Here is a 226,467-nt window from a genome sequence, read left to right as displayed (position 1 = left end):
CTTCCGGCAGCAGCATCTGGCTAGCACCCGTCTCGTCGATCACGTCGATCGCCTTGTCCGGCAATTTGCGATCATTGATATAGCGAGCTGAAAGCTCTACTGCCGATTTGATCGCTTCCACGGTGTACTTGACCTTGTGGAAATCTTCGAAATACGGCCGCAGTCCCTTCATGATCTCAATCGCATCAGGGATAGATGGTTCATTGACATCGATCTTCTGGAAACGGCGCACCAAAGCCCTGTCCTTTTCAAAGAACTGGCGAAACTCCTTGTAAGTCGTTGAACCAATGCAACGAATTGACCCGGACGAAAGGGCAGGCTTTAGGAGGTTGGATGCATCCATTGCACCGCCGGAAGTTGCGCCTGCGCCGATGATCGTGTGGATCTCGTCGATAAACAGGATCGCACCCGGAAACTCTTCGAGTTCCTTGATAACCTGCTTCAGTCGTTCTTCAAAATCACCCCGATAGCGGGTTCCAGCGAGCAATGTGCCCATGTCCAGGGAGAACACGGTGGCGTCGCTGAGAACGTTGGGAACCTTGCCCTCCACAATGCGCTTGGCGAGCCCTTCCGCAATGGCGGTCTTGCCGACACCGGGATCACCGACATAGAGCGGATTATTCTTCGAACGACGGCAGAGGATCTGGATCGTGCGGTTGATCTCCTGATCGCGGCCGATCAATGGATCGATTTTACCGGCCTTGGCGCGATCATTGAGGTTATTGCAATAGGCGGTCAATGCGTCCTGTTTCTTCTTCGCGCCCTCGTCAGACTCCGAAGCATGACTTTCTTCGTTGTTACTCTCGGCCCCAAGCGGCGTGCGCGGCTCGGACGCTCCTGGGCGCTTGGAGATCCCATGCGAGATGTAGTTGACCGCGTCGTAGCGGGTCATTTGCTGCTCCTGCAGGAAGAACGCCGCATGGCTCTCCCGCTCCGCGAAAATAGCGACGAGGACATTCGCCCCGGTCACTTCCTCCCGGTTGGAGGATTGGACATGGATGACTGCACGTTGGATGACACGCTGGAACGCCGCAGTCGGCTTCGAATCCTCGTCATACCCGGTAACGAGGTTGTCCAGTTCGTGATCGACATAATCGGTCACGGTGCGCGTCAATTGGGCAAGGTCCACATTGCAGGCGCGCATGACACTGCTTGCATCCTGATCATCAATCAACGCGAGGAGCAAATGCTCCAGCGTCGCATACTCATGATGATGCTCGTTCGCAATTGTCAGCGCCTGATGGAGGGCCCGCTCCAAACTAGGTGAGAAAGATGGCATGAAACCTCACTTTTTCTCCATCACGCATTGCAGCGGATGTTGGTTTTGCCGCGCATAGTCCATGACTTGGGTCATCTTGGACTCCGCGACCTCATAGGTAAAGACACCACATTCACCTACTCCATGATTATGCACATGAAGCATTATACGCGTAGCGTCTTCTCTGTTTTTCTGGAAAAATCGTTCCAGAACGTGAATGACGAATTCCATGGGGGTGTAATCGTCATTAAGGAGCAACACGCGATAAAGGCTGGGCTTTTTGAGTTTGGGTTTGGTCCGGGTTATAACAGCCGTGCCCCGTCCGGGACCGTTGCCGCTACCCTTGTCCTCGTCTTGCATGATGGGTACAAACCGCTTCATCTCATCCGATACCGCATTCTGATAGTTGTGTGTCACTCGATGCATTCTATGTAGGTCGCAACGCGCCAATTTTAAGCCCTCTCCTGAAGCTTGCAATATCAAGTTGCAGTTGCACAGTCCGAATTGCCATCCTGGAATAAAAAAAGTCCGGTTGCGCGGGCAACCGGACTTTTGAATGCACTCAGTGAAGCGTTGCGCTTACTTTACAACCTTCGCTACCACAGCTTCATAGGGCTTGTATGCCTCTTTAGCCAGGTCTGCATAGAGCTCGCCAAATTTGGTCGCCTGAGCAACAAAAGTCTCATAGGCCTTCTTCGAGAACACGCTATGGGTCTCGAAAGCCTGTTCCGGCGACTTGATGGTAGCAAGCTTTTCAATCAGGGCTGTGCCCTCTTCGAATGACTTCTTCGAGTAGTCAGCTGCTTCGTTTGCAATGGTTTGCAACCCTTGAGAAAGAGCGGAAACGCTCTTCATCGCGCTATTGACGAATTCCTTACTGGAATCATTGAGGGTTTCGAATGGAGTTGCCATGATGGATCCTTCCACAGTTGATTTTTTTGGGTTGACGTTGATGTAGTGTGCAATGCACAAAAAGTCAAATTTATTGTGCGGTGCAGCAATTATATAAATATTAAACAAAACACCCCGGAATCTATGAACGGCCTGGTTACCATAAACAGTTTGGTAACGCTGTTGCGGCTAATGTTCCTGCATTCGTCCTGATGCATCCAGTCCATCAGAAAAATCTCTACGCGCATATTCGAGCAGGTGTTGATTGTGCATTACCAGGCCCGCCAAGGTTCCAAATTCGTACAAAAAATGGCTCATGCATTCCTTGCTTTGGCGATGATTTCTGGAATCAGCCTTACGGGCGCAACCGAGGCAGTAGCAGATACAAAAGCGGCAGCCATTGTGGTGGATGCCAATACCGGCAAGACACTTTATTCATCTAACGCCGATGCGCAGCGCTTTCCCGCATCGCTGACGAAAATGATGACGCTGTATATGCTGTTCGACGCTATGGCGTCGGGCAAGGTTTCCAAATCCACACCCATTCCGGTTTCCGCCTATGCCGCTAGCCAGCCCCCGACAAAGGTCGGGTTTCGTCCAGGGCAGTCGATCAGCGCAGAAGCCGCAATCCTTTCACTGATCACCAAGTCGGCAAACGACTCAGCAACCGCAATTGGTGAATATCTTGGCGGATCGGAACAACGTTTTGCCGTGATGATGACCAACAAGGCACGCCAACTGGGCATGCGCAACACGCAGTTCCGCAATGCGAATGGTCTTCCAGATCCGCAGCAGCGGTCCTCCGCGCGCGACCTTGCACTTCTAGGCATCGCGCTTCGCGAACATTTTCCGCAGTACTACGACTATTTCTCGACCCGCAGCTTCAGCTATCGCGGCCGTCGTATCGTTGGCCACAACCGCCTTCTGGGCAAGGTACGTGGTGTTGACGGCATCAAGACAGGCTACACACGTGCCTCGGGTTTCAATCTGGTGAGCTCGGTCAATGTGGACGGCAAGAAACTTGTCGCAGTCGTCATGGGTGGCACGAGCGGCGGCGCACGCGACGCGCAAATGGCCAGGTTGATTGAACAATATCTTCCCGCTGCGTCACGGCGTGATGGCGGCAATCTGATTGCCTCACGCAAGAACAGCAAGGTTACCGTCGCCGCGCTCGAACTGCCGGAGAGTGAGGACGCACCGCTGCCCGTTCAGCGTCAAGAGGTCGTCTCGCAAACTGCAAATGTGGTAACTGCCTATGCCGAGCCGGCACCAGCCCCCTCGCCGACAGCGCAAATCCTGACAGTTCCGACTCCATCGCCCAAAGTCGAGATGGCCGAAGGCGATGCATCTGAGGTTGATCCTGTTACGACCGCATCGGCCCCGGCAGGCGGCTGGATGGTACAAATTGCTTCCGTCGGCAGCCCTGAAGAAGCCAAGGCAATGCTGTCCAAAGCTGCTGCGCAGGTTGGCGGTCCGATCACCTCGCTCTCGCCCTATACGGAAAAGTTCCAGAAGGGTTCGACGACCTATCATCGCGCCCGCTTCGCCGGCATTTCATCAGCCAAAGCAGCCAACACCGCCTGTGCTGCATTGAAGCGCCAGAACTTCAACTGCTTTGCGATTGCTCCGCAATCGTAGGGCACACAATCCCAAAGACCCAGATTGTATAGTGTAGAGGGTTTTGCGAATGTCGATTACTACGGAAATACACGGCCAGGTGGCTGCCAGAGAAAAGCCGCTGTTCGCCGGTATACAAGCCTTGCAACAGGCTGCTTTGCGCCTGGCCGATTTGCGCCATGGCAATGCAGCGTTCAAGACGATGGATCTTGTGAATGTCCTGCTTTGCCAAGCTGCGAGAACACGGCGTGCCGCAATGCCACCTGTTCGGCTGCGGATCCGTTCAGATAGCCGCAATGGCGTATCAGCGGTGAAACTAAGGATTTCCTGATACTAGAGCAAACCCAACGACGCCAGTTCGTTGCGCAGTTCCGGCGGCAGTTTTGCCCGGCCAGTCTTGCCCTGCCCTTCATCGATCGGCGCATCATCGCGGGTGAGATAACGCCAACCCTGAAATGCCCGGCGCGGCTGCCATTCCGTTGGAATGATGCGCGGCTCAAGCACCAGATGACACCGTGAGATGCCTTCATCGTCCGTGAAAGTCCGGATGTCAGTGAGCCGCTGACGGCATTGGATGTTGCCCTTGATCACCCAATAGAGCGATCCGCCGTCAAGCAATTCCTCGACACGTTTGGGGACCATCCGGGTTGTATGAAATTGTTCAGCAGACAGTCCGGCCCGTCTGCGCTCGTCGAGGCGAAAATCGATCCACGCCGCAAGATCTTCGATCGCGGTGCAGCCGACACAGAGTTTAACGAGATTAAGGGCCATGGATAAGCATTTACGCTTTCGGGTTGTGGCGTCAACTATAACTGGCTGTTTCTCCACAAAGCCGTTGTCAGGAGGATGAGCTTAACACTCCACCACATTAACGGCCAAACCACCAAGACTGGTTTCCTTGTAGCGCTCGTTCATGTCGACACCCGTCTGGCGCATTGTTTCAATGCACGCATCGAGCGGGACGAAGTGCGTGCCGTCACCCTTGACCGCAAGGGACGCGGCCGTAACTGCCTTCACCGCACCAAGCGCATTGCGTTCGATACACGGAACCTGCACAAGTCCCGCAACCGGATCGCATGTCATGCCGAGGTGGTGTTCGAGCGCAATTTCGGCGGCGTTCTCGATCTGCTCGGGCGAACCGCCAAGAACCGCGGCCAGTCCTGCTGCAGCCATGGCCGAAGCGGAACCGACTTCGCCCTGGCAACCAACCTCCGCGCCCGAAATCGAAGCGTTGTGCTTGATCACGCCACCAATTGCCGCTGACGTCAGCAGAAAATCGCGAATGCCGTTTTCGTCAGCGTCGTCATGGAAGTGCAGGTAGTAGCGCAAAACGGCCGGAACAACGCCAGCAGCACCATTGGTGGGCGCTGTCACAACCCGTCCACCCGCAGCGTTCTCTTCGTTGACCGCCATGGCATAGACCGACAGCCAGTCATTGGCGAGCAGCGGATTGATGCGATTCTGCCGCCATTCTTCCTGCAGGCGGTCGTGCAGATAACGGGCGCGGCGCTTGACCTTGAGCCCGCCGGGCATGATGCCTTCCTGTTCCAAACCGCGATCGATGCATGAACGCATGGCCGACCATATGCGATCTAGACCTGCATTCAATTCATCGCGGCTCATGAAGACTTCTTCATTTTGCCGCTTCATCTCGGCGATCGACAACCCGCTTTCCTTGGCCATGCTCATCATCTGAGCGGCATTGATAAAGGGAAATGGAACTGGAACTTCCGCCTTGGGAGCCGTGCGGGTTTTCGCCGATTCCAGCTCTTCTTCCGTCACGACAAAACCGCCGCCGATCGAATAGAAGATGCGGCGCAACAGCAGCCGGTCGTCAACATCGTAAGCTTCGAACGCCATGCCGTTTGCATGTCCCGGCAGGGGTGTGCGCCGATCCATGATCAGGTCCGTTGCGGGGTCGAAGCGATAGGAGGGATGACCTTCGGGCGAGATTCGTTTGGTCTGCTTCACCGTCTCGAGCAATGCATCCATCTCGTTTGGATCGACGGTCGCGGGCAATAGACCGCACAGCCCAAGGATAACGGCACGGTCCGTCGCGTGGCCTATGCCGGTGAAAGCGAGCGAGCCATGCAGATGCACGCGCAGCCTGTCGACCTTGACGCCGGTCGGTCGGGGCCATTGGCCGCTCTTGAGTTCTTCGAGGAACTGGCCGCCAGCAGTCATTGGCCCCATGGTGTGAGAACTCGAAGGACCAATGCCGATTTTATATAGATCGAAAACCGACAGGAACATCCGGCTACCTTACTCGAGTGAAATCGATTGCATCTTATAATGGCTGGTTGACGGCAATCGCCGCAGCCCGCCACCGACCTTGCCTTGCGTTTCTACGACATAGGCTTGCAAAGCAAAAGCTAAAAGAAAACACGCACAAACACGCGCTCCGTTCCTAGCGGATTGACGCTTGACGAGATTTGCGAACCAAGCGAATTGACGTACATTCGCAATCGACGATTGCAAGGAATGAGAGAAGAAATGCAAGCTGCTCCAAATACATCCTATTGGCTCGACGCCCTGGCACTCGTCTATTTCTTTATTGTCTGGATGCTCTATTCCCATACCACAGCCAATGGCTTCGCCGGCAGGAAATCGCTGACTTACGAGATGAACCAGGCACGTCGCCAATGGATGGCCACAATGTCGACCCGCGAATTGCGCATGATCGACACCAGCATCATGATCGGCTTGCAACAGGGTACGGGCTTCTTTGCATCGACATCGATTCTGGCGATCGGTGGCTGTTTTGGCCTGCTGAATTCATCGGGCCGCGTTCTCACACTTTTCCATGATCTGCCGTTGCTGGGCGAGACGACACAGCAATTGTTTGAAACGAAGATCCTCGGACTTCTCGTCCTCTTTGCCTATGCATTTTTCAAATTTGCCTGGTCGTACCGCCTCTTCAATTATTGCTCGATTCTGATTGGCGGCGTGCCCATGGCGCGTGACAAGGGACCGGATGATCCGCAGGTCATTGCCAGCGTCAATCGCGCAGCAGGAATCAATATTCAGGCCGGCGAGCACTTCAACAGCGGCCTGCGCGGTATCTTCTTTTCCATCGGCTATCTCGGATGGTTCCTGCATCCCCTGCTGTTCATGATCACCACAACTTTGGTCGCGATTGTTCTGCTACGTCGGCAGTTCTTTTCCACGGCTCGCGCTGTGCTGATGCAGAACAGTGTAACTACGGATTCATAATCCTCTAGGCAAATAACGCCAGACGAAGATTGCCGTGAAGATCATCAGGCAGGCGAGTGCAATGAAGATTGCGCCGAGCTGGAAAAATGACAGGATGATTGAATAGAAGAAGGCGGGCAAAATCTCGGAAAAATCGAGATAGGTTCGGTATACCGCCGTCATCTGGGCTCGCTCGTGCGGGTGGACCGCGCGGATGAAGGTTGCCGAGCCAAGCGTGTCGATCGCCACACAGAAAAAAGCTCCGACCAGCAGCATGATCGCAGCCATCATTGGAAATGCTTCGCCAGCAAGACCTGCGCCGATCAGCGCCGCCGCAAGCAGTACGAAAACACCGGAAATCGTGCGCGTCAGCCCCTTCGCCATGCCTACTTTTCCCCAAAGAATGGAGCCCAGCAGAAACAAGTTGCCAAGGGAAACCAGAAGACCGCCGGCGAGCTTGCCCTGTCCTGTCGCCACCATGAGAATGGGCCCATAGACGAAAAACGTGCTCCAGTAGCAGGAACGCGAAAAGGCAATCAGCCACGCCAGCCGGAGCCGCGGCTGCACGACGAAGCGGCGTACATTGGCAATGGGATTGGCTGGGCGGCTAGGACCCTTCTGCAGAGCCGGATTGTCACTAAGACGGAAGTACCAGAACAGCGTGAGCAGAAGCAGCGAAAAACCGATCGACAGGAGGAATGGCGCGATCATTCCCACCCGGGTGTACAGGAAAACGCCGAGGAACGGCCCCCCAGTCCATGCAAGGGTGGCTGTCGCCATCCGCACGGATTCAGCCCGAACCAGTTCGCCCTTCTTGATATGGTCCATGATGTAGAGGCTGAGTGTGATCGATAGCGTGCCGGCGCCAAAGGTCCGCAGGAACAGCCCCGCCCCCTGCGCGGGCAGCGTATCGAGCGCAAAGGCACAGCAACCCAGCATCAGGGATGCGACTCCCGCCGTATAGACCCAGCGGCGTGGAATACGAACGATGAGCAGCGGAATAGACAGCGTGGAGATCAATCCGAGCAAGGACATGCACGTATAAAGAATACTGACGCCGCGCTCGCTCTGCATGAGATCGTAGGTCTGGATCGGAACAACGCTGGTAATGATCGCCCGCGCCATGGATTCAATGCCAAACAGGATTGCGAACACCCGCGCCGTCGGACGTTTGGCCGTGGTAATCCAGATAGGATGGCGAACCTGATTGATCACTGGGATGACTTTGGGGGCATGATTCGAGCGTCGCCAAGAGTTTCGGACGCAAGATTGTGGATAGCAGTCAATCAAGCGACATAATATGTCCGTTTCATAGAAACCGTTGAAATATGTGCGGAAAATGTTCCGTGGCATTTACAGGAAAGACCATGGATTTTGCCGACCATGTCGCCTAGCTTGCCGCAAAAGCCGTAGCGACCGGGATTCTGCCACATGAACCAAGCCGAGATTTTGAATCCACCTGCAAAAGCCCGCCTTGGCAAGCTGGACGTGCTGCGCGGCATCGCCCTCATCGCAATGGCTACCTACCACACAGGTTGGGATTTCGAATTCTTCGGATATCTAGAGCCGGGAACAACAGGACATGGCGCCTGGAAACTCTATGCCCGCATCATCGCCTCGACCTTTCTTGCCCTGGTTGGCTTCAGCCTTGTCCTCGCGCATGGCCAGGAGATCCGCTGGCGGCCTTTTGGCATTCGCCTTGCCCAAATCGTTATCGCGGCGCTGGCGATCACGCTCGTCACCGCGTACATCACGCCTGATAACTTCGTTTTCTTTGGCATACTGCATGAGATCGCCGCGGCAAGTGTTTTGGGCCTGTTATTCCTGCGACTTCCGGCGATAGTTGTCGCCATTGCTGCTGTCGCGGTCATTGCCGCTCCGTATTACCTCGTCTCATCAACGTTCGATGCGCCGATCTTCTGGGGACTTGGGCTTTCGGAGATCATAATTCGCTCAAATGACTATGTGCCGATCTTCCCATGGTTCGGCGCCGTTTTGGCCGGCATGGCACTTGCCAAATTCATGCAAAATTTCGATGCATTGAAGCTTCTTGCCGGCAATATTGCACCGGCCTGGCTCGACCGATCGCTACGTTTTATCGGCAAGCACAGCCTCGCCTTCTATCTTATCCACCAACCGGTGCTCATCAGCTGCGTTTTTCTGATTTCGCAGCTGTTTCCGCCTGCGGTTGCAACGCCGCAGGAGGTTTTTGGACAGGCCTGCGTTCAGAGTTGCCAAAATGACAACGACAAGGCGTTTTGCCAGAAGTTTTGCGAATGTGTGATCGGCCAGACCGAAACGCAGGGCATTTTCGACGATGTTTTCGCTGGTCGGCGCGATCAGAGCGATCCGGAAATGCAGGAGATCGCCGGCTTCTGCACGCAGCAGAGCTTGCCGCAGTAGTGCTCAGGTATTGACGCCAAGTTCCGCCAGACGTTCGATGCAGGCTTCTTCGACCTGGTCGAGTTCCGTCAAGGTCTCTTCGATATCACGCCGTTTCTGACGCAGGTCCGCGCGCTTTTCTTCGACCCGCTTCATCAAGAGGTGCAGTTGACCCATTTCCCCCGGCGGTTCGTTATACATCTGGACGATCTCGTGAATTTCCGCGATGGAAAAGCCGAGACGCTTGCCGCGCAGGATCTGCTTGAGCAGATGGCGATCGGAAGGCCGGAACAGGCGAGTGCGACCGCGTCGGACCGGATGGATCAGGCCTTCGTCTTCGTAGAACCGCAATGTCCGTGTCGATACGCCGAACTCTCGCGTCAGTTCGGTAATGGAATAATATTCGCGCATGGCAGACACTGCTCTACATTCCCACATTATATCGATTGAATGTTTTGCCCACGCAATTACGTAAAAGTCAATTGCACGATTGTATATGGTTGCGGACTTTAGTGCATGATGGGGAAAACCGCTGTTACTTGAAGCCAAACCACCATGTTGCCAGGCCCAAAAACGAAGAAAAACCAACGACATCGGTCACGGTTGTAACAAATACCGCCGAGGCGATGGCCGGGTCGGCACCGAAACGATGCAGTAACAACGGAATCAATATTCCGCCGAGCGCCGCAGCGAGCATGTTGATGATCATCGCAGCCGCGATGATTCCCCCGAGATTAACGTTCGCAAACCACATGCCGGCAACCAGACCGATCATGATCGCAAAGATAACGCCATTGATCAGGCCCACGGACGCTTCACGGCGGATAATGCGCCCTGCGTTGTAAATATCGATGTCGCGCGTCGCCAAGGCGCGCACGGTCACGGTCATCGTTTGGGTGCCAGCATTACCCCCCATGGAGGCCACGATCGGCATCAAAACGGCCAAGGCAACCATCTGCTGGATTGTGCCATCGAATAGTCCAATCACTGATGCGGACAAGAAGGCCGTAAAGAGGTTTATCACCAGCCAGGGCGTGCGTGACCGGGAGGTCGATAACACCGAGTCGGAGAGTTCTTCGTCACCGACGCCGCCAAGGCGCATGATGTCCTCTTCGGCCTCTTCCTGAATGACGTCAACGATGTTTTCAATGGTCAGGACACCAACGAGACGTTCGTTCTCATCAACCACCGCAGCCGACAAAAGGTCGTACTGCTCGAAGATTTGCGCCGCTTCTTCCTGGTCCATCGTGGCGGGGATCGCATGACGTGTCTCATGCATGATCTCCTCAATATTGGTATCGCGCCGTGTGCGCAGGATGCGATCGAGGTCAATAGCGCCCAGGAGCCGAAACATCGGATCAATGACGAATATCTGCGAGAATGACTCCGGCAGGTCGTCATTGTCGCGCATGTAGTCGATAGTTTGCCCGACGGTCCAGAACGGCGGAACAGCGACGAACTCCGTCTGCATGCGGCGCCCGGCGGTTTCTTCGGGATAACCCAGGGAGCGCCGCAGTCGCACACGCTCCGTGAAGGGCAGCTGTGCCAGAATCTCGTCACGATCTTCCTGATCGAGATCCTCGAGAATATAGACCGCATCGTCCGAGTCGAGGTCCTGAACGGCCTCGGCGATCTGCTGGTTTGGCATCGCATCGACGATTTCAAGACGAACGGCTTCGTCCACTTCGGTGAGCGATGCAAAATCAAACTCATCGCCCAGAAGTTCGACCAGCGCCGAGCGCTGATCGGAATGCAGCGCTTCCAGAACGTGGCCAAGTTCCGACTGGTGCAGCTTGCCGACATGTGAGCGCAGAAACAGTACGTCCCGATCCGCAATAGCGGCACCGACACGTGCTAGAAAGGACGTCTTGACCGCACCGTCTTCACCGTAGATGTCAGCATCCTGCTCGTCCGGGGCGGATTCTGGTAGGGTCTCTGTATCATCCATGCTGTCCGCACCCGCCTTCCCGACAAATGTTACACACTGTCAGTTAGAGCAAAGGATGTCGAAATGGAACCAGCGACATCCCTTGCTTTCATTTTTTGGCAGTTCAGGCGGCGCTATCTTCCCAACCGCTGATAGCCTTTACTTCAAGGAAGTCTTCGAGGCCCCAATGCCCGCCCTCGCGCCCGATTCCGGACTGCTTGTAGCCACCAAATGGAGCGTCGGCCGCATGAGATGCACCATTGATGCGGACCATGCCAGCTCGAAGCTGCTTCGACACACGCTTGATACGCTCGCGATCACCCGACTGGACATAGGCTGCGAGGCCGTAAGGTGTATCATTGGCGATCTCGACGGCTTCCTCTTCCGTGTCGAACGGGATCATGGCAAGAACCGGACCGAATATCTCTTCACGCGCGATCGTCATGTCATTGTTGACATCCGCGAACACTGTCGGACGGACATAGTAGCCGCGATTGAAGCCCTCAGGACGTCCGGTGCCGCCTGCGATCAGCCGTGCACCTTCCTTGATGCCCTGTTCGATCAGGCCTTGCACCTTGTTGAACTGCATTTCCGAGACCAGCGGCCCCATGTGATCGCCATCCTGCGAGGGATCGCCCACTTTGGTGGCTTTCGCCGTGGCGGCGGCAATTTCGGTAGCCTTGTCATAGACCGAACGCTCGACAAGCATTCGCGTCGGAGCGTTGCACGACTGGCCGGTATTGTTGAATACATGCGAGACGCCGCGCTTGATCGCAGCTTCCAGATCCGCATCCGCGAACACAATGTTGGGCGACTTGCCACCAAGTTCAAGCGAAACGCGCTTGACTGTTTCAGCAGCGGCTTTGGTGACGGCAACGCCTGCGCGGGTCGAGCCCGTGAACGACATCATGTCAATGCCCGGGTGACGCGACATTGCCTCGCCGACCGTTGGACCGTCTCCATTGACCAGATTGAAGACGCCTGCGGGTAGGCCCGACGCATCGATCATCTCAGCAAAGATGACGGAGGAAATTGGAGCGATCTCCGACGGTTTGAGAATGGCGGAGCAACCAGCGGCGATCGCAGGAACGACCTTCAACACCACCTGATTCATCGGCCAGTTCCATGGCGTGATCAGGCTGCACACACCAATGGGCTCATAGGCAATGCGAACTGTCTTGTTGTGCGCGTCGAGTGGACGCTCGAATTCGAAGTGCTTCAGCGCCCGGATGAACGCCTTGATATGACCTGTTCCGGAAGCCGCCTGTTCGTCCAGAGCCATCGTGATCGGTGCCCCCATCTCGGACGAAATGGCCTTTGCCATATCGGCGAGACGCGATTCATAAACGACAAGCAGCCGCTCAAGCCATGCCAGCCGCTCTTCGCGGCACGTGACGCTCCACGTGGTAAAAGCTTTGCGCGCAGCCGAGACTGCCCTGTCGACATCGGCCGGTGAACCCAGCGAGATTACCGCAAATGCCTGTTCATCGGCCGGATTGATAACCTCGAGTTCTTTCGCCACTGCCGGAGCTATCCACTTTCCATTGATATAGAAATCGGTCTTGCGAAGCATGGTCAGTCTCCTGCTGTTGCTTTACGGATTGTCTTTGATTGAGCGCCAGATGATATCAGGCAAGTGTCAGCAGTGTGTTTAGCGGATGATCGCCTGTACGACCAACAGGAATATCGAACAAAGAGGCTAAAATAGCGGCGCGTAACGCGACATCATGACAAATTTTTCTGCTGATTGAATCGACGGGAAAGCCGCAGAAAATTGCCAAGCATCGCATGACCATATTCTGTTAACACGGATTCCGGATGGAATTGCACTCCATAGGTCGGATGGCTCACGTGGCTAACACCCATGACTTCCCCGGCCTCGGACCTCGCGGTTACCTTCAGATCGCCATTATCCTTTATGGATTCGACAATCAGCGAGTGATAACGCCCCGCTCGGAATGGACTTGGCAGGCCCTTGAATATCCCGCTTCCGTCGTGATTGATCGCGGAGGCGCGGCCGTGCATCGGCTCCCGTGCGCGAACGACCTTGCCGCCGAACACTTCCCCGATACACTGATGACCGAGACAAATACCGAGCATTGGAATCTTTCCACTCAATGTCCCGATGATATTCATGGACTGCCCGGCCTCATACGGCCCGCAGGGCCCTGGTGATAACACAATCGCTTCGGGTGCCAATTGCTCGACTTCCGCCACTGAAATCGCATCGTTGCGGATCACACGGGTGTCAACGCCGAGCTCGGCGAAATAACGCGCCACGGTAAAAACGAAGGAATCGTAGTTGTCGATGATCACGATCATGGCGCATCGCCCTGATCAAAGACTGCGAAAATACGGGCCGCCTTGTCGAGGGTTTCCTGATATTCCGCCGCGGGATCTGACAAAGCGGTGATGCCGCCGCCAGCCTGGAATACCGCCTTTCCGCCCTGAAACAGCACCGTGCGAATACCAATATTGCCGTCGAAATTGCCGTTGAATCCGATAAAGCCGATGGAACCGCAATAGACACCCCGTGCTTCGCACTCGATTTCGGTGATGATCTCCATGGCTCGAAGCTTTGGCGCACCGGTGATCGACCCGCCTGGAAACGCTGCTCTGATCAGATCCACCAAGGATTTTCCCTCTGCCAGACGTCCGGTAACCACAGAGACCAGATGATGGACGCTCGCATAGGTTTCGAGACCGCAAAGCACCGGCGTCAGCACCGAATGCGGACGGCAGACGCGGGAAAGATCGTTGCGCATCAAGTCGACGATCATCAGGTTTTCGGCACGATCCTTCTCCGATTTGAGAAGTATCTCGGCTAAACGCTTGTCTTCGTTCGGATCCGATGATCGCGGCATCGTGCCTTTGATCGGTCGCGTCTCGACTTGGTCGCCCTTCACGGAGATGAAACGTTCCGGCGAACTCGACGCGACAATGATATCACCATGATCGAGATAAGCAGCAAACGTCGCCGCGTTTCGCTTTCGCAATGCTTTGTAGAACCGCCATGGTGCGAAGGTTTTTGGCAAGTCAGCCATGAAGCGCTGGGCGATATTGGCCTGAAAGATATCGCCGTCTAGGATATATTCCACGACCTTGGCAACGGCCTGCATATACTCTTCGCGTTCAAAGTTGGACTGCCACGAAGCTCTTGGTATCCTCAAATCGTATCCCGGTTCGGAAGCCTCCCGCCCCGATTCCCGCTGGATCGTTCCCAAGAACAATTCGGATCGCTCAATACTTCGCGCTAGCCGTGCTTCGATGCTCTCCTCGGGCAAACCGGATGATATCAGCCAGGCCCGCTCGGTCTGATGGTCGAAAGCCAACACAACGTCGTAGAAATACCAGGCAGCATCCGGCATTGACCCTTGGGCCGGAGCATCGGGCTGCGGCAGACGCTCCAGCAGGCGGCCGATCTCATAGGAAAAATAACCGATAGCCCCGCCCTGGAACGGCGGAAGTTCTGGTTGGTCGTCCAGGCGATACAGATCGAGATAATGCGAGATAGCGTCTAAGGGCGGTTGGTCGAGCAGTTCGCCATTCCAGCTAGCCATGCCGTTCCGTACGACCAGTTTGCCGAAGGGGTCGGCCGCCACATAGGAGTACCGGCCGAGATTCTCGTGACGCATGGCGCTGTCGAGAAAGCTCAATCCGCCAAGCGGCTTCAACCGCTCGGCGGCCTCGACCGGCTCCAGCCATGGAATTTCACGAACGTGCAAGCGCCAATCTCCCTTTCAGCCGCTGAGATTATCCGCTCTTGCGGGTCGATAGAAGGATACTTGTCTCGGTCGAGGTGATTCCGTCAATATGCCGGATGTCGCGCAAGGTGCGGTCAAAGGCTTCCAATGTCTCCACCTCTATCTCGGCGACGATGTCCCAGCGACCGTTCGTCGTGTGCATGGCGCGGATTTCCGGAAAGCCCTGCAGGCGCCGGATGACTTTTTCTGCTCCCTGCCCGGCCACTTCAATCATGGCAATTGCCCGCACGCCGTAAATGCCGGCGCCAGCTTTCAGCGTGATCGTGAAACCCTGTATCGTTCCATCCGTCGTCAGCTTGTCGATGCGCGTTCTTACCGTCGCGCGAGAAATGCCGAGAATTGTCGCCATGGAGGAAACCGGCAAACGGCAATCATCTCGCAGCAAAGATAGTAATTTACGATCTACATCATCCATCGTCTTCCAATCTGATCAATGTGATTGAGCGAAGTGCGCATATATATGCGCATTTCTAACAGGATGCTGTCTTTTTGTCACCGCGCCGACGTGCCAATATCGCGGTGAAAACATGGTATTATTTTTTCCGGATCCTAGACCATTCAAACGCGAAAGTGGCGGTTGTTGATGAACATGCAAGGCAATTTCGAAGACACTCACAAGCAGAAGCTGACCATCATTGGTGCACCGATCGAGGAAGGCGCGGGCCGGCTCGGCGCACTGATGGGGCCTGCAGCCCTGCGCACCGCTGGCCTGATCCGCACGCTCGAAGAGCTTGGCCACCCGGTGGAAGACCGCGGTGATCTACGCCTGCCGGATGTATTGCCAGTCGTTCCGCCGGTCGCGGGCCTTGCGCATCATATCGAGAAAATCGCCGCGTGGTCGCGTATGCTGAGCGCCGAGACCTATGAGGCGATGAAACACGGCAGCTTCCCGGTCATTCTTGGCGGCGATCATAGCCTGTCCATGGGTTCGGTCAGCGGCGTTGCCCGCTATTGCGAAGAACACAACCGTGAATTGTTCGTGCTCTGGCTGGATGCCCATTCCGATTTCAATACACCGGCCACCTCGCCATCCGGAAACATGCACGGCATGTCGGCTGCGCTGCTGTGCCGCGAACCCGGGCTTGAAGGTGTCTTGGGCAACGAGCCGCATGGATTCGTCAAGCCGGAAAACCTCCACCTCTTTGGCATTCGCTCCATCGACTCGACCGAGCGCGTACTTTTGCGCGAACGCGGCATTGATGTCATCGACATGCGCAAGATCGATGAGTTTGGCATCGCCAAATTGATGCGCGGAATCATCGAGCGGGTGCAAAAGGCCAATGGCATTCTGCATGTGAGCTTCGACGTTGATTTCATCGATCCCTCACTTGCACCCGGCGTCGGAACGACTGTTCCCGGTGGCGCAACCTATCGCGAAGCACATCTCGTTATGGAAATGCTGCATGATTCCGGCGTTGTCGGTTCGCTCGACGTGGTTGAACTCAATCCATTTCTGGACGAGCGCGGCAAGAGCGCCCTGCTTCTCGTTGATCTCGTCGCGAGTATTTTCGGTCGTCAGATTTTCGACAAACCAACTCTTTCGGACCAGAGCGCAGCCGCTCTGAACGCATGAATTCGGCAATAGGAGGATATTTTGCTGCACACAGCCGCTGACCTGATCTCGACAGAATCCCGCCTTGGGGCGCATAACTACAAGCCGCTTGACGTGGTACTGGAGCGTGGTGAAGGCGTGCATGTCTGGGATATCGATGGCAATCGTTATCTCGATTGCCTGTCCGCCTATTCCGCCGTCAATCAGGGCCACTGCCATCCGAAAATTCTGAAAGCAATGACGGAGCAGGCCGGAAAGCTGACGCTGACCTCTCGCGCTTTCCGCAATGACCAGCTGGCTTTGTTCTACGAGGAACTCGCAGCGCTCACCGGTTCGCACAAGATCCTGCCGATGAACAGCGGCGCTGAAGCGGTCGAGACCGCGATCAAGGCCGTGCGCAAATGGGGCTACGAGGTCAAGGGCGTGCCGGAAAACGCCGCCGAAATCATCGTCTGTTCGAATAATTTCCATGGTCGCACAATGGGTATCGTCGGTTTCAGCACCGATCCTTCTGCACGCGAAAATTTCGGTCCGTTCGCTCCGGGTTTCAAGATCGTTCCGTTCGGCGACATTGATGCCTTTGCCGCGGCGCTGACACCCAACACGGTTGGCTTCCTGGTGGAGCCGATCCAGGGTGAAGCCGGTGTGATCATTCCGCCTAAGGGCTATTTCAGCAAGGTGCGCGAGCTCTGCACCGAAAACAACGTTACGCTCATTCTGGACGAGATCCAGACCGGCCTTGGTCGCACTGGTGCCCTCTTGGCAGAAGAGCACGAAGGCATCGAGGCTGACGTGACGCTGATCGGCAAGGCGCTTTCCGGCGGCTTCTATCCGGTGTCAGCAGTGCTTTCCAACAGCGACGTTCTCGGCGTGCTTAAGCCGGGACAGCATGGCAGCACCTTCGGCGGCAACCCGCTTGCCTGTGCCATTGCACGGGCTGCGTTGCGCGTTCTCACCGAGGAAAACATGATCGAAAACTCCCGCATCGAAGGCGAATACTTCCTGCAGCAGCTCAAGGGTATTCGCAGCAATATCGTGCGGGAAGTGCGCGGTCGCGGGCTGATGCTGGCGGTTGAGCTGCATCCGGAAGCCGGCGGTGCCAACCGCTTCTGCAACGAATTGAAAGAACGCGGCATTCTCGCCAAGGACACCCACGGTGACACGATCCGTATTGCTCCGCCGCTGGTAATCAAGCGCGACCAGATCGACTGGGCTCTGGAGCAGTTCGAGACGGTCCTGACAAGCATGAATTGAGTTGAAGGGCTGGCCGGGTCAAACCCGGCCAGTCTCACATCCTTACGCGTTCAGCCTTTGGATCGTACATCGGCTTTAATGAAGCCTCGGCCTTCACCCGCACTCCGGCGATCTCGATCTCGTAATTCGAAGCCAGAACCTGTTCCGGGTTCTCTTCCTTGCTGGGGACGTAGCCCAATCCGATCGCGCCGCCGAGATGATGGCCGTAATTGCCCGAGGTGATCGTTCCGACAATCTCCCCATCACGGACGATAGCCTCATTGTGAAAAAGCAGCGGTTCGGGATCGCTCAGGCGAAACTGCACCAGCCTGCGATCAAGTCCGGCTTCCCTCTTCTTCAGCACGGCCTCGCGGCCGATGAAGTCACCCTTGTCTGCCTTCACTGCAAAGCCAAGCCCTGCCTCCAGCACGTGGTCTTCATCGGTGATGTCGTGGCCAAAGTGGCGGAACGCCTTCTCGATGCGGCATGAGTCGAGCGTATGCAGGCCGCAGAGTTTGAGACCCAGCTCCCTGCCACCCTCCTCGATGGTTTCGAAGACATGCGCGGTCTGATCCGTCGAGACATAGAGCTCCCAGCCGAGTTCACCGACATAGGTCACGCGATGTGCCCGTGCGAGGCCCATACCGATTTCAATCTCCCGCGCAGTGCCGAAGGGATTGGCTTCGTTGGAGAAATCGTTCGGGCTGATCTTCTGGATCAGTTCGCGCGATTTCGGTCCCATCAAACACAGCACCGATTCCGCTGCGGTCACGTCGGTGATGACGACGAACTCATCCTTGAGGTGCTTGCGCATCCAGGCAAGGTCGCGCTGCAGGGTCGCACCGGGAACCACGGCAATGAAGGCTGTTTCCGATAGACGCGTGATCGTCAGATCGCTTTCGATCCCGCCGCGATTGTTGAGCATTTGCGTGTAGACGATGCGGCCTGGCTCAACGTCGAGCTGGTTGGCGCAGACCTTCTGCAGGAATGCCAGTGCGTCACGGCCTTCGATACGAATCTTGCCGAATGAAGTCATGTCGAACAGACCGACCCCATTGCGCACCGCAAGGTGTTCTTCGCGCTGGTTGTCGAACCAGTTCTGCCGCTTCCACGAATAGCGGTATTCACGCTCCTGACCTTCTTTGGCAAACCAGTTGGCACGCTCCCATCCAGCGACCTCACCGAAGACAGCCCCCCGCTGCTTAAGATGTTCATGAATTGGCGAGCGTCGGATATTGCGCGATGTGGCCATCTGCCGGTAGGGAAAGTGATCGGCATAGAGCAGGCCGAGCGTCTCCGAGACCCGCTCCTTCAGATAGCGCCGGTTCTTCTGGAATGGCTGCGCGCGGCGGATATCCACCTCCCACAGGTCGAACGGCGCTTCGCCATCGTGGATCCATTGCGCCAGTGCCATGCCGGCGCCGCCGGAAGAAACAATTCCGATCGAGTTATAGCCTGCAGCGACCCAATAGCCGCCAAGTTCCGGCGCTTCCCCAAGATAATAGCGGTCGTCGGGGGTGAAGCTTTCGGGACCGTTGAAGAATGTATGGATTCCGGCGGTGCCGAGCATCGGCATGCGATTAACGCCCATTTCGAGAATGGGTTCAAAATGCTCGAAATCTTCCTGCAACTGATCGAAACAGAAATCTTCCGAAATGCCGTTCATGCCCCAGGGCTTGGCGACCGGCTCGAAGGCGCCGAGCATCATCTTGCCGGCGTCTTCCTTGTAATAAGCGCATTCATCGGGAACGCGCAGCACCGGCAGCCGTCCCAGTCCTTCAATCGCTTCCGTGACGAGGTAGAAATGCTCGCACGCGTGCAGTGGCACGGTAACACCCGATGTCCCGGCAAGATCGCGCGCCCACATGCCTGCGCAATTGATCACCACGTCGGTCTCGATCGTGCCCCGTTCTTCACCTTGCGCCCAGGTCACACCTGTCACGCGGCCATTCTTTTTGAGAACTGCGGTGACTTTGACGTTCTCGACAATCTTCGCACCGCGCTGGCGAGCGCCCTTGGCCAGAGCCATGGCGATATTGGCCGGATCACACTGCCCGTCGAGCGGCAAATGCACCGCGCCCACCACATCCTCAACGTTAAGATGCGGATACATCTCCTTGACTTCATTTGGAGATATTTTGCGAACATCGACATCGAAGGCGCGCGCTAGCGAAGCCTGCCGGTAAATCTCGTGCTTGCGCTCTTCAGTCAAGGCAACGGTGATCGAGCCCACCTGCCGCATCCCCGTGGCGACGCAGGTTTCTGCCTCCAGCTTGACATAAAGGTCGGCAGAATACTTCGCCAGCCGTGTCATGTTCTGCGAGGCACGCAGCTGGCCGATGAGCCCAGCCGCGTGCCACGTGGTGCCGGAGGTCAATTGCTTGCGCTCCAGCAGAACGATATCGGTCCAGCCGAGCTTGGCGAGATGATAGGCGACGGAACAGCCGGAAATACCGCCGCCAATTATGACGGCGCGCGCTTTGGTGGGAAGTGAGCTCATGCGCGAATTCTCTCGTTTTTGGGATCCCAAAGCGGCTGGTCAGGATGAACGGTCGCCTTGTAACGCTCGCCGAAGATTTCCACCTCGACTTCAGTCCCCGGCTCGGTGAGTTCTGTTTTCAACATGCCAAGTGCGATCGATTTGTCGATGCGGTGGCCCCAGCCCCCGGATGTGGTTTCACCGACGATATCGCCTTGATGCCAGAGCGTCGACATATAGGGCGCGTCACAATCCCCGGCATCGACAGTCAGCGTGACGAAACGTTTCTTCACGCCTTGCTGCTTTTCGCTTTCCAGCGCGGCCTTGCCGATGAATTCCGGCTTTTCCCACTTGATGAAGCGCTCGAGGCCACTCTGTAGCGGTGTGTAGTCGGTCGAAAGATCACCCTTCCAGGCGCGGTAGCCCTTTTCAAGGCGCAGGGAATCCAATGCGAACATGCCGAAGGGCTTGATCCCATATTTCTGTCCCGCCTCCCAGACCGTATCGAAAATCGCGGCGGTGTCGGCGATCTTGGTATGCACCTCCCAGCCAAGCTCACCGGCAAAGGATACGCGCACCAACTGGCAATAGCGCCCGGCGATCCGCGTCGTCTGGTGCGAGAGCCAGGATTTCTCCAGGTCCGCATCGCAGATATCCCGGAACAGATCGCGGGCCTTCGGCCCGGTGACGATCTGGCAGGAGAAATCTTCCGTGACGTTGCCGATGCTGATTGCGCTGCCCTTCGGCAGATGGTTCAGCAGCCAATCGCGATCATGCCATTCGGCAACGCCCGCGGTGATCAGGAAGAACACATTCTCGTCGATCGCCATGATAGACATTTCGGTGACTACCCGGCCCTTGTCATCGGAGAAATAACCAAGGCCGATCCGTCCCGGCTTCGGCACGATACCGGTGATCAGCGTCGACAGCCATTCGCGGGCGCCCTCGCCGCTGACCTTGAAGCGCGAGAAACCCGGCAAGTCGAGAATGCCGACGGCGTCGCGCACGGCATGGCACTCTTCGCGGATACGCTGCTGCCACGGTCCATCACGCAGGAAGGTTTGCGTTGATTCCTCCGAAACATCGTCGCCCGGCTGCGCGTACCAGTTTGCCCGCTCCCAGCCATTGTAGGCGCCGAACTGCGCACCCAACTTGGAAATGCGATCATGGACCGGTGAGAGCTTCTTGTTGCGGCCCGCCGGCCACGTATGGCGCGGGAAGTGGATGGCATATTCGTGCCCGTAGACTTCGAGCCCCTTGGCAACGCAATATTCAGGATCGGCAAAAGCGGTGAAACGGCGCGGATCGCACGACCACATGTCCCACTCTGTCGCGCCTTCTGTCACCCATTCGGCCAGAACCTTGCCTGCACCGCCCGCCTGCGCAATGCCGAACGTGAAGACACAGGCTTCGAATGCATTGGGCACACCCGGCATCGGACCGATCAGTGGATTGCCGTCCGGGGCATAGGGAATTGGACCGTTGATGATCTTCGACAAGCCTGCGGTCCCGAGAATGGGAACCCGCGCAATGGCGTCGTTCAGATACCACTCCAGCCGCTCTAGATCGTCCGGGAAAAGCTGGAAGGAGAAATCATCCGGCATTGGATCATCGGCGGTCGCCCAATGCGCGCGGCAATTGCTCTCATATGGCCCTAGATTCATGCCGTTCTTTTCCTGCCGCAGGTAATAGGAGGAATCCACGTCGCGTAGCAGCGGCAGTTTGTGGCCGTTTTCGCGAGACCAGCCGGCAATTTCGGGAATTTCGTCGAACAGCAGATATTGATGGCTCATAACCATCATCGGCACATCGCGACCGAACAGCTTGCCGATCTCCTGTGCCCGGTAACCGGCTGCATTGACCACATATTCGCAACGTATGTCGCCCTGTGGAGTGGAGATCACCCACTCATCGTTCTCGCGGCGTGCGCCGGTGACCGGACAGAAGCGTATGATCTTCGCGCCCATGTCGCGCGCGCCCTTGGCGAGGGCCTGCGTCAATTGCGCCGGATCTATATCGCCATCGTTAGGATCGTAGAGGGCGCCTTCAAGCTCGTGCGTCGCAATGAACGGATAGCGGCCATTGATTTCATCAACGCCCAGCACATCAATATCCATGCCCTGATAGCGGCCCATGCTCTTGACCCGCTGGAACTCGCGCATGCGCTCCTTCGTATGCGCGAGCCGCAGCGAGCCGGTGACATGATAATTCATCGGGTAGTCAACCTCGGCAGCCAGACCACGATAGAGCTCGGCCGAGTAGCGCTGCATGTTCATCACTGACCACGAGGCCGAAAAGGTTGGCACATTGCCCGCCGCATGCCATGTCGAGCCCGACGTCAGCTCGTTCTTTTCAAGCAATACGCAATCGGTCCAGCCTGCCTTGGCGAGGTGATAAAGCGAGGAGACGCCGACCGCTCCGCCACCGATAATGACGACGCGCGCCGACGTTGGAAAATCAGACATACAAGGTCTCCCGTGGTCTCATGCTGCAGTGAGGACTGGCAGGATCAGGCCCGTCCGATTTCATCGAGGTACCACTGGATGTACCGCAATTCGTTATATTCCATCGGCGCAATCGGTCCCGGCACAAAGTAGTGCGAGCGAACACCGCGCGCCGTGTGTTCGATGATCGTCTTGTCTTCCGCAGTTGTCACCTTCCACAGCCAGGTCAGCTTTTTGAGGTCATAATCCTTGCCCTCTTCCGCATCGCCGCGCACCAGCCAGATCAGTTCCATCTCGCAGGTATCGACGGTTTTTGGAATGAAGCGGTAGATCATGCCGTGGTCCGGGTAGCAGACGAGGAAACTCGTACCGCCCAGGTGAATGGAAGTAACGCCGCCATCGAACTCCGAAAACCTTCCCATCAACGGGCCGACCGGCGAGCCATCCTCGCTGCCGCTCGATACGCCGTCATAGAGTGCATAGCGGAAGGTGTGGATCGCCTCCTGGCCATGCGCGGAATTCTGCCAATTGTCGCCCGTGGCGATATCAATACCAAGAGCGCAGGTGCGCTGCTCCATGCGCGCATTGAGTTCGACGATCTTTTCGGCGGGCTGTTCCAGCGCATGTGTCTGGGAATATTCCGGATGGGCCGGGCCGCAATGATAGCATTCCACGTAGTTTTCGACGGCAAGCTTCCAGTTGGCGTCGACGGGATAGGTTTCGCGGTGCGCAACCTTGGCGTCCGCCCAGCCATATTGACCGCAGGTGGTGCGAAGCGACTGCTCGATGATCGAGAAATCCAGCGGTTCGTCGGCAAAGCAGATGAAGATCAGCCCTTCCGCCACGCGCACATGCAGTTTCTTCAGGCCATGCGCACTGCGGTCGAAATCCTTGGGCATCAACCGCGCTGCACGCAGGCTGCCATCATTGGCATAGGTCCAGGCATGATAGGGGCAGACGAAGAAGCGCGCATTGCCTTTCGGCTTGGTGCAGACTTCTGCGCCGCGATGGCGGCAGACATTGAGGAAAGCATGGATCGACCCGTCCTCGTTGCGCGAAACGATAACCGCTTCGGAGTCGATCTTGAACAGTTCGAAATCCCCGGCATCGGGAATGATGCTCGCATGACCGATGCAGTGCCAATGCCGGCGGAACACCCGCTCCATATCGCGGGCATAAACATCCGGATCCATGTAGAAGGCACGGACCAGCCCATGCCCTGGCCGATGCTCCGCAATTAATTGATCGATCGTGTCCAGAGCCGGTGCAATTTCTGCAAATGCCTGTTCTGCACCCATGTCATTCTCCGAAAAAGATTGTTCCCGGACGCTTATTGTTTCTAAGACGCGTCGCAGATTAGAATGATTCCGCATTGCGCGCCGTTCAAGCGATCGTTACTCATAAAGACATGAATTATATTCACGCATCCTTTTTCGAGGTTCTGAAGCCATGATGTCAAAGCCTCGAATACCGCCGCTCGGCTCGTTGCGGGCATTCGAGGCATCGGCGCGGCTGTTGAGTTTCCGGCTCGCTGGCGACGAACTCGGCGTGACGCAATCCGCCATCAGCCATCGCATTGCCGAGCTTGAAACGATCCTGGGCGTCAAACTGTTCGAGCGTCTGCCGCGCGGCGTATCGCTGACAGATGCGGGCACTCTCTACTACCCCTATATGCGCGATGCCTTCGAAAAGATCGCGCGCGGTACGGCATTGATCAATCGGATCGGCACGACGGACGATTTGGCGCTTGAAACCTATGCAACCTTCGCCATTCGCTGGCTCATTCCGCGCCTGACCGATTTTCGCAAGTTCAATCCCAATCTCGCCATTCGCATCGGCACCAGCCAGCTCGATTGGGAACTCAATATCGACAGTTCAGACATCGGCATCATCCACACAACGCGACCGGAGCGGATGAACCTGCATTACCGGCTGCTGGTCAAGGCAGAGATGTGTCCCGTTTGCAGCCCGCAGGTGGCTGCGCGTATGGATGGTGGTTCCGGGGTAAAAGCCCTGAACAAGGTCCCGCGCCTCGCGCTATACACGGCGCCGGAAGATTGGGGCACATGGCTGGAGGCTGCGGGATTGGCCGATACAGGCCAGGCGGTAACGCTAAAGTTCGATACTTATCTTGCTGCCCTGCAATCAGCCCTCGATGGCCAGGGACTGGCCGTCGCTCCCGACTTCCTGGTGGCCGACGATCTGAAAGCGGGGCGGCTCGTTGCACCCTTCCCGCTCAAAGTCCCCCAGCCCGGCGCATGGTACATGATCTGCCGGAAGGAACGCGTGGGCGAAGCCCGAATCCGGCAATTCGAACGCTGGCTCGTCGAACAGTTCGGCGCAACTACTTCTTCTTGATACCTATTGACCGGCCAACACGTGCAGGCATGGGAAGCCTGGAATGGGCTTGCTTGTAGAACTCAAGCGTTGGCAGAATATCACCGGGAAACGGCACGACCTTGGGTCCGCTCATGTCAACGTGGAGTGACAGGACCTCCGCCGTGGCAGCGATCCAGCCATCCTTGTGCACGATCTCGTTATAGGTATGCAGGCGTTTGGCATCGAAATCGATCAACTGACTGGTGACAGTAACGATATGGTCGAGATGAATTTCCTGCACGTAACAGATATGCACCTCAGCGGTGTAGATTGTCAGTTTGCGCGCGGCGGCATATTTCGGCCCAAAGCCGAGTTCTGCAAGGAACTCGTCACCACCCCGATCGAACACAACGTTGTAATAGGCCATGTTGAGATGACCATTATAGTCGATCCACTCCTTTTCCATGGCAATCGGCGCGGATCGGTGCAGTTGACCTTGTAAATTTTCGGCTGACATTCTGGGCTCCTAGCTGGGCGGCGCGGTTATTTGATCGCGGGTTGAAACATGAAGGAGCATAGTGCTGCTTTGTCAAAAGCGACTCTCAATGAACAGGGCGGAAAGCACTGGGCGGCTTGCCCTCGAAGCTCCGGAAGGTCCGGGTGAAGGCCGCTGCGGATGAAAACCCGGTTCGCGCGGCGATATCAGCAAGCGGCGATTTCGTATCGGTGATCAGCCGCCGCGCCATCTTCAGCCGCAGGCGCAGATAATAGCGCCCCGGCCCCTCGCCGACAGCTTTTGAGAATATCTTTTCCAGACTTCGGGCGCTCAGACCGCACCGCTTCGCAATTGCACCGATGGTTAGCGGCGACTCTATATGGCTTTCCATCAACCGGATGGCCCCCGCCAGTTTCGGGTGCACATCGTCCAGCCGTCCGAGCGAAACCAGTGGTTGCGCATCATTTGACGCATGCGCCTCGTCATAGATGAATACGCTTGCCACATCGAGCGCCACCGACATGCCATAGCGCGAACGGATCAGATGGAGCATCAGATCGAAGGTCGGCGAAGCCCCGCCGCTGGTGAACACCGGGCCGTCGATGACGTAGCGATCCGGCCGGATATCCGCATCCGGGAACTCGGCCGTGAACTCCTCCATGTCTTCCCAGTGGGTGGTCGCCTTGCGCCCCGATAGCAACCCGGCCCGGCCAAGCAGCCAGGAACCGGCCTCGATACCGCCAATCATCTGGTAATTGTGAACGGCCCGGCGGAGATTGGCAGTGAAGGTAGTACGCGCAATATCGGACGTACCAAAACCACCGATAACCAAAAGCATATCGCCCTTTTCTGATGTATTGAATGAGCCGGAAACCGCGATCGGCAAGCCACAAGTGGTCATTGTCGATTCTCCATCGAGGGAGACGATCCGCCATTTGAAGAGATTGCTACCCGAAACGCGATTCGCGGCGCGCATCGGGTCGATTGTCGAGGCCACACACATAAGCGAAGCGCCACTGAAGACGAGAACGGTCACGTCCAGCGTCTTGGTGTTCGGCAAAAAGAGTGGCGATGTTTCGCTATTCATCAATTTCAATTCGTATATTGCAAAGCATCTCTTGGCAATCGGGGCATGATCACGACAACCAAAATAATGGGAGCACAGCTATGGGACTTACCCCAAATCGCGAAGTATTCATCACCTGCGCAGTGACAGGCGCGGGCGACACGACGAGCCGTTCGGACAAGGTTCCGGTCACTCCACGCCAGATCGCCGATGAATGTATCGCTGCCGCAAATGCCGGCGCCGCCATCGCGCATATTCACGTCCGCGATCCAAAAACCGGCAAGGGTTCGCGCGATATCGCGCTCTATACGGAAGTCGTCGAGCACATCAAGGCGTCCGGCGTTGACATGGTCCTGAACCTCACCGCCGGCATGGGCGGCGACCTTACCCTCGGCAGCGTTGAACAGCCAATGCCGCCCTCGCCCAATGGCACGGATATGGCCGGCGCCACCGAACGTCTGGAGCATGTTGCAAAACTTCGCCCGGAAATCTGCACGCTCGACTGCGGCACGATGAACTTCGGCGAAGGTGACTATGTCATGACCAACACGCCGGCGATGCTGAAAGCAATGGCGGCTCAGATCCAGGCGCTGGGCGTGCGTCCGGAAGTCGAAATCTTCGACACAGGCCATCTGCTTCTTGCCAAGTGGCTCTACGACCAGAAACTGCTGGACGATCCGGTCATGGTGCAACTCTGCATGGGTATTCCCTGGGGTGCGCCAGACGATATCGGCACACTGCTGGCGCTAACCAACAACCTGCCATCCAACTGGACGTTCTCGGCTTTCTCGATCGGCCGCAACCAGATGCCCTATGCAGCCATGGCAATGCTGGCGGGCGGCAATATCCGTGTCGGTCTCGAAGACAATATCTGGCTCGACAAGGGCGTTCTCGCCACAAACGGCCCATTGGTTGAGCGGGCGGTGAAAGTCGCCGAAGGCATGGGTGCAAAAATTCTCGGGCCCCAAGAAGTCCGCGAGCGCATGAAATTGACAAAGGGCTGGTGAGATTATGGCAGGTATTCGCAAGGCCGCAGCTGTCGGCGGCGGTGTTATCGGTGCGGGTTGGGTAGCGCGCCTTCTTCTCAACGGCGTAGATGTCTCGATCTTCGATCCTGATCCGGAAGCAGAGCGCAAAGTCAGCGAGGTGATGAAGAATTCTCGCCGCGCCTATAAGACCATGCTGCCGGATGGATTGCCTAAGGAAGGCAAGCTGACCTTCGCCAAGTCTATTCAAGAGGCCGTTGCCGGCGCCGACTTCATCCAGGAAAGCGTGCCGGAACGGCTCGACCTGAAGCACAAGGTTCTGGCGGAAATCGACAGGCACGCCGCGGTCGACGCGATCATCGGTTCATCGACATCCGGCATCCTGCCCTCCGACATGCAGACAGCCATGAAACATCCGGAGCGGCTGGTCGTCGGCCATCCTTATAACCCTGTCTATCTGTTGCCGCTGGTCGAAATCGTCGGTGGCAAACTGACATCGCCGGAAGCTCTTGAAAAAGCCCGCGAACTCTATGCCTCAATCGGCATGAAGCCAGTGGTGATCCGCAAGGAAATCGAAGCCTTTGTCGGTGACCGTCTGCTTGAAGCGGTCTGGCGCGAGGCGCTTTGGCTGATCAAGGACGACATCACCACCGTCGAAGAACTCGACGACATCATGCGCTATTCGTTCGGCATTCGCTGGGCGCAAATGGGCATGTTCCAGGTCTATCGCGTCGCCGGTGGCGAAGCAGGCATGCGTCACTTCATTGCCCAGTTCGGCCCGTGCCTGTCTTGGCCCTGGACCAAGCTGATGGACGTGCCGGAACTAACCGAAGAATTGGTCGACAAGATCGCCAACCAGTCCGACGAACAGGCGCATGGCCTGTCCATTCGTGAACTCGAGCGCATCCGCGATGACAATCTGGTTGCCATTATGGAAGCCCTCTCCCGCCAGAACAAGGGCAAGGGCTGGGGCGCTGGCGCGCTCTACAAGGACTACACCAAGCGCCTGTCGAAGCTGGCACAGAAGCCAGCCATATCCAAAGCTGCTGAGAAGGCAAAAACCAGCAAGCCCAAGAAAAAGAAAGGCTAACGCCATGGAATTCGGTCTTTCGGAGGAGCAAAGGCTGATCGTCGATACGACCCGTGCCTTTGTCGAGAACGAACTCTACCCGCACGAAGCGGAAGTTGAGCGCACGGGTATCTTGCGCAAGGAACTTGCCGAGGAACTGAAGCAGAAGGCTATGGAGGCTGGGCTTTATGCAGCAAACATGCCGGAATCCGTAGGCGGAGCAGGTCTCGATACGGTGACATGGCTGCTCTATGAAAAGGAGCTGGGCCGCGCCAATTATGCGCTGCACTGGACCTGTGTCGGTCGTCCGTCGAACATCTTGCTTGCGGGTACCGATGCGCAGAAGGAAAAGTACCTTTTTCCGTGCATCCGCGGTGAAAAGTCCGATTGCCTGGCCATGACGGAACCGGGTGCCGGTTCCGACCTGCGCGGCATGAAGGCGACAGCCGTCGAAAAGGGTGGCGACTGGGTCGTCAACGGTACGAAGCACTTCATCAGCCACGCGCTTGAAGCGGATTTCGTCATCCTCTTCGTCGCCTCCGGCGAAGAGGACACGCCGCGCGGCAAGAAAAAGAAGATCACTGCCTTCTTCGTCGATAAAGGCCATCCCGGCATGACCATTCGCGAAGGTTATCGCAACGTCTCGCATCGCGGCTATACCAATGCCATCATCGAGTTCGACGATTGCCGTCTGCCGCAGGATGCGATCCTTGGCGAAGTGCACAAGGGTTTCGAAGTCGCCAACACCTGGCTCGGCGCAACACGCCTGCAGGTGGCAGCGACATGCCTTGGCCGCGCCGAGCGGGCGCTTGGCCACGCCATCGAATATGCGGCCCACCGCCAGCAGTTCGGCCAGCAGATCGGCAAATTCCAGGGCGTATCCTTCAAACTGGCGGATATGGCGACGGAATTGAAAGCCGCGGATCTGCTTACCTTCGAGGCGGGCTGGAAATTCGACCAGGGCACGGTGACTGATCAGGACATGGCGATGGCCAAGCTCAAGGCGACCGAGATGCTGGCCTTCGTCGCCGACGAGGCGATCCAGATTCACGGCGGCATGGGGCTGATGGACGATCTGCCGCTCGAGCGCATCTGGCGCGACGCCCGTGTCGAGCGCATCTGGGAAGGCACATCCGAAATCCAGCGGCACATTATTTCCCGCGCCCTGCTCCGCCCGCACGGCGCGTGACGGAGCATTCGATGGCATCGCATAAACTCGATCGTCTGCTACGACCGAAAACCATAGCTGTCTTCGGTGGTCTTCAGGCCACCGAAGTCATCAAGCAATCCCAGAAAATGGGTTTTGCCGGCGAAATCTGGCCGGTGCATCCCAAACATGACGAAATACTGGGCCTGAAGGTTTACCGCTCCGTCGCCGATCTGCCCGGCAGTCCCGATGCGGCCTTTGTCGGCGTCAATCGCTTTCTGACGCTCGGCATTGTTCGGGAACTGCGTGAAGCTGGCGCTGGTGTTGCCGTATGCTACGCCTCCGGCTTTCTGGAGGCCGATGCCGATGACGCGGATGGCGCGCGCCTGCAGGAAGAGCTTGTGGAAGCCGCTGGCGACATGCCTATCATCGGACCGAACTGCTACGGCCTGATCAACTATTGCGATGGCGCCCTCCTCTGGCCCGACCAGCATGGCGGACGTCGCCTTGGCCCAGATGAGCGCGGCGTCGCCATCATCACGCAATCTTCCAACATTGCCATCAACATGACGATGCAGACGCGTGGTTTGCCCATTGCCCATGTGATGACCGCCGGCAATCAGGCGCAAACCGGCCTGCCGGACATGGCCATCGCGCTGCTCGAGGACGAGCGTGTGACCGCATTGGGGCTTCACATCGAGGCCTTTCAATCAGCCGCGAAGTTCGAGGCTTTGGCGAAACGCGCCCGCGAACTCGGCAAGCCTGTCGTTGCCATGAAGGTCGGGCGTTCGGCACAGGCCCGGGCGGCGACCGTTTCGCATACGGCGTCGCTAGCGGGATCGGATGCTGCATCCGACGCGTTCCTGAGACGCCTCGGCATTGCGCGCGTCAACTCAATCGCCTCTTTTCTCGAGACGTTGAAGCTTTTGCATGTGCACGGGCCGCTCGACGGAAACACGCTGTGTTCGATGAGCTGTTCCGGTGGCGAAGCTTCGGTTATGGCCGACAGCGCCGAGGGCCGAGACGTTACCTTCCCAGCCCTGACACCTGAACACCGCGCCCGCGTGAAGTCTACGCTCGGACCGCTGGTCGCCGTCGCCAACCCGCTGGATTACCACACCTTCATCTGGAACAACGAGCCGGCGCTGACCGAGACTTTCACTGCCATGGTGTCGGGCGGCTTCGCGCTCAGCTATCTTGTTCTGGATTTCCCACGCAAGGACCGTTGCTCGGATGTCGATTGGTGGTCAACTGTTCGTGGCTTTGAAAGTGCGTTGAAAACCAACAAGGCCAAAGGGGCCATTGTCGCGTCGATACCGGAGAATATCCCGGAAGAATACATGGCCGGCCTAATGGAAAAAGGCATTGCGCCGCTCTGCGGTATTACCGAAGCTTTCGATGCAGCAGAAGCAGCGGCCGTCATTGGCAAGGCATGGAGGAAGCCATTAGGTTCTGCGGTCGCGGCAGCCGAACAGGCTCCAACCGCCGATGCAAATACACCCGACGAAGCGAAAGCCAAGGCCATTCTCAAAAAGGCTGGTCTGCCCGTTCCCGATGGGCGCCGCTGCACAACTTCCGATGAGGCAGTCGCGATTGCCGAACACCTTGGCTATCCGGTCGCGCTCAAGGCGCTGGGTATTGCACACAAATCCGAGCACAACGCAGTACGCCTCAACCTGAAAGATGCTACCGCCATCAAATCCGCTGCTGATGATCTAGTCGGTCTTGGTTCCGGTTTGTATGTAGAGCGGATGGTAACAGGTGCGATTGCCGAACTCATCGTCGGCATTGTCGACGACCCGCAGTTTGGCCCGGTCATGACACTTGGCACAGGCGGCGTTCTCGTGGAATTGTTGCAGGATACCGCGACGATGCTCCTGCCTTCGAGCCGTGAGGACACCGAGGCCGCGCTGCGCGCGCTGCGTATGTTCCCGCTTCTCGACGGCTACCGTGGCAAGCAGAAGGCCGATCTTGATGCTGCGCTGGACGCGATCATGGGCATCGCCGCATTCGCTGTGGCCAATACCGGCAGGATTGCCGAACTCGATATCAACCCGCTGCTGGTCTGTGGCGTGGGACAAGGCGCTTGGATTGCCGATGCGCTGCTGGTGACAAAGGGAGAGCTGAAATGACTGAGGTTATCAGGACGCGGCGCGAAGGCGGTATTCTCGAAGTCACGCTGGATCGGCCGAAGGCCAATGCCATCGACCTGATGACAAGCCGGCTGATGGGAGAGACATTCAGGAAATTCCGCGACGATCCCGAGTTGCGTGTCGCCATCGTCCAGACCGAAGGCGACAAGTTCTTCTGCGCCGGCTGGGACCTCAAGGCGGCCGCAGGTGGCGACGCGGTCGACGGCGACTACGGCGTCGGCGGCTTTGGCGGCTTGCAGGAACTGCGGGATCTCAACAAGCCGGTAATTGCTGCGGTCAATGGCATGGCGGTCGGCGGCGGATTCGAACTCGCCCTCTCCTGCGATCTCATCTATGCCTCCGATCATTCGAGCTTCGCCCTGCCGGAAATCCGCGCCGGAACCCTCGCCGATGCGGCAACGGTAAAGCTGCCCAAGCGCATCCCTTATCATGTCGCCATGGACTTGCTCCTGACCGGGCGCTGGATGGACGTTGCCGAGGCGCACCGCTGGGGCCTGGTCAACGAGGTGCTTCCAAAAGACAAGCTGATGGAGCGGGTCTGGGAGATCGCGCGCATGCTGGAAAGTGGCCCGCCATTGGTTTTCGCCGCTATCAAGGAAGTGGCCCGCGAGGCCGAAAGCATGGGTTTCCAGGACGCCATGAACTGGATTACCAAGCGCAAATTCCGTACTGTGGATACGCTCTACGCCTCTGAAGATGGGCAGGAAGGCTTCAGAGCCTTCGCGGAAAAGCGTGACCCGGTGTGGAAGGGAAAATGACGACAGACTATTCGGTTCTAATCGACGAGGAAACTTGGGCGTTCATAGAACGTACCAACAGTTTCTATCCGCCCGATGCGGTCAATCTTTCGGTGGAGCAGCAGCGCGACGTTTACAACACCATGTGCCGGGCATTCTTCGCCGGCTATCCGGAATCGGTGTCGTCGGCTGATCGTTTTATCGATGCACGTGACCGTAAGATACCGATCCGTATCTACGAAAAGCGCGACAGCGATCCGGAAGCTGTCTGCCTTTATTTCCACGGCGGAGGATTCGTCGTCGGTGGGCTCGATAGCCATGACGACGTTTGCGCAGAGTTCTGCGAGGCGACCGGGTTTCGGATCATCTCGGTAGATTACAGGCTCGCGCCCGAACATTTGCATCCGGCCGCCTTCAGGGATTGTCTTGCAGCTTTCGAATATGTGGCATCAACCTCTGATCTGCCCCTTGTTCTCTGTGGCGATAGCGCCGGGGGTAATCTCGCAGCTGCCGTTTCGCATCATGTGCGCCTTCACGATCGTGCCCCAATTGGTCAGGTTCTCATTTATCCCGGCCTCGGCGGAGCAGCCGATCAGGGTTCTTACCTGACCCATGCGGAAGCGCCGATGCTGACGACGCGTGATACGCTCTACTACGCCAACCTCAGGGGTGGCGGATTCAATTGGTCGACCGACCCGCGTTTTGCCCCCCTAAATGCCACGGATTTCAGCGGATTGCCGGACACCATCATCATCTCCGCCGAATGCGATCCATTGTCGGACGATGGCCGGCACTATCGGGACAAGATTCTGGCAGCGGGCGGCAAGGCGATCTGGAACAACGAGCCGGGTCTCGTACATGCCTATCTGCGCGCTCGTCATAGCGTCGAGCGCGCCCGTGCAAGCTTCCGGCGCATCACGGCGGCGGTGCATCTGCTCGGCCAGGGCCGCTGGCCGGGCCAGCTCTAGTTCCCGGCGCTGGCCATGCGCCGGTTCTTCATGGTTTCCTCCAGCCAGCCAAGTTCCATTTCCGGCACGGACGACAGTAGCAAGTCCGTGTAATCGTCGAATGGCGGCTTCAGTACTTCCGACTTCGGGCCGTAGCGCACCACTTCACCGCGATACATGACCGCAATGGAGTCTGCGATTGATTTTACAGTAGCGAGATCATGGGTGATAAAGAGGTACGCCACATTCTCATCCTTCTGCAAATCCAGAAGCAGTTTGAGAATGCCGTCCGCCACGAGCGGATCGAGCGCACTGGTTACCTCGTCGCAAATGATGAGTTTGGGCTTCGCGGCCAAAGCGCGCGCGATGCAGACACGCTGCTTCTGCCCACCCGAAAGTTCGGCGGGGTAACGGTCGGCAAACCCCTTACCCATTTCGATCTTCTCAAGAAGTTCGGCGATGCGGGCGTCGCGCTGCTTTCCCCTCATGCCAAAATAGAACTCCAGCGGCCGGCCAATGATGGTGCCGATCGTCTGGCGCGGGTTCATCGCCGTGTCGGCCATCTGGTAGATCATCTGCAATTCGCGCAGATCATTGCGCGTACGGTTGGCAAGGCGCGGCGACAATGTCCGCCCGTCAAACGTGATCGCCCCCTCCATCGGCGGCAGCAGCCCGGTAATCGCGCGGGCCAACGTAGATTTGCCCGAACCGGACTCTCCAACGACAGCCAGCGTCTGGCCGAGGTGAATATCCACCGAGACATTCTTCAGCACCCTAACCAGGCCACCGCCATACGCCGCCGTGACATTCTTCACGGAAAGGATCGGCGCATCAGCCGGGTTGTTCTCCACATGCGGAATATGATGCACCGAGACGAGTTGGTTGGTGTATTCCTGCCGTGGCGCCTTGATGATCTGGTGCGTGTGACCATATTCGACCTGCTTGCCGTGTCGCAGCACGATAATGTCGTCCGCCACCTGTGCAACGACCGCGAGGTCGTGGGTAATATAGAGCGCTGCAACATTGGTATCGCGAATTGCATCCTTGATCGAGGCGAGCACGTCAATTTGCGTCGTCACGTCCAGCGCCGTCGTTGGCTCGTCAAACACGATCAAGTCCGGTTCGGAACATAGCGCCATGGCCGTCATGGCGCGCTGCAACTGCCCGCCCGACACCTGGTGCGGATAGCGCTCACCGAACGTATCCGGGTTAGGCAAACCCAGTTTCTTGAACAGGCCAACCGCGCGTTTCTCCGCTTGCGCCTTTGTACAGATCTTGTGCAGCAGCGCTGCTTCGATCACCTGGTCCATGAGCTTGCGCGCCGGGTTGAACGCTGCCGCCGCGGATTGAGCGACATAGCACACTTCCCGTCCACGAACCTGACGCAGAAGGCCAGGGCCGCCTTTGAGGAGATCGCGCCCATTGAGCACGACTTCGCCGCCGGTGATACGCACGCCGCCGCGCCCGTAACACATGCTCGAAAGACCGATAGTCGATTTGCCTGCGCCGGATTCGCCGATCAGACCGAGAACCTTGCCGCGTTCGAGCTTGACCGACACATTATCCACGATGACAACGTTGCGCGGCGGTTCCCCCGGCGGATAGCTGGTTGCCTCGATGCGCAAATTGCGAATGTCGAGCAGAAGGCCGGATCTGTCTACTGGACGTTTGGCCATTAGCCGCGCCCTCCCTTTAGGCTGGTGGTACGGTTCAGTATCCAGTCAGCGACCAGATTGACGGAAATCGCGAGGACGGCAATTGCCGCAGCGGGAATGAGCGCTGCCGGGATGCCAAAGACGATGCCTTCCTTGTTTTCCTTGACCATGCCACCCCAGTCCGCGTCCGGCGGCTGCACACCAAGACCGAGAAACGAGAGTGCCGAAAGGAAAAGCACGGCGAAGATGAACCTCAGGCCGAGTTCGGCGATCAGCGGAGTCAGTGCGTTGGGAAGGATCTCGCGGAAAATGATCCAAATCTTGCCCTCGCCGCGCAGCTTTGCCGCCTCGACGAAATCCATAACGTTGATATCGACGGCGACCGCCCGTGCCAGGCGGTAGACGCGGGTAGCATCCAGCAAGCCCATGACCAGTATCAGTGTGATGACATTGGCCGGAAGCACCGAAAGAACCACCAGCGCAAAGATCAGCGTCGGAATGGCCATGATCAAATCTACAAAGCGCGACATCAGCTGATCGAGCCAGCCACCGATCACCGCTGCGGCAAAGCCAAGCACGGAGCCCAGAATGAAGGAGAGTGCCGTGGCCATCGCCGCAATGAAAATCGTGATCCGCGCCCCATAAATCATTCTGGAGAGCAGGTCACGCCCGAGATTATCCGTACCGAGCAAGTATTTTGCCGACATGGGTTCCCAGACGTCACCAACCGTTTCACCCACAGAGTATGGTGCGACCCAGGGAGCAAAAATCGCCGCGAATAGAAAGACCGCTGTAATAATCAGACCGATCCACGCACTGATGGGAATATTCTTAACATTCAGCATGGCGCGGCCTCACTTCGGATGTCTGAGGCGGGGATTGGAAACAATCGCCACGATGTCAGCAACAATATTGAGGCTGATATAGACAGCCGCGAAAACCAGCCCGCAAGCCTGTACGACGGGAACGTCGCGCTTGGCCACGTGATCGACCAGATATTGGCCCATGCCGGGGTAGACAAAGATAACTTCCACCACGACGACGCCAACGACCAGAAAGGCGAGATTGAGCATGACCACATTGACGATCGGAGCGATCGCATTGGGGAATGCGTGGCGAGTGATGATTTGCAGAGGCGAAAGCCCTTTCAGCTCCGCCGTTTCGATGTAGGCCGACTGCATCACATTGAGGATTGCCGCCCTTGTCATACGCATCATATGTGCCAGAACGACCAGGGTTAGTACCGTCACCGGCAGGGCGATGGCGCTCAGCCTTTCACCGAGCGGCATGTCGTCATAAACCGTAGAGACACTCGGGAACCATTGCAGCCGCACAGCGACGAAGTAGATCAGCAGATAGCCCGTGAAAAACTCCGGCAAGGATGTTGAAGCGAGACCAAGGCCGGAAATGAGCTTGTCCACGAAACCGTTGCGATAGCGCACCGCCAGCAATCCTAAACCGATCGCCAGCGGTATGGAAACCAGCGCTGCCGCAGAGGCAAGAAACAGCGTGTTCCACAGCCGTCCCTTCAGCGAAGTGGCAATATCTTGACCGCTGGACAGAGCCGTCCCCAGGTCTCCGGTCAAGATGCCGCCAAGCCAACGCAGATAGCGGATATAGGCCGGATCGTTCAGTCCCAGATCACGCCGCAGGTTTTCAAGCGCCTGCGGCGTGGCGGACTGCCCGAGAATGGATTGCGCAACGTCTCCGGGCAAAATCTGCGTGCCAACAAATATCAGCACAGAGACCGCAAGGAGGAGAAGGAGGCCCATCGCAATGCGCTGGGCCACCAGTTTCAGGACAGGTGCACTCATCCGCCCGGACCGCTTACGCGTTCAACCAGCAGCGCGACAGCGCATAGCCGCCGCTCATCTCCTGATTGCCGTCCGGTACCCAACCGCCAACTTTGGCGCTGGTCGCATCGATGAAGTCATTGAACATCGGAACAATGACGCCGCCTTCGTCGCGGACGATCATTGCCATGTCGCGATACATCTGCTTGCGCTTGGCTTCATCGAGTTCGCCGCGTGCCGTGATCAGCATCTTGTCGAATTTCTCGTTGAAGAATTTCGTATCATTCCAGTCTGCAGTCGAGAGATATGCGGTCGAGTACATTTGATCCTGGGTCGGTCGTCCTCCCCAATAGGATGTGGAGAACGGCTGCTTGTTCCATACCTCCGTGAAATAGCCATCACCCGGCTCGCGCTTTACCTCAATCTGAATGCCGGCCTTTGCAGCGCTCTGCTGATAAAGCTGTGCGGCGTCAACAGCACCCGGGAATGCAACGTCTGATGTGCGCAGCAGGACTGGACCATCGTGGCCGGATTTCTTGAAGTGGAAGGCAGCCTTGTCAGGATCATAGGTGCGCTGTTCGACGTCGTCCGAGAACAGCGGATACGCTTTGTTGATCGGGAAATCATTACCGATAGAGCCGTAGCCGCGCAGGATCGTCTTGACCATTTCTTCCCGGTTCATGGCGTATTTCAATGCAAGACGCAGGTCATTGTTGTCGAACGGTGCGGTGTTGCAATGAGCAATGAACACGTAGTGGCCTTTGCCCGCAACGTTCTGAATCGTAACTCCCGGAACGCGTTTGACGAGATCGACAATCTTCGGCTCAACGCGATTGATCATGTGTACCTGACCGGACTGCAGCGCGGCGGTACGGGCGGTGGAGTCATTGATGACAATGATTTCGATCTGGTCGGCATGGCCACGCTTGTCGCCATTCCAGTAATTGGCGAACTTTTCACCGATATGGCGCACGCCCGGCTCTTCGGTCACAACCTTGTACGGGCCCGTACCGATACCTGCCGCCGGTTTGTCCTTGCCGCCATTCGGCTGGATCATCAAATGGTAGTCATCCATGAGGAAGGGCAGATCGGCATTGGCTTCTTTCAATGTGAAGACAACGGTATCGCCATCCTTCTTCACATTGGCGATACCGCCCATGATACCGAGAGCACCGGATTTCGAATTCGCATCGGAATGGCGTTCCATCGTGGCGACGACATCGTCCGGCGTCATCTCCTTGCCGTCATGGAACTGAACACCCTTGCGGATCTTGAACGTCCAGATTTTGGCATCGTCCGACGAACCCCACTCTTCGGCGAGCTTCGGCTCAAGCTTGCCATCGGGCTGGATTTCAACCAGTTGTTCACCCCATTGCCGGCCGAACTTGTAAGGAACCTGGCTTTGCCAGCTTGCCGGATCAAGGCTATCCGTGGAAGCACCGCCAGTCATACCGGCTTTCAGCGTACCGCCCTTGACCGGACCTTCCGCGAGTGCAGCACTGGACAATAGGGAATTGGCGAAGACCGTGGTGACGCCCAGAGCAGCGGCACGGCCAAGAAAATCGCGGCGGGACAAATGTCCAAGTGCGACCTTGCGGCTTAGATAATCGAGTTCTTTTGACATACCCATTCCCCTTTTTGATCCTTGGACGCCTCGCGTCCAAATCTGGTTTTTGTGATAATGCGACTTGATACCCGTGAAGTGCAACCCGTTGATCTAGTAAAATATCCCTCCTCAGCAGGGTGCTGAATTCATATGCATTGGCGTGCGATTGTTTCGGCAAAGTCCCGTTCGAACACTACATTGTCGTTCTCGTAGGCCTCGATCCGGCCGGTGAGATAGAAATTGTCTGTGTCGGACCGCATGGTCGTGAAAGTTTCCGTACGTATCCGCCAGTTGTCGCGTCCGGAAATCTCGGTCCAATGGGTTTCGCCATAGGCGGACAGCGGATCATCTGCATGGATTTCCCAGCGCTCGCGCGCCACGCCGCCATGGATCAGCCCATGATCCTTGTCGCGTGCCTCGCCAAAATCGTCTTCGATCAGCAGAGCGATCTTGCCACTGACCTGGTCATGCTCGATGGAACGGCTACTGCTCCCCGCCCGCAGGGTTTCGATCTCCCATGGCGACGCGGCTTCCGGCTCCGGAAAACTCCATTCGTCACCAGCCGCAATTTCGCGCGAGGGAATGCTGATCTGCCCGGACTGGATTGTAAGGCTGACATGCGCTGGCGATGGCCAGACCATAGGCCAGTAGGATGACGATACAGCGACACGTAGCGTGTGGCCCGCAGGCATCCTGTAGGCAATATCATCGAGCTTGAACCGAACCGTGACTGCCTCACCCGGGACCAGTGGCTGGGCATTATCATGGCCATCCCTGTGACAGAGGTTGAGGACGCCATAGGTGATGCGTGTCGATGCACCATCCGGGTGCACATCGCACAGGCGTACCGCGACCATCGCCACCGGCCTGTTACTTGTCAACGTAAGGGAAATTTCGGGCGCGCCAACGATATCGATCGGCTTTTCGAGGACCGTATCGTAACAAACGGAAAGCGCATCGTCGCGGCGCTGATCGCCCGGCATTTCCGGTCCGAGCCAGATCGCGCAATATTCGCCGCTCATCATGCCGCAATCCTGGGGTGACGCAACAAGGTGGGAAAAATTGCTGGACGCTTCCGATGAGAGCAACTTGTCAGCCTGAAGATGCAACACTTCGGTGGCGATATTCTTTGACGGCCATTGTTCTTCCGTGATCCAGTAGCCAGGACGTTCCGTGTACCAGCTCTTTGGACGAACCGAATCCATCAAATAACCGCGATAGGCCGGATCGTTCTCGACGCCCGTATCGATATCCTTGAGCCAGCGATCCCACCAGCGCAGGGCCTCCTGCAGGAAACCAATGCGTGGCTCGGGTACCGCGAAATGCGGATATTTATGCATCCACGGGCCGATGATACCCTTTACCGGCGCGGTGATGCCCTGCATCAGCCGCGGTACGGCGTTCTTGTAGGCATCGCCCCACCCGCCAACCGCAAGAGTGGCAGCCTTGATCGCGGAAAAATCCTCGCAAACCGAACCGCGCTGCCAATACCCGTCGCGCGTCTGATGCTTTAGCCAGACGGCCGGCAGAAATGGTTCATTCGCGAGCCGGTCAAGCCACATTTTTCGCCACTTTTCGCCAACGTGGGCGGGATCCGGTGGTCGCGACGAATAGGCCAGCATGGTCGCGCCCCAGCCGAGATTCTCATTGAGCAGCAACCCGCCCTTGTAGTGGATGTCGTCGGCATAGCGGTCGTCGGTGGAGCAGAGGGTGATGATTGCCTTCAACGCTTCGGGCTGGAGTGCTGAGACCTGCAGTGAATTGAAGCCGCCCCAGGATATGCCCATCATGCCAACCTTGCCGGTTGACCACGGCTGTTTTGCAATCCACTCGATCACTTCGCAGGCATCCGCCAGTTCCTGCTCTGAATATTCATCCTCCATCAGGCCTTCGGAATCGCCGTTGCCGCGCATGTCGACACGCAGGCAGGCATAGCCGTGGCCGGCAAAGTAAGGATGAGTGAGATTGTCCCGGGCAGTTGTACCATCGCGCTTGCGATAGGGAAGGAACTCAAGAATGGCAGGAACCGGATTTTCTTCGGCATCTTCGGGCATCCAGACCCGCGCCGAAAGGCGGCAGCCGTCGGACAAGATTATGCCCATGTCGGCTTGCTCTGTGACCTTATGCTGAAAAGTTTCGACTGTCCGCATTATCACCTTTCGTCCTCACAACGGAGTTGAAAATAGATAATGCCCGCCGGCAGCGCACGCCAGGCGAAAGCATGAATCCCATTTTCTCGTCTTTGCGAGGCGTTCCTTTTGCCCACACTATGCGCATCTGCTCAACGGCACGCATCAAACACTTGCGACATAAGTCGAACAATTTGCGCCACAGCACAAATCCTTTATCCAAGTTTCGACGGGATAAGTGTTTCCAGGCGCCGGAACAGGTACACGATGATAGCCGTGATGACCACATAGCCCGCTGCAAGCAGCAACAGTGGTTCATAGGTAAGAAAGGTATCCTGCCGCACCCGCGAAGCGACCGAATAAAGATCGACGACCGTGATCGTCGCAACCAATGGCGTTGATTTGAGCTGCAGGACTGCCTCGCCCGCAAGCGTAGGTAAGGCGCGGTGTATAGCCTGCGGCAACCAGATGCGGCGGAAGATCGTAAACCGCCGCATGCCAAACGCACGTGCCGCTTCCAGCTGTCCCTTGGGAACGCTCACGAATGCGCCGCGCATGACTTCGCCTTCATAACCCGCATAGGAAAGGGTCAGTGCTAGTACAGCATAGGGCCAGGCCTGTCGCAGATATGGCCAAAGCTCCGACCCACGAATCCACGGATATTGAGGGAATAGCGAACCGAGACCGTAATAGAGCAGCCAAAGTTGAACGAGGAGCGGAGTGCCGCGAATGACCGTACAAAATGCCCGCGCCGGAATGGCCAGAATGGCGGGGCCTGCTGCTTGCGCCAGCCCCAGCGGAACCGCCAGGAGGAAGCCGAGAAAAACTGTCACGCACAGAATCCAGATCGTCCGCCACAGGCCTTGCAAAATCAAATCGCCGTAGTTGGGCAGCCAATCCCAGCGCAGGAAAAAGATGGCCGATGCCAGCAGCGCCAGTCCAATGAGAATAAGGACGATACGATGCGGCGGCAGTCTGCGCGTCTGGCGGCTCGCATCCGCCTCCTTGTGGATCGGGAAGGTTTCGATCGGCACTTCTATGGGCGGTCCGGTCATTATCGCGCCTCCTTGACCGAAGGCATGCCGCGCCGCGCCCATTGTTCGACCCTCGCCAGAATGACGTTGGAGAACAGCGTGATGAACAGATAGAGCGCACCGGCCGCTACGTAGAAGAGCATGTACGCCTTTGTGGCCCCTGCTGCCTGGCGTGTCTCCAGGGTCAGCTCGCTGAAACCGACGACTGCCAGCAGCGCCGTATCCTTGGTCGAGATGAGCCAGAGATTGGCGAGCCCCGGTAAGGCATGTGGCAGCATCGCCGGAAGCGTGATCCGGCGCATCATCAGTGTTGGCGACATGCCATAGGCTCTCGCCGCCTCGACTTCCCCTTGCGGGATTGATTTGATTGCGCCACGCAAGACTTCGGTCGCGTAGGCGCCTTGAACAAAGCCGAGTACTACAATACCAGCAACGAGCCCATTAATATCGACCCTTTGATACCCCATCCCCTCGAGCACGCGATTGATCAGGTCTGTGCCGGCATAGTAGAGCAGCAGGATCAGCACCAGCTCCGGAATCGCACGGACCAGCGTGGTATAGATTTCTGTCAGATCGCGCACAATCGCACCGCCGTAGAGCTTGCCGTAGGCGCCAAGTGTTCCGATAACCAGGCCCATGCCGAATGCCCCGAAAGCAATCTGCAGGGAATGCAGAAGCCCGCGCAGAAGATTGCCGCCCCAACCTGGCGGATATGGCGAGAGAAGCTCGAACATGCCGGAGATCGCGGCAGGAATAATCGATGCATCGGCCAAGCCGTCCTCGATTCAGCGTTAGTAACAGGGTTTCACATCAAATGAGCCGGAGCAGGATGACCCCTGCCCCAGCCGACACCTTAGCCGCCGTAAATATCGAAGTTGAAATATTTCTTCGAGATTTCTTCATATTTGCCGCTGTCGCGTATGCCCTTGATGGCGGCGTTGATCTTTTCCTTGAGTTCGGTATCACCCTTACGCAAACCGACACCGACGCCCGGTCCAAGAACTTCGAGATCATCGGCAACCTTGCCCTTGATCTCGCAGCAGGCCTTGCCGGCATCTGTCTGGGCAAAGGTTTCGAGCGCCAGTGAATCCGCCTGCGTCGCATCGATACGTCCGGCAGCCAGATCCTGATTAGCCTCGTCCTGTGTCTGGTATTCCTTGATTTCCGCAGCTGTGTCCGCGAAATGCTTTTTCGCGTAAACCTGGTGTACTGTCGAAACCTGAACACCCAGAATCTTGCCCTTCAGCCCCTCGGGCGTCGGTTGCATTTTGACGTCCTTGGAACCAAGAATGACTGTTGGCGTGTTGTAATATTTATCGGAAAAATCGATTGTCTTCTCACGCTCGGCGGTGATCGACATCGACGCGGCGATCATATCGATCTTCTTCGTTGTCAGGGCCGGAATGATGCCGTCCCACGAAACAGGCGTGATTACGCAATCGAGCTTGGCCTGCTCGCACATCGCCATGGCAATATCCACTTCCCAGCCCTGCCATTTGCCCGAAGCGTCGGGCGAGGCGAATGGCGGATAGGGTTCGGCGGCAATACCGACCTTGATTTGTTCGGCAGTGGCCGCACCCATTCCGGCGATCACCAGAACAACGGCTGCAACCGTCGTTTTCAGAAAAGACTTCATACTCATCTCCATTCGCTCGTTGTTCCCCAGGATTATTCGCTGATTATTTCGCTTAATTTATGAGACAGTTCGGATAAACTGCTTCAAACGTTCGGATTTTGGCGATCCAAACAATTTTTCCGGCGGCCCCTCTTCTTCGACAATGCCGTTGTGCAGGTACATGACATGGCTCGCCACTTCGCGGGCGAATTTCATCTCATGCGTGACCAGAAGCATGGTGCGGCCCTCTTTCGCGAGGTCGCCGATGACCTTCAGCACCTCTCCGACAAGCTCCGGATCGAGCGCGGAAGTCGGCTCGTCGAACAGCATGACGCGCGGCTGGATGGCGAGCGCGCGGGCAATGGCGGCGCGCTGCTGCTGGCCGCCGGAAAGATAAGCGGGATAGACGTCGCGTTTCGCTGATAGCCCGACGCGCTCCAGGAGCTGTTCGCCAATGACCATTGCCTCGTCGCGCTTCACGCCGAGAACGTGGATCGGAACCTCGATGACGTTCTGGATGAGCGTCATGTGCTGCCAGAGATTGAAATTCTGGAACACCATGCCGAGACGGCTGCGAATCCGCTCGATCTGGCGGCGGTTCGCAGGATACTGACCGCCTTGGCCGTCGCTGACCATCTGAACATTTTCGCCATTGATGCGAATGACGCCGCTGGTGGGATTTTCAAGGAAGTTGATACACCGAAGAAAGGTCGATTTGCCGGAGCCGCTGCCGCCAATGAGCGCAACCACATCGCCATCCCTTGCTGTCAGGGAAACACCCTTGAGAACCTCAAGCGCACCGAAGCGCTTGTGCAGATCCCGGATGTGTATGGCCTCAGCCTGTTCGGCTGCCGGTTGAAGAGGATCCGTTGAAACGGCGGCCACTTCCGTCGCCATCATTCCTGGATTCCATTCCGTGGTTGTCGTGCACGTTTGGTCATGACACCTTTGATCCGCCTCTTTTGTCACCACAGGTCTAAACCGCCCGAATTAACCGCATCACACCACTTGCGCTCTAATTATGCAAGCGTATAAATACTCGCAGTCGCAATTTTTTGAAAGCACGCCCAGCATGAGCGCATTCGGTTCCCAGTCCATGGCCCTTCCCCTGAAACGCGTCATCATGCGCATGCCGGATCGCGTGATGGCGGGAGCCGAACGCGATGTCTGGCACTATGGACCGCAGTTCGATGCTCGCAAGGCCTCCGAACAGCATCGCGTCTTCGCCGGCCTTGTCGCCCAGTCGGGTGCTGACATTACATGGATCAGAGATGGAAATGACGGCTTGTCGGATTCGATCTTCACCCATGATCCGTCACTCGTCACCGATAAAGGCGCAGTTCTGCTTCGCATGGGCAAGAGCCTGCGTCTGGATGAGCCGGATTTGCATCACGAAACCTATCGCCAGATGGACGTGCCTGTTCTCGGCCGGATCGAATCGCCAGGTACTGTCGAAGGCGGCGACTGCGTCTGGGTCGACAGCAAGACACTGGCTGTCGGACGCGGTGTCCGTACCAACCAGGCGGGAATCGAACAGCTGTCCGACATTCTCAAGCCCCTCGGCATTACCGTTCTGGGTTTCGATCTGCCGCTCTGGCATGGGGAAGAAGCCTGCCTGCACCTGATGTCGATCATTTCTCCACTCGCCGAGGACCTGGCGCTGGTCCACCTCCCCCTCTTGCCGGCAGCTTTCTACCAGCTATTGAAGGAGCGTGGCATCCGGCTCGTCGCGGCTCCCGAGGAAGAGTTCGCCGCCAGCAATGGGCTCAATCTCAATGTCCTGCCGACGGCTCCTTACGAGGTGATCGCAGTTGCCGGCTTTGAAAAGACAAAGGCCGCGATGGAAGCTGCTGGCTGCACCGTGACGACCTTCGAGGCCGATGCTCTGTGCATCGCCTGCGAGGGTGGCCCCACTTGCCTGACACGACCTGTCTGGCGCCAATGAAAACCCAGACCGTCACACGCAAGAGCTTTCGCCGCGAAGGCGAAGACAAACGCCGTGAGGACCTGATCGCGGCGACCCTGGAATGTGTGGCGGAGCGCGGTCTTGCCGGGGCGACCGTACGCGAAATCGCATTGCGCGCGGACGTGACCGCAGGGCTTATCCGTTATTATTTCCCGACGAAGGACGACCTGATCGGTGCCGCCTATCGTGCAGTAATGAATCGCATGACGGTTCAGGCGAGCGACGCATTGCAAAATGCGCCCGACGATCCGCGGGCCCGTCTCTATGCATTCGTGACTGCCAATCTGGGTCAACCGATCATGGACCCCAACAATCTTTCCCTCTGGGCGGGATTCATCGGACTGGTTCACGCCGATCCGGCAATGGCAGTGGCACATCGCGAAGGATATCTTGGATTTCGCGATGAACTCGAGGCTCTGATCCGGGATGCCTTGCTGGCTGTCGGCAAACCAGCGGAAACAAACCATACCCGTCGTCACGCTATCGCCATCAATGCGATCATCGACGGTCTATGGTTGGAAGGCTGTCTGGCGGGCGATATTTTCGCCGATGGGGAGTTGGCTGACACGGGCATTACCGCTATCGAAGCCGTGCTTGGAATTTCACTTAAAGCTGAAGGAGGCGCTCAATGATGCGCTTTGCGTCTGTTACCGATCGTCTGGCCGGATTGGGCTCCGATAAATGGGCTGTCCATATCCGTGCGCGCGAAATGAAACGTGCCGGTCACGAAATTATCGAACTGACGATTGGTGAACCGGACATCCCGACACCAACTGACATGATCGATGTCGCCGAACGCGCCATGCGTTCTGGCCGGACAGGCTATTCGAACGGCCGCGGCGAGCCGGCCGTTCTGGCCGCCCTTTCTGCCAAATATACGGCCCGCACTGGCCGTCAGATCGAAGCGGACAACATCATGTGCTTTCCCGGCACGCAGACGGCACTGTCGCTGGTCATGCTCGGCCTTGCCGAAGAAGGTGACGAAATCATCACTGGCGATCCGCTCTATGCGACCTATGACGGGGTCGTTCGTGCGACTGGTGCGACACGCGTTTCCGTACCGCTTCGTCCCGAAAAGGGCTTTCGCATGCAGGCGGCGGACCTGGAGAAGGTCATTACGCCTAAGGCCAAGGTCCTCCTGCTCAACACGCCTCACAATCCAACCGGCGCTGTCCTGAGCGAGCAGGAAGTAGCGGAGATCGGCGAAGTTTGCCGCAAGCATAATCTCTGGATCGTTTCCGACGAAGTCTATGAGTTGCTGATTTTCGACGGTAAGTTCGCCTCGCCGCTGGATCGTCCGGAACTGGCCGAGCGCACCATCGCGGTTGCGTCCATTTCCAAGTCGCACGCGGCACCCGGGTTCCGCAGCGGCTGGTGTGTTGGGCCGAAGGAATTCACCAAGCGGTTGCTGCCCCTGTCGGAATCCATGCTTTTCGGCGTACAGCCCTTCATCGCGGATATGACCGCTTACGCCCTGGGCCAGCCTTCGGCGGCCGCGGCAACTATGCGCAAAAGCTATCTGCGCCGGGCACAGCTGATCTCGGAACGGCTCGACGGCATTGCCGGGATTATCTCCAAGGTGCCGCAGGCCGGCATGTTCATCCTTGCCGACATCCGCGCGACCGGCCTTTCCGGCGATGACTTCGCCATGCGCCTGCTTGAAGAAGAATTCGTCGCGGTGATGCCTGGCGAATCCTTCGGCAAGAATCTTTCCGGTTATCTTCGCTTGAGCCTGAGTGTTGCCGATGACAAGATCGATGCGGCGTGTGCCGGCATTGTTCGCCTTGCGTCCCGCCTGCAGCAACGGAAATCCGCATGACCACGGTTGGTGAAGCCCTCGTCCATTTGCTCGAATCCTATGATGTCGATACTGTTTTCGGCATTCCAGGCGTTCATACGATCGAGCTTTATCGCGGCCTTGCCGCCTCTAAGATCCGGCATATCACGCCGCGTCATGAACAGGGCGCTGGCTTCATGGCCGATGGTTATGCAAGAGCCACAGGCAAGCCGGGTGTCGCCTTCGTAATCACTGGCCCCGGCATTACCAATACAATCACCGCGATGGGACAGGCACGTGCTGATTCCGTACCGATGCTGGTCATCTCCGGCGTCAACCAGCGTGAATCGCTGGGCAAAGGCATAGGATTTCTGCATGAGCTGCCGAACCAGCGCGCCATGCTTCAGACCGTGGCAATGTTCTCGCACCGGATCGAAAAGGCCGACGAATTGCCGATTGTCCTGGCGCGGGCTTTTGCCCTCTTCGCGTCGCGGCGCCCCGGTCCGGTTCATGTCGAGATCCCGCTGGACGTGATGGCATTGCCTCTGGATAGAGCGGAACGCCTGCCGTCCGATGCGCCGATCCCCTATGCGTCGGCCGAGACGATGGCCGAACTGACGCGCCAGTGCCTCGCCGCCGAGCGACCGGTCATCCTGATCGGCGGCGGCGCCAAAGAGGCGGCGGACGCTTTGAAGGCCCTCGCTGAAAGGCTCGATGCCCCGGTGGTTTCGACGACAAACGGACGTGGCATCTTGCATGCCCATCCGCTTCTCGTTCCGGCAAGCCCCAGCCTCAAGTCCGTGCGGCAACTGCTTGCCGGCAGCGATCTCGTGATCGCGATCGGTACCGAGATGGGACCCACCGATTATGACATGTATGGCGATGGCGGCTTCCCGGACTTGAAGCGGTTTGTGCGGATCGATATCGACGCCGGACAGCTCGATCGCTGGCCCGCTTTCATGCCGATCGAAGCTTCGGCAAAGGAGACCACCGAAAAGCTTGCAGCAGCACTGCCGGAGCGCCGCAATTCGCGATCAGGCGAAGAACGCGCCAGGAAAACACGCGACGCAGCCTGGGCCGAAGTTGGGGCCCGCACGCAGGGTCAGGTGCGTTTCCTCAATACGTTGCGCGACACCTTGCCGAATTCGCTCATCGTCGGCGATTCCACCCAGACCATCTATTCCGGCAACTTGTACTACGATCATGATCGTGTCGGCGGCTGGTTCAATGCGGCGACCGGTTTCGGTGCCTTGGGCTTTGGCCCACCAGCGGCCATCGGTGCTGCACTCGGCAAGCCTGAAACTTCAACCATTTGCATCGTGGGCGACGGCGGATTTCAGTTTGTCCTCGGCGAACTCGGCGCTGCGGTCGATGAGGATGTGCCGGTGATCTTCGTGGTCTGGAACAATCAGGGCTATCAGGAAATCGAACGCGCCATGGTTGAGGTCAATATCAATCCCGTTGGCGTGCGCCCATCCGCCCCTGACTACCTGAAGATCGCCGAAGCCTATGGCGTCCCGTCGAAGCGGCTTGCCAACATCGACGAACTGCCGGAAGCCTTGTTAAAAGCCAAGGCGAGCAGAACACCATATCTGATTGAAATCGATGAGAAACTGGTTGGTTGATGGCTTGACGCCATCAACCGTTTTGGTCGTTTACGGCCTGTGGATGGTCTTGACCTCAAGGAAATCCTCGAGCCCGAATTTTCCACCTTCGCGGCCATTGCCCGACTGCTTGTAGCCACCGAACGGGCTGCCGTAGCGGTGCGGTCCGCCATTGATATGGACCATGCCGGCCTTCAGCCTTGATGCGACACGTTCGGCGCGCTTGGCATCCCCCGTCTGCACATAGGCGGCAAGGCCATAAGGCGTATCGTTGGCGATGGCGATTGCCTCTTCCTCAGTGTCGAACGGAATGAGCGCCAAAACCGGGCCAAACACCTCTTCCTTGGCGATGCGCATGTCGTTCCTCACATCGGCGAAGATCGTCGGCTGTACGAAGTAACCCGTCTCGTAACCTTCCGGCTTGCCGGCACCACCAACAAGAACCCGCACACCCTCGGCAATCCCTGCTTCGATCAGATTCTGCACCCGGCCATATTGAACATGGCTGACGAGCGGGCCGATATGATCGCCCTCCTCCTCCGGATTGCCCACGCGCGCCTCTCGCCCGGTCGCCTCGGCAATCCTGACTGCCTTGTCATAGACTGAGCGCTGGACCAGCATGCGCGTCGGCGCGTCGCAGGACTGGCCGCTATTGTTGAAACATTCGAGCACACTGCCCGCAACGCGGTCTTCGAGATCGGCATCCTCGAAGACGATGTTCGGTGATTTGCCGCCAAGTTCCAGCGTCACACGCTTGACCGTGTCAGCTGCATCCTTGCTGACCGCGATACCCGCGCGGGTCGAACCGGTAAAGGACATCATGTCGACATCCTTGTGCTTCGACAGCGCCGCGCCGACAGTCATGCCATCGCCATTGACGAGATTAAACGTTCCCGCCGGAAAGCCCGCTTCGTCGACCATTTCCGCATAGAGCATCGCATTCAGCGGCGTGAACTCGCTCGGCTTCAACACGCAGGTGCTTCCCGTCGCCAGTGCCGGAATGACCTTGAGCGCGATCTGGTTGATCGGCCAGTTCCATGGCGTGATCAGGCCACATACCCCGATCGGCTCGCGCACTAGGAGGTCGCCATTGGGCAACTCCTCGCGCATGTGCACGTTCTTCAGCGCATCGATGAAGCCCTGCAGATGGCCGACGCCGACATCCGCCTGCTGCTGCGTGCTCATGGTGATCGGCGCGCCAAGTTCGAGCGTGATCGTTCGCGCCACTTCATCGTAGCGGCGCTTGTAGATCGCCAGCAACTTCTCCAGCAGCACCAGCCGCTCCTCGACGGACGTCTGGCTATAAGTCTGATAGGCCTTCTTGGCCGCCGCGACCGCGCGGTCGATATCCGCAGCGGTCCCCATGGAGATTACCGCGATGGGCCTTTCCGTCGCCGGATTGATCACTTCCAGATCATTTGCTTGATGAGGAGGCACCCACTCGCCATTGATGTAGAAGTCGCGTTTGTCGAGCATGAAAATTTCCTCCAGAATCCTGATTATCCAGCCATTTTGACCATCAGTCGGGTGAACGCAAGAGCGCCTGCGCCATGCAATGGATACCGCCGCCGGTTTTGGAGATCTCGCTCATATCCACCGCCGCGACCTCAAAGCCACGTGCCTTGAGTTTCTCGATCAGGGTCTTGCTCGATGAGGGCGCGATGATGCGGTCCTTGCCGAGGGACATGAAATTGCAGCCGAGATTCATTGTATCCTGGAAGGGTACGTCGATGATTTCATGCCCCTTGGATTTCAGCCAATCGACAATACCTGGTTCCGTGCAGGCGAGACAAACTGCGGTCAGTTTCGGCGCAATCGGCACGACCATCAGATCGATATGGACATAGTATTCGTCGATGAAGGCAAGTCTCGTTTCCCAGCCTTCCTTGCGAAACCATTCCTCGACCTGACGCGCGCCCTCTTCCTGCGTGCGTGCACCGCCGCAGCCGATCAGCACGCAGCCCTCCTCGATGACGTTGAAATCGCCACCCTCGAATGTTCCGGCGGTGACCATGTCGTAAATCGGGATGCCTAGCCGTTCGTAAGTACGGATGGCGGCATAGTTCTCACCGCGCCGCCACCAGTTGGCCATAGCTGTGATGATAGCGCCATACGGCGTCATCACACTGGAATCGCGCGAATAGACCTGCATCGGCAATTCGGGTTCTGGCTCGTGCCAATGGATCTTGACGCCGAAATGCTCATAGGCAGCAACAAGCTCCTTGTGCTGGGCCTGTGCAGCCTGAATGTTGCACGGCGCCTCGCGCAGGTGTTTGCGCGACAGGGAGCTGGTGGCCAAATGCCTGAGGAAGGCTGGCGAGCCGAGAAGAACATCGGTCAGCGGGTCCGTTTCATTGCGGAAGCCCCAGCCATTTAGCGGCTCGGTGCCTCCATTCGGATTGCGCCGTTTCAGTGTGAACGCATCGGCCGCGAAGCCCTGTTCGTGACGTGTCATGGAACTATCTCCTTATTGCGCGCCAGTGGGTATCCACCACTCGCGCCCGCGCGCGGTTGTTACATATTCCGGCCAGCGGAAATGGATCGGCGGCTCATAATCGCAAAGTGGTGCGATCCATTTTGAACCGCCGACGCCACCACCGGTCCGCTCGATAAATTCGTCGTTTGCTCGTCTCCGCGCGCCTTCATCCTCAAGCAGGCGCAGAGCGGTCAGCGCCACTGTCTTCGACGCGCAAATCACCATTGGATCGATGGTTTCCGGAATCCCGCCAAGCGCATTCATCACCCAGCCGGGATAAGCAAAGCCCTTGGGCGCCTTCAATGCCGGGCGCGCAACATAGAAGCGGACCGTCGGCGCATGCCAGGTCATATCCGTGTAATCGTCGGATGTGGAGTTGATCTGCGACGGCGGCAGGTCGCGACGCAGGATCGTTTCGGCTTCCTGTGGCGAAATCAGCCTCTCACATTCGTCGATGAAAGGCTCGTCCATCGCTTCCACCCCGGCATTCACCTGAATCTCGCGAGCAATGGCCCTTGCCGCCTCGTTCCAATGTGGCGCACCGACAATATTGAGCGCATCCCAGGCGATTCCGGCCATCGCATGATTGGCAAGACCGGGCCGGGACTTGCAGACCCAATGCCGCTCCACCCTGCAGCCAGTCATCGCGGCCGCATGATCCGCATTACGATCAAGCACGGCGGTGATCTGCTCGGCCATGGCAATGGTCGGTACGCGCATCATGTACTGGATTTCAGCCAGACCTGCCGGAAGATTGTCGGCCGTCGCCTGCCCTGCTGTCAGGATCGCTTCGCTGATCGACCAGCCGCCCTGATGCGGCAGCATGGAATCGCGCAGCGCCTTAGAGGCCATATACATCATCATCAGCGCGTCATTGGCACCGGGTGCCCGCACCGCTGAATGTGATTGCGGGATCGGAGCGCCATCGCTCAGGCCCCAGCGCTCCGGCTGGTCGCAGGCGAAGCGGTAGATCATCGAATAGGCCACGCCGCAATGCGTATCCCAGCGCACCGTGTTGCATAGCGGAAGCATATAGAACGGGTGGAAGGAGATCATGCCATCCAGCCCGTCATAATAACCTTTGGCGGCATGGATCGGCTTCGAGCCACGGACCTTTTCCGCCGGCTCGCCGGTAAATCTCAGCGTTCCGGCGATGCCATGCTTTTCCATGGCCGCTTTCGTCGCCAGCAAACCGCCGAGACTGGAAATGCCGAGACCGGAATGCGGATCCGTGTGGCCGCCCGCATGTTCGTTCAAGCCGGATCGTGGCCGCTTGACCGTGGATGCGTCCTGACAGTTGCCCGGCACTGCATCATATTCGGCATACATCCCGATCACCGGTGCCTTGCCATTCGTGCCGGCTTTGTTGGTCCAGTGCGCACAGAAGGCCGTCGGCATGCCACCGGAGGCAACCTCAACGTCAAACCCCTCCTGCCGCAGCCGGGTCACATACCAATCCGCCGACTGATATTCGCGCCATGCGGTTTCGCCGAAACCGAAAATCGTTCGGGTCCACGCCGATAGATCAGCCTTGTGCTCGTCAACAAATTTCAGTGCCGATGTTGCTGCTGCCGTGACCACATTCCGTCTCCCGCTGCCGGGAGATAATCATCTGGAAGGAGGGACAAAAAGTGATATGTTTTTTCAAAACGTGCAAATTCTATTCACCTCTTCACCACCAAGGACATGATTTATGCGCATACCATCGACTCAGGCGCTGCGTGCTCTCGAAAGTTTCGCGAGACATGGCAGCGTCTGGCGGGCGGCCGAGGAACTGCATCTGACACGCAGCGCAGTCAGCCATCAGTTGCGCTTACTTGAGAGGGATCTCGGCTTTGAACTTCTGCAGCGGGACGGCAAGGGTGTCACGCTGACGCCGCGCGGGCGCAAATATGCCAATGATGTACGCAAGGCACTGATCGTTATCGACGATGCGGGCGGCCGGCAAAGCCCCGCAGGTACTGGTGGATCATTGTGCGTAAGTTGCACCGCGGGGTTCGCATCCCTCTGGTTGTGCACCCATATCGCCGAGTTTCAGGAGAAATATCCCGATGTGGCATTGCGCATCATAACGCCGCGCAAGCTCGATGATGTCACGGATGCCAGCGTCGATCTCTTTATCGCCTTTGGTGATGGCAATTGGCCGAACCGCTCGGTCGAACTTCTGTGCGAAGTGGAATTCACACCGCTCTGCAGCCCGGTGCTCCTCAACAATCTGGGCGGTATCGCCGAGCCGAAGGATATCTTGCGCGCGCCATTGTTGCATCTTGGAGATTTCGAGGATTGGACCCGTTGGTTGGCCCTCGCCAATGTCGACAATCCGGATTCGGAACGGGGAATCGTCTTCTCCGATATGAACCTCGTCTATTCAGCCGCAATCACCGCCCAGGGTATCGCCATGGGGGACGAACTCACCTGCCGCAAAGCCATGAGAGCAGGTCAACTCATCCGGCCGTTCGACCTCAGCATCAAGTCGCCGAAATCCTATTTTCTGGTGACGGATTATGCCAGGATCGACCATCCGGCCCAGCTTGCCTTCACGGAATGGCTGAAATCGCGCCTGTCACAGACCCGCAATGCCTGAAGTCCGGGCCATGAGCCATCAACAAGGTTGGCGTGAATTTCATTCACGTATCGCGGTAATATAATTCAATTGTCGTAACCACAGATTGTGCCTAGGCTCCTGACAAAATAAGGGGAAAGAGGTCAATCAATGCCTCAAAGCATTCAACTGGGCGACGCGAAAGCCGCCGAGATCAAGGCTGTATCGATTGGCAAGACATTTGGCGCGTTTCATGCGCTGAAAAATCTCTCGCTCGACATTGGTCGCGGCGAATTTTTGACTCTCCTCGGACCATCCGGATCGGGCAAGACGACCTTCCTGATGATCCTCGCCGGCTTCACCGCGCCGACCACAGGTCGGCTGATGATGGACGGCAAGGACATTACCGACGTACCGGCCGAAGATCGCTCCTATGGCATGGTGTTTCAGGGCTATGCGCTCTTTCCGCATCTGACGGTCGAACAGAACATTGCCTTTCCGTTGAAAGTTCGTGGCCGCTCTTCCTCCGATATCAAGCGTAAGGTCGGAGAGATGGTGGAGCGCGTCGGCCTCACCGGCCATGAGAAGAAGCTTCCAGCCAAGCTTTCCGGTGGCCAGCAACAGCGCGTGGCCCTCGCACGCGCCCTTGTCTTTGAACCCTCGGTGCTCCTGCTCGACGAGCCTTTCTCTGCGCTGGATAAGAACCTGCGCGAAATGATGCAGCAGGAGGTCAAGCGGCTGCATGAGGAGACGGGAACGACCTTTGTCTTTGTGACGCATGACCAGTCCGAAGCGCTTGCCCTCTCCTCGCGCGTCGCCATTTTCAATCATGGCGAGCTTTTGCAGGTGGGCAAACCGCAGGACGTCTACGAGCGGCCCGCAAGCCATTTCGTTGCCGAATTTCTTGGCGAAATCAATCTCTTGCCGTTGGATGCTCTGCGTCTTGAAGGCGATCGCGCCGCGGGGCAATTCGAGGAGCGGACGATCGTTCTGAACAGGACCATGGCCATGACCGGGCCAAATGCGGTGGCGGCCATACGTCCCGAACACATGGTCATTTGCACGGGGCCACAAAATGGCGACCGCAACGCCATCACTTGCCGGGTCGAAGGTGCGACCTATTTCGGCGCCTCGACCAAATACCATTTGAAGACACGTAACGGCACCAGCCTGGCAGTTTCGATGCCAACTGCCGCGACGTCGCCCATCGCACCGCGAACGGATGTGTGGGTGTCCTGGCCGGTGCATCAGGGCTTTTTGCTGCCTGCCGGAGGTTAAGCGGCAGCATCAGGAATGTGACAATAACAATCCAGAGGGAAATAAAATGGATAACGCATTTCAAAAAGACTGCCTCGAAATCCTCGCCAGCAAGGTCGAGAACGGTGAAATCAGCCGCCGGCGCTTCACGCAGATGGCAGCGATGCTGCTCGCCGGAGCGCCCGCACTCCTGCGCTCAACCGGTTCCTACGCCCAGGCCAAGGAACTTGTTCTGGTCAATTGGGGTGGGGATGCCATGACGGCCTATGACAAGGCCTATGGTCAGCCCTTCACCAAGGAGACCGGTGTAACCGTCAAGATGGATGGCTCTGGTCCGACGGAAGGCGCCATCACCGCCCAGTTCAAGAGCGGCAAGCCCAGCTGGGACCTTCTGGACATCGACCCATTCTCCGGAATCTCGCTCGGCAAGCAGGGAATGCTTGAGGAGATCGATTACAAAGTCGTCGACAAGAACAAGATGCGGCCGGGTTTTGGCTGGGATCATGCCGCTTCGACCTACTTCTTCTCATATATCATCGCCTATGATTCTTCGAAATTCGGCGACCAGGCGCCGACCGGCATGGCCGACTTCTTTGACGTCAAGAAATTCCCCGGCAAACGATCGCTCTACAAATGGGGCTCGGCGATGTGGGAAGCTGCTCTCCTCGCCGATGGTGTAGCACCCGAAAAACTCTATCCGCTGGATCTCAAGCGCGCACATGACAAGATCGCGGCGTTCAAGGAAAATGTCGTGGCCTATTGGGGAGGTGGTGCGGAGAGCCAGTCGGTGCTGATGGATGGCGAAGCATCGATGGCGATCATCTGGTCCACTCGCGCACAACTGCTTGAGCAGGATTCCGGCGGCAACATCAAATTTATCTGGGATCAGGGCCTGATTTCGCCCGGCGCGCTTGGCGTAATGAAGGGTAATCCAGGTGGCAAGGAGAATGCGATGAAATTCATCGCCAGCGCCCAGACGCCGGAACGCCAGCTGGAAATGTTCAACCTGCTCGGTCAGGGTCCAGCCAACCCGGCCACCGACGCGCTGATCCCTGCCGACAGGAAGCGGGTGAACTGCGTCGATCCAGCCAATATGACGAAGCAGATCCCACTCAACATGGAATGGTATGCCGAAAATTACGGCAAGGCGTTCGACGAATATACAAAAGTCATCTCGGCTTGAGGCGCCGCGGCGTGAGAGTGAACCTCTCGCGCCGCTTCGTTGATTTTCACCACACGAAGGACGCTGAATGATCGGGAAGTCAGCCACCTCCAGAAAAATCCTGCTGTTGGCACCGCTGCTGCTGTTCCTCGGGCTTGCCTATGTGGTTCCCTTCCTCGGTGTCGTGCGCTGGAGCTTCACCCTGCCGGAGCCAGGGGTGGGCCAGTACCGCTCGCTCTTCACCGACCCCCTCGTCCAGTCCGTCTTTATCCGCACCCTCCGCATCTGCCTGGTTGTGACAGCCGCATCGCTCGTCATGGCCTATGCCATCGCCTATGTCTGGGTGCGCGGCAGTTCTGTGCAACGCATGCTGGCGGAGTTCTGCATCCTCGTCCCATTCTGGATCTCGGTGCTGACGCGTGCCTTCGGCTGGCTCGCCATGCTTTCGAACCGCGGCCTCATCAACACATGGCTGCAATCGGCGGGCATCATCGGTGAACCTCTGGCGCTGGCACGCAACGAACTCGGCGTCATCATCGGCATGACGCATTTCCTCATTCCCTTCGCGGTCTTTCCGATTGCATCGGCAATGCGCAGCATCGACGAACGTGTCCTGCTGGCAGCACGCGGCATGGGTGCATCGCGAACCCGCATCTTCTGGACCGTCTTTGTACCGCTGACCTATGGAGGATTGATCGGCGCGGCGCTTATAGTCTTCGTGTTCGCGCTCGGCTTCTTCGTTACCCCGGCCATCCTCGGCGGTGGCCGCAGCGTCATGGTGGCGGAACTGGTTTATCTGCGCATCTTCCAGAGCCCGGACTGGGGTCTCGGTGCAGCCATCAGCGTCGTGCTGGTGCTGTTCATCGGCATTCTCCTCGCCCTGATGCGGCGCTTCATCAAACCTGCGCACCTGGTGGGATAAGGGGTCTGGCATGCAGTCATCCAAACCCGGCCCCGTGCTGCTCATCGTCGCCACAGCCGTCGCACTATTCCTGCTGATGCCGCTGATTGCCGTCGTGCCAGTATCGTTCACACCGGCACGCTTTCTCTCAATGCCATCCGGCACCCTGTCCCTGCGGCACTATCAGGCGTTGATCGACAACCCGGCCTGGGGCCAGAGCATCCTGCTGAGCCTGCGCATCGGCATTCTGTCGAGTGCCATCGCAACAGCGCTGGCCACCATGTTTGGGCTCGGCATCTGGATGTTCCAGCCGCGCTTTGCCGCAGTGCTGATCGGCTTTGTGCTCCTGCCACTGGTGGTGCCGCCCGTTGTTTCGGCGATGACACTGTATTTCCTGATGACCACGCTTTCGGCCTTCAATAACTGGATCGGCTATGACACCTGGCTCGGCGTTGCGCTGGCGCATGCCGTGATGATCACGCCATTTGCGGTGGTCCTCATTCTGGTTGCCCTTTATCAGGTCGACCGGCGCATCGACCTTGCGGCGCGCGGCCTCGGTGCCAATCTGGCAACGCGAGCCTTCAGGATCATCATCCCGAACATCAAGTTCGGTATTGCGACGGCGGCGCTTCTCTCCTTTGTGCTTTCCTGGGAAGAAATCGGCGTCACCCTGTTCATCACCAGCGTCAATGCCATCACCCTGCCCCGCCTTATGTGGATGGGACTACGCGACAATATCGATCCGGCCATCGCCGCGATCTCAGTCTTGCTGATCATCGTCACGGCGGTCATACTTGGCCTTCGAATCTTCTTCGAAAGGCGCGGAGCGTCAGAACCCCAATGATTGCAGAAGACATGCTAGCTGATCTCCGTGCAATCGTGGGGGCGAGCGGCCTGAAAACCGGCGATGCGCTAAGTGTTCTTCATCCCGGCGCCGACGAGCACAATCTCGACGCCGGTGTCATGGTAATCCCGAAAAATACCGCGCAGGTCGCCTCCGTCCTTTGCCTTTGCAACGAACGCCGGATTGCCGTCGTGCCGCATGGCGGGCGTACGGGACTAGCAGGAGGCGGTGTATCGACGATCGGAGAAATCATCCTGTCGCTCGCCGCCTTGAACAGGATCGAATCCCTCTCCGCTTCCGCCGGCACCGCCATCGTCGAAAGCGGTGTCACGCTGCAGGCGCTGCAAGAGGCGGCAGCGCTGGTGAATCTTTCCACCGGCATCGATATTGCCTCGCGCGGCAGCGCCACGATTGGCGGCATGATCTCGACCAATGCTGGCGGCATGGAAGCTTTTCGCCACGGCGTCATGCGTCAACGCGTTCTCGGCCTCGAAGTCGTACTGCCCGATGGTTCCGTCATGAGCGACATGGCGCAGGTCACCAAGTCCAACGAAGGCTACGACCTCAAGCAATTGTTTATCGGCGCGGAAGGCACGCTCGGCGTCGTCACACGCGCCGTGATCAGGCTGGCACCTATCGACGAATTCACCGCCACCGCGCTTGTTGCCTGCTCTTGCGCAACGGATGCGGTTGCCCTGTTTCAAAATCTGCAGCGCAACCGCAGCCTCAATCTCCTGCGCGCCGAGTTCATGGCGCGGGACTATTTTGCGCTGGCTTCGACCGACCTCGGCCCCGCCGCATTGGCTGCCTTCACCGACGCGCCCGCCTATATCATCCTTGAAACCGATGCCGCCGACCAGCAAATTGCGCAATCGACACTTGAAGAGGCGCTGGCCGAGGCGATCGAAGCAGGTCTGGTCGTCGATGCGGTTCTCGCCCAAAGCGAGAAGGAGCGGAACGAAATCTGGAACATTCGCGAGGACAGCAGCGTGGTCACGCGTGCCTATCCGCATGGCTACTGGTTCGATATTTCGGTTCCGCTGCAGGGGCTCGAAACCTGGCTGACGCAGTTCAACCGTGGCATTGCCGCGCTCGGACCTGGTGTAAGAGGTTTCACATTCGGCCATCTCGGCGATGGAAATCTGCATGTCAGCGTTGCAGGCGAAACGACCAATCCCGACAAGGATGCGGTAAAGGCAATGATCTACGCCAATCTCCGGGAGATGGGTGGTTCCTTCTCGGCCGAGCACGGAATTGGCCTCGAAAAGAAGCCGGAACTGCACGCGCTGATCGATCCGGTCAAGCTCGGTCTCATGCGGTCGATCAAGAAAACAATCGATCCGAACGGCATCATGAATCCGGGCAAGATAATTGAATGACGCGTGTCGCAGAGAACAAAATCTTTGGCGTATCCGGGCTTCTTGCCCGCCTGATGCAGGGCTATCGTTGCACCTATGGTCCAATACTATCCTTGCCATTCTTCGACGGGCCGGGCGCAGAAGCGTTCGGTGCGGGCGCAGCAGTCATGACCTTTGGCACCACAAATCACACAAAATCAACAAAAGGGGTTCTCCTATGAAAGCATTATTGATGAGCGGCGTCATGGCGTTTGCGTTGCTTGGCGCAGCCGGCGCAGCATCGGCCGCGGAATGCGGCAACGTTACCATTGCCAGCATGAACTGGCAGTCGGCGGAAGTTCTCGCCAATCTCGACAAGATTATTCTTGAGTCGGGCTATGGTTGTCAGGCTGAGATCATTCAGGGTGATACGATCCCGACCCTCACTTCTATGACCGAAAAGGGCCAGCCTGACATCGCCCCCGAAGGCTGGGTCGATTTCATGCGCGATATCATGGACAAGGCGGTTGCCGACGGCAAGCTCGTCTATGCCTCCAAGTCGCTCTCAGATGGCGGCGTACAGGGCTGGTGGATCCCGAAATATCTTGCCGATGCCCATCCGGACATCAAGACGATCGATGATGCGCTGAAGCATCCGGAACTCTTCCCGGCTCCCGAAGATTCGTCCAAGGGCGCCGTGTTCAACGGACCTGCTGGCTGGGGCGGCACGGTTGCAACCGCACAGTTCTTCAAGGCCTATGATGCCGAGAAAAAAGGCTTTACCCTCGTCGATACAGGCTCTGCTGCCGGTCTTGATGGCGCGCTGGCGAAAGCCTACGAGCGCAAGGAAGGCTGGGTTGGCTACTATTGGGAACCGACTGCCATTCTCGGCAAATACCCGATGGTAAAGCTCGACCATGGTGCGAAATTCGATGCGGCCGAATGGAAGCGCTGCAACACCGTTGCCGATTGCCCGGACCCCAAGAAGAACGATTGGGAAATCGCCGAAGTCGATACCGTTGTCACCAAGAAGTTCAGCGACGCGGCGGGCCCAGCCATGGACTATCTGAAGGCCCGTTCATGGGACAACAAGACCGTCAACACGCTGCTCGCCTGGATGACGGACAATCAGGCAACGGGTGAGGACGGCGCCAAATACTTCCTCAAGAACCATGAGGATATTTGGACCAAGTGGGTAAGCGCCGACGTTGCCGAAAAGGTCAAGGCTGCTGTCAACTAAGCAGTAGCTTACCAAAGAGGAAGGGCAGCGCATTATCGCTGCCCTTTTTATCTCTCCCCTTGTGGGAGAGAAAGCGATTTCAGCATCTTAGCTCTTGCTGAGTGCTAGAAATCGCAAGTGAGGGGATTTCGATCTCATCACAACTTCGCGCTAGAATCTGATGGCGTAGCGCAGCCCGTCATAGATTGCAGCGTGGATATTGCGCGCATGGACCGCATCGCCGATCCGCAATAGATCGAACTGGCCCTCCTGCGAACGCAGCGGAAAGATCGCGCCACCATTGACCAGATGGTCATAATCGACAGCACCGCCATTGCGCGATAGAGGTTTCAACTCGCGGTAAAGATCGTCGATGGGCAAGGTACCGTGCTCGACCACCACCTGATCGACCCGACGCTCCTCGCGATATTCCGGCGCAAAGTCGGAGCCAAGCGTCGCAACAAGCTGGTTGCCGTTACGCGCAACGCTGACCAGCCGCGTGTTGATCGTCACGCGGACGCCCTTCTGCTGAAAGGCACGCATGTAGGGCACATGGTTCATACCGCCCATCTCCGGCGCAAAGAAGCGCTCCGGGCTGACGAGCTCCAGCTTTGAACCCGCCTGCGCGATCATTTCAGCAGCGCTCATGCCCTGGTGCCCGCCATTGTCATCATAGAGCAGCACATTTTCGCCGGGCTTGATGGCGCCGGCAAGAATATCCCAGCTCGAAGTCACGAGATCGTCACCTGCCGTCAGCGGCGGATTCTGCGGCAAACCACCTGTGGCTATAACCACGACATCGGGTTCGAGCGACAGCACGTCAGCCGCCTCCGCCCAGACATTGTAGCGCATTGAGACGCCGAGCCGTTCCAGCTCGTCAAGACGCCAGTCGACGATCCCAATCATCTCCTTGCGGCGCGGATTTTGGGCAGCGAGCCGCACCTGGCCGCCCGCCTGGTCCGAGGCTTCCAGTACGGACACCTTGTGCCCGGCCTCCGCTGCAGCGCGCGCTGCTTCAAGTCCTGCCGGACCGGCACCGACCACAACGATATTGCGTGCAGCCTTCGCCTTCGAAATCACATGTGGCATCGAGCCTTCGCGCCCCGTCGCGGCATTGTGAATGCACAGCGCCTCACCGCCTTCATAGATGCGGTCGAGGCAATAGGTGGCGCCGACGCACGGCCTGATACGATGCTCCTCGCCCGCCATGATCTTGCGCACGATATGCGGATCGGCAAGATGTGCGCGGGTCATGCCCACCATGTCGAGTTTCCCTTCCGCAACCGCATGACGCGCGGTCGCAACATCGGCGATGCGCGCGGCATGAAATGTCGGGAATTTGGTTTGTTGGCGAATTTCACCGGCGAAATCGAGATGCGGCGCTGAGCGCATGCCCTGGATGGGAATGACCTCATTGAGCGCCGCGTCCGTATCGATATGGCCGCGAATGATATTCAGAAAGTCGAACTTGCCGGAAGCCGCAATGCGCCGGGCGATCTCGACGCCCTCTTCCTTTGAGAGCCCCTGCTCCCAATCCTCATCCGCCACCATGCGAATGCCGACGATAAACTCCGGACCGACCAATTTGCGCACAGCATCGATCACCGCCCAGGTGAAGCGCAGGCGATTATCGAGCGACCCGCCATATTCGTCTTCGCGCCGGTTGGTCGCAGGCGACCAGAAACCGTCCATCAGATGGCCGTAGGCTTCGATTTCGATACCATCGAGCCCCGCCGCCTGCATGCGCTGGGCAGCCGAGGCATAGTCAGCGATGATCCGCTCAAGATCCCACTCTTCCGCTTCCTTCGGGAAGGCGCGATGTGCCGGCTCCCGCACGGGCGAAGCCGAAACGACCGGCAGCCAGTCCGCCTTGTTCCAGCTGGTGCGGCGGCCAAGATGCGTTAGCTGGATCATGACGGCGGCACCATGCTCGTGGCAATCATCCGTGAGTTCGCGCAGCCATGGCACGATCTCGTCCTTATAGGCATGAAGATTGCCGAAAGCGGGCGGCGACTCGCGCGAAACCACCGCGGAACCCGCAGTCATGGTCAACGCCATACCGCCCTTGGCCTTTTCGGCGTGATAGAGCCGGTAGCGCTCCTTCGGCATGCCGTCTTCGGAATAGGCAGGCTCGTGGCTGGTCGACATGATGCGGTTCTTGAGCCGCAGATGTTTGAGCTGATAGGGCTGCAGAAGCGGATCGTCATGTGAGGCCAATGAACCAGGTTCCCTTTATTTCGGGTGATCTTAGCCCGGGTGCCCTGCATTGAGTTTCTTCCCCGCGACCTATTCTGACACGGAGTCGTCGTGTGATATATTGCGACCTGGTCCATGACCAAGGTGCGATAGATGCAACGACATATAGAGGGGAGAATGGTGCGGTCGAGACGCACCACCCGTTTTACCGCACCATTGATAAGATTGAAGGTTTCCGTTTAGCGCACCATTCTTGTGGCGTATTATGTGGCCCAAAGTGCGGTGATAATGAAACTTCCAAACGAGGCGAGGACGGATTTTGTGATGGTACTGTCGGGTGGCTTCCGAGGGCAGTGCGATTTATTTGTTTTTGCTGCATTTTATAGCAATTATCGAGGACCGTATGGCGCAAAAATGTGGCCCAATGTGCTGACCGTTATCATGTCAACACGGGATGTTAAAATTTACGCCGGTGAAGAATTGTCTTTTTTGCCTCCCTGTCGCCGGATTTATCGAGTTTAAGGTAGTCCCTCAACTGAAAGCCTTCGGGCTTTGTGCTAGAAAAAAGCCTTCCAAGGGGCGAACCGTGGCGGGTGGTAAGCTGGGGAAATCCGACAATGAAAATCCTACAGACAATCGCAATTGCGGTTTTGGTTTCAGGTGCGGCTACGACTCAGCCGTTAGCTGCGACAGCAGATTTTGGTCCCCAAACGCTAACCCTCATCAATTCCTATAGGGCGAGCCGTGGCCTTTCTGCCCTGGCCTCTCATGGCACGTTGAAAGCCTTGGCGCGGCAACATAATCGGTACCAAGCAGCCCGGAACACCATCAACCACGATGGCTTCCGCCAGAGATCAGCCCAAGCTAAGGCTGCTGGACTCAGTGGAATATGTACAGAAAACGTCGGCGTTAGATATAAAAATGCACAGCATCTTTTTTCTGGATGGAGGAATTCCGCAGGCCATAACACGAACTTGCTTCGACCTAACATGCGATACGCAGGAGTTTCTGTAGTCGGGGCTTACGCGACTTTCTTCGCTTGTGGATAACGCCCGTCACCGTTCAGCAGCGAGCCCCTATGGCGGGGACCCAGTGACGGGACTCGAACCCGCGGCCTCCGGTGTGACAGGCCGATAGATTGCCCTTTTAAATCAACAAACGTTTCAAAATTTCGTTTGCATCAACGAGCGGCAAAACCGCCAAAAGTTGAAACTACTCTTTATAATATATAGCCTGCCCAATGGCGGTCGGTTCACCCACTTAACGACATCCCCTCAGTCTCCTGTGTAGACAGGATCAATGCGATATCTTTCGACTTGCATTCCGAGCAATAGGAAGCGATCGTAGCTGTTTTTTGCGCGTTTTCTGGTCAAGCGAGTGCCCCGTCCCGATTGCGTCTGTGGCACAATATTGGGGCGCAATATGTGGCACATAAATGGTGTAACAAGCAATAAGGCGGCACGAGGCCGCCTTATTATGCAATAAATACAATCGCTTAGCGAAAGTGTAGTGGTGCGGTCGAGAAGACTCGAACTTCCACGTCTTGCGACACAGCGACCTCAACGCTGCGCGTCTACCAATTCCGCCACGACCGCACTGTGGTAGAAGCCGAACGTGTCGGCTCGCGGCATGTAGCAAATAGGTTTCAGCTAAACAAGCCCTATCCTCATATATCGTGATTGTTTTTCACAAAGCTGTCAGAAACGCCGGAACACAACGCCAGACTGGAAATTTCCCCAGAAAAGGTCCATATCCGGCGCACCCATCGGGAACCCCTTGAATCGCTGTTTTGGTGGCAATTTCGCGAGGTTCACGACAGGCAAATGACAACCGGATCTGAATTTGCATCATGAAAACCAACCGCGACGATCTCGTCCCCGCATTCTTGCCTCATGACGAATCGTCCCCGGTGGAATGGCTGATTGCCGAGGGCCCCACCGATTATGACGCGGCGCTTGCCTTCATGGAGCAGCGGGTCGCGGCGATTCGCGAAGGCACGGCGCGGGAGCTGGTCTGGCTGGTCGAACATCCGCCGCTCTATACGGCCGGCACCAGCGCCAAGGCGACCGATCTTCTCGTCTCCGACCGCTTCCCGGTCTATGCGACGGGCCGCGGCGGCGAATATACCTATCACGGTCCGGGACAACGCGTCGCCTATGTGATGCTCGATCTGAAGCGGCGGCGCGAGGATATTCGCGCCTTTGTAACCGCGCTGGAGCAGTGGATCATTTCGACGCTCGCTTCGTTCAATGTCAAAGGCGAACGGCGCGAGGACCGCGTTGGCGTGTGGGTAATGCGGCCGGAGCGGCCTGCCCTGCCCGACGGGTCCCCGGCGGAGGACAAGATCGCCGCCATCGGCATCCGCCTGCGCAAATGGGTCAGCTTCCACGGCATCTCGATCAATGTCGAACCGGAGCTGACGCATTTCGACGGCATCGTGCCCTGCGGCGTGCGCGGCCACGGCGTCACCAGTCTCGTCGATCTCGGACTGCCGGTGGAAATGCACGATCTCGACCGGGCTTTGTATGAATCGTTCGAAACCGTGTTCGGAGCGGTTCAGAGACCTAAACAAACTCCATGATCACTGCGTCGACCGCGAGACTGTCGCCCTGTTTGGCGTTAATCGCGGAAACCGTCAGATCGCGGTCCGCGCGCAGTACGTTTTCCATTTTCATCGCCTCGACGATCGCCAAGGTCTCACCCGCCTTGACCTCCTGCCCTTCCGTTACATTGATCGAGACGATCAAACCCGGCATCGGGCAGAGCAGCATGTTCGAAGTGTCGGGCGGCAGTTTCACCGGCATCAGCTTTTCCAGCGCCGCCACATGCTTCTGCATGGCGTGACCGATGACCGACATGCCCTTCCAGTCGATGCGCATGCCGTTGAGCACCGGGCGCAGCTGCGCCTTTATCGCGCGCTCGTCCACATAACCATCCCAGACGGCATCGCCGGGCTGCCAGTCGCTGCGAATGGTGACGACCTCGCCGCCATGCAGTGAGAGATCGATCTTCACCGGTGGCTTCGCTGTGCTCTTGCGAATGGTAACCGGCACATAATCATCACCGATCCGCACCTCCCATTCGGCGCGAATCTTGCCTGTATGCGGGCGCAGGCGGTCACTGAGGCGGTCCAGCCGCTCCTTGCGAACCAGTTCGACGCTGAGCGCAATCGCTGCGAGGATATCCCGGTCGTCCGGCGTCGGCGAAATGGCCTTGAACCCTTCCGGGAACTCCTCGGCGATGAAACCGGTGGACAGCCGGCCTTCCCGCCAGCGCGGATGCTGCATGAGCGTGGCGAGGAACGGGATATTGTGCTCGATCCCGTCGACAACGAATGTATCGAGCGCATCCGCCATCGCATCGATTGCTTCAAGCCGCGTTGGCGCCCAGGTGCAAAGCTTGGCGACCATAGGATCATAGAACATCGAGATTTCCGAGCCTTCGGTCACGCCGGTATCATTGCGGATGATGGCCTTGCCCACAGGTCCCTCAGCTGGCGGGCGGTAGCGCGTCAAGCGGCCGATGGACGGCAGGAAGTTGCGGTACGGATCCTCCGCGTAAAGCCGGCTCTCGACGGCCCAGCCATTGAGCCTCACGTCGGCCTGCTTGATTGCCAGCTTTTCTCCAGCGGCGATGCGAATCATCTGTTCGACGAGATCGATGCCCGTTATCAGCTCGGTTACTGGATGCTCCACCTGCAGGCGGGTGTTCATCTCGAGAAAGTAGAAATTGCGGTCCTTGTCTACGATGAACTCAACGGTCCCCGCGCTCTGGTAATCGACCGCCTTGGCGAGCGCCACCGCCTGCTCGCCCATGGCCTTGCGGGTCTTCTCATCGAGGAACGGCGACGGCGCTTCTTCGACCACCTTCTGGTTGCGGCGCTGCACCGAACATTCGCGCTCGCCGAGATAGATGCAGTTGCGATAAGCGTCCGCAAGCACCTGGATTTCGATGTGGCGCGGATCGACGATGAACTTTTCGATGAAGACCCGGTCATCACCAAAGGAATTGCGCGCTTCCGAGGTGGCGCGCTCGAAACCGTCGCGCACTTCCGACTTGTTCCAGGCGATGCGCATGCCCTTGCCGCCGCCACCGGCGGAAGCCTTGATCATCACCGGATAACCGATCTCGCCGGCAATCTTTTCCGCATGGGTGGGATCGGTGATGATATCGAGAAATCCTGGGACGGTATTGACCCTCGCCTCATTGGCGAATTTCTTCGATTCGATCTTGTCGCCCATAGCGACGATCGCCTTGGGCTTCGGCCCGATGAAGATGATCCCCTGCTTTTCCAGAGCTTCGCAGAAGGAGGCGCGTTCGGAGAGGAACCCGTAGCCGGGGTGGACGGCTTCCGCGCCGGTTTGCTTGCAGGCTGCAATGATCTTGTCGGCGACAAGGTAGCTTTCGGAAGCCGCAGCGGGACCGATATGAACCGCCTCGTCCGCCATCTCCACGTGAACCGCATCGCGATCGGCATCCGAATAGACTGCAACCGTGGCAATCCCCATCTTGCGCGCAGTCTTGATGACGCGGCAGGCGATTTCGCCACGATTGGCAATCAGGATTTTCTTGAACACTCGATGATCTCCCGCCCCAGACATGCCTTTGTTTCTATTGCCAATCGACGCTTTGCTCAACTGCTTCCTGTCAATTGTACGCTGGCTCAGGCTCATCGCTTTTCTTGCCTTCGCGCAATACGACATAGGCACCCGACGCGACAATAATGGCAATCCCCAGCCATTTCGACGCCGTCGGGAATTCATGGAACACAACGAGCCCGACGATCACCGCCATGACGATTTCGAGGTACTGGAACGGCGCGAGCAATGACGCCGGCGCCAACCGCGACGCCTGAACGACCAGCAAGTGCCCACCCGTGGCAATCGCACCGATGGTAAAGAGCAAAAGCCACGACAAATCGCCCGAAGGCATCCCGAGCGTCATATCACTGACGCCAAACACCTGGCCCAGAAAAAGCACGACACCGACCGTGATGGTGCCACCGACACCAGCATAAAGCTGCATGATGAGTGGCGTATCGGCATCCCCATAGCGGCGGTTCAACATCAGATAGACGGCGAAGAGTGCTGCCGTGCCGAGCGGCAGGAGCGAAATCCAGCCGAACAGTTCCCAGCTTGGCTGGATGACGATCAGTGTCCCTATGAAGCCTACTACAACGGCTATTCGTCTGCGCCAGCCCACCACCTCCTTCAGGATCAGCGCGGAAAGCAGCGTCAACATCAACGGCTCGACGAAAAACACCGCCATGGCGTCTGCGAGCGGCATATATTTGATCGCTGCGAAGAAACACAGGCTACCCATACCCATCAGGAAGCCGCGAAACAGATTGCCCCACAGCTTGACAGGTCTCAGCGACTTGACGCCCGTCAGGGCGAGAATGATCAGCAGCGTCAGTATCGTCTGAACCACAAAACGCGAGAGAGTGACCGTTGCCGGCGGTAGGCTGTCGACCGTCGAAAGCCATTTGGCGATCGCGTCCATCATCGGCAGAAAGAACATGGCAACGGCCATTGTCGAAACGCCCCTCAACTGTTGTGAGGTTGTGTTTTCCATGGCGATGACCTTTCTGGATGAACCGGCTGGCATAACTTGCTGGCATATCGGCTCTGTCAAAAAATGCAATCTTGAAGCAGGCATAAAAACCACGGCCTATTTTGGGAAATTTGACTTTTTGGCCCTCGGATGGTGCAAAGGGGTCTTCCAAAACTCAAAAACAACAAGAAATTGGAGAATGAAATGGCATTTCTTACCAATATCATGACCGAGACACGCGACATGGACACGATGGGCGGACGGCTTTCGCGCGCTCGCGAAGCCAAGTCAATGAGTGTGGGCCAGGTAGCAGGGAAAATTGGTGTGAAGCCGCAAACCATCACGGCCTGGGAGTCGGATCGATCGGAACCCCGGGCCAACAGGCTCGTCATGCTGGCCGGATTTCTCGGGGTCAGCCCGACTTGGCTCATGCACGGCGTCGGACAATCGCCACAAGAAAATGACACAGGCGGGAATACCTCGATTTTGACAACCGAGATCGACATGCTCAAAGTTCATCACGAACAGCTCGGCGATCGGATCGAGCAACTGGAAAACGTGCTAGCGAGGCTGCAAGCCGCTTGAAACGTGGGGACTCATCGCATAGTTCTGTGGTGAAACCCGGAACAGATCACGAACTCCCATCGCGTTTCATACCGAAGCGTGCAAAGATCATCGGTGATTCGTAATTCCTGTAGCATTGGCCGCATAAGACTATGGATGATAATAACGACCTCTTTTCAGCGGTGGTAAAAACTGCCCGTGAACGCCAGGCGGCAGTCGAGCAGACGCGGCCCGAACCGGTCGCGACTCCCGTCAGGCCTGTTCCCGCAGCAAAGACTCCGCCTCGCCCAACACCCGAAAGCAGCGGCAGCTACAGTGCGGCTGATATCGAGGTTCTGGAGGGGCTGGAGCCGGTACGCCGCCGTCCGGGCATGTATATTGGCGGTACGGATGAGCGTGCAATGCACCATCTGTTTGCCGAAGTTATCGACAATTCCATGGATGAGGCCGTAGCAGGCCATGCCGATTTCATCGACATCGATCTCGACGAAAACGGCTATCTGTCGGTAACCGACAACGGCCGCGGAATGCCGGTCGATGCCCACCCTAAATTCAAGGACAAATCGGCGCTCGAAGTGATCATGACCATGCTGCATGCCGGCGGCAAGTTCGACTCAAAAGTCTATGAAACCTCCGGCGGTCTGCACGGCGTGGGTGTTTCGGTTGTCAATGCGCTGTCCGATCATTGCGAGGTCGAGGTCGCGCGCAACCGCAAACTGTATCGCCAGCGCTTTTCCCGCGGCAAGGCGCTCGGCCCCATTGAAGTGGTCGGTGAGGTGCAAAACCGGCGCGGTACGCGCGTGACGTTCCATCCTGATGCCGAGATTTTCGGACAGGGCGCGAAATTCGATCCGGCGCGGCTCTACAAAATGGCGCGCTCGAAAGCCTATCTGTTCGGCGGCGTCGAAATTCGCTGGAATTGCGCGCCGTCCCTACTCGATCCTAAGGATCCAACGCCGGACAAGGCTGTGTTTCATTTCCCCGGCGGCTTGAAGGATTATTTGAGTACGACGCTCGGCAAGGATTTTCAGGTTACGCGCGAAATGTTCGCCGGTAAGACCGAAAAAACCGGTGGCCACGGCGCACTGGAATGGGCCGTTGCCTGGTTCGGCGGCGATGGTTTCGTCAATTCCTACTGCAATACCATTCCGACCGGCGAGGGTGGCACCCACGAAGCGGGCCTGCGCATCGCCCTCACCCGCGGTCTCAAGGCCTATGCTGACCTCACCGGCAACAAGCGCGCCTCGATCATCACAACCGATGACGTGATGATCTCTTCGGCTGCCATGCTTTCCGTCTTCATTCGCGAGCCGGAATTTGTCGGCCAGACCAAGGACAAGCTTGCGACCGTCGAGGCACAACGCATTGTTGAAAATGCCATTCGTGACCCGTTCGACCATTGGCTTGCTGCCTCGCCACAGGAAGCATCGAAGCTGCTCGACTGGGTGGTGGACCGGGCCGAGGAACGCGTCAAACGCCGCCAGGAAAAAGAGGTCAATCGCAAATCCGCCGTGAAGAAGCTGCGCCTGCCCGGCAAGCTGGCCGATTGCAGCCAGACCGGCGCGTTGGGCGCTGAACTGTTCATCGTCGAAGGCGACAGCGCTGGCGGCTCGGCCAAGCAGGCGCGCGACCGCGCCACACAGGCCGTTCTGCCCTTGCGCGGCAAGATCTTGAATGTCGTCAGCGCCGGACGCGAGAAGATGACAGCGAATCAGCAGATCGGCGATCTCATCCAGGCGCTCGGCTGTGGCACCCGCTCGAAATATCGTGATGAGGACCTGCGCTATGACCGCGTCATCATCATGACCGACGCGGACGTCGACGGGGCGCATATCGCGTCGCTGCTCATCACGTTCTTCTATCAGGAAATGCCCGAACTCATTCGCAACGGCCATCTGTTCCTTGGTGTGCCGCCACTCTACCGCCTCGCGCAGGGCGGCAAGGTCGCCTATGCCCGTGACGACGCCCATAAGGATGAACTTCTCAAGACGATGTTCACTGGCAAGGGCAAGGTCGAAATCGGCCGTTTCAAGGGCCTCGGCGAAATGCGCGCCGACCAGCTCAAGGAAACGACGATGGACCGCAAGAAGCGGACTTTGTTGCGCGTTCAGATCGACGAGGAATGGGCCAACGAGACAAGGCTCGCCGTGGATGATCTGATGGGTACCCGGCCTGACGCCCGCTTCCGGTTTATCCAGGATCGCGCAGCATTCGTCGAAGAACTGGATATTTAGGCGTTTTAGTTGCTCCCCTTGATCGGGAAATAATCGGCATCGCTTTGAGGTGCCTACTCGCAAAGGTGCAGTGCGTGGTTCGACAAGCTCACCATGAGGGAAGTAGTGGGCTGCAAGCCAATCGCCCCTGTGCAGCGGCTGCCTCCATTGCAGGTTCAGAATGCCGCAAGTCCTGGCTCGCTCCATCAACTCACCACCCTCATGGTGAGCTTGTCGAACCACGCACTGCCGGTTTGGCCGGAATAAACCACTGAAACTTATCCACGCCCTGCAAACCTCGTTTATTATTCTCCCGTCCTTTCCATGGGGAGCTGCTTCCGGAGCCGTTCGAAGTGGGGAGAGGATCGGCGCCTCCGATGGCGGGTAACGGACCCGCTGTCCGGGGAAGTTGCGTCCAAGGGTTCCCCTGCCGGTACTAGGACCGGTGCGTGCTGGACGAGCACTGTGAGGGGCGGTGGGTCAGGTAAGGGCTACGAGCCCGGCCGCTGCCGTCGCGACGCGGAACGGATGCGATAGAAAAACGCCGGACGGGCGGTCTTCGGATCGCATATCACTACCAAAAGACGCGCTTCGACGACCGCCCGTCTTCCCAACCATTCAATGGCCAGACTCGAGATGAGGGCGTGGCAAGGGGTAGCTACACCCGGTTCTTTGATAATCAGAACGGCGCAATCACCGATCAAATATGCAGCGCGTGTCCGAGCGCCTTAAGCGAAGCCTCATGGAAGCCCTCGCTTTGCGTCGGATGCGCGTGGATCGTCCCGGCAATATCCTCAAGACGTGCACCCATTTCCAAGGCTAGCGCGAAGGACGCCGAGAGTTCGGACACGCCCTTCCCGACCGCCTGTATGCCAAGGATCAGATGATTGCCCGCTGCGGCAACCACCCGCACGAACCCCTCCTCGCCTTCCTGCGTCATGGCACGGCCATTAGCAGCGAACGGGAAGAGGCCAATCTTGACCTCATGACCCGCCTCTTTCGCCTCGTCCGGGGAAAGCCCAACGGAGACGATTTCGGGGTCGGTGAAGCACACCGCGGCAATGGCGCGTTTGTCCCAGCTGCGATTTTCGCCGGCGATGATTTCCGCCACCATCTCACCCTGCGCCATGGCGCGGTGCGCCAGCATCGGTTCGCCCGTCACGTCGCCAATGGCATAGACACCGCGCATGGAGGTGCGGCACTTGTCGTCGATGCGGACGAACCGGCCATCCATGTCGATATCGATTTCCTCAAGTCCCCAGCCGGTGGTCACGGGTTTGCGCCCCACGGTCACCAGGACCTTGTCGGCAGCGATCTTGTCATCCTTGCCATCAGCCGTCTCGATCAGCAATGCGTCGCCCTTGGCGCTCATTCCCTTTGCCTTCACGCCGGTCAGCACCATCACGCCAAGCTCTGAAAGATGTCGCGAGACGGGCCGCGTCAGTTCCGCATCATATTGCGGCAGGATTTTCGGCAGTGCCTCGACGACCGTCACCTTCGAACCGAGTTTGGCGAAGGCAGTGCCGAGCTCGAGACCGATATAACCGCCGCCGACAACGACCAGCTTTTCCGGAATCTCCTGCAACGCCAGCGCTTCCGAGGAAGAAATGACATTGCCGCCAAACGGCAGTGAGGGGATTTCGACCGGGGCGGAGCCCGTGGCAATCACCACATTCTCGGCGCGGATGATCTGCTGGCCAGTCAAGGTTTCCACCTCGACCGTCTTGCCGTCGCGGAACTTGGCCTTGCCGGTGACGATCTTGACGTTTGCCTTCTTCAAGAGCCCGGCGACGCCATTGTTGAGGCGGCTGACGATCCCGTCCTTCCAGGCGATGGTCTTGGAGAAGTCGATGGAATGCTCGCCAACCGAAATGCCAAGTGGCGTCTGCTTTGCGGCGAAATGCGCCACCTTTGCGAACTCATCGGCCGCGTGGATCAACGCCTTGGAGGGTATGCAGCCAACCAAGAGACACGTGCCGCCAACCTTGGCGGCTTCGACGATGACCGTATCGACATTCAGCTGACCGGCGCGAATGGCGCAGACATAGCCACCGGGACCCGCGCCGATGACCAGCAGTTTGCAGGAGATATCTTTCATCGGCTCAGCCCTCCACGAAAATCAACGCCGGTGTTTCGAGCAGCGTCCTGATGCGCTGGATGAACACGGCCGCATCCCAGCCATCGATGACCCGGTGATCGAAGCTCGACGACAGGTTCATCATTTTGCGCGGGATAAAGTTCGTCCCATCCCAAACCGGCCTTACACTGATCTTGTTGACGCCGATGATCGCCACTTCCGGGTAATTGATGACGGGCGTTGTCACCACGCCGCCCATGCTGCCAAGCGACGTGATGGTGATCGTCGAGCCGCTGAGCTGTTCGCGGGTGGCCGAACCGGTCTTCGCTGCATCGGCCAGAAGGTTGACTTCGGCGGCACAATCCCAAAGCGTACGCGCCTCGGCATGCTTGACGACTGGGACCACGAGCCCGTTCGGCGTCTGCGCCGCGATGCCGATATGCACACCGCCATGCTGATGGATGATGTTCGCTTCATCGTCGTAAAGCGCGTTGAGCTGCGGCTGGTCGGCGATTGCCTTCACCATCGCGCGCATGAGGAACGGCAGGATGGTCAGTTTCGGCTGATCGGCGCGCTTCTTGGAGTTGAGCATCGCGCGCAACTCTTCCAGCGAAGTAACGTCGATCTCTTCGACGTAGGTAATATGCGGAATGTGCGATTTGGCGATCGCCATTTTTTCCGCAATCTTGCGGCGCAGACCAACGACCTTGATTTCCTTGACGGAACTGTCCGGTGCGAGGGCCGCAACACCCGGCTTCTGCGATCCGCGCGCGAAGAAGGCTTCCAGATCTTCGTGGGTGATCCGCCCGGCCGGACCGGTGCCGCTGACCTGGCGCAGGTCGACACCGGCTTCACGGGCACGCAGGCGAACGGCTGGCGACGCCAGCGGCTTCTCGCCCTCACCACGCGGTGCATTGCCGCCAAAGAGGCGCGGTGCAACCAACGGCGTTTCCGTTGCCGCGATGGGTTTGGGTTTTGGCTTTTCTTCCTGCGGTTTTGTGGCTTCGTTTTTTTTCACCGGAGGTTCGGGTGCCTCGGCCTTCGCCGGCTTGGCTGGCTCCGGTTCGACGGCGTGTCCCTCACCCTCGATTTTCAGGCGAACAAGCGGCGAGCCGATGGCGAGCACCTGCCCGATCTCGCCGCCGAGCCAGATGATCTCGCCGTCCACGGGCGATGGAATCTCGACCGTTGCCTTGTCGGTCATGACGGCGGCAAGGACAGTATCCTCGCGTACCAGATCACCGATTTTGACATTCCACTCGACAAGCTCGGCTTCCGCAACGCCTTCACCGACATCCGGCAGCTTGATGACATATTCGCCCATCGTCTGCTCCTAACCTTCCAGCGTTTCGACAAGTGCACGTCCGACACGCGTCGGCCCGGGGAAATAATCCCACTCCTGCGCATGCGGATATGGCGTATCCCAGCCTGTCACCCGTGCAACCGGTGCTTCCAGCTTGTAGAAGCAATGCTCTTGAACCAGTGCCGCAAGCTCGGCACCAAAGCCGGAGGTCAAAGTCGCCTCGTGCACGATGACACAGCGTCCTGTCTTCGAGACGGATTCCACGATTGTTTCGAGATCGAGCGGCAACAGCGTGCGCAGATCGATGATTTCTGCGTCAATGCCGTGTTCCTCTGCCGCCGCCTCCGCCACATAGACCATGGTGCCGTAGGCCAGAACGGTCAGCTGCGAGCCTTCGCGGCGCTTGATTGCCTTGCCGAGCGGCACCGTATAGTGGCCGTCGGGCACATCGCCGAGTTCGTGCTTCGACCACGGCGTCACTGGCCGGTCATGATGACCGTCAAACGGACCGTTATAGAGACGCTTGGGCTCAAGGAAGATCACCGGGTCCGGATCTTCGATGGCCGAGATCAGCAGACCTTTCGCATCATGCGGGTTGGATGGCACGACGACCTTCAGGCCAGAAACATGCGTGAACAGCGCTTCCGGGCTCTGGCTGTGCGTCTGCCCGCCGAAAATGCCGCCACCTGCCGGCATGCGCACCACGATCGGGCAGGTAAACCCACCATTGGAGCGGTAGCGCAGGCGCGCGGCCTCCGAAACGATCTGGTCGTAGGCCGGATAGACATAATCCGCGAACTGGATTTCGATGCAGGGTTTCAGGCCGTAGGCTGCCATGCCGATCGCCGCGCCGACAATGCCCGCCTCGCTGATCGGTGCATCGAAACAGCGTGTCTTGCCATATTTCGCCTGCAGCCCCTGCGTGCAACGGAAGACACCGCCAAAAAAGCCCACATCTTCACCGAACACGACGACATTGTCGTCGCGCTCCATCATGATATCCATCGCGTCGCGGATGGCTTCGATCATCGTTTTGCGCGGCATTGACTACACTCCTGCCTGCTGACGCTGCCGGCGCAGATGCGGTGGCATTTCCTCGTACACTCCCTCGAACATGTCCCGGGCCGAAGGCTTGCCGCCGGCATGCAGCGTGCCGAAGCTTTCGGCCTCTTTCTGCGCGGCAATAACCGTGTCGAGAATTTCGGCCTCCGTCTGCTTGTGGCGCTCGTCCGACCAGACGCCACGGCCAATCAGATGGTTCTTCAACCGTACAATCGGATCGCCAAGCGGCCAGGCATCGGACTCGGTCTTCGGCCGATAGGCCGACGGATCGTCGGAGGTGGAATGTGCACCCACGCGATAGGTGACGTACTCGATCAGTGTTGGACCGAGATTGCGCCGCGCGCGCTCGATCGCCCACTTCGCGACAGCAAACACGGCGAAATAGTCATTGCCATCAACACGCAGCGCCGGAATGCCGAAGCCGAGGCCCCGCGCAGCAAATGTGCCGGAGCCGCCGCGCGCAATTCCCTGGAACGTGGAAATCGCCCACTGATTGTTGACAATGTTGAGCACCACCGGCGCCTTGTAGGTCGAGGCGAAGACCAGCGATGCATGGAAATCGGATTCAGCCGTCGAGCCGTCGCCGATCCATCCGGCGGCGATCTTGGTGTCGTTCTTGATCGCCGAAGCCATGGCCCAGCCAACGGCCTGGATATATTGTGTGGCGAGATTGCCGGAGATCGAGAAGAAACCGTGTTCCTTCGACGAATACATGATCGGCAGCTGGCGGCCCTTGAGAGGATCGCGCTCGTTGGAATAGATCTGGCACATCATCTCGACCATCGGATAATCGCCAGCAATCAGAAGGCCTGCCTGACGATAGGTCGGGAAATTCATGTCACCGGGCGCAAGCGCCTTGCGGAAAGCGCAGCTGACGGCCTCTTCGCCGAGGTGCTGCATGTAAAAGGAGGTCTTGCCTTGCCGCTGGGCAATCTGCATGCGTGCATCGAAGGTCCGCAGCGTCATCATGTGGCGCAAACCTTCAATCAGCTGATCATCGGTCAACAATCCGGCCCAGGGACCGACCGCGTCACCATCGCGGCTCAATACGCGAATGATCGAAAAGGCAAGGTCGCGGATCTCTTCGGGATTGGTGTCTACTTCAGGACGCCGAACCGATCCGGCCTCCGGAATGTTCACATTGGAAAAATCCGGCTCGCCGCCATGCCGCACCGCCGGTTCCGGCACATGCAAGCTAAGGGGACCAAATTCACCAAGGGGACCATCATCAGACATATTGCAGACCTCCCAATCACGCATATCGTCCTGATATTCTAACATGAATTATTAGGTCAGTAATACTGTCTTAATTTTGGGAATATTGACTGTCTTATGATTTCTTCCCTGAGATAACCCATATAACTATTTGAAATAAGTAAGTTTTTCAACCAGAACCGTGATAATAGGGCATAACCCTGTACTCAAAAAAGCAATATTGCATCATTTCAAGCACAACGCGCTGATTTATTCATTCAACGACGCGATGAATTTTGTAATCAAATATGGATCAGTTGACGTTTCGGCAGTCAAGCGGCAGCGATTGCCAGAGCGTGTTCGCGTGCATTTTCCCGAATCGCCTCAAGGTAGATCCGTTTGAGAAGCGAAAGCATATCGTCATTGGCGGCGGCTGGAACCGTTCCGGCCCCACGATTGTCCGGCGCAACATGCGCCATCATCCTGCGCACAACTTCCTGCGGTCCGATGGTGAGCTTTCCACTGGCCACGCCACGCCACGCCTGGAGAGCCACTCCCAATGGTCGATACGTGCTGTCAGGCAATCCGGCAGCGCTGAACAATGCACCGAGCGCCGTAGCACGGCCGTCGATGAGCAGGCTGCGTACACGTGAAAGGCTGTAACCGGAGAGGGCCACAAGAATGGCACCGAAGAAATCAATCTTTCCGGCCGCGACGATCCGGATGACGAAGGCGGTCGTAAGGTCACCACGCAACTGCAAGTGTTCGATGAGAGCGGGATATTCCTCCGCCGGCGTCGCTGCAACGAGACTGATGGATGCCTTGACGCAGGCCTCCTGTGTCACCCGCTTTGCCCTTCTCTCCCCCATCAGGGCCATGACCATGTCCATCTGGCAGAGGGCCTCTGCAATCCGGATCGCCAGGGCGTGGCGACAATCAGCTGGCAGGCGGTCGTCATCAACCAGAAGGGCACGGATTTCAGCCACATGACCAAGGCGTTCGATCAGCCTGCGGAAGCTGATATCGGCGATCTGCGCCTGGGTGTTGGACAGAAGCTCCATTACGGCCACGGTCTCGCCGATCTCGATAATTGCGGCACTGACCGCGAAAGACACTTTCGGCCTTGCAGCGATAACCTTTTGCGCCTCGCCGCTTCCGCCAGCAACACAATCAACCAGATCCGTATCGCTAAGGAGCATGGATCGCCCGAGCATATAGGTGGCAATCTCGATCTGATCGCGTGCAAGGCCGGTAACGATATGGGCTGGTGCATGGGCGCTGGTCGAAAAGACATCAGCCAATGCCAGACGGACCTTTGGCGAAGGATCGTCAAGGAGAAGCGTCAACATTGCCTCTGCAGCGCACCGGTCTTCAAAGTCGAGTTCAGACTGGAGATAGATATGGGCCAGAGCGCCTGCGGCATGACAACGTTGCGCCACAGAAGCATTATCGATCATTTTCAGATAGTGCTGAACCGACATCAATATTTCGCCCCCGAGTCTCTGCTTGTCTCAAGATTAGTGCGAAAAGGTTTACGATCGGTTCACCATATCGATTAACCATGTTCAAGCGGGATGCTCGCATGTTGCGATCCAGTCAAAGCCGCCCTAGTCTGCCGCAAAAGCATTGAGGAGACGCGAGACATCATGGCCGGGCTATATCTGGAAGACTTTGAAATCGGGCATGTATTTCAGCACACATTGCGCAAGACCGTGACCGAAAGCGACAACATGCTGTTTTCCGTCATGACGCTCAACCCGCAGCCGCTGCATATCGATTTCGATTTCGCCAGCAAGACCGAATGGGGCAAACCACTGGTCAATTCCCTGTTCACACTTGGTCTGATGATCGGCATTTCGGTCAACGACACAACAGTTGGAACAACAATCGCCAATCTCGGCATGACGGATGTGACGTTCCCCGCGCCACTGTTTCATGGCGATACCGTGCGGGTGGAGACACAGGTGATCTCAGCGAGGCGATCGAAATCGAAGCCGGATCGCGGCATCGTCGAGTTTGAACACCGGGCCTTCAATCAATTCGGTGTGCTTGTCGCCCAGTGCACACGGCAGGCCATGATGAAGTCGAAGGGTGCCGCCTGATGCGCTCGCTGCTGTTCGTTCCGGGCGATTCAGAAAAGAAACTGGAGAAAGGCCTGACCAGCGGGGCCGATGTTTTGCTGATCGATCTTGAGGATTCCGTCAGCGCGGAACGCAAGGAAACCGCCAGAAGGATCGCCGCCGACTTTTTGACGGCCAATCGTGACCGCCTCTCGCCTCGCCTGTTCGTCCGTATCAATGATCTGACCAGCGGGCTGGCGAATGACGATCTCACGGCGGTGATGCCGGCCCTGCCCCACGGCATTCTCCTGCCGAAGTCCAATAGCGGCAAGGACGTTACGCGTCTTGCGGCCAAGCTCAACGTTCACGAGGCGCGAGCAGGCGTTGCTGAAGGATCAACGCAGATCCTCGCCATCATCACCGAAACGGCAATTGGAACGCTTTCAGCAGCGAGCTATCCCGATGTTTCGACGCGTCTGATCGGCCTCAGCTGGGGCGCGGAAGACCTGTCCGCTGCCATAGGAGCGCGTAAGGCCCGCGACGAGTCAGGCCGGTATACGGATGTGTTCCGGCTGGCGCGCGCGGTGACAATTCTCGGTGCATCGGCGGCGGAAGTCGCAGCGATCGATACGGTCTACATCAACTATCGCGACGATGGGGGTCTGGCACGTGAATGCATGGATGCCGAGCGCGACGGCTTTACCGGCAAGCTTGCCATTCACCCGGCACAGGTGCCGATCATCAATGAGACATTCACGCCATCTGCTGAAGCTGTTGAACATGCAAGAAAGATCATCGACGCCTTTTCAGCGGATCCCTCGGCCGGAGTTATCGGTATCGATGGCCAGATGTTTGACCGGCCGCATCTGCGCCGGGCCGAGCGGCTTGTTGCCCGGACCAAGTCAACTACCTGATTCATTCCATCTTGGCCGGAACATCTGAAACGTCTCGGATACCGAGGCAAAATCCATGTAGCCGAGACGGGAAACCGGCTGTGCCTTTGTCATGTCCACCAGGCCGTTGGTGAGGATTGCCTCGTTGATGTGAACGCCGACCACCTCGCCAATGACCACGAAAGCACTGACCGGGTTGCCATGGCGGTCCTTCGGATTCTGGACATCGGTCAGGACGCATTCAAGTGTTGCATAAGCTTCAGCAACGCGCGGCGCGCCAATCAGCGTGCAGTCCGTCGGGGTCAATCCTGAATACTCGAATTCACTGACCCCGCGCGGAGCGTTTACGGATGTCGCGTTCATGGCCACGGAAAGGTTAGCACTCACGAGGTTGGCGGCGAATTCGCCCGTCTCCTCGATGAACGCCACACTGTCCTTGTAACCTTCCGATGAGAACATGAGCATGCAAGGCTTGGTGCTGATCATGTTGAAGAAGGAGTAAGGCGCGAGATTGACCTTGCCCTCTTTCGATCTGCTGGAAATCCAACCGATCGGGCGCGGAGAAACAATCGCCTTCAATGGATCGTGCGGCAGGCCGTGGCCATCCTCATACCTGTAGAACATGCGCTTCAGCCTTCCCACGGACCGGAATATTCGGAAAGGATGTCCTTGACTTCAGGCCGAGGGCGTTCCGGCACTTTTTGCGGGCAGCTGCCGATGTGAACAAACCCGGTAACGCGCTCATGCGGCGCCAATCCGAGCAAAGTACGGCCCTTTTCGTCGGAAGAATACCAGTTGCTGATCCAGTTGGTGGCATAGCCGAGAGCGTTCGCCGCGAGGCATAGTTTCATGGCAGCTGCCCCGGACGAGAGGAACTGTTCCCATTCAGGAATGTGATGTTCGACCGGTGCGAAAATCACGCCGATGACCAATGGCGCGCGGGCAAAGCGTTTCAATTCCTGCTCCCGGCGTTGCTCTGTCAGCGGGCCTTCGCGTTCCTCGGCAAGGTCCGCGAGATATTTTCCAACCCGTTCGCGCGCTTCGCCCCGATAGAGAATGAAACGCCATGGAGTCAGACGGCCGTGGTCAGGGACGCGCGAGGCGATGCGAACCATCGTTTCGATTTCATCGTCAGATGGGGCAGGAAGCCCGATTGCTGAAATCGGCGTTGAGCTGCGCGTTGACAGAAATTCAATGATGGAAGGGGTAACAGACGTATCCATGGAATAAAGCAGCGGTCCTGTTTTGCACATAATACCAAAATCAGCTTCGATCTTGGAAAGGTTCATGCGCCATTGAAAATGGTACCGAGTCTTCTGCGCCCAAGGGGGACGCACGGCTCAGTAGTGATGCGCGGACAATGTGGTGGTTTCCGGCATCAAGTAAAGGTCAGGATTGAGAAAAAGCCTTGAAATTGCCATCGGCTTCGGATCAAACCGTTTCATGGGTGCATTCCAGATTAATTCAGCGGGCAGCAAGCCCCGAAAATGCAGGCAGCTGCTTGCAGCGATGGCTTTTGCAGGTTTGCTCGCAGCGCCCCCTGGCGTATGGGCGCAGGCACTCGCACCGGATTTGCCCTCGACACCTACCGTCGAATTGCCCAGTATTCCCAATCTCAACGAGTATGCCAATCCAAAGGCGCCCGCGAACAGCCCGATTGCCAACGAACCGGAGCTTGTGCTGTCAGCCAAACTCTCCGAAGAAGGCGATCCAATCGGACGGGGGCTTGTCTGGCGGGTGTTTTCCCCCGAGGCCAGTGATGACGGCAAGCTGGCATTGCTGGCGACGTCCAAGGGCGGCACGACCTCATTCAATCTCGCGCCCGGCAGCTACCTGGTGCATGTGGCTTTCGGGCGCGCCGGCGCGACCAAGCGCATTACGATGACCCGCGCCAAGCGTAGCGAGACGATGATTCTCGATGCGGGCGGTGTAAAGCTCAATGCCGTCCTTTCGGGTGGCGGACGGATTCCGCCGGACCAATTGCGATTCTCGATCTATGAGGATCACGAGGACTCGAACGGGGAACGGGCGCTGATTATTCCGGACGTCAAGCCGGACAGCGTGGTACGCCTCAATACCGGCACCTACCAGATTGTTTCCAATTACGGCACGGCAAATGCAGTCATCCGCTCTGATATCCGCGTTGAGGCAGGCAAGATCACTGAAGCCAATGTGGAGCACCGGGCGGCCCAGCTGACGTTGAAGCTGGTGCGTGAAACGGGCGGCGAAGCGATGGCCGATACAGCCTGGTCTGTGTTGACCACGTCGGGCGATATTGTGCGGGAAAGCGTCGGGGCATTCGCGTCCATTGTTTTGGCAGAGGGCGAATATGTCATTATCGCCAAGAACAAGGACCGCATCTATCAGCGCGATTTCAAAGTCGTTGCCGGACAGAATCAGGATGTCGAAGTTCTGGCAAAGGATGGCGCGAGCACTGCGGCGACCGCCAATCAGCCGGCCGACGGCGAAGAACCGCTGGATTAGCGGGTCTTTGGCTCGAGTGAGAAAACCGCGTCGTAGAGATATTCCAGCAGACGCTTGCGGTCCTCAAACGGTTTCAGTTCTTCCCATCCAATGACGCGGCCGATGCGCACATTGATTGATTTGCCGGACAACCGGCGGAATTCCCGAATCAACAGCGAAATGCGCAGCGTCATCGACACCTTGCTGGCAAGGTGGAAGAAACGGCCATTCTGGCCGCCAAAATAAACCGGAATGACCGACGCTTTCGCCTGCTGTACAAGCTTTGCCGGAAAGATTTTCCATGGCAAATCCTCGGCACGGCCAAAACCCTTCGGCGCCGTCGCTACACCGCCCGCCGGAAAGACGACGATGGTCACCCCCTCCTTAAGCAGCCGTACGGCCTCGTGGCGTGTCGCCATGTTCATCGCCATCGCTTCCTTCGTCTCGTCGAAACAAACGGGAAGCGCATACGGGCGAATCTCCGGGACTTTCAGGAGATCGTTATTGATCAGCACCCGGAACGGACGGCCGAGCTGTTCGGCCAATGCCAGGGACGCGATGCCGTCGCCAATGCCAAAGGGGTGGTTGGCGATGATGACCAAGGGTGTGTCCGGCAATTCCCGTGGCGGCCATTGATCCACAATATCGAGACGAACGTTGATCAGATCCATCATGCGGCAGAACACATCGATACCCGCAGGGACGATGTCGTTCCGCCAGGTATTGTATAGCTGAGCATAATAGTTGCGACCGGACAGGCCTTCGATGGAGCGGATGAGCCATTGGGTCAGACGTGTCTGCGTGTCATTGGCATAGGAGAGCTCTGGAAACTGCACGCGGGACCCCGGCTAAAATTAAAGTGGCTTGGATTTTCTCGCATCCATATGACAGCGTGATGAAGCCACCACGCTGTCATATTTCCGGATTACTCCGCCGCGACGCGCAGCAGATCGGGCGGCGTTGCTTCGTCTGCAAGCTGACGGATTGCATCATCCAGGTTCAGCGACGTCTGGTTCTGCGAACCAAGGCGCCGCATGTTGACCGAACGCTCCTCGGCCTCACGCATGCCGCAAACGAGAATGACCGGCACCTTCTGCAGCGAATGCTCACGCACCTTGTAGTTGATCTTCTCGTTGCGGAAGTCGGTGATAACCTGAAGACCGGCCGCTTTCAGCTCCTTGGCCACTTGCTTGCCGTATTCATCGGCCTCGGACGTGATCGTGGCGACGACCACCTGGACCGGCGCAAACCACAGCGGCATGTGTCCGGCGTAGTTCTCGATAAGAATGCCGAGGAAGCGTTCCATCGAACCGCAGATGGCGCGATGGATCATCACCGGCTGCTTCTTCTCCGAGGTCGAGTCGATGTAGAAGGCACCAAACCGCTCCGGCAGATTAAAATCGACCTGCGTCGTACCGCATTGCCAGTCACGACCGATGGCATCGCGCAGCACATATTCGAACTTGGGACCATAGAAGGCACCCTCGCCTGGATTGATCGCCGTCTTGATTGTGCCGCCTGACTGCTCCTCGATGGTCTTGAGCACCTTGCTCATGACCTCTTCGGCGCGATCCCACAACTCGTCCGAACCAACGCGTTTGTCCGGGCGCGTCGATAGCTTCACCGTGATGCCTTGGAAACCGAAATCGGCATAGGTCGTCAGGATCAGATCATTGATGCGCAGACATTCCGCTTCCATCTGCTCGTCGGTGCAGAAAATATGCGCATCATCCTGCGTGAAGCCGCGCACGCGCATCAGGCCATGCAGCGCGCCCGATGGCTCGTAGCGATGGACATTGCCGAATTCCGCAAGCTTTACCGGCAGATCGCGATAGGACTTCAACCCATGCTTGAAGATCTGCACATGGCCGGGGCAGTTCATTGGCTTCAATGCGAAAACGCGCTCATCATCGGTTTCGTCACCGGCAACCGTAACCTTGAACATATTGTCCCGGTACCAGCCCCAGTGGCCCGACGTCTCCCATAGCGACTTGTCGAGCACCTGCGGTGCGTTGACTTCGCTATAGCCGTGGCTGTCCAGCCTGCGCCGCATATAGCTGACAAGACTCTGGAACATCCGCCAGCCTTTTGGATGCCAGAAAACAACGCCCGGTCCCTCTTCCTGGAAGTGGAACAGGTCCATTTCCCGGCCAAGACGGCGATGGTCGCGCTTTTCCGCTTCCTCCAGCATGTGCAGATAGGACTGCAGATCTGCGTCGTTGGTGAATGCCGTTCCATAGATTCGGCTGAGCATGGGATTGTTGCTGTCACCGCGCCAATAGGCACCGGCAACCTTCATCAACTTGAAGGAACTGCCGATCTGGCCCGTCGACGCCATATGCGGACCGCGGCACAGATCGTACCAATCGCCCTGCGCGTAGATCTTCAGATCCTGGCCTTCGGGAATGGCGTTCACGAGCTCAACCTTGTAGGTCTCGCCCTTCTCCGCAAAGATTTTACGCGCCTTTTCGCGTGACCAGATTTCCTTGGTGAACGGTTTGTTGCGGGCAATGATTTCCCGCATCTTCTTCTCGATCACCGGCAGGTCGTCGGGCGTGAAAGGCTCGTTCTTGGCGAAATCGTAATAAAAGCCATTCTCGATCACTGGACCGATGGTGACCTGGGTCCCGGGAAACAGTTCCTGTACCGCTTCGGCAAGAACGTGAGCGCAGTCGTGCCGGATCAATTCCAGCGCGCGCGGATCTTCGCGGGTCAGGATCTCGATCTTACCCGAATCTTGCAGCGGGTCGGACAAATCACGCACAACACCATCGACCGCATAGGCGACGGCTTTTTTGGCAAGTGATTTGGAAATGGAATCGGCAAGTTCCGCACCGGTCATGGCAGCATCGTATTCGCGCTTCGAGCCATCGGGGAATTGCATGGACACAGTTTTTGCAACTGTCTGTGACATATATTTGCTCCTATCCAGTCCCGCCAACGATTGCGGGTGGTGTTTAACGACCGGATCGTTTCCGGCGAGCGGACTTCTAAATGCTGTTTTGTCTGGCGTAAAGTGCCTGAAAAGAAAAGCGTGTAGCGGTGGTGTGCTGCAGAGCAGCACCTATGCGCATTTCGAAGAGTTCAATTTGGGGCGATGGAACTGGGCAGTGGCAAGTCAGATTACCTGCCCTCGATCGCCTTCAGATCGTCTTCCTGTTGCTTCTTCAGCAATTGCATCTCTGCCTGACGACGGGCCGCAACGGCGGGATCAGACGACGGCCCGACCTGGCTGTTCTTCGCCGCTGTGGTCCGCGCCCGCAGAGCTTCCTTCTCTTCAGGCGTGAACTGCGTGGTCTCGCCCTTTGGGTCGGGCGTGAAGTGCGGATAGGTCCCGGTGTTTACCGGTCCGGTCAACGGCGAATTCGCCATGGGTGTCGGGCTTGTATTGGCGCAAGCGCTCAAACCAGCAATCAGAACGGCGCCAACCCACAAGCGCATGATGATTTTGACCGGAAAGTTCATTGTGTGTCCTGACTGCAAAAAACGATATTCATCATGGTGATAAGAATTGCACGTTAGAGGGATAGCACCAATTTATGATATGATGTCAATATTGCGCATCGACGGGAGGAAGCGACTATATGGATAATCAGGGCGGTAAAGGCGGCAAAACCCCAAACCTTGATAATTATGTTGTCAAGGATCCGGAGGCCTTTGCGCGCAATGTCGCCCACATGATCGAGCAGGCGGGCAAGGCAGCATCCGCCTGGGTCGAGCCGCGCGAAAAGGGCCTGAAGCGCGATACGCTTGCCGATCCAGTAACCGACGTGGTGAAGACGCTCTCCAAGGTCTCCGAATACTGGCTGTCCGAACCTGCACGTGCGCTCGACGCCCAAACGAAACTTTTCTCCAGCTATATGGCCATCTGGTCCAATTCCGTCCGCCGCATGAGCGGCGAAGATGTCGAGGACGTGGTACTCCCGGAAAAAGGCGACAAACGCTTCACCGACGAGGATTGGGGCAAGAACGCTTTCTTCGACTTTCTCAAACAGGCCTATCTGGTGACGGCACGCTGGGCCGGCGAACTCGTCGAAAATACAGAAGGCCTTGACGAGCACACGCGGCACAAGGCTGCGTTCTACGTCAAACAGATCACCACGGCGGCATCGCCAAGCAATTTCCTGCTGACCAATCCGGAACTTTATAAGGAAACTGTCGCCAGCAATGGCGAGAATCTGGTCCGCGGCATGAAGATGCTGGCGGAAGACATTGTCGCCGGCGGTGGTGATTTGCGCCTGCGCCAGTCCGACCTGACCAAGTTTGCGCTCGGCGAGAATGTGGCGACGACCCCCGGCAAGGTGATCGCCCGCAGCGATGTTGCGGAAATTATCCAGTACGAGCCGACAATCAAGGACGTGTTGAAGCGCCCTCTCCTGATCTGCCCGCCATGGATCAACAAGTTTTACATTCTCGACCTCAACCCGGAAAAATCCTTCATCAAATGGGCGATCGATCAGGGCCATACGGTCTTTGTCATCTCTTGGGTCAATCCCGATGAGCGCCACGCGTTGAAGGACTGGACGTCCTATATCAACGAGGGCCTGCGCTTCGGTCTTGATACTATTGAAAAAGCCACCGGCGAAAGAGCTGTAAACGCTATCGGCTATTGTGTGGGCGGAACGCTCCTGAGCGCAGCGCTCGCGCTGTTCGCCAGGGAGGGCGAAGACCGCATCAAGAGTGCCACGCTATTCACCACGCAGGTGGACTTCACCCATGCTGGCGACCTGAAAGTCTTCGTCGATGAGGATCAGATCAGGGCGCTGGAAAGCGCGATGTCCGCAGAAGGCTATCTTGACGGCACGCGCATGGCCACGGCCTTCAACATGCTGCGCTCCGGCGACCTCATCTGGCCATACGTCGTCAACAACTATATGCGCGGCCGCGAACCCGTGCCCTTCGACCTTCTTTACTGGAATGCCGACGCTACGCGCATGAGTGCGGCCAATCATTCCTACTATCTGCGCAACTGCTACCTCGACAACAATCTGGTGCGCGGGATGATGAAGCTCGCCGGCGAGAACCTGTCGCTTGCTGACGTCAAGATTCCGATCTTCAACCTTGCCGCCAAGGAAGATCATATCGCTCCTGCGCTTTCAGTCTTTACCGGCTGCCAGTATTTTGGCGGCAATGTTACTTACGTGCTGGCCGGCTCCGGTCACATCGCCGGCGTTGTCAATCCGCCGGCCAAGAACAAGTACCAGTACTGGACAGGCGGCTCCCCGATCGGCGCATTCGACGAGTGGCTGGCGAAGACGACAGAGCATCCGGGTTCCTGGTGGAATCATTGGCAAAAATGGATTGAATCGCAGGACAAGGCACGCGTTCCTGCGCGCCAACCAGGCGAAAACAACATCGAGATTCTCGCTGAAGCGCCGGGAACCTATGTCCGCATACGTGTATGAAAATAGCCGTTAGATGCTGTGGATAGCCGCAAAGAAGATTTAACGACAATGGCAAGAAAGTGGCCAATCACGTTTTTGCCTCATTCTACCTATACTTGACGTCTTGTGCAGCCGACGAAAGTTCATTAACTCTGGCGACTCTCTGCCGGTGTTATTTGCACTTCAATAGAACTTCGCGAGCTTTCTGCTCTTTCAAAAGCGGACCGGACTGAACGTTTACAGGGCCCGGAAAAGACGAGACGGGGGAATCGTTGAACATACTGCTAGCTTCAGTTTCAGCCCTTCGGGCGAGTACGGTAGCGTGCGTTATTGTGCTTGCCGGCATCGCTGCAACTTCGTGCACCGCGACTGGATCAAGCCCTAACGTCACATCCGCCCTGACCGCCGCCTCAGAAAACGCCGCAACCGGCGATGTAAAGCACGCAGCCGATTCTTCACTGCCCTCCGGCGGAAGCCAAACGGTTAGTCCCGAAGCGCTGGCGCTGGCCGGCAGTACTGAAACGAATGCCCTGCAGGCGATAAATCAGGCAGCGACCAAGCCCGCCGACAGCAAGACAGCGCAAGCAGGTGCCGCAACGACACCGTCAGCAACGGACACCCAGCAAGCGGCTGCGACACCCGCTCCCGCCGAGGTGAAGCCGCCCGTCAAGACATCCCTGTTCGGCTCGAGCACGCCCGCCAAAGCAGAAGAAACCCAGCAGGTTGCCAGCGCAGCAACAGCCAGCGCCGAGCAGCCTGTAAAGACATCGCTGTTCGGAAGCTCGACAAAGGTGGAGCCGGCCCCACAGCCGACACAAGACCAAGAGGCACAAAAGCCCGCAGCGGAAGCAAAGGGCATTGATGCCAAAGCAGAAGCCGCCAACGCTGAACAAGCTGCAGCGCCCGAGAAAAAGCCAGCCACTGCGGCTCCAAGCAAGGACAACGGGCTTCTTCTCAGGCTCTTCTCCAACAATCAGACGAAATCCGCGGCCAACCGCCAGATCGCAATCATCGCGCCGAAATCGCAACCGAAGCTGCGAGCTGTCGAAGCATCGGTCCAGACTGCCTCGGCGCTCCCCTCTGCCGAATCATTTGCCGGTAAAACCGAACATTTGTCGTCGCTGCCCGGCGTACGGCCGAATGCCGGCATCCAGATCATGCAGCGCGACAGCCTCTATGATGATGATGACGTCGAAGCAGCCGCTGCTCCGGTAATTCTGGCTTCGGCTGCCGGTCTTGCGCGCCTTGCGCCGAACGGCCTCAAGGTACAGCGCGAAAGCGTCCAGGTAGCTTGCCTCAAGCCGCAGCTCGTCGGTATTCTCAAGACCCTTGAGCGCCGCTACGGAAAGGCGGTGATTGTAACGTCCGGTTATCGCAGTCCGCCCTACAATCGCCTGGTCAATGGCGCCAAGGCTTCTCTGCACATGTCCTGTGCTGCGGCAGATATCCAGATTCCTGGGGTTTCCAAGTGGGAACTCGCCAATTTTGCCCGCTCCATGCCGGGTCGTGGCGGTGTTGGCACTTATTGTCACACCGAATCGGTGCATGTCGATATCGGCCCACGGCGTGACTGGAACTGGCGCTGCTCACGCGGAAGAGCCTGAGCCGGTCAACGAAACAGGACCCGGAACCGCCGGTGTGCCTCATCCGTCGGGTTGGAAATCGAACAAATTTCATTTTTTCAAAAAAAGAATGCTTTATGGGGTTGCGGCGCAAAAACTGTTTCACTATAAGCCGCTTAACCGAGCGGCGCCCATCGTCTAGCGGTTAGGACGGCGCCCTTTCACGGCGCAAACAGGGGTTCGATTCCCCTTGGGCGTACCAGGTTTCTTCCCGGAAAATCAAAAGCTTATAATAAAAAGCTCCCACGCTTCACGCGCGGCTGCAAAGAAAACGGCCAGCTCTGAACAAGCCGGCCGTCTGGATACTTCGCTGATCTCGCCTAGTTGGCTGGAGCCGGTTTTGCCGGATCCGGCGCTGGAGTCGTTGGTGCCGGAGTGGGGGCCGCAGGCTCAGATGTGGTCGCTGGCGGCGTGGCTGTACCTTCGGCCGGCTTGTTGTCACAAGCTGCCAAAGTGAATGCAGCAACTGCAACAAACGGTAGGAAAAACTTGAGTTTCATCATGTCTCCTCCTGATGAGTTTCGTCCCTGCGCATAGAATGTGACAGTCTTGTAGATTAGAACAGTCCAGTTTTTTCAAGCTTTGTCACCGCCTGTTAGACAAAGTTATGCGACCCGAATCATGAGCTGACCTATCATAAATTACTGCCGCGACTCATATCGGCGGCAGTAGGGTTCGGTTCAACCTCCAAGCGAGCCCGATTCTCCCACCCCAGAGCAAACTAACCTGCCTTTCAGAGGCAGGTTTTTTTATGTGCGGAAGGTCTCTTCGATCGGCAACGTCCTGATCGATTGTTCTGGAGCGAGAGGTCGGCTAAACCGCTCGCATGATCTTCACATCCCCTCTCGTCACCGGCAGACTGGTTCAGCGCTACAAGCGATTCCTCGCCGATATCGTTCTTGATGATGGCATTGCGATCACAAGCTCGGTTCCCAATACCGGTTCCATGCTTGGCCTGACGGATCCCGGCATCAGGGTGTGGCTGTCGCTTTCTGATGGTCCCAAGCGCAAATATCCGCATACATTGCAGATGGTCGAGGCGCAGGGCACCATGGTCGGCATCAATACCGGGCTGCCCAACCGCATCGCCGAAGAAGCGATCCTTGCCGGCCTGCTGTCATCGCTGAGCGGCTATGCCGAATTGAAACGCGAGCAGAAATACGGTGCCAATTCGCGCATCGATATCCTGCTGCGTGACCCGGATCGCCCCAGTGCCTATGTCGAGGTCAAGAACGTTCATTTTTCGCGCAAGGCCGGACTGGCCGAATTTCCTGATTCCCCGACGGCACGCGGCGCAAAACATCTGGACGAGCTTGGCAACATGGTTGAAAATGGCCATCGTGGTGTCATGCTCTACGTCATCCAGCGCGGAGACTGTGATTGCTTGAAAATCTGCGGTGATCTCGACCCGGTCTACGCCTTAGCTTTTGAACGGGCGATGCGGCGCGGGGTTGAAGCTTACGCAGTAAAATGCCACATCACGCCTGCAGGTATTGTTGCGATAAGCACGATGCCGATTATCGATTGACGCCAACCGGACAGCACAATGGTCACCTATCTCGACGCGCAGAGCGCGCCTCTTAAAAACACCGGGCAGATCAGGCTTCACGGCCCGGAAGGGTTCGAGGCCATGCGCAAGGCATGCCAGCTGACAGCGCGCTGTCTCGATGAGCTCGCGTCGATCGTCGCGCCGGGCGTGACGACCAACACCATCGACCGATTTGTTTTCGAATTCGGTGCCGATCACGGCGCCCTGCCCGCAACCCTGAATTATCGCGGCTACACCAAATCGAGCTGTACCTCGATCAACCACGTGGTCTGCCACGGCATTCCCGATGACAAGCCTTTGCGTGAGGGCGATATCGTGAATGTCGACGTGACCTATATCCTCGATGGCTGGCATGGCGATTCAAGCCGCATGTACCCGGTCGGCGAAATCAAGCGCGCTGCCGAACGGCTGATGGAAGTCACCCATGAGAGCCTGATGCGCGGTATCGCTGCCGTGCGCCCCGGCGCCCGGACAGGCGCCATTGGTGCCGCGATCCAGACCTATGCGGAAGCGGAGCGCTGCTCGGTGGTGCGCGATTTCTGTGGCCATGGTGTCGGCCAGCTCTTTCACGACGCGCCGAATATTCTGCACTATGGCACGCCGAACGAAGGCGTCGAACTGCGTGAAGGCATGATCTTCACCATCGAGCCGATGATCAATCTCGGCCGGCCGCACGTGAAGGTTCTTGCTGATGGCTGGACGGCCGTTACCCGCGACCGCTCGCTGACCGCACAATATGAGCACACGGTAGGCGTCACCAATAATGGTTGCGAGATCTTTACATTATCGCCCGCCGGCCTGTTTGCGCCGGGCCTGAAACTCGAGTAGGAATGCGAGGCAGATGAGCGAAGAAAAGCCAGAACAGACTTTCTTCCTCAACGAGCCTTCCGCGAAACTCTCCCCAAAACAACCTGCCGTTGAGCCAGAAGACACCGAGCGCAACGCGGAGCGGAAGACCACGCCAGAGGAAGAGCCGCCGCACTATCTCGGCCATCGCGAGCGCATGAAAGAGCGCTTTCAGAACGTCGGGCATGCGGGATTCGCCGACTATGAAATGCTGGAAATGCTGCTCTATCGGTCGATCCGTCAGGGCGACACAAAACCGCTGGCCAAGGCACTTCTCGCCCGCTTTGGCTCGTTAGCAGAAGTTCTCGGCGCGCCCGAGCATCTCCTGCGCGAGGTCAGAGGCTGTGGTCCGGCGGTCGCATTCGATCTCAAACTGGTATCCGCCTTCACCCATCGCATCATTCGCAGCGATATTCGCGAAAAGACGGTGTTAAGCTCTTGGAGCAAAGTCATGGATTATTGCATTGCAGCCATGGCACATGAGACACGCGAGCAGTTTCGTATCCTGTTTCTCGACAAGAAAAACGCGCTGATCGCCGACGAAGTGCAGCAGGTCGGCACGATCGATCACACGCCTGTCTATCCGCGCGAAGTCATCGCACGGGCGCTGCAGCTCTCGGCGAGCGCGATCATCCTTACGCACAATCATCCCTCGGGCGATCCGACCCCCTCCAAGGCCGATATCGATATGACCAAGACCATCGCCAGTATCGGTGCACAAATGGGCATTGTCGTGCATGATCACATCATCATCGGCAAGAATGGCCATGCAAATCTCAAAGGGCTCAAACTTTTTTAGTCACAGCAACCACGATCAAATGCGCCGGACCGGAAGCCTTTATCTGAGTATTTGCTTTGAATGGAGGTTTGTATGAATCCGGTTGAGAAGGCGATCTGGTTTATCGAAGGGCATTTTGCCGAAGACATCACGCTGGACGATATTGCGGCTTCGGCTGGCCTGTCGCGCTTCTACATGTCGCGTGCATTTGCTGTTTTCACAGGCTGCTCCGTCAGTGGCTACTTACGTGGCCGGAGGCTGACCGAGGCAGCCAGGATCCTGTGCAATGGTGCCCCCGATATTCTCTGCGTCGCCCTCGATGCCGGTTACAGCTCCCATGAAGCGTTCACCCGGGCCTTCCGCGACCAGTTCGGCTTCACGCCCGAACAGGTCCGCGCACAGGGCCATCTCGAAAACATCCCATTGGTGGAGGCACTCAAAATGGACGAGTCATTTGTCGTAAATCTCGAAACACCCCGCATAGTCGAGGGCAAGCCGCTGCTCATCGCCGGAATTGGTGCTCGCTACAACTGCGAGACCAGCAAGGCGATCCCGTCACAATGGCAGCGCTTTGCCCCGCATTTCGGCCATGTATCGGGCCAGGTCGGTGATGTCGGCTATGGCGTCTGCTGCAACAGCGACGACGAAAACAACTTCGATTACATAGCGGGCGTGGAGGTTACAGACTTTTCCGACCTGCCGGCGGAGTTCAGCCGCGTACGTATTCCGGCACAGAAATATCTGGTCTTCGCCCACCGGGACCATATTTCGACGATCCGCAGCACAATGATGACGATCTGGGGCAAATATCTTCCCGAATCCGGACATGAGGTCGCCGACGCGCCGAATTTCGAGCGCTATGGTCCGGAATTCGATCCGCGAACCGGCAATGGTGGATTAGAAGTCTGGATTCCGGTCAAGAATTAATTTTCGAAAAGGGGCGGCAGCGCGGAGCTGCCGTCTCTCGATACGTCAATCCTGACATATCGCTGTCAGCACAAAATCCGCTATGATCAGCTCCCATGCCTGTGACTGGAGTGCCAACCATGCTGCAAGCCTGCTTGAACGGCGGACGAACGCGCGACTTCCATCCTGAAGTGCCCTTTACAGCGGCGGAACTCGCCCGCGATGCTGCGCGCGCCGTTAAGGCGGGGGCAAGCGAATTGCATATCCATCCCCGCAGTTCGGATGGCGCAGAGAGCCTCGATCCCGGCGATGTTGCGGCAGCACTCCTTGCGATCCGCAAAAGTGTCCCCGGCATCCCGGTTGGACTTTCGACGCACTGGCGCATCCCACCCGGCGGCAAGGCACGCCAGAAGCCAATAGAACACTGCGAGCTGCTTCCCGACTATGTCTCCGTCAATCTTATCGAGGAGGACGCGGCTGAAGTGATTTCGCTCGTCTTTGGCAAGGGCATCGCGGTCGAGGCAGGAATCTGGTCCATCAGCGATGCAGAGCGCTTTGTGACTTTGCCCGATGCCAGGAAATGCCTTCGCGTCTTGATCGAAATCAACGAACAGGACATCGAAGAGGGGCTCGCTGCTGCGACCGGGATCATAGAGGTCCTGGAGCGGGCCAAATTCAAACTCCCCATTTTGATGCACGGCGATGAAGCGGGTGTGTGGCCGATGTTCAAGGAGGCCATGGCGCGCGGTTACGACGGCCGTATCGGGCTGGAGGACAGCAATCTCCTGCCCACCGGCAAGATGGCCACTGATAATGCCGATATCGTCCGCGCTGCCGTTCTCCTTGCACGGGCATATTAGGGTCAGGATTTCTGTGGTGCCGCCAATGAAACGAGCGCGTCACCAGAAAGTCGATAGAAGACCTTCTCCTGCTGCTCCAGCGCACCGAGGGTTGCGTAGAAATTCAACAGCCGTGCATTTTCACGATCGGCGGTCCAGTCAATGCGCTTATGCCCGCGCTGCAAGGCAACCTCGGCAATCGCCCGCATCAGTCGTTTTCCCGCCCCGCTCCCCCGAAATGCCGCGCAAACGTAAAGCTCCTTCAAGAAAATGCCGGACTTCAGGCCCGGACCCGGATAGATCGTCGAAAACGCCGCAAAGCCGACGATGGTACTCGCTTCAGCGACCAGTATTTCGACCCCGGCAGGTAGGCGTGCAAGATCGCTCACAATCGTTTCCACTGAAGGGCAGAACACTTGGTAGTGGTTCTGCATTTCCTCAAACAGGAGAGCGAGCGCAGTGTTATCTGCTGGAATGTGCGGCCGGATCTTGATCAAGGGGTAAACTCCCGTGCATTGCAGATTGGGTTGATGCACAACGCTAACAAAAAGGCCGCTTGAAGCGGCCTTTTCTTATTCCCAACGAGCGGCGAAGGCTTATGCCTCGTCGTCGGTCTTCTTCTTGGCGGCCTTCTTCGGCGCTGCCTTCTTGGCAGGCTTCTTGGCTTCATCCGACTTGGCATCTGCCTCGTCGTCAGCCATCAGCTCTTCCTTGGTCACCTTCTTGTCGGTGACATTGATGTTCGAGAGAAGGTGATCGACAACCTTTTCCTCGAAGATCGGAGCGCGCAGATTGTTGACTGCTTCCGGCGTCTTGCGGAAGAATTCATAGATCTGCTGTTCCTGACCCGGATAGCGGCGAACCTGGTCGTAGACGGCGCGCTGAAGTTCTTCTTCGGTTACTTCGATGCCGGCCTTGTTGCCGATTTCCGAGAGCACGAGCCCGAGGCGCACACGGCGTTCCGCCAGCTTGCGGTACTCTTCGCGAGCTTCTTCTTCCGTCGTATCTTCGTCTTCGAAGGTCTTGCCGGCTTCCTGAAGGTCGCTGCCGATCTGTGCCCAGATGTTGTTGAACTCGGCATTGATCAGACGTTCTGGCGATTCGAATTTGTACTCGCCGTCCAGCGCATCGAGAATCTGGCGCTTGACCTTCTGGCGGGTGAACGTGCCGTACTGGCTCTCGATCTGCTCGCGGATGACCTGACGCAGACGATCGGCGCTTTCGATACCGAGCTTCTTGGCGGTCTCATCATTGATCTCGAGTTCGCCCGGCTTGGCAACTTCCTTGACGGTAATGTCGAAGGTTGCGTCCTTGCCTGCGAGGTGTGCCGCACCGTATTCGGCCGGGAACGTCACGTTGATCTGCTTTTCGTCGCCGGCCTTGACGCCGATCAACTGGTCTTCAAAGCCCGGAATGAACTGGCCGGATCCGAGAACGAGCGTTGCGTCGCTGTCAGTGCCGCCATCAAAAGCAACGCCATCGACCTTGCCGAGGTAATCCATGGTAACGCGATCACCGCTTTCGGCCTTGCCCTTCTTCGTTTCGAAGGTCTGGGCAGAGCTTGCTACGCGCTTGACCTGCTCTTCGACTTCCTCGTCGGTCACATCGACGACTTCGCGGACAACGCTGATCTTCGACGCATCCTTGATTTCGATGGCTGGCAGAACTTCATAGTTCAGCGAGAACTCGAAATCGGCCTGACCGCTCAGAACCTTTTCCGCTTCCTTCTCGTCTTCGGTCATGACGACTTCAGGCTGGGTAGCGGACTTTTCGTTGCGGTCAGCAAGGATGGTCCGCGATGAATCGCTCAGGATCTCGTTGACGACTTCAGCCATGAACGACTTGCCGTACATCTTGCGCAGATGGGCCATGGGCACCTTGCCGGGGCGGAAGCCATTGATGCGCGCTTTTGCGCTGGCGCCCTGGAGGCGTTCGGAAAGCTTTGCTTCCAGATCCTTGGCCGGAACAACGACCTTGATCTCGCGCTTCAGCCCTTCATTGAGCGTTTCAGTAACCTGCATGTCCAAACCTTCACTTTTTTAACATTTGTCCCGCCGTCGCCGGCTCGCTGGCCAAATTGCGGGAGAAAAACTGTCTGCCATCGTGGCTTCTGGTGCGGATGGAGCAAGCAAAGCTCCTGCCATCCACGTTGATTTTATTGCTTTATTTCTAACTCAACTCTCGATTTGCGGCACAGATTGTATCACAGAATGTGGCACAAAGTTGCGGAAGAAATTGCACCCTTACCGACTGGTCGCTCCCTTTACTTCCACTGCGTGTAAAAATCAATGGCAGAGCCATCGCGGGCGGTGAAATTGCAAATCTCAAGCCCTCCGCTACCCACGATTGCGTGGTGACAAGGAAATCGAACTGTGCAAGTCTGGATGCGTTGGGTTTTGAGACAGATGATATTTGGGTGCACCTTGTGCCGATGTGCAAAGTGCCGATCGTGTCGAGACTCCACGAGCAGCATATACTGAGCGTTGAATACCTGACTTGCATTACTTGACTTGATCGTCCGCTGAATGGGCCTTCCAGCTGTTCCAACCAGTTGATTACCCTGGCATTTGCCGGCGCGACGCATCGGAAGTCTGACTGTCATGGAGGCTACCCTTGTCACGAACGTTCATCTCAGCCATTCGGCTTGGCTTCACCGCCGTCATTTTCTCGGCATCTGCAGCATTGGCCCAAGAGGCCGCTGCTCCGCCTCCGCCGCCCGTGACGGTAGCGAAACCGGTCGTGCGCGACGTTATCGATGCCGATGAGTTCATTGGGCGGTTTGAAGCTGTCAATCAAGTGGCCGTCCGTTCCCGTATCGATGGTTATCTCGATACGGTGCATTTCAAGGATGGCGCCCTGGTCAAGAAAGGTGACCCGCTTTTCACGATCGACCAGCGTCCCTATGTGACTGCACTCGCACAGGCGCAGTCGGCGCTGGAGGTTGCCAAGACGACGCTCAACTATGCGGAAGCCCAGTTCAAGCGGACGGAATCGCTCACCGGCAGCGGCACGTTATCCGTCTCGACCCTTGACGACCAGCGGCGCGCTTTCCTGGCCGGCCAGGCCAGTGTAACCGGCGCCCAGGCTTCTGTTGACGGCGCCAAGCTCAACCTGATGTACACGGAAATTACGGCGCCCCAGGACGGCCGCATCGACCGCCGGCTCATCTCTGTCGGCAATCTGGTCAATGCAAACGATACGATACTGACCACCATCGTCCAGCTGGACCCGATCGACTTTTACTTCGATGTGGACGAGCGCAATCTGCTTAACTATGCGCGCACGGCCCGTGAAAACGGTCAAATCCTGCAGGAAGGCGGTGGAGGGCTTGAAGTTACGGTCAAGCTGACCGATTCCGGCGAACCGCCAGTCAAGGGCAAACTCGACTTTGCGGAAAACCGTCTTGACGCGGCGACCGGTACAATGCGCGTGCGAGCCCGCTTCGACAATCCCAAACTCATCCTGCAACCGGGGCTTTTCGGCCGCGTCGAAGTGGCCGCCTCGAACAAGTACAAGGGCATACTGATACCTGACGATGCGATCGGGTCCGACCAGAACGAGCGGGTCGTCTTTGTTGTAAGCGAGGACGGTACCGTCACACCGAAGCCGGTAAGACTGGGGCCGACTCTCTACGGCTACCGCGTCATCCGCGAGGGCATGACTGGCGATGAGACGATTGTTGTCAACGGATTGATGCGGATTCGTCCCGGTGCGAAGGTCAAGCCGGAACTTGTCGTACTGCCCCCGGAAAGCCCGTCTGTGGCGGGAGCCGGCCAATGAGGTTCGCGCATTTCTTCGTCGACCGGCCTATCTTCGCATCCGTTCTTTCCATCGTCCTGCTGATTGTCGGCGGTATCGCCTATACGCAGCTTCCCGTGGCGCAATATCCGGAAATTGCTCCACCGACGATTGTAGTGCGCACCTCCTATCCAGGTGCCGATGCAGAAACCATTGCCAATGTGGTGGCGACTCCCATCGAGCAGGAAATCAACGGCGTCGAGGACATGCTGTATATGTCGTCCTATTCGACGGCCGACGGATCGATGGCGCTGACGATCACGTTCAAGCTCGGTACCGACCTCGACAAGGCGCAGGTCCTTGTGCAGAACCGCGTCTCGATCGCCGAGCCTCGCCTGCCTGAAGAGGTGCGGAGGCTCGGCATAACGACGACGAAGAGCTCACCGGATCTGATGATGGTGATTCACCTTCTGTCGCCGGACAATCGCTACGATCAGCTTTACGTTTCGAACTACGCCCGGTCGCGTATTCGCGACGTCCTGTTGCGGCTCGATGGCGTCGGTGATCTCACGATCTTTGGCGAGCGTGAATTCTCCCTGCGTATCTGGCTCGATCCCCAAAAGCTGGCGGCCTATGGCATGACGTCGAGTGATGTCGTCCAGGCCCTGCAGGAGCAGAATGTGCAGGTATCCGGCGGTTCCATCGGCGGACCACCTGCCTCCGGAACGAATGCCTTCCAGTATACGGTAACAACCCAAGGCCGATTCAGTGATGCGAGGCAATTCCGTTATGTAATTGTCAAGGCGACAGAAAGCGGACGGCTTGTACAGCTGCAGGATGTCGCACGCGTCGAACTTGGCGCGAAGGATTACGTGACCAACAGTTACCTTGACGGCAGTCCTGCGGTCGCTCTCGGCATTTTCAACCGCCCAGGCACGAATGCCTTGGAGACCGCCGACATTATCAAAGCGACGATGGTGGACCTCGCCAAGGATTTTCCAGCCGGACTAACCTACGACATCGTCTACAACCCAACGGAATTCATCTCGGAATCGATCAACGAGGTCTATAAGACCATTCTCGAAGCCGTAATCCTCGTTGCCCTGGTGGTGCTTGTCTTCCTGCAATCGTGGCGGACAGCAATCATTCCGATCGTCGCGATCCCCGTATCGCTTATCGGTACGTTGGCATTCCTGCTGGCTTTCGGCTTCTCGCTGAACATGTTGACGCTGTTCGGTCTGGTGCTTGCCATTGGTATCGTCGTCGACGATGCGATCGTTGTGGTCGAGAACGTCGAACGAAACTTGGCGGCCGGGATGACCCCGAAACAAGCCGCGCACGTGACGATGGATGAGGTTGGAACGGCTGTTATCGCCATCTCGCTGGTGCTGATCGCCGTTTTTGTGCCCACCGCATTCATTCCAGGCATTACGGGTCAATTCTATCTGCAATTTGCCGTGACAATTGCTGTCGCAACTGCGATCTCCGCGCTCAATTCATTGACGCTTTCGCCGGCGCTGGCAGCAATCGTTCTGCGTCCACATGAGCACGCTACGCAACCGCGAAACCCCTTGACCCGTTTTGGACGAACACTTGCAAACGGCTTCAATACCGGGTTCGACAAGATGGCGTCTGGATATTCGCGGGTTGTCCGGGGACTTGTTGGTTCTGCGACAGGCTTGATAGCCAGCCTTCTGGTTTTCGTGGCTCTCCTCGGGGCTACCTGGTATATGGCGACAACTGTGCCGCGCGGCTTTATCCCCACGCTGGACCAGGGTTATGCCATCGTCGTCGTCCAATTGCCCGACGGCGCATCACTGGAACGCACAGATGCAGTGATAAAACGTGCATCCGAGATCGTCAGGAAGGTCCCTGGCGTCAGTAATGCTGTCGCCTTCGCTGGCTTCAACGGCGCCACTTTCACAAATGCCTCAAACTCCGGCGTTGTCTTTGCGCCGTTTGAACCATTCGAGGAGAGGCTCAAACATGGCCAGACCGCCAACGCGATCATTGGCCAGCTGTTTGGCAGCCTGCAGAGCATACAGGAAGCCTTCATCATCGCCGTGCCACCGCCCTCCATCCGCGGCGTCGGCAATTCTGGCGGCTTCAAGATGCAACTGCTCGACCGTGACAGTTCCGATATGCGCCGGGTTCTCGCCCTCGCCCATCAGATGATGGGAGAGGCAAACCAGACGCCCGGTCTCACAGGCGTCTTCACAACATTCTCGGCATCGAGCCCGCAATACTTCCTCGAAATTGACCGCGACAAGGCGCGGGCACTCAATGTCCCGATACCGAACATCTTCGAGACATTATCGATCAACCTTGGCACCTCTTATGTCAACGATTTCAATGCTTTCGGGCGGGTTTATCAGGTTCGGGCGCAAGCTGACCAGCCGTATCGCATGGAACGTTCGAACATTCTCGATCTGAAGGTGCGCTCGTCAACCGGCGCGCTCGTGCCGCTCGGCACGCTGGTCGATATCAGGGATACGACCGGCCCCTCGCTGGTGCAACGGTACAATATGTACGTTTCCGTACCGTTGCAGGGCAACCCGGCTCCCGGCGTATCCACGGGCGACGCGCTCGACAAGATGGAAGCATTAGCGACGAAAACGCTACCACCCGGCACGACTTTCAACTGGACGGAACTCGCGTTCCAGGAACGCAGCACCGGCAACACGGCGATATTCATCTTTGGCTTGTCGGTAATCTTCGTCTTCCTTGCACTCTCGGCGCAATATGAAAGCTGGGTGCTACCGCTGGCGATCATCCTGATCGTTCCGCTGGCCGTGCTCGCCGCGCTCATAGGCGTCAGTCTGCGAGGTATGGACAACAATATCCTGACGCAAATCGGGCTTGTCGTCCTGATTGGCCTCGCCGCGAAGAACGCCATCTTGATCGTCGAATTCGCGCGTCAGCACGAGGACGACGGCGCTACGCCGGTGGAAGCCGCCATCGAAGCGAGCCACCTGCGTCTGCGTCCGATCCTGATGACAGCATTTGCCTTCATCTTCGGCGTTGTGCCGTTGATGATTGCAACGGGTCCAGGTGCAGAAATGCGCCAGTCGTTGGGTACGGCGGTGTTTTCCGGCATGCTCGGCGTCACCTTCTTCGGTCTGTTCCTGACACCGGTCTTCTATGTTGCGCTTCGCTCCCTCCGGCGCAAGCCAAAGGCGGTCGTCGAGACACCAGCGCGGGGCTTTTAGCAGCTCCGCGCCAGATTTTGGTATTAGCCCTGACAGGCTAGCCCAGAGTGGCATATTGCTGCTTACAGCTTGAATCCTACACTTCAACGTCTGCGGAAAGTGCAACGGCGTTAGTGGAGGGTCAAATGGCGACTTATCGGACGGGCACGATATACACCAGCGTGGTCGATACTTGGGAGACACCAAGGCGACTAAATTGTCAAGGAAAGAACTGATATCCCTCAATCCGCATCTTGCAGATGTTACCGAGATTGAGCCGGGAATACCCGTTGATGTCCCCTATAATTTGCGCAGGGAGATACTCCTCGACTCGGTGCTGATACGGGAAAACATTGCGGCTCAACTGTCAGCCTACCAGATAGCGAGAGATGAACTCCTGATGGATATTGCCGAATTTCCCGGCGAAAGTCACAACAATCCCAGGATAACCCTGTATCATTCCACGACGACTGGAGGCGCAGCACCCGACGAGGTTGCATGGTGCTCCTCCTTTGTGAATTTCTGCGTCGAACGGGCCGGCCTGCAGGGTACGGATAGCAAGGCCGCGCGATCCTGGCTTCAATTTGGTGTGAAAGTGCCGAGACCCAAATGGAGAACCGGCGATATATCGTGTTCAAGCGCGGGACGTCGACTTGGCAGGGGCATGTCGGATTTCTGGTTGACACTTCCGGCCACGACCGAGGGTCCTCGGAGGAAATCAGAACGATCGCCTCTGCATCGCCACGCCATATCCGTACAGCGCAATATTGTCAGTGCGCCGCGCATCTTGAAAACGCCGGAAAGCCCGCCAGGTAAAAGAGCGGCCGCATCGAGCGCGTGATACGGCCTTCTATCGCTCCCGACACGGGATCTTGTCTCAGAGGAGCTTAGTCATGGCCCGTAGGGTCGTTATCGAAGTGGGCGAAGAGCTGATCAGCGATCTTCACCCGGTCTTCGTTGGGGTAGAACCTGTTGGCCAGGATCACGATACCCATCCGCTTCTGCGGAACGAAAGCGACATAGGCGCCGAACCCGTTCGTCGATCCGGTCTTGTTGATGAGGACGTCTTCGCGCGGGGGAAGAGGAGGAGTTATCCGCTTGACCGGAAGCGCTGGCCTTGAAGTCCTCTGGGAATTGCCTTCGAGCAGCGCGGGAAGTTCGGCCGGATAGTCATATTGTTCCCATACGAGGTCCTGGGTCATTTCGCCTACCCTGAAATAGCCTGCATGCGTATTCCTTATTGCGCGCCTCAACTTCTCGTCCAGCGGAACGAGGTTCATATTTGCCTTCAGGAACTGGATCAGGTCAGCCGCCATCGTTCGCACACCGTAAGCTTCCGATGACAGGACTGCACTTGTCATACGTACGGGCTTGCCGTTCTTCGTATAACCCTGCGCATAATCCGCCATCCTGTCGCGAGGGACGTTGATGTAGCTGTTGGCCATACCCATCGGTCGAAACAGTTTCTGCTCGACCAGCGTAGCAAAATCCTCCTTCATGCTGTGGGCCGTTATGTAGCCAAGCATGCCGATGCTGGGATTGGCATAGGTCCTGTGCGTACCGGGCAGATAGGCGGGCTGCCATTCCTTGAAATATTTCAGCAACTGCTGTTCGTTCTTGATGTTCTCCGGCACTTGCAGCGGAAACCCTCCCGGTGTGTGTGTCGCAAGGTGCAGAAGCTCCACATCGCCAAACGGACTGCCGCGTAGTGCTTCAACGTACCTGCCCGCCGGATCAGTCAGTGCGAGATATCCGCTGGCTGCCGCGTAAGTGGCGAGCGTTGCCGTGAAAGTCTTGCTGATCGAACCGATCTCGAACAGCGTTTTGTCCGTTACCGGCTTGCTGCCCTCTTTCGTTGCTCTCCCATAATTGAAAACATAGGATTTCCCGTCAACAACGACCCCGACGGCCATGCCGGGAATGCCGCGCTGTTTCATGACAGGCCGTATGGCCTCGTTCACCCAGCCCTCAACCACATCTCGTTGATCTTCCGCAGCGTGAACAGAGGTCATTGCCGTGGTAGAAACAAATATTGTCGCGATGATCGGGGCCAAGAATTTCAGGCTCATCTGCTTTATATCCTTCAAAAAAATCGGGTCTGGTGTCCTCGCTCCTGAGTCGTGCTGTCTTGTCATTGGCCAGCCTCGCACCGATCTTCGTGCAAAAGATAAGCGAGCGACTTGGATTTAATGGAGCTGTAATCCACTCACAAACAATGATATCTCGACGCTGCTATAAGAAAAACTTGGGGTTCGTGAATGGTGCGACCGTTTCTTCCTTTGAACGGGCTTCGAGCGTTCGAGGCCTCCGCGAGACGTTTGAGTTTTACGCGCGCCGCAATTGAGCTGTGTGTCACGCAGGCAGCAGTGAGCCAGCAGGTGAAGAGCCTCGAAGCGCGGCTCGGAGCCAAGCTTTTTCATCGCCTTCCGAGAGGACTGAAGCTGACAGCAGAAGGCGAAGCGCTTCTTCCCACTGTGTCGCTCTCGTTCGACAAGCTTGCCGATACGCTCGGCCGGGTCGAGGGCGGCCACGTTCGAGAATTGCTCTTCGTCGGCGCCGTGGGCACCTTTGCCATCGGTTGGTTGCTCCCGCGGCTGGCAGATTTCCAACAGCAATTTCCTTATATCGACTGCGATTATCGACGAACAACAATCGGGTTGATCTCGCTGCGGAGGGTCTCGATTTTGCCATCCGCTTCGGCAGCGGAGCCTGGCATGCCACGGATACGATCCGCCTCTTTGATGCACCATTGTCGCCGCTCTGCATTCCACGAATGGCCGAGGCACTGCGCGAGCCCGCCGATCTTGCCAATTGCGCGCTCTTGAGAAGCTATCGCTCGGACGAATGGACCAGCTGGTTCGCGGCTGCCGGTATTCACGCGCCACCCCAAGCCAACAAGGCGATCGTTTTCGATTCCTCCCTTGCGATGGTGGAGGCCGCCCTGCAGGGGATCGGTGTGGCGCTGGCACCGCCCTCGATGTTTTCAAGGCATCTCGCTTCGGGAGCAATCGAGCAACCCTTCCCGACGACCATTTCTTTGGGTAGCTATTGGCTCACCCGTCTTCAGTCCCGCTCGCAGACGCCGGCAATGCTGGCGTTTTCAAGCTGGATCAGGACAACGGCGTGATTGGAATACTGTCTTGGTCGGCCCCGCTTCGCAAATCCCGATTCGGCGGAGAATGGAGGAAATGCGGCGGCCCTGTCGAATTGCTGTTTCGGTATGCGGATTTTCCATGCGAGATTGTCGCATCTGAATTGGTGAGTCTGCCGTAGGGAGATGGCAAATGAAACGCAAAACTCTTCTCTTGGCCTCATGCGCGGCGATTGTTTCGGCCACCGCCGCGACTGCGGCCGACGCGATCATCGTCGCTGAACCGGAACCCGTCGAATATGTTCGTGTCTGTGACGCCTACGGCGCAGGTTTCTTTTACATTCCCGGAACGGAGACCTGCCTGAAGGTCAGCGGTTATGTCCGCTACGATATCAGAGGGGGCGATGATGCGTATACGGGTGCTGAACGCGATACATGGTCCAAGCGTAGTCGTGCAACACTTCGCTTTGATGCGCGCTCCGAAACGGAATTGGGCACACTACGCTCCTTCGTCCAAACATTTATCCAGTTCACCAACGGGAGTACCGCCAGCTTCCTCCCGCACGGCTATATCGAACTCGGCGGCTTTCGCATCGGCGCGACGGATTCCCAGTTCACGTCCTGGACCAACTACGCTGGCGATTTGATCAACGACGACGTCGTTGCATATGGTCCGTATTCTGACGCTCCTACCAACCAGGCCAATTACACCTTCAAGGGTGGCAACGGCTTTTCAGCTATGTTCGGCCTGGAACAGGGCAGCGACGGCGACTTCGGCTATTCCGATGAGGAGCTCGAGAAAATCTACGTCATCGATGACTACATGCCCCATCTGGTTGGCGGTCTCAAACTGGAACAAGACTGGGGCTCCATTGCTGCCGTCGCCGCATATGACGCGTTGGACGAGTCCTGGGCGGGCAAGGCCCGCATTGACATGGAATTCACTGAAGCAATTTCCGCCTTTCTCATGGGCGGCTGGCAGTCCGACTGGGACAGCAATATTGGTGTGAACAGCTATTACGCCAACTGGGAAGGCGATTATGCTTTATGGGCCGGATTCGCCGCGAAACTGTCGGACAAGGCCACGTTGAACGGTCAGGTAGCATACGAGGAATATGGCAATATCTCCGCCGCCTTGAATGTGCGGTATAAGCTCGTCCCCGGTTTCGACGTTATTCCGGAAATCAGCTATACCAGCTACAACGACGACCGCGGCGATCCCATTGAGGGCCGACTTCGACTGCAACGCAATTTCTAGGCGTGCGATGGTGTTGAATTGCGCTGACTTTTACGACGCCGAACTGCGACGGCACAACGAGGTCTTTCGCGCTGCCGTTAGGGTTGGAAGGCGCGACCGCGTGCTCGATATTGGATGCGGTGCGGGACAATCCACTCGTGATGCTGCCTGCGTCGCTGTCGAAGGTAGCGTGCTTGGCATAGACCTGTCGCCGGAAATGCTCGAGACCGCCCGCCGGCGTAGCGGAGAGGAAGGGTTGCAGAACGTCATTTTTGAGCAAGGCGATGCGCAACGGCAGGCGTTTCCGTCTGCTAGTTTCGATCTGTGCATCAGTCGATTTGGAGTGATGTTCTTTGCCGATCCCGCGGCGGCGTTCGCCAACATCGGCCGGGCGATGCGACCAGGAGCGCGTCTGGTGTGGATGGTGTGGCAAAGCCAAGACCGCAACGAGTGGGCGACGGCCATTCAACGGGCGCTTGCACCGGGGACTGCCATATCGGCGGGTACTGCCCCCGCGTTTTCGCTTGGCGAGCCTGCCATCGCTGCGGAGATCTTGAGGACAGCTGGTTTTACTTCGATCGACTTTGCCGAGGTGCACGAACCGGTCTTCTACGGTCTGGACGTCGATGCGGCATATGACGCTTTGCTCGGCTTGCAATTTATCAAGGATCCGCTGGCCCGGGCGAATGTGGACGATGACGCGCTACAGCGGTTACGCGATTTGGTCGAAACGCACATGTCTGCGGAGGGTGTGCTGTTTGACTCGCGTGCATGGATCATCACTGCACATAAAAGCACAGATTAAAGCGATCAGTTTGGTCAGGTTCGTCTCAACTGCAGTGACGCATCGATAGACTCAAAAGATTTCGCAACGTCTTGCGCGAATGTCGGGCTCTTCGTGATCGACGCCGGCCCAACATCCCTTCCGTGCGGGATGGCCGCTCTTGCCGGGCGCCGAGCACACCGCAATTGTGCATTCGGTCTGAGCATCCGCCCGCCACTCGCTGGCATTTGGCACATAGAAGCAGTGGGGCGCGGTTTTCTCGAACACGTTCATACGCTCGCCGAGCACGCCCCAATCCTTCCCTGCCGCGTGGAATGCCACCTTCCCCTCGACCACGACAAGGATCACCTCGCGGTCGCCAGTGACTTCCTCGACGACTTCACCCGGCCTCAAACGGTAGACCGAAAAGCCGACATAGCGCCAGCCAGCGGATTGAGGGGTGATCTCATGAACTTTCCCATGGGAGCCAAATGGCCTGTGCAGCAATCCGGTCATTATCTCTCTCCGTCAATCAAACGGTCGTTGGTGGGCAGCGTTTTCGTTGTAGCGCTTGCGTGCGTGCTCAAGACGGTCGGGTCCTCCAACCTGGGGCACTGCGACATCCCACCAGTGACCGCCAATGCCTGTGCCGGGAACAGCGTCCGTGTCGATAACAATCACGCTGGGAACATCTCGGTTCCGGGCTTCAACGATCCGGACTTGCAGTTCCGCTATCGAGGCGACCTTCTCCGCATGCGCTCCCATAGACGCGGCATGTGCAACAAAGTCGATCTCTGGCTGCGTCTCGACATTGCAATCCTTGTACATGTTGTTGAATTCGGCGCCACCGCACTCGATCTGGAGCCGATTGATGCATCCGTAGCCGCGATTGTCAGTCAGCACGACGGTGAACGGAACGCGGCGCGAGACAGCGGTCGCAAGTTCCGAATTGGCCATCATATAGGAACCGTCGCCAACGAAGCAGATGACTTCCTTGTCGGGGCGGGCAAGCTTGATGCCCATGGCGCCGGCGACTTCGTAACCCATGCAGGAGAAACCATACTCCATGTGATACCCGCCTGGCACCGATTGCCACAGCACCTGCAACGCGCCTGGCATCGTGCCTGCAGCACACATGACGACCGTGTTTTCGGTCGCCACGCGTTGCACAGCACCGATCACCTGCGCGTCGGTGGGCAGGTTGTCCGGCCCATCCGAAGCGGGAGCTGCCGTCACCCGGTCAACGGCAGCATGCCAGTCAAGTCGGCGCTGACCGTTGACGTCGGGGACACGAAACGGACCAAGTGCCGCTGTCAAACGCTCGAGCGTGACTTTGGCATCTCCCACGCAAGGCAACGCGCCATGCTTCATTGCGTCGTACCCGGCAAGATTGATCGAGCCCAGTCGGCGCGCCGGATTGCGGAAAAGTGCCCAGCTTCCGGTGGTGAAATCCTGAAAGCGCGTCCCGACGCCAATGACGAGGTCAGCGTCAGCGCAAAGGGCATTGGCGCATTCCGAGCCGGTGACACCCGGAGACCCGAAATTCAACGGGTGATCCCACCCATTCGCGCCCTTGCCTGCCTGGGTTTCCACGAACGGAATATTATGAACCTCGGCAAACGCGGCAAGCTCGGCTTCGGCCCGCGAATAAATGACGCCGCCCCCGGAAATGATTACCGGCTTCCGCGCGCCGCGGATCGCAGCGGCCAAGTCCGCAACGTCTCGCGGATCTGGCTCCACGCGCCGGATGCGCCAAGTCTTCTGTTCAAAGAACGCTTCCGGGTAGTCGTAAAGTTCAGCTTGCACATCCTGGCTGAAGGCAAGCGTTGCTGGACCACAATTGGCTGGATCGGTCATGACGGCGAGCGCTCGCGGCAGGCATATGAGAAGATGCTCCGGGCGGGAAATGCGGTCAAAATAAGCAGAGATTGGCCTGAAGCAGTCGTTGGCGCTGACCGTACCGTCATTCATATCTTCGATCTGCTGCAAGACCGGGTCGGGTCGTCGGTTGGCAAATACGTCACCGGGGATGAACAACACGGGAAGGCGGTTCACATGGGCAAGCGCGCAAGCCGTCACCATGTTGAGGGCTCCAGGCCCGATTGAGGAGGTGATAGCCTGTGCCCGGGTGCGCTTTAACGTTTTTGCGTAAGCAATTGCCGCGTGCGCCATCGTTTGCTCGTTTTGGCCACGCCATGTCGGCAACGCATCGCCGATCCCGTGTAGCGCCTCTCCGATCCCTGCCACGTTGCCGTGTCCGAAGATTGCCCATACGCCTTCGATGAACCGTTCGCCCTCTTCGGTCATCTGTACCGACAACCATTTCACCATGGCCTGCGCGGCCGTCAGTCGGATCGTCTTCGTCATGCTGCCTTCTCCCGTGCGACGGTTCGTGCCTGATCCCAAATCGAGCATAGTCGTTGGTAGCGCTCCGCCATCTCCGTGATGGCTGCCTCGTCTTCCAATTCGCCAGTCATCCAAAGCCTTGCAACGTCGCCGAAGATTGTCCGGCCAACCGCGAAGCCCTTGACCAGAGGGAATGCTGCGGCGACCTCGAAGCTCGCCGCCAGCTCTGCCTCCGGCGCGTCCAGCCCCAACACCACGATGCCGCGTGTGTGACGGTCATTTTTTTCAATCGCGGAAATCGTGTTCGCCCAAGCGGCTTGCGTCTTCATCGGCTCAAGCTTCCACCAGTCTGGAAAGATGCCGATGTCATAGAATTGCTGGATCAGAACGGCGGCCGTCTGGTCGTCGACCGGCCCAACCTTTGACGGAATGATCTCCAGGAGGAATTCCAGGCCGTTGCGCCGCGAGGCCTCGAACAACCGCTTTACCGTTGCTTCCTGGTCTGCACGCGTTTCAGCATCGTCGTCCGGACGGCAAAAGCAAAGCACCTTGACGACGTTTTCTCGCGCCCACTCGCCAAGGCCACCATAGTCGCTGCCCAGTTCCGGCTCCAAAGTCAGCGGGCGCGACCCCGGCCACTCGCAGGGCCGTCCAATCCACAAGCCGGACCCCGACGCCGCGTGCAGCGCCTTTCGTCCGATCCGGTTGTCGCACAGAATACCGTAACCAGGCCGTCCTTGCTGAACTTGCAAAGCCGCCTGAAGGCAAAGTTCCTTGAAGGCGCTACCCTTTTCGAGCGTGTACCCCGCCAATTGCTCAAGCTGCATGCGGTGATCGAAGGCGAAGACCCGATATTCGGGCCAGTCTTCTGCGTGATTTCGATGGCGGTTTGTCGACCAGTGGATCTGCTCGAGCTCTGCATCGTTGCGCAGATCCGGCTGCTGGATGCCACGTTTCAGGAAGAACTCCAATTCCTCCAAAGAGGGATAGGCCGGCGTACAGCCATGCCTGGAAACAGCGAAAGCACCGCAAGCATTGGCGTGTTTGAGAGCTATCGCCCAATCCTTGCCATCGAGCCAGCCTTTCAGCAGTCCCGAGAAGAAACCATCCCCTGCCCCGAGGACATTAAAGACTTCGATGGGAAAACCTTCGCCCGACACGCCCTCATCAAGATTGTCCGGGACTACGCCCTCGAAAGCGACCGCACCTTTCGCGCCGCGCTTGCAGACAAGCGTCGCCGCGGAAACCGCACGGACGGCCTTCAGCGCTGCCACGGTGTCCGAGGTGCCGCCGGCAATGTGGAACTCTTCCTCCGTACCGACGATAAGATCGAAGAAATGGAGTGTCGACTGGAGTTTATCGGTCACCTGCCGGCTCGCCACATAGCGGCTTTCCCCGTCGCCATGACCGGCGACACCCCACAGGTTCGGCCGGTAATCAATGTCGAGGGCCGTTTTGGCACCGTGCGCACGCGCGAACCCAAGTGCTTTCAGGACGGCCGCTTCTGTCCGGGGATTGGAGAGATGCGTGCCGGTGACGACCACGGCGCGAGCAGACGCTATATACTTTTCGTGGATGTCGCCTTCATTGAGTGTCATATCGGCGCAGTTCTCGCGGTAGAAAATCAAAGGAAATGTTTCCTCATCTCGAATTCCGAGGAGAACCAGCGCCGTCAGCCGCTCCGGATCTGTCACCACGCCGCCTACGTCGACGCCTTCGCGTTGAAGTTGCTCGCGGATGAAGCGGCCCATATGTTCGTCGCCAACTTTCGTGATCAAGCCGGACCTCAGTCCAAGACGGGCTGCGCCGCAGGCGATATTGGTCGGTGACCCGCCAATATATTTGTTGAACGAGCCCATATCCTCCAGGCGTCCGCCAACCTGTATGCCGTAGAGGTCGACCGAGGACCGGCCGATGGTGATTACGTCGAGTGTTTTCATGTCAAGACTCCGAGCTGTTCAGAAACCGGTGCGCGCGAGGAAAGAGCGGCTGGCCGCTAAATCCTCGAGGATTGAACCGGTATTACGCGGATCGCGCTCCTGTTCGATGGTGATGTAGCCGCCGTAATTAAGTTCGGTGAGAAGTGTACGGATGGCCGGATAATCGATCGAGCCACGCCCAATCGGGCACATGACGCCTTTGGCACAAGCATCGAAGAAGCGGATACGCTCGCCCATCACTTCCCGGTAGGTTCCGGCATCGATGTCCTTGAAATGGATATAGTCGACGCGGTCCCAATAGCGGCGCAAGGTGGCAACGGGGTCCATCGCGGAATAGGCCATATGCCCGGTGTCGAGGCAGAGGCCTGCCAACTCGGCGGGAACGTCGTCCGCGATACGCTTCAGTTCGTCGGCAAATTCGATATAGCCGCCAGCGTGCGGATGGATAGTGGCGCGTACACCATATGTGTCACGAGCAAGCCTCGCGATGGCGCGGATGTTTTCGACCATCGCGTCCCACGCGGCATCGTCAAGTCGCGGGGCACGGTCCGAATGACCGGCAGCATAGTCTCGCTCGTCATGTCCCCAGTCCATCACCGTCAGAAAGGGCGCCGCATAGCGCTGGCCCGGATGGGTCTCGGGCTTCGGCAATCGGGTGATCAGCGCGCAAATCTCGTCAGTCTGGCGCAGCAGATTGTCGCGGTTCGACGGCGAAACGAGATCGTCAAAGATCGTTCCAGCGACAACCTTCAGGCCGCGTTGGTTGAGTGCCTCAGACACCAGGTCAAGGTCGAGCGGCAGATAACCATACGGTCCGAGCTCAAGTCCGCCAAATCCGGCCGCCTTCGCCTCGTCGAGCACCTTCTCCCAATGGGGCAGATGCGGGTTCTTCACATCATCGACACCCCAACAGCAGGGCGCGGTAGTAATGGTGATCGGGTTAGCCATCTCTTCCTCAGGGGGTTGGCGGGGCCGCGACAGCGGCCCGCGCCGAAATCAGCGGCTGATCGTCGCCTGCAGCGCGTCAATGGAGGACTGGATGCCAGCGTTGGTCGACATGGTGAAGTCTTCCATCTCGAGGCTGACCCAACCATTGTAGCCGACCATGCGGACCACCGAGAAGAACTCCTTCCACCATTGCAGGTCGTGGCCTGCCCCGACGGCAACATAGTTCCAGGAGCGGTTCGCAACGTCGGTTACGTCCTTCAGCTCAAGCAGGCCGTTTACATCCGCGAGCCCGCGTTCGATACGGGTATCCTTGCCATGGCAATGGTGGATGGCCGGACCGAGTGCACGCGCCGAGGCGATCGGATCGGCGCCCATCCACATTAGGTGCGACGGGTCGAGATTCATGCCAACGGATGCGCCAACCTCGTTGCGCAGGCGAAACAGGGTTTCCGGGCTCCAGACGAGCATAGCCGAGAAGTTTTCAAGCGCGTATTTTTCAACGCCTACTTCCTTGGCGAGCTTCACCAGATCGTGCCAAAGCGGAAAGGCACGGTCTTCCCACTGATAACGATCGCGCTCCGGCATCTCATCGGGCCAGCTCTTGGTGTAGACAAGCCAGTTGGGCACGCTGTCGCCAGGTGCCGCTTCCGGCAACCCGGACATCGTCACGATGGTTTTAATCCCAATCTCGCCAGCGAGGCGGATAGTTTGTTCCATCTCCTTGCGATGGCGCTTGCCCATGTCGCCGGGATCGAGGGGATTGGCGGAGCAATTCAGTGCCGCGATCTCCAGACCGCGCGCTTCGATTTCCTTGAGTTTGGTTTTCAAGAGCCCCTTGTCGGCCAGAAGCTCGTCAGCGCGGAAATGCGGCGCGCGGGACCAGCCGCCACCAGTCATTTCGATGCCTTCAACACCGAGCTTTACACATTTGTCGAGCATATCGGTGAATGACAGGTCGCCCATCACGTCGGTGCAAATCGAAAGTTTCATTGTACTATCTTTCCGGAGTAGAGATTGTCGGGGCGCTCGATGACGTGGGCAGCGACGCGCCTTTCTTTTGTCACTTGAAATCGACCCAGGCGGAGCCTGCGTCGGCCGAACGGACGCAGTTTTCCAACCAGCGCACACCCTCGGTGCCCGCCTTGATGCCGGGGTAGTGGTGCGTCTTCAGGAAGGCTTCGTCGTCGCGATTTTTCGCGTCGATCGCCTGTGCGATCCAGAGATAGATATTCGACCAGCTATCGCCGAGACCTTCCGTATGCAGCGCACCCATGCGGTCAACGGCAAGGCTTTCCTCTTCAAGATAGGGCATGCCGTGATGCAGGATGCGGTTTGGTTCACCCTGAACTTCGTAGATCAGCTGGTCAGGATGCGCGTCGGACCATTCGATGGAAGCCTTTGAGCCAACGAAACGATAGCGCTGCGAACCCATATTGCCGGCATTGACAGACGAAACCCACAGGCGACCACGAGCTCCGTTGTCATAATGCATCAGAACTGTTGCGTGGTCCTCGAGCGGTGCACGGGTCGGAATGAAGGCCTTACGGTCGCAAAGCAGCCTTTCGATCTTCAGATGCGGCAGAACGACTTCGGAGAGGTAATAGAGATGCGTGCCGATGTCGCCGAGAACGAAAGTCGGGCCAGCGGTCTTCGGATTGGTACGCCATTTTAGAGCCTCGCCCGCGCCAACGTCGTCGCCAGCATTGAAACCATGGGTATACTGCATGTCGACGATGCGGATATCGCCGAGCATGCCTTTCTTCACCATGGCTGCCATCTGATGAACCAGCGGATGGCCGGTGAAACCATAGGTTACCCCGACGATCAGGCCTTTTTCCTCGGCCAGTTTCGCAACTTCGTCGCATTCCTCAACGGTAAAGAATAGCGGCTTCTCGCAGATCACATGGAGGCCGGCTTCAAGGCAAGCCTTGGTGATTTCGTAGTGTGTGAAGTTTGGCGTGGCAATCGAGACGACTTCGACACCGTCCTCACGCGCTGTCTCCCCGGCGATCAGTTCCTTGTAATCGGCATAGCAGCGATTAGCCTCGACACCGAGTTTGACGCCAAAGTCGCGGCCACGCGCGGCGTCAAGATCGAAGGCCCCGCAGATGAGCTTGTAGGTCCCGTCGCGCAAAGCTCCGGTCCGATGCTTGTAGCCCACTTGACCGGTGCGTCCACCACCGACCATACCCCAGCGCAGAGGCCGTTCTATCAGTCGTTCGCCATTTATCATGTCTGTTCTCCTCCGGCCTTGTGCCGGCTTTGGTTTGCCAAGGCTCCGCCCCGCGGCGGGACGGTTCCCGTCGCCCACGTAAGCTGTCTCGTTAAAACTTGCCTGTGCGGTTGCTTCCGCGCACCGGCCACTCTGGCCTATTTCTTCCAGTATTTGTCGACGTAACGCTGCATCTCGGAGCGCATGAACGTGCCCGAATGGTCGGCCTTGTCCTCCCAAGCGAAGACGCAGGCCGTCATGATTCCGTCAAAGCCCACCTCGGCGAGTGTGCCGAAGAAATCGTCCCACGGCACTTCGCCCTGGCCGATATTAAGATGCTGATGGACGCGCGCCTGCGTGCCCGGCGGATTGAGAATGTAACGCAAGCCCGAACTGGCCTTGTGATTGAACGTATCGCCAACATGAACATGAGCCAGCACATCAGCACATTCCCGCAGCATCGCTTTCGTATCGTCGCCGAAGTAGAAAGTATGAGGAGCGCAATAAAGGAACTTGACGTTCTTAGAGTTCACCGTGCGGATGATGTCCACGGCGGGTTGCAGTGTCTCGCACCAGTCTTCGGGATGTGGCTCGACATGAAGGTTGATGCCTTCCCTCTCGAAGATTGGCACCAGCTCTTCCATCGAGCGCCACCATGCATCCTCACAGGTCTCGATCATGCTGCCGGTGTGACAGCAGTAGCAGGATCCCTTGTCGGGATGCGGTCCGCGGCCGAATTCCGAGTTCATCACATCCACTTCCATCTCGACCGCGATCTCGATGGCACGCTTCCAGTGCTTGACGGCGGCTTGCCGCTCGGCCTCGTCGTTGGAGGCCCAGCGATACATCGGCAGGATAGAAGCAATTCCGACGTTTGCATCCTTCAGTGCACGCTTGAACGATTTGATTCGATCAGGAAACACGCGGGGCGCCTTGAACCACTCAAGGAAGTCTCCGCGAGGAGAAAGTTCAATCCAGTCGTAGCCGAGTTCTTTCACCTTGGCAGGCAGTTGCTCAAGGCTCAAATGGCGATGCATGAACGGGTCGAGAGCGATCTTCATATGTATTACTCCGAGTGTCGGCGGTTGTTAAAGAAGCCCCGGCCGGTAGCGGCCGGGGCAGGTTCGGCTTTCAAGCCGCGGGAGGATTGTGTTGTGCTGTGAGATGGCCTTCGATCTCAGCCTCGAGTTCCGCCATGGCTTCGCCGCCTGCCATCAGATCGGTGATTTCTTCGCGGGACCTTTCGCCTTTGCGGAAATCGGCGGCAACCGCGCCACGGATCAGCACCGCAAAATGGTCGCCGACGGTCATCGCATGCGTCACCTGATGGGTGATAAAGATCACAGCGAGGCCACGCCGACGTGCCTCCAGCACGATCCGCAGGACGTGTGCCGCTTCCTTGACACCAAGTGCCGCGGTAGGCTCATCAAGGATCAGTACCCTGGCTCCGAAGTGTACGGCCCGGGCGATTGCCAGCGATTGGCGCTCGCCACCCGACAAACCGCCGATCAGCCGGTCGCCGTCATCTATGCGGGTGATGCCGAATTCCTGCACAGCCTTGACGGCAATCTCGTTGGCCTTTTTCCGGTCGTAAATCTTGAACGGGCCGAAGCCTTTGGTCGGCTCGACACCGATGAAAAAGGATCGGCCGATCGACATAAGCGGGAAAGTGCCGCCGAACTGATGCACCGTCGAAATCCCGGCCTCCTGGGCATCGCGCGGGCCGCGAAACTCGACGGGTTTGCCATCCATCAGCAGCTCGCCGGAACTGGGCTTGAAGACGCCAGCCATGGCCTTGATCAGCGTTGATTTGCCTGCGCCATTATCACCGAGAAGGCAGAGCACCTCACCTGCATGCACCTTGAGAGAGATATCGTGAAGCACATCGATCGGGCCGAAGGACTTGTCGACGTGGCGTAATTCCAAAATTGGAGTGGTCATCGCGTATCCCTCACTTCTTCTTCGGCCTGTAGGCCAGCGCCATGTTGCGGAAGGTGTTGTTCATCAGGACAGCCAGCAGCAGCATGATGCCGATGATCAGGCTCGACCAGTTACGATCGAACGTCGTGAAATAGATGCCCTGATTGACGATGGCGAAGGTGATTGTGCCGAAGAATATTCCGATTACTGAGCCGAAGCCGCCCGTAAGCAGAACACCACCGACGACAACCGAGATGATCGAGTTGAAGATGAAGGTCATGCCACCGGAGACCTGGGCGGAGTTGAACAGGATCGCCTGGCACATCCCAACGAATGAGGCACTGACAGCTGAGAGCACGAACAGGGCAATGGTCAATCGGCTTGTCGGAATGCCAGCATTGCGGGCGCTGATCTTGTCGCCGCCCATTGCAAAGATCCAGTTTCCATATGGGGAATAGTGGATGAAGAAGATGAACAGGGCCGTTATGGCAAACCACCACAGGATGATGACTTGAAACGATCCCCCAAGGAACTGACCGAAGACAAACTTGGCCCAAGGATCCGCAGTCAATGCAACGCTTGTGGTGCCGGTTACAAGAACCGAAAATCCTAAGGTCAGGCCCTGGACGGCAAACAGTGTGCCGAGCGTGACAATCAGCGATGGGACCGCTGTGCGGACGACTAGAATGCCATTGATAAGGCCGACGACGAGGCCGAGCAAGATGGAGCCCAGCATTCCGATCCAGATTGGAAAATCGTAATGTCCCGAAAGCACGGCGACCATCATGGAGCCTGCGGGAATCATCGCGCCAATCGAAATGTCGAGCTCACCGGCGATCATCAAAAGTCCGATGGGCAGCGCAACGATGCCGAGGTTGGCCGCAACGTTCAGCCAGCTCGCAGCACCGGCTGGTTCAAGAAACTTCGTACTCCCGAACACGACAAAAAAGACAAGGACACCGATCAGTCCGAGAAAGGCTCCCGCCTCGGGTCGGCGGAAAAGATTTCCGAAGGAAAAGTTGTTCATAGGAGAGATCCCGTTTTTGGGCTCGACTCTTTACGCGGTTGAACGCGTGTGGCCGGACACCTGATAAGGCCGGTCCATAGCCCCGCTACGGACCGAACCGGAGGATTTGCTTACCGAGCGCCCTTTTCTACGCCGGCCAAGGTGGCATCGATGTTTGACGCATCAACAATGCCGGGACCGGTCAGAACCGGAGCAGTCGGGAGGGCCGTACCGTAGTCGATGGTGGAGGCAAGGAGCGTCACGCCAAGCAACGATTGCAGATAGGGCTGCTGGTCGATTGCAAAGGTCTGGGATCCATCCTTGATACGCGCCAGCCCTGAGGCATTCAGGTCGAAAGTGCCATGGACAAGCTTTCCAACCTTGCCCGCCTGGCTGATGCCGCTTGCGGCCGCATCTGCATCAGTCGCGCTGACATTAATCACGCCATCGATGGTATCATCCTGCAGCAGCGTGGCCTTCACTGCTTCAGCAATAGCCGTCTGGTCGCCGAAGCTGGTCGCCGGCAGCGGCAGCTGCTTTCCCTTGCCACCTTTCGCGGTAATGCCGTCGATGACGCCCTTGCATCGCGCCTCCAGATTGGCCGCGCCTGGAACAGTGTTGACACAAATGACATTCTTCGCGCCTTTCGAGCCAAGGTATTCGCCGCCTGCCTTGCCCGCGACGAATTCGTCTGAGCCAACATAATTGATTGCGCCGAGTTCACGGGCTTTTTCGATGCTACCCGCATTCATGAGGATAACCTTGATCCCGGCGTCGATTGCGGCCTTGATCGCCTCGTCTTCCGCCTCTGGGACCCAGTTCGGAACGACGATACCCTCCACGCCTTGGCTGATGGCGGTGCGCACGAGCTGCGCGGCATCCGGACCAAGATTGTCATAGGTCTGGAGCTGGAGATAGCTGACCTGGCCGCCGTTCTTCTCAACGACGAGGCGGGCGTCATCAACGCCCTTCTTGATACGGTTCCAAAATTCGTCGTCCGTCTTCCCCCCGACGACGGCGATGTTTGCCGCAAATGCCGCCGGAGCGGCGAAGGACACAATAGTGGTCGCAAGCAATGCTGCACAAAAGTGCTTCATATGTTTCATCAAACTCTCCTCCCAATTCCATCCCTCGATGGCTGCAGTAATTGCGTATTGATCTGTAGCGTTTGGAATGCCAGAATGGAACCATCTTGGCTGACTGAGGAGCATTTCATTCCAAAGCATGCCATTCACAAATGAAACAAACGGAACTTCTGAATGAACAGGCCAACCATCTCTGATTTGGCGAAGACCGCAGATGTCAGCCTCTCGACGGTAAACAGGCTTCTGCACGGGACGGGAACGGTTCGACCGGAAACGGTAGACCGCATTCTGGATGCCGCCAATGAGATCGGTTTCTATGGCTTGGGCGCCCTGCGGCAGCGTAAACGCGAGAACCTCCCGCATCGAAACCTGGGATTCCTGATGCAGCAGTCTCACCGACCGCTTTATCAGATGTGGGCAGAAGCATTGATGTCGGCCTCGATGCGACGAGCCGATGCGGTGATCGAGCCTAATGTTGTCTTCGAAGATGACCTTTCCCCCGAAGCGGTGTCAGCCAATCTGCTGAGGATGGGACAGACCTCGGACGCCATTGCCGTTGTGACTGCCGATCATCCGCTTGTCAGCCAGGCAATCGACGAATTGCGCGGCAGGGGCATTCCCGTTGTGGCGTACGTGACCGATTTATCGGCCGCGAGCCGTGCAGGATTCGTCGGGACGGACAACTGGAAGAGGGGACGCACGGCGGCGTGGTTTATCAGTCAGACGGCGGATGGTCCGGGGAAGGTCTTCCCTCTTGTCGGCAGCAATCGCTACCAGTGCCAGGATATCGCAGATGCCAGTTTTCGCTCCTATATGCGCGAGCATGCCTCCGCTTTTAGTATTAGCGAAACGCAGCTCACTCACGAGGTACCCGACAATGCCTACGCCATTGTTCGCCGCCTGATCGAAGAAGAGCCCGACCTTAGAGGTATTTTCGTAAACGGCGGCGGAATTTCCGGCGTCTTGCGCGCTTTGCGAGAATTGCCGCTGGACAGGCAGCGCATGATCCGGGTCGTCTGCTCCGACATCGGCCCCGAAACTCGCAAGGGATTGAGCGAAGGCTTGATCACCGCATCGCTTTGCCACCCTATTGATAAGATGCCGCAGGAACTGATTGATGTCATGCTGCGCTTGATTGAGCGTAGGGATGCCGCATCAATCGAACAGAGGATCGTCCCGTTTGACATTCTGACTCCGGAGAGCATTTGGACGTAGTTTTTGCCAAAATAGCCAAGGACTTCGCTTCTGAGGAACTGACTACGTTTCGTCGAGCGAGGTGTATCTATGAGTGGCGTTTGAACACGCTTAGTCAGCACCCGACTTACCGCGCTCGAAGCTTCGCTGAAATCGAGGGTGGATCGACAGCGGGACGCAACTCGGCGGTCGCATCAAAAAATGCAAAGAAAACAATGGAATATCGAAAAAATTATGGTGCGGATAGAGGGACTCGAACCCCCACGGTCTCCCGCCAGAACCTAAATCTGGTGCGTCTACCAATTTCGCCATATCCGCAGATGGAGGCGTGACTGCACCCCAAGCGCCGGTCTCTATATCACCCTCTCTCCAAGGGTCAAAGGAAAAAGGCGGACATCAGACAGCAATATTTGCTGCCATCGACGCGGATATAGCTGGTCAGTAGATCGGCTCTTCATAGAGCACATTACCGTCGTCCTTCAGCGCGCGGATCTGCGCGTCGCCGGTGGGTGAAACGGCAATCACAGCCTCGATCTTGCGCTCCCGCTGCTGGTCTTCGATCGCCCTTCCCTGACCTTCAGGCACATAATAGCGCTCGATGCCATAAGTGACGCGAAGCTCATGGTAGACGGCAGCGTTGGGGAAGCTTGCGGTGCGGCCGCGCAACTGGATCTCGCCCGCCTGCAAATCCTCGCGTTTCTGCCAGGAGGCGCTGCCGAAAGTCCAGGCACCGTCGTCGCCCTGCTTCACCGTCACATAAATATCGGCCAGCCCGTCCGCGACTGGTGGCGTTCCACTGACCTTGCCAGCCTCGATGTTGGAAATGCCATAACCGAGCGTCACATAATCGCCGCGCAGCAGGTCGTGCGGATCGACCGGCTCTGTCAGCAGCGTGATATCGGTGCCATTGCGCAGGATGGAGGCATGCTGTGCGACCATGGCGTAAAGCGCGCCGGACTGCAGAAGCGCCACAGCAGCGCCAAGCCAGAGGAAGCGATTGATCTTCAAAGTCATGCCGTTACCTCTGTTTTCGGACTCTTTTTCTGAAGCCGCCGCTCCATTCGGATGACGAAGGCGGCGAGCAGCAGCACGAGCACGCCCGCACTGAGGAAGAAGCTTGCCGTGCCGATCAGTGTGCCTATGGTCTGGAAGGCAAGATAAAGGACTTCCAGGGAGAAGACCGTGTAGGCACTCCAGCGCACCGCCAGATTGCGGTGGCCAGAGAGTGCAAGACCTGCAATCGAACAGCCAAGAACGGCAAAGCCGATGATAACCTGATTGCCGACGCCATCGCTGAACTGGTCAAACTGGAAGAAAATCAGCGCCAGGATCAGCATCATGAAACCATAGGCGCCGATTGCCTCGGCCCAGCCTGTCAGCTGTTCCAATGCACCATTGCGCAATGCATCCGCCAGGAAGAGCGCACCGCCGAGAATCGCGGCCACCCACAATATCCAGCTCCGGTCGAGGTCGAACCTGACGGTAAAGACATAGATGATCAGCAACAGCGCAATGAGATGCCGGGCGGCCTTCCCCTTGGTGAACCAGACCAAACCGCCACAGATGAAGAGCAGGATCGGCACCAGCCAGAGATAGCTGAGGCGCTCCGATGTGGCGGGTTCGAGCGAACAGAACAGATAGAAGCCGGTTATGGCGACACTCGCCGAAACCAGCACGGGCGAGCGCAGGAACAGCGCAGCAACCATGGTGCCGGCCACCCAGAGCAGTGCAGCGTCCGAGGCATCGCCCGACAGATGATACATCTGGCCGACAAGAGCAATTCCGGCACCGAAGGTAATTGCCGCTGTCAGATAGAGCGCCTGGCTGAAGACCGTGTCGCCGCGGCTTTCCCGCCATGCCCCGCCGACATAGCCGATAAACAGTACGGACATGATGAGGCCAACGCGGAGAAGGCGCGGCATCGCCTCCCAATTGGCAGCGATGAGCGAAGCGATGGCCGCGCCAAGAAGAACGGCACCAAGGAGCGCGAGAATGCCGCCAAGGCCGAAGCCGGAACCTCTGTCGTCGATATCCTTGCGCAGACGCTCGGCGATGGCATCATCGATCAAACCATCCTGCTGCCACCGCGCAATATGTTTTCTTACGCCGAAGGAAATCGCCACGGGCCGCTCCTGAATCGCTTGTCTGTCCGCAGCTAACGCCAGAGACAGCAAAAACGCAATTATGGCTCGATTCGGCCAATCGCCGCAAAAATGACGATTGTGCGACGCAACAATTAAAATCGATTAATGTTGCAATGCAACAATTGCATAGCTGACCTGCAAACTTGGCTCTGCAACTTTCGAGAGTCATCCACTATCTTCCACTCAACGATCAAGAGTGATCAACCTAACAACGAACCGAAATGGTGATTGAAATGAACCTTATCCGCTCTTACAGCAACTGGCGCCGTTATCGTGACACGGTTTCCGAGCTGAACCGTCTATCGACCCGCGAACTCAGCGATCTGGGCATTGCCCGTTCGGACATCCCGTTCGTCGCCAAGAAGTCCGCAGTACGCTAATCGCATAACAGAATATCGCCGGGGCTCATCCTCCTCCCAGAGCTCCCGCGATCGAAGGCTGGCACTCCTCCTCCCAGCTGGCCTTTACAAAACGGCACCCACCGCACCTCCTCCCGCGGTGGGTGTTGTTGTTTCTGGAGCAGACTTAACGGCGTCCGCCGTAGCCCCTTCCCTTCCATTCCGCCAAACGCATGATATCCGGTTGACCGCCCCCGGGTTCGTACCAGGAGTCAACGGCCCACAGCGTACCCGAGCCATCTTTCAGGACGGCAGTGAAATGCGGGTAGCGGCCGTCGAAGAAACTGCCGCGCGAATCCCGGCTCGCAACTTTATGATGGTGCAACAAGCCGGCACTCTGCAGATAGCGCAGGAAATGGTCGGTATTGGTCGATTCATCGACGCAATCCATCTGGCCTCTCTGGCGTCCTTCGCCAAATTCCATCTTCGGCCGGTCGACAACGCCAATAACCTGTGTGCTGCGGCGTTCGAAGACCTGCACGGCGCGCCGGACGGCGGCCCGTTCCGCTTCGGCGGATTTGCGCCCACCTGCCATGATGGAGACGATCCTGGAACGATCCGCCCCGGTCAACGTCACCTGCGTTTGAAAATTGCAGCCATAACCGTGGCAGATGCGAAAGCTTTGCGCTTGCGCCACTGACGCAGTGCCGCACAGAATAGCGAAAAGGAGCAGCGGCAGAGTACGTCTCGATCCAGTCATGCGCATGGGACAATCCTAGCAAGGGCTATCGCTGAAGCCTACCGAATTTAAATCTTATGGTTTCTGGATATGATTGGGTGCCGGGGTGGAAACGTCCTCCGCCCAGCCCTACATGCAAATCCCACCTCATATCCCCCGGGAGTACGTTCCATGCAAAAACGTCGCCTTGGCCGCACCGGCCTATCCATCGCGCCATTGGTTTTTGGCGGAAATGTCTTCGGCTGGACCGCCGACAAGAAGACTTCATTCGATCTGCTCGACCGTTTCGTCGATGCCGGCTTCAACGCCATCGATACGGCCGACGCATATTCCCGCTGGGTACCAGGAAACGAGGGCGGCGAATCCGAGAGGATCATTGGCGAATGGATTAAATCGCGCAATGCGCGCGACAAGGTGGTGATCATCACCAAGGTTGGCTCGGATATGGGTCAGGGCAAGAAAGACCTTTCCGCCGCCTATATCGCCAAGGCGGTGGAAGCCTCATTGACGCGGCTCCAGGTCGATGCGATCGATCTTTACCTGTCGCATTGGCCTGATCCCGATACACCCTACGAGGAAACCCTCGGCGCCTATGAAAAGCTGCTCAAGGCCGGCAAGATCCAATCGGTCGGCGCCTCCAATCTCGATGCGGATCAGCTGCGCGCGGCGCTGGATGTGTCCAAGGCAGAGGGGTTGCCACGCTATGACGTGCTGCAGCCGGAATACAATCTCTATGACCGCAAGAGCTATGACGGCAAACTGCGCGATCTGTGCATGGCGGAAGATATTGGCGTCATCACCTATTTCAGCCTCGCCCGGGGCTTTCTCTCCGGTAAATACCGCAGCGAAGCCGATCTCGGCAAAAGTGCGCGCGGCGGCGGGGTAAAGGATTATCTCAACCCGCGCGGCTATGGCATTCTGGCTGCGCTCGACGCAGTATCTGCCAGGCACAAGGTGAAGCAGGCCGAAGTGGCGCTGGCGTGGATCATCCAGCGCGAAGGTGTCACGGCACCGATCGCCAGCGCGACCTCGCTGGAACAGCTGGACAGCCTGATCAAGGCTGCGTCGCTTGAGCTCGACAAGGACGATATCGCCGAACTCGACAAGGCCAGCGCCTGAACCAGGCTTGAAGACAAAAGAGCCGCTGTAGCGCGTCTGCGGCGGCTTTTGCACATTGAAGCACGGCGTCAAAGAGTTTATTGGAAGCCTATGTCGAACAAACCTGTACACATCATTGGCGGCGGTCTCGCCGGTTCCGAAGCCTCTTGGCAGCTAGCAGAGGCTGGTATTCCCGTCATCCTGCATGAAATGCGCCCCGTTCGCGGCACCGATGCGCACAAGACGCAGGATCTCGCGGAACTCGTCTGTTCCAATTCATTCCGTTCGGACGATGCCCAGACCAATGCGGTCGGCGTACTGCATGCGGAAATGCGTCTCGCCAACTCGCTGATCATGGCCTCCGCCGACGCCCATCAGGTGCCGGCCGGCAGCGCACTTGCCGTCGACCGCGATGGTTTCGCTCAAACAGTGACGGCAAAGCTTGAAGCCCACCCGCTGATCACCATCGAGCGTGAGGAAATCACCGGCCTGCCACCGGCAGGCTGGGACAAGGCTATTATCGCCACCGGCCCGCTGACCGCGCCCTCGCTCGCCGAAGCCATTGGCAGGGAAACCAGCGCCGACGCCCTCGCCTTCTTCGACGCAATCGCGCCAATCGTACATTTCGATTCCATCGACATGAATGTCTGCTGGTTCCAGTCGCGCTACGACAAGGTCGGCCCGGGCGGCAACGGCAAGGACTATATCAACTGCCCCATGACGAAGGAGCAGTACGAGACCTTCGTTCAAGCGCTGATCGCGGGCGACAAGACCGAATTCAAGGAATGGGAAGGCACGCCCTACTTCGATGGCTGCCTGCCGATCGAGGTGATGGCTGAGCGCGGCTCGGAAACCCTGCGGCATGGCCCGATGAAGCCGATGGGGCTGACCAACGAACACAATCCGACCGTCAAGGCTTATGCCGTGGTTCAACTACGGCAGGACAATGCGCTCGGCACGCTCTACAATATGGTCGGCTTCCAGACAAAGCTGAAATATGGCGCGCAGACCGATATCTTCCGCATGATTCCGGGCCTGGAAAATGCGGAATTCGCCCGGCTCGGCGGCCTGCACCGCAATACCTATCTGAATTCGCCGCTCCTGCTCGATCCGACCTTGCAATTGAAAAGCCGTCCTGGCCTGCGCTTTGCCGGCCAGATTACCGGCTGCGAAGGCTACGTCGAATCCGCCGCCATTGGCCTGCTTGCCGGGCGCTTTACCGCTGCGGAACGTCTCGGCCAGGCTGTGACACCACCTCCACTGACAACGGCATTCGGCGCGCTGCTCGGGCATATCACCGGTGGCCACATCGTCACCGACGAAGAGCCGGGCAAGCGGTCCTTCCAGCCGATGAATGTCAATTACGGTCTGTTCCCGCCCATCGAGGCACCGAAATCCGAGGGCAAGCGGCTGCGCGGCAAGGAAAAATCCAACGCCAAGAAACGTGCCATGAGTGCACGTGCCCTGACCGACTGCCGTTCCTGGCTAGGTCTGCCTGCTATCGCGGAAGCTGCGGAATAAATCTACCGCACTGATGCCCTGAACATCGCCCACTGGCGGCGGAGCGGCGAAATCTCGGCTACCTCGTCGGCGGCATTGGAGCCGTTGGCTTTCAGCTTCTTCAGATAGGTGCGCGTGAGCGTGGCCGGCAAGTAGGCAGGACGTAGCGTTGCCGGTAGGGATTTTGCAGCCGCTTCGAACTTGGCAAGATGGTCCTCGGCAAGTGCGATCATTGCATCGATCGCACGCTGCGCGGCTGCCTTGTCGGAGCCATCCAGCAAGCTAGCGGAACTGCCGCCGACAGCGGCGAGAATATCCGCCGGGATGTAGACCTGGCGGCGCCGCCGATGCAACGGTAAAAGCCGCAACAACCCGGCAACGGCCTGTGCCACGCCGGCATGCCCCGCCGTATCCGCGTGCGCCGGAGCAGCATCCACATCAAGGATGAGCGATGCCAGCTGGATAAGCGCCGACGCCGTCTCGCCGCAATAGCCTTCAAGGTCGTTACGACTTGGCATCGGATCGTCATAGAGGTCGAAAATCCGCGCCTCGCAATAATTGTCGAATGCCGTTCGCGGCAGATCATAGGCTTTGATCGCGTCCAGCAGCGCCGCAGCAACCGGGTTACCAGAGATTGCGCCGTGTTCGGTTCCGTTGATCAGATCACGCCACCATTGCAAGCGCACTTCTCCCGGAAGCGGGTCATGGATCAGGTCGCGGATGCGGGCGATTTCTGTATTGAACGCATAAAGCGCCGCCAAGGTGCCGCGCTTGTCTTCCGGTGCATACAGCACCGACAAATAGCGGTCGGGATCGGCGGTCCGCAAAAATTGCATGCAGTGGGTTTCATTGGCGTTCATGCGGCTGAGATATAGGGATGCGGTAGATTAATCTACTGCAATCAGCGCCGCGGCGACGGCGCGGTCTTCCGCCAGCAAGACATTATAGGTCCGCACGGCAGCCCCCGTGCTCATCGGATCGGACGATATGCGATGCGCTCGCAAGACATCGCGCAGCTCCTGCGGAAGCCGGCGTAATTCGGTGCCTGTCCCGACCAGCAATATCTCGATGTCGGACGCTTGCTCCAGCACAAGCGACAAATCAGCGGCGGTCAGAATGGGCAGCGTTTTCGGCTCCCAGCCATGAATACCCGACGGCAGGCAGAGTATGGAACCGCGATGCGACATGTCCGCAAAGCGAAAGCCGCCATTGCCATAGGCATCGATGGGCGCCCGCCCGGGGAAATGGGCATCGCGGATTTCAATGCCTTTAACCACCCTAAGCTCCATTCTGCTCGGAAACGGCTGCCGGTGGTTGGTCGTCGATCACATCGCGTCCCTTCAGTCCGAACAGCATCAGGAGTGGACCGGCCACGAAGATCGAGGAATAGGTTGCGACGACAATACCCACAGCAATGGTGAGCGCAAACGACCGCACGTCATCACCGCCATAAACATACAGAACGATCAGCGCCAGGAAAGTGGCAAGCGACGTCAGGATCGTGCGCGACAATGTCTGGTTGATCGAGGCGTCGAGGATCGCCGACAAGGACATGCTGTTGCCGTGCCGCCGCAGGTTCTCGCGGACGCGGTCGTAGATAACCACCGTATCGTTGAGCGAATAACCGACGATCGCCAGCAAGGCAGCGATACTCCAGAGATTGAACTCCATCTGGAAGATCACGAACATGCCAAGGAGCAGCAGGACGTCGTGAACGGTCGCAATAATTGCTCCCAGCGCAAAATGCCACTCGAACCGGAGCCAGACATAGACGAAAATCGCAAGCAGCGACAATGCAACAGCCAGCCCGCCTGCCTGCGACAGCTCACTCGAAACCGCGGGACCGATCACATCGATACGTGGGAAGTCATAATCGTCCTGAAACTCGCCGCGGATTTTCACACCGACTGTCTGCTCGGCATCCTCACCCTCGCCCTGGCTACCGACGGTGATCAGCGCGCGATCCTCCGATTTGAACGGTTCGATCTTGACGTCGCCGATATTCAGTTCATCGAGCCGGCTGTAAACGTCATCGAGATCGATTGCCCCCTCGTGCGACTGCATTTCGATCATCGTTCCGCCCTTGAAATCGATGCCGAAATTCATGCCGACGATGGCGAACAGCACGATCGCCGCAATGCTCGACAGCGCCGAAAAGCCAAGCGTCAGGCCACGCAGTTTCATGAAAGGTATCTTGGTGTCGTTCGGAACGAGCCTGAGCGGTGCACCCGGAACTTCCTTGGGTTTCGAACGCTGTACCCATAGCGATACCAGCCAGCGTGTCAGCGTGAATGTCGTGAACAGCGTCGTGACGATACCGATCGTCACTGTCAGCGCGAAGCCGTGCACGGGTCCGGTCCCGAGGATGAAAAGCACGAGCGCGGCGATTAACGTTGTGACATTGGCATCGACAATGGTTGCAAGTGCCCGGGAAAAGCCGGAATCGATAGCCTGAATGACGGAAAAGCCGGCACGCCTGTCCTCGCGGATGCGCTCGTAAATGAGCACGTTCGAGTCCACCGCCATGCCGATGGTCAGCACGATACCCGCGACGCCTGCCAAAGTCAGCGGCGCCCCGAACAGCGTCAGGACCGCCAGGATCAGGACCACATTGACGACCAGGGCGATACTGGCGATCACGCCAAGGAAACCGTAGGTCAGGAGCATGAAAAGGATGACCAAGGCTGCGCCGATAAGCGCTGCGATCTTGCCCGACGAGACGGCGGCAGCGCCCAGATCCGTTCCGATGGTTCGCTCTTCAATCACCGTGACATCCGTCGGCAAGGCGCCAGCCCGCATCACAAGGGCGAGATTGCTTGCGCCCGAAAGGTCGAAATTGCCGGAGATCTGGCCGGTATTGCCGGGGATGGCTTCGCTTATCACCGGTGCCGAAAGAACCTGATTGTCAAGAACAATGGCAAAGGATTGACCGACGCCGGCCTTTGTCGCCTTTGAAAACCGGTCAGCGCCGATGCTGTCCAGCCTGAAGGTTATGACCGGCTGCTGCGTCGCCGTATCGATGCCGGCCTGCGCATCGACAAAATTCTGGTTGGATACCAGCGGCTCCTGCTTGACCAGATAGGCAACTGGAGGGTCATCAAAGGAATAAACAACCTCGTCGCCTTCTGGCGGCGTACCATCGATGGCCTGCTGCACCGGCATCGACGGATCGACCATCTGGAAGCTGAGTTCACCTGTCAGGCTCAATATGTCCTTGAGCAGCTGTGAATCGTAAAGGCCCGGAACTTCGACCAGCACGCGGCCATTTCGTTGGCTTTCGACATTGGGATTCGTATAGCCAAGTTCGCTCAGACGACGGCTCAGGACTGCTATCGTTGCGTCTGTATCCGCCAGATGATCCTTGTCGACCTGCAAGCGGAGGCGCGATCCGCCCTCAAGATCCAGTCCGAGCGCCAGTTGCTTCTTCGGCAGCCAGTCCGGCAATTTCACCAGCTGGTCCTGGCTGAAGACATTTGGCAGCGCAAGGATCACGCCCGCAAGAACAACAGCCCAGATGAGTACGGTCTTCCAGCGGCTAAAATAGAGCATTCAGTCGGCCTTTTGCGGCTAGAATCAACAGAGCGGCTCCATGGCCGCCCTGTAACTATGCCTTATTTCTTGTTGTCGGCAACCGGCTCGCCCTTGACCCGGACATCGGCAACCATGCCGCGGAGCACGCGCGCCTTGACCCCCTCGCCGATTTCAACGTCCAGCTCGCCCGTATCTTCATAAACCTTGATCACCTTGGCAATGAACCCGCCGCCGGTGATAATTGTGTCGCCACGGCGGATGTTCTTCAGTTGCTCTTCGCGCTTCTTCGCCGCTGTGCGCTGCGGGCGGATGATCAGGAAATACATGATCACGAAGATCAGGATGAACGGCAGGATGCTCATGAGCATTTCCGGTGCGCCACCGACACCCGTTGCCTGTGCATATGCGGGAGTTACGAACATAGAGACAACCTCCAGAGAGAACCAAGTTTGAATGAACCAGCCTGCGCAATACAATGTTTGCGCGGGCAAAAGCAACCGTACAAAGCTGCATGTGCCGCTTTTCGATTTACCGTCAACATGATAGTGACACCACGCATACAAAAACAAAGGCTTGATGAGAATGTCCGAGGAATTGCTGACAGATAAACTTGACCGTCTGATTGCAGTGCTGGAGCGCATGGCGCCGCCAAAGCCGCAGCCGGTCAAGCTGGATGAGGCGGATTGCTTCGTCTGGAATCCCGACCGCCTCGCGTTCGATCCGATCAGCAAGGTCAACCGCGTCGATATCTCCCTGATCCGCGGCGTCGACAATGTTCGCGACATCCTCTTTGACAACACAAAGCGCTTTGCCGACGGTTTCCAGGCCAACAATGTGCTTCTGTGGGGCGCGCGCGGAATGGGAAAATCATCGCTGGTCAAGGCGGTTCATGCGTCGGTCAACACGGCCGCACCGGCTGGCAGCCACCCGTTGAAACTGATCGAGATCCACCGCGAGGATATCGGCAGCCTCCCTGCCCTGATGGCCGCCATCAAGGATACCGACTATCGTTTCATCCTGTTTTGCGATGATCTGTCGTTCGATCATGACGACACCTCCTACAAATCCTTGAAAGCAGCGCTGGAAGGTGGCGTCGAGGGGCGGCCGGATAACGTGATCTTCTATGCCACGTCGAACCGCCGCCATCTCCTGCCCCGTGACATGATCGAGAACGAACGTTCGACGGCGATCAACCCGTCCGAAGCCGTCGAGGAAAAAGTCTCGCTGTCCGACCGTTTCGGCCTCTGGCTCGGGTTCCACAAATGCAGCCAGGAAGATTATCTGGCGATGATCGACGGCTACGCCGCGCATTTTGACCTTGCCATGAAAAAGGAACAGCTCCATGCGCAGGCACTGGAGTGGTCGACCACGCGCGGCTCGCGGTCGGGGCGCGTCGCCTGGCAATTCACGCAAGACCTGGCCGGTCGTCTCGGCAAGAAGCTCTGAGGCAACCGGCAGGCGATCAGCCCGCCGCCTTGTCCAATGCCTCTTCAGCCCATTGATTGAGGCTCTTGCCGGCTCGCTCTGCAGCAAGCGCCGCTCGGCGGTGAATTTCAGGCTTTACCCGAAACATCATTTTGCCCGAATATGGCTTTTGGGGCTGCTTGCCGATTTTGGTGCATGTCTCGATATAGTCATCGACAGCTTCATGAAATGCCACTTTCAAGTCTGCTACCGTATCGGCATGAAAACCGACACCATCGCTGATATCAGCAATTTTGCCGAAGAAAATTTCATCCTCATCGTCGTATTCGATGCGCGCGGTGTAGTCTTTGTAGTGCATGACGTTCATGGCTTTATTCCAATTCTCTCCAAAAAGACCCGAGCCGCACGCACCTGGTAACGCTTTGCTTCCTTGGAGGGGTGAGGCCGATGAAAGCTTTCCACTTCTCCATCTTTTTCAAATTTTACACGCGACCCACTACCCTCGATCGTTCGTGCCCCCACGCTGATCAGCAAACTTTCAATATCTGACCATGCAATGGAACCTGAAACCGGGTCCGCAAAGACAGCCGCCAAGGTCCGTCTGTGTCTGCTGTTCATAGAAATAGCCTCGTTCAAATATATTATATGCAAGCACAAAATGCTAGCACAAATGTCGGTTCAAAAAGCAAAAGCCCGCGCCGAGAGGTGCGGGCTTTGAACGTGTAAGTCAGCCTGATCAGGATTCGAGATATTTCGCCGGATCGACAGGCGTAGAATTCTTGCGGACCTCGAAGTGCAGCTTCGGCGACGTGGCGTTGCCGGTCATGCCGGAGCGTCCGAGTTCTTCGCCGCGCTTGACCTTCTGACCACGCTGAACATTCAACTTGCTGGCATTGCCGTAAACGGTGACCAGGCCATTGTCGTGCCGAACCAGAACCGTGTTGCCGAATTCCTTGAGGCCGTCACCGGAGTAGATAACGACGCCGTTTTCCGCGGCCTTGATCGGCGTGCCCTCCGGCACCGAGATATCGATGCCGTCACTGCCCTTGCCGTAATTGGCAACGACACGGCCGCGTACCGGCCAGCGCATTCCCGAGACACCCGTACCCGCAGGCGCGGCGGCAACATCCTTCTCGGCATCGTCGATGACTTTTTCACTGGCCTGTGGCGGCGTATAGGGTTTGGCCTGACTGTCAGCCTGCGTTGCAGCAGGAGTTGCAACCGCCTGTGTGGCAGCGCTTGCCACAGCCTTCGGCTGCTCGGCTGGCGGTGTCGATGCGGTCTTGACCTGATCGACGCCACCCTTCGGCTTCATGTTGTTGGCAACATTCTGCGCCAGCGCCGCATTGGATGGCGGAATGATCAGCGACTGCCCGATACGGACCGTACCGTCGGTCATATTGTTCGCCTGCTTGATCGCCTCGACATTGCTGCCGGTCTTGCGCGAAATCGCATGCAGGGTATCGCCGCTCTGAACCGTGTAGGAACCGCCATTGCTCGGCGGGGTCGTGTTCTTTGCCGTCGCCGGCGTGGTGGAAACTGCTACCTGCTTTTCCTTGACCTGCGGGGTCTGCGGCAGGACGGCAACGTCATTCGACGGCGCCTGAACTGGCGCGGGCTTTGCTGGCATTTTTGCTTCGCGGCCATCCGGGGTCTTCAACGTACCGGAATTTGTGCCAAGCGGCGCTGCCTTCATCGGTTGGACAGGCTCGGCGGATGCCAGCTGCTGGTTCCGCATCGGAGCCGCATTTGCGACAGGCGCGAGGGCTGGACGCGACGGCTGCGACGAAACAGGTGGAAGCGCCGAAGCACTTGCGGCGCCTACAGGCGGCAGGCTGCCGCGCTGAACACCGCCAGAGGACTGGACAGCACCGCGATTGACCGAAGCCGTGTAGGTTGAATCGACCGGCGGCGTATAGGGCTGCGGGCCCGTATTCTGGGCCTGCATGATCGAACGCTGGTTATCGCTGTAGCCAGAGCTAAAGTCGGCGCTGGTAAAGCGCTGCACTCCCGAGCTGCAACCTGCAGCCATACCGGCAACCGTGAGAATAGCGGCATTCAGAGCCAGCCGCCGTGACGCTTTGTTTAGGGTACTCAAACGCATCGCATGTCCCGCCCGTACTCAATACAAGAATATTGGGAGCATTAGATCGCGTTAATGTTACTCGACCGTTAAAAGGCGAATAAAATTTGTAAAAAATTCACCAAACTCTTAAACCGTTGCCACTGTCAAAGCGCAGAAGCAACGCCTTCAAGCAGCGAGAGGAAACGCACCGGCATCATGTCCTGCCGCTCGAAGCGGCTGCCGATTTTCGAAAGACGTGCAATCACCTGCCGGCCGTCGAGCGGACCGATCGGCGCCACCATGACCCCATTTGACGACAGCAGTTCGACGAACTGGCGCGGCATGCTTTCGAAAGCACCCCAGACAATGATGCGGTCGAAAGGTCCATCATGCACCAGGCCGTTCCTGCCATCCGTGTGCTTGATGAATGTATTTTCGATCTTCAACGCCTGAAGGCGCTGTTGGGCAAGCTCCACGAGGGTGCGGTAGCGCTCGAGCGACAATACGCGGCCCGAAAGGCGCGCCATGACCGCAGCCGTGAAGCCCGTGCCTGTTCCGATTTCGAGCACGCGGTGCGCAGGTTCCAGATCGAGCGCCTTGATGAGCTGCGCCTGCAGATCCAGCCCCTCGATAAATTCTCCGCATTCGATCGGCAGCGCACCGTCACCATAGGCCGCATTTCCGAGATTGCCGTTGACGAAGGCCATGCGCGGCGTTGCTTCAAAGGCACTCATCAAACGCTGATCCGTCAGGCCAAGCGAGCGCATGCGAAGGACAAAAGCGGCAAACCCTTCCCGGTCCGACAAGGCAGGCTTCATGCGAATGCATCCTCCAATGTTGCACGCATCTCATGCGCTGTCAGATCGAGCTGCAACGGCGTGATCGAAATGAAATTCTTGCGGATCGCGGCAACGTCGCTGTTCTCGGCAGGCACATCCTTGCCGCGCCCATAACGCAACCAGTAGTAGGGCAAGCCACGCCCGTCATGGCGTTCCTCGATGGCAAGGCCATGCGAGAGCTTGCCCTGCGCCGTAACGCGTATGCCCGCAATTTCCGATGCAGCACAGCTGGGGAAATTGATATTGACGAGAACGCCCTTTGCCAGTTCCACGCTGAGCAGTTTTTTCAGGAGAGCCGGCGCGCGTTCCTCGACGACTTCCCACGGCAGGATGCGGGTGCCGCCATCGAGGTTGTATTCCTGCGACAGGGCAATGGATTTGATGCCCAGCAGCGTGCCCTCGATCGCGCCGGCAACCGTACCGGAATAGGTAACATCATCAGCCATATTCGAGCCGGAATTGACACCCGAGATGATCAGATCGGGAGCCTCGGGCATGAGATGCTTGACACCCATGATCACGCAATCGGTTGGTGTCCCGCGCACGGCATAATGCCGCTCGTCGATCTTACGCAGCCGCAACGGGTTGGAGAGGGTCAGCGAATGCGCCAGGCCGCTCTGATCGGTCTCCGGCGCAATCACCCAGATATCGTCGGACAATTGGCGGGCAATGCGTTCGAGTACGCTCAGACCTTCCGCATGAATACCATCATCGTTGGTCAAGAGAATGCGCATCGCCTACCTCTGAGTTTAAGCCGCTTTTTCGATCCGTTTCAGTCCACCCATATAGGGCAAGAGTGCATCCGGAACTGTGACACTGCCATCTTCATTTTGATAATTTTCGACAACAGCAATCAGCGCACGCCCGACCGCCACTCCCGAACCATTCAGCGTATGGACAAAGCGCGTCGACTTCTCGCCCTCGGGCCTGTAGCGCGCGTTCATCCGGCGTGCCTGAAAGTCGCCGCAGACCGAACAGCTGGAGATTTCGCGATAGGCTTTCTGGCCGGGCAGCCAGACTTCGAGATCATAGGTCTTTTGTGCACCAAAGCCCATGTCTCCCGTGCACAGCGTCATCGTGCGGAATGGCAGGTCGAGCCGCTTCAGCACTTCCTCGGCGCAGCCGGTCATCCGCTCATGTTCTTCAATCGAACGCTCGGCATCGGTGATCGATACGAGTTCGACCTTCATGAACTGGTGCTGGCGCAGCATACCGCGCGTGTCACGCCCGGCCGAACCCGCCTCTGAGCGGAAGCACGCGGTCAAGGCGGTCATGCGGATCGGCAGATCGCGAATGTCGAGGATTTCCTCACGCACCAGATTGGTCAACGGCACCTCTGCAGTCGGAATGAGATACCGGCCATCGGTCGTCTGGAACAAATCTTCGGCGAATTTCGGCAGCTGCCCCGTACCGTAAAGCACGTCATCATTGACCAGCAGCGGCGGGCTGACCTCGGTATAACCGTGCTCGGTCGTGTGCAGGTCGAGCATGAACTGACCAAGCGCACGTTCCAGCCGGGACAACTGACCCTTCAGAACAGTGAATCGGCTGCCTGAAAGCTTCGCCGCCCGTTCGAAGTCCATGTAGCCGAGCTTTTCGCCTATCTCGAAATGCTCTTTCGGCTCGAAGGCGAAATTCTTCAGATCACCAACGCGTCGCGTTTCGGCATTGTCGGCCTCGTCCTTGCCGACCGGCACGCTGTCGAGTGGCAGGTTCGGCAGAACCGACAATGCATCGTTCAGCGCGCGATCGAACTGGCGCTCTTCCTCTTCGGCGGATTGCAGGAACAGCTTGATCTCTGCCACTTCCGCCTTGAGGCGATCGGCAGTTGCCTGGTCTTTGGCGCCCATGGCCTTGCCGATCTCTTTCGAGGCGGCATTGCGGCGTTCCTGTGCGTCCTGGAGCTTGGCAATGTGCTGACGGCGCTTTTCGTCCAGCTCGATCAGCCGAGACGATGCTGGCTCGATGCCCCGTTTGGCCAGAGCTGCGTCAAGCGCTTGCGGATTCTCGCGGATCCATTTGATATCGAGCATGGGAATAAAGCCGTATTGGAGTGAATTGGTTGACTAAGGGCGCAAGGCGCCCGGCGAAATCTGAGGCGTCAGGAAGAGATTTCGCTGGACTCCGATTGCGCTTCGGCATCAGCCGCCGCACGCTTCTTCTCGACCAGACGCGCCATCCAGATGGAAATCTCGTAGAGAAGGATCGTCGGGAGCGCAAGACCGATCTGGCTCACCGGGTCTGGCGGCGTGATGACAGCCGCCACGATGAAGGCGATCACAATCGCATATTTGCGTTTGGACTTGAGCCCTTCGTAACCGACGAGACCCACGCGCGCCAGCAACGTGGTGACCACCGGCAGCTGGAAAACCAGCCCAAAGGCGAAGATCAGCGTCATGATGAGGCTGAGATATTCGGAAACCTTCGGCAGCAGCGAAATCTGCACTTCACCGGCAACGCCCTGCTGTTGCATGGCGAGGAAGAACCACATGACCATCGGCGTGAAGAAGAAGTAGACCAGCGCCCCACCCAAAAGGAAAAGGATCGGCGATGCAATCAGGAATGGCAGAAACGCCATGCGCTCATTGCGATAGAGCCCCGGAGCCACGAATTTGTAGATCTGCGACGCGATCACCGGGAATGCCAGCACGAGACCGCCAAACATGGCGACCTTCACCTGGGTGAAGAAGAACTCCTGCGGCGCCGTATAGATCAGCTGCGCCTTGGCCGGATCAAAACCTGCCCAGCCGACGGCCCACTGATAGGGGATCACCAGCAGGTTGAACAATTGCTTGCCATAATGGAAGCAACCGAGGAACGCGACGAAAAACGCAACCAGGGCCCAGATCAGCCGCCGGCGCAGCTCGATCAAATGCTCGATCAGCGGCGCCGAGCTCTTGTCAATATCGTCGTCGATCTTGTTCAAGATTGTATCCCCGTATCGCCAGCCTTTGTTCGCGGCTTTGCCGTTCTTTTCGCTGGTGCCTTGGCCGGCTTGGCCTCGGCAGTAACTGCCGGTGCGGCCTTTTTCTTTGACGCGGCTTTTGGAGCCGCTGCCGTCGTTATTGCCGCAGGCGCTGTTTTCGCCTTCACAGTCTTGGCCGGTGGTTTAGCCGGCGCATCTGAAGGAGCCGCCGCCAGGGGTTCCATTACTTGCGGCTGCAACTGCGTGGCGCCTGGAGCTTCCGGGTCCGGAATCGCGACATTTTCCTTGGAGGTTGATGTCGCATCTTTCAGGCTTGAACGGATTTCCTCGCCGATCGTCCTGACCGGGTCGAATACCTTGCGGATGTCGCTGCGCGGATCGAGGCTCTTGGCATCGTTGATGATGTCGCGAACGTCATCAAGTTCCGCCTCCTTGAGGGCTTCGTCGAATTGCCGCCGGAATTCTCCGGCGGTCGCGCGAAACTTCGTCGTCGCCTTGCCAAATGCACGCAGCATTTTCGGCAAATCCTTAGGACCAACCACCACGATCAAAACGATCACGATCACCAGGATTTCCGACCAACCAACTTCAAACATTCATCATGCTCCAGCCACAACGCGGTAGCGAGACCGCGCGCAGGACAAGACTAATCCTGCCACTCAAGACTTTGTCGTCTTTTCCTTGACTGAATTCACCGGCTGGCTTGTCTTGTTATCAATCGTCTTGGAATCATCCGCGGCGGCCGCATCGTCGTCGCTCATGCCGCTCTTGAAGTTCTTGATACCCTTGGCAACGTCGCCCATGAGTTCCGGAATCTTGCCTCGACCGAACAGAAGAAGCACGACTGCAAGCACGATAAGCCAGTGCCAGATTGAAAAACTACCCATTTGATCCTCACATTCGCCCAAACGCTTGGGCTCATCTATGCCTTTTCCCCGTGCTTTTCAAACACAAGTGCATTCTGCTGTTTCACATTCATGTAAACGCGGCGCAAGTGCGAAGTGAAAACTCCGGCACAAATTCTTCCGCAACGGGTTTTTAAGCCACATTATGTGAAATATTAAACCGGAAGCTTGTCTCAATCATGGTCAATGCGGGGAGTGAGCAGTCCGAGTTCTTCAAGGTCAATATCCGTCAGCGGATCCTCATCCTCGGTCAATTCATCCGGATCGTTGGCCGGAACCGGAATGGCAAAATTCGACGGCATTCGGGCCGAAAGCAGCCCTGCCCCGCGTAATTCGTCGATACCCGGCAGATCGCGTACTTCCTGCAGGCCAAAATGATCGAGGAAAGAAGCGGTGGTGCCGTAGGTAATCGGACGGCCCGGCGTGCGGCGACGCCCCCGGAACTTGATCCAGCCCGTCTCCATGAGCACATCGAGCGTGCCTTTTGAGGTCTCGACGCCGCGAATGTCTTCGAGCTCTGCCCGCGTTACCGGCTGGTGGTACGCGATGATCGCCAGGACCTCCAGTGCTGCGCGTGACAGTTTCTTCTGCTGCACTGCCTCGCGATTCATCAGGAAAGCCAGATCGGCGGCAGTCCGGAACGCCCACGCGCCGCCAACCTGCCGCAGATTGATGCCGCGCTTGGAATAGATCTCCTGCAACTCGCCGAGCAGTGCAGCAACATCGACCCCGGATGGCAGGCGTTCCTGCAGCGCCTTCTCCGTCACCGGTTCGGCCGAGGCGAACAGAATTGCTTCTGCCATGCGCAGCGCCTCGGAAACCGGCAACCGCGAATTCCAGCTGCCTTCCGACGCCAGTTCATCCTCTTCGAGGTCGAGGTGTTGCGCTGTGTCAGCCATTGACCACTTCCTCCATAGTCACACCCAGCGTCTCCACGCGTCCCTCTGGCCTGTTGCGAAGATAGATGGGGTTGAACGCGCCAGTCTGGCGAATTTCGAGATGGCCTTCCCGGACCATTTCCAGACTTGCGGCGAACGAACTCGCCATAGCTGTTGCTCTTTCCGCCGGCGAAACGATGAATTCGAGCAGATACTGGTCGAGTGCCGTCCAGTCCTTCAATTCGCCAACCAGCCGCATCAGGATCGTACGGGCATCCTTCAGCGACCAGACGGTGCGCCGCGCGATCTGGACATGCGATGTCGCGCGTTTCTGGCGCTGCGCGGCATAGGCGGTCAGCAACTCGTATAGTGTGGCGGCATAGGTGTTGGTTTGGTCGACGATCACTGCCTCGGGCATGCCCCGCGCGAAAACATCGCGCCCGAGCCGGTTGCGATTGATCAGCTTGGTCGCCGCGTCACGCATTGCCTCCAGCCGCTTCAGCCTGAACTGCAGCGTTGCCGCAAGTTCTTCACCGCTTTCGCCTTCATCGCCCGGTGTCTTGGGGATCAGAAGCTTTGATTTCAGATAGGCGAGCCAGGCCGCCATCACCAGGTAATCGGCGGCAAGCTCCAGCCGCAGCGCCTGTGCCTGGCGAATGAACACCAGGTATTGCTCAACCAGTGCAAGCACGGAAATACGGGCAAGATCGACCCGCTGGTTACGCGCAAGATGCAGCAGAAGGTCAAGCGGACCTTCGAAGCCCTTGATATCGATGACAAGTGAGGGCTCGCTGAGGCCGCGATCAGACGTGCTTTCCCACAGCGCCTCCATGGGCGTCGCGTTCTTGCCGTTTATCTTTTGCTCGCTCGCAGCCAAATCTCTCTCGTTTCTATGCCACCGCCTCGAAAGTGCGCTGGAATTCTTCCCGGAGCTCTTCCTCATTCGAGGTGTCCGGCTCTTTCCTGTAGGCGATCGCCCGCGTTGCCCGCTCGAGCGCCTTGCCCTCAAGATCAGGTGTACAGGATGCGACCGCCCTCATCTGCTCCATGATGCCATGGCAATGAAGCACGATATCGAGTCCCGCGGCAAAGATTGCTTTGGTTCGATCAAAATAATCCCCAGAAAGTGCATTCATGGAGACGTCATCGCTCATCAAAAGCCCGTCGAAGCCTATATAGTCCCGGATGATCTCTTCGACCACCTTGCCGGATGTCGTGGCCGGGTTCTTCGGATCGACGGCCGAGAAGATCACATGGGCACTCATGGCCATTGGCAGGTGTGCCAGGGCACGGAATGGTGCGAAATCATGTTCCGCAAGCTCTTCCAGGGGCGTCGCGACTGTCGGCAATTCGTGGTGCGTGTCTGCGAACGCACGGCCATGGCCCGGAATATGCTTGATCACAGGCAGCATGCCGCCTGCAAGCAGGCCTTCGGCCGCTGCGCCGCCCATCGCCGTCACGATTTCTGGATGCTTGCCGTAGGCGCGCGTCCCGATCACGTCGTTGGCTCCCTCGACCGGTACGTCCAGTACCGGCAGGCAGTCGACATTGATGCCGAGCTTCAAAAGGTCGAAGGCATGCAGGCGAGACAGTAGCCAGGCAGCACGCAGTCCTTTTTCCTCATCTTCCCGGTAAAGCGCACCCAGCGCCGATCCGGCGGGATAGTCCGGTGCGAGCGGCGGACGCAGCCGCTGCACACGCCCGCCCTCCTGGTCGATCAGCACAAGCGCATTGTCGCGTCCCACGAGATCGCGCAAATGCGCGCAAAGGTCCTCGATCTGTGCAGGCTCGCTGACATTGCGGGCAAACAGAATAAAACCCCAGGGCCGCTCATCGCGAAAGAACGCGATTTCATCAGGGGTCAGCTTCAAACCGGTGGTTCCGGCAATCCATGCTTTTGATTCGCTCATGTGCAGAGTCTACTGTAATTCACGTATGCCACAACTCCGCTGAACATTTGCGAAAGGCTGCCGAAATTAGCCGCTCGCCGCTTTCCTCGGACGTCCCCCCTTTGCACCATTTGCCCTCGCCGCGGCCGATTTCGCTGGTGAGCTGACCTTTCCCGCTATACGGGCAAGTTCGCTCGTCATCCAGGCCCGTGTGCCGAAGATGCCCGCCACAAGCGCAGGCACATAAAGGTCAACCTCCAGCTTTGGCCAATGCAGGTTAAAGCCAACTCCATCCACATGAATATCAGCCAGATTCTCTTCAGTCGCATCTTTCAAGTCTTGCACGAACTGAACCGGAAAAGCGTAACTGCAACCATTGACGAGATCGATGACCACCCGGCGGGTTACAGGATCTAAGTGTCCGTGCGATGCCCGAGGTCCGGTCAAAAGCAGCTCTTGTCCCTTGGTCTCGGCCAAATCGAATTGCACGTCAGTCAAGCTTGCCATGGATGCGCTCCCATACCTTTACGAATGTGCTTTGATGTTCGGCAACCTCCAACATCAATCGCCGCATGTCGGAGCGCTTGATGCCTATGCTGTAAACCAACTCAGGGGCACCGCCAGCTCCAAGAAGCCTGCCCCGCCCCCGTAACATGAACATGTGCCGGTTCGTGATCGATTGTATAAATGACAAAACGGAAGCCGTGTGCACGGTGAATTACAACCATAACCAATATAATCCCAACAGTTGGGTTTTACAATCGCAACTCGCGCGAGTTATGCGGTGCGCAAAATCTATAAATAAATGGATCACTATCGGATTAGGCTAGCACCAGAACAGAATGGGGAAAACGAAAAAGGCCCCGCCAGTGGCGGAGCCTTTGTCAGGAATGCACCTTGAGGCTCTACTGCGTAACGAAGCAGCTACCACCGGCGGACTTGTATTTGGTGCAAAGGTTGATCGCATCGGCCTTGGAACCGGCAGGGATGCGGACACGGAAGAATGTGCCCTTGCCGGCGATTTCAGCCTGCTTGATATCAACGCCGCGGCCGCCGATGACACTCGCATATTTCTGCGACAGGGAAGCGTAGGTTTTCTGTGCGCCTTCGACATTCGGCTGCGACGCGATCTGGATCATGTAGCTGCCTGCTGCAGGGGCGACAGAAGCGACCTGCTGACCGGCAGCGTTCTTTGGCGGCACCCGGTCAACGATATCGAGAGGCTGCTCGGCAGGACGGGATTCAACCACCGGAATGTTTTTCGGCGCAGCGCTGGCAACCGTTTCCTGGGTGATTTTCTTTGTCTCGACCGGTTTCGCCGGCAGCTTGCCTGCGGCCGGAGCCGTTGGTGCGGGCTTCACTGGGGCGAGAGCCGGGGCAGCAGCCTGCGCAGGTGCTTCAGGCTGGCTGTCCTGAACGAGCGAGCCAATTTCGTCATTAGGAGCTGCTCCTGGAGCCGCAGGCGTATTTGCACTGACCGGAGCCGGTTCTGCAGGGCGGTCAACTGGCGCAGCTGCGGGGCCGGTACTCAAGGCTTCACCTTCCTGCGGAATGGATGCAACCATGGTTCCGTCGGGCTTGACGACCATCGTCTGAACCTTGCGCGGTGCAATGGCGCTGTTGCGCTCGGTGGCCGGTGGTTCATTCGCAGCCACATCTTCGCTGGCAGGATCAACCCGGGCCTCGACCTTATCGGTTGCAGCCACGTCCTCATCTTCATCCGGGGCGAGGTCGACGGGATCTTCACGCGTTGTCACGAGTTGATCCTGCTTTGGTGCTTCCGGAGCGATTGTGGCGCTCTTGTCGTAGACAGCCTTGTCCTGGTTGGGAACAATGGCGGTGCTGGTCGTTTCCGGCTGAACCTTTATCGGTGTCTTGTCGGCCATGATGACAACGGGTTCGCCACCCGAACTGCCGGTCCATTTATAGGCAACAGCACCGGCCACTGCCACAAGCACGACCGCTGCGGCAACGCCAGGTACAAACAAGCTGCTGCGCCGGGCCTTCAGCTCCTTCTGTCCATAGGACGAAGCGGCGATGTCGACATCGTCCTGCCGTGGATCATAGCCGAAATCCGTATCCTCTTCGGGACCAGGCTGGTAGGCTTGTGACCGGTTTTTCTGGGTACCGGCTGCAGCCATACCGACGGCAGCGGCCCCGGCGGCGGCAGCATAACCGGACGGATTATAGCGGCCCTGCTCTGCTTCATTGCCGAACACATCGGCAAAGATATCCGCATAGTCATCCTTTTCGGGCTCGGGCTTGGGGGCCTCTTCCTGAGCGACATATCCGGTACGCGGATCTTCTGCCTCGATCGAACCAAAGACTTCGGCAAACTCGGTTTCAAGCTCACCGAGACCATTGTGCTGAGGAACGTCGTCCTCGTAATGCACCGCCGGAAGATCAAGCGATTCCGTATAATCCACACGGTTTTCGGTCACCGCCATCGTATCGACATCGGGAGCGGCGTTGATCGACGAAGCCGCACGATCAAGCTCATCGGCATATTCGGCGAGATCGTGCACTTCCGGCAATGTCGGTGCACTGGCGATTGACGTCGCGACCGGCACTGCGATCTGCTGGACGGGCACCTGGTACTGTGCGGCGCTCTCGTAGCGCGGCGGTTCCGGCTCGTCAGAGTCAGCGACGGGTGCCTGTTCTTCTTCATGATCCGCTGTTACTTCGAAATCGTCGAATGCTGCCATCAGTTCTTCAGCATCGAAATCATCATGCTCGGACTCTTGGATCTGGTCATCCGTCGCTTCATAGACCGCAGGCTCCGGCACCGGAGCAGCCTGGTAGGCTTCGGGTTCAGGCGCCGCTGGTGGCTGATAGGACGTTGTCCGGCTGATCGATGGTGCCGGCTCTGTGCGACCCGCAACCTGCGTCTGCGAGCCGTAGCCCCACGAGGCATTGACCGAGCGCTGCACGACAGGTTGCGCCGATCCGGCTAGCAGAGTCTCCAGCTCGTCCTCGAGGCTGAGCGACGGCGCAGCAACGGCCGGACGCGCCTCATAGTGCGAAGCGACTGGCTCTGCGGCCGCAGCTACAGGGGCAATGCCCTCACCCGCCTCGCCATCTGCATAGGATGTGTCGGGCTCGTAATCGGCGTAATCAGGTTCTTCGTAAGCCGCAGCGGGCGCAGCGGTCGCCTGGTGAACGTCAGATGGCTCGATGCCGGTCAGGCCGCGCTCAATGGACGCTTCAAAGTCCTCAACAGCGAAATGATCATCCTCAATTGGTTCATCATCAGGAACTGCCTGTCGGGACTGTGGTGCGGCTTGCTCTTCGAAGCCCCCCATCAGTTCGCGTTCGAGATCCAGAACGAAGTCCTCGTTGGAGCCGGCTGTAGCTTCCTCCTCTTCAGGGGTCCCGATGATACGGGAAAGCTCCATTAGGGGATCGTCATTACCGAGTCGCGAATCATCCTGCCGGTGAGAACGCTGAATATAATTGTCCGCCATGGCGTTAATCCTGTACTCTCAACTGTGGACGTCAAAAAACGTCACGCATTGGCCATACCAGCGCAATGTGGGCAAAAGTTGACAGGATTTCTACGCCTTAGCGCATTTCCGTCGGGGCATCCGCACCTATTATAGACAATCCGGACGCCAAGACTTTCGAAACAACCTGAACCAGCCCTAGCCTGGCTTGGGACAAGTTTGGATCGTTAACCTTAATAAAACGTAAGTCCGGATTTTCGGTTCCTTTATTCCACTGCGTATGCAGGGAACTTGCAAGGTCGTAGAGGTAGAAAGCGAGCCTGTGCGGCTCCTGATGCAGAGCCGCCGTTTCGACGAGCCGCGGGTATTCCGCAAGCTTGCGAATAAGCGCAATTTCACTCTCATCCGCGAGCAGATGAAAATGCTGGGCGCTCGCCGCCAATGCTTCCTCACCGATGCCAAGCTGCTCCATCGCCTGCCGGAAAACCGAATGGCAGCGTGCCGAAGCGTACTGGACGTAGAAGACCGGATTTTCCTTGGAATGCTCGGTCACCTTGGCGAAATCGAAATCCAGCGGCGCATCGTTCTTCCGGTACAGCATCATGAACCGGACGGGATCGCGCCCCACTTCTTCCACCACATCGCGCAAGGTGACGAATTCACCCGAACGCTTCGACATACGTACGGGCTCACCATTGCGGTAAAGCTTGACCAGCTGGCAAATCAGCACTGTCAGCTTCGCCGTTCCACCGGAAACGGCCCGCGCCAGGGATTCGAGGCGCTTGACATAGCCGCCGTGGTCGGCACCAAGCACATAGATCATCTCATCGAAGTGCCGGTCGTACTTGTCTTTGAAATAGGCGACATCGGCCGCGAAATAGGTGAATTGCCCGTCGGACTTGACCAATGGCCGGTCGATATCGTCGCCAACGTCGGTTGACCGGAACAGGGTCTGCTCGCGGTCTTCCCAATCTTCCGGCAATTGCCCCTTGGGTGGTGGCAGCTTGCCCTTGTAGACGTGGCCCTTCAAGGTCAGGTCGTTGATCGCCGACCGGATCAGCTTGGCATTGTTCGCATGCAGCGTCCGCTCGGAGAAGAACACGTCGTGATGCACGTTGAGGGCAGCCAGATCCTCACGGATCATTGCCATCATCGCATCGATCGTCCGGTCCTTGACGATAGCGAGCGCCTCGTCTTCCGGCATTTCCAGAAGCTTCGTGCCAAAATCGCTAGCAAGCGCCTGCCCGACCGGAACGAGATAATCACCCGGATAGAGTCCTGGAGGAATGTCGCCGATCTGCTCGCCCAGTGCCTCCCGGTAGCGCAACATCACGGAACTCGCCAGCACATCGATCTGCGCGCCCGCATCATTGATGTAATATTCCTTGGCGACGTCATAACCGGCAAATTTGAGAAGATTTGCCAATGCGTCGCCAACGACAGCGCCCCGGCAATGGCCGACATGCATCGGACCAGTAGGATTGGCCGAGACATATTCCACATTGACACGATGACCATAGCCGAGCTTCGACCGGCCGTAATTGAGGCCCGAGCCGAGCATGATGGCAAGCTGCCGGTGCCAATAGGTATCCTTCAACCGCAGATTGATGAATCCCGGCCCCGCCACGTCGACAGAACCCACATCGGCATCATTTTTCAGCGCCTCACCAATCTTGACTGCGAGTTCACGTGGATTTTGGCCAACCGCCTTCGAGAGCACCATCGCCGCATTCGTCGCGATATCGCCATGGCTGGGATCACGCGGCGGCTCCACGCCCACGCGTGACAAATCCACCTCAGCGCCATCTGTTGTTTTCAATTCAAGCGCTTGCAGGGCTTTCTTAATCCGCGCGTCGAAATCAGCGAAGATATTCATGACGTCATACTCATTCGGGGTTTGTATAAATTGATCGGTTTACCAACCGAAGTTGGGCACGCCTTAAGCCAATTCGGGCGTATCGTCAAACAACCGGCGGTGTTCGCGCACAGCATAGGTGTCGGTCATGCCTGCCAGGAAATCCGCCACGAGTCTTGCCTGCGCGGTCAAATCGCCCCGGTTCTGCCCGTCTCGCCAGCCTTCCGGCATGCACTGTTCGTCAGCGAGATAGGCATCGAACAGCTCTTTCACAATCCTGTCGGCAGATTTGCGCACGCGCACCACGCTCTCGTGGAAATAGAGGTTCTTGTAGAGAAACGCCTTGAGCGGCTTCTCCTGTTCGCGCAGCGGCGTCGAAAATCCGACAATGCTTTGTCCTGCGCCATGGATATCGCCGACAGTCTGTGGCTTGAGCGCGTCCAGATTGGCCTGCGCCGCCCGAATAACGTCTTCGACCATGATCGTGATCTGTCGGCGGACGATCTCGTGCGACGTTCGCACATCGTCGAGGGCAGGGTACTTTTCCCGGACCGCGCGCAAAATATCCCCGGTGATCGACACGTCTTCCAGCGCCTCCAGCGACAAGAGCCCTGAACGCAATCCATCATCAATATCATGGGCGTTGTAGGCTATGTCATCTGCAATCGCAGCACACTGGGCTTCCAGCGAAGCAAAACTGGCCAATTCCAGATCGTTGCGGGCGTTGTACTCCAGAATTGCAGCCGGCACCGGATGTTTGAGCCCATTGCCCTCGCCGTCGATCAGCGGACCGTTGTGCTTGACCAGCCCTTCCAGGGTTTCCCAGGTCAGGTTCAGCCCGTCAAACTCGGCATAGCGCTTTTCGAGGCTCGTCACGATCCGCAATGACTGCGCATTGTGATCGAAACCGCCGAATTCCCGCATCTTGTCGTTCAGCGCATCCTCGCCCGTGTGACCGAACGGCGTATGACCGAAATCATGCACGAGCGCGATCGCCTCGGCCAGATCCTCATCGAGCCGCATGGACCGCGCCAGCGCCCGGGCGATCTGTGCCACCTCGATCGTATGGGTCAGTCTGGTGCGATAATGGTCACCTTCGTGGGCGATGAACACCTGTGTCTTGTGCTTCAGCCGCCGGAATGCCGTCGAATGGATGATACGGTCGCGGTCGCGCTGAAATACGGTGCGCGTCGGGCTCTCGCTTTCAGGCACAAGCCGGCCCCGGCTATGCTGAGGATCGCAGGCATAGGGTGCCCTCTCCCTGTAACCGAAACCGATACCCTGCATGGACATGATTGAAATGCACACCTTCCGGTTTTGTGACTGCGGACAACGTTGACTTCGCAGTCGCCAATTCTTAGCTATTGTGTATGATGAATGGCAAGGTGTGACATGGCAATGTCAGTTCCTGGCTGAACGCAGCGGAGCAATCCGCGAAGGACCGTAAAGAAATGACCGAAGTTGCAAATGTTTCTGTCTCCGATGCCGCTGCAAAGCGTATCTCGGCGATTCTGAAATCCGACCCGGAAAAAACCGCCCTGCGCATTTCCGTCGAGGGTGGCGGCTGCTCGGGCTTTTCCTACAAGTATGATCTGGTCGACGTACAGGACGCTGACGATATCGTCGTTGAGAAACTCGGTGCCAAGGTGCTGATTGATCAAATTTCCCTGCCCTATATCGGCGGTTCGGAAATTGATTTCGTTGATGACCTGATGGGGCAGTCTTTCCAGATCCGCAATCCCAACGCGACCTCTTCCTGTGGTTGCGGAACCAGCTTTTCCGTCTGATACCCCTCCCTTAAACCTGTCGCCGTTGCAACCAGAGCGGAATCGTCATGAAAATCGTCACCTGGAACATCAACGGCGTCAAAGCCCGAATCGACGTCCTCACCACTTGGCTGCGGGAATCCGATCCGGATATCGTCTGCCTGCAGGAAATCAAATCTGTCGATGATGGCTTTCCGCGTTTCGAGCTTGAAGCGCTTGGCTATCATGTGGAAACGCATGGGCAGAAGGGCTTCAACGGCGTTGCCATACTGTCCAAGAAATCACCTGAAGAGGTGACGCGCGGCCTCCCTGGCGATGATGCCGACGAGCAGGCTCGCTTTATCGAAGCGGTTTTCTCTACCGAAAAGGGCGCCATTCGCGTGGTCTCGCTCTATCTGCCCAATGGCAATCCGATCGATACCGAGAAATTTCCGTACAAATTGGGCTGGATGGCGCGCCTGGAACGCTGGGCCGAGGAACGGCTCGCACTGGAAGAGCCACTGATCCTGGCGGGCGACTACAATGTCATTCCCGAGCCTATTGACGCCAGGAACCCGGAAGTCTGGATCAATGACGCGCTGTTTCAACCGGAAACGCGCCAGGCCTTCCGGCGGCTGGAAAATCTCGGCTTCACCGACGCCGTCCGCAGCGTTACCGATGCGGCAGGGACCTATACATTCTGGGATTATCAGGCTGGCGCCTGGCAGAAGAACAACGGCATTCGCATCGACCACCTGATGCTGTCGCCGGAGGCTGCAAACCTTCTCGAGTCCGCCAGCATCGAAAAACACGTCCGCGCTTGGGAAAAACCCTCTGACCACGTGCCCGTAGCTATTTCAATTGCATAAAACAATAGTCATTTGATCTCTGTTTATAAGACTTACCGATTTTTAACCCATCGATAATGTGAGAATTTTATGAGCACAATTCACAATGAACGTACAAAATTATTGGCAACTTATTTCAATGGCATTGCCATAGCCATATTGGTCATCGGCGCGATTTCTCCTGTTCTCTCGAGCACGGATAAGCCACCGTTGATCATTGCACTGCAAATCGCGATTTGCATCGTATTGAGCGGTGCATTACATTACGTAGCAAGTCAGTTTCTCGGGAGAATGGTCAATTGAGCAATCTCGAATATTTGCTTTTGACAAGTATGGCTCCCGTTGGAGCCCTGCTCCTTGCTGCTTTTTTTGCATACATCACCAGAAATGATGGCAAAGAGAAGAAGCCGTCAAAGCATTCCCATTAATCCATTGGGCCGAGTGACTTTGCTCAAACGTGAGCATGCGGCTCTCAGAAATCACCAGTCTTGATGATATCCTCGGCCAGCACCATTGCGGTGCGCCGGTCGGCCTCGTCGGCCAGGGAAAACGCCTGTTCCTGAATATCGCCGATCCAGACGCGGTCCTGCTTGTTGGCGTGCTCCAGCGCCGCCGTCATCATCGCCAGGCCGCGCACGGTCTTGCCGGCCTGGAATAGAAGATTGCCGAGCATGGCCTGCGCGCCCGCATTCCCCTTCTGCGCCGATAGGCGGAACCAGCGTGCAGCCTGGTTGGGATTGGGCTGACCGCCCTCGCCCTTCATCAACATCTTGCCAAGCTCGAACTGCGCATCGGAGTCACCGAAATTCGATGCCGCCTGCAAATAAAGATCGCGCGCCGCTCCCGGATTCGAATTGATTGGCGAGTTCGGGATACCGCGTTTCACGTAGCCGGCCAGCGCAACAAGTGCGTCGGCGACATAGCTTTCGTTCTCGGTGCCCTGGTCGGCGCCTTCTTGAACGACCTGTTCGAACATCTTGTAGGCTTCGTAGTCATCTTCCTTGACGCCGTCGCCTTCAGCATACATGCGGGCGAGCTTCCAGTTGGCGCCCTGATGCCCCTTCTCGGCGGCAAAACGCAATGCTTTGACCGCTTCGTCCTTGTGGCCATTCTTGTATGCAGAGAATCCGAACTTGAAGAGAGCGAATGGACTGGAATCCTCCTTCACCTCATTCTGGGTATCGAAGGCAAAGCAAGGCATCGTCATGGCGCCCATCAAAAGGCCGATCCCGACAAGGGAAGAAAGGAGGCGATCAGCGATGAACATGGCACTGTTCTTTCTTCACCCTGACCAGCTGTGTCGCGGCAGCGCCGCGCGCCATACCAGCAACCTGGGTGCAACTCCCGCCAGACTGCATCAACACGGCAGCTCGCAACGGAATGTTGAAATCTTGCACATCATTCCAGCAATCATTTGACCGCTTTCCGGCAATAGTGCGGCCAACCAATGCGAAAGAGCTTGGTTCAGCGGAAACAGGAGCATGGGACAGACACATCACGTCAAAAATCATATGATAGCCAAGCATCATGGGACGGCTTGAAGTGTTTGCCTGTGAATTAGGAGTCGCGTCCATCATTTCCCCACGCGGAACATCTGCACCATGCAAATGCCTTCAACCAACCGCGGTTGCCGCCCTTTCGAGGTGCTCCGGGTTTGTGGCGCAAAGTAGGCAAATTTGCCCCCCGCCCCAACGCCACAAATCATCGCGCAGAAGTGTTGCTGAATCGTCACAAAATTTGATCGGCAGAAAAATGATTTTGCGCCGGAACCGGCCTGCGTATCAGCCTGTTCCGGCTCAATAAAAAGCCCGGCGGTTGCCGGGCTTTTCTCTGATATAAAAGGCTTGGATCAGAACTTCAGCTTGGCTGAGAGCGAGAGCGCACCTACAAAGTCGTCACCAAAGTCGTAGGCAACATCGCCACCGCAGATGCCAGACCTGCTTGGGCAGCTGCGTGGAGGGCCATACTCTCCTGATGTCAGCATGCCGACCGCACCACCGACGCGAACTTCGAACTTATCGTTAGGCGTATAGGCAACGCCGGTCGAAAGCAGCCAGGTGTCGGTCTGTGTGGTCAGGCCCGTTGATGTGCCGCGATCCCAGCTCAGCTGAACCTGTCCGCTCCACTGATCGTTGAATTTATGGCCAACACCACCGCTGATGGTCCAGCCGTCCTGGAACATTAGGTCGAGCGACGTGGCATAGGCGCTAGGAACGCAATTCGCCACGGTCACGGAGCAGAAGCCCACAACGTTCAAAACACTCCAATCGACCCATTTGACCGAGCCGAAAGCGAGCCAGCCGGGAGCGATACCTGACTGCAGTCGGAACTCGGCCGATTGTGGCATCGTTGCTGTGCCATACACGTCGATAACGCGTCCGGCAAAGGGCAAAAGCGGATTAGCAAAAGCGGCAGGGACTTCTGTAACGTCGATCGTGCCGTTGATCCGTCCTAGATCGATCTCGGCGTTATAGATAAAGCTTGCCCGGAACGCGTAATCCGGAATCTCGTAGGCAGCACCAATGCGCCAGCCCCATCCGTCACCCTTCAGAGCGAGTTTACCCGTGCCGTCAAAGCCGAAGGCGGCAGCCGGCGACTGCAGAACCTGGCCAAGCACGAGCCGCTCTTTGAAGCCCTCGACTTCCTGGTACGACACGCCGCCGATTGCACGGAGATAGCCTTTGCCAACGTCGAACTTATACGAGCAGGTCAGACCGTAGTCCTTGCTGTCGATCTTTGTCTCGATGTTCTGGTTTGCACCCACCCAATCAGCACCTGGATTTGTGTGGACACCCCATGGTTCAGAATATGAGCCCAAGCAATCCAAGTCCGAAGTGATGCCGAGTTTGGCGCCGAAACGTGGAATTGTATAATTTGGCGTTTCATGACCAGAGGTTGATCCGCCGCCGATACCGTCAGCGCCACGCCCGTCAAGCGGGTTGATATCGCGGGCGTTTTTGAACTTACGGTCAGGCATGACGTAGATTACGCCCGCTTCCGTTGCAACGCGGCTAGGGTCGAACAGCAAATCCCAGTTGTAGCCTCCGCGCTCCAGCCCCCCGGCTTGAGCGGCAGAGGCCATGCCCGTTACGAGCAATGCCCCACCCAAGATCGTTGAAATAGCCTTAGACATTAGTTCTCCCCCGAAAGTCTGAAAAACTTCCTGAACACCACAACAGTTCAGCAAAATTGTTACCAATACGTAATAGGTAACAAAGCCCGCCAATCGTGCAACGGGTTTGCAGCGGGCTGATTTTTCCAAAAACAGGCAGAGGATCGCAAAACGACAAAATTTCGCAGTTTCTCGATCACAATTCGGGGATTTTTGGTACTAAACCGAATTGGTTAGAGGCAAAATCGGTGGTTTTTGCGCCAAAACACCCGTTGTTGCTCAAATGCAACGGCCTTCAAAAATGACAAAATTGGGGCTTTTCATCGACCGAAATGGGGAGCTTCCCCATGCTTTGCAAGGGGAAGTCCTGATTTGGTTGCGCCGGGATTCGCTCAAGCGGAGCGAAGCGGCAGGTATTCAAACTGCTTCGCGCACCCGGCGGATCGCCGTTTCGATTTTTTCGGCCGAGGCCTGAAGCTCGGTAAGCCGCTCGCGCTCGGCTTCGACGATTTCCGGTTTCGCATTGGCGACGAACTTCTCATTGCTGAGCTTCTTGCCGATCTTCTCCGATTCATCGGCGATCTTGCCGGCTTCCTTGGTCAATCGGGCAATTTCGGCATTCACGTCGATCAGGCTGCCGAGCGGCAGGCACGCGGTCGCTTCGCCGATGACGAACTGCGCCGAACCCTTTGGCGCATCGTCGGCGAACGTAATTGTCTCGACACGCGCGCGCCATTTGATCGACGCCTCGTGACGCTGCAGGCGTTCCTTCGTCACCTCGTTGGCACCAATCACCACCAGCGGCGCGACCGCCGATGCCGGCACATTCATTTCGGCGCGCACGGAGCGAATACCGGTGACGAGATCGATCAGCCAATTGATGTCGGCTGCAGCTTCGGCATCGAGGAAATCCGGCTCCGGCCAGCCTGCATGGCACAGCAGCGTCTCGCGCGCCTGTCCCTCGCCTGCCGTAAGCGCCCACAGCTCTTCCGTCATGAATGGCATGAAGGGATGCAGCAGCTTGTAAATTTCGTCGAGAACATAGGCGGCGCAGGCCTGAACTTCCGCCTTTGCCTCCGCATCCTCGCCATTGAACACCGGCTTCAAGAGTTCGATGTACCAGTCGCAGAACTGGTTCCAGACGAAGCGATAGGCAGCGCCGGCAGCCTCATTGAACCGATAACTGGTGATACCGTCGGTGACATCACGCACCGCATTCGTCAGCTCTGTCAGGATCCAGCGATTGACGGTGAGCTTGGCATTCTCCGGGCGGAAAGATGGGTTGCGCGCCACACCGTTCATTCCGGCAAAGCGTGTCGAATTCCACAGCTTGGTGCCGAAATTGCGGTAGCCGGCGATCCGGCTCGGGTCGAGCTTCACATCGCGTCCCTGGGCCGCCATGATCGCCAGGGTGAAGCGCAGCGCGTCCGCGCCATACTCGTCGATCAGTTCGAGCGGATCGATGACGTTGCCTTTCGACTTCGACATCTTGGCGCCGTTCTTGTCGCGAACCAGTGCATGTACGTAAACCGTGTGGAACGGCTCTTCGTTCATGAAGTGCAGGCCCATCATCATCATCCGGGCAACCCAGAAGAAGATGATGTCAAAGCCGGTGACCAGAACGTCGGTCTGGTAATAGGTGGCGAGTTCCGGTGTCTTGTCAGGCCAGCCCAGCGTCGAGAACGGCCACAGCGCCGACGAGAACCACGTATCGAGCACATCTTCATCGCGGGTCAGGATTTCGCCCGGCTTCAGATTCTCAAGCAGGTTCTGAACATGTGCCTTCATCGGGCCCTCATGCGCGAGATAATGCTGGACAGCGGCGCTCAACGCCTCCTCCTCGCTGCGCTCGACGAAAACCTGCCCGTCCGGGCCATACCACGCCGGGATCTGATGACCCCACCAGAGCTGGCGCGAGATCGTCCAGGGCTGGATGTTCTCCATCCATTCGAAATAGGTCTTTTCCCAGTTCTTGGGGACGAAATTGGTCCGGCCTTCGCGCACGCTGGCAATTGCCGGCTTGGCAAGCTCCGCCGCGTTCACATACCACTGGTCAGTAAGGTATGGTTCGACCGGCACACCGCCGCGGTCGCCATGCGGCACCATATGCGTGTGATCCTCGATTTTGTCGAGGTAACGGCCCTCTTCCATCATCTCGACGATCAGCTTGCGGGCAGCAAATCGATCCTTGCCGTCCAGAACATGGATCAGCAGACTGAGATTTCTCGACGGCTCCAGGCCTTCGAGGAAATCGTCATTGTCCTGCAGATGAATCGACGCGTCCGTGTTGAGAATATTGATCTGGCGCAGATCGTTACGCTTGCCGACCTCGAAATCGTTGAAATCATGGGCAGGCGTGATCTTGACCGCACCGGAACCGGCCTCCGGATCGGCATAATCATCCGCGACAATCGGAATGTGGCGCCCGACCAGCGGCAGGACGACATTGTTGTCGATAAGCGCGTGATAGCGAGGATCGTCGGGATTAACCGCAACACCCGTATCGCCCAGCATGGTTTCAGGCCGGGTCGTCGCCACGACGATGTAGGTATGCGGATTTTCCGGATCGAACGCCACGTTTTCCAGCGGATAGCGGAAATGCCACAGATGCCCCTTGATCTCGCGTTGCTCGACCTCGAGGTCGGAAATGGCGGTCAGCAGTTTCGGATCCCAGTTTACGAGACGCTTGTCCTTGTAGATCAGGCCTTCCTTGTAGAGCGTTACGAAGACTTCCAGAACAGCCTTCGACAGCCCCTCATCCATGGTAAAGCGCTCGCGCGACCAGTCGCAGGATGCACCGAGGCGCTTCAACTGGCCGGCGATGATACCGCCCGATTCACTTTTCCATTCCCAGACGCGCTCGACGAATTTCTCGCGGCCCATGGCGCGGCGATCCGGCTGCTGGCGTTCCATTAACTGCCGCTCGACAACCATCTGCGTGGCGATACCCGCATGGTCCATGCCCGGCTGCCACAGCACGTTCTTGCCACGCATGCGCTCGAAGCGGACGAGAATGTCCTGGATCGTGTTGTTGAGCGCATGCCCCATATGCAGAGAACCCGTCACGTTTGGCGGCGGAATGACGATCGCAAACGGATCGGCGCCCGGCTTCGAACCGGCACCCGCCTTGAAGGCTCCGGCTTCGTCCCAGCGCTTTGCGATCTCTGGCTCTACGGCCGCGGCGTCATACGTCTTCTCAAGCATACAAATAGTCCGTCATTTTGCGGAAAGGGGTTGGCTACGGTGTAAACCGAATGGCCGGGAATAAGTCAATGATGACTTGTCAAATGCACTTTGTGCCCGCTTGACGAATCAACGCGAACTCTCGACCAATAAGCCGCGCAACAATGGCGCTTTTGGGGGAATAGAATGAAAGTCTTGCATATCGTTGCATCGTGCCTTGTTGCACTTATGCTTCTGGGCTGCACGGTGTCTGAAAACCGCTACAAGCAAGTACAGGCCAGCGTGCGAAATCCCGCTCAGCAGAAAGCTGAGATCGCAAATTGCTCCACAACAGTGGGTGGCATGTCGCGGGAGCTGCGTCAGACTTTCGCTACCCTGGCGGGAACGTCAGTCGCGAGCGTGCCGACAACCTTCTGCAAGCGCATTGTCCAGGGAGTCGCTAGTGGGAAACTCAGCCGTGATGACATCAATTCTGTCTACAAGGGGTCCCTTACACCCAACGCCCTGAAGGTAATTCAGGGGCGCTAGCGCCGGCAGCCGGCCGGACACACAGGCGGGATCGACTTATCGCCGCCCGCCTCGTGCCACACGTTCGATCTCTTCGCGCACGAGGCGCTCGACCAGCGTCGGCAAGTTGTTGTCCAGCCAATCCTGCAGCAAGGGCCGCATGATCTCCTGGGCGATCTCATCGAATGAGCGGCGCTGCTCATTGCGCACAGCAAACGACAAATCCTCGAAGGCTGAACTCACCTGACGCTCTGTGGCTTCGGAAAGGATCGGCTCAAGCGCACGCTCGAGATCAAGCGACACCTCATCGTCCACGCTCGCGTCCAATTGCTGGGTGTCCGGCGCTGGCGAGACTGTCGCCGGTTCAGCGGCTTCGGCTTCATTTTCCGGCTGCACCGGCTCAGCGACGATCTGTTCCGGCGTTGCTGCGACGGGTTCTGGCTCTGGCGATATTTCCGGCGCCACAAAGGCCTCCAGATCGCTCTCCGCGTAACTGGCGGGCAGAACAGCGGCCGACGTTTCCACGAAAGTCACTGGCTGCGTCAGGTCTTCCGCCTTGGGCGAAGGCACGGCCTGCGCGGCTTCGCGCTCTACCAGCTTCGACTGCAGCGAAGACGCCGGGCGTCCCAGTGCGGTTTCGTAGGATTGTGGAATTGCCTGCGAAACAGCGATACCCTCGCGCGGTTGCAGCTCTTCCTCGCTATGCTGTTCGACAGGCAGGGCCTCGAAAGCGGCGGGGCGCGGAGCAACATCGGAGTTGACGGGCTGGGGCAAGGAGTCTTCGGGCCGGCCCGTGTCGCTCTCTTCAATGATGCGGCGAATCGAGGCGAGAATTTCCTCCATGGAGGGTTCGCGAGCGACGCTGGACGATTGTGCCATGATGGTCTTGCCTACTACATCTTGTTTCGGTGCGGTGCAACGAATCTGTATCGAGTGTAGAGGCTTGTATTGCGTTTGAGAATCCCCGGGGCAGGCGTTTGCGACTAACCCACAGACTTTTCTAAACCGAGTCCTTCTGGCAGACGATCAAGGTCAAAATGAAAATGCCGCCGGGTCGAAAACCTGACGGCAAATCATTCAGTCGCAAAACCCGGCGTCAGCCGTCCTGCGATCAGCGGCCATCCGGCGTGCGCAGGCCAATCCACTTGTCCTTGACGGCTTCGTAATGTTCCTCTGGGTGGTATTCCGCAACCTGGAGACCGATCTGCGATGCAGTCAGACGGCCGACGGCTGACAGGACCGCATAGCTGGTAACGACACTGTCGCGTTCGGCCTGCGCCAAATTGATCTGCCCTGTCAGAACGTCCGCCTGCGCGTTCAACACGTCGAGCGTGGTACGCTGACCAACCTTGCGTTCCTCGATCACACCATTCAGGGCAAGCTGCGCTGCAGCTACCACGGATTTCTGTGCAACGATCGACGCCTTGGCTGATTCCATCTCGGAATAGGCTTGTGCGATCGCCTGACGAACACTGTCGCGTGCCACATCGACTTCGATGCGCCGCTGGCCCAAGGTTTCCTTGGACTGGCGTACAAGCGCCGATGTCCGGCCGCCACTGTAGATCGGAATTGTTACCTGAATACCTGCGGACGCTGTCGTTGCATCAGTGCTCGTGGTTGAAAGCTCCGAGCCTGAAAAAATCTCGTCGCGGGAAATATTGGCAGACAAGTCAATCTGCGGAAGCAGTTCGCCCTCGCGCGCCTTCACCGTATATCCGGCCGAATCGACCGCATATATCGTTGCCAGTATCGCCGGGTGATTACCGGTGGCAATGCTGAATGCCTGATCCATCGACCGCGGCAAGGACTTCGTTGCCATGGAGGCAGGCTTCAGTCGATCCGGTGCGGATCCTGTAATCTGAATGTAAGTTGCCTCGGAGGTCTTCTCGTCGGACTTGGCGACGTTGAGCGTTGCGATCGCCGCAGCTTTTTCAGCCTCGGCCTGTGCAACGTCTGTGCGCGTTCCTTCGCCAACGTCAAATCGCGCCTTGGCTGCGCGCAGCTGCTCGTCGAGGAACTCAAGGTTCTTCTGCCGCAAAATGACGATCTGGCGGTTAAGATAGACATCCATGAATGCCTGCGCTGCACTGAAGAGCAGGTTCTGCTCGTTGTTGCGCAAGTTTTCGCGGGCGGCGAGCACCTGGGTCTTCGCCGCGGCAACATTGTTCTTGGTTGTGAATCCGTCAAACAGCATCTGATTGACGACGATGCCGAACGTGCCTGTTTTGCTCGTCCCATTACGTCCGCCATCCAGCCGTGTGTTCTGCACTGTCAGATCGGCCTGCGCATTGACTGTCGGACGATATCCCGACTTGGCGACAGCAACACCTTCATCGGTGACGCGTACGCCTGCCCGGTCCGCATTTAGCGAGGAATTGTTTTCGTAGGCTTTCGCCATGGCGCCAAAGATCGTTTCAGCCATCGAAGGCGTAGTGGTCAGTACCGTCGCCGACATTAGCGCTGCGGTTAGTACTCGCTTGCCCGCTTTGAACACTATAAACCCCTTCATTCTCTCATAGCCCCGACCGAACCATTCGGTTCGACAGTGTGTTTTTAAATACCCGTCAATTTCCAAGTTGACCACAGACACGTTTCCAATCTGCAAACAAAGTGGCCAACCGTTGCACTTTTGTCTCATATGTGACGGGGTTTAGAACTCAAACTCCGCCACTTTTTCGAAGCCGGGAAGCGGTTTGACTGCTGAATTGAAAGCGCTGCGCCCTGAAACGATTCCATCGTTTTTCAAGTAAATCATTGATTTCCCAGCGTTTCCAGACCCCTCAACCACGACAAGTCGTCCCCCATCCTTCAACTGCTCAAATAATGTACCAGGAACCTGATCAACGCTACCCTCAATTATGATTACATCATACGGAGCCCTGGACGGGCCGCCGTTTTCGAGCGCGCCCTGGATCACCTCGACATTCTCGATCCCGAGTGAAGGCAAAATCGAACGCGCTTGCTCGGCAAGATCCGTCTCGCTTTCGATCCCGACCACCGAACCGGCGATTCGCGAGAGGACCGCTGCGGAATATCCGGTCGCGCATCCAACATCGAGGACGGCATCGCCCGGCTGGATATTGGCTAGCTGCAGGAGCTTGGCAAAAGGCGAAGGCTGCATCAGATAGCGTCCGCCTGTCTGCGTGGTCGAAACCAGGACATCGTCATCGATATAGGCAAGCGGCATACGTGCGCTCGGCACGAATGCCTCACGCGGCACATCAAGAAACGCCTGAAGCAAGGGTTTGTCGGTCACATCAGTCGTACGCAACTGATTGTCGACCATCTTGATCCGCAGGTCTTCGAAATTCAGCGTCATGGTCTACAAGCTTTCCTCAAGGCACTTGCAACGCAAAGCGCTTGCAAGCGCGTGACGTGCTCCTGTCGGGTCGGCATTCAAATCCATCGCCTATATGGCCGCACGTGCGTGACCATCTCCTGAACGAAGCACTAATTTATCAGAGGATGTGGCAAAAAATTCCATCAGCGTCAATGAATGACTAACGTAACCGGGTCATCCGGCTTTTAATAATTTCTGAATGAGGCCTCCCTGCACCACTTCAAGTCATTGGCGCGTCACTGCCCCTCCAAACGACTCGCTCTCGGGCGCCGGCGGGTCGGCGATCCCGGTGTGGTCGCGCTTCGAATTTCCTCGGTGCAGGCAATACCGAGATCGGTGCTGCTTTCAAGGAATCGCGCGATCACCTTGAGTTCATCGATTGTAAAATTCGACCAGAGTTCCGCCATTTGGCTGCCTATGGGCTCATAAACGGCCTTGATCGGCTCGATCGCATCTTCACGGACACTGATGTGGATGCGGCGCCGGTCGGCTGAATCATGGATTCGGTTTATGTAGCCTGCCTTCTCCAGCCGATCGAGCAAAGCCGTCATGGCTCCGGAGGTCAGGCCAGTCGCCTTTGCCAGTTCGCCAGCCGTGGTCTGTTTGCCCATATTGATGAGATCGAGGCATTCGAGATCCGTCGTGTGCAGGCCGAACCGGGCGGCAATCACGTGGCTCATCATCACGCTCTGCGCGCCCATGCGCCTGATCTCCAATCCGACGCGCTCGACCAGATCGTGCAGGGTTTCCCCTTCCGCAACGCTTTTGCGATGTTTCGCCATTCAGTCCTCTTGCCCTAATTCATCCGCGCAGCCGCCACGAATGCGCATAATGTTGCAAGAGCTGTGACAATGTCGAGCGGAAGGCGCAAGCGGCTCCGCAGGATCCAGCTTCGCGCCTCTTTCTCGATGAAGCCAGTATCGATGCGTTCGAAAGCAAGGGCTTTCGGGATGAAGTCGAATGCCGACCAGATACGCATGATTGCATGGCTACCGACCGCGACCAACAGCCACCAGCGCACGTTAGGGATCGACCAGCTCAGAATCAACGCCAGCAGCAATGTCAGCTCGAATAGGACATGTGCCGGTATCCAGAACCGCTTTCGCGAAATACCGCCTTTTGCCGGCTGAATGAGGTCCTGGCGCTTCGGCCAGTACGGGTCGACCACCAGAAACTCATAGAGCCCTCCCCCAATGCCGATCACCGCCAAAGCGTTGGCGGCAGCTGTCAAAATCATGGTTCCTGTCCACATGCGGCAACTCCCTGTTCCATGCCATATTATCTTTACAATCTAATATCTTTATTATCAAGATAATCTGATGCAGGCAATGCCCTTTAACCGTAGGTCCAATCTGGGATTGAACTCGGCGGCTGCACCTGTCATTCTATACTTGACGTAAATGGAGTCGTTCAGGGAACGACAGGAATGCGAAGCAGATGATTGAGATCAAGGGATTCAACGATTTCCCTATAAGCCAGGATGAACTGACCGGACTGGCCGATAGGGCCGCGCTTGAGGAACATCTGGATAGTCTTTGCGGATCCTACGCACAAAGCGACTTTGACGACCGCCTGCAATTTGCAATTCTTTGTATTGATCTCGACGGCTTCAGGAACTTCAATGACCAATACGGTCGCGCTGAAGGCGATACTTTGCTGAAGCTTGTGGCCGATCGCCTGCAATCTTGCTTGCGCAAGAATGATGTTGTCTATCGCATGGGCGGCGATGAGTTTGCGATTGTCCTGCTGCAGGTGACCCCCAACGAAGTCGCGAGCGTCGCCGACCGCATCATCGGGTCGGTTTCGCAGCCCTATGATCTTGGCGGGGCCCAGCCAGTCGCAATCAGTGTCACGATTGGAGCGGCCTTGGCGCCGCGCGACGGCGACACGCCGGAAAGTCTCCTTTGGTGCGGCGACGCCGCGCTCTATATCGCCAAGAAGGCCGGGAAAGGCGTCTATCGCCGCTATTCCGAACGGCGCTCCAGCTAGGCCGAACACCGAAACCCCTGGTTTCAGAGCAAAAGCGTGAGTCCTTCGGGCTTGAACTGCGATATTCCCTATGATTCGTTGATAATTCTCGCGAATGCGGATCTGCGTCCACAGAAAGCACAACAATATCAGATCAATAGGGGGTGGTTTCCGTGAATGGAGGCCTCGCCCGGAATGGACTTTCTGAACAAAATCAATTGTTTGCAAGTCGGTGTGGCAGCGAAGTCGATCACTAGATATCAAGGACTTACAAGAGGCTCTGCCACACCTAGATGGCAAAAGTTCGGTGCGGTCGAGACGCACCATCCTTTTTACCGCACCGTTGATAACATTGAGGGTTTCCTTTTATCGCACCATTCCTTTGGCGTAATATGTGGCCCAAATGCGCACAAAAAAAACCTCGTTCTGAAAACGGCAGCCCTCGCCGGTGCTCAAATGCAGGCCTGTGCCAGGAATGGACGTTCTGAACAAAATCAATCACTTGCAAATCGGTGTGCTGTGAAGTCGATCACTATGGTGACGAGCCGGTGATGAGGATGCAACTGAAACGCCATGTTGGCGTTGAGGAGCCAGTAAAGAAGGCTATGTTCTAACGAGGTAAAATCATGATGGATGACGACGAGGAACTCATGCGCGAAATCAACCGTCAAGCCGACAGGGCTGAGGAGATGAGGCCGGCCCGGATAGACCGTTACGCCTTGGCGGTAACGCTGGCTGGTCGTTTCCAGCAGCACAGCGCGGAGGAAATCGAAGAATTGCTTACCGGTGTGTGGCGGGAGAGACGGCTTGGCTGGCAGTCCACCAAGCCTCGCTAGACGATAAGTGGAGTCTCGATCCGCACTCAAATTGTGTTGCGGATAAATGGAACATCTTCTCACAACTGGTGTTCCTCCCTCAGTATGAACAACTAATGTTGAGCCGAACGTGTCGCAAATTCCCTGTGTGCCCTTAGATGAGCGGACCTGCGCACCCGCTCCACCTTACAGGCCTCATTGGAAAGTCTGCAGGGGCAACCGATGACGAAGAAGAAAAGGACGACACAAAACCCGGACGAGGTGTTCAGGCGCGACAGTCGGCACAAGGACTTTTCAGCTAATATGCAAACCGGGCATAGCCTACCCGAGACCGACGAAAGATTCGAAAAGCTTCTGTACTTTTGGAAGAGGCCGAGAAGAACCAATCTCGCTCTTAGGCTCACATCCCAGTTAAAACGTTTGCTATGATCACTGCTATGACCACGCCGCTAATGAAAATACAGACTTTAATCCACCGTGGCGTTTTATATCTCCGTCGTTCGGGCTTGTCGTTCATCGCAGCAACCTCAGATTGGATCGATAGTATCTCCCTGAAGGCAATCCTTGCACGATCTAGCACTTAGGTGAGGCCCGACGCCGTTGTAACCTTGACGACGTCGGGCCCCGTTTCAGAGAATTCGGTAACCTCCGACTTTCAACAAACCGCGTTTGGTTGAAAATGTTCCTCAGTACGGTGTAGCGCATGGAATCAACCAAACTGCTGCCCACCCCCTGGTCCCGTCAGCCGCTTCCCGTCGATGACGGGTTTAAGTGGAAAATGCGGGCGCAACATATCCTACCTGACGACCACGGAACTACCTCCCGAGATCCATCTGAATATCGAACTGTTAGCGCGATTTCTGAGTTCGATGATACGCTAGCCTGGACCCAGTCACCTGGACCGGAATCTTGCGCACTGTTGGCACCCTGTTTCAATATCTTGACCGAATCACCGCTTTTTAACATTCGACGGGGCTCGGCTATTGATTCCTCAACCATCATCGCCTCCCTTTGAGTACGTTTGATTTCGAATGAATCAACACCATCATGGGCGTTCGGTTCCACCAGGGATGAGAAGGCTAAACTTCCGGCGTGACAGGCCGATAGATTGCCCTTTTAAATCAACAAACGTTTCAAAAGTGAGTATGCATCAACGGGCGGCAATACCGCCAAAAGTTGAAACTACTCTTTAAATGTGCGCCTGCTCGAATGTCGGCAGCTTCACCCGCTCAAATGCATTCTTTCCGTCTCCTCGGTAGACAGGATCAATGCGATATCCTTCGATCCGCATTCGGAGCATTTGAGCTTTGGCACCAGGTCCTTGTGCATGCTGCCGTGATCGCGGCCAAGCTTGACGGCAAGCGCTTCTAGATCAAGCTTCACGCAATGGCGACATGAGATGCAATAAGCAAGAAGGTTGTGCTGGTTATCGATCAGTGCGCCTATGGTATCGAGAGGTCTGGACATGGCTACATCTCCACCGGACGCCAGACGAGCTGCTTCTTGTTGGATCGATCCCGATTGATTTCGAATGCCATGACATCGGTCGCTTTGGCCCCGCATCGGTCACAGCGGAAAGGCAACTCCGACAGGAATCGCTCTGGATTGCATACAGCGAGCAAGTCCGGCGCGTAGAACGTCGTTTCCTTTTGGCATTTCCGGCAACATACCTGCAAAAACATGCGATACTTGGCGGCCTGCCCCAATGTGCGGATTGTGATTGTCATGAGAACAAAATGAGAACATAATCCCAATTCGTCAAGATCATTGATGCCGCAGTGGGCAGCTTGCGAAGAACCCGAGATCAATTATCATCGCGCCATGTGCAACCTGTATCGGGAAAAGATCACAACGATGACTAATGGGAGATGGTCTGGCGCACTTACCACCACATTATTCCACGTTGCCTTTTTCCTGATCGGTCTGGCCGTGGCTTCGATGCTCGCAAGTTTTGTATTAGTCACGGCTGCGGGGGGTCCCGCTATGTTCGCCGATTTTGACGAAGAGCCCGACAGCATGTTGTTCCTGGTGTCTTTCTTGGGATCATTTATCGGACTTTTTTCATTTCTTCCGGCGGCCATCGTTACGGCAATTTGTTCTAAGCGAGAGCGGCACACTCCAATTCCGTTCTTGGCGATAGGAGCGCTTGTTGCCACAATCGGCTGTGCCCTCTTCAGCATCGATTGGATACCAGCGTTGATAGTCATAGTAATGACAGGATGCATTTCAGCTTTGGTTTTTTGGTTTATTTCGGTCCACATCGCCAATAGGGTTTGGGCAAGGTAGAGCGTCATGTGTAATCTTTACAACGCTACCACTACCTTTGAAGCGATGCGGCAGTTGTTCCTGCCCATCAGCGATCTGACCAATCGCCTAACGCCACAGATGGATGTCTTCCCGGACTATCCCGCCCCAATTGGCCGCAAGGACGCCAATGGCGACCGTGAACTGGCGATTGCCCGTTGGGGCATGCCGACACCGCCGCAGTATCTAAAGGGCGAAGTCGACTACGGCGTGACCAATATCCGCAATCCGAAGTCCGCGCATTGGGCGCCTTGGATAGGACCGGCCAATCGCTGCGTTGTTCCTGCGACGAGCTTTGCCGAATACGGCAAGGTTCCGGATCCGTGACCAAGAAAAAGCCGCTCTACTGGTTTGCACTCAACGAGGACAAACCGCTGTTCTGGTTTGCGGGAATTTGGACGAGTTGGTACAGCACACGGAAGAAGAAGGAAGGGCCCGTCCGGGCAGATATCTTTGCGTTTCTGACGACCTGTCCGAATGCCGTCGTCAAGCCAATCCACGAACAGGCCATGCCTGTCATACTGCGCACCGCAGAGGAAATTGACGTTTGGATGAATGCGCCGGCAGAGGAAGCATTGAAGCTGCAGAGGCCGCTGCCAGACGATGGCTTGATCGTTCTGCCACAGCCGAAAGCCGAGGAAGACGAACCGCTGCTACTATAAGCGTGGAGGACCTAGCGATGACATGGTCTATAAGATTTCGCGGCAAGAACTTCAATTTGACCTACTTCGCCCCTGATGACGAGTACAAGGTTGAGCAAGAACTGACCGACAAATCCGGGGAACCAGGATCATTCGCCATCGCATTCCCGCTGGACCCGAATGACGAGTTCAGGTTTACGGACATCACGATCAAGCACTCTGCCTCGTCCGAGGAATACCCCTATAAGGCAATACATGGGCATCACGCCGATTATGGTGAGGTATATTTGATGTCCAGCCTTGAGCATGGAATTATCATTTACAACGGAGACGTAGGCACAGGACCATCCAATGATGATCCCTACACTGGTGATCGATCATGACCATAGCCGAACCCAGTCACGATGACGAAACAAACTGATGAGTGAGACACCGCCCAAACCGGCTTACCCCGAACACATGGAGAAAGCTCCGGCCGGGCTGTTCGAACACTATTGCATGCACCCAGACTGCAAGTGGTGGGGCGCCTTCGGCTTTGAAAAGCGATATGGCCAGGAATGGTATTGTGGCGAGCACAAACGAGACGGTGAAAGCTGAATGGAAAGAACACAGGAACCCAAACATAGCGCTCGCCAGGTGACGATTCTCCTGAAGTCCTACATAACAGGAGTGGTTGCGGCAAACATAGCATTCGTCCCGATATATGGTTGGTATATCGTCTTCACAATTTTAGGGTCATTTTTCTTTTCAGCCCCCGCCTTTGCCGTTCTGTTGATATTATACGTGCTCAACATCGAGCTGGTGAATAGCAGACCCATCGTTTTCTCCATTATTGCCTCGATCATGGCACTCACATTCCATTTTTTCGCATTCATGGGAGTCGAAGGCATGCGAGGCGTCCTCAGGTTGGAAGAACCTCATATCTATCATTTTGGCTTGCCGTTTTTGATCGTCCTGTTTTCATCATGTGCGTTCATTACGCTTATTCGATTGGCACAAATTAAAGGCAACATGGGTGTCCGGCCGTGACCCGAAAAGACTAATGTCGGAACCGACGACCATGGCAGGCGTCAAAAGTTGCGCTGAGCCGCGTACGCAGAACGGGGACCAGCACAAAAAGATGGCAAAGCGCCAAGGGTCATGTGCCCCCTCCCCAGCGCCGCACAACGCGATCAATCAGAAAGTCGCAGCCTCCAAGCGGAACGACATCGATAGCATCACCCGCCTGCAAGCTCGTTTCCCAAGACAAGCCGATACGCGTTACAACCTCGCAGTTCACCTGCTTACCGTTTTCCGTCACTTCGAACGCCACGCGACCTTCTCGCCATGAACCGTATCTTCCACTCGGCGTGGTCCACGCCTCAAGAATTTTGCCAACCACATGTGGCTTGGATTGCAACTTCTCAAGCTCAATTGAGTGCCAGTACTCGGCGATAACAGCGCCAACTGTTAATACGACAAGGAAGTAAAGGACGTCTTTCCATTTCTTGCGCAACAAATGTTGGACCAATTCCATATGCTGTTTTCTCTGGTTGCGGGTCGGAACGCCTCAATTAGCCCGATGTTTCGGCTTGTAGCCGCCATGTTGGAGATTACAAGTCATTTCAGATTGTCTCAGTGCTGCAGGGTGGCACCAGCATCGGCATCACCTCCGCCTACGATGCTGCGAAGTTCATACTGGAGCAATGGCCGGAGGATGCAGACGGGCCAAAGCTTGCGTTGTGCAAGGCGATCCTGCTGAAATGCCTAGCAGGGGCACGCGCCGGGCGTTGAATTGATGAAATCGACGCTCGCTTCGGCCTTTGCTTGCAGGCGCTGCTGCATCTCCGTGCCGAAGTAACCCGCCATTGGAAGTCCCCCGTTTGGATGAAGCATAGTGAGTTGGGACGTCCGCGGTCAGACAATCCTCCACTTTGTCGAACGGGGACGTCGGCTCCCCCTGATCTGCTCGATCAAGGCTACGGCACGATTTCAAATCTGGTGGTTTTTGCTACCTAACCATTCGCGGGCCTGTGTCCCGCCTGCGGGGATAGAAACGGTGTGCTAGTGTGGGCGCTGGAGAGGAGAGGCCGTCGGCATTTTGGTGGTGTCTAACCCCGTTACCTAACGTGGTCCATGGGCTGCTGCGCGCTTGAGAGTGGTGACGCCGTTCGCGGCGATCCCGGTTAGGAATTTGATCTTTTGGCACAGCCCAGCCCCTCCATTCGACAATCGGATAGGAGAGCTTGCGATGTCTGGAACAAAGAAGTCTCGCAGCAAGCGAGATATTTCCCCTACACACCAAAATGCAGCTGCAATCGACATCGGTGCCACGATGCACGTAGCCGCAGTCGGGCCCGACCACGTTTCCGAGCCGGTACACAGTTTTGGAACCTTCACCGGCGATCTGCATCGGTTGGCGGACTGGTTCACGCAGTGCGGCGTACGCACGGTCGCGATGGAGTCCACGGGGGTCTACTGGATCCCGGTCTTCGAGATACTCGACCAGCGTGGCTTCGAGGTCATACTGGTCAATGCACGCGATGCCAAGCATGTGCCGGGCCGCAAGACCGATATCAGCGATGCCCAATGGCTGCAGCGTTTGCATGAATATGGATTGCTCAGGGCCAGTTTCCGGCTGAAGGGCGAAGTTGCAGTCATGCGCGCCTATTTGCGCCAGCGCGAACGCTTGCTGGATTATGCCGCTTCGCACATCCAGCACATGCAAAAGGCGCTGACGCAAATGAATCTGCAACTCCACCACGTGGTGACAGACATCACCGGCGCGACCGGCATGGCCATCATCCGGGCGCTTGTGGCCGGGGAGCGCGACCCGATGGTGCTGGCGGCCCATCGCGACCCACGCTGCCATGCGTCTGCGGAGACGATCCGTCAGGCGCTCGTCGGCAATGATCGCGAAGAGCACATCTTTGCCCTGACCCAGGCGCTGGAGTTGTACGACGTCTACCAAGCCAAAGTGGCGCTCTGTGACGTGCGCATCGAGGCTGTCTTGAAACGGCTGCGGAAGGCCTCGTGCGCCTCTGTAGGCAAACCGCCTTGCGTGCGGACAATGAAGAAGCAATCCAACGGCCCGGCCTTCGATGTTCGCGCCGCCCTGCACGGATTGCTCGGCTGCGACGTCACCCAGATTCACGGACTCGGGCCTTATCTGGCGCTGAAATTGGTTGCAGAGTGCGGGACCAATCTCTCGGCCTGGCCAAACGCCAAGCACTTCACCTCCTGGCTGTGCCTCTCACCAAGCAACAAGATCTCCGGCGGCAAGGTGTTGTCCTCACGAACCCGACGATCTGGCAGCCGGGCCGCGGCACTACTGCGGCTTGCCGCGGTTGCGGTCGGGCGCACCGAGACCGCATTGGGGGCATTCTTTCGGCGTCTGTCCGCACGTGTCGGCAAGGCCAAGGCGGTCACTGCCACGGCCCGCAAAATCGCCGTCTTGTTCTACAATACGCTGCGTCACGGTATGAAATACAGCGATCCGGGAGCCTCCCATTACGAAGAGAGTTACCGCCGACGCGTCCTCACCAATCTCGAACGAAGGGCAAAGTCGCTCGGGTATACCCTACAGCCCGCGCCAGCGCCCGGCTGAGCGTTTCTTAGGAATTCCCTTTCTGTGCCGATCGGAATTGGCGACCTCACAGCGTGCTCCCCAAGCAGCACCCTGACTGAGTGCAGATCATTTGTGGTATGATCTGCGTGACCTAAATGACGTTCAGTCAAGACCGGTGTTTTGAAACCGCAATGTCCGAAAAACGAATGACGGCCACGGCATGCGCTTCGTCGGATTGATTGAAGATTTTGATCGCCCAGTCGAAGCGATCGAAATCATCCACGACGCCATCCAGAAGCATTTCCTCAGCAGTCTGCACAGCTTCGGCAGTCGCGGTTTCGTCGTCGTCCAGCTTGATGCCCCGCACGGCACATGTCCTGAGGGCTTCATGAAATTCAAAGCGATATGTTGGCATGACACAGCTCCACATCTGCAAACGCGTTTATTGCGTTTTCCGGTTCAGCCAAAAGCTGCCCCCTAAACGTACCATGCGGCGTAACAATTGAGCGTCGTTTCTTTGGGACTGTTCAAGGCGCTTTATCAGCACCTCCAGTTTGTGGATTTCCCATATTTCATCTTCAATGAGTGATTTATTGAACGCGATATCATCCCCGGCGCTCGCGCCTAAGGAGGTTCGCAATTCAAAAAGTCTTCTTTGTGATTTCTCGATATTTCGAAAGTGCAAATCAATCAGCGTCTTGCAAGACGTGATAGTCTCCTCACGACTGGGCACGTTCTGTCCCTCCGTTCCTCCGCCGTGGATTATAGCAGAAAACGGCATACAGAGGCAGTTAGAAGTCGACCCAGACGCGGAGAAATAAGCCGGGCTTTTTAGTCCGGCTCTTTTTTGCCTGTCGTTACTGACAAGAGATATGAAAAGTTTCTGTTGTATCGGCGTCGGCGAGGGGTGCCCGTGGCAGAAGCTTGCTCATTGTGCAGTCCTGTCGTGAATGCGCTTCCCAGGGCTATTTCCTCATCCGTCCACAACAGATCCCCCGCCAACGTGCACCCATCCCGAGCGTATTTTCGGCGAAGGTCTCGGCCATTATTGCTTTCTTGCCATGGTGGCGGAGTGACATCCCAAAACTTGACCCATGATTTCTAAGAGCGCGAGTCCAAGTTTGTGACAATCCCTGCTTTCCACAGGCTGGCCCGGCCTGTCATTAAGTTGGCTCCAGGTGAGTTCGGGGGCCAATCATATGAGATATGTGTAGACAGGTCTAACCCGACTGGGTGAAAGGTTTGCGCACCTGACGTGATATCTTCCTTGCAGGTCATCGTAAACGACCTCGGGGGGCTGGATGCGCAAGACGTTGCTTTGCATGGCTTCGGCATCGTTTTTGATCGCGGCCACGTCGTATCAATCGAGCGCTTGCGTTGACATCGCGCTCGTCCTCGCTGTGGACGGATCTGGCAGCATCAGTGACGAAGAATACGCATTTCAAAAATATGCGATTGCAGGTGCTTTCCGGGATAGAGATGTTCTCTCCGCACTCAAGAGCGCCAATACGGTCGCTGTTTCGGCCGTCTTTTGGGGCGATGGTGAGTTCGCCGCGCAGAGGCTCGACTGGTTCATCATTAGCGGCGGAAAAGGAGCCGAACCCTTCGCGCGCGCCACCGAAAACAATCAGCGCATTGTTTTTGGCAATACGGACATTGGCAGCGGTATCTGGTCCGCGCTGGACCTGCTTTCTGACCCCAGATTATGCGCGACCAGATCTGTCGTGAACGTCTCAGGCGATGGCAAGGAAACAACGGCACCAAAACGGCGACAAGTGGCTTCCTTGGCCCAGGCACGCTTGCGTGCCGAACATATGGGGGCGACCGTCAATGCGCTGGTTATAGCCGATGATATGGGCGACCTCGCCAGCTATTACACGAAAAGGGTAATCGTCGGAGCGAATGCATTCGTGATGGATGTACGAACGTATGCCGACTATTCGACTGCGATCAAAAAGAAGCTGATCAGGGAACTCTCATCGCAGACCGTGGCCACTCTGCTTTCCGGCAAGAACCGCCCACCAGACTGACATTCTACGCTCTGGTGGTAGTATGTGCCCATGACTCCCGCCCGCCTCATAGTCGTTGTTGCATTCAGCCGCGCTGACGACGGACAGCTTGTACCAGCATATGATGCGCTGCATCAATAGGGCGTCGAAGTGATGCCCACGTCCTTTGACCCACAGGCCGAGCATCGGAACTTTGGTACCAGGTCTTCGCGCATAGCCGCGTGGTCGCGGCCGAGCCGTCTGGCCAATTCTGTCAGGTCAATTTGACTGGAATGGTGGCAATCGCGCGAATAGCAATGCGCCCAGAGAGAATGGCCTCGGTCGATCATGTCACCAATAGTGGCGCCATCCGCTGCCATGGCCTTACATCTGCACCGGACGCCAGATAACGCGTTTGGTATGGACCCGATCCCGGTCATCCTCGAAAGGCATGACCTCGCAGTCCACCACATTGCATTCCTTGCAGCGGAATTTCAGGCTTTTGAACGTCCGGTCGTGGCCGTTAACAGTCGCCAGATCGCTGGCAACGAAGAAGCCAACCTTCTTACACCTGCGGCACGCTACACGTACCAGCATCCCATGCCGTGTTGCTTCACCGAGAGTTCTGAGTGTTCGAGTCATGCAGAACAAAATGAGAACATATTCCCATTTCGTCAAGGGCGAAGATGGTGGCTGGGGAAACCTTCGCGAGCAGAAGATGTGAACCAGATGCTGGCGGAAACGGCGTTGACGTAACTTTGACGCAGCTCGAATTAGCTCAGCTTTGGAGATCCATTCCATGGCCCGAAGAAGCCTTGAAATCTCGCGACGAGTTGAAGAAACAGCCTGCCAACTATCTGGCGGCATAACGGAGAAGAGAATGAACATTGACGACAAGATCGCCATGTTGAAACAGGTCCGATGGCGCGAAGCTCAGTTAGCCACAGGTGGCGAACGAGATGCATCGACTACCAGACTGATACGCACGCAACAAGCCATCGACGCATTGGTGGCCGCAAAGGCTTCCGGGATTCCCGAGCAGCAATGGAATGTCGATGTGGATGGTATTTTACTTGATCCGAACCATGACTGGTACGAACAAAAAGGTTAGCCAGCGCCGAACCGCGAGCGGGCGGGCATGATGGGTCGCTGGCTACCCATGAGTTTGGGTAGGGGATGGGTTGAGCGCGAAGTTGCCGCAGCTGGCTTCTTGCGAAGCCGGGAAGATGAATTATCATCGATATCCATGTGCAATCTTTACAACGCCACCACGACCTTTGAAGCGATGCGGCAACTATTTTTGCCGATCAACGATTTAACCAATCGTTTGACGCCGCAGATGGATGTCTTCCCGGACTATCCCGCCCCAATTGGCCGCAAGGACGCGAATGGAGACCGGGAGATGGCAATAGCCCGTTGGGGCATGCCGACACCGCCACAGTATCTAAAGGGCGAAGTCGACTACGGCGTCACCAATATCCGCAATCCGAAGTCCGCGCATTGGGCGCCTTGGATAGCACCGGCCAATCGCTGCGTTGTTCCTGTGACGAGCTTTGCCGAATACGGCAAGGTTCCGGATCCGGTGACCAAGAAAAAGCCGCTCTACTGGTTTGCGCTCAACGAGGAGAAACCGCTGTTCTGGTTCGCGGGAATTTGGACGAGTTGGTACAGTGTGCGGAAGAAAAAGGAGGGCCCGATACAGGCCGATATCTTTGCGTTTCTGACGACATTCCCGAATGCCGTCGTCAAGCCAATCCACGAACAGGCCATGCCTGTCATACTGCGCACCGCGGAGGAGATTGACGTTTGGATGAATGCGCCGGCAGAGGAAGCATTGAAGCTGCAAAGACCCCTGCCCGATGAAGCGTTGGTTGTGCTTGACAGCGACAACGCAGAAGAACAACCGTTGCTGCTCTGAACAGCAAGGCAATCTTTACAAGATGGCCAATCCCGCTCGCCTCATCGTCGTAGTTGCATTCACTCGTACTGACGGTGGTCGACTTCTGCCGGCATATGATCCGATGCAGTTCAACACCGAGGAAGAAGCCACTCATATGGCTCGGTACTTGGCCGCAACCTGCGCTGGCGTCTTGGCATGGAGTCGTGATGCTGATCCTGCCACTAGCACCTATGGGCCGCCGACAATCTTGTTTCAATCGGGCGACGTCCCGGAGTTAGAATGACAATGGAATTGTTCGAGGAAATGCAGATCGAACTCAGAGCCACGCAATATTGGATGAAGTATTTATTTCTGGCGATGGCCACTGGCGAGAAAATAACGTCCAATGACATTGATGAGTTGCTGCTTGACCTGAAGAACCGTTCGACTTTTGACGGCGACACCGACCTATCACCGGCCGAATGGGATGAGCGCCATCTGGAGTATTTTCCCATTTATGAGCGTATTGGCTTGGCCATTGCTCGATCACTGAAGGAGGTTGGGAAATGAGTAAACGGCAGATACTCCCCCCAATACGGAACAACCGCGATCTGAGACGGCGTGGCGACTGCCGGTTGGCAATCGAAGATCGAATGCTTGAACTGTTGGGAGATGCCATTGAGGCGGGATGGACGAAGGAAGAGGTTCTGGCAGCAATGATCGAGGTTGCGGATGAAACCGCCTTGGCGATGTATCCAAATGTGCTGCTATCCGTGGAAACGGTGTTGAGAAAATTGAAGAAAAAAGATGTCTGAAACACCTAAGCCTGCCTACCCCGAGCACATGGAGAAGGCGCCGGCTGGTCTGTTCGAGCATTACTGCATGCATGAAGGTTGCAAGTCGTGGGGAGCATTCGGCTTCGAAAAGCGCTATGGACAGGAATGGTACTGCAGCGAGCACAAGGGAGAGGAGACGGTGAGAGCTAGAAAGCTAACTTATCAGAGCCTTCTGTCCTGAGCTGGTCAAACATAGGGGTGGAAGGATCTGAGGGATGTCCTGAACCTAATCTTGGGAAAGGCAGACAGTTAGTTCCTCGCATTGCGTTATAGCAAAATTCCGGTCTACGACAGCTTTCATGAAGATGTTGCTGCATTTTTCTCCATGAAGCTCAATTACAATATTCCCTACCTTCTTGAGCCACCCAATATCTTGTGCTGCGAATACTTTTTCTTCTGCTCCTTCGATGTCCACTTTAAGTATATCTACAAAATCTAATCCGTGCATCGCCATGATCTGATCAATCGTCATCGCTTTCACCGAGCCTAAACCGTTGGTGACTTCGACCTTCCGTGCCCACTCGTTTCCTAGTCCTGTAGTGTTTGCGCTAAAATCAAGCGTTCCCTGTTCTGACCAAAGCGCCGCCTGATGCAATGCTACCCGCGATCCGTAAGGAGCTAGATTTCGCGCCAGCGCTTTGCAATTGTCCGGATCCGGTTCGATCGCCACGATCGAAGCTTCAGGAAAGCGCGTCAGTAGATAGGCGGACGAGTAGCCGACATTTGCGCCCGCGTCTATAATTGTACAAACATCACGCAATTGATCGAGGCATCGGTATTCCAAATCTACGAAGATTTGATCGAATACACGGATATCGCTTGTCGCTCCACGTACATAAAGAGGGGTGGCGCAATGTTTGCTCACCAAGCGGGAGGTTGTACCTGCAGCGGCCCGTCGGGCTGAGCTACGACTGACCCAGCCCCTTACACCAAGGTTTTTTATAATCTTTCGATAGCCTGCCAGCCTTTTTGCAATAATGTCCACGTAATATCTCCACCTAATACTGTCCAGGAAGCGGAGCTTTCCTTGTTCTTATATAATGCCGAAACCCGCGCCTTTCTGATACCGTTTTGTGGCTATGGAAGATTACAAGTCATTTCAGATTGTCTCAGTGCTGCAGCGGGGCCAACACCGACTGGAAAACTTGAGCGGTGGTATAAGAGCAAGCCGCGCGGCGCAGGGCGTAATCTTGCAGATCGGCACGAAGCAATTATTATCTCATGTTCTGGACATCGCCTCACCTCTGAAGCGCCAACTATCACCGCTGGCTTCATCGCCAATAGTTCAGGTTTTCCGTAGCGGGCTGCATCTTCGCGCCAGTCTCGTGGTAGCTGGTCGCCAGATCGTAGGACAGAAACTCTATCGGATCGGTGGCATAATACGTTGCCCAGACGTTCAGCAGCCGTTCGAGACCATTGACCTGTGACTGAGACAAGGACGTGCCAAAGAGACCGGAGTCGCGTTTCCGCAACGCCGCATAGAATGCTGCGCGGTTCATGGTTCATTCCTTGTTTATGGATGCCGGTTAGCTTGACGGGGCTGAACCCTGAAATCAGCTTGGGCCCCGGTCTGCCCTGTACTGAGTAACTGGCAGATCGGACTTTGATTTTTGCGCCGGAATTCCAGGTTACCATCCGACGTTGAAATCCCAAACTGGTGTCCCTCAGTAGAGGCTTGGTCGAAACAATCGTCTGGTAGCGAGTGACGGCCAAGCCTCGTTCAGGGTCTTTGGTCATAACTCAATTTAGCAACGCAAGATTTATTGCTATCCGTCAGAAATCATTTCATATTTTTATTATGCCGCTATCGGCATAGGCTCGGCGCGAGCCCACAACAAACCAACTCCGCCGAGCCTTTCAGGAGGCCTTCGTGCGCGGTATTTTGATTTAAATTCCAGTCAAATCAGCGTAAAATAACCGGCTTGCTGGCACCCCCTGCCAGCAGGGGCTTGGTCGAAGGTATTCTTCCCCCGAACGCATTGAGGCCAAGCCTCACTTTTCCGGAACCATACTTCCGAAACGCGTTTTACTATTGCCGAGACCAGCGTTGGACAAGCCTCCAAAAAAGCAGTCTCGACAGGGGCTCAGTATCGTCAACGATCAAACCGTTTGGCAATCTGGGCCTTCACCGTCTTTTTTTGCGGACGTTTGACAGTCTTCTGCATCGTCTAGCTAGTTTAATCTAGACCCGGAACATGTGTTGGCTGCAGGCATTGGAAACAATGTCGGGAGCCCACAACTCCCCGGCAGAGGCTCGGTGTAACTTACTGGTTTGCCATGCCTTGCGCCGAGCCTCACGAGTCATGGCATCGGAACCAAATGCCGGATGTAGACGTATAAGCTTTGCTGACATTCGGTCAGCCGCGGTCTGGCGCCCTATATAATGCCCACAGACGCCGGGCCTCACTTTTGGTTGGCCAGGAGGCTCAGACGAAATTGGAAAAAGCCATGGGTATCGCCCTCGCGGTCTTTCTCGTCTTTTTGATACTTTACTTGGTGGTTCGCTTGGCGGATTGGGCGTTTGTCATAACGGGCCGGTAGCTCTGCATAACCAGTTGTTTGGCCGTATGCGCCCGGCGCCGCAGTTGATGGAATTTCTCACTAATTGAGAGTAAAATATCTTGCTGGCATCTCTCCTGCCAGCAGGGGCTTGGTCGAAGGTATTCTTCCCCCGAACGCATTGAGGCCAAGCCTCACTTTTTGGAACCAATACTCACGAAACGCGTTTTACTATTGCCGAGAGATGCGTTGGACAAGTTCCAAAAATGCTATTTCGACAGGGCTCAGCATTGATCACGTCCAAAACCGTGGCAATCTGGGCCCACTCTTTTTGTTGAGTAACTCCACCATTTGCGGTCCCGTCGAATGAGAATATAATTAAAATTGGAAATACTTTGTGGGGATACGGCGGTGGCCCAGATACTCGACAACAAGCTCGAATGCCCAAAGTGCCATACAATTTATCTAACACTTACCCAGAACGTTACCTCTACCACCCCGATCCATTGCAGCGCGTGCGGTACCTATCTAGGTACATGGCGCGAACTTGAAGCCGATTTCATCACTCAGGGCGGTGATAATGGAGTGTTCGAAATGCACGATGGGCAGATCATTCGGATAGATTGAACCACAGCGCCGCGTGGCTCAACAGGGATCAGCTCCCGCCTCATGCGCTTTCTCGGCTACCAAGGCATCGATTGCTCGCCTCACCTCGAACAGGCCCCACCCCGCCGTGAGCGCTTCTTGGTAAACATTAAACATGTCCTTGGATGGAACCTGATCCAAAAATCGCTCTCGTAATGCTTCCAAACATTCTTCTTCCCTGCCGTCATAGATGTCGCGATATCGTGGAGATGGAATACTCATGACGATGCTCCTCAAATCGATGCAACGCTAATCAGTTAAAGTGGTTCCAAGCGTAAAAGCCCCCGCGTCTCCCGGCGTCCAGCGCCAACAATGATCACGCAAAGTGACTGTGGAACCAACACCTGCTGTTGCCAGTTCTGATGACCAGAAGGGGCCAACAGAGGGAGATAACCATGAAACATATTCTGTTCGCATTTGCAGCCCTGACATTAGCAGCCTCAGGCAGCGTTTTTGCGCAAGACGCAGTCATCATTGAAGTTCCCTAGCCGGCACGGGATTATGTAATCGCTCACCCCTCGGATCCCATAGTCATTGAAGGCGACGTGGCGATTGGCACCGTCGTTCCCGACACTGTCGAGCTGGTGCCGATCCCCGACAGCCCGGATTACGCCTATGTCTATGTTGACAAGCAACCGATCATCGTGACGACGAAGGACCGCAAGGTAGTATATCTGGCGCAATGACACCGTGACAGGACTGTGCCCGCCGTCGCTGCTGCGGGCACAATCCATGGTAGCTCTAAGGGATTAATGCCGGAACATGCGCCGCTCTGCTACCGTTCGGCGATCATGGAAGACTACAAGCCGTTCAAAATCGTCTCAGTGCTGCGCAATGGCAAGGCCATAGGCATCACCTCGGCCTATGACGCTGCAGTATTCATACTGGAGAAATGGCCTGATGAGGACGGTCCCAAAGCCAGGCTGGCCCGTCAGATACTATTGAACTGTCTCGCTGGCGAATGCTCGGCCGCTGTTGCTCGCGTGGCGTTTGTTGAGGCCGCGAAGGAAGCGGGAATTTATGTCGAGACGACGCCACGGCGGTACCGACCGGGAAGCTTGAGCGTTGGTATAAGAGCAATCCCAAGCGGCGATAGGCGCGCGTTTGTCCGCCACGGCATAGCTGAGAACGTTTTGCAATGGTAGGCGGGTTATGTAGAGTCGGTGGCTATCCCTTACTTCGCAGGAGCCAACACTGTTGACCCCCAGAGCACGCGTTGAAGTTATCGATAAAGAAATAGGTCAAAGGCTCCGAGAGTTCCGCTTCGCGGCCGGCATGACCCAGCAACAGCTCGCAACCCCCATCGGCGTTTCTTCCGTGCAGATCCAAAAATACGAACGTGGGGAGAACCGTATCGCCGTTGCCACGCTCGTCCATCTCTGCAAAGCCCTGAACCTTAGTCCCATGGATTTCCTCGGCCCATATTTTGAGGCAATGGAGCCTACCGACAGCGCGGACAGCCAAACTACCGAAACGGCGAAGCACGTGGAGCACCCCTCCTCGCCTCAGCATAAGCTTAGGGAGGGTAGAGGAACGCGTCACTGGCTCAAGAAGCCTAGACGACGGTAGCCGCCCGTTTGTCCGGCATTGGATAGTCGGAACGTTTGTGATGTTCGCAAGTTTATGAAGCGTTGGAGGCCATCCCAACAGAGGCCTGGCGAGGAGCCAGCTAACCCCGTCAAATCGTCAGGCCTCATCCTTTTAGGAGAGATTATGGGAAACGAGAATGAACGAGCGCCGCGATATACCATCAGGCGAGATGGCAATTCGTGGATAGTGCATAGCAACAATGACGACCCCCAAAAGGCAGTCGAAAATTCTGAACCTGACGACGCTTCGAATACTGTTGATGATGCTGAGGCCAGTTCTGACACATTCGCTCTCAGGCACCGACCGTTTCTCCCGCCCGCCAACGGTGATGCTGACGGGCTCTGATTGGCCTAGAACTTCACCCTGAATCCCGCAGTCCCGTTGAGACTGTAGCTGTCAGCGAAGTTGGACAGGCTGGTGTTGACGGAAACCTCGCTGTAGATCGAATATTTGTCGTCATTCCAGTTATAGCTGCCGCCAGTGCCGATACCGCCCCAGGTCCGATCGTTCTCGCTGGCAAAGTTTACGCCTGATACTTCAACTTCCGTCCCGTCCAGAAACTCATAATAAAGATTGGCAATGCCGTATAGGTGCGTGCGGGTTGTCCTTCCTGAAGCACCCTCCCAGGCATTTTCATAATCTGCCGAAAGTCCGAGACGACCCTTGAGGCTCTCACCAGTCCCGAGAGAAACATCCGCGCCGAAGGGGTCGGTGAAGGCGTCAAAATCTACATTGGAATATGCGAGCTGGGCTTGCGGGGTGAGCGTCCAGTTCTGGTTCAAAGCAAGCCTTTTGCCCGTTTCCAGGCTGAAGGCGTAGCCGAAACCGTCATTCCCATTCGAGAGACTACCAAGAACGCCGGAAGACAGGTCACTTTCATACCATGTCGCCTGCGCCTGCCCGTCGAGGTAAAAGCCATTCTGGCCATACCAGGTCAGCGTAGCACCCACTCCGTAGCCGTCGGTATCGACCTCGCCATTGCCGAATAGGGAGGATACATCCGCGGATGCATTGCCATACTGCGCGGTGATGCCTCCGATGAGTTTGCCGCTCTCGCTTTCATAAAGTTGCCCATCCAGACCGCTTTGGATCTTCCATGTGTCCAAATCGTAATCAGTGGAACTCGTCGAGGTTCTTGGATCAAAGTTTCCATGGGCGCCTTCGATGCGCGCCCACAAGCCGCGTCCCTCGACGAAGGCCGGACCGCCGTCAGAAGGCTGCGGAGCCGGCTCGATTGTTCCGGGACCATCGCCCTGAGACAGCATTCCATTGCCAGCTCCCGACCAATAGCGATTCCCAACACGTTGTTGCAGTGTTGGCAGCCCGTTGAGACCGAGCAATGTCTGTGCATACGCCTCATAGACAGGAACGCCAGGTTGGTAGAGCGGCGAAGATGGCGAGGTTGGATCTGTTGGGTCGGTCGGATCTGTGGGATCTGTAGGAGCGGTCGGATCCGCAGGATCGACCAAAGCGGAACGCAGGTACCAGTTACCATCGGTTGGCGTAGCGATGCCATTCTTGTATAGCCGGTAGGCATAGGCGCCGCCAATGACGGCCTCGTCGCCCTCAAACGCATAGTCGCCATCAAGCGCAAAGCTGCCGGCGGAAGAACCGGCAACATCGATCACCCGTATCCCTTCCACTGTCGGTGCTCCGCTGCCGCCAACATTGGCCACGACAAGCGTTGTCGATCCTGACGTGTCACCGAGGACAACGAGCCTGTCGGTCGTTGAAGCGTCATCGCCGAGCGCCGTATTCAACCGCAAAGTGCCGTCGGCGCCCACATAGTTGCCGCTGACCGTCAGTGTTGTTCCCGGCGCACCTCCAACATTGACCAGTCCGGCATTGGTAAGCGCACTCACGGTCTGATCGAACCCGGCTGCATCGAGGGTTCCGCCAGTAAGGACGGAAGTCGAGGAGTTAGGGCTAAAGACGTTCGTCGCCCCAGCAGCGAGCGTTCCAGCCTCGACCGTAGTTGCACCTGAATATGTGTTCTGTGCGGTCAGGATTGTCGTGCCGCCGCCGATCTGCCTGACGTTACCGGCGCTTGATATCACGCCGTCGAAATTCGTGCTGTCGGAGCGATTGAAAGCAAGGGAGCCGTCGTTAGCAACATCTCCGACGATGGAGCCCGAAGTGCCGCCATTGCCCAGCTGCAAGGTTCCGGCGTTGATGGTGGTCCCGCCACTATAGGTATTGTTGCCGGTCAGGATCGTGGTGCCCGAACCGTTCTGCTCCACGGCACCCGAACCGGAAATGACTCCGGGCACCAAAAATGCGTCGGAGCGGTTGAAGGCGAGGAGACTGTTGTTCAACACGTCCCCTGAGATCGAACCGCTGGTTCCGCTGTCTCCGAGCTGGAGGGTGCCTGCGGAGATCACGGTTCCACCACTATAGTCGCTGTTGCCTGTCAGGGTGAGCGTCCCGGCTCCGGCTTTGGTGAGCCCGCCCGGGCCGGTTACTCCCTGTGCCAATGTCGAATCGAAGGCCTGCGTATTAATCGTGCCGCCCCCGACATTCAGGGTCACCGCGCGACCCGCCGACAAGTTGAAACTGCTGTTTAATTGCAAGGTGCCGCCATTGAAACTGACACCGCCGGTCGAAGCGCCCAGCGCATTGTCGGCGCCGACTGCAACAACGCCGCCATTGATGAAGGTTCCGCCGGAATAGGTGTTGCCGGCCGCAACCGAAGGTTCAAGCGTAAGGGTTCCAGCGCCGGTCTTTTCGACGGCACCGGTCCCGACGATCTGACCGACATAGGTGCCATTGTCGGGCTGCGCAAACCGTACAAGGCCGTTATTGGTGATGTTGGCGACATTGTTAGCGGGAAGAAGCTGCGTTGGCAGAGCCTGCGCACGTGCTTCCAGGGTGCCGGCTGGATCGATGATCACCTGGCCGGTGTAATTGGTGTTTGCCCCGGTCAGAACAAGCGTGCCGTTTTGGACAGTAGCGACGGTGACACCGGTAATCGTGCCTGTGAGCGTCCATGTTCCAAGATCGTTTTTGACCAGGCTTTCAAACCCGTTGAAATTGCCAGCCATGGACGATTGCCCGTCGCCGCTGAGGAAGATCGCATCAGTGCCGCCGCCGCCGCTGAAATTGCCGGTAACGGTCGATCCTGTATACAGGCGCAGGATATCATTGCCGTTGGCGAGATTGATACTGCCGCGAATTGTGCCTCTGTTGGTGAAGTCGAGCGCTCCGGCGCCCGATCCGCCGATGACCGTGCTGGTTGTTCCGTTGCCAGCTTCGATAATGCCGGTTTCATTGTTGATGACGGTGTTCAGACCGGACGTATTCTGCGACCAGATAGCGACAGAATTATTTGCGTCGATTGTGCCATTGTTGGTGAGCACATTGCCAGTGCCCTGGAAGTTCACTGCTTCCGCGCTGCCTTGAGTCCCCAAAGCAAGCAGCTGGCCACCCTGTTCAATGGTCAGCGTACCATTGTTGTTGACCTCAACAGCGTTCCCACCCGTATTGTAATTGCCCGTGGTGGAGGTTGCCGTAGCGCTGACGAGGCCGCCACCGGCAATGGTGATGACCGCATTATTTCGCAGGCTGATCGCATTCAAGTTGCCCACAGCAACCTGGGCTCCAGGACCAACATTCACAGTGATGTTGTCTGCAGCAGCAGTATTGCCAGCGCCGACTGTGCTGGTAAAAGGATTCGGAGCTGCCGTGTCGCAAGTGATGACACCTCCAAGGGTGACGCAATCGGCAAACGCCACCGCCGGCGCCATTAATGAGCCTCCGGTGAAGACAGCAGCAAGGATGGGCAAACGTGCGGCCGATGATGCCAAAGCGGAATGAAGTCTCTGCATGCTTATCTCCTGAGAATCTTTTTTGACTGTCTAGCGTCAATTCGTGAAATTGCCTGGTGCTCGATCGGCAACAAAGTTTAAATCTTGAGGTAAATCGGAACGATCCGAAATTGCGCAAAATGGCCTACCAGTGGTGAGGATCACGGGCCCTTGTGGTCAGCTTCAGAACTTCACCCTGAACCCCGCTGTCCCATTGAGACTGTAGCTGTCGGCAAAGTTGGACAGGCTGGTGTTGATGGAAACCTCGCTGTAGAGCGAATATTTGTCGTCATTCCAGTTATAGCTGCCGCCCGCGCCGATACCGCCCCAGGTGCGGTCATTCGCCGTGGCGAAGTTCACACCGGAGACATCGGTCTCGTTGCCGTCGAGGAACTCATAATAAAGGTTGGCGATGCCATAGAGATTGGTGCGGGTCAGCTTGCCGGCACCATCCTCCCAGGCATTCTGGTAATCGGCGGAAAGTCCAATCCTGCCCTTGAGGCTGTCGCCGCTGCCAAACGACACGTCTGCCCCGAATGGATCGGTGAAGCTGTCGATATCGACATTAGAATAGGCCAGCTGCGCCTGCGGCGTCAGCGTCCAGTTCTGATTGAGATTGAACCGTTTGCCGGTCTCAAGGCTGAAGGCATAGCCGAAGTCATTGTTGCCATCGGCAAGGCTGGTGCCAAGCGTACTTGAGGTAAGATCACTGTCATACCATGTCGCCTGCGCCTGCCCGTCGACGTAAAAGCCGTTCTGCCCATACCACGTCAAAGTGCCGCCAAGACCATAGCCATCGGTGTCGATCGAGCCATTGCCGAAGAACGAGGAAATGTCGGCGGAGGCATGGCCGTAATGGGCGGTGAGGCTACCAATGAGCTTGCCGGCATTACTTTCATAGAACTGGCCATCGATGCCGGACTCCAGCTCCCAGGTATCGATATCGTAATCGGCGCCACTGGTTGAAGTCCTTGGCTCGAACTTGCCGTGCGCGCCTTCAATGCGGGCCCAGATGCCGCGTGCATCGGTGACGATGTCACCACCTTCCGAGGGTAACGGAGCGGCTTCAACGGTTCCGGGCCCATCGCCTTGTGCGAGTGCGCCGTTGCCTGCCCCGGCCCAATAGCGATTGCCGACACGCTGCTGCAAGGTCGAGACACCGTTGAGGCTTTGCAGCACCTGCGCATAGGCCTCATAGATGGGCACGCCCGGCTGGTAGAGTGGACCGCCGGGTTTACCCGGTTCGCCAGGTTCGGTCGGCGATGTAAGGGCCGATCGCAGGTACCAGTCGCCGTCGCTCGGCGTGCTCACACCGTTCTTCTGCAAGGTGTAGCCATAAGCCCCGGCAACAACCGCCTGCTGGCCACCGATCACGTAATCGCCGAGCAGGCTGAAGGCGCCGTTGGACGCACCGCCGATATCGATGATCTTGATGCCTTCAACCGTTTGCGCGCCGGTGCCGCCGACATTGATCACCCGCACATCGGTGCTGCCGGAGGTGTCGCCGGTAACCACCAGCCGGTCAGTCGGCGAGGCATCGCCGCCAAGCTCGGTTTCGATCTCAAGCAGGCCGCCATTGCCGACATAGTTGCCCGCAACCGTCAACGTACCTATGGAATTGCCGGGAGCAACCTTACCTGTATTGGTCACATCGCCAAAGATCGTGCCAATGCCGCCGAGGGTACCGGCAGTCGCCACGGAGACCGGAGTGGTGATTGAACCGTTTATGGCCAAGGTGCCGGCAACAATAGACGTCAGGCCACTATAGGTATAGTCGCCATTCAGGATGGTCCTGCCACTGCCGGACTGGACTACATTGCCGGTTCCGGTGATGACATTGTCGAAGGTGACCACGTCGGATCGGTTGAATTCCAGCGTTCCGCCGTTCAAAGCCAAACTGCCGAGGACACTGCCGCTGGTGCCGCCATTGCCGATAGCGAGCGTTCCAGCCTGAATGTCCCAGTTCGTCGTAGCCGTGCCGGTGCCGGTCAGCGCCCAGGTGCCGTTGCCGGTTTTTTGAAAAGTGTCGAAGTTCTGGTATTGCGGGCCGATCGTCGACACGTCAAAGCTGTCGGTGCCCGTTCCACCCAGCCGCAAGATATCGTTTGTAACAGTCGAATTGCCGACGACATTGCCGTCGATGACCGAACCTGCTTGCAGTTCCAATGTGATGCCATTCGCGCCGCCTTGCGTAAGCAAAATGGCATTGGCCTGACCGGCCCCAGCGCGAATGGTTCCGCTATTGATGACATTGAGGCTGGCGGTTGAATTGGTCACGATGGCCGACGCACCGGTGCCGCCCTCGATTGTCCCGGTATTGATGATGGTGCCACGGCGGACGAAAATGCCGTTGCCATTCGCCAGAGCTCCGTTCCCGCCACGGATCGTTCCATTGTTGACCAATGAAGGCACACCCCCAGGTCCGCCAAGCTCAAGGCCCAGGCCGCCTGACCCACCGAGGCTGTTTCCGCCCTGAATCACGCCATCGTTGGTTACCGAGGCGCCCTGCGTTATTCGAATACCACTTCCACCGCTTCCGAGATCCGCGTTGCCACCCTTAAAAGTGCCAACGAGGGTATAAACGCGGCCGACTCCGCTACCCAGCAACGCTATACCGGTACCAGCGGCTGCGCCGGAACCATCTGCACCGGAAAGTGTAAAGCCCTGAGTGTCAATTGTGATGGGTTTGGTGGGTACGACCAAGCTTGATGCGCCTGCGAATACGATGTTGCCGGTAAGCTGGATCGTTGCATTCGGATCGGGATCGGCGTTTGCAGCCGTAATAGCGCCGTCTAGCTCCGCACGGCTGCTGGCTGTATACGTCCCGGCCATGACTTCCGTGGACAGCATGCAAGCGATGACGAGCGCAGCACAACTCACGCCCGCGAGAAAATGCCTGTTTCTGACCTGTTTGGCAGTATAAAACTTGTCGTCCATGCTATTCCCCAAGATACCCTGATAGCGAATGTCGCTAGTTGTCCAATCAATGGCGGGATTCGATTAACAGGCAAGTGACGCCATGAGATTAATTGAACTGGTTGTCCTAATCACAACCATTAGTTGCATGTCAGCAACACGGGCATTGAGGCTTGGCTTCTTCTCGGTCCAACATGTCTGGGTCAAGCCTCACCGGTGAAATAACTTTGCGAGCCATTCAAAATAGCTTGCCAGGCTGACACCGAGCGCCGTTCCACCAATGCCGACGACACCTAGGGCACCGATGCCCATAGCCTTCCACTTCTTGACGTCATCCGTTACGGTTTTGCTGTCTTTCACCTGCTCTGTGATCGTAGCGATATCGGTTTTGATGTCACCCACCTCCGAGATGATGTCATCCATACGGCGGTGCACAACTGCTCGCTTTTCGTCGGCCTCGCGGTTCTCAAGTGCAGCTCTGCGCTCGGATGCTTCCATATCCCGGCGCAAGCCCTGCACCTCAGCAGTCAGGGCACCGATGGATTTGTAAATATCGTTCAAGCTGAGATCCATCATTTCGCCTTTCCTGCCCGTTCGTCATGGAATAGCGCACATCGGTCTATCTGCGCGTCGATCGCATCTGCACTCGACTCCCACCGTAGCTGCGTGCCGCGGTCGCTTTCGCGATTTCTCCGAAAACATCACTGACAAGCAATTTCGATACCAAAATAGCGCTACCTTCGAGTTTGGGTCGCTGCAGCGATGATCTCAGCCTCACTCGGCTCTTGTTCCGAAAGCTTGCCGTACTCATCGATGAAGCTATCCAGACCAGGCAAGCTGCCATCTTCTGTGAAGGTGTTGACCAACGCGTCGGACAGGGCTTCGCGGGTGATAATCTCCTGCCCGGACGATGAGCCGATCAGAGCGCGAGCAGCATCCGACTTGGTCTTGAAGATATCGGCTCGCTCCTTCTCGGACATTTGCTCAAGCGGCGCCCATTCGTAATAGATCGCTTCGTCTCGCGTTCCTGTCGCCGAGCGGATGATACACTCGTCCAGTCGAGCCATTGCCGGAGTAAGTTCGAGCTCTTGAATGGACTGGACGCGATCGTGGTAGTTCTTCATATCGCTTGTGCCGGTCGCGTTCATCCCGGCCGGAGACTGGCCGAGGAGACGCGTGACGGGGATGTCAGCGGCACCTGAAACGATCTGCATGAAGGCCATGAGAATGTCAGTTAAACCAGCGAGTTGTGCGCTTTTGCTCTCATATTCCTCCTCGGCATCAAGCAGCAGTGTGCCGTTGATACCCTTGATCGTGTTGGCCAGCGTGTAGCGGCTGAGAATGGCATCCTCATAGACCTTGTTGCCGATGTTCTCCGTGAAGCCCGGTATCTTGATGATGTCGATCTTGGCTTCGAATATCAGGCTGGCGATATTGCCGGCAGTACTGTCGGCATTCTTGATCGCGTCTAGCGTGGCAGTCAGGATGCTTTCGCCCCAGCCTTGTGTTGCACCGCTGATGTCGTCGTCCGGCGTCATTGCTCCATTGAACAGCACCAGGCGCGAGGGATGAATTGTGAGCTGCTTTCCGTTCAAGCCGGTGAGGTAGTATTTCTCGGGCCGGTTGAACCATTCGGATTCGGGATCGCGGTCGATCGTACCAGCCTTGAGCTGACGCCGTGTGAGCACGGTCAGGTGCTTGATGCCGCCCTGTTCGATGTGGTCAACATCGAGAGACTGCGAGGGATCACTGTCTCCGGTTCCAATGTAAACGGCAGCGCCGCCAAACAACCGGCCCTTCTTCGATGCCTCAAGCACCTTGCCCTTGACGTTCAGGCGCTTCTCTTCCTTCTCGATCAGCTCAATGACCTTGTCGTCGGCCTGCCAGTCGCGCCATTTGCGGCAACTGTCGAGGGCCGGAATGTCAATGATCTTCCGCGGCAACCACGATCCACGATAAGCCGCAACAATCTGCTCGTCGGTCAGGATCGGCTGCGTATAGAAAACAGTCGCTGCCTTGTCGCGCTCAGTCCCCAGTCGGGAAACAAAGCTCATCAGGCTATCGCGAGCCATTGCAATGACGTTTCCCATGACTGTCCTAACTGATGTGCGCCAGAGTAAACGAGTGCGTTGTTCGAGGCCCGTTTGCCATGACGAAAGCGTCGGCAAGGTTCGGAGACGGGATTTCCCGCTTGTCCAGATCCTTCTTGCTCTCAACCTTTGATTTGCCGCTGTTGTCGTAGTCCTTGCGCGGCGTTGAAAGCTCATCGATGAGCTGGTCGAGATGATCACACTCACTGGATATCGCGATCAGTTCGTCAGGCGCGAACTGCTCTCCTCGTTCCACCGCATTGAAGGTATTGCGGAACCGCCTCGAAACTTCCCACCACGACTGCGCTTTGATGTTCGAATAGAAATCCTTGTTCAGCGGAGACCTCGGATCCTTGGGATCAATGCGCCGCTCCGGATTGAGAACAGCACCGCCGGCATTGAACCGGAAATATTGGATCTTGGTCTTGTGCTCGATATTGAGCGCCTGAAAATGCGCGCCGGCGAATGCACCAACACCGATGCTGTCGTAATCGATCGATGCGCCGAGCAGCCGGGCGATGGCATGCACCCTGCCCGCTGATTTCAGCAGCTCATCCTCTCGGGCTTTCCATTCATCAACGTGGGTAGTGAGGAAGCCGTGCGTTGCCACGGTGGCGCATTTGTCATTGCCGCTGTCAGCAACGTCGAACCCGATACGTTTCGCGCCCGTGGGCTCGATACCAAGCTTCTTGTGTGCATCGACCGATGCGAGGATCCATGACCGCTTAATGACAACTGCATCATCGTCCGTCAGCGGCTCGCCAAGGTAGATGTGTCGGAACTCTTCCTCATCCTCATGCCGCTTTGCCTCGATGACCTTGAGGATCGTGGCAGACAGAAACGGGTTGTCGACGTAATTGATCTGCTTCTTGATTGTATCGGGGGGCGTGTTCGAAATGAACCGGCGATAGACAAAATCAGTCACCAGCCTGGGGTTGAAAATTATCCAGAACTGCGAGCCTTCCTTGCGCAGCGTCGGCTCAAGGATGTTCCACTGCTCTTCCGTGAGGTTATGTGCCTCCTCGATCCAGCAGATGTCGATGCCTTCGAGTGACTTGATTTCATCAATGTGCCGCCAAAGGCCGTAGAACATGAACTCCGAGCCGGTCAGCTTGTGCTTGATCGAGTTCTCGGTAATGACAAACTGATTGCTGAGCCCAAACCGTCCGATCTGGATTTTCAGCAGCGTGTAAACGGATTCTGCGATCCTGTTCTGAAACTGACGAGCGCAGAGAACGCGGATTCGGCATTGTGTCGCCAGAAAGATTGCAAACCCGGCGGCATCCCACGATTTGGAACTCGAACGGCCGCCATAAAGAACACGGTTACGAGCCGGCGTCAGCCAGAAATCACGAAGAACTGGGTTTAATGTTGCCGTAGAAGTCTGCAAGGGTACGCACCTCTACCGGGCCACCGTCTGCGCCAACCAGTGCGCGCCGGTTCGTGAAAGCGTCTCCGACTTCCTTGGCCGCCTGCTCCAAAAGATTGGCGGCAAGCACCATGTTGCCCTGTGTCTCAGCCTTTTCAGCCATTCGTTGCAAAGTGCGAAGCCGTACTGCCCGATGCGAAATAGCGATCGTCGCTGTAATTCCAGAAACGCTTTCCGAGTTGCATCGAACAGTTCGCGGTACCGCTTCGATAGCTTCTTGCCCGCTACCTTGTTGGGATCGTATCCCTCAACAGCCTGGGCAGTGATATCGACACCAAAGTCGGCCTTGATGGATTTCACGACAACTGAGGGTGGATCGAAGCACGCGAGGCTTTGAACGACGCGGGTTTTCACATCGTCCGAGTATTTTTTTTGAGCCATGAAACTATCAAAGTCCCATCAAAGCTTTAAGCAGCACGCAACTGGCATGTCCCGCATGCATGGGCGATACCGACATTGGCGATCTCCGGTCCTGCATTGGCAGCATCGACAAGTGCGCGGACATGGGAAGCGTCTGCCCCATAACGACGGACAACGCCGACGAACTCTTCGATGTCGTGTCCTCTTAGCGCGAACACTGGCAGGCCTGTCGATTTCCGGAACTTCGGAGCACCGAATGGATCGCGATCTTGGGCGGCGTGGTACATCTCGTGTTCAATCAGCGCGCAGAACTCGGCGTCGGAACATTCGGCGCAATAGACGGCGTCGAACGTCATGACGAAATCGAGTACATGGCCGAACCATTGCGTGATCTGCATCTCGGCCCGAGCCTTACCCCACTTCCCCATCATACCGCTTGGGCTGCCCTCTTCACACTGACCGATGATCTGGCGACCTTTCCGGCTGTTGCCGACATTGGTCCAGAGCGCGCCGATCGATGCGAAGTTGAGATGATGGTGGTCCGGGTTGTAGAGCTTGGCGTCATCCGCAATGAAAGTCTGCCTAGCCCATTCGACCAATTCGGGTGCCGGCTCGAATACTGGGTTTACCAGCTCGTCAAGCACGGAAGCTGGTGGCATTGGGCGAGACATGATCATTGACAGGGTCCTGCCTTGATTCCAAGTCTGAATCACTTGATGCTCAGCCTCAGCGGCCCGCTGCTTTGCTCACCTTAGCTTGGGGCAGTTGGCAATTCTAGAAAGCTGGCAAATAAATGATGCTGCTCAAGGTCGATCTGCTTAAACTCTCCCGTGACACCAGGGCATTTACTCTCGTCGGCGGTTTTATGGGTTTCTTTGCGCTCCTTGAAGAAGGCATTGGAACCGCCCTGGGTGAGGTATTGGGTGTCAAGGGAGCTCGCCGTATCATTATCACGAGAAACATGAGCTTCTATGATAAGATCAAGACCCTGCGGTCATTGGTGAACTTCTACGTTGTTGAAAAAGAACTCGCAGACAGGTTCGACGAACTCGCACAGCAATCCATGAAATACGGCGAAATGCGCAACATCATTGCACACTCTCCCTTTCGAGGTAGTCATGCCTCGGATGGTGTTGAGTTTTTCCCGATAACTGCATCCAGCAAACTGAAAATGCCCGATATGGATTGGTCAATCGATGACTTTTTGGATCACATCGAGAAGATCAACAAAATCGACAACGAACTTAGATCAATCGAGAAGCGCATGCCGTTTCAACGTATCGCTGAAGCACTTTTGGCTGGAAATGATGCGAGTTCTAAATCACAAATGGAATCGCCTCTTAGCGGCCTATTCGGTCTCGGTGCCAGCTTTTTGAATGAACAGAAACCTTGAGGTAATCGAAGGTGCGGGCCTTCTTAGAACGTGGCAGGATCCGCGTTACCGGAACCCGAGGGTGCAAATGCCTTCTTGGGCCATGCATCGTTCCCGCGCGGGGCTGGTTCATAGCAACCAGGGAGCGACGGCTCTTCTTTTCTAGAACAATTTCGGGGAACGCTTTCCACGCTCACGCATCTAACGGTCGTCAATAAAAACTATGCCTGCCATTCGGCAGGGCAAGGAGGATATCATGTATGCGCGAACAAAGGCGGTACAGGGTGTTTCGATTTCTCTCACAAGACGAAACATGGTTGCAGGGTTGGCGCTGATCGTCGGCTCGGCGGCCGCATTGGTAGCTGCGGACAATGCGGAGGCTCAGACCAAGCAGTCCGTGACTGAGAAAAGTCTGTACGAACGGCTAGGTGGCGTCTTTGCCATTGCGGCGGTTGTTGACCACTTCAGCGACGCGGTCGTGAAGAACCCCATCGTCGGTCAGAAATCCAAGAATCCGCAGTTGCGGGAATGGCACACCAAAGACTTGGAACGGCTGCCCGGGCTTAAATTCATGCGTACGCTATGGGTCTGCGACATTTCGGGTGGACCGTTCAAGTTCTCGGCCACCAAGCCCGGCACGACGCCGCTCGGCCTTGAGGATGCGCATCGGGACCTCCGGATCTCCCCCTCAGAATTCGATGAGGTCGCAGCGGAACTCGGAAGGACCTTGGACTTCTTCAAGATACCGAAGCGCGAGAAGGCCGAAGTCCTGGCAGCCTTCGCCGCTCACAAGAACGAGGTCACCGCCGGCTATAAGCGCGGCTGAAGCCTCTTGGTTTGCAAGCGAGCACGATCCGGCATTGCTCCGTTGTAATTCGGAGCTTTGCCGCAGGCACATATTGTTGGCTCTAAATAGTTGTGGCAGGTCGGATTCGAACCGACGATCTTCGAGTTATGAGCCAGCCGAGATAACCGCTTCTCCACTCCGCACGATTGGTTACTGTGCCGTGCTGCTAGGCGGTTTCGCTTGAGTGTCTCCGCCAGTTCCGCTCTGTGGTGTTGGACTTGTAGCAGGGGCATTCGTCGTTGGCTGGTCCCCAGATGGCGTCGCCTGATCCGAGGGATTGTTCTGACCGGCGGTGGGGCTCTCCTGCCCCGATATGGTAGCATTATTGTCGGTGCTCTCGCCGAACATTTCGGCAGCACCCCATGCTATGGCCGCGAGAATTAGGCCACCAATAAGCACCTTTAGAATCGGTCGCCCAAGTGGACCCTGCCGCGCCTCCGCAGCTGTCTCTCGCACCGGTGTCTGTGAATCTTGCTTTTCCATAATGTTCTTCCTTTTCTCAAGAGGTTGAACAGCACAGACGACAGATGGTTCCCGCGAATGAATGGGCATCCGGCGATTGGTGGTGGCGGTCCCGCTTGACATCGTTACTCCGGCGCACTGCCCAATTGGTTGCGGAGACAGGATTCGAACCTGCGACCTCTTGGTTATGAGCCAAGCGAGCTACCAGACTGCTCCACTCCGACAAACTGAATTTTGGATGAGTTTTCCGTGGCGGAAAAATTTTTTCCTTGAATCATCGGGAAACCTTGACGGGGCGCAGTTTAATAACCAAATTTTTTGCCGTCGGTCGCATGGTTGGGCCGGCAGTCAGGGAGCGCCAAGCTTCTTGGCGCCTCATTTCTATGTTGCTCAAGGAGGACTTAGCTATGAGAAGCAACGTCGATTTTTCCCCCTTCTACCGGTCGAGCGTCGGTTTCGACCGCATATTCAACCTGCTCGAAAACTCCGCTCAGCCCCAGGGTTCGGACAAATGGCCGCCCTATGACATCGTCAAAGTGGGCGAAGACAAATATCGCATCATCATCGCGGTGGCAGGTTTTGCACAAGATGACCTGTCCATCACGCATGAACCGAACATGCTTGTGGTCAAAGGCGACAAGTCCGGCGAAGAGGAGTTCCAGTACCTTCATCACGGATTGGCGCTCCGGCCGTTCGTTCACCGGTTCGAACTTGCCGATCACGTAACCGTTGTTGATGCGCGTCTCGACAATGGATTACTCGTCATCGAACTCAAGAAAGAGATTCCTGAGGAGATGAAGCCGCGCCGGATTGCAATCAGCGGTATTGGCAAAACGATAGCTGGTGAAAGCTCCAGGCAGGTTAAAGACAGCCACGCGGCGTGATCTTTGAGCTCGTCGAGAGAGTTGCAAACATGCAAGCTATCACGTCAAAACCAACAGGGAAACGGACCGCCCCACCGGAGCTGCTGCAAAAGGTAAAGGCGCAGGCGCCAAATACCTCACTGCCTCCGCAGTCAATCGCTGAGATACTAAGAAAGGCAAAGGGAGGGTGTATGAAGCATCGGTTTCGATCAGTGAAGGACTAACACATACCTGACGAAAACGTCCTGGGGCGGGCCTCAGTACCGGCCCGCTCCTATGAGCCCAACCAGACGTTCCGCCTGTCCACTCCGCAATAGAAATCCATTTGCCGCGAGCTGTTGCTCGGGCTGGATTTGACCGGCGAGTTATCCACTGAAATCAGGTCCGCACTGAACATCAATTCATCCACTTGCGCGCTTGCTCAACCGTCCCCGCGCCCTGACCGCCACAATTTACAGCCCAGCAAAAACAGGGCACAGTAGCCTTGCGATATGGAGCGCGGCCCTTGATCCGGCCGTCGGCGTCGTCGCAGGGAGGGTGCTATGCCAACGATTATTGGCCATCACAACATCACAAAGGGCGCGAACCACTGGCTCACCTCACCGAAGCGCAAGGAGCTTTTCGGTCCGCTCGGGGTGACCAACATCCGAACGTTTGTTGATCCCCAAGATCCGACTCGCGTGGCGGTGATGATGGACGTTCCGGATATTGATGCCTTGCAGGCGGCGATGCAGAGCAAGGCGGCCGCCGATGCGATGGCCTTCGACGGAGTGGTGCCGGAGTCTCTGGTGATCCTCGTCGAATCGAAGGGGTAATCGCTCCGCTGATATAGGCTCCTGCGAGGTGCCTGTTCAAACTTCGCTGACCGCGGAACTGCGGCGGTCCGCGGGCATCCGCCATGATTATCCGATAGGAATTGGCACATGGCCGAACCATCCGATGATCTGCTCTTCCGCCCGTGCCTTGCCCCCCTAGGATGATCTTTTAAGCTTCGCTACGGCTATTTCTCCCAGCTGACTGCTGGCCTGGCGTGGAGAGCAGTCTCTGCCTGTTGCTTGAGCGAATCCATCGACGATTTTCGCCTAAAGCGCGAAGACCACTTCTCCGCCGAACTGAATTCTGACAGATCACGGCGGAACGAACTGAGAACTCAACCGTTGAGGTCGCGGCAGTAAGCCACGGAGGAAAATGCTATGGGTATCGAGCAAGCCCCTACAGAAAGAGGTAGGAAAGCCGCGCGGGGCTTGAGAAAGAGCGCCGCAAAAGAGGAAAAGAAGGTGGAAGCCCAGAAAGGGTCAGACCTAGCAAAGGGTGCGGAGCGTTTTGAGGAACGTTCGAAAAGCTCCGACGGGAAGAGCGCGGGAACAAAGCAGCGTCTCTAAATAGGGTCGGCCTTGTTTCGTCACCGGATCTGTCCGGGACATTCGGGATCGGGATCGTGCCATGACGACTATTCTGGCTGATCTTGCTTCAATCGATTTTGCTATTTATGCATTAGCGGTCATTGTCGTCATCGTGATCGTTTGGCTATTTTTTATAGTGCGGCACCGGATGCGATGACAGCGCATTATCGAACGAAGACACACCACTCTCAGGTCGAGCCTGACGGGACTGTTCATCTCAATTGAGCCAATGATCTGTTGTTGGTTATGAGCCAGCCAAAGATGACCACTTCTCCACTCCGCAAACTGAATTGGTGCAAAAGTTTCCATCGCGGGAAGCCGTGAAGCTCTTCCCATGCGCTCGGCGAGTGTTCCCTGTCCCTAGGTCCGCCAGTCAGCCGCAAATCACCTGTTGCGCGTATATACTGATTTGCGTGGTATGTGAAAGGATTATTTTCACTGATATGGGGATATTTGCCTAGCAGCAACGGCACACACATCATCGCCGATTTTGTTCCATTACCAAAGAAAAATATTACCGCCCTGTTGGCCTTTCGAGCTGGGAACTTTGAGTTCCGAGAGGGGTTAATATTGATCGACAGTTAGGAGTTACCATGAAACGTTTTATCATAGCACTGGGCGCGCTTTCGATCATGTCGATTGCTTATGCTCAGGACACGACCAAGCCGGCGACCGAAGCAGAAACGCCCGCCGTTGCCACCCCTGACACTACAAATCCCGCTGCGCCTGTCCCTGGTGAAAATAGCTTCACTGAGGCACAGGCTAAGGGACGCATGGAGGAAAAAGGATATTCGGATGTCACTGCGCTTGCAAAGGGAGAAGACGGTATTTGGACAGCTTCTGCCATGAAATCGGGCAAGGCGTATGAAGTCAAATTAGACTTCCAAGGCAACATTACCGAGGCGGCCAAATAAGTCTCAAAGTTGAATCTTGATGGGAGAGTTAAATGCGAACCGTAACTGGACTATATGACAATTATGACGATGCCCGAACAGTTGTGAACGCGCTTGAGGATGCCGGAATCTCGTCCGACGACATCAGTCTTGTAAGGCGTGGTGATGATACTGACGAATCTTATGCTGGTGAAGGTGCAGCAACAGGAGCTGGCATAGGCGCAGTGGCAGGCGGTACAGGGGGCCTCCTAGCTGGATTGGGGTTACTGGCCATCCCGGGAGTAGGCCCTGTTGTGGCCGCCGGCTGGCTCGTTGCCACCGTAGCAGGTGCTGCAGCCGGGGCGTTAGCTGGCGGTGCTGCCGGCGGCATTATCGGCTCTTTGACGAGCGCCGGTGTCGATGAAGACACAGCGCACGTCTATGCGGAAGGCGTACGAAGAGGCAGCACCCTCGTGTCCGCCCGTGTGGAGGACGATAAACTGGATCTCGCCAGATCCATTATCAATCAAAATGCTCCCGTCGATGTTGATAGCCGCCGTGCGATGTATCGCGAGGAAGGCTGGGAACGTTTTGACGAGGGCAACCCTGATCTGACAGAGGAAGAACTTGCACGCGAGCGGGATCGGGCTCGGAACTATCGTCAGCTGTAAGGCGCGAAATGACTTCGGTTGCACAGCCACCGAAAGGTGCGCTGTGTAATCGGTTTTGTATATTTAGCGGCCTTATGCAGGCGTGAGCTGCTTGGGCTCGAATTCCACCGGTGTCATCCGCCCAAACAATTCCATCAGCGCAACAACCCTGCCTGCTTTTGTGATCTCTTCAACGATACCGCCAAACGTTGCAAATGGGCTGACCCAGTCGGTAACGAACACGCTTGATCCGGCTGGATAGCGCATGACCGTTGTTTCCTTCTCGGTCTTTTCTTCTTCCCTGCGGTGGACTTGGTTTTATCATATCGAGTAGCGACCCGGCCAAGCGAGCTACCAGACTGCTGCACTCCGACATGGAACGAAAATGACTGAACACTGTTTTCCAGGTTAGCTGGCAAAACCGAGGTGTGCTCAAAATGGCAGACGACAAATCAAAACAGGATAACCGTGATCGCTCAAAAGTCTCGTCCAGAGAGGACTATGAGGTCGAATATCTCATGACGAAATACGACCTGAGCAAGAATCGGGCGCGAGAGTTAATCGCCAAGCATGGAGGCAGTCGAAAGAAGATTGAAACTGAGCTTGCGAGCTCAGGATGAGATAACCGATGTTAAAGCTGATTGGTGCGATTCTTCTGATAGCGGGGGTGCTCTACTCGGTCTGGGTGGCGCTTCGTCATCGCAAACTAAGTCAACCGCCTAAATCGTCTGACAATGAAAACTCAGTATCGTTAGAACCAGATAGACAGGGCTTGCGGTTTCTCGGCTTGAAGCAAAATTTGCCCGCCATAATCCTTTTGGTTATTGGCGCAGCGCTGCTGCTTTATGGAGAGTGACGGCCTGGAAAGCTCCCCTAAATGTGGACAATATAATTTCCACGGCGGGAAGCCGTGAAGCTCTTCCCCTGCACTCGGCGAGTATTCCCTGTTCCTAGGTCCGCCAGTCAGCCGCAAATCGCCTGTTGCGCATATACTGTTTGATTCCCCCTCTTAGCCGGAAGTTTCGTCATGTCGCCTTTTTCACAGGGGGCAGAACCCACGAGCCGTCAAGCAGCGACGGGTTGCTTTCCTTTGGCCAATAAAGACGCATCATCAGGACGAACTTGTCTTTCGGTGCAGGTAACCAGTTGGCTTCTTTCTCCGCGCCAGGGCTGACGTTCTGAATGAACAGGTCAGTAGACCCATCCGCATTCATTTTTAGATCTTGACGGGCACTGATCGAGTAGCGATTGATCGGGTTCTCGACGAAGAAGTAATTCTCGTCATACATGGTCAAGGACCAGAAGCCGCCTACCGGCGGCATTGCTCCCTTTTTGAACGTCAAAACATAGTTCTCTGACCCCTCGTAGGCTCGTTTGATCATTCCGCCATCGTATTTTGCCGACAGGGGATAAACAGCATCCTGGGGCCGGTTGGCACCAAGGCCTATGGCCGTAACCAGTGCGCGCTGAATGTAGTTTGTGCCATAGATGCCGGTCTTGGTCGTGAAGCCCCAACCATTGATGTCTGTCACGTCGCCATCGCTGAACTTGTAGTGCAGCATAATGCGATCAAATCCGACTTGGGGAACCCGCTTTGCGAACGACGGGTCGAACTTGCTCTTGTCGAAATCCTGTCCGGGCACGATGCCGATCCGCGCCAACTTCTCGACCATCAGTTCGTCAGCTTCGCTGGGCGGATTGGTTTTAAGCAACTCTGCAAGCAGGGTGAAATACTCGGCAGCATTCATGCGGTTGACCTGATCGCGCACCGCTGTCTTGACGTCGATCGCGGGATCCACCTTGCCTTTCGGCGGCGTCCACTCTTTGCCGTAGGCGCTTAGGGGAACGAGCTTGACGTCATCCTGCAACGCATGCACGGCTTTATAATCCTCCGGCGTCCCGCTGCAGTAGATGCGGCCAAGAAGCCAGACCATGCTCGTCGGCGACTTGTATTCCACGACATCCTTGGGAAGCTTGCCCTCCCAACCTGGCCCGGTGATCACATATTTTTGCGCGCCAGTGCCGGTGGTGCGCTTGCCTGGAACCTCGAACACCGTCGTCCAGCCGTCAAGCATCGGGAAAAGCGCATAGCGGTCGCCCATGGCGGGCAGGCTGAGCACCCAAGGTTCCTGGCCAACGTCGAAGAATGCAGTCGTGTAGAGCGTATCAGCGTTCGGTGCCGTTACATCGCGGAACTGTGCGTTGGGATATTCGCGGACCTTGATCATCTGCCCCATTGGAGCCTTGGTTCCCTTGGGCTCAGCGACATTGGTGATGACGCGGCGGGTCATTTCCATGGTGACGAGAGGATACCCATAAATATAGGCATCGACGGCCAGCGCGAATTCATCGGTGCCCTCGATCAGGTCAGTAGCGAGGCCATCCAAGGCGCTTGCCGTAGGGACAAATGCGCTCGTGGCAAAAAGGCCCAGTCCTCCAAGTGATACAGTACGACGCGAAACCATAAGTTACCCCCCTCGTTGTAGTGAAAAGAAATCCTAAAGCCGTCGAGTCCACCTGTGTCCGTCCCTTTCGATAACATGAGCTCGATCAGTTCATTACCCAGTTCCGCAAGAGGGATGCAGATGTGACGTTTTGCCAGCGTGAACATCGGACCTGCTAAACTGCAAGTACGTAACTGTTACATGGGGCAACTTAGGGTAGAGGACGGCTTAATCCCTCGGCCCGTGCGCTTGTTCGATAGCGGGGTGTTGGCGCGAAGCGTAGATCACGTCGGTCTATGCCGCTGGGCTGAGCTGTCTCGGCTCGAATTCAACGTTCGTCATGCGTCCGAAAATATAAATAAGCGCGATCACCCGGCCGGCATTTGTAACTGCATCGACGACACCGCAGGACGTAGCAAAAGGCTTTCCTCTCTCGGTGACTAAAATTGATCGACAGAGAGAACTCAGTTTCTGTTTTCGCCTTTTTTGATCTCGCCTCGTCCTTGCGGTGAACGCGAGCAACGCGGGGATCATCGAACTGCAGGTCGACTTCGCGAGATAGATCGCTTCTATAATCGCGGCATGAGCGGGCCTTTCTCCGTGGATCGAAAGTCCGGTGTTGGCCCGTTGCTGACGATCGCCCGGCAGCAATGGGTGGGAAAACGGGCATTCAAGATCGGACTCAGGCGGCGTCTCTTCGTATCCCCCTGGACATTCCCGCACTTTGGACGAGGGTAAACCCCGATATGTCCCATTGACGCCCACCATACAGTAGCGCACGCTCGAAGAGTGTTTTCAGAGGGGGAATTATGGCTGATAAAATCCACGGTTTTCTGCCGGCCACGGCCGAAATGCCAACGGACCGTCAGCGATTGATCATCCGCTACCTCTTTGGAGCCCTGATCGACCTCGTGGTCCTAAACCTGTTCGATGAATTTTCGGACAGCGTCACGGTCGCTTCCTTCAGCTGGTCGTTGCTCGCCGCCATCTTGTTGCAGGCCCTTCTGAAGGGGACGATCGCTATCGAGCATCATGTCGCCGCGTTCTTCAAGGCAAGGCAAGGTGCCTTCATGAAGTTCATGCGATTCTTCAGCGCATGGGTGGTGCTGTTCCTATCCAAGTTCGTGATCCTGGAGGCGATCACCTTTGTGTTCGGGGATAAGGTTCGCTTCGAAGGCATGCTGCACGGGGTGGTGCCGCTGATTATCGTCGTCACCGTCATGGTCATCGCCGAAGAAGTGATCGTGCGCTTCGTCAGATGGGTCCGTTGAAGCTTGCGTAAGGTTCACCCCACGTAAAAGGCAGTCATGAGCGGTCGTCACGTGCCGGAGGCACCAAATGTCTGCAATGGGTCAAACCCGGCCATTGCACCTGCTGTCAACGACTGGAATTGGCGCAAAGCGGACATTCATCTTGATTGGTTGTTGGCAATCCAGCCTGGCATGCGTTACTAGCAGCGCGGGCGCGACTGCCATTAGATTTAGAATGGGGTCGGGCGGGCGATTGACGTCTACCTCGCTGCCACGAACGAACGTGACCGCCCTCTGGCCGGTCGAGAACTCGTGAAGCTCTTCCCATGTACTCGGCGAGTGTTCCCTTTCCCTTGGTCCGCCAGTCAGCCGCAAATCACCTTTGCGCATCTGATTTGCTTCTTGAAACAAAGGATTAATTTCAAGAGTTGGGGATAATTACCTAATTTCGAGGACCCGAAGGACAGACCAATACATGCCGCTAAGATTTTAGTGGTCAAGTAAACCTGGGCTTAGACAGCGTCGGCTATCTTGTGGCTATGGAGAAAGAGGATTATCAGGCCAACTGGCGAGGTGCGCGTCGATATCAATTCGACGAAGTAACGCGCCTAAAGAAACTCGCGATGCAGTCGCGCGACCAAATTGTTAATTTTAGAGGCGTGAAATGGGCTGATCCGGAACACAAACTGAAAGTGCTGGTCGAAGATTTCGACCCGCCTCCTCCACCACGTGTCTGGCTCGATCGCATATCCACAAGGCTATTCTATTTTCTAATTGCTGTGGCATGCGTTGTCGTTTTTTCCAGTGTGTTAATACTCGCTCGGTAGCTGCGGCAGCTTCTGGGTGAAGCGCGCTACCAGACTGCTCCAATTTGATGAATAGGTATCCATGGCGGGAAGTCGTGTCGGCCATTTCGCCATCCGAGCGAATATTGCTACGCCGTCACGATTTGACCAGGCCCATCGTTTCCGCCACTTGCAACGTATCGATGAACTCCGCCAGATCGACCACCAGTCCGTCCTTGAAGGTGAACTTGTCTATGAACTCGGTATTGTTCCACACGTCTGAGGGGATAAAACGGACTTGCCCGGAACGATGAGCAAACACAGTGTCGCCGTCAACATGAAGGCTGGTGGTTTTGAGCTTGGAGAAATCCCAGTTGTCCATAAAGCGTGTCATAGCGATGCGCAGGGATTCTGAATCATCCACTGTCTGTGTCATTGACCCTAACCGGTCGCTTCCGACGATGCGAAAGCTGCAGGCGGGATCAAAAAACGCCATCAAAGCATCAATGTCATTATCCTGGCGAGCCTTATAGATCGTCTGGACGGTGCTTTCGAGTTCGCTTCGATCAGTCATAGTAAGCCTCCCTATTTGCCTGGCCCAGTTTGCGCTTAATCGATCCGCGCCGCAATCTACGGCAAGGAGTCAGATGGCATCAGCGATCGATCTCGCACGTCCTTATTGGTGCGAGACCCGGTGTTTGTGGTGATGGAGTGGGAAACCCTTACGTGTCCTTTAACTCACTCGTATGAACTGATTGGAAATATTTTATCGATATACTCGGCACAGGAAACTGAGTTCGCATTTTGTGAGAACGCGATGGGCCGCTGATGGTTATGCGCCGTCATAAACCTCGATCTGCTGCAACCTATTGGTTGGGATGTGTTTGACCGGTCGCAAATCGTGAATCGGAACCTGTATTAATTTCAATCTTAGCATTTCGCTCAATCCATATTTTATTGAACAGGTGCCAATATGAAGCCCTCACAAAAGGGCCCGTGCATGAGTGACAAGCTGAAAGTAATACCAAGCGAATGGACAAGGCCGCCAGCGGATTCGGAGAAACAACGGCGACAGTACCGCCGGTACTCGTCCTGGCGATGGCACGTACAACGCTGGGCGCTGCCGGTCCTTGGAGTAGCGATGTGCTTCCTCTATCTTGCTGTTTTCCCCGAACCTATGGAAAGCGCACACGCAAGCCTCGCAAATGGCCAACAGCTCTATGTCATCGATGGCGACACGATCTGGCTCAACCGGGAGAAGATCCGCCTCGCCAACATCGACACACCTGAAATTGGCGGTGCCAAATGTGAGAGCGAACTTGCGCGCGGTCTCGAAGCCAAACCCGCCCTGAAACGATTGCTCGATGGTAAGGAAATACAGATTACACGCGGCGACCCCAAAACCAGGCGCATGATCGACCAATATGGACGGACGCTTGCCCTTGTGGCGGTCAATGGCAAAGACGTTGGAGAGACCCTTATCGAACGCAATCTGGCCCGGCGGTGGACTGGTAGGCGCCAGCCTTGGTGCTAGCCGCTGGCTGGCGAGAACAAGAGATCGCCGCGGCGCCGGTCGATCTTGCCGATAACCATATGCTCACTCTCGATTCCAACGAGGAGATCAAGGAAGCCACCAAAAGCGCGATTTCGAAACTCGGCGCACTTCGACGCTATTTGCAACCCTATGTCGAGTTGACCTTGTCGACCTCACGGAATCGAATCTCTGCACTAGTCGCCGTAGCTTACGGCAGGTTTTCCGAGTAGCGACCTAATGTCGTTGACCGACCTCAGCTTATTACCTAGGTGAGCGATCCCATGGCAATTAGGGCATAGAGGAACTAGATCCGTTTCCGCGTTTACGATAGTCGGGCCTGATACATAGAGGGGACGTTTGTGATGGATCTGGATGTAACCCGCAGCTAGCTCACCGTACACCTTCTCCAAGTCGGCTTCGCATGCAAAGCAGACTGTTCCGTGAATTTTTATTGCCAATGCGCGCAGCTCCGGTCTTCGTTCGTACCGGGTACCATAGACTATCTTTTTGCCACCCTCCTGCATCGTGGTTGTTAAGTCGATATCCTCAGTGACCTCAGTTTCGCCCTCATCGAAAACGATCCGTGCAAGCCTTCCGACCGTCTCGAAAAGTGATAGGGTTGCAGGTCGGACGCCGTCACGCCAAAAATTGTCCTTTCGGCTCTCTGGAATTGTCTCTAAAGTCTCGCCATCGATGCGATGGGGTACAGCTTCATCGAACGGCCGGTGTTGTAGGACATCGACAAAGAGGTCTCCCTTATCGCTATCTGGATCAGGCGTATGTTCACCTGCGATTGAGAACGCAAAATAATGAGGCTCCGGAGATAGGCGCTTCGGAAGAAACCTTGGATCGCGCAAGCGTCCTTTGTAGTGAATGAGCCTAGTTCCTGGTGTCAGAAACCGAGCGTATCGTTTTGGAAAGTGGTAGCGAGACCCTGTTTGATCTTCCCACTGCGTTATGTCATTTTCTACGACAACAGCGTATTGCTGCATTCCCCACTTCTCCCTCAGATTGCGTGTTTCTTTCTAACAGACGATAAACTGCCTCGTCGAGATCGACCCGAAGCGCACATTACATCGGTCTATGCCGCAGGGCTGAGCGGTTTCGGCTCGATTCAACGGGCGTCACATATCCGCAATGTTTCTGTCACAATCAAGAGTCGAATCGGTAACTCGCGCCCGTTTTGGCCGCCACAGGCCTCAGGACTATGCTGCCGGCGGAGCCTGCCTTCGAGCCGCTGGATCGACCGCACGGTTTTGATCGCGACGAAACGTTAGATTACCGTCATGCGACTATGGCATAAATGGATGAAACGGGAGCACAGTTGGCCAAATTTGGAGTGGTGCGATGACTTATTCGAAGGACAAGGTCGAAAATTCGGATTGGCTGGAAGCAGAGCTCGCCGATACGCTCGACGAGGACTACGAACTCGAACTTTCCGAGCCGGCGCTGTCCGAGGAAATCCGCAGGATCTATCGCAAGGCGCATCCACCATCGATGCCACGCATAGACTATTTCCGCGCCTTGCTTTCGCTGCAGGCGGAACTGATCAAGCTGCAGGACTGGGTCGCTTATCACAAAGAGAAGGTCGTCGTGATCTTCGAGGGGCGCGATTCTGCCGGCAAAGGCGGTGTAATCAAGCGCATCACCCAGCGGCTGAATCCGCGCATTGTGCGGGTGGTGGCGCTGCCCGCCCCGTCCGACCGCGAAAAGACCCAGTGGTACTTCCAGCGCTATGTGCCGCATCTGCCTGCCGGCGGCGAGATCGTGCTCTTCGACCGCTCATGGTACAACCGCTCGGGCGTCGAGCGGGTCATGGGATTTGCCACCGAAGACCAGGTTGCAGAATTTTTCCATGATGTACCCGAATTCGAGCGCATGCTGGTGCGCTCCGGCGTCCGGTTGGTGAAGTATTGGTTTTCTATCACCGACGAAGAGCAGCAGATGCGATTTCTTGTGCGCATCCACGACCCTTTAAAGCAGTGGAAACTGTCACCCATGGATCTGCAATCGCGCGTGCGCTGGGAAGCCTACACCAAGGCCAAGGAAGAGACCTTCGCCCGCACCAATATTCCCGAAGCGCCGTGGTACATCGTCGAGGGCAATGACAAGAAGCGCGCCCGCCTGAATTGCATGGATCATCTGCTTCAACAAATTCCCTATGAGGATGTTCCGCACGAAGACATCAGCCTGCCCGAGCGCGTGTTCAATCCCGATTACGAGCGAAAGGTCCTGCCGCCGGAACTCTACGTCCCCTCAAAATACTGATTGGGTTGGGGAACAGGCCTCCGAAGAACAAAGATCATTGCTGGCGCGAAGCGGATACTAAATCGGCCTATGCCGCAGGGGTGAGCTGTCTCGGCTCGAATTCAACTGGCGTCAAGCGCCCGAAAATATCAATAAGTGCTATCGCTCGGCCGGCATTTGTAACTTCATCGACGATACCGCCGAACGTGGCAAAAGGGTTTCCTCTTTCGGTGACGAAAATTGATCGACCAGGAGAGAACTCACGTTGAGTTTGCTCCTTTTTCGATCTCGCCTCTTCCTTGCGGTGAATACGAGGTGTCATCGAGCTGCAGGTCGATTCTGGCCAGATAGATCGCTCCGACAATTCGCGCACGAGCTGGCTGTTTTCCACCGGGCCCAAAGTCTGGTGTTGGCCCCATTGCTGCCGTTCGCCCGCGTCAGATTCGAACCTCAGCAATGGGTGGTGAGCGGAAGTACATTCGATGATGCATGTAAGCGAAAATCCAACTATTGGAACCATGCGGATCTTCGCTGGGGTGCCGCCTTAGATCGTACCAGACACTCGCGCCACCCCACGAAACTTCGCCTCAGTCGAGGGTGGCCGGGGACGAGAACGGCCGATCCGCGTCTACCACGAAGATGGCCAGCTGATTGAGATCGGTTGTACCGGCGCTGAACACTTCCATCGGCGTGTCCGCCCCGTGTCCGGCCATGGTCGTGCCGGCTTCGGCATAGGCCACGCCGTGGGGCGTTCTCTGACCGAGCTTGCCGGCCAGTACATAGAAGACCTCCGGTCCTGGATGTGTATGGATGGACGACTTGGCACCGGGCGCTCCACCGGCGCGGTTGACGCGCAGCAAATACTCGCTCGCGCTGATCGGCGAAAGGGGTCCGATCTCGGCGACCTTGGTTCCACCGGGCGTAGAGCCATCCTTCGGTCCTAGCGTGAACAGCCATACCTTGCCCGCGACCTCAGCCGCAAGCGAGGTCGGGCCTACAGCGCCCTGGGCCTGCGTCAGCGTCGGGAAATTCTCCACACGCCAGTACAACGGTGCGGACGGCAGTTCTTTCACCTTTTTTTCAACCACCAGCTCGACGACGAATTTGCTTTCAGCGGTCATCGAGGCTGACGTCATCAACCCGAAAGCACACAGTGAGAACATGAGCACGCCAATACGGCGCGCGCTGAGGGATCGCGGTTTCATGGGTGAGTCCTCCTTTCGATTTCAACGTTCCCGGAATGCAGCTGTGCGCCCGTTTAGGATAATGAGCGTGTGCCGCAGCTCTGGATGATCTGCATCGGAACGCTGCCCCTCCAAACTAAGCAATAAAGATTCCGGTCAGAATTACGCAAAGGACGATTTAGGCAGGACAGAAAACTTAAGCGTGCCAAGTAAGTGTCAATACAGAACGCACCCAATTTAAAAGGTGTCTTGAGTTCTCTGTCGCTGGGCCTCTGTGTCTCAGCGTCAACAAACAAATATACTCCCTGTCTGCGCCAGTAGCGAGGAAAAGCTCTCCCGTCAGCGTCAAACACTTGGCCCCAACCTCACGCCTGCAAGCGCTCAAGCGTGTCAGCCAGTTAAAGGTCTGCTCTCACAGCCGGTTGCTGTCAATGACTGAAATCTGCGAAGCAGAAACTAAGTCGGTCTATGCAGCAGGGGTGAGCTGTCTCGGCGCGAATTCAACTGGCGTCATGCGTCCGAAAATATCAATAAGCGCGATCACTCGGCCGGAGTTTGTAACTGTATCAACTACACCGCCGAACGTGGAAAAGGGGTTCCCTCCTTCGGTGGCGAAAAAGATAGACCAGGAGAGAACTCACTTTCTGTTTTTGCCTTGTTCCTTCTCGCCTCTTCCTTGCGGTGAATGCGAGGTGTCATCGAGCTGCAGGTCGATTCTGGCCAGATAGATCGCTCCGACAATTCGCGCACGAGCTGGCTGTTCTCCACCGGGCCCAAAGTCTGGTGTTGGCCCTTTGCGGCCATTGATGCTTGCGACGAATCACGCGGACCGCTAGTCTCCGCTCCACAGGCTTGGCCCACGCCTCCCCCCTCCTTTTGGGGAAGTATCGCACATACGGGGTGAGATCATCATCGTCGAACCATCTGTTCGAGCGTCGCATAAGGAGGGGTTGCGTTTCTGGCTCGGAATGGAGGTTCTTTGATGAAGCTTTCTGCCCCCATATTCCAATTGAAACGTCGCGCCAAACTCATGGCTCGACACAATGGTGTCCCTCTGCACGACGCACTGGATCAAATCGCTCGTGAGGAGGGATTTGCGCGATGGAGTTTACTTTCGTCGCAAATCGCGGCAGCGGCGCTTTCGGAGACAATATTATCCCGTCTGGATGACGGTGATCTGCTGTTAGTGGCTGGACGCCCCGGCCATGGCAAGACCAAGCTTGGACTTCAGCTTTTGCTCGACGCCGCCCGAGATGAGCGGAGAGCGGTGTTCTTTACGTTGGAATTCACTGAACAACAGGCAAGAAAACACATCCGGTCTTTGGAAAAAGCCCCTTCCGGTATTGGCGATACGCTGGAGATTGTCACGTCCAATGAAATCAGCGCGGAATACATCATCCGCCATTTGTCGGGATCGGAGAGAGGAACAGTTGCCGTAATCGACTACCTGCAGGTACTCGACCAGCAGCGAAGCAAGCCTGCGCTTTCAGAGCAAGTTCTTGCGCTTGGCGCTTTCGCCAGAAAGACCGGCGTTATACTCGGGTTCATCTCCCAGATTGACCGGTCTTTTGATCCTGAAAGCAAGCGCCTGCCGGATCTGCGGGATGTTCGCCTGCCCAACCTCGTCGATTTAGGGCTCTTCTCCAAAGCGTGCTTCTTGCACAACGGCGAGGCCCAGCTCCAGGACGTGGCCTAAGCATGATCGACTGCCGCCATGCCGCAGGAGCATCCCGGCAGTCGCTCTTCCAATGACCGGTGTTGGCGCACTGCGGACATTGCGTCGGTCTTATGCCGCAGGACTAAGCTGCCTAGCCTCGAATTCAACTGGCGTCATCCGTCCAAAGCGCGATCACTCTGCCGCAAGGATGGTCCGAAGCTGTAACCGTACGGAGTTCGATGCTCTCAAAGCCGGCATTGAGTGCGATGGCCACCACGCCAATAACGCGGAGTTCAGTTTCTTCCAAAGACCTCTTCCAGGAACGCCTTCACAGCAGCCTGTGCCGCCGTTGCGGCAGCATCGTTGTACTGTGAGCTCGGACCGAATTCGACACAGGCGTCGGAATAGCTGAAAGGGCGGCCAGTCGCGGCATTGAGGAGCTTCCCGTCCACCTCCGTACGCATGCAATTTCGCGAGGTTTGATTGTCGGAATCAGTGAAACGCGCCGGGTTGCGTGGGCTGTCGAATGCATGAATTGCGCCCTTGTACTCTGTCATTGTCGCGTCCTCGCCAGCCGCAGCCAGGCGATCAATATAGGAGCGACAAGGCGCGGCAGGTGTCCAGTCGTCATCGGTGCCGTGGAATTCGCGGATTGGTGCGTCGGCAACCTCCAATTCCCCGACAAGCTGGAAATTGCATGCGGGATAAAATGGTAAATGCGCCACTATGCGACCCTTGGACGGGCCGAACGTTTTCTGGAAGCGTGTCATTGCCGAATATAGCGCTGCATTGCCGCCACGGGAAAACCCCATCAGCGCAATCCGTGTGGTGTCAATCTTTGGGTGGTCCGCCAGCGCATCGGCGGCTCTATAAGCATCATAGATTTGCGTGAATTGACCGAACAGAGATTGATCAGTTGAGGCCTGCGTGAGACTCCGTCCCGTGTAGCTGTCGAGGCTCAGCGTTGCGATATCGATGCTATTGAGAAACCGCTCCCAAGCCCATACCGCGCCGCTCCCAGGTCCATCCGTGCCGTGCAGCAAGATGACGACCGGCAGTTTGTTGACGCCCTCTGGTCCACTTAGATTGCCACTCAGAGTGACCGGTGTTCCCGCCGTGGTGTTGCCACGCAGAAAATCGTCCTCAGCAAGCGTGCGAGAATTGACCACCAACCTGTCTTCCAAAGCGAATGCGGCCGAGGCGTAAAATGGCCCCATGCTCAGATAGATGAACAGAATGCCTAGCCTCATCATTACCTTGGCTCCCCGAAAAGTTAGCTTGAACATAGGCAATTCGTTCCCCCAAGTCGCCCGTCATTTCTCTAGGGAATTTCCGCAATGGGTCGAATCCGGCCATTTGATGCACCTGCTGTTAATGACCGGAATTGGGCCCAAAGCGGCCTCACCTGCAGAAGGATCGCAACGGATGGAAAGAGGGCCAACGATACGAGCGTTCGCGATCAACAAAATGCGTTTTTCGCGCACGGCGATGCGACACCGCGAATGGACCAATTTTGAAAGAAAGCTTTCCTGCTAACGCATAATTTCTCGAGTCAAAATCGATTTTGGAGTAAAATTGCGCAGAGCATTTAAAGGGCTGCAGCGTCCTTGCGCGCCGTCTTCGACGCGGAGCACTGCAGAGGAAAGGTGAAGCCAATGAAAAGGTTAGCAATCTTTGCCCTGTCGCTGGTGACGGCGCTGACGAGCGCCCCGCCGGCCATGGCGTTTCCCACCGTTGCCGTGCCGAAGATCGAAGTCCAAGAGGCGCAGCCGGTCCAGTACAGGCGTTACCGCGGCGGTTACAACCGTGGATACTATCGAGGCTACCGCGGGCATGGACACCACAATGGTAACGACGATTGGGCATTGGCACTCGGCGGGCTCGCGACTGGCGTAATCATCGGCGGATTGCTGGCGCAGCCGAGGTATTATGGCCCCAGCTACTACGATCAGGGCTATTACGGGCCGACCTATTACCGTCCGCGCTACTACGCGCCACGCAATTACCGCCAGGTCTATTATGGCGGCAACGCACACACGCGCTGGTGCTATGCCCGCTACCGGTCCTACAGGGCTTACGACAACACGTTCCAGCCCTACTACGGTCCGCGACGGGCGTGCGTCTCATCCTACTATTGATTGCGGGCGTAGCTGGCGACCCACCGGGCGCTTTTTCCGGACGCGCAGGCTAGCACTGCGGACATTGCGTCGGTCTTATGCCGCAGGACTAAGCTGCCTAGCCTCGAATTCAACAGGCGTCATGCGCCCGAAAAGTTCGACAAGGGCTATGACCCTTCCCGATTTGGTGATCTCCTGAACAACGCCTCCAAACCTTGCCAACGGGTTCATATTGTCCGTTACCAGGATGCCCCTACCTTTCGGGAACTGCGTTTCCGTCGTCGCCTTTTTCGATCTCGCTTCCTTTTTTCGATGGATGCGCGCGGCGCGGGTATCATCGAACTGCATTTCGACTTCTGCGAGGTAGATTGCTTCGACATGATCGGCTGAAATGCGAGCCGGACGGCCGCCCACGCCGAGGATGCATTCTACACCGTCGCCGTTGCGAACTTTGAAGAAGTTTCTGTCGGCCGGAGGTAGCCCCACGAACAAATAGCGGGGCATCAGGGCGCTTTCTCGCGTCGTATAGATGTGCGTTCGCCGGTTCTTCACCTCGACCCTGCGGCGCGGGTAAAAGACGTCGTATCCGGCTTTACGAATATTCTCCGAGGCTTTCTCTTCGCACTTAACGTTCGTCCTGACGACGTACCAGTGGTTGTGTTTGTCGATTGCCGCTTTCATTGATCCTGTCCGGGTTCGCTCGTTATTGGATGAGGTTCAGTCCGGGCTTCACCCCTGCCCTAGCCATGATCTCGCGCATTTGTTTGCGATGGCGAACTTCGTTACACAGCTGCGCCGTTGAGGGACAGAATGCCTTGTTTGCCTCTTTGACCTCGCCTTGGCGAAAACGTTCGACCGCTGCCAGCACGTCGACGCACTCGAAGTCCTCGACAGCTTCCAGGTAGGCACGAAGCTGTAGGTCAGGATCCGACATGGGCGATTGTGGGAAACTTCCGAACAGCTTGGTCAAGGATTTCGTCGCCTCGATCTTCTCCGAATTGTTCATTTTCCTGTAGCTCCTGGATGAGTGAACGTGCTGCGTCTGTTGATTTTCGAACATGGACAAATCCATTAGGTTTTCGCGCGCTTGCGCGCCCTGAAAAACAGGTAGGTTTTTCATCTATTCTGTTCTTATCTTTTCTAATAAAGGCGCTTGTCTCAGGTTTGTCCTTTAAATCGTTGTTTTCATTCAACTCAGCTTCATTTTCGCGCCGAACAGACTGAGATTTCGACCGGGTTTCGTAGCTGTTTCGAGCGGATTTCACGTCTCTTTTTGCGCGCGAATTGGAGAGATAACCGCCTTCAAATTGGATTTTATTCTGCTCTATCAGACTGTCGGTAAGGCTCGTGGCCTTGCGGATTGAACAGCCAAGAATGCCCGCAAGATGTCGATCATCACGCATCGTTTCATCGCCGCGTGCGTAAATCAGATCGAGCAGGACAATGTAGGCGCCAATCAGTTCTGGCCCCATTCCCTGAACACCGTCAATGAAGGCTCTGGGCTCGTGTTTGTACCATTCCAAGCCGTGTTTCATGCCGCACCTCGATCACGTTCAGCAGCGCGGCGATAATCACTGGCGGCTTGCGTCAACACATCACGTTCGCGCTCCATACGCTCAATGTCGTGATCAGGGCGCTTTTCTCTGCCGGAGGAAAACCGGGAAAGCCAATCGTACTTTCCGTAAAGCAACTTCGACAGTTCTTCGGCCATATCTTGGGAGGATCGACGTTCGTCCATGATCAAGCCGCCCGATACGTCTGGGAACCGCCGAATAGATCATCGCCCTCAGGGGTCACAAGGCCATTTCGAATGCAGAAAACCGCAGAAGCAGCACCTACTGGCCTTCCGTCAGGATGGGTGAAGTAAATGTGGCCATCCCCCTTTTCTGTTGCCTCTTCGGATTGCGAAACCTGGCTGACCAGCGTCGCGCCTCCACGTATCCGGCCGAGGAATGGCTTCACATAATGCGGTATCTTGAGATCATCCATGATTAGACCTCGCCCTTTCAAGCTTTTCGCACTTTTGAGGTTTCCTTCGCTTCACGCACCTTCGCCAGAAGCTGCGAAGCCTCGCGCTCGAAATCTTCCATATGAGCATCCGGATTTATTGACCTTTCGACTTCGAGCTCGTGTGTGAGGTTTGCAATCTGTCGCTCGCAGAAATCGAGATAGGCTGCCCGGATGCGCAGAAACGTGTTGTCATCGACCGTTTTTGCTCGGCGCTTTCTGAGGTGATTTAAGGTCCAGAATGAAAGTCTGTAGCGGACACCTAGTCGTTCCATTGCTGGGAAGACATCACCCCAGCCATGGCTCTCAACTTCGATCATGCGGTTGACGTAACCACTTGCAATTTCGGCCCTACTCACGACTTCCGGCTCCGATTTCAATTTGTGTACGTGGTGCTGAGATTCTGTGCACGTCATGCTCAATTTCCTTAGCTAGGTTGATCGCATGACGAGCCAGCCAGAGGAGGAACAGACGGACACAGTGGGATTGCCCTTGAATGGGGCGGACAACATCAGCGGAAGCGATGGGGATCACCACGCTGATGAATTTGAACAGATTGGAGTTCTCGCGAAGCGCATCCTGTCCCGCGCCAAAGCGAGACAAGAGACGGAGGAAGCCAACGCCGCGGCTTCCTCCGTCGGCATTGCTCAAGCCAGTTTGGGAAGCGTTTGTCATACGACCTCGCTTTCAACCGCCATTAGTTTTGAACAGGAGTAGCAATGCTTGAGCCCAGACCCGCTGCAGGCCTCTGGGTTCTGACAGTGAGGACGGTAGTCGCGCATTGTCTTCGCCGGTTGATCCTTGATCAGAAACGCAGGGCGCTCGGAGTTGGTGGGGTTGGACGACGACGGTTCAACGCCATTGGCGTTCGCCAGTCGGACTTTGTCCATCACTGCAGCGACTGCGTCGTCATCCAATTCGTTTGTCGTTGCCGACGAATTGGTAATTTCCCCCGTTTCGGGGCCGACGTATTCCGCCTCTTCCCGCTCGATCATGATGTCGATGGCAGTGTTCAGCGCCTTGCGGCCAATTTCGGTCTGGACGCCGTTTGCAACAGTCTCAATGAGTTTGCTGTCGGTCGCTCGAAGCGGAAATTCTTCAATGTTTTCTCGTGCGCGCGCAGGCGCTGGCGTGTGCGGTCCCATCACCTCGCCGAGAAACTGCGCTGGACCCTCGTAAGCCGAGAGGTACAGGTTGACCATTTCGTCTTTCTCGTTGAATGCGTCAGAGCCAATTTTCACACGCTGGCGAATGAGGGCAACGACGGCACCAAGCGCAGTCTTGTCATAGCCCCTGCCCTTGGCTTCGGCATACACTTCGCGGATGTCTTCGCCGAGTGTGTCTTGCTCTTCCTTGAGGCGAAGAACGCGGTTGATGAACTGTTTGATTTCGGCCTCGGCACTCATGCTGCGTTCTCCAAATCAGAAGAAAGCGCGTCAACATCACCGCGATCAGCCGCAGACACCAGAGTTTCAAGAAGCTTCCTGACAGGACCACGAGGTGGTCTACCGTTCTCCATGTGCGACACACTCGATCGGTCCACACCTAGAAAACGAGCCAAGCGGTCTTGCTTCCAGTTAAGGCGCTCTCTAAGTGCTTTGATATCGATATGTTGGTTCATGAACTTTAATGTGCATAACGCACACTTAATTGTCAAGTCGAAACGCACACCACATTCGTGCTTTTTGCACATATGACATTTGATGATCGCCCTGAAGCCGCAAAGCGGCTCGAACAAGCCCGGATCGCCCGCGGCTTTAAATCTGCCAAGGACGCAACGACGTTCTTCGGATGGAACTACGATACGTACGCTCAACACGAAAATGGCACTCGAGGCATTGTCCGGGCTGCCGACCGGTATGCCAAGGCCTACCGTGTAAGCCAAGGCTGGCTACTCACTGGCGAAGGCGATGGACCTGGAATGACCGATCACGTTCCTTTGAAAGGCCGTGTCGGCGCAGGCGCCGAAGTTTACGCAATCGACAACGGCGGAGACGATTGGGTTGATGCGCCAGCAGATGCTGATGCGCATACTGTGGCAGTCGAAGTCAGCGGGGATTCGATGTTCCCCGCGTATGAAGACGGAACGCTGCTTTACTATTCGCGTCTGTTGCCTCCGGACACGATGATTAATCGTCGATGCGTGGTTCAACTCGCAAATGAGAGGATTTTCGTGAAGATCCTGCGCAAGGGAACTTCGGACAACGCGTGGAACCTCCAGAGCCTCAATCCACTTTATCCGGACATGATCGACGAGACGGTGGAGTGGGCGGCGCCAATTGACTGGATCAAGCCCAAATGACAGCCTTCCCCGGACGCAAGTTGGTATGTTTCCTATCATGGCCATGCGAACGGGCAAGATTGGAGAATAGATGGCCCGAATTGCAGCGTTCATTTTTTTCTCAGCGGTGATTGCATGGATCGTCAGTGGCATGGTTTGGCCCAACTCTGTCGATTGGGGCGACACGGGGATAAAGACTTTTGAAGTGAAAGATAATTTGGAATTAGCCTCAAACAGAGCGCTTCGGAACCCGGATTCTTTGCAACTTGTGTGCACTTCCAAAGGGGAGGTCCGACTTGTCCTACTGACAAAACTCCCGATTCCATCGGAATTTTTTATCGCACGAGATGACGCAACTATCTTTGTAGGCGCTACTGAACACGACCTGACCATAAAGGATGTCGATAGAATTCTTTGGAAAGATGCCGACACCTTGTTTACTCGGCCATTACTCTCCAGCGAACTCGAATCTCTGATAGATTGGTTGGGGTCTTCACCACCGAAGCGCATAAGTTTCATGACACAGGAGACCTCGACGGTTCTCGTTGGCAGAGTAAAAGGCTCGGAAGTTAGGGCCATTTCGGACAGTTGCACGCCTTAGAGTGACAGCTCATACCAGTGACCGGTCAAAACCTGATTGGCGACACTCGTTTGGGGGACCGCGGCAAACCAGCATGACCAACCGACGGGATGTCCCTTGTAGGGAAGAGTAGGAACGCCTTCGGACGTTTTTGACTGCGTCAGTACTCGCACAATTTCTGTGCTTTGTGCCCTTCGCGGCATTAATGTGCTTAATGCACTTTTCTTATTGACACAATTGTGTGCGTTATGCACACTACATCCACCGAACAACGGATGGATGCAATGAACTTCATCAACCACGATTTCCAATCACGGACAGACACAAGGGCTTGCATTGAAGCGCTTTGCGACGCCCTCCGCACGCCGGGTGATACCAATTCAATCAAATTCGCTTGCGAGGCGGCTGACAGTGACCGCGCCGCCTTTTGGGTACGCACCAAGTTCAGCAATACCGCTTCGTCTCTCTGCACCGACTGTGCAAACCAGACCGGCGATCTGGAAACGGCATTTGCCATCACCAAGTTTCCAAGCGGTATCTGGAGTGTCTACCAACAGCTTGAGGTTCTGATCCCTCTTAACCGCCAAGCAGCCGAACAGATGGTCGAACAGTATTCATTGCTTGGCCACATGCGGGACGTTGAAGAGCTCCTTGCTCGCGAAACCTTCATCATTATCGCTGGCTACAAGACGAGGGCGAACTGATGAAAATGCTCTCAACAATTTCAGTCGCCATCGCCACCGGTGCGATTCTATCAGGCTGCGGCACTTACAACAGCTGGACGCCACGAACCGGAACGTCGGTTGAGGCATACCAAGAACGCTCTTGCGCCAGTGGTTACTACGACTGCCCAACGCGCGGCGGCAGCCATGACAGCAACGGCAATGCGCACGGTTCGAAATGACAGCGGAACAAATCTGTATCGCTGCCGAACTGGCATGCATTCAACGCCTCTCCCGTGAGGAAGCCCTGCAGCACATCGAAGATCGCCTTCTCAACGAGCCGAACGACGTCGTCCGGCGAGCATTGAAGCGCACCTATCACTCACTTTTCGAACGCAAGGAATTGGCATGAGCGATGCATCCCATATTTTGCACCGGCAAGCGGAGGCAGCAAAGCGACTATTGGCCGGTCTAAAAGAAAGCGGCGATGCCGACGATCAGGAGATTGTCGAGAGTGCCATCGAAGGTGAGACCTCTCTGCTTGAAGCAATCGATGAAGCACTGGCACAGATCGATGAGTGCGAGGTTCTGGTTACTGGACTAAAGGCAAAGGAAGAAGCGTTTGCAGATCGCCGCAAGGTGATCGAGCAACGGGCTGAACGTCTTCGAGCATCCATTGAACAGGCTTTGATCATCACCGAGCAGGAAAAGGTCACGCTTCCAACGGCCACGATCTATCTCGCCAAGCGCAAGGCTAACATCGTCATCGACAACGAAGCGGACATTCCGGCCACGTTCTGGACGATCCCTAAGGTCGAACCGAAGCTCGACAAGAAAGCGCTCAAAGAGGCGCTTGAAGCTCAGGAAGAAGTTCCAGGCGCCCACCTCGACAACGGTTCCATCTCCATCAACATCAGGAGGAAATAATGAACGCCATTGCTCCATTCGCGCATTCGTCGCGGCAGATTGCCCTGATCCAGAACACCGTTGCCAAAGACTGCAATGCGGGTGAGTTCGATCTGTTCATTGAAGTTGCGCGCGCCAAAGGTCTTGATCCGTTTCTAGGGCAGATCATTCCCATGATCTTCTCAAAGGACGATGCGAAGAAACGGAAGATGACCATCATCATCAGCCGCGACGGCCAACGGGTTATCGCACAGCGATGCGGTGACTACAGGCCGGCAAGCAAGCCGCCAGTCTACGAACTCGATACTGAACTGAAAGGGTCAACAAACCCGCAAGGCATCGTCTCGGTCACAACGTATCTTTGGAAGCGGGATCCCAAAACCACCCAATGGTTTGAAGTCGCCGGTCAGGCTTATTGGGAAGAGTTTGCGCCAATCAAGACCGGCGCGGATGAATACGAATGGGTCGATACCGGCGAAGTTTGGGAAGACAGCGGCAAGCCGAAGAAAATGAAAAAGCCAGTTGGGGACACCCGGTTGATGCTTGACGATTCCGGCAATTGGTGCCGCATGCCTCGGCTCATGATTGCCAAGTGCGCCGAAATGCAGGCGCTTCGCGCTGGATGGCCCGAGCAGTTCACCGGCCTATATGACGAGGCCGAACTGGATCGCGCCAAGATGTTGGACCTGACCGCTTCCGAAATTGTCGAGCATGAGCGCGAAGAAAACCGATTGAAGCTGATCGCTGGCAACGACGCGATCACCGTCACCTGGGGCGACGGATGGGTTCTTGAGAACGTGCCTGTTGGCAAGTTCTTCGATCGCGCCGAGCAGTTCATCAATGAAAGCGATGCGGCAACCGTCGCCAAATGGGCGGATGCAAATCGCGATCCATTGCGGACGTTCTGGGCAAAATCGCCGACCGACGCGCTTGAACTGAAAAAACTCATCGAAGCGGCTGCGAAGCGTAGAGCGATGCAAAGTGAGGCCGCATGACCTCCATCCCTCTCCACGCTCCCCATGAGGTCAGGCGCTCTCGCAAGATCGCAGAACGGTACGAGGCGACCCACGCTCGTTTGAAGCACGATGTTGCGACAAGCGAAGACGCTTTGGCCAAGCACCTCGACATTGTCCTTACGGCTGAGAAATGGGAGGCACACTGATGGCATCGGCTGTTCGCAGACTCCCAACGGCATTCTCAATCACCAAACCGAGCACGAAGAAGCAACCGCGACAGCACGTTGAAGCTCACCTCAAATTTATACGCTCCCTGCCCTGTCTCGTGACAGGCGCTCGTGACGTGGAAGCCGCGCATATCCGGTACGGCAACATGCGATGGGGAAAGCGCACAACCGGCGCCGGTGAAAAGCCAGACGATCAGTGGGTAGTTCCCCTCTCCCAAAAAATGCATCGCGAACAGCACGACTTCGGCGACGAAGAGCTTTGGTGGCGCGAGAAGGGTATCGATCCCGTTCTGGTCGCAATGGCGCTGTGGCGCGCTACCGGTGACGAACAGGCTGCAGAATCCATCATTCGAGAAGCGAGGCGGTGATGACCACACAAACCGCCTTCGATTTCATGCGTCCGGCCTTTACGGCAGCCGAACCGACAAGGTTTCGCATTGATCTGACGGACAAGACCTATGGTCCGCATTGCGAGATAGCCGTGATGCAGAACGATAATGGCACCTGGGCGAAACAGGTCGGTTATCAGATCAGCTACATGGGAATGGGCGGTCCTTTCTATGGCAGCTATCCATCCGCTGAAGCCGCGCTCGAATCCGCCGTAGAATATTTCCGCCATTCGTTTCAACGCACGCTCGATAATCCCTGTTCCGTTCAATCCGACAGAGATCGCGTTCACCTTCGAAGGCTGCTGGCTCGGCTCGATGAGGTTTCAGCATGACAGCGCTCCCCGAAAGAATGAAGCAGTTCGAGCAGATCACCGAGACGGTGGACAAGCAGGATAGCGGGGATAACCCGCATGGGTAAGATTGACATCATCCGCAATGTCCCGCGCCTTGGTCTAAACAGGACCGAAGTTGCGCTTGCTATCGGTGTTGCGCCGAACACAGTGGATGAGATGGTCAAGGAGGGCATGCTGCCCCGCCCTCGCCGTTGGCATTCCCGCAAGTTCTGGCGTATCGCCGAACTTGAAGCCGCAATGGCAGAATGGCCTGTCGACGGGGAACAGGAGGTCGATGTTTCGAATTGGAGAGCGTCGGCATGAACGACGTGGCGACAATCGACCTACCGTATATCGAATATAATCCGAACCGCCACGGTAAGGATCGCTATTACTTCCGGTTTGATGGAAAGCGCATCTGCCGGCTGCCGGATGACCCGCACAGCGAGGAATTCACGGTGGAGTACTGGAAGGCCCGCAACGGTCTCGACGCTCCTGAGAAGACCTATACAGAGAAACAGGTACTGGCGAAGGTTGCCCGGCCGGGTACGTTTCACTACCTGTGCTCGCATTATCTCCAGAGCAAGGCATTCCTATTCGCAAACATGCCGCTTGAAGCGCTCGATGCAGAGAACATCGAAAAGCTGCGTGATCGGAAAAAGGAAACGCCCTTCGCTGCCGATGAGCGCCTGAAGGTTCTGCGGCAGATATTCGAAGCGGGGAAAGCGGCAAAGCCGAAACCATTGGTCAAGGTGAATACCGCCAAGCTGGTGTCACCCTTTCGGGCCCAGACCGATGGTCACGCTACGATGCGAGATGACGATATAGCGCAATATGTCAAACATCACGGCAAGGAATCAAAGGCCGTACTTGGCCTGACCATTCTTATGTTCACTGGAGTGCGCGTCTCTGATCTGGCCGCAATCGGCCCACAGCACCGCCGTGGCGATCTTTTGACGTTCCGGGTGTTCAAGGGCCGCAACAAGCATCCGACGACCCTACAGATACCCGTACACCCGATTCTGGATGCCGTTCTTTCGCTGCATCCAGTCAAAGGCCTGACTTACATGGTGACCGAATATGACCGGCCGTTCTCCATCAAGGGTTTGGGGAACCGGGTGTCGGATTGGTTTACACAAGCCGGGCTTCCCCACTTGAGCGCGCACAGCGTTCGAAAGGGACTGGCGACCAACATGGCGGAGAACGAAGCCACCGATTTGATGCTTGAGGGGATGTTCGGCTGGAAGGATGCCAAGACCTCAAAAATCTATACGCGGAATGCTCGACGCGCGAGGCTGGCAAGACAGGCTGTTTCGAAGATTGATTGGGGTGAAATGGGGAACGTATTGCCACACCCTGACGAAGGGGGTGGTGTCCCAGACTGCCACACCCGAAGAAAAGATAAGTAAAATCAGTTAGTTGGGGTGGTGACGTCTGACTATGGAGGCCTCGCCCGGAATCGAACCGGGGTGCAAGGATTTGCAGTCCTCTGCGTAACCACTCCGCCACGAGGCCTCAAAGTCGTCAGGCTATCAAGATAACCCGTTGAATTCACGGATTGGTTCAATATGGAAGGCTGCGAAGCTAGTCAAGCCATTCCAGCGCATACCCCCAAAAATCGGAATCGATTATTGGAACAAATGCTCAGCTCAGCTTTCGCTCTTGTCCGTACCAAACCAGCGGCCCTTCCAGCGGCGGCCAAGCTTGACTTCGATCTGCCGGCGCTTGCGCCGCACGATTGCCGAATCGTGCGACAGGACGACGAGCCCCAGGGGAACCATCCAGAATCCGAGGACAGGCAGAAAGCCGAGCGTGCCGCCGGCGATCAGCAGACCGCCAAGCGTGCGGCGCATTGCCACCGATTGCGGCACGGGAACATGCCGGCCAAAGATGCGCATGTGCCGGCGCTTTTTGTGCGCGCCGTGCTGGTAGTGCGCCGTATGCGCGGGTTCATCGGGATATTCCGGGCCTTCTGACAAAAGTCTTCTCTTCCAGTTGAATAGCGGTGTCAGACCCCGATGTAGGAAGCCTGTCGCGGCATGTCATCGTTTTGTTATGCACATTCATCGAAAAAAATCGAAATGGTCCTTTGCAAAAGCCAAACCCTTTTGCTATAGGCCACATCGCTGATGACAAAGTAGATGTTCCCCGGTAGCTCAGTGGTAGAGCAATCGGCTGTTAACCGATCGGTCGCTGGTTCGAATCCGGCCCGGGGAGCCAGTCATCAGACAAACCTCCTTACCACGTTGATGTCTTTGAGCTATTAGGCAGCCTCCCCGAACACGTTCCGCGTGTCGTACCTGCATACCGACCCATTCTGACCGCTTCCGCATAGCCATCGATGACGCAGCCGGGATCGAAGCTCATACGGTTCCACTGCTCAATAGGGCGGCGATGTTGGTGTCGATGTGTTTGTTGACGCCGGGCTCAGGGCCTTCCACCCCGACCAGTCATGAATGTTGGTCCAGCTATAGGCCGGATCGCCTGAATATGCAGCAGCGGCCGCAGCAAGGTCAGCAAGCGCTGCAGCCTTGGTCTGCTTGCCTACCGTGTCGCCGTAGGAAGCACCGGAGCCGACGCCCGTTACGGTCTCGATCGAATTGCCGATCTGCGTCGGTGGTACGATGGTGTTGGCCCTGTTGACCTCGTAGCGGATTTTTTCGATCAGCTTGGAGGCCGTGGTCACATAGGTCATGGATGCACCGACGTCGATATAACGAGCCAGATGCAGAAACACATTTTGACTGATCGCCCCTGCCCCATCCAGGTGGTCGAAGATACAGGTTATCGGCTCGCCAAAATAAGCATCGAACCAGTTGGGCAGTGCAGAAGCGAAGAGCAAGCCATTGTTGGCGCAGCGGCTCTTGCATTGCTTGTGCATTTCGACCCAATCGCGCATGAGGTATTCACGGTCGAGTTCCTGCGTGCTCTGCCAGACGCCGGAACCTGGTGTCGTCGAGAGCGCAGATGATGCTATGTCATTATGAAACGTCGTGAGGCCGTTGTTATCAGGCGGTTCGTTGTCGATCTGGAAACCGCAAAACTTCTCTGCCGTGGTCGAGGCTGCATTGAACGCTATTACCGCGTCTATATTGGCGAAGAGGTTGGAGTATCCGGAACCGTCAGAAAAATAGTCGCGGTCGCCGTCTAGACCCCACACTCGAATGCCCAACCCACTAGCCTGCGCATTGAAACCGCGCATCGCTGCTGCATGTGCCGTAATCAGCGCCTCTGTAGTGAAACAGTACAGGTCCGTGATAGAACTGTTGACGCATTCATTCAGCAGAATGTTCTTCTCGTTGGTCGTGGCAATGACAGTCGTATAATCCCAGACCCACAGGCCGCGGCGCGTCGTCTTTGCGGGTGATACCCTGATTTCAGCCGCAGCACCCTTCCATGCGAAGCCCATGGAACCATGGACCACACTGGCCCTGGAGCCAGCCAGTCTTAATATGCCAAGACCGGGGCCAAGAGAAATTGACATCAGCAAAGTTCGACGATCAAGGAGGCCAGGGTGTCGGTTCTGTTGACGTGTTTTGTCGCGCAAGGAAGGAATGTACCTGTTGCAATACCCATGAATGTTACAGCGACATCATCATCATCGACAAGTGCCATGCCGACTTAAGGGTTCAAAGGGAACTACTTCCGATGGAACGCTCCAACGGTGGCACGCCGCAGCGTACCCCGCGCTTGCACCACCTTCAACTCTGTGCTCGAATTATCAGGCGCTCGCCGGCCACTGGGGCCGCTTCGTCGAACCCTGTAAATTACCGACAAAATCAACCATGTCCTTTCGACCGCCACAAAGCATTTCGTCCCGTTTCGACAGAAACAGCCCGCCCAGTGCCATCGATATGGAGATCATGGGCGAAATGGCCGCCGCCCTCGGCCGCGCCGGACAAAAGGTCGAGCAGACACTGGAGAGATTGAACGCGGCGACGGACACGGAGCGGCAATTATGTCTCAAGGCCGCCGCGCAAGCGGTGCATGCCTATTTCATCCAGCGCGAACTGTGCGGCCTGCGCAATCACGACGACCCCATCCGCCATTATGGCATTCCGCGCGCCGTGCTGGTGCGGCTGGGTGCTGCCTAGCAATACCTGCCTGTTGGCCGCAGCAGCCTTGCATTGGTCATGGAAGTTTATTTCTCCGACGCTTCTTCCTCGAACATCACCGCGACATCGGAATTGGCGGAGAGGCGAACCTTGTTGCCCTCAACTTCCGCGATCAGCGATATCGAAATGTAGTGGTGGTGACCCTTGTGCGAGCCCTCGCCGCTGTCTTTCTTCGTCAGCTTGATCCGCCCGCCCTCGAGGCGGTCGACGGTGCCGACATGGACGCCGTCGGCGCCGATTACTTCCATATGTTCCTTGATGCGTGTTTCAGTCATGACATTCCCTCCAAAGGTGCCAGGTCAGGAACGCATGAAGCGAGCTTTGGATGCATGGCCGCGTTGAAGGCTTTCGGGATGGATGTGAAATCACTAGTGTGGCTGGCATATTCCGTAAAGAAGGTGTCGCTCCGCAATGGCTTACGAGATTTTGACGCCCCGCGAGATGGGTGAGGCAGACAGGCTGACCATCGCGGCTGGCCCGGGCGACGGCTACGGTCTGATGCTGAACGCCGGCACTGCCATCGCCCGCCATCTCCTCGCCCGACAGGGCGACATAGCCGAATTCCATATCCTGTGCGGACCCGGCAACAATGGTGGCGATGGCTATGTCATTGCCCGCATCCTCGCCGAGAGCGGCGCGCGCGTGTATATCTGGTCTGCGGGCGAACCCAAGCCCGGAACCGACGCAGCGCGTGCATTGGCAGACTGCCCGCTCAAGCCTCGCCCGATTGACGGATTCCACCCGGCAGACAAAAGCCTCGTTGTCGACGCCCTGTTTGGTGCGGGCCTCGACAGGCCGGTCACGGGCAAGGTTGCAGTTGCAATCGCCCGCGCCAATGATGCGCCGGTACGCCGCGTGGCGGTGGACGTTCCGTCAGGCCTCGATGGCTTTAGCGGCCAGCCGCTCGGGCCCGTCTTCAAGGCGCACTGCACGACCACCTTCTTTCGCAAGAAGCCGGGGCACCTGCTCTACCCTGGACGCACTTTGTGCGGTGATCTGATCGTTGCTGATATCGGCATCGCAGATGATGTTCTGGACACACTTCAGCCGCGCTGTTTCGAAAACACGCCGGCGCTCTGGCAAAAGCTGCTTCCGGCGCCGGACGTCGACACACATAAATACAGGCGCGGCCATGTGGCGGTGTTTTCCGGCGATGCGACCGCGACCGGCGCCGCGCGGCTCTCGGCCCTTGCCGCAGCAAGAAGCGGCGCGGGCGCGGTGACGCTGCTGTCGCCGGCCGAGGCTCTCGCTGTCAACGCCGCCCACCTCACCTCGATCATGCTCAGCCGCTGCGATCATATGGAGGATCTGCGCTCGTTCATCGAAAAGCGAAAACCGTCCGCCTTCGTGCTCGGCCCCGGTTTCGGCATTGGCGAAACGGCTCGCAAATTCGCTCTTTCGCTGCTGCAGGATCAAGCGGACAAACTGGTCTTCGACGCCGACGCAATGACGTCATTTCAGGATCATCCGGACATTCTCTTCGCTGCGGCACGGAAATCGCCATCGACCAGACTGGTGTTGACGCCGCATGAAGGCGAATTCAAGCGGCTGTTTCCCGATGTCGTCGAAACCAAAATGCCGTCCAAACTTGAAAGAGCCCGTGCTGCCGCTGTCCGCGCCGGTGCGGTCATCGTCTACAAGGGCGCCGATACGGTGATAGCATCGCCGGATGGCCGCGCGGCCATCAACGCCAATGGCACGCCGCTCCTGGCAACGGCGGGCTCCGGTGACGTTCTCGCGGGCCTTACCGGGGGATTGTTGGCGCAAGGCATGCCGCCCTATGAGGCCGCTTGCGCGGCGGTCTTCATTCACGGCGCTGCCGCGCGACGTCTCGGCTTTGGCCTGATCGCCGAGGACCTTCCTGCCGCCGCCGCAAAGGTCATCGCCGGTCTGCTGGGCAATCTGATCGAGGAGTGATACGGGAACCATCCACGAAATGGACCGTTGACTGCCAATGACGCAAACTGCCCTGAAAGACATTTGGCAGCCAACGAAAAACCGGAGTGAATCATGAAACTGTTTTTGCGGCTGACGGCCCCTCTCCTCGTGGCTGCGCTCAGCGGGTGCGCCGGAATCGACTACGCCAAATCGAATTATGGCGGCCTTCCCCAGCAACAGTTCACGACCGAACGCGGCCAGTCATTCGAGATAATCGACAATCCGGCCCGCGGGCGCTTGATGATAGGACCCGGTGCCGCCGGAAAGACAACGGAAGGTTTCGTCCGTGGCCTTGGAATGGGCGTCGCCAACAGCCTCGTAGCGACACCTCCTGTTGTCTATCGCGATGCCGCCGAACAGTTTCTGCGCAGCACGGGACGCACCTGCACGGCGCAGGATGTGACGGCCATCATGGATCCCCGCTATGAGGTCCGCTACAGTTGCATAGGCGGACGGGCGAACCAGGACAGGATGCTTGGACCAGTTTCATCCAATTAACGCCGATCTATTAACCCTGTCTTTACCATGATCGTTCACCTTGTTCCCAAGCGCGATTTGTTCGGCGTACGCGCTTCCAAATTTCTACCCGTCATTATTCTGTCGCAATGACAGGCTAATGATTACACATAGCGAATAGCTTATTTCCATTTTTGACCACGGATGTACTGGCACTGATGTTGAGGTAAGTTTAGGAAGGTCGGGTAGCTCCCGGCCTTTTGCTTTTTCGGCGCTTCTTCTCCAGTAATAGAACGGCCAATCATACAATCGATACTTGGCGTCAGAGACTTGCGACAGCTGTTGCGGTTTTCGCAGTTCCTGGTCCATGAACACCGGGAGCGCATAAAATCGGATCGGGCCGTCAGGCTGAGATTATCAAAGGTCCCTTAGCAATTGGTATGGTATTACATCCGCTTGTTCCAATTGCAGAATAGTCGATGATTACATCCAATATTTTATTGCTCCTGTCTGAATCGCTGCTCTATTTCGGTGTGATGACGGCCCTTCTGCATGGCCGCAACCGCTATGGCCTCGGCATATTCGTTTGTGCGCTCGGCGTGATGCACTTCCTTGAAACCTATCTTGCCGCGGTTTTCTATATCCAGCTTCCATTCGGTATCATTTCGCCGGGCTCGACGGTGCTGTTCAGCGGCAAGCTGATGATGATCCTGCTCCTCTACATCAAGGAGGACGCCCTGGTCGTGCGCCAGCCAATCTACGGCCTTCTCATCGGCAACTTCCTGCTGGTGGGGCTAATCATGATCGCGCGCAATCATGAAACGCTGCACGCCATGCCGGGCCGCCAGCCCGATATGCAGTTCGTTGACGAGATGGGCTCCCTGATGATCTGGGGAACAGCCCTGCTCTTCCTCGATTCCATTGCCGTCATTCTGCTCTACGAAAGACTGGGCCGCTTCTTTGCAAAGGCCAGGATCGTCCGCATCTTCGTTGCCTCGGCGTTGACCCTCACCTTTGACCAGCTCGGTTTTTTCGCAGCGCTGCATGCAATCAGTGGCACGCCAATGTCGGCTCTTCTCGGCGGCTGGGTCGCGAAGATTGCCGCTGCCGTCGTCTACAGTTGCATGATCGAGGCCTATCTGCGCTGGTTCGACCTGGATAAGGGTCATGGCGCTGCCATGAATGTCAGAGGGGTCTTCGAGTCCCTGACCTATCGTGAGAGATATGAGCGATTGCTGGAGGAATCCGGCCGTGACAGTCTGACCGGCGCGCTCGACCGCCGCAGCCTCGATGCGGACGGGCCGCAATTGTTTGCGCGGGCGAAAAAGGAAGGCACGACCTTCAGTCTGATCGCCATCGATCTCGACGATTTCAAAAGCATCAACGACACCTATGGCCATCAGACCGGTGATTGGGTCCTGCAATCGGCAGCCCACAAGATGATGGCCCATATGCGCATAGGCGATCCTTTTTACCGCTACGGCGGCGAGGAATTCATCGGCCTGTGCCAGGGATTGTCGGCGGAAGGCGCGTCCGCCATGGCGGAACGCCTGCGCGTGGCTGTCGAGGCAGCACCTCACCAGAATGTCCAGAGCGTCACTGTCAGTATCGGCGTTGCCAACTACCCGGGAGACGGCGACAGTTTCGACCAGTTGTTCGGGCGTGCCGACGAACGGCTCTACCGCGCGAAGCGGTCGGGCAAGAACAGGGTCGTCGTCGGCTGACAAACGGCCCCGATTGTCAATACGTCACCGTGACGATGATCGTATCGCTATAGGTACCTGGCGTCGGGGTCGTCTGCGGCGGGATCCGCGCATAGACCGGCAGGTTCTGCGCAAGGCCGGTGCCTGTTCCGCCTACCGTATTGGTGCCGGTGGTGTCGCCCCACGGCAAGCTTCTTGCCGTGTTTCTGTAGAGACCATAGGTGATGAATTCGGCGCCTTTCGTCATCCGGCGGGCGGTCGGGCCCGCATTGGCGCCGCCGGGGCTGAGCGCCACGACATAGGGTGTCGTGGGCGAGCAGGTAACCGTCACCTGTCCGTCCTGATCGATATTGGAGCTCAACACGCCGCGATTGCCGAAATCGATATTCTGGGCGGAAACGAGGCAATCCTTGGCGGTCTGGAGACTGACCGTGAAGTTGGTGGTTCCCTGTATGCCTGCAGGATTTGCACAGCCGGCGTCATCATTGAAGCGATAGCGGAACGTCGTTTGGACGCCGGAGAATGTCGATGAGTAACTGCCAATGGGTGCCGTGGTCTGATTGGCCAGAACCTGCCCATACATCGTTACCGTGGTGGACCCGTTTCCGACAAGCGCCGGTATATCGACGAAGAACTCCGGCGGGCGCGGCGCAAAGGCCCAGGTCCACGATCCCCACACAACTTGCCGCGCCGAATCCTGATAGAGCTGATAGTTCAGCGAAGCCGGGCCGGTCATTGTCCGCGCCGAGGCAGTTGCACCGCCACTGCCTGCGTTGAGATTGGGACAGATAAGAACGCGGCGAAACAGGCCGAGGACCGCGGAACAGTTTGCCGTCAGGCTCGTCGTCCCGTTGATGGCAGCGCCCGTCAGCGGGCTTCCCGAAAATACCATGTTGGAGGTGCTGAAAGTGCACGACTGCGCCAATGCTGCGGCCGGAAGCAGGTTCAGACAGATGAAAAGGCACGCTCCAATCAAATAGCGTTTCATGAACACACCACTTGCTTGATCTTGACTTGGGTTCCCCGCTGCGCCCGGTATGAAAACCGCGCGCGGCAACTCTTGCCATCGAGGAGATCGACAACAATACTGTTCTGCGCGCCAAGCGCCCCGATATAGGCTTCGCCGTCATAGCCGATGACAAATTCCTCGGCCGTGCCGTCCACATGCCCGCGCAGCCCTGCCTCCAGCGGTTTGCCGCCTGGGTCCACAAGGCTGACCAGCGCCGATGCGGTTGTCTTGGCCACATTGAAATCAATGACCACGCCGCTGCGGTCGGCCGGAACGACCACATCACGGGTGGAGCCGACACTGGCGTCGACCGGCAGGTTCCTTGGATCGATGGCAACCGTATTGGGCTCCCAGGACCGAAGGTTTGGCACCAGGAGCCGTCCGCTGCCATTCGTGCGCCCCGCTGGCCGGTTCTCGAAGGAAACCTCCACATCCGGCGCACCGACATTGACCACCGCAAAGGCATCGTCGATCCGGTTGGTTGCAAAGACCCCGCCCGCCGCGACGGCAACCGCGCCATCGACCTGCGCATTGGCCCGCACAGTGTCGTCGAATTGCTGCACGCTTCCCTCGACCCGGGCGTAGCGCCCGCGATAACTGGCGGCAGCGGACCGGTCTGGCGTATCGCCCTCGCTCGTCCGCAAGCGCCAGCCATAGCTTCCCACCTCCTGCCGTTCCGACTTTGCGATGTCGATGAAGCCCGCCGGACCATCGGACGTCTGCTCATAACCGGTTGAAACATTGATGTCGTTGTCGAACGGAATGGTCAGCCCGGCGAAAATACCGAAACTGTCCCCGTCTTCGAGGTCGGTGAAAGCCGTCGCGTAGAACGAACTGTTCTTGAACAGGGACTGACTGTAGGAGACGCCGACGATCTTGCTGTTTTCGCCGCTATCCACGTCCAGTTGCGTGTAGGAAAAGTTGAGATTGCTGCGATCGAAAGGGCCGGGTGTGGAAAGGGTCACCTGCGCAAGTGTCCGGGGTACGCGCGCACTGAAAAAAGGAATGCCGCTCTGGTCGAACACGGGAAGAAGCTGGTCGTCGGCGGAAACCGACGCGATATCGTCATAGTCGCCAAAGGCATGCTGCAGGCGGGCAAACACCGTATATTGGTTGTTGTATGTGAGTTCCACCGAGCCATTGAGGATCATGCCCGTATCGCCATCATGGCTGCTCCCGGCCGCTGCAAGAGAGCCCACCCCATAGGCACCGAGCGGAAACGCCGCTCCGATCCCGCCATTGAGAAGTTCGGCGCCGCCCTCGAAATGACCTTCCAGCGTCAACCAGTTGGTCAGGCCGTAGCGCGCTGTCGCGACACCCATCAAGTCACCGGCATAGTCATTCGACTCGGTGCCGTAATTGCGCCGCGGAAACCCGACCTCGGTAGAAAAGTCGATCAGGCCCTGACGCAGCAGCAGGCTCGACGAATAGAACGGCAACGTCGTTCTGGTCTCGCGTCCAAGCGTGTCACGCAGCACGATCTGCGCCTCGCCCTGCCCCGAAAAAACGGGAAAATTCGTCACCTCGAACGGACCGGACGGCACCGCACCGCTAAAGGTCTTGACGTTCTGCGTATAGACTTCGAGCGTTGAGGGGACCGCTGCAGTCCCGGCAAGTATGGGGACTGGCAGCGTCACCAGATCGGACCGCAGTGTGAAATTCCGCTGGATCTGCATGCCGCCCAGAAAGACCGGGCGGGTCCATGGCAAGCCGCCGGAAACGAAATCGCCGGCGCGATATGTGATCAAACGTTCCGGATCGGAAGTGCTCCAGGTGGTGTTGAGCCTGCGCACGCCCTGCAGTTCGCCTTCCGAGGCGCTTGCGGTAAACGACTGGCTGAGTGTTCCGTAAGGGCTGAAGAATCGCGCATCGAAACCGCCGGAAATACCCTGAAACGGCTTCACGTTTCCGTCCATCAAATTGTCCGTGCTGGCAAACAGCGAATAGTTCAGCACTGCCCCATAGCTGGATTGGGGCTTTTGGCGCTCCTTGTCCGGCTCTGGATTGATGTCGATGACCTTGGCCGCACGCGCCTCATCATTTGTCGTGATGTAGAGGCGCTGCGTTTCGGCTTCGATCCGGAATTGGACGTCAGGCAGGCGATCCACCCTGATGGACCCATCGGGCTCTGCCGCGCTTTCGTTCGGTTCAATTCCGACTTCCCGCAATTCCTCTGGCCTGACCGACAGGCCGCCGCCCGGCAATTGTTTGAAAGCGCCAACCATTTCCGTCGAGGCGTCATTGATGAAGACCTCCAGATAGAGATCCTTGGCCTCGACACTTTGCGAAACCGTCTGGTCAGGCACACCAATATCTTCTTCCTGTGCCCGTCCAGCCGTCAGAATGCACGGGCTCATGCAGAGGGTTGCGACAATTCTAACGACCGCTGATCGCAACGTCGGCATTGAGCGGTCCGAACTCGCTTTGCGCCTTCAGCCCGACTGCTCCGGAAGAAACGGATTTTCCGGCGCCGATCGGCCATTGCATGCTTGCGCCGCCGAGTACGTAGCCAACCAGCCCCTTGCGCCCGCCGAGCACACGGCCCTGCTGGGTCAGTTGCACATCGGCAAGCCTGAGCCGCGTATCGCCGGCATTGCGCGCGGTAAGAACCAATGAACCCTTCGACTTGACGATCCCCCAGGCTACTTTTGGCGGCGACGCATCCTGGTCCTTGAAGAAAACCGGGATCGAATAGCGCACGACCAGGGTAACCGTGCCGGCCCTTTTGCGTGACGGGTCGGGCAATTCATCGACGATGACACGGTAACTCTCCTCGCCCGCGACCGGCTTCTTGGTCACGCGAAGCACGCGGACCGCATAATCCTTGTTCGCAGGAAGACTGGTGGATGGCGG

The 226,467-nt window shown here is 56.9% G+C and carries 222 protein-coding genes, 6 tRNA genes and 4 pseudogenes (2 of these 232 cut by a window edge); 102 read left to right on the top strand and 130 right to left on the bottom strand.

Translation table 11 applies throughout. The features are described 5' to 3' along the window. The 3 genes from clpA to BLM14_RS08260 form a co-directional block, all read right to left on the bottom strand. Window positions 1-1,279, bottom strand: partial view of an ATP-dependent Clp protease ATP-binding subunit ClpA gene (clpA, locus tag BLM14_RS08270; protein ID WP_099998934.1) — the 5' portion only. The gene continues 1,190 nt to the left of window position 1, outside the view; the window shows 1,279 of its 2,469 coding nt (coding positions 1-1,279); it begins with the start codon at window positions 1,277-1,279; its stop codon lies beyond the left edge, outside the window. 6 nt (window positions 1,280-1,285) lie between these two features. After that, on the bottom strand, window positions 1,286-1,639 hold the full coding sequence (gene clpS / locus BLM14_RS08265) for an ATP-dependent Clp protease adapter ClpS (RefSeq protein ID WP_100001106.1): 354 nt from the start codon (window positions 1,637-1,639) through the stop codon (window positions 1,286-1,288). Between the two features lie 198 nt (window positions 1,640-1,837). Further along, window positions 1,838-2,170 carry a phasin family protein gene (locus tag BLM14_RS08260; protein ID WP_099998933.1) on the bottom strand — a complete coding sequence of 111 codons (333 nt, stop codon included), beginning with the start codon at window positions 2,168-2,170 and terminating at the stop codon, window positions 1,838-1,840. Between the two features lie 288 nt (window positions 2,171-2,458). Between BLM14_RS08260 and BLM14_RS08255 the strand changes: the two genes are divergently transcribed. Together BLM14_RS08255 and BLM14_RS08250 are read left to right on the top strand one after the other, a co-directional pair. Further along, complete coding sequence (locus tag BLM14_RS08255) at window positions 2,459-3,787, top strand: D-alanyl-D-alanine carboxypeptidase (protein ID WP_100001105.1); 1,329 nt, start codon at window positions 2,459-2,461, stop codon at window positions 3,785-3,787. Window positions 3,788-3,836: 49 nt separating this feature from the next. After that, the gene (locus BLM14_RS08250; protein ID WP_133123880.1) at window positions 3,837-4,097 is read left to right on the top strand and encodes a hypothetical protein; all 261 of its coding nucleotides are present in this window, start codon (window positions 3,837-3,839) and stop codon (window positions 4,095-4,097) included. A gap of 2 nt (window positions 4,098-4,099) precedes the next feature. On the opposite strand, the gene BLM14_RS08245 is transcribed toward BLM14_RS08250, so the two are convergent. Continuing rightward, a complete protein-coding gene (locus tag BLM14_RS08245; protein ID WP_099998931.1) occupies window positions 4,100-4,537 on the bottom strand; it encodes a DUF1489 family protein in 438 nt (145 codons plus the stop codon). An 81-nt stretch (window positions 4,538-4,618) separates the two neighbouring features. After that, a complete protein-coding gene (locus BLM14_RS08240; RefSeq protein ID WP_099998930.1) occupies window positions 4,619-6,019 on the bottom strand; it encodes an L-serine ammonia-lyase in 1,401 nt (466 codons plus the stop codon). Window positions 6,020-6,259: 240 nt separating this feature from the next. Here BLM14_RS08240 and BLM14_RS08235 point away from each other — a divergent pair, with 240 nt between their 5' ends. Continuing rightward, window positions 6,260-6,979, top strand: coding sequence for a DUF599 domain-containing protein (locus tag BLM14_RS08235; protein WP_099998929.1), 720 nt, complete (start codon window positions 6,260-6,262; stop codon window positions 6,977-6,979). On the opposite strand, the gene BLM14_RS08230 is transcribed toward BLM14_RS08235, so the two are convergent. Next, window positions 6,974-8,173 (bottom strand): MFS transporter, encoded by a 1,200-nt coding sequence (locus tag BLM14_RS08230; protein WP_099998928.1) that lies wholly within the window; start codon window positions 8,171-8,173, stop codon window positions 6,974-6,976. The two genes, BLM14_RS08235 and BLM14_RS08230, sit on opposite strands and share 6 nt — an antisense overlap. Before the next feature lie 216 nt (window positions 8,174-8,389). Here BLM14_RS08230 and BLM14_RS08225 point away from each other — a divergent pair, with 216 nt between their 5' ends. Next, a complete protein-coding gene (locus BLM14_RS08225; protein ID WP_099998927.1) occupies window positions 8,390-9,361 on the top strand; it encodes an acetyltransferase domain-containing protein in 972 nt (323 codons plus the stop codon). 3 nt (window positions 9,362-9,364) lie between these two features. On the opposite strand, the gene BLM14_RS08220 is transcribed toward BLM14_RS08225, so the two are convergent. The 6 genes from BLM14_RS08220 to BLM14_RS08195 all read right to left on the bottom strand — a co-directional run bounded on the left by BLM14_RS08220 (window position 9,365) and on the right by BLM14_RS08195 (window position 15,446). Then, window positions 9,365-9,751 (bottom strand): MerR family transcriptional regulator, encoded by a 387-nt coding sequence (locus tag BLM14_RS08220; RefSeq protein WP_099998926.1) that lies wholly within the window; start codon window positions 9,749-9,751, stop codon window positions 9,365-9,367. Window positions 9,752-9,875: 124 nt separating this feature from the next. Next, complete coding sequence (gene mgtE / locus BLM14_RS08215; protein WP_099998925.1) at window positions 9,876-11,288, bottom strand: magnesium transporter; 1,413 nt, start codon at window positions 11,286-11,288, stop codon at window positions 9,876-9,878. 103 nt (window positions 11,289-11,391) lie between these two features. Beyond that, entirely contained in the window at window positions 11,392-12,840 is a 1,449-nt protein-coding gene (locus BLM14_RS08210) for an aldehyde dehydrogenase family protein (protein WP_099998924.1), read from the bottom strand. A 152-nt stretch (window positions 12,841-12,992) separates the two neighbouring features. Continuing rightward, complete coding sequence (locus tag BLM14_RS08205; RefSeq protein ID WP_099998923.1) at window positions 12,993-13,589, bottom strand: anthranilate synthase component II; 597 nt, start codon at window positions 13,587-13,589, stop codon at window positions 12,993-12,995. Beyond that, window positions 13,586-14,992 carry an aminodeoxychorismate synthase component I gene (pabB, locus tag BLM14_RS08200; protein ID WP_099998922.1) on the bottom strand — a complete coding sequence of 469 codons (1,407 nt, stop codon included), beginning with the start codon at window positions 14,990-14,992 and terminating at the stop codon, window positions 13,586-13,588. The genes BLM14_RS08205 and pabB overlap by 4 nt, the downstream gene beginning before the upstream one ends. Before the next feature lie 28 nt (window positions 14,993-15,020). After that, window positions 15,021-15,446, bottom strand: a complete 426-nt coding sequence (locus BLM14_RS08195) for an Lrp/AsnC family transcriptional regulator (protein ID WP_099998921.1) — start codon at window positions 15,444-15,446, stop codon at window positions 15,021-15,023. A 168-nt stretch (window positions 15,447-15,614) separates the two neighbouring features. On the opposite strand from BLM14_RS08195, the gene rocF reads away from it, so the two are divergent. Together rocF and rocD are read left to right on the top strand one after the other, a co-directional pair. Then, window positions 15,615-16,604, top strand: coding sequence for an arginase (gene rocF / locus BLM14_RS08190; protein WP_099998920.1), 990 nt, complete (start codon window positions 15,615-15,617; stop codon window positions 16,602-16,604). A gap of 24 nt (window positions 16,605-16,628) precedes the next feature. Beyond that, window positions 16,629-17,837: an ornithine--oxo-acid transaminase gene (gene rocD / locus BLM14_RS08185; RefSeq protein WP_100001103.1), complete on the top strand. Its 1,209-nt coding sequence runs from the start codon at window positions 16,629-16,631 to the stop codon at window positions 17,835-17,837. Between the two features lie 34 nt (window positions 17,838-17,871). On the opposite strand, the gene BLM14_RS08180 is transcribed toward rocD, so the two are convergent. Genes BLM14_RS08180 through BLM14_RS08170 form a run of 3 tightly spaced genes read right to left on the bottom strand, consistent with a single transcriptional unit; the run spans window position 17,872 to window position 24,037 of the window. Continuing rightward, window positions 17,872-20,316: a GcvT family protein gene (locus BLM14_RS08180; RefSeq protein WP_099998919.1), complete on the bottom strand. Its 2,445-nt coding sequence runs from the start codon at window positions 20,314-20,316 to the stop codon at window positions 17,872-17,874. Further along, window positions 20,313-22,760 carry a GcvT family protein gene (locus BLM14_RS08175; protein WP_099998918.1) on the bottom strand — a complete coding sequence of 816 codons (2,448 nt, stop codon included), beginning with the start codon at window positions 22,758-22,760 and terminating at the stop codon, window positions 20,313-20,315. The genes BLM14_RS08180 and BLM14_RS08175 overlap by 4 nt, the downstream gene beginning before the upstream one ends. Window positions 22,761-22,804: 44 nt before the next feature. Next, window positions 22,805-24,037: an aromatic ring-hydroxylating oxygenase subunit alpha gene (locus BLM14_RS08170; protein WP_099998917.1), complete on the bottom strand. Its 1,233-nt coding sequence runs from the start codon at window positions 24,035-24,037 to the stop codon at window positions 22,805-22,807. Window positions 24,038-24,191: 154 nt separating this feature from the next. Between BLM14_RS08170 and BLM14_RS08165 the strand changes: the two genes are divergently transcribed. Further along, window positions 24,192-25,097: a LysR substrate-binding domain-containing protein gene (locus tag BLM14_RS08165; protein ID WP_162293144.1), complete on the top strand. Its 906-nt coding sequence runs from the start codon at window positions 24,192-24,194 to the stop codon at window positions 25,095-25,097. On the opposite strand, the gene BLM14_RS08160 is transcribed toward BLM14_RS08165, so the two are convergent. Continuing rightward, a complete protein-coding gene (locus BLM14_RS08160) occupies window positions 25,084-25,575 on the bottom strand; it encodes a thioesterase family protein (RefSeq protein WP_099998915.1) in 492 nt (163 codons plus the stop codon). The genes BLM14_RS08165 and BLM14_RS08160 overlap by 14 nt on opposite strands. A gap of 85 nt (window positions 25,576-25,660) precedes the next feature. Next, window positions 25,661-26,644, bottom strand: coding sequence for a GlxA family transcriptional regulator (locus BLM14_RS08155; RefSeq protein WP_418314208.1), 984 nt, complete (start codon window positions 26,642-26,644; stop codon window positions 25,661-25,663). 77 nt (window positions 26,645-26,721) lie between these two features. Between BLM14_RS08155 and BLM14_RS08150 the strand changes: the two genes are divergently transcribed. Genes BLM14_RS08150 through BLM14_RS08125 form a run of 6 tightly spaced genes read left to right on the top strand, consistent with a single transcriptional unit; the run spans window position 26,722 to window position 33,680 of the window. Beyond that, window positions 26,722-27,627 (top strand): beta-keto acid cleavage family enzyme, encoded by a 906-nt coding sequence (locus BLM14_RS08150; RefSeq protein WP_099998913.1) that lies wholly within the window; start codon window positions 26,722-26,724, stop codon window positions 27,625-27,627. A gap of 4 nt (window positions 27,628-27,631) precedes the next feature. Then, on the top strand, window positions 27,632-28,696 hold the full coding sequence (locus tag BLM14_RS08145) for a carnitine 3-dehydrogenase (protein ID WP_099998912.1): 1,065 nt from the start codon (window positions 27,632-27,634) through the stop codon (window positions 28,694-28,696). Between the two features lie 4 nt (window positions 28,697-28,700). Next, window positions 28,701-29,864, top strand: a complete 1,164-nt coding sequence (locus BLM14_RS08140) for an acyl-CoA dehydrogenase family protein (protein WP_099998911.1) — start codon at window positions 28,701-28,703, stop codon at window positions 29,862-29,864. Between the two features lie 11 nt (window positions 29,865-29,875). Further along, entirely contained in the window at window positions 29,876-31,954 is a 2,079-nt protein-coding gene (locus tag BLM14_RS08135; RefSeq protein ID WP_099998910.1) for an acetate--CoA ligase family protein, read from the top strand. Continuing rightward, window positions 31,951-32,733, top strand: coding sequence for a carnitinyl-CoA dehydratase (locus BLM14_RS08130; RefSeq protein ID WP_099998909.1), 783 nt, complete (start codon window positions 31,951-31,953; stop codon window positions 32,731-32,733). The genes BLM14_RS08135 and BLM14_RS08130 overlap by 4 nt, the downstream gene beginning before the upstream one ends. After that, window positions 32,730-33,680, top strand: coding sequence for an alpha/beta hydrolase (locus BLM14_RS08125; RefSeq protein WP_099998908.1), 951 nt, complete (start codon window positions 32,730-32,732; stop codon window positions 33,678-33,680). The genes BLM14_RS08130 and BLM14_RS08125 overlap by 4 nt, the downstream gene beginning before the upstream one ends. Here BLM14_RS08125 and BLM14_RS08120 read toward each other — a convergent pair. The 9 genes from BLM14_RS08120 to BLM14_RS08080 all read right to left on the bottom strand — a co-directional run bounded on the left by BLM14_RS08120 (window position 33,677) and on the right by BLM14_RS08080 (window position 44,391). Next, complete coding sequence (locus BLM14_RS08120) at window positions 33,677-35,335, bottom strand: ABC transporter ATP-binding protein (protein WP_099998907.1); 1,659 nt, start codon at window positions 35,333-35,335, stop codon at window positions 33,677-33,679. The genes BLM14_RS08125 and BLM14_RS08120 overlap by 4 nt on opposite strands. Next, window positions 35,335-36,159: an ABC transporter permease gene (locus BLM14_RS08115; protein ID WP_099998906.1), complete on the bottom strand. Its 825-nt coding sequence runs from the start codon at window positions 36,157-36,159 to the stop codon at window positions 35,335-35,337. The genes BLM14_RS08120 and BLM14_RS08115 overlap by 1 nt, the downstream gene beginning before the upstream one ends. A gap of 9 nt (window positions 36,160-36,168) precedes the next feature. After that, a complete protein-coding gene (locus tag BLM14_RS08110; RefSeq protein WP_099998905.1) occupies window positions 36,169-37,128 on the bottom strand; it encodes an ABC transporter permease in 960 nt (319 codons plus the stop codon). A 13-nt stretch (window positions 37,129-37,141) separates the two neighbouring features. Continuing rightward, window positions 37,142-38,731 carry an ABC transporter substrate-binding protein gene (locus tag BLM14_RS08105; protein ID WP_100001102.1) on the bottom strand — a complete coding sequence of 530 codons (1,590 nt, stop codon included), beginning with the start codon at window positions 38,729-38,731 and terminating at the stop codon, window positions 37,142-37,144. Between the two features lie 128 nt (window positions 38,732-38,859). Then, on the bottom strand, window positions 38,860-40,863 hold the full coding sequence (locus tag BLM14_RS08100) for a CocE/NonD family hydrolase (protein WP_099998904.1): 2,004 nt from the start codon (window positions 40,861-40,863) through the stop codon (window positions 38,860-38,862). 194 nt (window positions 40,864-41,057) lie between these two features. After that, window positions 41,058-41,897 (bottom strand): ABC transporter permease, encoded by an 840-nt coding sequence (locus BLM14_RS08095; RefSeq protein WP_162293143.1) that lies wholly within the window; start codon window positions 41,895-41,897, stop codon window positions 41,058-41,060. After that, window positions 41,897-42,562 carry an ABC transporter permease gene (locus BLM14_RS08090; protein ID WP_162293194.1) on the bottom strand — a complete coding sequence of 222 codons (666 nt, stop codon included), beginning with the start codon at window positions 42,560-42,562 and terminating at the stop codon, window positions 41,897-41,899. Before BLM14_RS08090 ends, BLM14_RS08095 begins: the two co-directional genes overlap by 1 nt. Before the next feature lie 167 nt (window positions 42,563-42,729). Further along, entirely contained in the window at window positions 42,730-43,512 is a 783-nt protein-coding gene (locus BLM14_RS08085) for a transporter substrate-binding domain-containing protein (protein ID WP_099998902.1), read from the bottom strand. A 57-nt stretch (window positions 43,513-43,569) separates the two neighbouring features. Continuing rightward, entirely contained in the window at window positions 43,570-44,391 is an 822-nt protein-coding gene (locus tag BLM14_RS08080) for an ABC transporter ATP-binding protein (protein WP_162293142.1), read from the bottom strand. 172 nt (window positions 44,392-44,563) lie between these two features. Between BLM14_RS08080 and BLM14_RS08075 the strand changes: the two genes are divergently transcribed. Genes BLM14_RS08075 through BLM14_RS08060 form a run of 4 tightly spaced genes read left to right on the top strand, consistent with a single transcriptional unit; the run spans window position 44,564 to window position 48,859 of the window. Beyond that, complete coding sequence (locus tag BLM14_RS08075; protein ID WP_099998901.1) at window positions 44,564-45,436, top strand: dimethylarginine dimethylaminohydrolase family protein; 873 nt, start codon at window positions 44,564-44,566, stop codon at window positions 45,434-45,436. Then, on the top strand, window positions 45,433-46,089 hold the full coding sequence (locus BLM14_RS08070; RefSeq protein ID WP_099998900.1) for a TetR/AcrR family transcriptional regulator: 657 nt from the start codon (window positions 45,433-45,435) through the stop codon (window positions 46,087-46,089). The genes BLM14_RS08075 and BLM14_RS08070 overlap by 4 nt, the downstream gene beginning before the upstream one ends. Further along, entirely contained in the window at window positions 46,089-47,276 is a 1,188-nt protein-coding gene (locus BLM14_RS08065) for a pyridoxal phosphate-dependent aminotransferase (protein WP_162293193.1), read from the top strand. Before BLM14_RS08070 ends, BLM14_RS08065 begins: the two co-directional genes overlap by 1 nt. Then, the gene (locus BLM14_RS08060; RefSeq protein WP_099998898.1) at window positions 47,273-48,859 is read left to right on the top strand and encodes a 5-guanidino-2-oxopentanoate decarboxylase; all 1,587 of its coding nucleotides are present in this window, start codon (window positions 47,273-47,275) and stop codon (window positions 48,857-48,859) included. Before BLM14_RS08065 ends, BLM14_RS08060 begins: the two co-directional genes overlap by 4 nt. A gap of 30 nt (window positions 48,860-48,889) precedes the next feature. Here the strand turns inward: BLM14_RS08060 and BLM14_RS08055 are convergent, their stop codons facing one another. From BLM14_RS08055 to BLM14_RS08045, 3 genes are read right to left on the bottom strand one after another with little or no spacing between them, the layout of a single operon-like run. Then, window positions 48,890-50,314: an aldehyde dehydrogenase family protein gene (locus BLM14_RS08055; RefSeq protein WP_099998897.1), complete on the bottom strand. Its 1,425-nt coding sequence runs from the start codon at window positions 50,312-50,314 to the stop codon at window positions 48,890-48,892. A 43-nt stretch (window positions 50,315-50,357) separates the two neighbouring features. Further along, on the bottom strand, window positions 50,358-51,293 hold the full coding sequence (locus tag BLM14_RS08050) for a dimethylarginine dimethylaminohydrolase family protein (RefSeq protein ID WP_099998896.1): 936 nt from the start codon (window positions 51,291-51,293) through the stop codon (window positions 50,358-50,360). A 12-nt stretch (window positions 51,294-51,305) separates the two neighbouring features. Continuing rightward, the gene (locus tag BLM14_RS08045) at window positions 51,306-52,895 is read right to left on the bottom strand and encodes a zinc-binding metallopeptidase family protein (protein WP_099998895.1); all 1,590 of its coding nucleotides are present in this window, start codon (window positions 52,893-52,895) and stop codon (window positions 51,306-51,308) included. Between the two features lie 112 nt (window positions 52,896-53,007). Here BLM14_RS08045 and BLM14_RS08040 point away from each other — a divergent pair, with 112 nt between their 5' ends. The 8 genes from BLM14_RS08040 to BLM14_RS08005 all read left to right on the top strand — a co-directional run bounded on the left by BLM14_RS08040 (window position 53,008) and on the right by BLM14_RS08005 (window position 60,597). Continuing rightward, complete coding sequence (locus tag BLM14_RS08040) at window positions 53,008-53,898, top strand: LysR substrate-binding domain-containing protein (RefSeq protein ID WP_099998894.1); 891 nt, start codon at window positions 53,008-53,010, stop codon at window positions 53,896-53,898. A 129-nt stretch (window positions 53,899-54,027) separates the two neighbouring features. Continuing rightward, window positions 54,028-55,134 (top strand): ABC transporter ATP-binding protein, encoded by a 1,107-nt coding sequence (locus BLM14_RS08035; RefSeq protein WP_099998893.1) that lies wholly within the window; start codon window positions 54,028-54,030, stop codon window positions 55,132-55,134. 46 nt (window positions 55,135-55,180) lie between these two features. Then, window positions 55,181-56,296: an ABC transporter substrate-binding protein gene (locus BLM14_RS08030; RefSeq protein ID WP_099998892.1), complete on the top strand. Its 1,116-nt coding sequence runs from the start codon at window positions 55,181-55,183 to the stop codon at window positions 56,294-56,296. A 67-nt stretch (window positions 56,297-56,363) separates the two neighbouring features. Beyond that, a complete protein-coding gene (locus tag BLM14_RS08025; protein ID WP_099998891.1) occupies window positions 56,364-57,197 on the top strand; it encodes an ABC transporter permease in 834 nt (277 codons plus the stop codon). Window positions 57,198-57,207: 10 nt separating this feature from the next. Further along, window positions 57,208-58,020: an ABC transporter permease gene (locus BLM14_RS08020; protein ID WP_099998890.1), complete on the top strand. Its 813-nt coding sequence runs from the start codon at window positions 57,208-57,210 to the stop codon at window positions 58,018-58,020. Window positions 58,021-58,031: 11 nt separating this feature from the next. Continuing rightward, complete coding sequence (locus BLM14_RS08015) at window positions 58,032-59,399, top strand: FAD-binding oxidoreductase (protein WP_162293141.1); 1,368 nt, start codon at window positions 58,032-58,034, stop codon at window positions 59,397-59,399. Next, window positions 59,396-59,599 (top strand): hypothetical protein, encoded by a 204-nt coding sequence (locus tag BLM14_RS08010; RefSeq protein ID WP_099998888.1) that lies wholly within the window; start codon window positions 59,396-59,398, stop codon window positions 59,597-59,599. Before BLM14_RS08015 ends, BLM14_RS08010 begins: the two co-directional genes overlap by 4 nt. Then, the gene (locus BLM14_RS08005) at window positions 59,596-60,597 is read left to right on the top strand and encodes an ABC transporter substrate-binding protein (RefSeq protein ID WP_099998887.1); all 1,002 of its coding nucleotides are present in this window, start codon (window positions 59,596-59,598) and stop codon (window positions 60,595-60,597) included. The genes BLM14_RS08010 and BLM14_RS08005 overlap by 4 nt, the downstream gene beginning before the upstream one ends. Before the next feature lie 150 nt (window positions 60,598-60,747). Here BLM14_RS08005 and BLM14_RS08000 read toward each other — a convergent pair whose 3' ends face one another. Further along, entirely contained in the window at window positions 60,748-62,793 is a 2,046-nt protein-coding gene (locus BLM14_RS08000) for an NADH:flavin oxidoreductase (RefSeq protein WP_099998886.1), read from the bottom strand. A 596-nt stretch (window positions 62,794-63,389) separates the two neighbouring features. On the opposite strand from BLM14_RS08000, the gene BLM14_RS07995 reads away from it, so the two are divergent. Then, window positions 63,390-63,821 carry a CAP domain-containing protein gene (locus BLM14_RS07995; RefSeq protein WP_099998885.1) on the top strand — a complete coding sequence of 144 codons (432 nt, stop codon included), beginning with the start codon at window positions 63,390-63,392 and terminating at the stop codon, window positions 63,819-63,821. A gap of 461 nt (window positions 63,822-64,282) precedes the next feature. Here the strand turns inward: BLM14_RS07995 and BLM14_RS07990 are convergent. Continuing rightward, window positions 64,283-64,367, bottom strand: a tRNA-Leu gene (locus tag BLM14_RS07990). Between the two features lie 254 nt (window positions 64,368-64,621). Here BLM14_RS07990 and lipB point away from each other — a divergent pair. Beyond that, window positions 64,622-65,353: a lipoyl(octanoyl) transferase LipB gene (gene lipB, locus BLM14_RS07985; RefSeq protein WP_099998884.1), complete on the top strand. Its 732-nt coding sequence runs from the start codon at window positions 64,622-64,624 to the stop codon at window positions 65,351-65,353. Here the strand turns inward: lipB and BLM14_RS07980 are convergent. Further along, a complete protein-coding gene (locus BLM14_RS07980; protein ID WP_099998883.1) occupies window positions 65,337-67,349 on the bottom strand; it encodes an acetyl-CoA carboxylase biotin carboxylase subunit in 2,013 nt (670 codons plus the stop codon). The genes lipB and BLM14_RS07980 overlap by 17 nt on opposite strands. 70 nt (window positions 67,350-67,419) lie before the next feature. After that, window positions 67,420-68,346 (bottom strand): DMT family transporter, encoded by a 927-nt coding sequence (locus BLM14_RS07975; RefSeq protein ID WP_100001097.1) that lies wholly within the window; start codon window positions 68,344-68,346, stop codon window positions 67,420-67,422. 183 nt (window positions 68,347-68,529) lie between these two features. Here BLM14_RS07975 and BLM14_RS07970 point away from each other — a divergent pair, with 183 nt between their 5' ends. After that, window positions 68,530-68,910: a helix-turn-helix domain-containing protein gene (locus tag BLM14_RS07970; RefSeq protein ID WP_100001096.1), complete on the top strand. Its 381-nt coding sequence runs from the start codon at window positions 68,530-68,532 to the stop codon at window positions 68,908-68,910. Between the two features lie 131 nt (window positions 68,911-69,041). Then, the gene (gene parE / locus BLM14_RS07965) at window positions 69,042-71,123 is read left to right on the top strand and encodes a DNA topoisomerase IV subunit B (RefSeq protein WP_099998882.1); all 2,082 of its coding nucleotides are present in this window, start codon (window positions 69,042-69,044) and stop codon (window positions 71,121-71,123) included. Window positions 71,124-71,802: 679 nt separating this feature from the next. Here parE and lpdA read toward each other — a convergent pair. From lpdA to BLM14_RS07940, 5 genes are all read right to left on the bottom strand, one after another. Then, window positions 71,803-73,200: a dihydrolipoyl dehydrogenase gene (gene lpdA / locus BLM14_RS07960; RefSeq protein WP_099998881.1), complete on the bottom strand. Its 1,398-nt coding sequence runs from the start codon at window positions 73,198-73,200 to the stop codon at window positions 71,803-71,805. Window positions 73,201-73,204: 4 nt separating this feature from the next. Continuing rightward, window positions 73,205-74,503 (bottom strand): dihydrolipoamide acetyltransferase family protein, encoded by a 1,299-nt coding sequence (locus BLM14_RS07955; protein ID WP_099998880.1) that lies wholly within the window; start codon window positions 74,501-74,503, stop codon window positions 73,205-73,207. A gap of 9 nt (window positions 74,504-74,512) precedes the next feature. Then, window positions 74,513-75,526 (bottom strand): alpha-ketoacid dehydrogenase subunit beta, encoded by a 1,014-nt coding sequence (locus tag BLM14_RS07950; protein ID WP_099998879.1) that lies wholly within the window; start codon window positions 75,524-75,526, stop codon window positions 74,513-74,515. Between the two features lie 3 nt (window positions 75,527-75,529). After that, window positions 75,530-76,780 (bottom strand): 3-methyl-2-oxobutanoate dehydrogenase (2-methylpropanoyl-transferring) subunit alpha, encoded by a 1,251-nt coding sequence (locus tag BLM14_RS07945; protein WP_099998878.1) that lies wholly within the window; start codon window positions 76,778-76,780, stop codon window positions 75,530-75,532. A 290-nt stretch (window positions 76,781-77,070) separates the two neighbouring features. After that, window positions 77,071-78,219 carry a DUF2336 domain-containing protein gene (locus BLM14_RS07940; protein ID WP_099998877.1) on the bottom strand — a complete coding sequence of 383 codons (1,149 nt, stop codon included), beginning with the start codon at window positions 78,217-78,219 and terminating at the stop codon, window positions 77,071-77,073. 165 nt (window positions 78,220-78,384) lie between these two features. Between BLM14_RS07940 and BLM14_RS07935 the strand changes: the two genes are divergently transcribed. Both BLM14_RS07935 and BLM14_RS07930 read left to right on the top strand, forming a co-directional pair. Further along, complete coding sequence (locus BLM14_RS07935; RefSeq protein WP_099998876.1) at window positions 78,385-78,840, top strand: MaoC family dehydratase; 456 nt, start codon at window positions 78,385-78,387, stop codon at window positions 78,838-78,840. Continuing rightward, the gene (locus tag BLM14_RS07930) at window positions 78,840-79,712 is read left to right on the top strand and encodes an HpcH/HpaI aldolase/citrate lyase family protein (RefSeq protein WP_099998875.1); all 873 of its coding nucleotides are present in this window, start codon (window positions 78,840-78,842) and stop codon (window positions 79,710-79,712) included. Before BLM14_RS07935 ends, BLM14_RS07930 begins: the two co-directional genes overlap by 1 nt. On the opposite strand, the gene BLM14_RS07925 is transcribed toward BLM14_RS07930, so the two are convergent. Further along, complete coding sequence (locus BLM14_RS07925) at window positions 79,701-80,315, bottom strand: flavin reductase family protein (protein WP_099998874.1); 615 nt, start codon at window positions 80,313-80,315, stop codon at window positions 79,701-79,703. The genes BLM14_RS07930 and BLM14_RS07925 overlap by 12 nt on opposite strands. A 5-nt stretch (window positions 80,316-80,320) precedes the next feature. Further along, on the bottom strand, window positions 80,321-80,914 hold the full coding sequence (locus BLM14_RS07920; protein WP_100001095.1) for a nitroreductase family protein: 594 nt from the start codon (window positions 80,912-80,914) through the stop codon (window positions 80,321-80,323). Between the two features lie 286 nt (window positions 80,915-81,200). On the opposite strand from BLM14_RS07920, the gene BLM14_RS07915 reads away from it, so the two are divergent. After that, window positions 81,201-82,175 (top strand): hypothetical protein, encoded by a 975-nt coding sequence (locus BLM14_RS07915; protein WP_335672074.1) that lies wholly within the window; start codon window positions 81,201-81,203, stop codon window positions 82,173-82,175. On the opposite strand, the gene BLM14_RS07910 is transcribed toward BLM14_RS07915, so the two are convergent. From BLM14_RS07910 to BLM14_RS07900, 3 genes are all read right to left on the bottom strand, one after another. Further along, window positions 82,172-82,990, bottom strand: a complete 819-nt coding sequence (locus tag BLM14_RS07910; protein ID WP_099998872.1) for a lysophospholipid acyltransferase family protein — start codon at window positions 82,988-82,990, stop codon at window positions 82,172-82,174. The two genes, BLM14_RS07915 and BLM14_RS07910, sit on opposite strands and share 4 nt — an antisense overlap. An 89-nt stretch (window positions 82,991-83,079) precedes the next feature. Further along, on the bottom strand, window positions 83,080-85,068 hold the full coding sequence (gene thrS / locus BLM14_RS07905) for a threonine--tRNA ligase (protein ID WP_099998871.1): 1,989 nt from the start codon (window positions 85,066-85,068) through the stop codon (window positions 83,080-83,082). Window positions 85,069-85,277: 209 nt separating this feature from the next. Continuing rightward, window positions 85,278-85,619, bottom strand: coding sequence for a hypothetical protein (locus BLM14_RS07900; RefSeq protein ID WP_099998870.1), 342 nt, complete (start codon window positions 85,617-85,619; stop codon window positions 85,278-85,280). Between the two features lie 119 nt (window positions 85,620-85,738). On the opposite strand from BLM14_RS07900, the gene phaC reads away from it, so the two are divergent. The 8 genes from phaC (at window position 85,739) to BLM14_RS07855 (ending at window position 94,099) form a co-directional block, all read left to right on the top strand. Beyond that, the gene (gene phaC / locus BLM14_RS07895) at window positions 85,739-87,559 is read left to right on the top strand and encodes a class I poly(R)-hydroxyalkanoic acid synthase (RefSeq protein ID WP_099998869.1); all 1,821 of its coding nucleotides are present in this window, start codon (window positions 85,739-85,741) and stop codon (window positions 87,557-87,559) included. Between the two features lie 251 nt (window positions 87,560-87,810). Further along, on the top strand, window positions 87,811-89,142 hold the full coding sequence (locus BLM14_RS07890; protein ID WP_237143494.1) for a YcbK family protein: 1,332 nt from the start codon (window positions 87,811-87,813) through the stop codon (window positions 89,140-89,142). Between the two features lie 145 nt (window positions 89,143-89,287). Next, window positions 89,288-89,362, top strand: a tRNA-Glu gene (locus BLM14_RS07885). 624 nt (window positions 89,363-89,986) lie between these two features. Further along, on the top strand, window positions 89,987-90,688 hold the full coding sequence (gene sfsA, locus BLM14_RS07875; protein WP_099998868.1) for a DNA/RNA nuclease SfsA: 702 nt from the start codon (window positions 89,987-89,989) through the stop codon (window positions 90,686-90,688). Window positions 90,689-90,706: 18 nt separating this feature from the next. Next, on the top strand, window positions 90,707-91,537 hold the full coding sequence (gene map / locus BLM14_RS07870; protein ID WP_099998867.1) for a type I methionyl aminopeptidase: 831 nt from the start codon (window positions 90,707-90,709) through the stop codon (window positions 91,535-91,537). A gap of 13 nt (window positions 91,538-91,550) precedes the next feature. Continuing rightward, entirely contained in the window at window positions 91,551-92,354 is an 804-nt protein-coding gene (gene radC / locus BLM14_RS07865) for a RadC family protein (protein WP_099998866.1), read from the top strand. A gap of 72 nt (window positions 92,355-92,426) precedes the next feature. Continuing rightward, entirely contained in the window at window positions 92,427-93,260 is an 834-nt protein-coding gene (locus tag BLM14_RS07860) for an AraC family transcriptional regulator (protein WP_099998865.1), read from the top strand. A gap of 119 nt (window positions 93,261-93,379) precedes the next feature. Continuing rightward, complete coding sequence (locus BLM14_RS07855) at window positions 93,380-94,099, top strand: 3-keto-5-aminohexanoate cleavage protein (protein WP_099998864.1); 720 nt, start codon at window positions 93,380-93,382, stop codon at window positions 94,097-94,099. Window positions 94,100-94,101: 2 nt separating this feature from the next. Here the strand turns inward: BLM14_RS07855 and BLM14_RS07850 are convergent, their stop codons facing one another. After that, window positions 94,102-94,512, bottom strand: coding sequence for a GNAT family N-acetyltransferase (locus BLM14_RS07850; RefSeq protein WP_100001092.1), 411 nt, complete (start codon window positions 94,510-94,512; stop codon window positions 94,102-94,104). A gap of 162 nt (window positions 94,513-94,674) precedes the next feature. Beyond that, window positions 94,675-96,099, bottom strand: coding sequence for a trigger factor (gene tig / locus BLM14_RS07845; RefSeq protein WP_099998863.1), 1,425 nt, complete (start codon window positions 96,097-96,099; stop codon window positions 94,675-94,677). A gap of 592 nt (window positions 96,100-96,691) precedes the next feature. Here tig and BLM14_RS07840 point away from each other — a divergent pair. Continuing rightward, complete coding sequence (locus BLM14_RS07840; RefSeq protein WP_099998862.1) at window positions 96,692-97,858, top strand: efflux RND transporter periplasmic adaptor subunit; 1,167 nt, start codon at window positions 96,692-96,694, stop codon at window positions 97,856-97,858. After that, window positions 97,855-101,025, top strand: a complete 3,171-nt coding sequence (locus tag BLM14_RS07835; protein WP_099998861.1) for an efflux RND transporter permease subunit — start codon at window positions 97,855-97,857, stop codon at window positions 101,023-101,025. Before BLM14_RS07840 ends, BLM14_RS07835 begins: the two co-directional genes overlap by 4 nt. 866 nt (window positions 101,026-101,891) lie before the next feature. On the opposite strand, the gene ampC is transcribed toward BLM14_RS07835, so the two are convergent. Further along, window positions 101,892-103,073 carry a class C beta-lactamase gene (gene ampC / locus BLM14_RS07825; RefSeq protein ID WP_099998859.1) on the bottom strand — a complete coding sequence of 394 codons (1,182 nt, stop codon included), beginning with the start codon at window positions 103,071-103,073 and terminating at the stop codon, window positions 101,892-101,894. Window positions 103,074-103,262: 189 nt separating this feature from the next. Here ampC and BLM14_RS31735 point away from each other — a divergent pair. From BLM14_RS31735 to BLM14_RS07810, 4 genes and pseudogenes are all read left to right on the top strand, one after another. Beyond that, window positions 103,263-103,403 (top strand): annotated as a pseudogene (locus BLM14_RS31735) (LysR family transcriptional regulator); the annotation flags it as partial. Then, a complete protein-coding gene (locus BLM14_RS07820; protein ID WP_237143528.1) occupies window positions 103,352-104,131 on the top strand; it encodes a LysR substrate-binding domain-containing protein in 780 nt (259 codons plus the stop codon). The pseudogene BLM14_RS31735 and the gene BLM14_RS07820, both read left to right, overlap by 52 nt. A gap of 157 nt (window positions 104,132-104,288) precedes the next feature. Continuing rightward, a complete protein-coding gene (locus BLM14_RS07815; protein WP_099998858.1) occupies window positions 104,289-105,353 on the top strand; it encodes a porin in 1,065 nt (354 codons plus the stop codon). A 7-nt stretch (window positions 105,354-105,360) separates the two neighbouring features. Beyond that, entirely contained in the window at window positions 105,361-106,137 is a 777-nt protein-coding gene (locus BLM14_RS07810) for a class I SAM-dependent methyltransferase (protein ID WP_099998857.1), read from the top strand. Window positions 106,138-106,254: 117 nt separating this feature from the next. Here BLM14_RS07810 and BLM14_RS07805 read toward each other — a convergent pair. The 10 genes and pseudogenes from BLM14_RS07805 to BLM14_RS07760 all read right to left on the bottom strand — a co-directional run. Beyond that, window positions 106,255-106,611: pseudogene (locus tag BLM14_RS07805) on the bottom strand (5-deoxy-glucuronate isomerase); the annotation flags it as partial. A gap of 12 nt (window positions 106,612-106,623) precedes the next feature. Further along, window positions 106,624-108,462 carry a 3D-(3,5/4)-trihydroxycyclohexane-1,2-dione acylhydrolase (decyclizing) gene (gene iolD / locus BLM14_RS07800; protein WP_099998855.1) on the bottom strand — a complete coding sequence of 613 codons (1,839 nt, stop codon included), beginning with the start codon at window positions 108,460-108,462 and terminating at the stop codon, window positions 106,624-106,626. Continuing rightward, the gene (locus tag BLM14_RS07795) at window positions 108,459-110,381 is read right to left on the bottom strand and encodes a bifunctional 5-dehydro-2-deoxygluconokinase/5-dehydro-2-deoxyphosphogluconate aldolase (protein ID WP_099998854.1); all 1,923 of its coding nucleotides are present in this window, start codon (window positions 110,379-110,381) and stop codon (window positions 108,459-108,461) included. Before BLM14_RS07795 ends, iolD begins: the two co-directional genes overlap by 4 nt. An 18-nt stretch (window positions 110,382-110,399) precedes the next feature. Beyond that, on the bottom strand, window positions 110,400-111,329 hold the full coding sequence (locus BLM14_RS07790; protein WP_099998853.1) for a TIM barrel protein: 930 nt from the start codon (window positions 111,327-111,329) through the stop codon (window positions 110,400-110,402). Between the two features lie 48 nt (window positions 111,330-111,377). Beyond that, a complete protein-coding gene (locus BLM14_RS07785; protein WP_099998852.1) occupies window positions 111,378-112,319 on the bottom strand; it encodes a sugar phosphate isomerase/epimerase family protein in 942 nt (313 codons plus the stop codon). 70 nt (window positions 112,320-112,389) lie between these two features. Beyond that, window positions 112,390-113,562, bottom strand: coding sequence for a Gfo/Idh/MocA family protein (locus BLM14_RS07780; RefSeq protein WP_099998851.1), 1,173 nt, complete (start codon window positions 113,560-113,562; stop codon window positions 112,390-112,392). A 137-nt stretch (window positions 113,563-113,699) separates the two neighbouring features. Beyond that, entirely contained in the window at window positions 113,700-114,602 is a 903-nt protein-coding gene (locus tag BLM14_RS07775; RefSeq protein ID WP_099998850.1) for a sugar phosphate isomerase/epimerase family protein, read from the bottom strand. A gap of 70 nt (window positions 114,603-114,672) precedes the next feature. After that, the gene (locus BLM14_RS07770) at window positions 114,673-115,482 is read right to left on the bottom strand and encodes an ATP-binding cassette domain-containing protein (RefSeq protein ID WP_099998849.1); all 810 of its coding nucleotides are present in this window, start codon (window positions 115,480-115,482) and stop codon (window positions 114,673-114,675) included. Between the two features lie 10 nt (window positions 115,483-115,492). Further along, window positions 115,493-116,488, bottom strand: a complete 996-nt coding sequence (locus tag BLM14_RS07765) for an ABC transporter permease (protein WP_099998848.1) — start codon at window positions 116,486-116,488, stop codon at window positions 115,493-115,495. Window positions 116,489-116,598: 110 nt separating this feature from the next. After that, window positions 116,599-117,573 carry a substrate-binding domain-containing protein gene (locus BLM14_RS07760; RefSeq protein ID WP_418314206.1) on the bottom strand — a complete coding sequence of 325 codons (975 nt, stop codon included), beginning with the start codon at window positions 117,571-117,573 and terminating at the stop codon, window positions 116,599-116,601. A gap of 153 nt (window positions 117,574-117,726) precedes the next feature. Between BLM14_RS07760 and BLM14_RS07755 the strand changes: the two genes are divergently transcribed. Next, a complete protein-coding gene (locus tag BLM14_RS07755; RefSeq protein WP_099998847.1) occupies window positions 117,727-118,767 on the top strand; it encodes a LacI family DNA-binding transcriptional regulator in 1,041 nt (346 codons plus the stop codon). Window positions 118,768-118,981: 214 nt separating this feature from the next. On the opposite strand, the gene BLM14_RS07750 is transcribed toward BLM14_RS07755, so the two are convergent. From BLM14_RS07750 to BLM14_RS07740, 3 genes are all read right to left on the bottom strand, one after another. Further along, window positions 118,982-119,064: transfer RNA gene (locus BLM14_RS07750), tRNA-Leu, on the bottom strand. 120 nt (window positions 119,065-119,184) lie between these two features. After that, window positions 119,185-119,760 (bottom strand): GDYXXLXY domain-containing protein, encoded by a 576-nt coding sequence (locus tag BLM14_RS07745; protein WP_099998846.1) that lies wholly within the window; start codon window positions 119,758-119,760, stop codon window positions 119,185-119,187. Then, a complete protein-coding gene (locus BLM14_RS07740) occupies window positions 119,757-120,869 on the bottom strand; it encodes a DUF2157 domain-containing protein (protein WP_157929498.1) in 1,113 nt (370 codons plus the stop codon). Before BLM14_RS07740 ends, BLM14_RS07745 begins: the two co-directional genes overlap by 4 nt. Before the next feature lie 254 nt (window positions 120,870-121,123). Between BLM14_RS07740 and BLM14_RS07735 the strand changes: the two genes are divergently transcribed. Next, window positions 121,124-121,270, top strand: a complete 147-nt coding sequence (locus BLM14_RS07735) for a DUF1127 domain-containing protein (protein WP_100001090.1) — start codon at window positions 121,124-121,126, stop codon at window positions 121,268-121,270. A gap of 145 nt (window positions 121,271-121,415) precedes the next feature. Here BLM14_RS07735 and BLM14_RS07730 read toward each other — a convergent pair whose 3' ends face one another. Beyond that, window positions 121,416-121,994 (bottom strand): hypothetical protein, encoded by a 579-nt coding sequence (locus tag BLM14_RS07730; RefSeq protein ID WP_237143493.1) that lies wholly within the window; start codon window positions 121,992-121,994, stop codon window positions 121,416-121,418. A gap of 144 nt (window positions 121,995-122,138) precedes the next feature. Between BLM14_RS07730 and BLM14_RS07725 the strand changes: the two genes are divergently transcribed. Further along, window positions 122,139-123,086: an aldo/keto reductase gene (locus tag BLM14_RS07725; protein ID WP_099998844.1), complete on the top strand. Its 948-nt coding sequence runs from the start codon at window positions 122,139-122,141 to the stop codon at window positions 123,084-123,086. Window positions 123,087-123,176: 90 nt separating this feature from the next. Next, on the top strand, window positions 123,177-124,586 hold the full coding sequence (gene trmFO, locus BLM14_RS07720) for a methylenetetrahydrofolate--tRNA-(uracil(54)-C(5))-methyltransferase (FADH(2)-oxidizing) TrmFO (RefSeq protein WP_099998843.1): 1,410 nt from the start codon (window positions 123,177-123,179) through the stop codon (window positions 124,584-124,586). Window positions 124,587-124,588: 2 nt separating this feature from the next. Here trmFO and BLM14_RS07715 read toward each other — a convergent pair whose 3' ends face one another. From BLM14_RS07715 to yajC, 4 genes are all read right to left on the bottom strand, one after another. Then, a complete protein-coding gene (locus tag BLM14_RS07715; protein WP_099998842.1) occupies window positions 124,589-125,425 on the bottom strand; it encodes a phytoene/squalene synthase family protein in 837 nt (278 codons plus the stop codon). 27 nt (window positions 125,426-125,452) lie between these two features. Further along, window positions 125,453-125,842, bottom strand: a complete 390-nt coding sequence (locus tag BLM14_RS07710) for an Mth938-like domain-containing protein (protein WP_099998841.1) — start codon at window positions 125,840-125,842, stop codon at window positions 125,453-125,455. Window position 125,843: 1 nt separating this feature from the next. Beyond that, the gene (gene secD / locus BLM14_RS07705; RefSeq protein WP_099998840.1) at window positions 125,844-128,114 is read right to left on the bottom strand and encodes a protein translocase subunit SecD; all 2,271 of its coding nucleotides are present in this window, start codon (window positions 128,112-128,114) and stop codon (window positions 125,844-125,846) included. A gap of 62 nt (window positions 128,115-128,176) precedes the next feature. Then, window positions 128,177-128,518 carry a preprotein translocase subunit YajC gene (gene yajC / locus BLM14_RS07700; RefSeq protein WP_099998839.1) on the bottom strand — a complete coding sequence of 114 codons (342 nt, stop codon included), beginning with the start codon at window positions 128,516-128,518 and terminating at the stop codon, window positions 128,177-128,179. A gap of 160 nt (window positions 128,519-128,678) precedes the next feature. Between yajC and BLM14_RS07695 the strand changes: the two genes are divergently transcribed. After that, window positions 128,679-129,542: an ATP-binding protein gene (locus BLM14_RS07695; protein ID WP_099998838.1), complete on the top strand. Its 864-nt coding sequence runs from the start codon at window positions 128,679-128,681 to the stop codon at window positions 129,540-129,542. 16 nt (window positions 129,543-129,558) lie between these two features. Here the strand turns inward: BLM14_RS07695 and BLM14_RS07690 are convergent, their stop codons facing one another. The 17 genes from BLM14_RS07690 to BLM14_RS07610 all read right to left on the bottom strand — a co-directional run bounded on the left by BLM14_RS07690 (window position 129,559) and on the right by BLM14_RS07610 (window position 145,614). Continuing rightward, window positions 129,559-129,888, bottom strand: coding sequence for a type II toxin-antitoxin system HicB family antitoxin (locus BLM14_RS07690; protein ID WP_099998837.1), 330 nt, complete (start codon window positions 129,886-129,888; stop codon window positions 129,559-129,561). Beyond that, window positions 129,885-130,139 carry a type II toxin-antitoxin system HicA family toxin gene (locus BLM14_RS07685; protein WP_099998836.1) on the bottom strand — a complete coding sequence of 85 codons (255 nt, stop codon included), beginning with the start codon at window positions 130,137-130,139 and terminating at the stop codon, window positions 129,885-129,887. The genes BLM14_RS07690 and BLM14_RS07685 overlap by 4 nt, the downstream gene beginning before the upstream one ends. A 118-nt stretch (window positions 130,140-130,257) precedes the next feature. Continuing rightward, complete coding sequence (locus tag BLM14_RS07680; protein WP_099998835.1) at window positions 130,258-131,625, bottom strand: peptidoglycan DD-metalloendopeptidase family protein; 1,368 nt, start codon at window positions 131,623-131,625, stop codon at window positions 130,258-130,260. Window positions 131,626-131,750: 125 nt separating this feature from the next. Next, window positions 131,751-132,404, bottom strand: coding sequence for a protein-L-isoaspartate(D-aspartate) O-methyltransferase (locus BLM14_RS07675; RefSeq protein WP_099998834.1), 654 nt, complete (start codon window positions 132,402-132,404; stop codon window positions 131,751-131,753). Beyond that, window positions 132,401-133,159, bottom strand: coding sequence for a 5'/3'-nucleotidase SurE (gene surE / locus BLM14_RS07670; RefSeq protein ID WP_099998833.1), 759 nt, complete (start codon window positions 133,157-133,159; stop codon window positions 132,401-132,403). The genes BLM14_RS07675 and surE overlap by 4 nt, the downstream gene beginning before the upstream one ends. A gap of 15 nt (window positions 133,160-133,174) precedes the next feature. Continuing rightward, the gene (gene serS / locus BLM14_RS07665; protein WP_099998832.1) at window positions 133,175-134,458 is read right to left on the bottom strand and encodes a serine--tRNA ligase; all 1,284 of its coding nucleotides are present in this window, start codon (window positions 134,456-134,458) and stop codon (window positions 133,175-133,177) included. 68 nt (window positions 134,459-134,526) lie between these two features. After that, window positions 134,527-135,351: a twin-arginine translocase subunit TatC gene (gene tatC, locus BLM14_RS07660; RefSeq protein ID WP_099998831.1), complete on the bottom strand. Its 825-nt coding sequence runs from the start codon at window positions 135,349-135,351 to the stop codon at window positions 134,527-134,529. After that, window positions 135,348-135,947 carry a Sec-independent protein translocase protein TatB gene (gene tatB, locus BLM14_RS07655; RefSeq protein WP_099998830.1) on the bottom strand — a complete coding sequence of 200 codons (600 nt, stop codon included), beginning with the start codon at window positions 135,945-135,947 and terminating at the stop codon, window positions 135,348-135,350. Before tatB ends, tatC begins: the two co-directional genes overlap by 4 nt. Window positions 135,948-136,010: 63 nt before the next feature. After that, window positions 136,011-136,238 carry a twin-arginine translocase TatA/TatE family subunit gene (locus BLM14_RS07650; RefSeq protein ID WP_099998829.1) on the bottom strand — a complete coding sequence of 76 codons (228 nt, stop codon included), beginning with the start codon at window positions 136,236-136,238 and terminating at the stop codon, window positions 136,011-136,013. A gap of 191 nt (window positions 136,239-136,429) precedes the next feature. Further along, window positions 136,430-137,113, bottom strand: coding sequence for an SMC-Scp complex subunit ScpB (gene scpB / locus BLM14_RS07645; protein ID WP_418314226.1), 684 nt, complete (start codon window positions 137,111-137,113; stop codon window positions 136,430-136,432). Window positions 137,114-137,147: 34 nt separating this feature from the next. Beyond that, window positions 137,148-138,011 (bottom strand): segregation and condensation protein A, encoded by an 864-nt coding sequence (locus BLM14_RS07640; RefSeq protein WP_237143492.1) that lies wholly within the window; start codon window positions 138,009-138,011, stop codon window positions 137,148-137,150. Window positions 138,012-138,024: 13 nt separating this feature from the next. Then, the gene (gene nagZ, locus BLM14_RS07635; RefSeq protein WP_099998827.1) at window positions 138,025-139,044 is read right to left on the bottom strand and encodes a beta-N-acetylhexosaminidase; all 1,020 of its coding nucleotides are present in this window, start codon (window positions 139,042-139,044) and stop codon (window positions 138,025-138,027) included. 66 nt (window positions 139,045-139,110) lie between these two features. Further along, window positions 139,111-139,530: a DUF2442 domain-containing protein gene (locus tag BLM14_RS07630; RefSeq protein ID WP_099998826.1), complete on the bottom strand. Its 420-nt coding sequence runs from the start codon at window positions 139,528-139,530 to the stop codon at window positions 139,111-139,113. A gap of 101 nt (window positions 139,531-139,631) precedes the next feature. Further along, window positions 139,632-139,751, bottom strand: coding sequence for a DUF4160 domain-containing protein (locus BLM14_RS30960; protein WP_108724300.1), 120 nt, complete (start codon window positions 139,749-139,751; stop codon window positions 139,632-139,634). A gap of 177 nt (window positions 139,752-139,928) precedes the next feature. Then, window positions 139,929-142,487 carry an SPOR domain-containing protein gene (locus tag BLM14_RS07620; RefSeq protein ID WP_099998825.1) on the bottom strand — a complete coding sequence of 853 codons (2,559 nt, stop codon included), beginning with the start codon at window positions 142,485-142,487 and terminating at the stop codon, window positions 139,929-139,931. A gap of 97 nt (window positions 142,488-142,584) precedes the next feature. Then, window positions 142,585-144,342 (bottom strand): arginine--tRNA ligase, encoded by a 1,758-nt coding sequence (gene argS, locus BLM14_RS07615; protein WP_099998824.1) that lies wholly within the window; start codon window positions 144,340-144,342, stop codon window positions 142,585-142,587. A 63-nt stretch (window positions 144,343-144,405) separates the two neighbouring features. Then, the gene (locus BLM14_RS07610) at window positions 144,406-145,614 is read right to left on the bottom strand and encodes a deoxyguanosinetriphosphate triphosphohydrolase (RefSeq protein WP_099998823.1); all 1,209 of its coding nucleotides are present in this window, start codon (window positions 145,612-145,614) and stop codon (window positions 144,406-144,408) included. A 158-nt stretch (window positions 145,615-145,772) separates the two neighbouring features. Between BLM14_RS07610 and erpA the strand changes: the two genes are divergently transcribed. Next, on the top strand, window positions 145,773-146,108 hold the full coding sequence (erpA, locus tag BLM14_RS07605; RefSeq protein ID WP_099998822.1) for an iron-sulfur cluster insertion protein ErpA: 336 nt from the start codon (window positions 145,773-145,775) through the stop codon (window positions 146,106-146,108). 47 nt (window positions 146,109-146,155) lie between these two features. After that, complete coding sequence (gene xth / locus BLM14_RS07600; RefSeq protein WP_099998821.1) at window positions 146,156-146,935, top strand: exodeoxyribonuclease III; 780 nt, start codon at window positions 146,156-146,158, stop codon at window positions 146,933-146,935. A 451-nt stretch (window positions 146,936-147,386) separates the two neighbouring features. Here xth and BLM14_RS07590 read toward each other — a convergent pair whose 3' ends face one another. From BLM14_RS07590 to BLM14_RS07575, 4 genes are all read right to left on the bottom strand, one after another. Then, a complete protein-coding gene (locus tag BLM14_RS07590) occupies window positions 147,387-148,181 on the bottom strand; it encodes a tetratricopeptide repeat protein (protein WP_099998819.1) in 795 nt (264 codons plus the stop codon). Next, on the bottom strand, window positions 148,168-148,443 hold the full coding sequence (locus tag BLM14_RS07585) for a hypothetical protein (protein WP_099998818.1): 276 nt from the start codon (window positions 148,441-148,443) through the stop codon (window positions 148,168-148,170). Before BLM14_RS07585 ends, BLM14_RS07590 begins: the two co-directional genes overlap by 14 nt. A gap of 320 nt (window positions 148,444-148,763) precedes the next feature. After that, window positions 148,764-150,047, bottom strand: coding sequence for an OmpP1/FadL family transporter (locus BLM14_RS07580; RefSeq protein ID WP_099998817.1), 1,284 nt, complete (start codon window positions 150,045-150,047; stop codon window positions 148,764-148,766). 396 nt (window positions 150,048-150,443) lie between these two features. Further along, window positions 150,444-153,230 (bottom strand): valine--tRNA ligase, encoded by a 2,787-nt coding sequence (locus BLM14_RS07575; RefSeq protein ID WP_099998816.1) that lies wholly within the window; start codon window positions 153,228-153,230, stop codon window positions 150,444-150,446. A gap of 165 nt (window positions 153,231-153,395) precedes the next feature. Between BLM14_RS07575 and BLM14_RS07570 the strand changes: the two genes are divergently transcribed. Continuing rightward, window positions 153,396-153,737, top strand: coding sequence for a hypothetical protein (locus BLM14_RS07570; protein WP_099998815.1), 342 nt, complete (start codon window positions 153,396-153,398; stop codon window positions 153,735-153,737). Window positions 153,738-153,773: 36 nt separating this feature from the next. Here BLM14_RS07570 and BLM14_RS07565 read toward each other — a convergent pair whose 3' ends face one another. The 5 genes from BLM14_RS07565 to BLM14_RS07545 form a co-directional block, all read right to left on the bottom strand. Continuing rightward, window positions 153,774-154,595 carry a PopZ family protein gene (locus BLM14_RS07565; RefSeq protein WP_099998814.1) on the bottom strand — a complete coding sequence of 274 codons (822 nt, stop codon included), beginning with the start codon at window positions 154,593-154,595 and terminating at the stop codon, window positions 153,774-153,776. Between the two features lie 232 nt (window positions 154,596-154,827). Further along, window positions 154,828-156,225, bottom strand: a complete 1,398-nt coding sequence (locus tag BLM14_RS07560) for a TolC family outer membrane protein (RefSeq protein WP_099998813.1) — start codon at window positions 156,223-156,225, stop codon at window positions 154,828-154,830. A 141-nt stretch (window positions 156,226-156,366) separates the two neighbouring features. Continuing rightward, window positions 156,367-157,035, bottom strand: coding sequence for a protein-L-isoaspartate O-methyltransferase family protein (locus BLM14_RS07555; RefSeq protein WP_099998812.1), 669 nt, complete (start codon window positions 157,033-157,035; stop codon window positions 156,367-156,369). Window positions 157,036-157,292: 257 nt separating this feature from the next. Further along, a complete protein-coding gene (locus tag BLM14_RS07550) occupies window positions 157,293-157,838 on the bottom strand; it encodes a MarR family winged helix-turn-helix transcriptional regulator (protein WP_099998811.1) in 546 nt (181 codons plus the stop codon). 14 nt (window positions 157,839-157,852) lie between these two features. Further along, complete coding sequence (locus BLM14_RS07545) at window positions 157,853-158,293, bottom strand: hypothetical protein (RefSeq protein ID WP_237143491.1); 441 nt, start codon at window positions 158,291-158,293, stop codon at window positions 157,853-157,855. 200 nt (window positions 158,294-158,493) lie between these two features. Here BLM14_RS07545 and BLM14_RS07540 point away from each other — a divergent pair, with 200 nt between their 5' ends. Both BLM14_RS07540 and BLM14_RS07535 read left to right on the top strand, forming a co-directional pair. After that, window positions 158,494-159,045, top strand: coding sequence for a GGDEF domain-containing protein (locus tag BLM14_RS07540; protein WP_099998809.1), 552 nt, complete (start codon window positions 158,494-158,496; stop codon window positions 159,043-159,045). Window positions 159,046-159,650: 605 nt separating this feature from the next. Further along, window positions 159,651-159,860, top strand: a complete 210-nt coding sequence (locus tag BLM14_RS07535; protein ID WP_099998808.1) for a hypothetical protein — start codon at window positions 159,651-159,653, stop codon at window positions 159,858-159,860. A 1,200-nt stretch (window positions 159,861-161,060) separates the two neighbouring features. On the opposite strand, the gene BLM14_RS07525 is transcribed toward BLM14_RS07535, so the two are convergent. Continuing rightward, a complete protein-coding gene (locus tag BLM14_RS07525; RefSeq protein WP_099998806.1) occupies window positions 161,061-161,306 on the bottom strand; it encodes a hypothetical protein in 246 nt (81 codons plus the stop codon). 344 nt (window positions 161,307-161,650) lie between these two features. Continuing rightward, window positions 161,651-162,133 (bottom strand): hypothetical protein, encoded by a 483-nt coding sequence (locus BLM14_RS30950; RefSeq protein WP_133123882.1) that lies wholly within the window; start codon window positions 162,131-162,133, stop codon window positions 161,651-161,653. Here BLM14_RS30950 and BLM14_RS07510 point away from each other — a divergent pair. The 4 genes and pseudogenes from BLM14_RS07510 (at window position 162,132) to BLM14_RS07500 (ending at window position 163,813) form a co-directional block, all read left to right on the top strand. After that, a pseudogene (locus BLM14_RS07510) lies at window positions 162,132-162,805 on the top strand (SOS response-associated peptidase). The gene BLM14_RS30950 and the pseudogene BLM14_RS07510 overlap by 2 nt on opposite strands. A 17-nt stretch (window positions 162,806-162,822) precedes the next feature. Beyond that, window positions 162,823-163,167 carry a hypothetical protein gene (locus BLM14_RS07505; protein ID WP_100022267.1) on the top strand — a complete coding sequence of 115 codons (345 nt, stop codon included), beginning with the start codon at window positions 162,823-162,825 and terminating at the stop codon, window positions 163,165-163,167. 37 nt (window positions 163,168-163,204) lie between these two features. Beyond that, a complete protein-coding gene (locus BLM14_RS30945) occupies window positions 163,205-163,381 on the top strand; it encodes a hypothetical protein (RefSeq protein WP_157929497.1) in 177 nt (58 codons plus the stop codon). Continuing rightward, entirely contained in the window at window positions 163,382-163,813 is a 432-nt protein-coding gene (locus tag BLM14_RS07500) for a hypothetical protein (RefSeq protein WP_099998802.1), read from the top strand. Window positions 163,814-163,922: 109 nt separating this feature from the next. On the opposite strand, the gene BLM14_RS07495 is transcribed toward BLM14_RS07500, so the two are convergent. Then, window positions 163,923-164,282, bottom strand: coding sequence for a hypothetical protein (locus tag BLM14_RS07495; protein WP_133123883.1), 360 nt, complete (start codon window positions 164,280-164,282; stop codon window positions 163,923-163,925). 119 nt (window positions 164,283-164,401) lie between these two features. Here BLM14_RS07495 and BLM14_RS30940 point away from each other — a divergent pair, with 119 nt between their 5' ends. Together BLM14_RS30940 and BLM14_RS07490 are read left to right on the top strand one after the other, a co-directional pair. Beyond that, window positions 164,402-164,557 carry a hypothetical protein gene (locus BLM14_RS30940; RefSeq protein ID WP_157929496.1) on the top strand — a complete coding sequence of 52 codons (156 nt, stop codon included), beginning with the start codon at window positions 164,402-164,404 and terminating at the stop codon, window positions 164,555-164,557. A gap of 457 nt (window positions 164,558-165,014) precedes the next feature. Beyond that, window positions 165,015-166,370, top strand: coding sequence for an IS110 family RNA-guided transposase (locus tag BLM14_RS07490; protein WP_099998800.1), 1,356 nt, complete (start codon window positions 165,015-165,017; stop codon window positions 166,368-166,370). A 127-nt stretch (window positions 166,371-166,497) separates the two neighbouring features. Here BLM14_RS07490 and BLM14_RS07485 read toward each other — a convergent pair whose 3' ends face one another. Both BLM14_RS07485 and BLM14_RS07480 read right to left on the bottom strand, forming a co-directional pair. Then, window positions 166,498-166,746 carry a DUF6894 family protein gene (locus BLM14_RS07485; protein WP_099998799.1) on the bottom strand — a complete coding sequence of 83 codons (249 nt, stop codon included), beginning with the start codon at window positions 166,744-166,746 and terminating at the stop codon, window positions 166,498-166,500. Window positions 166,747-166,773: 27 nt separating this feature from the next. Then, window positions 166,774-167,064 carry a hypothetical protein gene (locus BLM14_RS07480; protein WP_099998798.1) on the bottom strand — a complete coding sequence of 97 codons (291 nt, stop codon included), beginning with the start codon at window positions 167,062-167,064 and terminating at the stop codon, window positions 166,774-166,776. 568 nt (window positions 167,065-167,632) lie between these two features. Between BLM14_RS07480 and BLM14_RS07475 the strand changes: the two genes are divergently transcribed. From BLM14_RS07475 to BLM14_RS31405, 7 genes are all read left to right on the top strand, one after another. Beyond that, entirely contained in the window at window positions 167,633-168,361 is a 729-nt protein-coding gene (locus tag BLM14_RS07475) for a DUF1194 domain-containing protein (protein ID WP_099998797.1), read from the top strand. Between the two features lie 336 nt (window positions 168,362-168,697). Continuing rightward, window positions 168,698-169,075 (top strand): hypothetical protein, encoded by a 378-nt coding sequence (locus BLM14_RS30935; RefSeq protein ID WP_133123977.1) that lies wholly within the window; start codon window positions 168,698-168,700, stop codon window positions 169,073-169,075. 124 nt (window positions 169,076-169,199) lie between these two features. Continuing rightward, window positions 169,200-169,430 (top strand): hypothetical protein, encoded by a 231-nt coding sequence (locus tag BLM14_RS07460; protein WP_099998794.1) that lies wholly within the window; start codon window positions 169,200-169,202, stop codon window positions 169,428-169,430. Between the two features lie 135 nt (window positions 169,431-169,565). After that, window positions 169,566-170,237 carry an SOS response-associated peptidase gene (locus BLM14_RS07455; RefSeq protein WP_099998793.1) on the top strand — a complete coding sequence of 224 codons (672 nt, stop codon included), beginning with the start codon at window positions 169,566-169,568 and terminating at the stop codon, window positions 170,235-170,237. Between the two features lie 267 nt (window positions 170,238-170,504). Continuing rightward, complete coding sequence (locus tag BLM14_RS07445; RefSeq protein ID WP_099998791.1) at window positions 170,505-170,768, top strand: hypothetical protein; 264 nt, start codon at window positions 170,505-170,507, stop codon at window positions 170,766-170,768. Beyond that, entirely contained in the window at window positions 170,765-171,013 is a 249-nt protein-coding gene (locus BLM14_RS30930) for a hypothetical protein (protein ID WP_157929494.1), read from the top strand. Before BLM14_RS07445 ends, BLM14_RS30930 begins: the two co-directional genes overlap by 4 nt. Beyond that, a complete protein-coding gene (locus tag BLM14_RS31405) occupies window positions 171,006-171,215 on the top strand; it encodes a hypothetical protein (protein WP_099998790.1) in 210 nt (69 codons plus the stop codon). The genes BLM14_RS30930 and BLM14_RS31405 overlap by 8 nt, the downstream gene beginning before the upstream one ends. Window positions 171,216-171,260: 45 nt before the next feature. On the opposite strand, the gene BLM14_RS07435 is transcribed toward BLM14_RS31405, so the two are convergent. The 3 genes from BLM14_RS07435 to BLM14_RS07420 all read right to left on the bottom strand — a co-directional run bounded on the left by BLM14_RS07435 (window position 171,261) and on the right by BLM14_RS07420 (window position 174,400). Next, window positions 171,261-172,019, bottom strand: a complete 759-nt coding sequence (locus BLM14_RS07435; RefSeq protein WP_157929493.1) for an FkbM family methyltransferase — start codon at window positions 172,017-172,019, stop codon at window positions 171,261-171,263. A gap of 286 nt (window positions 172,020-172,305) precedes the next feature. Then, window positions 172,306-172,533, bottom strand: coding sequence for a hypothetical protein (locus BLM14_RS07430; RefSeq protein WP_099998788.1), 228 nt, complete (start codon window positions 172,531-172,533; stop codon window positions 172,306-172,308). Window positions 172,534-174,178: 1,645 nt separating this feature from the next. Then, on the bottom strand, window positions 174,179-174,400 hold the full coding sequence (locus BLM14_RS07420) for a hypothetical protein (RefSeq protein ID WP_099998787.1): 222 nt from the start codon (window positions 174,398-174,400) through the stop codon (window positions 174,179-174,181). Between the two features lie 323 nt (window positions 174,401-174,723). Between BLM14_RS07420 and BLM14_RS07415 the strand changes: the two genes are divergently transcribed. From BLM14_RS07415 to BLM14_RS32640, 3 genes are all read left to right on the top strand, one after another. Beyond that, complete coding sequence (locus BLM14_RS07415) at window positions 174,724-174,864, top strand: DUF1236 domain-containing protein (RefSeq protein ID WP_237143490.1); 141 nt, start codon at window positions 174,724-174,726, stop codon at window positions 174,862-174,864. 66 nt (window positions 174,865-174,930) lie between these two features. Continuing rightward, the gene (locus tag BLM14_RS07410; RefSeq protein WP_099998785.1) at window positions 174,931-175,323 is read left to right on the top strand and encodes a DUF982 domain-containing protein; all 393 of its coding nucleotides are present in this window, start codon (window positions 174,931-174,933) and stop codon (window positions 175,321-175,323) included. 130 nt (window positions 175,324-175,453) lie between these two features. Then, on the top strand, window positions 175,454-175,747 hold the full coding sequence (locus BLM14_RS32640) for a helix-turn-helix domain-containing protein (RefSeq protein WP_418314225.1): 294 nt from the start codon (window positions 175,454-175,456) through the stop codon (window positions 175,745-175,747). Between the two features lie 371 nt (window positions 175,748-176,118). Here BLM14_RS32640 and BLM14_RS07395 read toward each other — a convergent pair whose 3' ends face one another. From BLM14_RS07395 to BLM14_RS07365, 8 genes and pseudogenes are all read right to left on the bottom strand, one after another. Beyond that, entirely contained in the window at window positions 176,119-179,592 is a 3,474-nt protein-coding gene (locus BLM14_RS07395) for an autotransporter outer membrane beta-barrel domain-containing protein (protein WP_099998782.1), read from the bottom strand. Between the two features lie 162 nt (window positions 179,593-179,754). Then, on the bottom strand, window positions 179,755-182,508 hold the full coding sequence (locus BLM14_RS07390; RefSeq protein ID WP_099998781.1) for an autotransporter family protein: 2,754 nt from the start codon (window positions 182,506-182,508) through the stop codon (window positions 179,755-179,757). 189 nt (window positions 182,509-182,697) lie between these two features. Continuing rightward, window positions 182,698-183,063 carry a DUF1515 family protein gene (locus BLM14_RS07385; protein WP_099998780.1) on the bottom strand — a complete coding sequence of 122 codons (366 nt, stop codon included), beginning with the start codon at window positions 183,061-183,063 and terminating at the stop codon, window positions 182,698-182,700. A 158-nt stretch (window positions 183,064-183,221) separates the two neighbouring features. Continuing rightward, window positions 183,222-184,577, bottom strand: a complete 1,356-nt coding sequence (locus BLM14_RS07380; protein WP_099998779.1) for a DUF1073 domain-containing protein — start codon at window positions 184,575-184,577, stop codon at window positions 183,222-183,224. 7 nt (window positions 184,578-184,584) lie between these two features. Further along, the gene (locus tag BLM14_RS07375) at window positions 184,585-185,967 is read right to left on the bottom strand and encodes a PBSX family phage terminase large subunit (protein WP_237143489.1); all 1,383 of its coding nucleotides are present in this window, start codon (window positions 185,965-185,967) and stop codon (window positions 184,585-184,587) included. Continuing rightward, a complete protein-coding gene (locus BLM14_RS31725; RefSeq protein ID WP_237143578.1) occupies window positions 185,927-186,109 on the bottom strand; it encodes a hypothetical protein in 183 nt (60 codons plus the stop codon). Before BLM14_RS31725 ends, BLM14_RS07375 begins: the two co-directional genes overlap by 41 nt. A 116-nt stretch (window positions 186,110-186,225) precedes the next feature. After that, window positions 186,226-186,387, bottom strand: a pseudogene (locus tag BLM14_RS32350) (DUF2280 domain-containing protein); the annotation flags it as partial. Window positions 186,388-186,413: 26 nt separating this feature from the next. Then, window positions 186,414-187,043 carry a putative metallopeptidase gene (locus BLM14_RS07365; RefSeq protein WP_237143488.1) on the bottom strand — a complete coding sequence of 210 codons (630 nt, stop codon included), beginning with the start codon at window positions 187,041-187,043 and terminating at the stop codon, window positions 186,414-186,416. Between the two features lie 116 nt (window positions 187,044-187,159). Here BLM14_RS07365 and BLM14_RS07360 point away from each other — a divergent pair, with 116 nt between their 5' ends. After that, entirely contained in the window at window positions 187,160-187,759 is a 600-nt protein-coding gene (locus BLM14_RS07360; RefSeq protein WP_099998777.1) for a hypothetical protein, read from the top strand. Between the two features lie 235 nt (window positions 187,760-187,994). After that, on the top strand, window positions 187,995-188,564 hold the full coding sequence (locus tag BLM14_RS07355; RefSeq protein ID WP_237143487.1) for a group I truncated hemoglobin: 570 nt from the start codon (window positions 187,995-187,997) through the stop codon (window positions 188,562-188,564). A gap of 630 nt (window positions 188,565-189,194) precedes the next feature. Here BLM14_RS07355 and BLM14_RS07340 read toward each other — a convergent pair. Then, window positions 189,195-189,272, bottom strand: a tRNA-Met gene (locus tag BLM14_RS07340). A gap of 182 nt (window positions 189,273-189,454) precedes the next feature. Between BLM14_RS07340 and BLM14_RS07335 the strand changes: the two genes are divergently transcribed. The 5 genes from BLM14_RS07335 (at window position 189,455) to BLM14_RS07315 (ending at window position 192,856) form a co-directional block, all read left to right on the top strand. Further along, window positions 189,455-189,931, top strand: coding sequence for an Hsp20 family protein (locus BLM14_RS07335; RefSeq protein WP_099998775.1), 477 nt, complete (start codon window positions 189,455-189,457; stop codon window positions 189,929-189,931). Between the two features lie 521 nt (window positions 189,932-190,452). After that, entirely contained in the window at window positions 190,453-190,725 is a 273-nt protein-coding gene (locus BLM14_RS07330) for a hypothetical protein (protein WP_099998774.1), read from the top strand. Between the two features lie 378 nt (window positions 190,726-191,103). Next, window positions 191,104-191,292, top strand: a complete 189-nt coding sequence (locus tag BLM14_RS31715) for a hypothetical protein (RefSeq protein WP_099998773.1) — start codon at window positions 191,104-191,106, stop codon at window positions 191,290-191,292. Window positions 191,293-191,906: 614 nt separating this feature from the next. Continuing rightward, complete coding sequence (locus BLM14_RS07320) at window positions 191,907-192,227, top strand: hypothetical protein (RefSeq protein ID WP_099998772.1); 321 nt, start codon at window positions 191,907-191,909, stop codon at window positions 192,225-192,227. 32 nt (window positions 192,228-192,259) lie between these two features. Beyond that, window positions 192,260-192,856: a general stress protein gene (locus BLM14_RS07315; RefSeq protein WP_099998771.1), complete on the top strand. Its 597-nt coding sequence runs from the start codon at window positions 192,260-192,262 to the stop codon at window positions 192,854-192,856. A gap of 72 nt (window positions 192,857-192,928) precedes the next feature. On the opposite strand, the gene BLM14_RS30925 is transcribed toward BLM14_RS07315, so the two are convergent. Continuing rightward, window positions 192,929-193,102, bottom strand: a complete 174-nt coding sequence (locus BLM14_RS30925; protein ID WP_157929492.1) for a KOW domain-containing RNA-binding protein — start codon at window positions 193,100-193,102, stop codon at window positions 192,929-192,931. A gap of 170 nt (window positions 193,103-193,272) precedes the next feature. On the opposite strand from BLM14_RS30925, the gene BLM14_RS07310 reads away from it, so the two are divergent. Beyond that, window positions 193,273-193,455 carry a DUF3606 domain-containing protein gene (locus tag BLM14_RS07310; protein ID WP_099998770.1) on the top strand — a complete coding sequence of 61 codons (183 nt, stop codon included), beginning with the start codon at window positions 193,273-193,275 and terminating at the stop codon, window positions 193,453-193,455. 8 nt (window positions 193,456-193,463) lie between these two features. Next, on the top strand, window positions 193,464-193,691 hold the full coding sequence (locus BLM14_RS07305; protein ID WP_099998769.1) for a hypothetical protein: 228 nt from the start codon (window positions 193,464-193,466) through the stop codon (window positions 193,689-193,691). A 169-nt stretch (window positions 193,692-193,860) separates the two neighbouring features. Here BLM14_RS07305 and BLM14_RS07300 read toward each other — a convergent pair whose 3' ends face one another. Further along, window positions 193,861-195,300 carry a DUF1254 domain-containing protein gene (locus tag BLM14_RS07300; RefSeq protein WP_099998768.1) on the bottom strand — a complete coding sequence of 480 codons (1,440 nt, stop codon included), beginning with the start codon at window positions 195,298-195,300 and terminating at the stop codon, window positions 193,861-193,863. A 788-nt stretch (window positions 195,301-196,088) separates the two neighbouring features. Between BLM14_RS07300 and BLM14_RS07295 the strand changes: the two genes are divergently transcribed. Then, window positions 196,089-196,550 (top strand): hypothetical protein, encoded by a 462-nt coding sequence (locus BLM14_RS07295; protein ID WP_099998767.1) that lies wholly within the window; start codon window positions 196,089-196,091, stop codon window positions 196,548-196,550. Between the two features lie 921 nt (window positions 196,551-197,471). Here the strand turns inward: BLM14_RS07295 and BLM14_RS07280 are convergent. After that, entirely contained in the window at window positions 197,472-197,888 is a 417-nt protein-coding gene (locus tag BLM14_RS07280) for a nuclear transport factor 2 family protein (protein ID WP_099998764.1), read from the bottom strand. A 426-nt stretch (window positions 197,889-198,314) separates the two neighbouring features. Between BLM14_RS07280 and BLM14_RS07275 the strand changes: the two genes are divergently transcribed. Further along, window positions 198,315-198,848: a thermonuclease family protein gene (locus BLM14_RS07275; RefSeq protein WP_157929491.1), complete on the top strand. Its 534-nt coding sequence runs from the start codon at window positions 198,315-198,317 to the stop codon at window positions 198,846-198,848. Window positions 198,849-199,042: 194 nt separating this feature from the next. Here the strand turns inward: BLM14_RS07275 and BLM14_RS31515 are convergent, their stop codons facing one another. Then, window positions 199,043-199,840, bottom strand: a complete 798-nt coding sequence (locus BLM14_RS31515) for an HNH endonuclease (RefSeq protein WP_099998761.1) — start codon at window positions 199,838-199,840, stop codon at window positions 199,043-199,045. Window positions 199,841-200,195: 355 nt separating this feature from the next. Between BLM14_RS31515 and ppk2 the strand changes: the two genes are divergently transcribed. Next, complete coding sequence (gene ppk2 / locus BLM14_RS07260) at window positions 200,196-201,116, top strand: polyphosphate kinase 2 (RefSeq protein ID WP_099998760.1); 921 nt, start codon at window positions 200,196-200,198, stop codon at window positions 201,114-201,116. Window positions 201,117-201,183: 67 nt separating this feature from the next. On the opposite strand, the gene nusG (BLM14_RS07255) is transcribed toward ppk2, so the two are convergent. Both nusG (BLM14_RS07255) and BLM14_RS07250 read right to left on the bottom strand, forming a co-directional pair. Further along, window positions 201,184-201,615, bottom strand: a complete 432-nt coding sequence (gene nusG / locus BLM14_RS07255) for a transcription termination/antitermination protein NusG (RefSeq protein ID WP_099998759.1) — start codon at window positions 201,613-201,615, stop codon at window positions 201,184-201,186. Between the two features lie 67 nt (window positions 201,616-201,682). Further along, window positions 201,683-202,300, bottom strand: a complete 618-nt coding sequence (locus BLM14_RS07250) for a cupin domain-containing protein (protein ID WP_099998758.1) — start codon at window positions 202,298-202,300, stop codon at window positions 201,683-201,685. Window positions 202,301-203,309: 1,009 nt separating this feature from the next. Here BLM14_RS07250 and BLM14_RS07245 point away from each other — a divergent pair. Next, window positions 203,310-203,975, top strand: a complete 666-nt coding sequence (locus BLM14_RS07245) for a DNA helicase (protein ID WP_418314224.1) — start codon at window positions 203,310-203,312, stop codon at window positions 203,973-203,975. A gap of 254 nt (window positions 203,976-204,229) precedes the next feature. Here BLM14_RS07245 and BLM14_RS07240 read toward each other — a convergent pair whose 3' ends face one another. Continuing rightward, window positions 204,230-205,189 (bottom strand): dienelactone hydrolase family protein, encoded by a 960-nt coding sequence (locus BLM14_RS07240; RefSeq protein WP_237143486.1) that lies wholly within the window; start codon window positions 205,187-205,189, stop codon window positions 204,230-204,232. Between the two features lie 402 nt (window positions 205,190-205,591). On the opposite strand from BLM14_RS07240, the gene BLM14_RS07235 reads away from it, so the two are divergent. Next, window positions 205,592-206,074: a BA14K family protein gene (locus BLM14_RS07235; RefSeq protein WP_099998756.1), complete on the top strand. Its 483-nt coding sequence runs from the start codon at window positions 205,592-205,594 to the stop codon at window positions 206,072-206,074. 75 nt (window positions 206,075-206,149) lie between these two features. On the opposite strand, the gene nusG (BLM14_RS07230) is transcribed toward BLM14_RS07235, so the two are convergent. The 9 genes from nusG (BLM14_RS07230) to BLM14_RS32635 are packed head-to-tail and all read right to left on the bottom strand — an operon-like array spanning window position 206,150 to window position 209,681. Further along, on the bottom strand, window positions 206,150-206,734 hold the full coding sequence (gene nusG / locus BLM14_RS07230; protein WP_099998755.1) for a transcription termination/antitermination protein NusG: 585 nt from the start codon (window positions 206,732-206,734) through the stop codon (window positions 206,150-206,152). Window positions 206,735-206,756: 22 nt separating this feature from the next. Next, entirely contained in the window at window positions 206,757-206,987 is a 231-nt protein-coding gene (locus tag BLM14_RS07225) for a hypothetical protein (RefSeq protein ID WP_099998754.1), read from the bottom strand. Beyond that, window positions 206,974-207,588, bottom strand: a complete 615-nt coding sequence (locus tag BLM14_RS07220) for a DUF1376 domain-containing protein (RefSeq protein WP_099998753.1) — start codon at window positions 207,586-207,588, stop codon at window positions 206,974-206,976. Before BLM14_RS07220 ends, BLM14_RS07225 begins: the two co-directional genes overlap by 14 nt. Then, complete coding sequence (locus BLM14_RS07215) at window positions 207,585-207,791, bottom strand: hypothetical protein (RefSeq protein ID WP_099998752.1); 207 nt, start codon at window positions 207,789-207,791, stop codon at window positions 207,585-207,587. The genes BLM14_RS07220 and BLM14_RS07215 overlap by 4 nt, the downstream gene beginning before the upstream one ends. Before the next feature lie 2 nt (window positions 207,792-207,793). After that, complete coding sequence (locus tag BLM14_RS07210) at window positions 207,794-208,042, bottom strand: hypothetical protein (protein WP_099998751.1); 249 nt, start codon at window positions 208,040-208,042, stop codon at window positions 207,794-207,796. Between the two features lie 17 nt (window positions 208,043-208,059). Further along, on the bottom strand, window positions 208,060-208,419 hold the full coding sequence (locus BLM14_RS07205) for a hypothetical protein (protein WP_237143485.1): 360 nt from the start codon (window positions 208,417-208,419) through the stop codon (window positions 208,060-208,062). Continuing rightward, window positions 208,412-208,735: a hypothetical protein gene (locus BLM14_RS31400; RefSeq protein ID WP_162293124.1), complete on the bottom strand. Its 324-nt coding sequence runs from the start codon at window positions 208,733-208,735 to the stop codon at window positions 208,412-208,414. Before BLM14_RS31400 ends, BLM14_RS07205 begins: the two co-directional genes overlap by 8 nt. Next, a complete protein-coding gene (locus BLM14_RS07200; RefSeq protein ID WP_099998749.1) occupies window positions 208,732-209,466 on the bottom strand; it encodes a DUF2312 domain-containing protein in 735 nt (244 codons plus the stop codon). Before BLM14_RS07200 ends, BLM14_RS31400 begins: the two co-directional genes overlap by 4 nt. Then, entirely contained in the window at window positions 209,463-209,681 is a 219-nt protein-coding gene (locus BLM14_RS32635; RefSeq protein WP_157929490.1) for a helix-turn-helix domain-containing protein, read from the bottom strand. The genes BLM14_RS07200 and BLM14_RS32635 overlap by 4 nt, the downstream gene beginning before the upstream one ends. 72 nt (window positions 209,682-209,753) lie before the next feature. Here BLM14_RS32635 and BLM14_RS31510 point away from each other — a divergent pair, with 72 nt between their 5' ends. From BLM14_RS31510 to BLM14_RS07145, 11 genes are all read left to right on the top strand, one after another. Next, on the top strand, window positions 209,754-210,362 hold the full coding sequence (locus tag BLM14_RS31510) for a S24 family peptidase (protein WP_204251996.1): 609 nt from the start codon (window positions 209,754-209,756) through the stop codon (window positions 210,360-210,362). A 70-nt stretch (window positions 210,363-210,432) separates the two neighbouring features. Then, window positions 210,433-210,942, top strand: a complete 510-nt coding sequence (locus BLM14_RS07185; protein ID WP_099998747.1) for a hypothetical protein — start codon at window positions 210,433-210,435, stop codon at window positions 210,940-210,942. Window positions 210,943-211,205: 263 nt separating this feature from the next. After that, window positions 211,206-211,625: a hypothetical protein gene (locus tag BLM14_RS07180; protein ID WP_133123922.1), complete on the top strand. Its 420-nt coding sequence runs from the start codon at window positions 211,206-211,208 to the stop codon at window positions 211,623-211,625. After that, entirely contained in the window at window positions 211,625-211,825 is a 201-nt protein-coding gene (locus BLM14_RS07175; RefSeq protein WP_099998745.1) for a hypothetical protein, read from the top strand. The genes BLM14_RS07180 and BLM14_RS07175 overlap by 1 nt, the downstream gene beginning before the upstream one ends. Beyond that, a complete protein-coding gene (locus BLM14_RS30920; RefSeq protein ID WP_157929489.1) occupies window positions 211,822-211,995 on the top strand; it encodes a hypothetical protein in 174 nt (57 codons plus the stop codon). Before BLM14_RS07175 ends, BLM14_RS30920 begins: the two co-directional genes overlap by 4 nt. After that, the gene (locus tag BLM14_RS07170) at window positions 211,992-212,510 is read left to right on the top strand and encodes a siphovirus Gp157 family protein (protein ID WP_099998744.1); all 519 of its coding nucleotides are present in this window, start codon (window positions 211,992-211,994) and stop codon (window positions 212,508-212,510) included. Before BLM14_RS30920 ends, BLM14_RS07170 begins: the two co-directional genes overlap by 4 nt. Next, complete coding sequence (gene bet / locus BLM14_RS07165) at window positions 212,510-213,484, top strand: phage recombination protein Bet (protein WP_099998743.1); 975 nt, start codon at window positions 212,510-212,512, stop codon at window positions 213,482-213,484. The genes BLM14_RS07170 and bet overlap by 1 nt, the downstream gene beginning before the upstream one ends. 166 nt (window positions 213,485-213,650) lie before the next feature. After that, entirely contained in the window at window positions 213,651-214,040 is a 390-nt protein-coding gene (locus BLM14_RS07160) for a DUF968 domain-containing protein (RefSeq protein ID WP_237143484.1), read from the top strand. Beyond that, on the top strand, window positions 214,040-214,393 hold the full coding sequence (locus BLM14_RS07155; protein ID WP_099998742.1) for a hypothetical protein: 354 nt from the start codon (window positions 214,040-214,042) through the stop codon (window positions 214,391-214,393). Before BLM14_RS07160 ends, BLM14_RS07155 begins: the two co-directional genes overlap by 1 nt. Window positions 214,394-214,471: 78 nt before the next feature. After that, window positions 214,472-214,717, top strand: coding sequence for a hypothetical protein (locus BLM14_RS07150; RefSeq protein ID WP_099998741.1), 246 nt, complete (start codon window positions 214,472-214,474; stop codon window positions 214,715-214,717). Further along, complete coding sequence (locus BLM14_RS07145) at window positions 214,714-215,802, top strand: site-specific integrase (RefSeq protein WP_157929488.1); 1,089 nt, start codon at window positions 214,714-214,716, stop codon at window positions 215,800-215,802. Before BLM14_RS07150 ends, BLM14_RS07145 begins: the two co-directional genes overlap by 4 nt. Before the next feature lie 32 nt (window positions 215,803-215,834). Here BLM14_RS07145 and BLM14_RS07140 read toward each other — a convergent pair. After that, window positions 215,835-215,908: transfer RNA gene (locus BLM14_RS07140), tRNA-Cys, on the bottom strand. A gap of 134 nt (window positions 215,909-216,042) precedes the next feature. Then, window positions 216,043-216,291 (bottom strand): hypothetical protein, encoded by a 249-nt coding sequence (locus tag BLM14_RS07135; RefSeq protein WP_100001082.1) that lies wholly within the window; start codon window positions 216,289-216,291, stop codon window positions 216,043-216,045. 247 nt (window positions 216,292-216,538) lie between these two features. Here BLM14_RS07135 and BLM14_RS07130 point away from each other — a divergent pair. Then, a tRNA-Asn gene (locus BLM14_RS07130) sits at window positions 216,539-216,613 on the top strand. Between the two features lie 160 nt (window positions 216,614-216,773). Here BLM14_RS07130 and BLM14_RS07125 read toward each other — a convergent pair. Further along, on the bottom strand, window positions 216,774-217,877 hold the full coding sequence (locus BLM14_RS07125) for a hypothetical protein (protein ID WP_133123921.1): 1,104 nt from the start codon (window positions 217,875-217,877) through the stop codon (window positions 216,774-216,776). 301 nt (window positions 217,878-218,178) lie between these two features. On the opposite strand from BLM14_RS07125, the gene BLM14_RS07120 reads away from it, so the two are divergent. Beyond that, on the top strand, window positions 218,179-218,487 hold the full coding sequence (locus BLM14_RS07120; protein WP_099998738.1) for a DUF6665 family protein: 309 nt from the start codon (window positions 218,179-218,181) through the stop codon (window positions 218,485-218,487). A 47-nt stretch (window positions 218,488-218,534) separates the two neighbouring features. Here BLM14_RS07120 and BLM14_RS07115 read toward each other — a convergent pair whose 3' ends face one another. Further along, complete coding sequence (locus BLM14_RS07115) at window positions 218,535-218,783, bottom strand: DUF2171 domain-containing protein (RefSeq protein ID WP_099998737.1); 249 nt, start codon at window positions 218,781-218,783, stop codon at window positions 218,535-218,537. A 136-nt stretch (window positions 218,784-218,919) separates the two neighbouring features. On the opposite strand from BLM14_RS07115, the gene BLM14_RS07110 reads away from it, so the two are divergent. The 3 genes from BLM14_RS07110 (at window position 218,920) to BLM14_RS07100 (ending at window position 222,626) form a co-directional block, all read left to right on the top strand. Next, complete coding sequence (locus BLM14_RS07110) at window positions 218,920-220,425, top strand: NAD(P)H-hydrate dehydratase (RefSeq protein WP_099998736.1); 1,506 nt, start codon at window positions 218,920-218,922, stop codon at window positions 220,423-220,425. 93 nt (window positions 220,426-220,518) lie between these two features. Next, window positions 220,519-220,944: a hypothetical protein gene (locus BLM14_RS07105; RefSeq protein WP_099998735.1), complete on the top strand. Its 426-nt coding sequence runs from the start codon at window positions 220,519-220,521 to the stop codon at window positions 220,942-220,944. A gap of 437 nt (window positions 220,945-221,381) precedes the next feature. Next, a complete protein-coding gene (locus tag BLM14_RS07100) occupies window positions 221,382-222,626 on the top strand; it encodes a GGDEF domain-containing protein (protein ID WP_099998734.1) in 1,245 nt (414 codons plus the stop codon). 16 nt (window positions 222,627-222,642) lie between these two features. On the opposite strand, the gene BLM14_RS07095 is transcribed toward BLM14_RS07100, so the two are convergent. The 3 genes in view from BLM14_RS07095 to BLM14_RS07085 are tightly spaced (at most 19 nt apart) and all read right to left on the bottom strand, a layout consistent with a single transcriptional unit that may run on beyond the window. Continuing rightward, window positions 222,643-223,593: a Csu type fimbrial protein gene (locus BLM14_RS07095; protein ID WP_099998733.1), complete on the bottom strand. Its 951-nt coding sequence runs from the start codon at window positions 223,591-223,593 to the stop codon at window positions 222,643-222,645. Next, the gene (locus BLM14_RS07090; RefSeq protein WP_237143483.1) at window positions 223,590-225,971 is read right to left on the bottom strand and encodes a fimbria/pilus outer membrane usher protein; all 2,382 of its coding nucleotides are present in this window, start codon (window positions 225,969-225,971) and stop codon (window positions 223,590-223,592) included. The genes BLM14_RS07095 and BLM14_RS07090 overlap by 4 nt, the downstream gene beginning before the upstream one ends. Window positions 225,972-225,990: 19 nt before the next feature. Further along, a protein-coding gene (locus tag BLM14_RS07085) for a fimbrial biogenesis chaperone (protein WP_099998731.1) crosses the window boundary here: on the bottom strand, window positions 225,991-226,467 show its 3' portion. 243 nt of this gene lie beyond the right edge of the window; only the last 477 of its 720 coding nucleotides appear in the window; its start codon lies off the right edge, out of view — the gene reads right to left on this strand; the stop codon is at window positions 225,991-225,993.

The sequence above is a fragment of the Phyllobacterium zundukense genome (genome assembly GCF_002764115.1).
In the GTDB taxonomy this organism is placed as follows: domain Bacteria; phylum Pseudomonadota; class Alphaproteobacteria; order Rhizobiales; family Rhizobiaceae; genus Phyllobacterium; species Phyllobacterium zundukense.
The sequence above is the reverse complement of the archived record's forward strand: the minus strand, read 5'-3'. Positions and strand labels throughout refer to the sequence as shown.

What these genes read in the sequence shown, in the direction of transcription:
- BLM14_RS07145 (WP_157929488.1), top strand. Translation starts at nt 214,714, where the DNA reads ATGAACGACGTGGCGACAATCGACCTACCGTATATCGAATATAATCCG.
- BLM14_RS07330 (WP_099998774.1), top strand. Translation starts at nt 190,453, where the DNA reads ATGCCAACGATTATTGGCCATCACAACATCACAAAGGGCGCGAACCAC.
- BLM14_RS07850 (WP_100001092.1), bottom strand. Translation starts at nt 94,512, where the DNA reads ATGCAGAACCACTACCAAGTGTTCTGCCCTTCAGTGGAAACGATTGTG.
- BLM14_RS07715 (WP_099998842.1), bottom strand. Translation starts at nt 125,425, where the DNA reads ATGAACGCCAATGAAACCCACTGCATGCAATTTTTGCGGACCGCCGAT.
- BLM14_RS07125 (WP_133123921.1), bottom strand. Translation starts at nt 217,877, where the DNA reads ATGTCAATTTCTCTTGGCCCCGGTCTTGGCATATTAAGACTGGCTGGC.
- BLM14_RS07535 (WP_099998808.1), top strand. Translation starts at nt 159,651, where the DNA reads ATGATGGATGACGACGAGGAACTCATGCGCGAAATCAACCGTCAAGCC.
- BLM14_RS07410 (WP_099998785.1), top strand. Translation starts at nt 174,931, where the DNA reads ATGCCGGAACATGCGCCGCTCTGCTACCGTTCGGCGATCATGGAAGAC.
- BLM14_RS07430 (WP_099998788.1), bottom strand. Translation starts at nt 172,533, where the DNA reads ATGAACCGCGCAGCATTCTATGCGGCGTTGCGGAAACGCGACTCCGGT.
- BLM14_RS07115 (WP_099998737.1), bottom strand. Translation starts at nt 218,783, where the DNA reads ATGACTGAAACACGCATCAAGGAACATATGGAAGTAATCGGCGCCGAC.
- BLM14_RS07460 (WP_099998794.1), top strand. Translation starts at nt 169,200, where the DNA reads ATGAACATTGACGACAAGATCGCCATGTTGAAACAGGTCCGATGGCGC.
- BLM14_RS07835 (WP_099998861.1), top strand. Translation starts at nt 97,855, where the DNA reads ATGAGGTTCGCGCATTTCTTCGTCGACCGGCCTATCTTCGCATCCGTT.
- lipB (WP_099998884.1), top strand. Translation starts at nt 64,622, where the DNA reads ATGAAAACCAACCGCGACGATCTCGTCCCCGCATTCTTGCCTCATGAC.
- BLM14_RS08105 (WP_100001102.1), bottom strand. Translation starts at nt 38,731, where the DNA reads ATGTCAAAAGAACTCGATTATCTAAGCCGCAAGGTCGCACTTGGACAT.
- BLM14_RS07900 (WP_099998870.1), bottom strand. Translation starts at nt 85,619, where the DNA reads ATGAACTTTCCGGTCAAAATCATCATGCGCTTGTGGGTTGGCGCCGTT.
- BLM14_RS08140 (WP_099998911.1), top strand. Translation starts at nt 28,701, where the DNA reads ATGGAATTCGGTCTTTCGGAGGAGCAAAGGCTGATCGTCGATACGACC.
- BLM14_RS08145 (WP_099998912.1), top strand. Translation starts at nt 27,632, where the DNA reads ATGGCAGGTATTCGCAAGGCCGCAGCTGTCGGCGGCGGTGTTATCGGT.
- BLM14_RS07770 (WP_099998849.1), bottom strand. Translation starts at nt 115,482, where the DNA reads ATGACCACTCCAATTTTGGAATTACGCCACGTCGACAAGTCCTTCGGC.
- BLM14_RS08225 (WP_099998927.1), top strand. Translation starts at nt 8,390, where the DNA reads ATGAACCAAGCCGAGATTTTGAATCCACCTGCAAAAGCCCGCCTTGGC.
- BLM14_RS08135 (WP_099998910.1), top strand. Translation starts at nt 29,876, where the DNA reads ATGGCATCGCATAAACTCGATCGTCTGCTACGACCGAAAACCATAGCT.
- erpA (WP_099998822.1), top strand. Translation starts at nt 145,773, where the DNA reads ATGACCGAAGTTGCAAATGTTTCTGTCTCCGATGCCGCTGCAAAGCGT.
- nusG (WP_099998755.1), bottom strand. Translation starts at nt 206,734, where the DNA reads ATGAAAGCGGCAATCGACAAACACAACCACTGGTACGTCGTCAGGACG.
- BLM14_RS30930 (WP_157929494.1), top strand. Translation starts at nt 170,765, where the DNA reads ATGAGTAAACGGCAGATACTCCCCCCAATACGGAACAACCGCGATCTG.
- nusG (WP_099998759.1), bottom strand. Translation starts at nt 201,615, where the DNA reads ATGGTTCCAATAGTTGGATTTTCGCTTACATGCATCATCGAATGTACT.
- BLM14_RS08175 (WP_099998918.1), bottom strand. Translation starts at nt 22,760, where the DNA reads ATGTCTGATTTTCCAACGTCGGCGCGCGTCGTCATTATCGGTGGCGGA.
- BLM14_RS08125 (WP_099998908.1), top strand. Translation starts at nt 32,730, where the DNA reads ATGACGACAGACTATTCGGTTCTAATCGACGAGGAAACTTGGGCGTTC.
- BLM14_RS32640 (WP_418314225.1), top strand. Translation starts at nt 175,454, where the DNA reads ATGACCCAGCAACAGCTCGCAACCCCCATCGGCGTTTCTTCCGTGCAG.
- surE (WP_099998833.1), bottom strand. Translation starts at nt 133,159, where the DNA reads ATGCGCATTCTCTTGACCAACGATGATGGTATTCATGCGGAAGGTCTG.
- BLM14_RS07765 (WP_099998848.1), bottom strand. Translation starts at nt 116,488, where the DNA reads ATGAACAACTTTTCCTTCGGAAATCTTTTCCGCCGACCCGAGGCGGGA.
- BLM14_RS30935 (WP_133123977.1), top strand. Translation starts at nt 168,698, where the DNA reads ATGGCCTTACATCTGCACCGGACGCCAGATAACGCGTTTGGTATGGAC.
- BLM14_RS08260 (WP_099998933.1), bottom strand. Translation starts at nt 2,170, where the DNA reads ATGGCAACTCCATTCGAAACCCTCAATGATTCCAGTAAGGAATTCGTC.
- BLM14_RS07685 (WP_099998836.1), bottom strand. Translation starts at nt 130,139, where the DNA reads ATGAACAGCAGACACAGACGGACCTTGGCGGCTGTCTTTGCGGACCCG.
- BLM14_RS08115 (WP_099998906.1), bottom strand. Translation starts at nt 36,159, where the DNA reads ATGCTGAATGTTAAGAATATTCCCATCAGTGCGTGGATCGGTCTGATT.
- BLM14_RS08170 (WP_099998917.1), bottom strand. Translation starts at nt 24,037, where the DNA reads ATGGGTGCAGAACAGGCATTTGCAGAAATTGCACCGGCTCTGGACACG.
- BLM14_RS07745 (WP_099998846.1), bottom strand. Translation starts at nt 119,760, where the DNA reads ATGACTTTGAAGATCAATCGCTTCCTCTGGCTTGGCGCTGCTGTGGCG.
- BLM14_RS07855 (WP_099998864.1), top strand. Translation starts at nt 93,380, where the DNA reads ATGCTGCAAGCCTGCTTGAACGGCGGACGAACGCGCGACTTCCATCCT.
- BLM14_RS07150 (WP_099998741.1), top strand. Translation starts at nt 214,472, where the DNA reads ATGGGTAAGATTGACATCATCCGCAATGTCCCGCGCCTTGGTCTAAAC.
- BLM14_RS07785 (WP_099998852.1), bottom strand. Translation starts at nt 112,319, where the DNA reads ATGAAACTTTCGATTTGCACCGACGTGATGGGCGACCTGTCATTCACC.
- BLM14_RS08210 (WP_099998924.1), bottom strand. Translation starts at nt 12,840, where the DNA reads ATGCTTCGCAAGACCGATTTCTATATCAATGGAAAGTGGATAGCTCCG.
- BLM14_RS08220 (WP_099998926.1), bottom strand. Translation starts at nt 9,751, where the DNA reads ATGCGCGAATATTATTCCATTACCGAACTGACGCGAGAGTTCGGCGTA.
- BLM14_RS08120 (WP_099998907.1), bottom strand. Translation starts at nt 35,335, where the DNA reads ATGGCCAAACGTCCAGTAGACAGATCCGGCCTTCTGCTCGACATTCGC.
- BLM14_RS07550 (WP_099998811.1), bottom strand. Translation starts at nt 157,838, where the DNA reads ATGGCGAAACATCGCAAAAGCGTTGCGGAAGGGGAAACCCTGCACGAT.
- BLM14_RS07175 (WP_099998745.1), top strand. Translation starts at nt 211,625, where the DNA reads ATGAAAATGCTCTCAACAATTTCAGTCGCCATCGCCACCGGTGCGATT.
- sfsA (WP_099998868.1), top strand. Translation starts at nt 89,987, where the DNA reads ATGATCTTCACATCCCCTCTCGTCACCGGCAGACTGGTTCAGCGCTAC.
- BLM14_RS07420 (WP_099998787.1), bottom strand. Translation starts at nt 174,400, where the DNA reads ATGAGTATTCCATCTCCACGATATCGCGACATCTATGACGGCAGGGAA.
- BLM14_RS08070 (WP_099998900.1), top strand. Translation starts at nt 45,433, where the DNA reads ATGAAAACCCAGACCGTCACACGCAAGAGCTTTCGCCGCGAAGGCGAA.
- rocF (WP_099998920.1), top strand. Translation starts at nt 15,615, where the DNA reads ATGAACATGCAAGGCAATTTCGAAGACACTCACAAGCAGAAGCTGACC.
- BLM14_RS07390 (WP_099998781.1), bottom strand. Translation starts at nt 182,508, where the DNA reads ATGGACGACAAGTTTTATACTGCCAAACAGGTCAGAAACAGGCATTTT.
- BLM14_RS08075 (WP_099998901.1), top strand. Translation starts at nt 44,564, where the DNA reads ATGAGCGCATTCGGTTCCCAGTCCATGGCCCTTCCCCTGAAACGCGTC.
- BLM14_RS07455 (WP_099998793.1), top strand. Translation starts at nt 169,566, where the DNA reads ATGTGCAATCTTTACAACGCCACCACGACCTTTGAAGCGATGCGGCAA.
- BLM14_RS07395 (WP_099998782.1), bottom strand. Translation starts at nt 179,592, where the DNA reads ATGCAGAGACTTCATTCCGCTTTGGCATCATCGGCCGCACGTTTGCCC.
- BLM14_RS07920 (WP_100001095.1), bottom strand. Translation starts at nt 80,914, where the DNA reads ATGGATACGTCTGTTACCCCTTCCATCATTGAATTTCTGTCAACGCGC.
- iolD (WP_099998855.1), bottom strand. Translation starts at nt 108,462, where the DNA reads ATGACGAAGACGATCCGACTGACGGCCGCGCAGGCCATGGTGAAATGG.
- BLM14_RS08025 (WP_099998891.1), top strand. Translation starts at nt 56,364, where the DNA reads ATGATCGGGAAGTCAGCCACCTCCAGAAAAATCCTGCTGTTGGCACCG.
- BLM14_RS08165 (WP_162293144.1), top strand. Translation starts at nt 24,192, where the DNA reads ATGTCAAAGCCTCGAATACCGCCGCTCGGCTCGTTGCGGGCATTCGAG.
- serS (WP_099998832.1), bottom strand. Translation starts at nt 134,458, where the DNA reads ATGCTCGATATCAAATGGATCCGCGAGAATCCGCAAGCGCTTGACGCA.
- BLM14_RS07565 (WP_099998814.1), bottom strand. Translation starts at nt 154,595, where the DNA reads ATGGCACAATCGTCCAGCGTCGCTCGCGAACCCTCCATGGAGGAAATT.
- BLM14_RS07930 (WP_099998875.1), top strand. Translation starts at nt 78,840, where the DNA reads ATGCGCTCGCTGCTGTTCGTTCCGGGCGATTCAGAAAAGAAACTGGAG.
- BLM14_RS08130 (WP_099998909.1), top strand. Translation starts at nt 31,951, where the DNA reads ATGACTGAGGTTATCAGGACGCGGCGCGAAGGCGGTATTCTCGAAGTC.
- BLM14_RS07315 (WP_099998771.1), top strand. Translation starts at nt 192,260, where the DNA reads ATGCGAACCGTAACTGGACTATATGACAATTATGACGATGCCCGAACA.
- secD (WP_099998840.1), bottom strand. Translation starts at nt 128,114, where the DNA reads ATGCTCTATTTTAGCCGCTGGAAGACCGTACTCATCTGGGCTGTTGTT.
- argS (WP_099998824.1), bottom strand. Translation starts at nt 144,342, where the DNA reads ATGAATATCTTCGCTGATTTCGACGCGCGGATTAAGAAAGCCCTGCAA.
- BLM14_RS07795 (WP_099998854.1), bottom strand. Translation starts at nt 110,381, where the DNA reads ATGAAAACACTCGACGTAATCACCATCGGCCGGTCCTCGGTCGACCTC.
- BLM14_RS07365 (WP_237143488.1), bottom strand. Translation starts at nt 187,043, where the DNA reads ATGATCATGTCTCGCCCAATGCCACCAGCTTCCGTGCTTGACGAGCTG.
- BLM14_RS08010 (WP_099998888.1), top strand. Translation starts at nt 59,396, where the DNA reads ATGACGCGTGTCGCAGAGAACAAAATCTTTGGCGTATCCGGGCTTCTT.
- BLM14_RS07995 (WP_099998885.1), top strand. Translation starts at nt 63,390, where the DNA reads ATGAAAATCCTACAGACAATCGCAATTGCGGTTTTGGTTTCAGGTGCG.
- BLM14_RS08240 (WP_099998930.1), bottom strand. Translation starts at nt 6,019, where the DNA reads ATGTTCCTGTCGGTTTTCGATCTATATAAAATCGGCATTGGTCCTTCG.
- phaC (WP_099998869.1), top strand. Translation starts at nt 85,739, where the DNA reads ATGGATAATCAGGGCGGTAAAGGCGGCAAAACCCCAAACCTTGATAAT.
- BLM14_RS07575 (WP_099998816.1), bottom strand. Translation starts at nt 153,230, where the DNA reads ATGCTTGAGAAGACGTATGACGCCGCGGCCGTAGAGCCAGAGATCGCA.
- BLM14_RS07925 (WP_099998874.1), bottom strand. Translation starts at nt 80,315, where the DNA reads ATGTTCTACAGGTATGAGGATGGCCACGGCCTGCCGCACGATCCATTG.
- BLM14_RS07090 (WP_237143483.1), bottom strand. Translation starts at nt 225,971, where the DNA reads ATGAGCCCGTGCATTCTGACGGCTGGACGGGCACAGGAAGAAGATATT.
- BLM14_RS08160 (WP_099998915.1), bottom strand. Translation starts at nt 25,575, where the DNA reads ATGTCAGCCGAAAATTTACAAGGTCAACTGCACCGATCCGCGCCGATT.
- BLM14_RS07630 (WP_099998826.1), bottom strand. Translation starts at nt 139,530, where the DNA reads ATGGCAAGCTTGACTGACGTGCAATTCGATTTGGCCGAGACCAAGGGA.
- map (WP_099998867.1), top strand. Translation starts at nt 90,707, where the DNA reads ATGGTCACCTATCTCGACGCGCAGAGCGCGCCTCTTAAAAACACCGGG.
- BLM14_RS07250 (WP_099998758.1), bottom strand. Translation starts at nt 202,300, where the DNA reads ATGAAACCGCGATCCCTCAGCGCGCGCCGTATTGGCGTGCTCATGTTC.
- BLM14_RS07525 (WP_099998806.1), bottom strand. Translation starts at nt 161,306, where the DNA reads ATGTCCAGACCTCTCGATACCATAGGCGCACTGATCGATAACCAGCAC.
- BLM14_RS08245 (WP_099998931.1), bottom strand. Translation starts at nt 4,537, where the DNA reads ATGGCCCTTAATCTCGTTAAACTCTGTGTCGGCTGCACCGCGATCGAA.
- BLM14_RS07275 (WP_157929491.1), top strand. Translation starts at nt 198,315, where the DNA reads ATGAGTGACAAGCTGAAAGTAATACCAAGCGAATGGACAAGGCCGCCA.
- BLM14_RS07200 (WP_099998749.1), bottom strand. Translation starts at nt 209,466, where the DNA reads ATGAGTGCCGAGGCCGAAATCAAACAGTTCATCAACCGCGTTCTTCGC.
- parE (WP_099998882.1), top strand. Translation starts at nt 69,042, where the DNA reads ATGGATGATAATAACGACCTCTTTTCAGCGGTGGTAAAAACTGCCCGT.
- BLM14_RS07555 (WP_099998812.1), bottom strand. Translation starts at nt 157,035, where the DNA reads ATGACGCTGAATTTCGAAGACCTGCGGATCAAGATGGTCGACAATCAG.
- yajC (WP_099998839.1), bottom strand. Translation starts at nt 128,518, where the DNA reads ATGTTCGTAACTCCCGCATATGCACAGGCAACGGGTGTCGGTGGCGCA.
- BLM14_RS07490 (WP_099998800.1), top strand. Translation starts at nt 165,015, where the DNA reads ATGTCTGGAACAAAGAAGTCTCGCAGCAAGCGAGATATTTCCCCTACA.
- BLM14_RS07970 (WP_100001096.1), top strand. Translation starts at nt 68,530, where the DNA reads ATGGCATTTCTTACCAATATCATGACCGAGACACGCGACATGGACACG.
- BLM14_RS31725 (WP_237143578.1), bottom strand. Translation starts at nt 186,109, where the DNA reads ATGGCTGAAAAGGCTGAGACACAGGGCAACATGGTGCTTGCCGCCAAT.
- BLM14_RS07860 (WP_099998865.1), top strand. Translation starts at nt 92,427, where the DNA reads ATGAATCCGGTTGAGAAGGCGATCTGGTTTATCGAAGGGCATTTTGCC.
- BLM14_RS07940 (WP_099998877.1), bottom strand. Translation starts at nt 78,219, where the DNA reads ATGTCGGTTCAGCACTATCTGAAAATGATCGATAATGCTTCTGTGGCG.
- BLM14_RS07935 (WP_099998876.1), top strand. Translation starts at nt 78,385, where the DNA reads ATGGCCGGGCTATATCTGGAAGACTTTGAAATCGGGCATGTATTTCAG.
- BLM14_RS07815 (WP_099998858.1), top strand. Translation starts at nt 104,289, where the DNA reads ATGAAACGCAAAACTCTTCTCTTGGCCTCATGCGCGGCGATTGTTTCG.
- BLM14_RS08065 (WP_162293193.1), top strand. Translation starts at nt 46,089, where the DNA reads ATGCGCTTTGCGTCTGTTACCGATCGTCTGGCCGGATTGGGCTCCGAT.
- BLM14_RS30945 (WP_157929497.1), top strand. Translation starts at nt 163,205, where the DNA reads ATGAGTGAGACACCGCCCAAACCGGCTTACCCCGAACACATGGAGAAA.
- BLM14_RS08110 (WP_099998905.1), bottom strand. Translation starts at nt 37,128, where the DNA reads ATGAGTGCACCTGTCCTGAAACTGGTGGCCCAGCGCATTGCGATGGGC.
- BLM14_RS30925 (WP_157929492.1), bottom strand. Translation starts at nt 193,102, where the DNA reads ATGCGCTATCCAGCCGGATCAAGCGTGTTCGTTACCGACTGGGTCAGC.
- BLM14_RS07610 (WP_099998823.1), bottom strand. Translation starts at nt 145,614, where the DNA reads ATGTCCATGCAGGGTATCGGTTTCGGTTACAGGGAGAGGGCACCCTAT.
- BLM14_RS07320 (WP_099998772.1), top strand. Translation starts at nt 191,907, where the DNA reads ATGAAACGTTTTATCATAGCACTGGGCGCGCTTTCGATCATGTCGATT.
- BLM14_RS08040 (WP_099998894.1), top strand. Translation starts at nt 53,008, where the DNA reads ATGCGCATACCATCGACTCAGGCGCTGCGTGCTCTCGAAAGTTTCGCG.
- BLM14_RS08100 (WP_099998904.1), bottom strand. Translation starts at nt 40,863, where the DNA reads ATGCGGACAGTCGAAACTTTTCAGCATAAGGTCACAGAGCAAGCCGAC.
- BLM14_RS08180 (WP_099998919.1), bottom strand. Translation starts at nt 20,316, where the DNA reads ATGAGCTCACTTCCCACCAAAGCGCGCGCCGTCATAATTGGCGGCGGT.
- BLM14_RS07680 (WP_099998835.1), bottom strand. Translation starts at nt 131,625, where the DNA reads ATGCGTTTGAGTACCCTAAACAAAGCGTCACGGCGGCTGGCTCTGAAT.
- BLM14_RS07225 (WP_099998754.1), bottom strand. Translation starts at nt 206,987, where the DNA reads ATGTCGGATCCTGACCTACAGCTTCGTGCCTACCTGGAAGCTGTCGAG.
- thrS (WP_099998871.1), bottom strand. Translation starts at nt 85,068, where the DNA reads ATGTCACAGACAGTTGCAAAAACTGTGTCCATGCAATTCCCCGATGGC.
- BLM14_RS07955 (WP_099998880.1), bottom strand. Translation starts at nt 74,503, where the DNA reads ATGGGCGAATATGTCATCAAGCTGCCGGATGTCGGTGAAGGCGTTGCG.
- BLM14_RS07690 (WP_099998837.1), bottom strand. Translation starts at nt 129,888, where the DNA reads ATGAACGTCATGCACTACAAAGACTACACCGCGCGCATCGAATACGAC.
- BLM14_RS07100 (WP_099998734.1), top strand. Translation starts at nt 221,382, where the DNA reads ATGATTACATCCAATATTTTATTGCTCCTGTCTGAATCGCTGCTCTAT.
- BLM14_RS07220 (WP_099998753.1), bottom strand. Translation starts at nt 207,588, where the DNA reads ATGAAACACGGCTTGGAATGGTACAAACACGAGCCCAGAGCCTTCATT.
- BLM14_RS07560 (WP_099998813.1), bottom strand. Translation starts at nt 156,225, where the DNA reads ATGAAGGGGTTTATAGTGTTCAAAGCGGGCAAGCGAGTACTAACCGCA.
- BLM14_RS07135 (WP_100001082.1), bottom strand. Translation starts at nt 216,291, where the DNA reads ATGCGCATCTTTGGCCGGCATGTTCCCGTGCCGCAATCGGTGGCAATG.
- nagZ (WP_099998827.1), bottom strand. Translation starts at nt 139,044, where the DNA reads ATGAGCGAATCAAAAGCATGGATTGCCGGAACCACCGGTTTGAAGCTG.
- BLM14_RS07775 (WP_099998850.1), bottom strand. Translation starts at nt 114,602, where the DNA reads ATGAAGATCGCTCTCGACCCGTTCATGCATCGCCATTTGAGCCTTGAG.
- BLM14_RS07180 (WP_133123922.1), top strand. Translation starts at nt 211,206, where the DNA reads ATGAACTTCATCAACCACGATTTCCAATCACGGACAGACACAAGGGCT.
- BLM14_RS08235 (WP_099998929.1), top strand. Translation starts at nt 6,260, where the DNA reads ATGCAAGCTGCTCCAAATACATCCTATTGGCTCGACGCCCTGGCACTC.
- BLM14_RS07620 (WP_099998825.1), bottom strand. Translation starts at nt 142,487, where the DNA reads ATGGCGGACAATTATATTCAGCGTTCTCACCGGCAGGATGATTCGCGA.
- BLM14_RS08060 (WP_099998898.1), top strand. Translation starts at nt 47,273, where the DNA reads ATGACCACGGTTGGTGAAGCCCTCGTCCATTTGCTCGAATCCTATGAT.
- BLM14_RS07730 (WP_237143493.1), bottom strand. Translation starts at nt 121,994, where the DNA reads ATGCGCATGACTGGATCGAGACGTACTCTGCCGCTGCTCCTTTTCGCT.
- tatB (WP_099998830.1), bottom strand. Translation starts at nt 135,947, where the DNA reads ATGTTTGAAGTTGGTTGGTCGGAAATCCTGGTGATCGTGATCGTTTTG.
- BLM14_RS07310 (WP_099998770.1), top strand. Translation starts at nt 193,273, where the DNA reads ATGGCAGACGACAAATCAAAACAGGATAACCGTGATCGCTCAAAAGTC.
- BLM14_RS07210 (WP_099998751.1), bottom strand. Translation starts at nt 208,042, where the DNA reads ATGGATGATCTCAAGATACCGCATTATGTGAAGCCATTCCTCGGCCGG.
- mgtE (WP_099998925.1), bottom strand. Translation starts at nt 11,288, where the DNA reads ATGGATGATACAGAGACCCTACCAGAATCCGCCCCGGACGAGCAGGAT.
- BLM14_RS07735 (WP_100001090.1), top strand. Translation starts at nt 121,124, where the DNA reads ATGAACCTTATCCGCTCTTACAGCAACTGGCGCCGTTATCGTGACACG.
- BLM14_RS31715 (WP_099998773.1), top strand. Translation starts at nt 191,104, where the DNA reads ATGGGTATCGAGCAAGCCCCTACAGAAAGAGGTAGGAAAGCCGCGCGG.
- BLM14_RS07475 (WP_099998797.1), top strand. Translation starts at nt 167,633, where the DNA reads ATGCGCAAGACGTTGCTTTGCATGGCTTCGGCATCGTTTTTGATCGCG.
- BLM14_RS07185 (WP_099998747.1), top strand. Translation starts at nt 210,433, where the DNA reads ATGGCCCGAATTGCAGCGTTCATTTTTTTCTCAGCGGTGATTGCATGG.
- trmFO (WP_099998843.1), top strand. Translation starts at nt 123,177, where the DNA reads ATGTCGAACAAACCTGTACACATCATTGGCGGCGGTCTCGCCGGTTCC.
- BLM14_RS08250 (WP_133123880.1), top strand. Translation starts at nt 3,837, where the DNA reads ATGTCGATTACTACGGAAATACACGGCCAGGTGGCTGCCAGAGAAAAG.
- BLM14_RS08030 (WP_099998892.1), top strand. Translation starts at nt 55,181, where the DNA reads ATGGATAACGCATTTCAAAAAGACTGCCTCGAAATCCTCGCCAGCAAG.
- xth (WP_099998821.1), top strand. Translation starts at nt 146,156, where the DNA reads ATGAAAATCGTCACCTGGAACATCAACGGCGTCAAAGCCCGAATCGAC.
- BLM14_RS07590 (WP_099998819.1), bottom strand. Translation starts at nt 148,181, where the DNA reads ATGTTCATCGCTGATCGCCTCCTTTCTTCCCTTGTCGGGATCGGCCTT.
- BLM14_RS07110 (WP_099998736.1), top strand. Translation starts at nt 218,920, where the DNA reads ATGGCTTACGAGATTTTGACGCCCCGCGAGATGGGTGAGGCAGACAGG.
- BLM14_RS07240 (WP_237143486.1), bottom strand. Translation starts at nt 205,189, where the DNA reads ATGATGAGGCTAGGCATTCTGTTCATCTATCTGAGCATGGGGCCATTT.
- BLM14_RS31400 (WP_162293124.1), bottom strand. Translation starts at nt 208,735, where the DNA reads ATGACAAACGCTTCCCAAACTGGCTTGAGCAATGCCGACGGAGGAAGC.
- BLM14_RS07915 (WP_335672074.1), top strand. Translation starts at nt 81,201, where the DNA reads ATGGCTTTTGCAGGTTTGCTCGCAGCGCCCCCTGGCGTATGGGCGCAG.
- ppk2 (WP_099998760.1), top strand. Translation starts at nt 200,196, where the DNA reads ATGACTTATTCGAAGGACAAGGTCGAAAATTCGGATTGGCTGGAAGCA.
- BLM14_RS07215 (WP_099998752.1), bottom strand. Translation starts at nt 207,791, where the DNA reads ATGGACGAACGTCGATCCTCCCAAGATATGGCCGAAGAACTGTCGAAG.
- tig (WP_099998863.1), bottom strand. Translation starts at nt 96,099, where the DNA reads ATGCAGGTTACTGAAACGCTCAATGAAGGGCTGAAGCGCGAGATCAAG.
- BLM14_RS07105 (WP_099998735.1), top strand. Translation starts at nt 220,519, where the DNA reads ATGAAACTGTTTTTGCGGCTGACGGCCCCTCTCCTCGTGGCTGCGCTC.
- BLM14_RS31515 (WP_099998761.1), bottom strand. Translation starts at nt 199,840, where the DNA reads ATGCAGCAATACGCTGTTGTCGTAGAAAATGACATAACGCAGTGGGAA.
- BLM14_RS07810 (WP_099998857.1), top strand. Translation starts at nt 105,361, where the DNA reads ATGGTGTTGAATTGCGCTGACTTTTACGACGCCGAACTGCGACGGCAC.
- BLM14_RS07120 (WP_099998738.1), top strand. Translation starts at nt 218,179, where the DNA reads ATGTCCTTTCGACCGCCACAAAGCATTTCGTCCCGTTTCGACAGAAAC.
- BLM14_RS07580 (WP_099998817.1), bottom strand. Translation starts at nt 150,047, where the DNA reads ATGTCTAAGGCTATTTCAACGATCTTGGGTGGGGCATTGCTCGTAACG.
- BLM14_RS08255 (WP_100001105.1), top strand. Translation starts at nt 2,459, where the DNA reads ATGGCTCATGCATTCCTTGCTTTGGCGATGATTTCTGGAATCAGCCTT.
- BLM14_RS07695 (WP_099998838.1), top strand. Translation starts at nt 128,679, where the DNA reads ATGTCCGAGGAATTGCTGACAGATAAACTTGACCGTCTGATTGCAGTG.
- BLM14_RS08095 (WP_162293143.1), bottom strand. Translation starts at nt 41,897, where the DNA reads ATGACCGGACCGCCCATAGAAGTGCCGATCGAAACCTTCCCGATCCAC.
- BLM14_RS07300 (WP_099998768.1), bottom strand. Translation starts at nt 195,300, where the DNA reads ATGGTTTCGCGTCGTACTGTATCACTTGGAGGACTGGGCCTTTTTGCC.
- lpdA (WP_099998881.1), bottom strand. Translation starts at nt 73,200, where the DNA reads ATGAAAGATATCTCCTGCAAACTGCTGGTCATCGGCGCGGGTCCCGGT.
- BLM14_RS07570 (WP_099998815.1), top strand. Translation starts at nt 153,396, where the DNA reads ATGAAAGTCTTGCATATCGTTGCATCGTGCCTTGTTGCACTTATGCTT.
- ampC (WP_099998859.1), bottom strand. Translation starts at nt 103,073, where the DNA reads ATGAGCCTGAAATTCTTGGCCCCGATCATCGCGACAATATTTGTTTCT.
- BLM14_RS08020 (WP_099998890.1), top strand. Translation starts at nt 57,208, where the DNA reads ATGCAGTCATCCAAACCCGGCCCCGTGCTGCTCATCGTCGCCACAGCC.
- BLM14_RS08195 (WP_099998921.1), bottom strand. Translation starts at nt 15,446, where the DNA reads ATGGATGATGTAGATCGTAAATTACTATCTTTGCTGCGAGATGATTGC.
- BLM14_RS07650 (WP_099998829.1), bottom strand. Translation starts at nt 136,238, where the DNA reads ATGGGTAGTTTTTCAATCTGGCACTGGCTTATCGTGCTTGCAGTCGTG.
- BLM14_RS07790 (WP_099998853.1), bottom strand. Translation starts at nt 111,329, where the DNA reads ATGGCTAACCCGATCACCATTACTACCGCGCCCTGCTGTTGGGGTGTC.
- BLM14_RS07095 (WP_099998733.1), bottom strand. Translation starts at nt 223,593, where the DNA reads ATGAAACGCTATTTGATTGGAGCGTGCCTTTTCATCTGTCTGAACCTG.
- BLM14_RS07335 (WP_099998775.1), top strand. Translation starts at nt 189,455, where the DNA reads ATGAGAAGCAACGTCGATTTTTCCCCCTTCTACCGGTCGAGCGTCGGT.
- BLM14_RS08150 (WP_099998913.1), top strand. Translation starts at nt 26,722, where the DNA reads ATGGGACTTACCCCAAATCGCGAAGTATTCATCACCTGCGCAGTGACA.
- BLM14_RS07545 (WP_237143491.1), bottom strand. Translation starts at nt 158,293, where the DNA reads ATGATTTTGACAGCTGCCGCCAACGCTTTGGCGGTGATCGGCATTGGG.
- BLM14_RS31510 (WP_204251996.1), top strand. Translation starts at nt 209,754, where the DNA reads ATGACATTTGATGATCGCCCTGAAGCCGCAAAGCGGCTCGAACAAGCC.
- BLM14_RS07755 (WP_099998847.1), top strand. Translation starts at nt 117,727, where the DNA reads ATGAACAGGCCAACCATCTCTGATTTGGCGAAGACCGCAGATGTCAGC.
- BLM14_RS08015 (WP_162293141.1), top strand. Translation starts at nt 58,032, where the DNA reads ATGCTAGCTGATCTCCGTGCAATCGTGGGGGCGAGCGGCCTGAAAACC.
- BLM14_RS07950 (WP_099998879.1), bottom strand. Translation starts at nt 75,526, where the DNA reads ATGCCGCGCAAAACGATGATCGAAGCCATCCGCGACGCGATGGATATC.
- BLM14_RS07305 (WP_099998769.1), top strand. Translation starts at nt 193,464, where the DNA reads ATGTTAAAGCTGATTGGTGCGATTCTTCTGATAGCGGGGGTGCTCTAC.
- BLM14_RS07170 (WP_099998744.1), top strand. Translation starts at nt 211,992, where the DNA reads ATGAGCGATGCATCCCATATTTTGCACCGGCAAGCGGAGGCAGCAAAG.
- BLM14_RS30950 (WP_133123882.1), bottom strand. Translation starts at nt 162,133, where the DNA reads ATGACGCTCTACCTTGCCCAAACCCTATTGGCGATGTGGACCGAAATA.
- BLM14_RS08050 (WP_099998896.1), bottom strand. Translation starts at nt 51,293, where the DNA reads ATGACACGTCACGAACAGGGCTTCGCGGCCGATGCGTTCACACTGAAA.
- BLM14_RS07280 (WP_099998764.1), bottom strand. Translation starts at nt 197,888, where the DNA reads ATGACTGATCGAAGCGAACTCGAAAGCACCGTCCAGACGATCTATAAG.
- BLM14_RS32635 (WP_157929490.1), bottom strand. Translation starts at nt 209,681, where the DNA reads ATGAACCAACATATCGATATCAAAGCACTTAGAGAGCGCCTTAACTGG.
- BLM14_RS07355 (WP_237143487.1), top strand. Translation starts at nt 187,995, where the DNA reads ATGTATGCGCGAACAAAGGCGGTACAGGGTGTTTCGATTTCTCTCACA.
- BLM14_RS07485 (WP_099998799.1), bottom strand. Translation starts at nt 166,746, where the DNA reads ATGCCAACATATCGCTTTGAATTTCATGAAGCCCTCAGGACATGTGCC.
- BLM14_RS07585 (WP_099998818.1), bottom strand. Translation starts at nt 148,443, where the DNA reads ATGATGCTTGGCTATCATATGATTTTTGACGTGATGTGTCTGTCCCAT.
- BLM14_RS30960 (WP_108724300.1), bottom strand. Translation starts at nt 139,751, where the DNA reads ATGGTTGTAATTCACCGTGCACACGGCTTCCGTTTTGTCATTTATACA.
- BLM14_RS08005 (WP_099998887.1), top strand. Translation starts at nt 59,596, where the DNA reads ATGAAAGCATTATTGATGAGCGGCGTCATGGCGTTTGCGTTGCTTGGC.
- BLM14_RS07360 (WP_099998777.1), top strand. Translation starts at nt 187,160, where the DNA reads ATGATGCTGCTCAAGGTCGATCTGCTTAAACTCTCCCGTGACACCAGG.
- BLM14_RS07945 (WP_099998878.1), bottom strand. Translation starts at nt 76,780, where the DNA reads ATGTCTGATGATGGTCCCCTTGGTGAATTTGGTCCCCTTAGCTTGCAT.
- BLM14_RS08080 (WP_162293142.1), bottom strand. Translation starts at nt 44,391, where the DNA reads ATGATGGCGACGGAAGTGGCCGCCGTTTCAACGGATCCTCTTCAACCG.
- BLM14_RS07445 (WP_099998791.1), top strand. Translation starts at nt 170,505, where the DNA reads ATGGAATTGTTCGAGGAAATGCAGATCGAACTCAGAGCCACGCAATAT.
- radC (WP_099998866.1), top strand. Translation starts at nt 91,551, where the DNA reads ATGAGCGAAGAAAAGCCAGAACAGACTTTCTTCCTCAACGAGCCTTCC.
- clpS (WP_100001106.1), bottom strand. Translation starts at nt 1,639, where the DNA reads ATGAAGCGGTTTGTACCCATCATGCAAGACGAGGACAAGGGTAGCGGC.
- BLM14_RS07155 (WP_099998742.1), top strand. Translation starts at nt 214,040, where the DNA reads ATGACCACACAAACCGCCTTCGATTTCATGCGTCCGGCCTTTACGGCA.
- BLM14_RS07295 (WP_099998767.1), top strand. Translation starts at nt 196,089, where the DNA reads ATGGCTGATAAAATCCACGGTTTTCTGCCGGCCACGGCCGAAATGCCA.
- BLM14_RS31405 (WP_099998790.1), top strand. Translation starts at nt 171,006, where the DNA reads ATGTCTGAAACACCTAAGCCTGCCTACCCCGAGCACATGGAGAAGGCG.
- BLM14_RS08035 (WP_099998893.1), top strand. Translation starts at nt 54,028, where the DNA reads ATGCCTCAAAGCATTCAACTGGGCGACGCGAAAGCCGCCGAGATCAAG.
- BLM14_RS08055 (WP_099998897.1), bottom strand. Translation starts at nt 50,314, where the DNA reads ATGCTCGACAAACGCGACTTCTACATCAATGGCGAGTGGGTGCCTCCT.
- BLM14_RS07540 (WP_099998809.1), top strand. Translation starts at nt 158,494, where the DNA reads ATGATTGAGATCAAGGGATTCAACGATTTCCCTATAAGCCAGGATGAA.
- BLM14_RS07675 (WP_099998834.1), bottom strand. Translation starts at nt 132,404, where the DNA reads ATGAAGCCTGCCTTGTCGGACCGGGAAGGGTTTGCCGCTTTTGTCCTT.
- bet (WP_099998743.1), top strand. Translation starts at nt 212,510, where the DNA reads ATGAACGCCATTGCTCCATTCGCGCATTCGTCGCGGCAGATTGCCCTG.
- BLM14_RS07780 (WP_099998851.1), bottom strand. Translation starts at nt 113,562, where the DNA reads ATGATAAATGGCGAACGACTGATAGAACGGCCTCTGCGCTGGGGTATG.
- BLM14_RS07760 (WP_418314206.1), bottom strand. Translation starts at nt 117,573, where the DNA reads ATGAAACATATGAAGCACTTTTGTGCAGCATTGCTTGCGACCACTATT.
- BLM14_RS07235 (WP_099998756.1), top strand. Translation starts at nt 205,592, where the DNA reads ATGAAAAGGTTAGCAATCTTTGCCCTGTCGCTGGTGACGGCGCTGACG.
- BLM14_RS30920 (WP_157929489.1), top strand. Translation starts at nt 211,822, where the DNA reads ATGACAGCGGAACAAATCTGTATCGCTGCCGAACTGGCATGCATTCAA.
- BLM14_RS07380 (WP_099998779.1), bottom strand. Translation starts at nt 184,577, where the DNA reads ATGGGAAACGTCATTGCAATGGCTCGCGATAGCCTGATGAGCTTTGTT.
- BLM14_RS07385 (WP_099998780.1), bottom strand. Translation starts at nt 183,063, where the DNA reads ATGATGGATCTCAGCTTGAACGATATTTACAAATCCATCGGTGCCCTG.
- BLM14_RS07725 (WP_099998844.1), top strand. Translation starts at nt 122,139, where the DNA reads ATGCAAAAACGTCGCCTTGGCCGCACCGGCCTATCCATCGCGCCATTG.
- BLM14_RS08085 (WP_099998902.1), bottom strand. Translation starts at nt 43,512, where the DNA reads ATGAAGTCTTTTCTGAAAACGACGGTTGCAGCCGTTGTTCTGGTGATC.
- BLM14_RS07500 (WP_099998802.1), top strand. Translation starts at nt 163,382, where the DNA reads ATGGAAAGAACACAGGAACCCAAACATAGCGCTCGCCAGGTGACGATT.
- BLM14_RS07160 (WP_237143484.1), top strand. Translation starts at nt 213,651, where the DNA reads ATGGCATCGGCTGTTCGCAGACTCCCAACGGCATTCTCAATCACCAAA.
- BLM14_RS08205 (WP_099998923.1), bottom strand. Translation starts at nt 13,589, where the DNA reads ATGATCGTGATCATCGACAACTACGATTCCTTCGTTTTTACCGTGGCG.
- BLM14_RS07505 (WP_100022267.1), top strand. Translation starts at nt 162,823, where the DNA reads ATGACATGGTCTATAAGATTTCGCGGCAAGAACTTCAATTTGACCTAC.
- BLM14_RS07245 (WP_418314224.1), top strand. Translation starts at nt 203,310, where the DNA reads ATGGCTCGACACAATGGTGTCCCTCTGCACGACGCACTGGATCAAATC.
- BLM14_RS07975 (WP_100001097.1), bottom strand. Translation starts at nt 68,346, where the DNA reads ATGGAAAACACAACCTCACAACAGTTGAGGGGCGTTTCGACAATGGCC.